Source organism: Bacillus sp. EKM208B (assembly GCF_011800725.1).
In the GTDB taxonomy this organism is placed as follows: Bacteria; Bacillota; Bacilli; order Bacillales; family Bacillaceae; genus Bacillus; species Bacillus velezensis.
The window spans coordinates 115,344-290,422 of sequence record NZ_JAANHO010000006.1; the positions used below are offsets into that span (position 1 = coordinate 115,344).

Annotated in this window: 176 protein-coding genes, 1 other RNA gene, 3 pseudogenes and 2 riboswitches (1 of these 182 only partly in view); of the genes and pseudogenes, 132 read left to right on the forward strand and 48 right to left on the reverse strand. The window is 46.6% G+C overall.

The features are described from left to right. The 3 genes from G9F75_RS12495 to G9F75_RS12505 all read left to right on the forward strand — a co-directional run. Positions 1-480, forward strand: the 3' portion of a protein-coding gene (locus tag G9F75_RS12495) for a LysR family transcriptional regulator (protein ID WP_014418914.1). 414 nt of this gene lie to the left of the window's left edge; only the last 480 of its 894 coding nucleotides appear in the window; the start codon falls outside the window, past its left edge; it ends in the stop codon at positions 478-480. A gap of 112 nt (positions 481-592) precedes the next feature. After that, entirely contained in the window at positions 593-1,597 is a 1,005-nt protein-coding gene (locus tag G9F75_RS12500) for an LLM class flavin-dependent oxidoreductase (protein ID WP_021495222.1), read from the forward strand. A gap of 122 nt (positions 1,598-1,719) precedes the next feature. Beyond that, on the forward strand, positions 1,720-3,003 hold the full coding sequence (locus G9F75_RS12505; RefSeq protein WP_021495221.1) for an ATP-binding protein: 1,284 nt from the start codon (positions 1,720-1,722) through the stop codon (positions 3,001-3,003). A 29-nt stretch (positions 3,004-3,032) separates the two neighbouring features. Here the strand turns inward: G9F75_RS12505 and araR are convergent, their stop codons facing one another. Next, entirely contained in the window at positions 3,033-4,121 is a 1,089-nt protein-coding gene (gene araR / locus G9F75_RS12510) for an arabinose utilization transcriptional regulator AraR (protein WP_007409953.1), read from the reverse strand. A 256-nt stretch (positions 4,122-4,377) separates the two neighbouring features. On the opposite strand from araR, the gene araE reads away from it, so the two are divergent. From araE to G9F75_RS20105, 14 genes and pseudogenes are all read left to right on the forward strand, one after another. After that, the gene (gene araE / locus G9F75_RS12515; protein WP_014418911.1) at positions 4,378-5,772 is read left to right on the forward strand and encodes an arabinose-proton symporter AraE; all 1,395 of its coding nucleotides are present in this window, start codon (positions 4,378-4,380) and stop codon (positions 5,770-5,772) included. 264 nt (positions 5,773-6,036) lie between these two features. Beyond that, positions 6,037-7,071, forward strand: coding sequence for a gapA transcriptional regulator CggR (gene cggR, locus G9F75_RS12520; protein WP_003151607.1), 1,035 nt, complete (start codon positions 6,037-6,039; stop codon positions 7,069-7,071). Between the two features lie 33 nt (positions 7,072-7,104). Beyond that, complete coding sequence (gene gap / locus G9F75_RS12525; RefSeq protein WP_003151611.1) at positions 7,105-8,112, forward strand: type I glyceraldehyde-3-phosphate dehydrogenase; 1,008 nt, start codon at positions 7,105-7,107, stop codon at positions 8,110-8,112. Between the two features lie 321 nt (positions 8,113-8,433). Next, complete coding sequence (locus G9F75_RS12530; protein WP_014418909.1) at positions 8,434-9,618, forward strand: phosphoglycerate kinase; 1,185 nt, start codon at positions 8,434-8,436, stop codon at positions 9,616-9,618. A gap of 25 nt (positions 9,619-9,643) precedes the next feature. Next, positions 9,644-10,405, forward strand: coding sequence for a triose-phosphate isomerase (tpiA, locus tag G9F75_RS12535; protein WP_003151618.1), 762 nt, complete (start codon positions 9,644-9,646; stop codon positions 10,403-10,405). After that, a complete protein-coding gene (gpmI, locus tag G9F75_RS12540; protein WP_003151620.1) occupies positions 10,398-11,933 on the forward strand; it encodes a 2,3-bisphosphoglycerate-independent phosphoglycerate mutase in 1,536 nt (511 codons plus the stop codon). Before tpiA ends, gpmI begins: the two co-directional genes overlap by 8 nt. 27 nt (positions 11,934-11,960) lie before the next feature. Further along, positions 11,961-13,253 (forward strand): phosphopyruvate hydratase, encoded by a 1,293-nt coding sequence (eno, locus tag G9F75_RS12545; protein ID WP_007409956.1) that lies wholly within the window; start codon positions 11,961-11,963, stop codon positions 13,251-13,253. 1,383 nt (positions 13,254-14,636) lie between these two features. After that, positions 14,637-14,867: a plantaricin C family lantibiotic gene (locus G9F75_RS12550; protein WP_021495220.1), complete on the forward strand. Its 231-nt coding sequence runs from the start codon at positions 14,637-14,639 to the stop codon at positions 14,865-14,867. Between the two features lie 72 nt (positions 14,868-14,939). Then, positions 14,940-18,026, forward strand: coding sequence for a type 2 lanthipeptide synthetase LanM family protein (locus tag G9F75_RS12555; protein WP_021495219.1), 3,087 nt, complete (start codon positions 14,940-14,942; stop codon positions 18,024-18,026). A gap of 49 nt (positions 18,027-18,075) precedes the next feature. After that, positions 18,076-18,285 carry a class II lanthipeptide, LchA2/BrtA2 family gene (locus tag G9F75_RS12560; protein WP_021495218.1) on the forward strand — a complete coding sequence of 70 codons (210 nt, stop codon included), beginning with the start codon at positions 18,076-18,078 and terminating at the stop codon, positions 18,283-18,285. Between the two features lie 68 nt (positions 18,286-18,353). After that, positions 18,354-21,317, forward strand: coding sequence for a type 2 lanthipeptide synthetase LanM family protein (locus tag G9F75_RS12565; protein ID WP_021495217.1), 2,964 nt, complete (start codon positions 18,354-18,356; stop codon positions 21,315-21,317). Then, positions 21,314-23,479: a peptidase domain-containing ABC transporter gene (locus G9F75_RS12570; RefSeq protein ID WP_021495216.1), complete on the forward strand. Its 2,166-nt coding sequence runs from the start codon at positions 21,314-21,316 to the stop codon at positions 23,477-23,479. The genes G9F75_RS12565 and G9F75_RS12570 overlap by 4 nt, the downstream gene beginning before the upstream one ends. 23 nt (positions 23,480-23,502) lie before the next feature. Beyond that, positions 23,503-23,673: a glycine zipper domain-containing protein gene (locus G9F75_RS12575; RefSeq protein WP_155238646.1), complete on the forward strand. Its 171-nt coding sequence runs from the start codon at positions 23,503-23,505 to the stop codon at positions 23,671-23,673. 314 nt (positions 23,674-23,987) lie between these two features. After that, a pseudogene (locus G9F75_RS20105) lies at positions 23,988-24,928 on the forward strand (transposase family protein). A gap of 59 nt (positions 24,929-24,987) precedes the next feature. Here G9F75_RS20105 and G9F75_RS12580 read toward each other — a convergent pair. After that, a complete protein-coding gene (locus tag G9F75_RS12580; RefSeq protein ID WP_021495213.1) occupies positions 24,988-25,449 on the reverse strand; it encodes a GNAT family N-acetyltransferase in 462 nt (153 codons plus the stop codon). A gap of 131 nt (positions 25,450-25,580) precedes the next feature. Between G9F75_RS12580 and G9F75_RS12585 the strand changes: the two genes are divergently transcribed. Further along, positions 25,581-27,359 (forward strand): zinc ribbon domain-containing protein, encoded by a 1,779-nt coding sequence (locus tag G9F75_RS12585; protein ID WP_021495212.1) that lies wholly within the window; start codon positions 25,581-25,583, stop codon positions 27,357-27,359. A 39-nt stretch (positions 27,360-27,398) separates the two neighbouring features. Here the strand turns inward: G9F75_RS12585 and G9F75_RS12590 are convergent, their stop codons facing one another. Then, complete coding sequence (locus G9F75_RS12590; RefSeq protein WP_167409128.1) at positions 27,399-28,109, reverse strand: zinc ribbon domain-containing protein; 711 nt, start codon at positions 28,107-28,109, stop codon at positions 27,399-27,401. Between the two features lie 437 nt (positions 28,110-28,546). Between G9F75_RS12590 and G9F75_RS12595 the strand changes: the two genes are divergently transcribed. After that, positions 28,547-29,179: an NAAT family transporter gene (locus G9F75_RS12595; protein ID WP_007409973.1), complete on the forward strand. Its 633-nt coding sequence runs from the start codon at positions 28,547-28,549 to the stop codon at positions 29,177-29,179. Between the two features lie 22 nt (positions 29,180-29,201). Here G9F75_RS12595 and G9F75_RS12600 read toward each other — a convergent pair whose 3' ends face one another. Then, complete coding sequence (locus G9F75_RS12600) at positions 29,202-29,759, reverse strand: GbsR/MarR family transcriptional regulator (protein WP_014418904.1); 558 nt, start codon at positions 29,757-29,759, stop codon at positions 29,202-29,204. A gap of 260 nt (positions 29,760-30,019) precedes the next feature. Between G9F75_RS12600 and opuCA the strand changes: the two genes are divergently transcribed. From opuCA to opuCD, 4 genes are read left to right on the forward strand one after another with little or no spacing between them, the layout of a single operon-like run. Continuing rightward, complete coding sequence (gene opuCA, locus G9F75_RS12605) at positions 30,020-31,159, forward strand: osmoprotectant ABC transporter ATP-binding protein OpuCA (RefSeq protein WP_003151651.1); 1,140 nt, start codon at positions 30,020-30,022, stop codon at positions 31,157-31,159. A gap of 20 nt (positions 31,160-31,179) precedes the next feature. Continuing rightward, positions 31,180-31,833, forward strand: coding sequence for an ABC transporter permease (locus G9F75_RS12610; protein WP_003151654.1), 654 nt, complete (start codon positions 31,180-31,182; stop codon positions 31,831-31,833). Positions 31,834-31,870: 37 nt separating this feature from the next. Beyond that, positions 31,871-32,764, forward strand: coding sequence for an osmoprotectant ABC transporter substrate-binding lipoprotein OpuCC (gene opuCC, locus G9F75_RS12615; protein ID WP_089072489.1), 894 nt, complete (start codon positions 31,871-31,873; stop codon positions 32,762-32,764). A gap of 17 nt (positions 32,765-32,781) precedes the next feature. Further along, positions 32,782-33,456: a glycine betaine/carnitine/choline/choline sulfate ABC transporter permease OpuCD gene (gene opuCD, locus G9F75_RS12620; protein WP_012118473.1), complete on the forward strand. Its 675-nt coding sequence runs from the start codon at positions 32,782-32,784 to the stop codon at positions 33,454-33,456. A 33-nt stretch (positions 33,457-33,489) separates the two neighbouring features. Here opuCD and G9F75_RS12625 read toward each other — a convergent pair whose 3' ends face one another. Next, positions 33,490-34,023: a GbsR/MarR family transcriptional regulator gene (locus tag G9F75_RS12625; protein WP_110124364.1), complete on the reverse strand. Its 534-nt coding sequence runs from the start codon at positions 34,021-34,023 to the stop codon at positions 33,490-33,492. 285 nt (positions 34,024-34,308) lie between these two features. On the opposite strand from G9F75_RS12625, the gene G9F75_RS12630 reads away from it, so the two are divergent. The 9 genes from G9F75_RS12630 to G9F75_RS12670 all read left to right on the forward strand — a co-directional run bounded on the left by G9F75_RS12630 (position 34,309) and on the right by G9F75_RS12670 (position 42,156). Further along, the gene (locus G9F75_RS12630) at positions 34,309-35,454 is read left to right on the forward strand and encodes a betaine/proline/choline family ABC transporter ATP-binding protein (RefSeq protein ID WP_014418902.1); all 1,146 of its coding nucleotides are present in this window, start codon (positions 34,309-34,311) and stop codon (positions 35,452-35,454) included. Positions 35,455-35,470: 16 nt separating this feature from the next. After that, positions 35,471-36,124 (forward strand): ABC transporter permease, encoded by a 654-nt coding sequence (locus G9F75_RS12635; RefSeq protein ID WP_017418898.1) that lies wholly within the window; start codon positions 35,471-35,473, stop codon positions 36,122-36,124. Between the two features lie 14 nt (positions 36,125-36,138). Beyond that, the gene (locus tag G9F75_RS12640) at positions 36,139-37,056 is read left to right on the forward strand and encodes an osmoprotectant ABC transporter substrate-binding protein (RefSeq protein ID WP_022553803.1); all 918 of its coding nucleotides are present in this window, start codon (positions 36,139-36,141) and stop codon (positions 37,054-37,056) included. Between the two features lie 18 nt (positions 37,057-37,074). Then, positions 37,075-37,752 carry an ABC transporter permease gene (locus tag G9F75_RS12645; RefSeq protein ID WP_167409129.1) on the forward strand — a complete coding sequence of 226 codons (678 nt, stop codon included), beginning with the start codon at positions 37,075-37,077 and terminating at the stop codon, positions 37,750-37,752. Between the two features lie 111 nt (positions 37,753-37,863). After that, positions 37,864-38,577, forward strand: coding sequence for a lantibiotic protection ABC transporter ATP-binding protein (locus G9F75_RS12650; protein WP_022553802.1), 714 nt, complete (start codon positions 37,864-37,866; stop codon positions 38,575-38,577). Further along, the gene (locus G9F75_RS12655) at positions 38,574-39,308 is read left to right on the forward strand and encodes a lantibiotic immunity ABC transporter MutE/EpiE family permease subunit (RefSeq protein WP_022553801.1); all 735 of its coding nucleotides are present in this window, start codon (positions 38,574-38,576) and stop codon (positions 39,306-39,308) included. Before G9F75_RS12650 ends, G9F75_RS12655 begins: the two co-directional genes overlap by 4 nt. After that, positions 39,305-40,078 carry a lantibiotic immunity ABC transporter MutG family permease subunit gene (locus G9F75_RS12660; protein WP_022553800.1) on the forward strand — a complete coding sequence of 258 codons (774 nt, stop codon included), beginning with the start codon at positions 39,305-39,307 and terminating at the stop codon, positions 40,076-40,078. Before G9F75_RS12655 ends, G9F75_RS12660 begins: the two co-directional genes overlap by 4 nt. Positions 40,079-40,099: 21 nt before the next feature. Next, positions 40,100-40,762: a response regulator transcription factor gene (locus tag G9F75_RS12665; RefSeq protein ID WP_003151668.1), complete on the forward strand. Its 663-nt coding sequence runs from the start codon at positions 40,100-40,102 to the stop codon at positions 40,760-40,762. Further along, positions 40,753-42,156 (forward strand): sensor histidine kinase, encoded by a 1,404-nt coding sequence (locus G9F75_RS12670; RefSeq protein ID WP_167409130.1) that lies wholly within the window; start codon positions 40,753-40,755, stop codon positions 42,154-42,156. The genes G9F75_RS12665 and G9F75_RS12670 overlap by 10 nt, the downstream gene beginning before the upstream one ends. 98 nt (positions 42,157-42,254) lie before the next feature. On the opposite strand, the gene catR is transcribed toward G9F75_RS12670, so the two are convergent. The 3 genes from catR to rghR all read right to left on the reverse strand — a co-directional run bounded on the left by catR (position 42,255) and on the right by rghR (position 43,519). Then, complete coding sequence (gene catR, locus G9F75_RS12675) at positions 42,255-42,572, reverse strand: catDE operon transcriptional regulator CatR (RefSeq protein ID WP_007613812.1); 318 nt, start codon at positions 42,570-42,572, stop codon at positions 42,255-42,257. An 80-nt stretch (positions 42,573-42,652) separates the two neighbouring features. Continuing rightward, the gene (locus tag G9F75_RS12680) at positions 42,653-43,084 is read right to left on the reverse strand and encodes a helix-turn-helix domain-containing protein (protein WP_003151674.1); all 432 of its coding nucleotides are present in this window, start codon (positions 43,082-43,084) and stop codon (positions 42,653-42,655) included. 24 nt (positions 43,085-43,108) lie between these two features. Then, positions 43,109-43,519, reverse strand: coding sequence for a transcriptional repressor RghR (gene rghR, locus G9F75_RS12685; protein ID WP_003151677.1), 411 nt, complete (start codon positions 43,517-43,519; stop codon positions 43,109-43,111). A 195-nt stretch (positions 43,520-43,714) separates the two neighbouring features. Here rghR and G9F75_RS12690 point away from each other — a divergent pair, with 195 nt between their 5' ends. From G9F75_RS12690 to G9F75_RS12725, 8 genes are all read left to right on the forward strand, one after another. Next, on the forward strand, positions 43,715-43,900 hold the full coding sequence (locus G9F75_RS12690; RefSeq protein WP_087920807.1) for a helix-turn-helix domain-containing protein: 186 nt from the start codon (positions 43,715-43,717) through the stop codon (positions 43,898-43,900). A gap of 123 nt (positions 43,901-44,023) precedes the next feature. Then, on the forward strand, positions 44,024-44,254 hold the full coding sequence (secG, locus tag G9F75_RS12695; protein ID WP_003151681.1) for a preprotein translocase subunit SecG: 231 nt from the start codon (positions 44,024-44,026) through the stop codon (positions 44,252-44,254). Positions 44,255-44,372: 118 nt separating this feature from the next. Beyond that, positions 44,373-45,113: an alpha/beta hydrolase gene (locus G9F75_RS12700; RefSeq protein ID WP_121984745.1), complete on the forward strand. Its 741-nt coding sequence runs from the start codon at positions 44,373-44,375 to the stop codon at positions 45,111-45,113. Positions 45,114-45,131: 18 nt separating this feature from the next. Continuing rightward, the gene (gene rnr / locus G9F75_RS12705) at positions 45,132-47,465 is read left to right on the forward strand and encodes a ribonuclease R (RefSeq protein ID WP_022553798.1); all 2,334 of its coding nucleotides are present in this window, start codon (positions 45,132-45,134) and stop codon (positions 47,463-47,465) included. Positions 47,466-47,604: 139 nt separating this feature from the next. Continuing rightward, on the forward strand, positions 47,605-48,075 hold the full coding sequence (gene smpB, locus G9F75_RS12710; RefSeq protein ID WP_003151688.1) for an SsrA-binding protein: 471 nt from the start codon (positions 47,605-47,607) through the stop codon (positions 48,073-48,075). Positions 48,076-48,243: 168 nt separating this feature from the next. Then, positions 48,244-48,606: a transfer-messenger RNA gene (gene ssrA / locus G9F75_RS12715) on the forward strand. Between the two features lie 74 nt (positions 48,607-48,680). Further along, complete coding sequence (locus G9F75_RS12720) at positions 48,681-48,986, forward strand: barstar family protein (protein ID WP_014418893.1); 306 nt, start codon at positions 48,681-48,683, stop codon at positions 48,984-48,986. A 114-nt stretch (positions 48,987-49,100) separates the two neighbouring features. Continuing rightward, complete coding sequence (locus G9F75_RS12725; RefSeq protein ID WP_014721805.1) at positions 49,101-49,895, forward strand: SDR family NAD(P)-dependent oxidoreductase; 795 nt, start codon at positions 49,101-49,103, stop codon at positions 49,893-49,895. A gap of 38 nt (positions 49,896-49,933) precedes the next feature. Here G9F75_RS12725 and G9F75_RS12730 read toward each other — a convergent pair whose 3' ends face one another. Then, positions 49,934-50,824 (reverse strand): LysR family transcriptional regulator, encoded by an 891-nt coding sequence (locus G9F75_RS12730; protein ID WP_017418907.1) that lies wholly within the window; start codon positions 50,822-50,824, stop codon positions 49,934-49,936. A 151-nt stretch (positions 50,825-50,975) separates the two neighbouring features. Between G9F75_RS12730 and G9F75_RS12735 the strand changes: the two genes are divergently transcribed. From G9F75_RS12735 to G9F75_RS12780, 10 genes are all read left to right on the forward strand, one after another. Further along, the gene (locus G9F75_RS12735; protein WP_003151702.1) at positions 50,976-51,515 is read left to right on the forward strand and encodes a GNAT family N-acetyltransferase; all 540 of its coding nucleotides are present in this window, start codon (positions 50,976-50,978) and stop codon (positions 51,513-51,515) included. Further along, positions 51,512-52,324: an amino acid ABC transporter substrate-binding protein gene (locus G9F75_RS12740; protein ID WP_014418889.1), complete on the forward strand. Its 813-nt coding sequence runs from the start codon at positions 51,512-51,514 to the stop codon at positions 52,322-52,324. Before G9F75_RS12735 ends, G9F75_RS12740 begins: the two co-directional genes overlap by 4 nt. 25 nt (positions 52,325-52,349) lie before the next feature. After that, complete coding sequence (locus G9F75_RS12745; protein ID WP_021494133.1) at positions 52,350-53,162, forward strand: amino acid ABC transporter substrate-binding protein; 813 nt, start codon at positions 52,350-52,352, stop codon at positions 53,160-53,162. Between the two features lie 22 nt (positions 53,163-53,184). After that, positions 53,185-53,907, forward strand: a complete 723-nt coding sequence (locus G9F75_RS12750; protein ID WP_017418910.1) for an amino acid ABC transporter permease — start codon at positions 53,185-53,187, stop codon at positions 53,905-53,907. A gap of 15 nt (positions 53,908-53,922) precedes the next feature. Next, positions 53,923-54,630, forward strand: coding sequence for an amino acid ABC transporter permease (locus tag G9F75_RS12755; RefSeq protein ID WP_007613790.1), 708 nt, complete (start codon positions 53,923-53,925; stop codon positions 54,628-54,630). After that, a complete protein-coding gene (locus G9F75_RS12760; RefSeq protein ID WP_007613788.1) occupies positions 54,627-55,406 on the forward strand; it encodes an amino acid ABC transporter ATP-binding protein in 780 nt (259 codons plus the stop codon). Before G9F75_RS12755 ends, G9F75_RS12760 begins: the two co-directional genes overlap by 4 nt. Next, a complete protein-coding gene (locus G9F75_RS12765) occupies positions 55,403-56,410 on the forward strand; it encodes an LLM class flavin-dependent oxidoreductase (protein WP_021494132.1) in 1,008 nt (335 codons plus the stop codon). Before G9F75_RS12760 ends, G9F75_RS12765 begins: the two co-directional genes overlap by 4 nt. A gap of 11 nt (positions 56,411-56,421) precedes the next feature. Then, positions 56,422-56,709 carry a glutaredoxin family protein gene (locus G9F75_RS12770; protein ID WP_021494131.1) on the forward strand — a complete coding sequence of 96 codons (288 nt, stop codon included), beginning with the start codon at positions 56,422-56,424 and terminating at the stop codon, positions 56,707-56,709. After that, on the forward strand, positions 56,706-58,034 hold the full coding sequence (locus G9F75_RS12775; protein ID WP_021494130.1) for an LLM class flavin-dependent oxidoreductase: 1,329 nt from the start codon (positions 56,706-56,708) through the stop codon (positions 58,032-58,034). The genes G9F75_RS12770 and G9F75_RS12775 overlap by 4 nt, the downstream gene beginning before the upstream one ends. A gap of 193 nt (positions 58,035-58,227) precedes the next feature. Continuing rightward, positions 58,228-58,863: an FMN-dependent NADH-azoreductase gene (locus G9F75_RS12780; RefSeq protein WP_012118449.1), complete on the forward strand. Its 636-nt coding sequence runs from the start codon at positions 58,228-58,230 to the stop codon at positions 58,861-58,863. A 45-nt stretch (positions 58,864-58,908) separates the two neighbouring features. Here the strand turns inward: G9F75_RS12780 and G9F75_RS12785 are convergent, their stop codons facing one another. Beyond that, positions 58,909-59,949: an oxidoreductase gene (locus tag G9F75_RS12785; RefSeq protein ID WP_021494129.1), complete on the reverse strand. Its 1,041-nt coding sequence runs from the start codon at positions 59,947-59,949 to the stop codon at positions 58,909-58,911. A gap of 138 nt (positions 59,950-60,087) precedes the next feature. Between G9F75_RS12785 and csoR the strand changes: the two genes are divergently transcribed. The 6 genes from csoR to G9F75_RS12815 all read left to right on the forward strand — a co-directional run bounded on the left by csoR (position 60,088) and on the right by G9F75_RS12815 (position 66,647). Further along, entirely contained in the window at positions 60,088-60,393 is a 306-nt protein-coding gene (gene csoR / locus G9F75_RS12790) for a copper-sensing transcriptional repressor CsoR (RefSeq protein ID WP_013353610.1), read from the forward strand. Positions 60,394-60,468: 75 nt separating this feature from the next. Further along, positions 60,469-60,675 (forward strand): copper chaperone CopZ, encoded by a 207-nt coding sequence (gene copZ / locus G9F75_RS12795; RefSeq protein ID WP_015240581.1) that lies wholly within the window; start codon positions 60,469-60,471, stop codon positions 60,673-60,675. 83 nt (positions 60,676-60,758) lie between these two features. Further along, positions 60,759-63,188: a heavy metal translocating P-type ATPase gene (locus G9F75_RS12800; protein ID WP_017418917.1), complete on the forward strand. Its 2,430-nt coding sequence runs from the start codon at positions 60,759-60,761 to the stop codon at positions 63,186-63,188. 149 nt (positions 63,189-63,337) lie between these two features. After that, the gene (locus tag G9F75_RS12805; protein WP_021494128.1) at positions 63,338-65,449 is read left to right on the forward strand and encodes a heavy metal translocating P-type ATPase; all 2,112 of its coding nucleotides are present in this window, start codon (positions 63,338-63,340) and stop codon (positions 65,447-65,449) included. Positions 65,450-65,566: 117 nt separating this feature from the next. Next, complete coding sequence (gene bdbD, locus G9F75_RS12810; RefSeq protein WP_012118444.1) at positions 65,567-66,238, forward strand: disulfide bond formation protein BdbD; 672 nt, start codon at positions 65,567-65,569, stop codon at positions 66,236-66,238. Next, positions 66,228-66,647 (forward strand): disulfide oxidoreductase, encoded by a 420-nt coding sequence (locus tag G9F75_RS12815; protein WP_021494127.1) that lies wholly within the window; start codon positions 66,228-66,230, stop codon positions 66,645-66,647. Before bdbD ends, G9F75_RS12815 begins: the two co-directional genes overlap by 11 nt. Before the next feature lie 33 nt (positions 66,648-66,680). Here the strand turns inward: G9F75_RS12815 and G9F75_RS12820 are convergent, their stop codons facing one another. Beyond that, complete coding sequence (locus G9F75_RS12820; RefSeq protein WP_021494126.1) at positions 66,681-67,481, reverse strand: zinc-dependent metalloprotease; 801 nt, start codon at positions 67,479-67,481, stop codon at positions 66,681-66,683. Positions 67,482-67,703: 222 nt separating this feature from the next. On the opposite strand from G9F75_RS12820, the gene G9F75_RS12825 reads away from it, so the two are divergent. The 5 genes from G9F75_RS12825 (at position 67,704) to G9F75_RS12845 (ending at position 76,889) form a co-directional block, all read left to right on the forward strand. Next, positions 67,704-68,312, forward strand: coding sequence for a trimeric intracellular cation channel family protein (locus G9F75_RS12825; protein WP_007410017.1), 609 nt, complete (start codon positions 67,704-67,706; stop codon positions 68,310-68,312). A gap of 171 nt (positions 68,313-68,483) precedes the next feature. Then, positions 68,484-70,799 (forward strand): RNA polymerase recycling motor HelD, encoded by a 2,316-nt coding sequence (gene helD, locus G9F75_RS12830; protein ID WP_021494125.1) that lies wholly within the window; start codon positions 68,484-68,486, stop codon positions 70,797-70,799. Between the two features lie 174 nt (positions 70,800-70,973). After that, the gene (locus G9F75_RS12835; protein ID WP_017418921.1) at positions 70,974-72,782 is read left to right on the forward strand and encodes an assimilatory sulfite reductase (NADPH) flavoprotein subunit; all 1,809 of its coding nucleotides are present in this window, start codon (positions 70,974-70,976) and stop codon (positions 72,780-72,782) included. Positions 72,783-72,809: 27 nt separating this feature from the next. Further along, a complete protein-coding gene (cysI, locus tag G9F75_RS12840; RefSeq protein WP_014418875.1) occupies positions 72,810-74,525 on the forward strand; it encodes an assimilatory sulfite reductase (NADPH) hemoprotein subunit in 1,716 nt (571 codons plus the stop codon). A gap of 348 nt (positions 74,526-74,873) precedes the next feature. Then, positions 74,874-76,889 carry a Na+/H+ antiporter gene (locus G9F75_RS12845; RefSeq protein ID WP_007613743.1) on the forward strand — a complete coding sequence of 672 codons (2,016 nt, stop codon included), beginning with the start codon at positions 74,874-74,876 and terminating at the stop codon, positions 76,887-76,889. Positions 76,890-76,924: 35 nt separating this feature from the next. On the opposite strand, the gene G9F75_RS12850 is transcribed toward G9F75_RS12845, so the two are convergent. Then, positions 76,925-77,410, reverse strand: coding sequence for a hypothetical protein (locus tag G9F75_RS12850; RefSeq protein WP_007613741.1), 486 nt, complete (start codon positions 77,408-77,410; stop codon positions 76,925-76,927). 221 nt (positions 77,411-77,631) lie between these two features. Between G9F75_RS12850 and G9F75_RS12855 the strand changes: the two genes are divergently transcribed. Beyond that, a complete protein-coding gene (locus tag G9F75_RS12855) occupies positions 77,632-78,462 on the forward strand; it encodes an aldo/keto reductase (protein ID WP_007410023.1) in 831 nt (276 codons plus the stop codon). A gap of 32 nt (positions 78,463-78,494) precedes the next feature. Here the strand turns inward: G9F75_RS12855 and G9F75_RS12860 are convergent, their stop codons facing one another. From G9F75_RS12860 to modA, 7 genes are all read right to left on the reverse strand, one after another. After that, positions 78,495-79,640 carry an ABC transporter permease gene (locus G9F75_RS12860; protein ID WP_167409131.1) on the reverse strand — a complete coding sequence of 382 codons (1,146 nt, stop codon included), beginning with the start codon at positions 79,638-79,640 and terminating at the stop codon, positions 78,495-78,497. 1 nt (position 79,641) lies between these two features. After that, positions 79,642-80,736, reverse strand: a complete 1,095-nt coding sequence (locus G9F75_RS12865) for an ABC transporter permease (RefSeq protein ID WP_022553785.1) — start codon at positions 80,734-80,736, stop codon at positions 79,642-79,644. Positions 80,737-80,759: 23 nt separating this feature from the next. Beyond that, positions 80,760-81,695 (reverse strand): ABC transporter ATP-binding protein, encoded by a 936-nt coding sequence (locus G9F75_RS12870; protein WP_022553784.1) that lies wholly within the window; start codon positions 81,693-81,695, stop codon positions 80,760-80,762. A gap of 119 nt (positions 81,696-81,814) precedes the next feature. Continuing rightward, entirely contained in the window at positions 81,815-82,918 is a 1,104-nt protein-coding gene (locus G9F75_RS12875; protein ID WP_181445816.1) for a sensor histidine kinase, read from the reverse strand. A 5-nt stretch (positions 82,919-82,923) separates the two neighbouring features. Beyond that, a complete protein-coding gene (locus G9F75_RS12880) occupies positions 82,924-83,571 on the reverse strand; it encodes a response regulator transcription factor (protein ID WP_115941043.1) in 648 nt (215 codons plus the stop codon). A gap of 94 nt (positions 83,572-83,665) precedes the next feature. After that, complete coding sequence (gene modB / locus G9F75_RS12885) at positions 83,666-84,349, reverse strand: molybdate ABC transporter permease subunit (RefSeq protein WP_121984701.1); 684 nt, start codon at positions 84,347-84,349, stop codon at positions 83,666-83,668. Further along, positions 84,330-85,127 carry a molybdate ABC transporter substrate-binding protein gene (gene modA, locus G9F75_RS12890; protein WP_167409132.1) on the reverse strand — a complete coding sequence of 266 codons (798 nt, stop codon included), beginning with the start codon at positions 85,125-85,127 and terminating at the stop codon, positions 84,330-84,332. The genes modB and modA overlap by 20 nt, the downstream gene beginning before the upstream one ends. Positions 85,128-85,244: 117 nt before the next feature. Between modA and G9F75_RS12895 the strand changes: the two genes are divergently transcribed. Beyond that, positions 85,245-86,171: a substrate-binding domain-containing protein gene (locus G9F75_RS12895; protein ID WP_167409133.1), complete on the forward strand. Its 927-nt coding sequence runs from the start codon at positions 85,245-85,247 to the stop codon at positions 86,169-86,171. A 30-nt stretch (positions 86,172-86,201) separates the two neighbouring features. On the opposite strand, the gene G9F75_RS12900 is transcribed toward G9F75_RS12895, so the two are convergent. Both G9F75_RS12900 and G9F75_RS12905 read right to left on the reverse strand, forming a co-directional pair. Beyond that, positions 86,202-88,058, reverse strand: coding sequence for an LTA synthase family protein (locus G9F75_RS12900; RefSeq protein WP_095270566.1), 1,857 nt, complete (start codon positions 88,056-88,058; stop codon positions 86,202-86,204). Between the two features lie 41 nt (positions 88,059-88,099). Continuing rightward, on the reverse strand, positions 88,100-88,582 hold the full coding sequence (locus G9F75_RS12905; RefSeq protein ID WP_014305800.1) for a metal-dependent hydrolase: 483 nt from the start codon (positions 88,580-88,582) through the stop codon (positions 88,100-88,102). A gap of 183 nt (positions 88,583-88,765) precedes the next feature. On the opposite strand from G9F75_RS12905, the gene sspJ reads away from it, so the two are divergent. Together sspJ and G9F75_RS12915 are read left to right on the forward strand one after the other, a co-directional pair. Continuing rightward, positions 88,766-88,906, forward strand: coding sequence for a small acid-soluble spore protein SspJ (gene sspJ, locus G9F75_RS12910; protein ID WP_021494114.1), 141 nt, complete (start codon positions 88,766-88,768; stop codon positions 88,904-88,906). 122 nt (positions 88,907-89,028) lie between these two features. Beyond that, a riboswitch (Lysine riboswitch) is annotated at positions 89,029-89,209 on the forward strand. A gap of 111 nt (positions 89,210-89,320) precedes the next feature. Continuing rightward, the gene (locus G9F75_RS12915; protein ID WP_007410036.1) at positions 89,321-90,733 is read left to right on the forward strand and encodes an amino acid permease; all 1,413 of its coding nucleotides are present in this window, start codon (positions 89,321-89,323) and stop codon (positions 90,731-90,733) included. Positions 90,734-90,784: 51 nt separating this feature from the next. Here G9F75_RS12915 and G9F75_RS12920 read toward each other — a convergent pair whose 3' ends face one another. Then, entirely contained in the window at positions 90,785-91,699 is a 915-nt protein-coding gene (locus tag G9F75_RS12920) for a class I SAM-dependent methyltransferase (RefSeq protein WP_021494113.1), read from the reverse strand. Between the two features lie 146 nt (positions 91,700-91,845). Further along, positions 91,846-92,784, reverse strand: coding sequence for an iron-hydroxamate ABC transporter substrate-binding protein (locus G9F75_RS12925; RefSeq protein ID WP_021494112.1), 939 nt, complete (start codon positions 92,782-92,784; stop codon positions 91,846-91,848). 247 nt (positions 92,785-93,031) lie between these two features. Between G9F75_RS12925 and G9F75_RS12930 the strand changes: the two genes are divergently transcribed. From G9F75_RS12930 to G9F75_RS12940, 3 genes are read left to right on the forward strand one after another with little or no spacing between them, the layout of a single operon-like run. Continuing rightward, a complete protein-coding gene (locus G9F75_RS12930) occupies positions 93,032-94,069 on the forward strand; it encodes a FecCD family ABC transporter permease (protein ID WP_029973587.1) in 1,038 nt (345 codons plus the stop codon). Further along, the gene (locus G9F75_RS12935; RefSeq protein ID WP_014418863.1) at positions 94,069-95,079 is read left to right on the forward strand and encodes a FecCD family ABC transporter permease; all 1,011 of its coding nucleotides are present in this window, start codon (positions 94,069-94,071) and stop codon (positions 95,077-95,079) included. Before G9F75_RS12930 ends, G9F75_RS12935 begins: the two co-directional genes overlap by 1 nt. 18 nt (positions 95,080-95,097) lie before the next feature. Next, on the forward strand, positions 95,098-95,901 hold the full coding sequence (locus G9F75_RS12940) for an ABC transporter ATP-binding protein (RefSeq protein ID WP_014418862.1): 804 nt from the start codon (positions 95,098-95,100) through the stop codon (positions 95,899-95,901). A gap of 38 nt (positions 95,902-95,939) precedes the next feature. Here G9F75_RS12940 and G9F75_RS12945 read toward each other — a convergent pair whose 3' ends face one another. The 3 genes from G9F75_RS12945 to G9F75_RS12955 all read right to left on the reverse strand — a co-directional run bounded on the left by G9F75_RS12945 (position 95,940) and on the right by G9F75_RS12955 (position 97,865). Beyond that, the gene (locus G9F75_RS12945; RefSeq protein ID WP_014418861.1) at positions 95,940-96,362 is read right to left on the reverse strand and encodes a regulatory YrvL family protein; all 423 of its coding nucleotides are present in this window, start codon (positions 96,360-96,362) and stop codon (positions 95,940-95,942) included. A gap of 69 nt (positions 96,363-96,431) precedes the next feature. Beyond that, positions 96,432-97,592, reverse strand: coding sequence for an oxalate decarboxylase family bicupin (locus tag G9F75_RS12950; RefSeq protein WP_007410043.1), 1,161 nt, complete (start codon positions 97,590-97,592; stop codon positions 96,432-96,434). A 117-nt stretch (positions 97,593-97,709) separates the two neighbouring features. Continuing rightward, a complete protein-coding gene (locus G9F75_RS12955) occupies positions 97,710-97,865 on the reverse strand; it encodes a YvrJ family protein (RefSeq protein WP_014418860.1) in 156 nt (51 codons plus the stop codon). 242 nt (positions 97,866-98,107) lie between these two features. On the opposite strand from G9F75_RS12955, the gene G9F75_RS12960 reads away from it, so the two are divergent. The 5 genes from G9F75_RS12960 to G9F75_RS12980 all read left to right on the forward strand — a co-directional run bounded on the left by G9F75_RS12960 (position 98,108) and on the right by G9F75_RS12980 (position 102,451). Continuing rightward, positions 98,108-98,638, forward strand: coding sequence for a sigma-70 family RNA polymerase sigma factor (locus G9F75_RS12960; protein WP_099722002.1), 531 nt, complete (start codon positions 98,108-98,110; stop codon positions 98,636-98,638). A gap of 3 nt (positions 98,639-98,641) precedes the next feature. Beyond that, complete coding sequence (gene rsoA / locus G9F75_RS12965) at positions 98,642-98,878, forward strand: sigma-O factor regulator RsoA (RefSeq protein WP_021494021.1); 237 nt, start codon at positions 98,642-98,644, stop codon at positions 98,876-98,878. Positions 98,879-99,050: 172 nt separating this feature from the next. Further along, positions 99,051-99,770 (forward strand): response regulator transcription factor, encoded by a 720-nt coding sequence (locus G9F75_RS12970; RefSeq protein WP_003151779.1) that lies wholly within the window; start codon positions 99,051-99,053, stop codon positions 99,768-99,770. Then, entirely contained in the window at positions 99,767-101,509 is a 1,743-nt protein-coding gene (locus tag G9F75_RS12975) for a HAMP domain-containing sensor histidine kinase (protein ID WP_021494020.1), read from the forward strand. The genes G9F75_RS12970 and G9F75_RS12975 overlap by 4 nt, the downstream gene beginning before the upstream one ends. A 63-nt stretch (positions 101,510-101,572) precedes the next feature. Next, positions 101,573-102,451, forward strand: coding sequence for an SMP-30/gluconolactonase/LRE family protein (locus tag G9F75_RS12980; protein WP_063637066.1), 879 nt, complete (start codon positions 101,573-101,575; stop codon positions 102,449-102,451). 51 nt (positions 102,452-102,502) lie between these two features. Here the strand turns inward: G9F75_RS12980 and G9F75_RS12985 are convergent, their stop codons facing one another. Continuing rightward, positions 102,503-103,294: an SDR family NAD(P)-dependent oxidoreductase gene (locus tag G9F75_RS12985; RefSeq protein ID WP_022553756.1), complete on the reverse strand. Its 792-nt coding sequence runs from the start codon at positions 103,292-103,294 to the stop codon at positions 102,503-102,505. A gap of 187 nt (positions 103,295-103,481) precedes the next feature. On the opposite strand from G9F75_RS12985, the gene G9F75_RS12990 reads away from it, so the two are divergent. From G9F75_RS12990 to liaR, 11 genes are all read left to right on the forward strand, one after another. Then, on the forward strand, positions 103,482-104,426 hold the full coding sequence (locus tag G9F75_RS12990; protein WP_012118415.1) for an ABC transporter substrate-binding protein: 945 nt from the start codon (positions 103,482-103,484) through the stop codon (positions 104,424-104,426). Then, positions 104,389-105,435: a FecCD family ABC transporter permease gene (locus tag G9F75_RS12995; RefSeq protein WP_014721787.1), complete on the forward strand. Its 1,047-nt coding sequence runs from the start codon at positions 104,389-104,391 to the stop codon at positions 105,433-105,435. Before G9F75_RS12990 ends, G9F75_RS12995 begins: the two co-directional genes overlap by 38 nt. Next, complete coding sequence (locus G9F75_RS13000) at positions 105,432-106,658, forward strand: ABC transporter ATP-binding protein (RefSeq protein WP_167409134.1); 1,227 nt, start codon at positions 105,432-105,434, stop codon at positions 106,656-106,658. Before G9F75_RS12995 ends, G9F75_RS13000 begins: the two co-directional genes overlap by 4 nt. Then, positions 106,655-107,224, forward strand: coding sequence for a cob(I)yrinic acid a,c-diamide adenosyltransferase (locus G9F75_RS13005; protein WP_053285173.1), 570 nt, complete (start codon positions 106,655-106,657; stop codon positions 107,222-107,224). Before G9F75_RS13000 ends, G9F75_RS13005 begins: the two co-directional genes overlap by 4 nt. Before the next feature lie 164 nt (positions 107,225-107,388). Beyond that, positions 107,389-108,657 (forward strand): MFS transporter, encoded by a 1,269-nt coding sequence (locus G9F75_RS13010; protein WP_014418851.1) that lies wholly within the window; start codon positions 107,389-107,391, stop codon positions 108,655-108,657. Between the two features lie 166 nt (positions 108,658-108,823). Further along, positions 108,824-109,204 (forward strand): protein liaI, encoded by a 381-nt coding sequence (locus G9F75_RS13015; RefSeq protein ID WP_167409135.1) that lies wholly within the window; start codon positions 108,824-108,826, stop codon positions 109,202-109,204. 13 nt (positions 109,205-109,217) lie between these two features. Continuing rightward, positions 109,218-109,895: a stress responsive protein LiaH gene (liaH, locus tag G9F75_RS13020; RefSeq protein WP_007410057.1), complete on the forward strand. Its 678-nt coding sequence runs from the start codon at positions 109,218-109,220 to the stop codon at positions 109,893-109,895. Positions 109,896-110,000: 105 nt separating this feature from the next. After that, on the forward strand, positions 110,001-110,870 hold the full coding sequence (gene liaG, locus G9F75_RS13025; RefSeq protein WP_167409136.1) for a LiaG family protein: 870 nt from the start codon (positions 110,001-110,003) through the stop codon (positions 110,868-110,870). 26 nt (positions 110,871-110,896) lie between these two features. Then, positions 110,897-111,628, forward strand: a complete 732-nt coding sequence (liaF, locus tag G9F75_RS13030) for a cell wall-active antibiotics response protein LiaF (protein WP_029973590.1) — start codon at positions 110,897-110,899, stop codon at positions 111,626-111,628. Further along, entirely contained in the window at positions 111,625-112,707 is a 1,083-nt protein-coding gene (gene liaS / locus G9F75_RS13035; RefSeq protein ID WP_022553751.1) for a two-component system sensor histidine kinase LiaS, read from the forward strand. Before liaF ends, liaS begins: the two co-directional genes overlap by 4 nt. After that, positions 112,685-113,317, forward strand: a complete 633-nt coding sequence (liaR, locus tag G9F75_RS13040; RefSeq protein WP_003151798.1) for a two-component system response regulator LiaR — start codon at positions 112,685-112,687, stop codon at positions 113,315-113,317. The genes liaS and liaR overlap by 23 nt, the downstream gene beginning before the upstream one ends. 41 nt (positions 113,318-113,358) lie before the next feature. Here the strand turns inward: liaR and G9F75_RS13045 are convergent, their stop codons facing one another. From G9F75_RS13045 to gerAA, 3 genes are read right to left on the reverse strand one after another with little or no spacing between them, the layout of a single operon-like run. Then, positions 113,359-114,471: a Ger(x)C family spore germination protein gene (locus tag G9F75_RS13045; protein ID WP_021494015.1), complete on the reverse strand. Its 1,113-nt coding sequence runs from the start codon at positions 114,469-114,471 to the stop codon at positions 113,359-113,361. Continuing rightward, complete coding sequence (locus tag G9F75_RS13050; protein ID WP_014418846.1) at positions 114,468-115,568, reverse strand: spore germination protein; 1,101 nt, start codon at positions 115,566-115,568, stop codon at positions 114,468-114,470. The genes G9F75_RS13045 and G9F75_RS13050 overlap by 4 nt, the downstream gene beginning before the upstream one ends. Continuing rightward, positions 115,543-116,985: a spore germination receptor protein GerAA gene (gene gerAA, locus G9F75_RS13055; RefSeq protein WP_021494014.1), complete on the reverse strand. Its 1,443-nt coding sequence runs from the start codon at positions 116,983-116,985 to the stop codon at positions 115,543-115,545. Before gerAA ends, G9F75_RS13050 begins: the two co-directional genes overlap by 26 nt. Before the next feature lie 116 nt (positions 116,986-117,101). Here gerAA and G9F75_RS13060 point away from each other — a divergent pair, with 116 nt between their 5' ends. Continuing rightward, on the forward strand, positions 117,102-117,287 hold the full coding sequence (locus G9F75_RS13060) for a YvzF family protein (RefSeq protein WP_003151806.1): 186 nt from the start codon (positions 117,102-117,104) through the stop codon (positions 117,285-117,287). A 67-nt stretch (positions 117,288-117,354) separates the two neighbouring features. Further along, positions 117,355-118,743 (forward strand): class II fumarate hydratase, encoded by a 1,389-nt coding sequence (fumC, locus tag G9F75_RS13065; protein WP_014418844.1) that lies wholly within the window; start codon positions 117,355-117,357, stop codon positions 118,741-118,743. Between the two features lie 36 nt (positions 118,744-118,779). On the opposite strand, the gene G9F75_RS13070 is transcribed toward fumC, so the two are convergent. Then, positions 118,780-119,655 carry a TetR/AcrR family transcriptional regulator gene (locus tag G9F75_RS13070; protein ID WP_014305782.1) on the reverse strand — a complete coding sequence of 292 codons (876 nt, stop codon included), beginning with the start codon at positions 119,653-119,655 and terminating at the stop codon, positions 118,780-118,782. A gap of 178 nt (positions 119,656-119,833) precedes the next feature. On the opposite strand from G9F75_RS13070, the gene spxO reads away from it, so the two are divergent. Then, positions 119,834-119,998 (forward strand): anti-adapter protein SpxO, encoded by a 165-nt coding sequence (gene spxO, locus G9F75_RS13075; RefSeq protein ID WP_007410067.1) that lies wholly within the window; start codon positions 119,834-119,836, stop codon positions 119,996-119,998. Between the two features lie 27 nt (positions 119,999-120,025). Here spxO and cssS read toward each other — a convergent pair whose 3' ends face one another. Continuing rightward, entirely contained in the window at positions 120,026-121,381 is a 1,356-nt protein-coding gene (gene cssS / locus G9F75_RS13080) for a two-component system sensor histidine kinase CssS (protein WP_167409137.1), read from the reverse strand. Further along, a complete protein-coding gene (cssR, locus tag G9F75_RS13085; protein WP_167409138.1) occupies positions 121,378-122,055 on the reverse strand; it encodes a two-component system response regulator CssR in 678 nt (225 codons plus the stop codon). The genes cssS and cssR overlap by 4 nt, the downstream gene beginning before the upstream one ends. A gap of 276 nt (positions 122,056-122,331) precedes the next feature. Here cssR and G9F75_RS13090 point away from each other — a divergent pair, with 276 nt between their 5' ends. Beyond that, the gene (locus G9F75_RS13090; protein WP_032863908.1) at positions 122,332-123,693 is read left to right on the forward strand and encodes a S1C family serine protease; all 1,362 of its coding nucleotides are present in this window, start codon (positions 122,332-122,334) and stop codon (positions 123,691-123,693) included. A 46-nt stretch (positions 123,694-123,739) separates the two neighbouring features. On the opposite strand, the gene G9F75_RS13095 is transcribed toward G9F75_RS13090, so the two are convergent. Next, a complete protein-coding gene (locus tag G9F75_RS13095; RefSeq protein WP_007410071.1) occupies positions 123,740-124,204 on the reverse strand; it encodes a Dps family protein in 465 nt (154 codons plus the stop codon). A gap of 89 nt (positions 124,205-124,293) precedes the next feature. Then, a complete protein-coding gene (locus G9F75_RS13100; RefSeq protein WP_167409139.1) occupies positions 124,294-125,136 on the reverse strand; it encodes an oxidoreductase in 843 nt (280 codons plus the stop codon). 132 nt (positions 125,137-125,268) lie between these two features. Between G9F75_RS13100 and G9F75_RS13105 the strand changes: the two genes are divergently transcribed. From G9F75_RS13105 to G9F75_RS13120, 4 genes and pseudogenes are all read left to right on the forward strand, one after another. Then, the gene (locus G9F75_RS13105) at positions 125,269-127,050 is read left to right on the forward strand and encodes a M3 family oligoendopeptidase (RefSeq protein WP_167409140.1); all 1,782 of its coding nucleotides are present in this window, start codon (positions 125,269-125,271) and stop codon (positions 127,048-127,050) included. Positions 127,051-127,168: 118 nt separating this feature from the next. Further along, positions 127,169-127,606 carry a YusW family protein gene (locus G9F75_RS13110; protein ID WP_017418952.1) on the forward strand — a complete coding sequence of 146 codons (438 nt, stop codon included), beginning with the start codon at positions 127,169-127,171 and terminating at the stop codon, positions 127,604-127,606. Between the two features lie 155 nt (positions 127,607-127,761). Continuing rightward, positions 127,762-128,586, forward strand: coding sequence for an ABC transporter ATP-binding protein (locus G9F75_RS13115; RefSeq protein WP_014418835.1), 825 nt, complete (start codon positions 127,762-127,764; stop codon positions 128,584-128,586). Between the two features lie 2 nt (positions 128,587-128,588). Next, positions 128,589-128,856: pseudogene (locus G9F75_RS13120) on the forward strand (YusU family protein). A gap of 184 nt (positions 128,857-129,040) precedes the next feature. Here the strand turns inward: G9F75_RS13120 and G9F75_RS13125 are convergent. Beyond that, positions 129,041-130,081, reverse strand: a complete 1,041-nt coding sequence (locus G9F75_RS13125; RefSeq protein WP_021494008.1) for a ketopantoate reductase family protein — start codon at positions 130,079-130,081, stop codon at positions 129,041-129,043. 13 nt (positions 130,082-130,094) lie between these two features. Next, on the reverse strand, positions 130,095-130,841 hold the full coding sequence (locus G9F75_RS13130; RefSeq protein ID WP_167409141.1) for an acetoacetate decarboxylase: 747 nt from the start codon (positions 130,839-130,841) through the stop codon (positions 130,095-130,097). A gap of 121 nt (positions 130,842-130,962) precedes the next feature. On the opposite strand from G9F75_RS13130, the gene G9F75_RS13135 reads away from it, so the two are divergent. Continuing rightward, positions 130,963-131,850, forward strand: coding sequence for a LysR family transcriptional regulator (locus tag G9F75_RS13135; protein WP_014418832.1), 888 nt, complete (start codon positions 130,963-130,965; stop codon positions 131,848-131,850). Positions 131,851-131,962: 112 nt separating this feature from the next. On the opposite strand, the gene G9F75_RS13140 is transcribed toward G9F75_RS13135, so the two are convergent. The 4 genes from G9F75_RS13140 to G9F75_RS13155 all read right to left on the reverse strand — a co-directional run bounded on the left by G9F75_RS13140 (position 131,963) and on the right by G9F75_RS13155 (position 134,780). Continuing rightward, positions 131,963-133,558 (reverse strand): MDR family MFS transporter, encoded by a 1,596-nt coding sequence (locus tag G9F75_RS13140; protein WP_007410079.1) that lies wholly within the window; start codon positions 133,556-133,558, stop codon positions 131,963-131,965. A gap of 20 nt (positions 133,559-133,578) precedes the next feature. Further along, positions 133,579-134,040, reverse strand: a complete 462-nt coding sequence (locus tag G9F75_RS13145) for a MarR family winged helix-turn-helix transcriptional regulator (RefSeq protein WP_003151828.1) — start codon at positions 134,038-134,040, stop codon at positions 133,579-133,581. Between the two features lie 138 nt (positions 134,041-134,178). Further along, complete coding sequence (locus tag G9F75_RS13150) at positions 134,179-134,511, reverse strand: spore coat protein (RefSeq protein WP_014418831.1); 333 nt, start codon at positions 134,509-134,511, stop codon at positions 134,179-134,181. 11 nt (positions 134,512-134,522) lie between these two features. Beyond that, entirely contained in the window at positions 134,523-134,780 is a 258-nt protein-coding gene (locus G9F75_RS13155; protein WP_015418171.1) for a hypothetical protein, read from the reverse strand. An 89-nt stretch (positions 134,781-134,869) separates the two neighbouring features. On the opposite strand from G9F75_RS13155, the gene G9F75_RS13160 reads away from it, so the two are divergent. Then, a complete protein-coding gene (locus G9F75_RS13160; RefSeq protein ID WP_021494006.1) occupies positions 134,870-135,778 on the forward strand; it encodes a proline dehydrogenase family protein in 909 nt (302 codons plus the stop codon). A 29-nt stretch (positions 135,779-135,807) separates the two neighbouring features. Here the strand turns inward: G9F75_RS13160 and G9F75_RS13165 are convergent, their stop codons facing one another. Then, positions 135,808-135,948, reverse strand: a complete 141-nt coding sequence (locus tag G9F75_RS13165) for a YuzL family protein (protein ID WP_003151836.1) — start codon at positions 135,946-135,948, stop codon at positions 135,808-135,810. Positions 135,949-136,138: 190 nt separating this feature from the next. On the opposite strand from G9F75_RS13165, the gene G9F75_RS13170 reads away from it, so the two are divergent. From G9F75_RS13170 to sufB, 19 genes are all read left to right on the forward strand, one after another. Next, positions 136,139-138,508, forward strand: coding sequence for a 3-hydroxyacyl-CoA dehydrogenase/enoyl-CoA hydratase family protein (locus G9F75_RS13170; protein WP_014418828.1), 2,370 nt, complete (start codon positions 136,139-136,141; stop codon positions 138,506-138,508). Between the two features lie 10 nt (positions 138,509-138,518). Beyond that, positions 138,519-139,694, forward strand: a complete 1,176-nt coding sequence (locus G9F75_RS13175) for an acetyl-CoA C-acetyltransferase (RefSeq protein ID WP_003151841.1) — start codon at positions 138,519-138,521, stop codon at positions 139,692-139,694. 19 nt (positions 139,695-139,713) lie between these two features. Continuing rightward, positions 139,714-141,498 (forward strand): acyl-CoA dehydrogenase family protein, encoded by a 1,785-nt coding sequence (locus tag G9F75_RS13180; RefSeq protein ID WP_007613612.1) that lies wholly within the window; start codon positions 139,714-139,716, stop codon positions 141,496-141,498. 113 nt (positions 141,499-141,611) lie between these two features. Further along, positions 141,612-141,968 carry an arsenate reductase family protein gene (locus tag G9F75_RS13185; protein WP_003151843.1) on the forward strand — a complete coding sequence of 119 codons (357 nt, stop codon included), beginning with the start codon at positions 141,612-141,614 and terminating at the stop codon, positions 141,966-141,968. Between the two features lie 59 nt (positions 141,969-142,027). Continuing rightward, positions 142,028-142,411, forward strand: coding sequence for a glycine cleavage system protein GcvH (gene gcvH / locus G9F75_RS13190; protein ID WP_014418827.1), 384 nt, complete (start codon positions 142,028-142,030; stop codon positions 142,409-142,411). 54 nt (positions 142,412-142,465) lie between these two features. Next, positions 142,466-142,702 (forward strand): YusG family protein, encoded by a 237-nt coding sequence (locus G9F75_RS13195; RefSeq protein WP_003151845.1) that lies wholly within the window; start codon positions 142,466-142,468, stop codon positions 142,700-142,702. Between the two features lie 69 nt (positions 142,703-142,771). Next, entirely contained in the window at positions 142,772-143,137 is a 366-nt protein-coding gene (locus tag G9F75_RS13200; RefSeq protein ID WP_007410083.1) for a toprim domain-containing protein, read from the forward strand. 2 nt (positions 143,138-143,139) lie between these two features. Then, entirely contained in the window at positions 143,140-143,460 is a 321-nt protein-coding gene (locus G9F75_RS13205; RefSeq protein ID WP_003151847.1) for a thioredoxin family protein, read from the forward strand. Between the two features lie 96 nt (positions 143,461-143,556). Next, entirely contained in the window at positions 143,557-143,907 is a 351-nt protein-coding gene (locus G9F75_RS13210) for an SCP2 sterol-binding domain-containing protein (protein ID WP_007410085.1), read from the forward strand. A 111-nt stretch (positions 143,908-144,018) separates the two neighbouring features. Continuing rightward, positions 144,019-144,125, forward strand: a riboswitch (SAM riboswitch). Positions 144,126-144,230: 105 nt separating this feature from the next. Beyond that, entirely contained in the window at positions 144,231-145,256 is a 1,026-nt protein-coding gene (metN, locus tag G9F75_RS13215; protein ID WP_003151850.1) for a methionine ABC transporter ATP-binding protein MetN, read from the forward strand. Continuing rightward, a complete protein-coding gene (locus G9F75_RS13220) occupies positions 145,249-145,917 on the forward strand; it encodes a methionine ABC transporter permease (RefSeq protein WP_014418826.1) in 669 nt (222 codons plus the stop codon). The genes metN and G9F75_RS13220 overlap by 8 nt, the downstream gene beginning before the upstream one ends. 13 nt (positions 145,918-145,930) lie before the next feature. Further along, positions 145,931-146,746 carry a methionine ABC transporter substrate-binding lipoprotein MetQ gene (gene metQ, locus G9F75_RS13225; RefSeq protein ID WP_014418825.1) on the forward strand — a complete coding sequence of 272 codons (816 nt, stop codon included), beginning with the start codon at positions 145,931-145,933 and terminating at the stop codon, positions 146,744-146,746. A 94-nt stretch (positions 146,747-146,840) separates the two neighbouring features. Further along, complete coding sequence (locus tag G9F75_RS13230; protein WP_029973602.1) at positions 146,841-147,218, forward strand: carboxymuconolactone decarboxylase family protein; 378 nt, start codon at positions 146,841-146,843, stop codon at positions 147,216-147,218. 192 nt (positions 147,219-147,410) lie between these two features. Beyond that, positions 147,411-147,563, forward strand: a complete 153-nt coding sequence (locus G9F75_RS13235; protein WP_167409142.1) for a YuzK family famiily protein — start codon at positions 147,411-147,413, stop codon at positions 147,561-147,563. A gap of 176 nt (positions 147,564-147,739) precedes the next feature. After that, on the forward strand, positions 147,740-148,525 hold the full coding sequence (gene sufC / locus G9F75_RS13240) for a Fe-S cluster assembly ATPase SufC (protein ID WP_003327022.1): 786 nt from the start codon (positions 147,740-147,742) through the stop codon (positions 148,523-148,525). Positions 148,526-148,542: 17 nt separating this feature from the next. Further along, on the forward strand, positions 148,543-149,856 hold the full coding sequence (sufD, locus tag G9F75_RS13245; RefSeq protein ID WP_003151874.1) for a Fe-S cluster assembly protein SufD: 1,314 nt from the start codon (positions 148,543-148,545) through the stop codon (positions 149,854-149,856). Beyond that, positions 149,856-151,076 carry a cysteine desulfurase SufS gene (gene sufS / locus G9F75_RS13250; protein WP_014418823.1) on the forward strand — a complete coding sequence of 407 codons (1,221 nt, stop codon included), beginning with the start codon at positions 149,856-149,858 and terminating at the stop codon, positions 151,074-151,076. The genes sufD and sufS overlap by 1 nt, the downstream gene beginning before the upstream one ends. Beyond that, positions 151,066-151,509, forward strand: a complete 444-nt coding sequence (gene sufU, locus G9F75_RS13255; RefSeq protein WP_003151877.1) for a Fe-S cluster assembly sulfur transfer protein SufU — start codon at positions 151,066-151,068, stop codon at positions 151,507-151,509. The genes sufS and sufU overlap by 11 nt, the downstream gene beginning before the upstream one ends. A 19-nt stretch (positions 151,510-151,528) precedes the next feature. Beyond that, positions 151,529-152,926, forward strand: a complete 1,398-nt coding sequence (sufB, locus tag G9F75_RS13260) for a Fe-S cluster assembly protein SufB (protein ID WP_007410090.1) — start codon at positions 151,529-151,531, stop codon at positions 152,924-152,926. A 34-nt stretch (positions 152,927-152,960) separates the two neighbouring features. On the opposite strand, the gene csn is transcribed toward sufB, so the two are convergent. Next, complete coding sequence (gene csn / locus G9F75_RS13265) at positions 152,961-153,797, reverse strand: chitosanase (RefSeq protein ID WP_003151879.1); 837 nt, start codon at positions 153,795-153,797, stop codon at positions 152,961-152,963. Positions 153,798-153,933: 136 nt separating this feature from the next. Continuing rightward, positions 153,934-154,395, reverse strand: coding sequence for a DUF2691 family protein (locus G9F75_RS13270; RefSeq protein WP_154817931.1), 462 nt, complete (start codon positions 154,393-154,395; stop codon positions 153,934-153,936). Positions 154,396-154,523: 128 nt separating this feature from the next. Between G9F75_RS13270 and G9F75_RS13275 the strand changes: the two genes are divergently transcribed. The 4 genes from G9F75_RS13275 to G9F75_RS13290 all read left to right on the forward strand — a co-directional run bounded on the left by G9F75_RS13275 (position 154,524) and on the right by G9F75_RS13290 (position 157,768). Continuing rightward, on the forward strand, positions 154,524-155,024 hold the full coding sequence (locus G9F75_RS13275) for a hypothetical protein (RefSeq protein ID WP_154817930.1): 501 nt from the start codon (positions 154,524-154,526) through the stop codon (positions 155,022-155,024). A 70-nt stretch (positions 155,025-155,094) separates the two neighbouring features. Continuing rightward, entirely contained in the window at positions 155,095-155,829 is a 735-nt protein-coding gene (locus G9F75_RS13280; protein ID WP_014418820.1) for a DUF6060 domain-containing protein, read from the forward strand. A 382-nt stretch (positions 155,830-156,211) separates the two neighbouring features. Next, positions 156,212-157,327: an NAD(P)/FAD-dependent oxidoreductase gene (locus G9F75_RS13285; protein WP_110124340.1), complete on the forward strand. Its 1,116-nt coding sequence runs from the start codon at positions 156,212-156,214 to the stop codon at positions 157,325-157,327. Between the two features lie 66 nt (positions 157,328-157,393). Continuing rightward, a complete protein-coding gene (locus G9F75_RS13290; protein ID WP_007410094.1) occupies positions 157,394-157,768 on the forward strand; it encodes a nucleotide excision repair endonuclease in 375 nt (124 codons plus the stop codon). A gap of 38 nt (positions 157,769-157,806) precedes the next feature. On the opposite strand, the gene G9F75_RS13295 is transcribed toward G9F75_RS13290, so the two are convergent. Then, a complete protein-coding gene (locus tag G9F75_RS13295; RefSeq protein ID WP_007410095.1) occupies positions 157,807-158,079 on the reverse strand; it encodes a DUF1648 domain-containing protein in 273 nt (90 codons plus the stop codon). Between the two features lie 122 nt (positions 158,080-158,201). On the opposite strand from G9F75_RS13295, the gene G9F75_RS13300 reads away from it, so the two are divergent. The 3 genes and pseudogenes from G9F75_RS13300 (at position 158,202) to G9F75_RS13310 (ending at position 160,256) form a co-directional block, all read left to right on the forward strand. Continuing rightward, positions 158,202-158,732 carry an SdpA family antimicrobial peptide system protein gene (locus G9F75_RS13300; protein WP_017418969.1) on the forward strand — a complete coding sequence of 177 codons (531 nt, stop codon included), beginning with the start codon at positions 158,202-158,204 and terminating at the stop codon, positions 158,730-158,732. A 32-nt stretch (positions 158,733-158,764) separates the two neighbouring features. Beyond that, positions 158,765-159,581, forward strand: a pseudogene (locus G9F75_RS13305) (sporulation-delaying protein SdpB family protein); the annotation flags it as partial. An 84-nt stretch (positions 159,582-159,665) separates the two neighbouring features. After that, the gene (locus tag G9F75_RS13310) at positions 159,666-160,256 is read left to right on the forward strand and encodes a sporulation delaying protein family toxin (protein WP_007410098.1); all 591 of its coding nucleotides are present in this window, start codon (positions 159,666-159,668) and stop codon (positions 160,254-160,256) included. A gap of 33 nt (positions 160,257-160,289) precedes the next feature. On the opposite strand, the gene G9F75_RS13315 is transcribed toward G9F75_RS13310, so the two are convergent. Further along, the gene (locus G9F75_RS13315) at positions 160,290-161,216 is read right to left on the reverse strand and encodes a MerR family transcriptional regulator (protein ID WP_021493997.1); all 927 of its coding nucleotides are present in this window, start codon (positions 161,214-161,216) and stop codon (positions 160,290-160,292) included. A 196-nt stretch (positions 161,217-161,412) separates the two neighbouring features. Between G9F75_RS13315 and G9F75_RS13320 the strand changes: the two genes are divergently transcribed. The 5 genes from G9F75_RS13320 (at position 161,413) to G9F75_RS13340 (ending at position 166,409) form a co-directional block, all read left to right on the forward strand. Further along, positions 161,413-162,399 (forward strand): SIS domain-containing protein, encoded by a 987-nt coding sequence (locus tag G9F75_RS13320; RefSeq protein ID WP_104678952.1) that lies wholly within the window; start codon positions 161,413-161,415, stop codon positions 162,397-162,399. A 73-nt stretch (positions 162,400-162,472) separates the two neighbouring features. Further along, positions 162,473-163,738: an ABC transporter substrate-binding protein gene (locus tag G9F75_RS13325; protein WP_167409145.1), complete on the forward strand. Its 1,266-nt coding sequence runs from the start codon at positions 162,473-162,475 to the stop codon at positions 163,736-163,738. 24 nt (positions 163,739-163,762) lie between these two features. Next, positions 163,763-164,653 (forward strand): carbohydrate ABC transporter permease, encoded by an 891-nt coding sequence (locus tag G9F75_RS13330; RefSeq protein WP_012118373.1) that lies wholly within the window; start codon positions 163,763-163,765, stop codon positions 164,651-164,653. Between the two features lie 3 nt (positions 164,654-164,656). Further along, positions 164,657-165,541 (forward strand): carbohydrate ABC transporter permease, encoded by an 885-nt coding sequence (locus G9F75_RS13335; protein ID WP_003151895.1) that lies wholly within the window; start codon positions 164,657-164,659, stop codon positions 165,539-165,541. Between the two features lie 13 nt (positions 165,542-165,554). Beyond that, positions 165,555-166,409: a PfkB family carbohydrate kinase gene (locus G9F75_RS13340; RefSeq protein ID WP_029973611.1), complete on the forward strand. Its 855-nt coding sequence runs from the start codon at positions 165,555-165,557 to the stop codon at positions 166,407-166,409. Between the two features lie 24 nt (positions 166,410-166,433). Here the strand turns inward: G9F75_RS13340 and frlR are convergent, their stop codons facing one another. Beyond that, a complete protein-coding gene (frlR, locus tag G9F75_RS13345; RefSeq protein ID WP_014418812.1) occupies positions 166,434-167,162 on the reverse strand; it encodes a transcriptional regulator FrlR in 729 nt (242 codons plus the stop codon). A 155-nt stretch (positions 167,163-167,317) separates the two neighbouring features. On the opposite strand from frlR, the gene G9F75_RS13350 reads away from it, so the two are divergent. Beyond that, complete coding sequence (locus tag G9F75_RS13350; protein ID WP_094296269.1) at positions 167,318-168,424, forward strand: ABC transporter ATP-binding protein; 1,107 nt, start codon at positions 167,318-167,320, stop codon at positions 168,422-168,424. 49 nt (positions 168,425-168,473) lie between these two features. On the opposite strand, the gene G9F75_RS13355 is transcribed toward G9F75_RS13350, so the two are convergent. Beyond that, entirely contained in the window at positions 168,474-169,343 is an 870-nt protein-coding gene (locus G9F75_RS13355) for an endonuclease I family protein (RefSeq protein ID WP_015240523.1), read from the reverse strand. 199 nt (positions 169,344-169,542) lie between these two features. On the opposite strand from G9F75_RS13355, the gene allC reads away from it, so the two are divergent. From allC to G9F75_RS13380, 6 genes are all read left to right on the forward strand, one after another. Further along, positions 169,543-170,784, forward strand: a complete 1,242-nt coding sequence (allC, locus tag G9F75_RS13360) for an allantoate deiminase (RefSeq protein WP_167409143.1) — start codon at positions 169,543-169,545, stop codon at positions 170,782-170,784. 60 nt (positions 170,785-170,844) lie between these two features. Next, positions 170,845-172,056, forward strand: coding sequence for a pyridoxal-phosphate-dependent aminotransferase family protein (locus G9F75_RS13365; RefSeq protein WP_306470952.1), 1,212 nt, complete (start codon positions 170,845-170,847; stop codon positions 172,054-172,056). Between the two features lie 121 nt (positions 172,057-172,177). Beyond that, the gene (locus G9F75_RS13370; protein ID WP_094296266.1) at positions 172,178-173,374 is read left to right on the forward strand and encodes an MFS transporter; all 1,197 of its coding nucleotides are present in this window, start codon (positions 172,178-172,180) and stop codon (positions 173,372-173,374) included. A gap of 56 nt (positions 173,375-173,430) precedes the next feature. Further along, positions 173,431-174,564: a hypothetical protein gene (locus G9F75_RS13375; RefSeq protein WP_094296265.1), complete on the forward strand. Its 1,134-nt coding sequence runs from the start codon at positions 173,431-173,433 to the stop codon at positions 174,562-174,564. Between the two features lie 124 nt (positions 174,565-174,688). Further along, positions 174,689-174,868 (forward strand): hypothetical protein, encoded by a 180-nt coding sequence (locus G9F75_RS20110; protein ID WP_021493988.1) that lies wholly within the window; start codon positions 174,689-174,691, stop codon positions 174,866-174,868. A gap of 134 nt (positions 174,869-175,002) precedes the next feature. Beyond that, positions 175,003-175,079: response regulator aspartate phosphatase (locus G9F75_RS13380; RefSeq protein WP_167409146.1), on the forward strand; the 77-nt coding region annotated here is incomplete at its 3' end.

The window sequence follows — 175,079 nt, forward strand, 5'->3', positions numbered from 1 at the left end:
TCCCGGATGATTGACGCGGGCATTCTGCTGTTCCCGACAGAGGATATGGATTCCTTTCTGCTGAAAAAAGACAAAATGGCAGCGGTTATGCATAAAGATCATCCTCTCGCCGCACGCTCAACCGTAACGATAAAAGATCTGGACGGTGAACCGATGGTGGTTTGCGAAGGCGGTTACACGTCACCTTTTGCAGGCCTGTTTAAACAAGCCGGTGCCGAACTTTGCGCGGCCTTTACCGTGTTTAATGTCAGCACGTCCATCAATATGGTGCGGGAGGGGTTGGGCATGGCAATCTTATCCGATATGTCCATGGCCGGCAATCCCCTCCCGGAAGAAGTGGTGATTAAAGAGTTTACGCCGGATGTATTCAGGGAGGTGCAGCTGGCGGTTCCTTCCATGAAAGACGCATCACTTGCCGCCAAGCTTTTTATTGATGTCGCCGAGGAGCTGTTCATCCGTAAGAAAACCGCCGCTGACTGATTGTTCGAAGATCATCGAATCAAATTGTTTAACTCACGGGAAAAGCTGTGGTAAGGTGTGTGGAGAGACCTTGTTTAAGATCTGCTTACACTAAACCGCAAAGGAGAAAACGATGGCTGAACATACATTGAAAGATACTGCGTTTTCCGTATTGAATTTATCGCCGGTCGTACAGGGAGGAACGGTTGCTGAATCGTTCCGCAACAGCATGGATTTAGCGCGCCGCGCCGAGGAGTGGGGCTATAACCGCTATTGGCTTGCGGAGCATCATAATATAGAAGGCGTTGCCAGCTCGGCAACGGCGGTGCTGATCGGCCACATCGCCGGCGGCACGAAAAAAATCCGCGTCGGTTCTGGGGGTATTATGCTGCCGAATCATTCGTCACTTATAATCGCGGAGCAATTCGGAACCCTTGAAACGTTATATCCAGGGCGGATTGACCTCGGACTCGGGCGTGCGCCGGGTACCGACCAATTAACGGCGAGGGCCTTAAGAAGAAACATAAACAGCGGGGAGGATTTCCCGGAGCAGCTTGAAGAATTGAGAAATTACTTCAAACCGTCAGGCAATGTGCGCAATCTAGTCCGCGCCATTCCGGGCGAAGGGCTGGACGTGCCGATCTGGCTTCTGGGCTCAAGCGGCTTCAGCGCGCGTCTTGCGGGAGAGCTCGGGCTTCCGTTCGCCTTTGCGGCTCACTTTTCACCGAAAAACACCGTGCCCGCCCTTGAGCTGTACCGCAGCTCCTTCCGTCCGTCAGATGTACTGGATAAACCGTACGCGATGGTCGGCGTCACCGTCATTGCCGCCGATACGGATGAAAAGGCGGAGCATCTGGCAACATCGCATTATCAAAGATTTTTAGACCTCGTCCGCGGCACGCCGAACCAGCTGAAGCCTCCTGTTGAAGACATGGATCAAATCTGGTCGCCGTATGAAAAAGCGATGGTCAATGAACAGCTCAGTTCAACGATCGTCGGCGGACCGGAGCGTGTGAAGGAGAAGCTGGAAAGCTTCATCCGGACAACACAGGCGGATGAAATCATGGTGAATTCAGAAAGCTTTGAGCATGCCGACAGAATGAGATCATTTGAAATCATCGCCGAATTAAAAAGATGAAAAACAGGCAGCACATAATATATAGTGTGCTGCCTGTTTTTGTGTAATAATATGAAATTTCATACTATTATGATATTATTTATTAGAAAAATTTTCTTAAAATATAGGGAGTGAATAAAAATTTGGATGTTTCTTTGAAAGATGTTTTTGGTATATCGCGGAATGTTTTAAAAAGTTATGTTGATAGACAACAAATTGATGAGGATTACCAAGATAAAATTGAACTTACGGATCATCACATCGTAATATATGGTGAAACAAAAGTCGGAAAAACATTATTAAGAAAAAAATATGTAACCAAAGCTGAAAACACTATAGTGATAGACTGTACGAAGGGAGTTGATTTAGCTGATATTTACACACAAATTTTATACAAATCTGGTGTGGAGATATCTGATAACTTCTCCAAAAGTATTGAAAAGTGCTCAAAAATTGATAGTCAAGTAGAGGCGAACCTATTTCAATTTTTAAAAGCGAAAGTGACCGGAGATTCATCTGAAAAAGAGTTATTAAGTGAATCAGGGAAAATGGATCTTCCCAAGACCGTAAGTGTCAGAGTGGCTGAATCACTGAAGGAAAAAGGTATTCAGTTTATCGTACTGGATGACTTTCATTATTTAAATTTAGTCGATCAATATCTGTTGGCTTTTGACCTGAAAATGTTTTATCAAAGCGGCTTAAGATTCATTATAATCGGGACGAAAATTATAAATGGCTATTTTGAAAAATTCAATGGAGAATTATCTCAAAGGATTGATTATATTGATGCTACTAAATGGTCTACTAGAGATTTAATGAATATAAAGAGTAGAGGCTGTAAAGAGCTGAACATAGACATTAGTGAAGATGTAACAAATTATTTTATAGAGGCATCCAGCCAAATAGTTGCGGTATATCAACAACTTCTTTTTGACTATTGTCGTGAAAGTGGGATAAGAAAGAGAAGTCAGAATTACATTGTTCTTGACAGTCTTGAATTAGCTAAGGAATGTAATGCTTTGTATTATAAAAGAGTAAGTGAGGAATATCTGAGAAATATTCAAGACATTGCAGATGGAGAAAGAAAAGCGAAGCTGAAGTTATACTATTATATAATGAAAATTGTGTTAACATCTGATCTAGATATAGCGAGGAGAGGTTTTTCTTTCCAGTACTTGTATGAGAATATTCACCGAATCCATGAGAAAAAGTCAATAAATCATGGTGCGCTGACCTCTGTACTTAATCACTTCGATGAATTGCAATCCAAAAAGGATATCTTTCCAAAGGTTTTTACATACTATGATAAAAGACTATATATTTCAGATTCGTCATTTTATTATATTTTAAAGCATTTTAATAAAGAAAATATAGATGATGTTCTTCCGCCTCATGATTTTCAGCTTAGTTTTCAATTTAATGACTGATGGGCAGATACTGTTGTATCTGCCCTTTTTTATTCGCCGATCCGCTTGACTGAATTCCGGATGACGAGTTCCGGTTCATACACGACGTCATCCTTCTTCGGTTTTTTATGTTCTAAGCAGTCGATGACGTATTTTGCCGCCGCTTTCCCCATAATGGATTTCGGATGCTTGACAGAGGTGAGCTTCACCTCGGAAATCTGGGCGAAATGTGAATCGTCATAGCCCATGACCGACACGTCATCAGGCACCTTTAACCCGAATTCCCTGAGAAGATTAATCGTCTTCAGCGCAATTTCGTCATTGTAGCAAAGAATGGCCGTCGGATGTGACCCGCTGTTTTGCTCAAGGGTATGCTTAATTTTTTGGAGAAGCACGGTTTCTTTTTCCTCAGTCGTGTAAGTCACGATCATGTCCGGAGACGGGAAAATCCCGCGCTCCCGATGCGCCTGAAGATAGCCGTTCATCCGTTTGACGCCCTGCGTGTCATCCGCTTTAAAGATTCCCATAATGTGCGTGTGGCCGAGGGACATGACGTATTCGCAAGCCATCATGCCGCCTTTGACATCATTGACGGAAAAGCTTGGTGCGGCCAGCTCCGCATAAGAGGCGTTAATCATGGCAAACGGAATGCCGTTTTTCTCCAGATTGAGATAGTAGCCGATGTTGGGCGTCTGCAGCGCGCTTTTCGTAGGCTCGACAATCAGCCCGTCTATATTTTTGGACAGCAGGTTTTCAAGGCCGCGCCGTTCACTTTCTGTATTGTTGTTGGTGCTCGTCAGCAGCATGGAATAGCCCTGTTCGCTTAAATAAGATTCAATTCCCCTGATGATGCTCGGAAAAATATAGTCTGATATGTACGTTGTAATGACGCCGATCGTTTTGTTTGAATGCATGGCTGATTTCGCCGTGCGTGAAGCGACAAAGGTGCCTCCGCCCTGAACGCTGTACAGCAGCCCCTGCGAGACCAAATCTCCGATCGCCTTTCTGATGGTATGGCGGCTGACGCCGAACTGCTGCATCAGCTCATTTTCCGTAGGCAGCTTTTCGTCCGGCTGTATTTTTCCTTGATTCAGCCATGAACAAATTTCTTCTTTTACTTGAGCATATTTCGGTAGCATATCAATTCCTCCAAAATGTATACGGACAAATTCCAGTATAACATAGTAAGCCCTTTCATCAAGCTGTAAAAATAATTGACAGATTATGAAAAACTGCTTATTCTTTATTTGTACGTACTAATTTTCCTTATTTTTAGATAAAATTCTTTATAAGTACGTACAAATGCGGCGGTTCTGAAGAAAACAAAGCAACATCAAGCGTCGCACTCAGATTTGTAAGCGTTTTTATTCTATTATTCGCGGGAGGGTAAAATTCATGAAGAATCACCCGGCACCAATTGGCTCAAATGTACCTGTCACTCGGCAGCATTCCAAGTGGTTTGTCATTCTCATCTCATGCGCGGCCGGACTGGGAGGGCTTTTGTACGGTTATGACACGGCGGTGATTTCCGGCGCCATCGGTTTCCTGAAAGATTTGTACCGCTTAAGTCCTTTTATGGAAGGGCTCGTGATTTCAAGCATAATGATCGGCGGTGTTTTCGGCGTCGGGATTTCCGGATTTTTGAGTGACCGTTTCGGACGGAGAAAGATTTTGATGGCAGCGGCGCTGTTGTTTGCGGTGTCAGCGGTTGTCTCTGCACTTTCTCAAAGTGTGTCTTCCTTAGTGATCGCCAGAGTCATCGGCGGTCTGGGAATCGGCATGGGCTCCTCGCTTTCTGTCACGTATATTACCGAAGCCGCTCCGCCGGCCATACGCGGCAGTCTGTCTTCACTGTATCAGCTGTTTACGATATTAGGGATCTCCGGCACTTATTTTATTAACCTCGCCGTTCAGCAGTCCGGCTCGTATGAATGGGGAGTGCACACCGGCTGGCGCTGGATGCTCGCTTACGGCATGATTCCGTCCGTCATCTTTTTTATCGTGCTGCTTATCGTGCCTGAAAGCCCGCGCTGGCTTGCGAAAGCGGGGCGCCGGAATGAAGCCCTCGCCGTGCTGACGCGCATTAACGGCGAGCAGACCGCGAAAGAAGAAATCAAACAAATCGAAACGTCTTTACAATTAGAAAAAATGGGGTCATTGTCTCAGCTGTTTAAACCGGGGCTGAGAAAAGCGCTTGTGATCGGGATTCTGCTGGCTTTATTCAATCAGGTCATCGGCATGAACGCAATTACGTATTACGGGCCGGAAATTTTCAAAATGATGGGCTTCGGACAGAATGCGGGGTTTATCACGACATGCATCGTCGGTGTCGTTGAAGTGATTTTCACCATTATCGCGGTTCTTTTAGTCGATAAGGTGGGCCGGAAAAAGCTGATGGGGGTCGGATCAGCCTTTATGGCGCTGTTCATGATCTTAATCGGGGCATCCTTTTATTTTAAGCTGGCGAGCGGTCCGGCTTTAGTCGTCATCATATTGGGATTCGTCGCCGCTTTCTGCGTATCAGTCGGGCCGATTACGTGGATCATGATTTCGGAAATCTTTCCGAACCACCTCCGCGCACGCGCCGCCGGTATCGCGACGATATTCTTATGGGGGGCCAACTGGGCGATCGGCCAGTTCGTGCCGATGATGATCAGCGGGTTAGGGCTCGCGTACACCTTCTGGATATTCGCCGTCATTAATATTCTCTGTTTCTTGTTTGTCGTGACGATCTGCCCTGAGACGAAAAATAAATCATTAGAAGAAATAGAAAAACTCTGGATAAAATGAAAGCGTTTTACGACAAAAGTCCGCTCCGGCGGGCTTTTGTCTGTCACCTTCATTCCGTTTCTGTATATAATGACTGTATCAAGGAGATACTGGGAAATCCTGCGAAGAATGTCGACGAATTGACCTTTAACAGTTGAATTAACAATGTCATCCTGTTAAAATAATTAAAGAAAGCAGACATAATTTTTTTTGGCTATGATGGGACGTTTTTTGTCATAGCGGGACATTTTCTGTCCAGTATGAATAGGAAGGAACGTTTGAGTCATGAACCAGTTAATACAAGCTCAAAAAAAATTATTGCCTGATCTTTTGCTTGTGATGCAGAAAAGATTTGAAATCTTGCAGTATATCAGGCTTACCGAACCGATCGGCCGCAGAAGTCTTGCAGCCAGTCTCGGATTGACCGAGCGCGTTCTCAGAAGCGAGGTTCAGTTTTTGAAAGAACAGAATCTCATCGATATTAAAACAAACGGCATGACAATGACGGAAGAGGGCTACTCACTGCTTTCGATTCTGGAAGATACGATGAAGGATGTTTTAGGATTGACGCTTTTGGAAAAGACATTAAAAGAGCGGCTTAATCTGAAAGACGCCATTATCGTTTCCGGAGACAGCGACCAATCTCCTTGGGTCAAAAAAGAATTAGGGAGAGCGGCCGTTGCATGTATGAAAAAGAGATTTTCAGGCAAAAATATCGTCGCTGTAACCGGCGGTACGACAATTGAAGCCGTCGCCGATATGATGACGCCGGATTCAAAAAACCGCGAGCTCCTGTTTGTGCCCGCAAGAGGCGGTTTAGGCGAAGATGTGAAAAACCAGGCGAACACCATATGCGCGCATATGGCGGAAAAGGCTTCAGGCACTTACCGGCTTTTGTTCGTTCCCGGGCAGCTGTCACAAGGCGCCTACTCATCTATTATTGAAGAGCCTTCCGTAAAAGAGGTGCTTCACACGATTAAATCAGCGAGTATGCTCGTTCACGGAATCGGCGAAGCTAGAACAATGGCGGAGCGAAGAAACACGCCTTTGGAAGATTTGAAGAAAATAGATGACAATCATGCGGTGACAGAGGCATTCGGCTACTACTTTAATGCGGACGGAGAAGTCGTTCACAAGGTGCATTCAGTCGGAATGCAGCTTGATGACCTCGATGCCATTCCCGACATTATCGCGGTAGCGGGCGGATCATCAAAAGCAGAAGCAATCGAAGCTTATTTTAAAAAGCAGCGAAACACGGTTCTCGTCACGGACGAAGGAGCCGCAAAGAAGTTATTAAGGGATAACAGTCCCTCAATATAAATATCTCTCACTTATTTAAAGGAGGAAATAATCATGGCAGTAAAAGTCGGTATTAACGGTTTTGGTCGTATTGGACGTAACGTATTCCGCGCAGCATTAAACAATCCTGAAGTTGAGGTAGTAGCGGTTAACGATTTAACAGACGCTAACATGCTTGCTCATCTTTTACAATATGATTCCGTACACGGAAAATTAGATGCAGAAGTTAAAGTTGACGGCAGCAACCTTGTTGTTAACGGCAAAACAATCGAAGTTTCTGCTGAGCGCGATCCTGCGAAACTCAGCTGGGGCAAACAAGGCGTTGAAATCGTAGTTGAATCTACTGGTTTCTTCACAAAACGCGCAGACGCTGCGAAACACTTAGAAGCAGGCGCGAAAAAAGTTATCATCTCTGCACCTGCTAACGAAGAAGATATCACAATCGTTATGGGTGTTAACGAAGACAAATACGATGCGGCTAACCACCATGTTATCTCTAACGCATCTTGCACAACAAACTGCCTTGCGCCGTTTGCAAAAGTACTTAACGACAAATTCGGCATCAAACGCGGTATGATGACAACTGTTCACTCTTACACAAACGATCAGCAAATTCTTGATCTTCCGCACAAAGACTACCGTCGTGCGCGTGCAGCAGCTGAAAACATCATTCCTACATCAACTGGCGCTGCTAAAGCAGTTTCCCTCGTTCTTCCTGAACTGAAAGGCAAACTGAACGGCGGAGCTATGCGTGTGCCGACTCCAAACGTTTCTCTTGTTGACCTAGTTGCTGAACTGAACAAAGACGTAACGGCTGAAGACGTAAACGCAGCTCTTAAAGAAGCGGCTGAAGGCGATCTTAAAGGAATCCTTGGCTACAGCGAAGAGCCATTAGTATCCGGAGACTACAACGGCAATGCTAACTCTTCTACAATCGATGCTCTTTCTACAATGGTTATGGAAGGCAGCATGGTAAAAGTAATCTCTTGGTACGATAACGAAAGCGGCTACTCTAACCGCGTTGTTGACCTTGCAGCTTACATCGCAAAACAAGGTCTTTAATTCATAGCTCCCGGAAAGGGCCGGACTTGGTTCTTTCGGACAGAAACGCTATAATGAAAGCGGACAAGGGAAGGGGACGGACTCCCTTTCCCTTTTTCCATGAGAACCGGCTTTCAGAAAGCGCCGGATTGCTGCAGAACGTCCGCGTTTTGAAGTTTCCGCGGCACTTTCGTTTTCTTAGCCGCCTGCCCTGGCTCAGAAGACGATCTGCCCCGTGCCCGGAAGCTGCAATCTGCCCCGCGGCGGAAGCATCATGAGGCGGTTTCACGTTTCACGTTTTTCGTGCTATGCAAACCATTTTGAAGGAGGATCTCCTAAGGCATGAATAAAAAAACAGTAAAAGACATCGACGTAAAAGGCAAAGTCGTATTCTGCCGCGTTGACTTTAACGTTCCAATGAAAGACGGGGAAGTAACAGACGATACTCGTATCCGAGCTGCGCTTCCAACAATCAAACACCTTGCAGACCAAGGCGCGAAAGTCCTTCTTGCGAGCCACTTAGGCCGCCCGAAAGGCGAAGTGGTTGAGGAGCTTCGTTTAACTCCTGTCGCTGCACGCTTAGGCGAACTGCTCGGAAAAGAAGTGAAAAAAGCGGATGAAGCTTACGGCGATGCTGTAAAAGCACAAATTTCTGATATGAAGGACGGAGACGTTCTTGTATTGGAAAACGTACGTTTCTACCCTGGTGAAGAGAAAAACGATCCTGAGCTTGCTAAAGCATTTGCTGAGCTTGCGGATGTATATGTCAATGACGCATTCGGTGCTGCCCACCGTGCTCACGCATCTACAGCCGGAATTGCCGAGCATCTGCCGGCGGTTGCAGGATTCTTGATGGAAAAAGAGCTTGACGTTCTCGGCAAAGCCGTGACAAATCCTGAGCGCCCGTTTACGGCAATCATCGGCGGCGCGAAAGTAAAAGACAAAATCGGCGTAATCGAAAGTCTGCTTGATAAAGTGGACAACCTGATCATCGGCGGAGGTCTTGCTTACACATTCGTAAAAGCGCTTGGCTATGAAGTCGGTAAATCTTTGCTTGAAGAAGATAAAATCGAACTTGCAAAATCATTCATGGACCGCGCGAAAGAAAAAGGCGTTACATTCTATATGCCGGAAGACGTGCTCGTTGCTGATGATTTCTCTAACGATGCAAACGTTCAAATCGTGCCGATCTCTGAGATTCCAAGTGATTTAGAAGCGATCGACATCGGAACGAAAACCCGCGAAACGTATGCTGAAGTTATCAAAAACAGCAAACTTGTCGTATGGAACGGACCGATGGGCGTATTCGAAATCGACTTGTTCGCTCAAGGCACAAAAGCAGTGGCTGAAGCATTGGCAGAGGCAAACGATACATACTCTGTCATCGGCGGAGGAGACTCTGCGGCAGCCGTTGAAAAATTCGGCCTTGCTGACAAAATGAGCCATATCTCAACAGGCGGCGGCGCATCCCTTGAATTCATGGAAGGCAAAGAGCTTCCGGGTGTAGCTGCGCTGAACGATAAATAAAAACTGCTATAAGGAAGTGGAACAGATGAGAAAACCAATTATAGCCGGTAACTGGAAAATGAACAAAACACTCGGCGAAGCTGTCAGCTTCGTTGAAGAAGTGAAATCTTCCATTCCAGCAGCAGACAAAGCGGAAGCCGTTGTTTGCGCACCAGCTCTTTTCTTAGAAAAGCTGACTTCTGCTGTTAAAGGAACTGACCTGAAAGTCGGCGCCCAAAACATGCATTTTGAAGAAAACGGTGCGTTCACAGGTGAAATCAGCCCGGTCGCTCTGAAAGACCTTGGCGTGGATTACTGCGTCATCGGCCACTCTGAGCGCCGTGAAATGTTCGCTGAAACTGATGAAACAGTTAACAAAAAAGCGCATGCCGCTTTCAAACACGGCATTGTGCCGATCATTTGCGTAGGTGAAACGCTTGAAGAGCGCGAAGCCGGAAAAACAAATGATCTTGTTGCCGATCAAGTGAAAAAAGGTCTTGCGGGTCTTTCTGAAGAGCAAGTTGCCGCTTCCGTTATTGCGTATGAGCCAATCTGGGCAATCGGAACAGGCAAATCTTCTACAGCGAAAGATGCTAACGACGTCTGCGCGCATATCCGTAAAGTCGTTGCTGAAAGCTTCAGCCAGGAAACTGCTGACAAGCTCCGCATTCAATACGGCGGCAGCGTAAAACCTGCAAATATTAAAGAATATATGGCAGAGTCCGATATTGACGGTGCTTTGGTCGGCGGCGCAAGCCTTGAACCGCAGTCATTCGTTCAATTATTGGAGGAAGGTCAATATGAGTAAAAAACCAGCTGCACTCATCATTCTTGATGGGTTCGGATTACGCAATGAAACAGTCGGAAACGCAGTCGCACAAGCGAAAAAACCGAATTTCGACCGTTATTGGAACCAATACCCTCATCAGACGCTGACGGCATCAGGCGAAGCAGTCGGACTGCCTGAAGGACAGATGGGGAACTCTGAAGTCGGTCATTTGAATATCGGCGCAGGACGTATTGTGTACCAAAGCTTAACACGCGTGAACGTTGCCATCCGCGAAGGCGAATTCGAACGCAATCAAACGTTCCTTGACGCCATCAAAAACGCGAAAGACAACGACAAAGCGCTGCACCTGTTCGGCCTTCTTTCTGACGGAGGCGTACACAGTCATATCAATCATTTATTCGCGCTGCTGAAGCTTGCGAAAAGTGAAGGACTGACGAAGGTGTATATTCACGGTTTCCTCGACGGCCGCGATGTAGGTCCGCAAACAGCGAAAACTTACATTCAGCAGCTGAATGAGCAGATCGAAGAAATCGGTGTCGGCGAAATCGCCAGCATTTCCGGACGCTACTACTCCATGGACCGCGACAAACGCTGGGACCGTGTGGAAAAAGCGTACCGCGCAATGGCTTACGGCGAAGGCCCGTCTTACCGCAGCGCGATGGATGTAGTCGATGATTCTTATGCGAACGGCATTCATGATGAATTCGTCATTCCGTCCGTCATCACAAAAGAAAACGGTGAACCCGTTGCGAAAATTCATGACGGCGATTCTGTGATTTTCTATAATTTCAGACCGGACCGCGCTATCCAGATTTCAAACACGTTTACCAACAAAGATTTCCGCGATTTCGACCGCGGTGAAAATCATCCGAAAAACCTGTATTTCGTCTGCCTGACTCACTTCAGTGAATCTGTTGACGGATATGTGGCTTTTAAACCGGTAAACCTTGACAATACGGTGGGTGAAGTATTAGCACAGCACGGGTTAAAACAGCTTCGCATTGCAGAAACTGAAAAGTATCCGCACGTTACGTTCTTTATGAGCGGCGGCCGCGAAGAAGAATTCCCGGGCGAAGAGCGCATCCTCATTAACTCGCCGAAGGTCGCGACATATGACCTGAAGCCTGAAATGAGCGCGTATGAAGTGAAGGATGCTCTTGTAAAAGAAATCGCGGCTGACAAGCACGACGCGATCATCCTGAACTTTGCAAACCCTGACATGGTCGGCCACTCCGGAATGGTCGAACCGACGATTAAAGCAATTGAAGCAGTGGACGAATGCTTAGGCGAAGTGGTTGACGCCATCATCGCTAAAGGCGGACATGCCATCATTACCGCTGATCACGGTAATGCGGACATTCTGATTACAGAAACAGGCGAACCGCACACTGCCCATACGACAAACCCAGTCCCAGTCATTGTGACGAAAGAAGGCGTGACGCTGCGCGAAGGCGGAATCCTAGGCGACCTCGCACCAACGTTATTAGACCTTCTCGGTGTTGAAAAACCGAAAGAAATGACAGGAACATCTTTAATTCAAAAATAAGCGTAAATCAAAAGGAGAGACAAACTCATGCCATACATTGTTGATGTTTATGCACGCGAAGTCCTCGACTCCCGCGGCAACCCAACAGTTGAAGTTGAAGTATATACAGAAACAGGAGCTTTCGGCCGCGCATTAGTGCCAAGCGGAGCTTCTACAGGTGAATACGAAGCGGTTGAGCTTCGTGACGGCGACAAAGACCGTTACCTTGGAAAAGGCGTGTTAACTGCTGTTAACAACGTAAACGAAATCATTTCTCCAGAGCTTCTCGGCTTTGACGTAACTGAACAAAACGCAATCGATCAGCTTTTAATCGAGCTTGACGGAACTGAAAACAAAGGCAAACTCGGTGCGAACGCAATCCTTGGCGTATCTATGGCTTGTGCGCGCGCAGCTGCTGATTTCTTACAGATTCCTCTTTACCAATACCTTGGAGGATTCAACTCAAAAACGCTTCCTGTACCGATGATGAACATCGTAAACGGCGGAGAGCATGCTGACAACAACGTAGACATTCAAGAATTCATGATTATGCCTGTAGGCGCGCCTAACTTCCGTGAAGCGCTTCGCATGGGCGCTCAAATCTTCCACAGCCTGAAATCAGTTCTTTCTGCTAAAGGAATGAACACAGCTGTAGGTGACGAAGGCGGATTCGCTCCGAACCTTGGTTCTAACGAAGAAGCGCTTCAAACAATCGTTGAAGCAATCGAAAAAGCCGGCTTCAAACCTGGCGAAGAAGTGAAGCTTGCTATGGATGCTGCATCTTCTGAGTTCTACAACAAAGAAGACGGCAAATACCATCTGTCTGGCGAAGGCGTTGTGAAAACATCTGCTGAAATGGTTGACTGGTACGAAGAAATGGTTTCTAAATACCCAATCATCTCTATCGAAGACGGACTTGACGAGAACGACTGGGAAGGCCACAAACTTCTTACAGAGCGTCTTGGCAAAAAAGTTCAGCTTGTCGGTGACGACCTTTTCGTTACAAACACGAAAAAGCTTGCTGAAGGTATCAAAAACGGCGTAGGCAACTCTATCCTGATCAAAGTAAACCAAATCGGTACATTGACTGAAACATTCGATGCGATCGAAATGGCGAAACGCGCGGGCTACACTGCCGTTATCTCTCACCGTTCAGGTGAAACTGAAGACAGCACAATCGCTGATATCGCTGTGGCAACTAATGCAGGACAAATCAAAACAGGTGCTCCGTCCCGTACGGACCGTGTTGCGAAATACAACCAGCTTCTTCGCATCGAAGATCAGTTGGCTGAAACTGCTCAATACCACGGTATCAACTCTTTCTATAACTTGAATAAGTAAGCATAAAAAGGGCTTGGCTGCATCTGCAGCCAAGCCCTTTTAAGTGTGGGAGAGCTGAATTTCTAGAATTTCTATTACCCTGACAAAAGCAGTCAGGGTTTTTTTGAGTTGGAGTGTTTGAATGATCAAAATCAGTTTATCTTTACGCATTTCCTACAATGTTAGGTTGGGAATATGGATAATTAAGACCAAACTGAACTTGCAAAGTTTCAAATAAGATGCCGCACTTTTAAAAGTCATGACAATAGGGTGAATAAAGAAATGATAACTACGCTCGAGCTTAGCGCATAAAACCAGATATCTCCCTTGATGAATGGATGTTCGAGAGTACAGACCTACTAATATTACTCGGATCGAATATCTGAGGCTAAAAATTTCACTAGCCGATCTTGAAAAAGGACAGTGAAGCTTTAAAGCTTACAGGAGGATGGTTATTACTTTTTACGGAGTAACTGTCGGTTTAGCGAATAGCAGACGCTTGGAATCAAGAAAACATACAAGAAATGATAACATTTGCATTTTATGATATGGAACTCCCGGTATCTAGTAGGAATCTGGTTACTGCATCAGGAGAAAACTCTCTTAGACCCCGAGAGAAGTATTGAAAAATAAACCATGTTTGAACAACTGTATACATTGGATCATGGTATCCGCTCAATAAAACTCACCAACTCGGACACTTCTTCAAATTTAATGAAAACATTCAATTAATGTAAGGTTGTGAGTATAACTAGTATTTAGTTAATGACAAAGCATGGTCTGACCCTTTCAATATTCCTAAAACGAGAAGTAAACAATCTTGTGATCACAGATACTTATATCCTTAATTCAGCCATCTCAGATACAGAACGGATAGTCATTAGCTGTGCCCTAGATAAAAAACAATGGTCTACAGCTGCCCGGAATTTAGCTGCATATAATACTTATAAAAGTTAAGGTAGTAGCTGATTGTGTTGACGCCCTCTCAGAACAAAATAATAGTTACTTAATTCCTTATTAATCTAAATAATTTTGATGACAACTCCAAAAGAAAGTATTCTCTCCTTTAAATAAGAGTTCCTGTGTAACATAACTGTTGTTCTTTTACTTGCAAAAGGCAGGATTACGATATTTTTTATTTTAAAATTTGTGATGCAGTAATGTGAAAACCGTTTTATTTCTTTCCTAAAGCATTTTAAAAATTACATTCCTAAAAACAAAGGACTTCTTTTTGGTATTATAAAAAACTGCCCTGTTAAAATAAAGTATAAAATACCCCCCCGAGAATCTCATAAAATAAAAAAATTACATAAAACCCATTGTTTACTATAGGAAAATATGGTAGATTATTATTGAACAGGTTAATAGAGATTTTATCCAGTAAAAAATGAGGAGGTAGATAGTATGAAGAAGACAAAGATATTAAAAACACCAGAATTGAAAGTGACAAAAGATTTAAATTTGATAGACCCATGTGGAGATGTTCTTGAAGAAATTAAAGAACATGAAGTTTCAGGAGCTTTCAATACCTGGAATACAACAACTACTAGCCTGGGGGGCATTTTAGTAAGTGAGGTTCTTGGAAATAAAGGCAAAGTTTGTACAGGTACTAAAGAATGTCAAGGTACTTGCTGAAATAAGTATAAAATAGGCAGTGTAATTAACTGCCTATTTTGCAAAAAATATATTAAGGTAGGATCATTAACTTTGAAAACTAACAAATATAATCTCCAATACTGGATGAAAATGTTTCCTGAGGTTAACAATAAAGATGAATTGCAAAAGATTTTTTTAAATGTATCTGGTAAGACGATTCAATCATTAATTAGAGACGATACTAATATTGAGCAAAATAAAAGTATTATAGATATTGATAGAGTCTTAGATCATAAAAAAAGTGATTTTTTAGTGAGAAATTCTGAAGAATTTTTAGAGCATAATCCATTTTTTCATTTTTTTTCTCCTTTTCTTAACTGCAAAATTGAAGAATTCTTAGTAAAAGTAAGAATTGAAGATGCAGTAGATAATGAGGATGAATTTGTGAAAAAGGTAATTAAACATATAATGGATTTAATGTTTGAAAAAGCTTTTAGGGTTCTTGTTTTGGAAGTGAATATTGCAAGATTAGAGGGGAATTTAGAGGGGACTACCCCGGAAGAAAGACTAAATCATTTTTTAGTTGTATCTTTAAATGATGAATCATTTTTAAAAAGTGTTTATAAAGAATATGAAGTATTAACAAGTTTATTATGTGTAACGATTGATGATTATTTCACATATGTAATGGAAATAATAAAAAACACAAAACGAGAAATTAGTTCATTAAACTCTAAATTCAACTCTGATAACGATTTAGGTGCAATAACAAATATAACCACCGGTCTAGGAGATACTCATCAAAAAGGAAAATCTGTTTCAACAATATATTTTAAAAGTGGCAAGAAAATAATTTATAAACCCAGAGATTTAACGCTTGAACAAGGTTTCCAGGAAGTATTATATTGGTTGGGCGAGAAAAACATACCGGGAATTTTAAATTTCAAAAGAGTTCAAATACATACAGTAAATGATTCAGGTTGGATGGAGCACATAGATTATAAAAGTTGTTTTAATAAAAACGAAGCAAATGATTTCTATACTCGTTCAGGTAATCTTCTTTGTTTACTGTATCTTCTAAATGCAGTAGATTTTCATCATGAAAATTTAATAGCCCATGGTTCTTTCCCAGTATTAGTTGACTTAGAATCATTATTTCATGCAAGACTAAAGGTTGACCAAATTGATAAAAAGTCAGCTGTTGTTAAAGCAACTGAATTAGTTGATAACTCTGTACAGTCAATAAGTTTATTGCCTACAAAAATTTCTAAGAGAGTAGGAGACAAAGACATAAGTCTAGATATAGGGGGATTAGCTGCCTATAAGGAACAACTCTCTCCTCATAAATCATTAGTAATTGAAAATGCAGGAACAGATACGATTAAAATTTTAAGAAAAAATACTTTCATTAAACCTCAATTAAACAACCCTTCCATTAAAACAGGGTCTTACTTATATTCAGAAAATTATACGGGACAAATTAAAGATGGTTTTGCAAGTTTATATAGTTGGGTGATGTTAAATAAAGATGAATTCTGGGATAAAATTTCTCAAACTTTTAAAGAAACAAATAGCAGGTTTATCTTCAGACCCACTTACTTATACACTCAGCTTTTAAGAATCTCAAGTCATCCAGATTTTATGAGAGATACCTATAGACGTAAGATTATTTTACATAGAATCGGCATTGATTATATACAAGAGTATAAAGATATATTGAACTCAGAATATAAAGATTTATTAACTGGGGACGTTCCATTTTTTAGATCCTCTATTGAACATGAACATTTAATAGATTCTAGAGGGAAAAGAATTCACAGCATTCTGGAAGAACCTCCAATAAAAACAGTAAAGCAAAAGATTTTCAATCTTTCGAAAGAAGATTTGAAAAGACAGATTGATTTTATTGAAATGTCTTACATTAGTAATGAAAAAAGATTGAAAGAAGTTACTGATATAAAATTCTCTAAAGCTGCAAGCTTAAATAAAATTAAGTCAGAAAATTGGATAGATGAAGCAACCCAGATAGGCGAATTTATAGTTGAAAACAGTGTATGTGGTATAAATAAAAAACAAAAAGATAGAATGTGGATAGGTCCTAGTCTTGAGGGTATTGAGGAAGACATTTGGAATGCAAATGTATTGGGATTCGATATATATAATGGTAATTCAGGGATTGCTCTATTTTTAGGGTACTTGGGCGAAATCCTCAACAGAAAGGATTTTAAGCAAGCAGCTATCGAAACTATGAGACCAATACAGAAGTTTATCTCTGAAATAAAAGAAGATCACCCATATTTAATAGGTGCATTTCAAGGTATATCAGGATATTTTTATACATTAAATAAGTTATCTAATTTATTTGGAGATTCAGAATTAAGGAAGACCTCGCTTGAAAACATCGGTGTTTTATCGAAGTTAGGTAAATTCGATAAAGTATACGATTTAATAGGAGGGTCTTTAGGTAGTTTAGCAGTTATGCTTTCCATAATACCAGATATTACTGAAGAGAATAACAAAAAGGAAATTTTAAAGATTTCACATACTCATTGTGAACATATATTAAGTGTAGCAAAAAATTTTGAGGAGCAAATATCGTGGCCAGGGAAATTTTCAGCAGCATATTCAGGGTTTTCCCATGGTAATTCTGGTTTTATCGCATACTTATATAAATATTTTAAGTTAACAAATGATGAAAAATTATTGGAAGTCATTCAAAGGGCCTTAAGATTTGAAAGGAGATTGTACTCTGAAGACCACAATAATTGGTATACCACAGAAAATAAAGATAAGTTAGCTAATGGATGGTGTCACGGAGCTCCAGGTATACTTTTAAGTAAATTGATTTTAAAAGATAATGGTTTTGAAGACGAGTACATTGAAAAAGAAATATCGACTGCAATAGATTCTTCTATTCGTAATGGCATTGGCAATAACCCTACATATTGTCATGGAGATTTAGGTGTGCTTTCTATATTGAATTATGCTTCTGATTTAACTAACAATATTAATTTGAAGAATAGATGTTTAAGAACTTATCAAGACCTATTTGAAAATGTTTTGACCAAGAAATGGAGAAAGAGAGACTTAGTCTGTACTAGATCATATAGTTTAATGATCGGATTATCAGGAATAGGTTACTCAATGATCAAAAATTATGCTCCGGAAATTGTTCCCAATTTTTTATGGTTAGAATAAGCTTTAATACTCTTATTCAAAGTCATACTTGAAAGGAGGTGAGAGAATTATGAAGAAAGATATGGTCAAAAAGGTTTCAGGTTTTATTGAAGAAGACGAACTTATATCGTTAGCTAATGGTGATAATGCTACTGGAGGAGCTACTCCAGCAACAGTCGTTTTAACTGCAACTATTGGACTCACTGGAACGACTTTTACAGTTACTTTAAGTGCAGCATCATGTCCAACATCAGCGTGTACAAAACAGTGTAACAAATAAACATAATGTGTTAATAGAGAATTGTTTTAACAAACAATTCTCTATTAAATCTTTTGGAGAGGTTATAAATGGATATTAGCTATGAAAACAATAATTTCATCAGAGATGCTGTAATTAATTTCAGTTCGCCGACAAACGAAGTAGAAAAATTAAGAATAAAAAACAAAGATTACTTTGGCAACTTTTATACATTCTTTTTAGATTTTTATCAACAAAAATTAGTTAATACTTTAGAAAACGCAAGTAAGGAAAATAATTTAAAACTTAACAAACATAAAATTATAAGTAGTGCGTTAGAGGCTTTTAGCCAGGAATTAATTCAGTTATGTATAAGAACTTTAATCGTTGATATTAATGAAAGAAAAGAAAATGGTTTATTAGAAGGAAAAGATTCAAGGTTACGCTATAAGAATTATAATAATTTAATTTTTAAGAGTGAATATGTGGCTGGAATTTTGAATAAGTATCCTGTTTTAACCTATTTAATTTCTAGTAGAATATCAAATAAAATCTTGTACTTGAAAGAAGTTCTAGAGAATTTAAGAAAAAATCGTCAAGACATTTATAGAGAACTAAAAATTGAATTTGATGAAGTCTCCAATATTTATTTTAGCAGCGGAGACACTCATAATGGAGGGAAAAATGTCTTAATAATTGAAACAAACCAAGGGAAAATTGTATATAAGCCGCATAGTTTATCTCCTGATATCTTATTTAATAGTATAGTTGACTATGTTAATAATTCAGATAAAATTCTAAAAAAAATTTATAAAATTAGAACGCTTAATTATAAAGACTATGGCTATCAAGAGTTTATTGATTATAAAGAATGTGAGACTTCCGAAAAACTGAACTTCTATTTTTATAGAGTAGGTGTAAGTTTATCTATTTTTCACATTATAGGATGCGATGATTTGCATCATGAAAACTTAATTGCACATGGCGAATATCCTGTTGTTATTGACTTGGAGACTCTGATAAAAAATAATTCTATGTATAAACCAAGAAATAATAATTTAATTGATAATTTTCATGAGGATATTAATTACTCAGTTCTTGGCACTATGCTTCTCCCATTAAATTTACAAACTTCTATATTTGATTTTGACCTTGGCGGAATATCAAATGATGAAAATCAAACATCAGAAATATGGAAATCGTATATTATAGATTTCGAAGGAACTGATGAAATTCAGTTAACTAAAAAATCAGTAATAATGAACAGTACTCAAAACAGAGCTGCATATAATGGGAAAGCCGCAGACCCTAAAGATTATATTGAAGAAATATTAAAAGGTTTTACAGATTGTTATAATTTTGTTTTAGAAAATAAAAGTGGTTTTTATGATTTGGTAAAAACAGTAGGAAGCAGCAACCTGGAAGTAAGGCAAGTTTTAAGAGCTACCAGTATATATGCAAGGTTTTTAGAAGCTTCCACTCATCCAAATTATTTATCTAGTTTTGAGGAAAGAAAGGAATTATTTAAAAAAATAAATATTGCGGAAGGAGTAACAGATAAATTTAGCAAGAAGAATTTAAATGAGTTGGAATCTTTAATGTGTAATGATGTTCCGTATTTTTCAACAATGTATAATTCTTTGGATTTGATTTGTAATAAAAGTACAAGTATAGTAAATTTTTTTAGAGAGTGTTTACTTGATGTTGTATTAAACAAAATTAAAAGTATAAGTAAAACAAGTTTAAAAAAACAGCAATATTATATTCGAATGTCACTTACTACAACTATAAAAGACAGTTGGAAAAGAACAAACAAACACAATAAGAAATATCGTCCTAAATTATTTGGAAATAATAATAAAAATTATTTAGAGTGCGCAACAGAAATAGGAGACTTATTTTTAGAAACAGCAATATGGAATAATGATAGAAGCAAATGTACTTGGGTAACACCTATAATATCTGAGAATAATAAAGTAAAATTGGGTCCATTGAACTTTAACTTATATGAAGGTGGAGGAGTAATATTATTCTTAGCTTTACTTGGAAAAGAAACTGGTAATAAAGAGTACTTTGATTTAGCCTTTGCAGGAATGAGAGGTATTGAAGAACTTTTTTTGAGTGATGATAAGATGGATGGCCGGTTATCATTATTTACAGGGATAGGTTCCTTAGCCTATATATATTACCACCTATACACTTATACAAATGATTATAAATACTATGAAAAATTTAAAAAATATATTAATAAAATAAATGAAATGAATATTTCAGGAGATATACCATTGGATATTGTAGGGGGAGTATCTAGTCTTATTGTTTTTTTATTAAACCTATATAAGGAAACTAAATTAGATATTTTAAACTCCGTGTGTTGTAAACTAGGTAATACTTTATATCAATGCTTAGAAAAGAATGGTAAATATAATTATCTAACAGGACTTTCACATGGATATTCTGGTTTTACGTGGGCTCTTTGTTATCTGGGTCACATTACTAAAGACGAAAAATACACAACTTTAGGAAAAGAGTTATTGAAAAGAGAAAATAAGTTTTTTGATTTGAATACCTCTAATTGGAAGGATTTAAGAGAAGGAGAGGGGAACTCTGATCCAGTATATTGGTGTCATGGTGCGGGAGGTATAGCTCTATCAAGAGCTTTTTTAAAAAATCTGTTAAAGAACAAAGAGAACGTAGTTGATAAAGAAGTTGATAAAGAAGTTGATAAAGAAGTTGATAAAGATTTAAATTGCGCTATAAGCAAGCTCCTTTCCGATGGATTTAAAAAAACAACTGATCATAGCTTATGTCATGGTATTTTTGGTAATATAGATATATTATTGAAATTAAGTGAACTTCTCAATGATATTGATCTTCAGGAAGTAGCATTTAAAGAAGCTCAAAATGCAATTAATTATATTAGAAATAAAGGTTTTATTCCAGGTTTACAGGATCATTTTGATTTAAATACATTTATGCTGGGACTTGGAGGCGTAGGCTACAGCTTATTAAGGTTACACAATCCTGTCAATCCTTCATTGTTAGCAATGGAAGTAAGGAGTTACAATGAATGATAGTGAAGAAAAAAAAGAGAGTACCTATTGTAAAACAATTGCAACAAACTGAATGTGGACTTTGCTGTTGTGCTATGTTGATCCGTTTTTATAACAGTAACGAAACTCTTTTTGAGTTAAGGTCATTTTTGGAGGCTGGAAGAGACGGACTTACTATTAAGCAGTTAAAAAACTTATTAGTTCATAAAGGATTTAAGGCGGATATATATAAATCCACTATTCTAGGGTTAAAAAAAATTAATGTTCCTTTTATTGCATATTGGAATAATGAACATTTTATAGTCGTTGAAAAAATAAAGGAAAATTATTATTATATTATAGATCCGGCTAATGGACGAAGAAAATTAACAGAAGAAGAGTTTAAGAAAGGTTTCTCGTCCTATATTTTATATGCAGTTCCTTCAGAAAGTTTCACTCCCAATAAACGAAAAGATAAGAATGTATGGTTTGGTGTATTAAAAAATATTACAAACTATAAATTGTTATTTTCTATTATAGTATTTTTATCTCTAATAAGTTATTTATTGACGTTGTATGTACCTATTTTGGTACAGAAGCTTATAGATACAAGTATTGAGTATAATAATTTAAATTCAATAAGTAATATTGTTTGGATAACATTTTTAATATCAATATTGTATGGAATGTTTGTTTTGTTTAGAGGGCTCAAAATGATAAGCCTCAATATATTCCTTAGTAAAAATCTTGTTGTTGATACATTTGCTCATCTTCTAAAACTTCCTTTTAAATTCTTTGATCTTAGATCACCTGGTGACTTGTTATTTAGGTTAAATAGCATGAATGGATTCAGAGAGCTTTTATCAACTCAACTAATTTCTGGCCTAATTGATTTAGGAGCGGTAGTTTTTATTTTAGCGTATATGTTCTTTAAATCTATACCATTAACCTTGATAACAATATTAATATTTGCAATTAACACTATATTCATGTTTTTGACTAGACCTGCTGTCGCGCAGGCCATCGATGATGAAGTAGCTGAGCAAAGTAAATCTCAAGCCATTCAAATCGAGTCTATTTTTTCTATCGCAGCCATTAAAATTTCGGGAATGGAAAATGAAATTTTCTCAACTTGGAATAACAGTTTTAATGAAGTAATAAAGCGATTCAAAAAAAGATCCATTTTACAAAATGTAGTTAATACAGTAACTCAGGTTTTTCAAACAATTGCTCCCTTGGTTATTTTAATATTAGAACTGCTATTATTTTTTGATAATAAATTTACAATGGGAGAGGTTATCGCATATCATTCTTTATCTGTTACTTTTTTTGGATTAACAACTGCTTTATTTGGTACTTATACTCAGTTTATCTTAGCTACTTCTTACTTAGAAAGAGTTAAAGATATTACAGAGACTGAATGTGAAAAAAATATTGAAAATGCAGTAAACCTTAAATTAAGAGGAAATGTAAAGCTTGAAAACGTCTCTTTTTCTTATACTAAACATTCTCCAAAGGTGCTTAAGAATATTTCTTTGGAAATAAGAGAAGGGCAGAAAATTGCTATAGTAGGTTCATCTGGTTCTGGTAAAAGTACACTTAGTAAGTTAATAATGGGGCTTTATGATCCGACTGAAGGACAAATTTGTTTTGATAGTATCCCTCTTGAAAAATTAGATAGAAAACAGTTATACAAACAAATGGGAATTGTACCCCAGGATATTACCTTGTTTAATAGTTCTATACTGAAAAATATCACATTGAATAATAAAAATATTAGTATAGAAAAAGTGAGAAAAGTAGCGAAAGCAGCACAAATAGATAAAGAAATTGAAAGTATGCCAATGAAATATAATACACCTATTTCAGAAATGGGTATGAATTTATCAGGTGGCCAGCGACAAAGGATTGTACTAGCCAGAGCACTTTTAAATGACCCTAAAATTTTAATTTTAGATGAGGCTACAAGTTCATTAGATTTGGTGAATGAAACATTGATTTCTAAATATTTAAGTGAAATGGGATGCACAAGAGTGGTTATCGCGCATAGATTGTCAACAATTATGGATTCGGATTTTATAATTGTCCTAGATAAAGGTGAAGTGGTGGAGGTTGGTAAACATGAAGAACTGATTGCTTTAGAAGGGGTATATAGTAATCTATATCGTTCACAAACGAAAAAACAAAAAACATATTCATCATAATCACTATTAAGGAGTTGTTTGATTTGAAAAACTATAAAGGAGATGGAGCGGTATTTCTAGTAATAGGTTTTTGTTTAGGTCTTTTTTTAGGAGTTGTTTTTGATATTTTACCGTATGGTCTTTCCATAGGAATATTGATTGGATCGTTAATTGACCTTTATTTTTATGCTAGATACAAAAATAATAATAAATAAGTATAATTATATCTTAAACATCAAGATCAATGAGGAGATTTTATTCCTTTGGGCAGCAACTGAGAAATTTGTGTTAAACTTTAAAATTATTTTAATGAATTTAAAATTAGAATGGTATAAAGAACATAAGAGTTTTATGGATTATTAAGTTTTAATCTATTACTTGATGTTCCTACCAACAAAAGATTGCAACTTTATGTCTTTAGAAAAAACAAAGGGACTGACCTATAAGATGAGCCAAAAAAAAACACTTTCAAGTTTGAAAACGGATGACTGTTATCCGGTATTAGACTTGGAGGTGTTTTTTCTATGGAATAAGAGTAAGTGATCCGGTTGAAGTCAAACAGAAGGTGTAGACATGAGATTGGCAGGCGTGCCGATGAAAGAGATGATGCAGAAATTAAATATTAAGAATACACGGACGTGCAGACTTGGATTAGATAGCATAAAGCTGGGGATATACATTCGAACAGCCTGTTGAAAAGCAATATACTTACGGAAATGGTCTGGGGTTTACTTCCGAACCAGAGACTGCAGGCAGAGAATCGTTATTTGCGACAGCCGAATGAAGTGTTAAAAGAGTACAACGAATTAGAAAGGAAGTTAAAAGCCAAACTTCAGTCGGACTTGTAGAAGGTTTTGCAGATATCTGTGATCTTTTAGGTATCTCACGAGCGTCTTATTGTCTCTGAAAGAAAAATGTGAAGAAGAATCAGTGCAAAGGGCATTTGGAAAAACACATTGGCGCATTATGCCGAAAGCATGGGTATCGATAGGGCTATTGGATCATCACTTCCCTAATAAAAAAGGAAATGCGTGTTAACCATAAAACGTTTCAGCGTATCATTCAGAAAAATCAGTAGCAGTACCGGATTAAGGATGCAAGAAAAATGAGCATATTTATGCCGCAACTGATAATATGGAACTTTCAGCCTGATCTCCCTCTTGAAAAAATAGTAACAGACTTCCCGAATTTTCCTTATAGTCAGAATAATTGTATCTGTTCGCGATATTGGAAGTATACAATGGAGAAGTGAATGCTTTTACGATTGGAGATAAACAGGACACACACTTGATCAGCTGCCAATTTTGCCTGAGAGCTGCGTGTTGCATAGTGTCAGAAAAGCTGTTAAAACAAAACCACGCCCGTCATCGTAGAATGCACTGTCAACGATTACATTTATAATAACAATATTCGTATTCAAACGAACTAAACAGCCAATCATTGATAGACGAGCGGCAATTGGCTGTTTAAAAGTGTTTTTATCCCTGTCTCGAAAACGGGGTTTAATCGCATCATTGGCAGTTCTTTTATTAAAGGTCCAAATAAAGCCGTATCATATCCCGGCACTGTATCCCGTTTTCGAAAATCTCCTCTTCATAATGCCTGATGAAAAAATCATGGTCGATGGCTTGAAGTCTGAAGCCGCATTTTTGGTAAAGGGCAAGCTGGCCTATACTGGAGTTGCCCGTTCCAATTTCAATAGTCGCCGCTCCCATTTGTTTTGCCTTATTCACGGCCTCTTCTATGAGCTTTCTGCCGATGCCATTGTTGTGCATTGATTCTTTCACCGCAATATTGACGATTTCTACTGTTTTTGGTCTTGTTTTCAAAAGGACGAAGACCCCTGCAAGCTCGTCTGACGTCCAAGCCGTATAGCATTCTCCTCTTACAAGATAATCATCGACAATCTCTTTCGACGGATCGGCCAGCAGCAATAGTTCATACAGCGCTTCATCCGGCTCCGCGGCTTTTCGGATGCTCAGTTTTTGCATGTCCGTTTCTCCTCCTCCGTTATGATCGACAGCTATTTTTCAAAATAACTCCAAAATCATTCTACTTTATTATAAAATATGAAACATAGGAAAAGTTATACAAGTTTTGCAGATTGAATAGGAGGAAAGTCATGTTTTTTTGTAAGTATTGCGGCCAGCAGAACAACGAAGAGGCGCATTTCTGTAAAGAATGCGGAAAACCGATCGGGAAAGGAAGCCGGCTGGAGCGGCAGGCGGCTGAATCCGCATCACAGCCGAGAAAGCCGATCCCTAAAAAAACGCTCTTCCTATGGGGAGGCATTGCCGCAGCGCTGATCTTATTGATTGCCGCATATAAAACCGGAGCCTGGCTGACATCTGAAAAAAGGCTCACAGATCAATTCGAACAGGCGGTTCATGACGGGGACACGAAAAAGCTCGCAGCCCTGCTCACTCCTTCAGACAAAAAACTGAAGCTGAATGAGACCAATGTCAAACCGCTCCTTGCATACGCAAAGAAACACGATGAACTGCTGGCATCGCTTCGCGGCAATTCATCAGAAAAAGATGCGGTATACGTCAAAAAAGAGGGAAAAACCCTTCTTTTGTTTGACCATTACGAACTGAAAGTCGATCCGGTTTATTTCCGCGTCACAAGCAATTATAAAGGCGCCGATCTTTATATCAACAGCGAGAAAACAGGTACGGTCAAAAAAGCCGATGAAACCCAAATCTTCGGCCCGTATGCACCCGGTGTCTACACGGCGGAAGCCAAGCTTAAAAATGAGACGGTTGACGTTGTCAAAAAGCAAGAGGCAGAGGCGGCCGGCAGCCGGAATGTTGAGTTTGACCTGCCGTTAGACGCCGAGGATGTGACGTTCACTCCGGCAGACAGCTTCAAAAGCGTGAAAGGCGATCTGCTGATAAACGGCAAGTCCGTCCATAAAGATCCGTTTACATCCGTTACATACGGTCCGCTCTTAACTGACGGTTCCATGACAGCCGCCGTGGAGGCTGATTTTCCTTGGGGGAAAATGAAAACTGCCGATGTTCCGATCAACAGTACTGATGTGGACTTAACGCTTATCCCGGATCAAGATACACAACAAACAATCATGGACACGATTGTCAAAACAACGAAGCAGTATACAAAAGCGATGGCAGACGGAAATACTGATCAGATGACCGAGGCTGGTTCCGCCTGGAAAGAGCAGACGAAAGAAGCGGTATCCGGCATGAAGAGTTCCGGCACCTTTTTGAAGGATCAGTATAAAGAGACAAGCTTTGATCTGGATTCATTTGCGATTTCTCAAGAGAACGGCCGCTGGCAAGTAACTGTTACGGGTAAAGAGCTTCATGAGTCTGCTTATTTCGACGGGAATACGAAGCCTGATATGGAAGAGGCTGAGCCGAGTTTTCACTATGTACTCTCATATGATACAAAACATAAAAAATGGGTTTTCGAAAAAGCTGATCCTGCCTCAGATTCTTCCGGGACAAATGTAAAAAAAATAAAAAATGACCAGCCGAATACCTATACATCCGCATGGGCATCATCCAAAGGAAATACAGCTTCAGGCAGCGTGACAAACGAGCAAGTCACATCGTTTATGACTGATTACCTGACAAATCAATCAAGCGCCGTCAGCCTTAACAATTTTGCCATCATGGCGGGCAATTTAGAAGAGGGGAGCCCTTTGTATGCTGATCAGCAGAAACTGGTCAAAAAACTGCACAGCGAGGGGACGACCGAAGTATTTAATGAAGTGAATGTCAAAAGCTTTTCACAGAAAGGCTCTCATCTGACGATTCATACGTACGAGGAGTTTTATATTACGAAAGCCGGCGGCAGTCCGAAGCTCAGAACATACAATTGGACGTATGGCGGCGTTGTTAAAGACGGAAGAATTTATTTAACATCCATTCAATAAAAAACCCCCGCGCCAATCAGGCGGCGGGGGTTTCCGTTTTTAAAAGAAGAAATAATTCATGAGTTCTTTTATATAATGCTTGATCGTGAATTGAAACGTTACACAAATGATCAAATAGATGACGATAACAGAATAAATGATATCGGCCTTAGCCGTGAGCTGATGCTGATAGCTCGCCAGCATGAGCGGAGGCACGGCAAACGCCGCTCCTAAAAGACCGACAGCCAGAATGGTAAAGCAGACGGTTGTATGAAGCAGCATAAAAATGAGGGCAAGAAGCAAAATAGCTGTAAACGGAATCAAAAATGCTCCGAATCTGGACAGCGAATCTTTAAATGACACCTGCGCGCCGCCGGCCTTCAAAGCGATAAAAATCAAGAGATACAGGCAGAAAACGCATAATGCAAAGGTAAGCGCCGGTTTGATCACAACCGCGGTAAAACTGACGTCACGAAAGCCGTCTGATAGAAGAATATAAAACATAATCGGCGTCACCAGGCAGAAAAGCACTATGTTGATGATGCTGCTGACAAGCTGTTCGCCGCCTGTCGTTTTACATGTTTGATACGGTCGCTTTAACACATCAAGCACGAATAAGGCAAATTGCTTTGAAGCCTGCTTAGCGGCGGCGCCGGCCTGAGCGGCCTGGCCCTGCGTTTGGCCTGCGCCTCCCTGCCCGGGCTGGGGCGCACCGCACTTTTCACAAAACTTTCCGCCATCAGTATGATGGCCGCATTGAGAACAATACATTCTAAAACTCCTTTTACAAGTAATATAGGGATTTTGTTCAATATTTACATTATAAAAGAAAATAGGGCGGATGTAACGGAGTTTTCTAAAGATATACAAATCACTTTCTCTATGAATTGATAATAGAGAAAAAGTACCCATTATGGTAGAATTTTAATGGAGCTGATAGATATCATGTCTCTCGGCGCATTGATTCAGAGTGAAGAGGAAATTAACGCATGCTAAAAAAATTGAAAATGCTTTATCGGCTGTTGAAATTCGGAAAAGGCTTATGGAGATAGCAAACAGAAAAAACCGTCCTTGTAAGGACGGTTTTTTTCTGTTTCCGGATCGTCCGGCTGAGGTTATAAAAAGCAGACCCCGGGGTAAAAACCATGCATAAGAAACAGCGGTGAACAAAACATAACTCAATAACGGCAAGCCATAAGGAGGTACGCATGTTTTCATTCATCATTCATGTCTTCATTTCACTGTTTGCAGTCTCCAATCCCATCGGAAACGTGCCGATTTTTCTTTCACTGACGGAAGGGTACTCGGAGAAAGAACGGACAGCGATCGCGCGCAAGGCTTCCGTTCTGTCGTTTATCATCTTGGCGGCTTTTTTAATCTTCGGCCATCTGATCTTTAAACTGTTTGACATTAACATTCATGCCTTACGTATCGCGGGCGGCATTTTTATTTTCGGCATCGCTTATAATCTTCTGAACGCGAAGAAATCTCATGTACAGTCTCTCCATCATGAAGAGAAAGGGGAGAGCAAGGAGAAAGCTGATATATCCGTGACGCCTTTGTCGATTCCGATTATCGCCGGACCCGGTACGATCGCGACGGTGATGAGTCTGTCGGCCGGCCATGGCGGCATCTTCCATTACATCAGCGTGCTGATCGGCATTGCGGCCGTCATCGCGATGACGTTCATCTTCTTTCACTATTCTTCTTTCATCAGCAATAAGCTCGGGAAAACCGAAATGAACGTCATTACCCGACTGATGGGGCTGATTTTGGCGGTGGTGGCGATCGGCATGATCGGCGCCGGTCTGAAAGGCATGTTCCCGATATTGGTTTCCTGACTTAAAAAAAAGCAGCGCCCGGTTATCTTCGGGTGCTGCTTTTTTCTATTTTCGGCACATGCTGAAACACTTCTTCACTCTCAAAAAATTCTATCAAACGGCTCAGCCAGTCATAATAATGGAGCCAATCCGTCAGTTCATCCAAAAGCTGGCGGGCTTTTTCTTCAATATCGGGACTGAGATTTTCCGATTCCAGAAGCTCAGTCAGCTCGCGGTTCAGCTTTTTATAGAGCATTTTGTTTTTGCTGACCGCCTTTGTCCAATTTGCCGTAAACAGGGAGATAAACGTCTGGTAATAATCACGCTCGACGTCGTAAAGGTCTTTCCGAACGCCTTTTTCAAACACTTTTTCAGCCAGATTGGCATCGGTCATTTCGCGGACCACCTGGCTCATCCTCGTTTTGCTCATCCCGGTCGCCTCTGACAGCTCATTTAACGTCATCGGCTTGCGGTTCATATAAATAATACCGAGCACACGTCCAAGTGTGGCCGGCATTCCGAATGTATGCATATTCTCGGCGATTCTCTCAATGAGATGCTCTTCAGCATGCCCGATGATATCAAGAGCGTTTTTTTCCACGGCTGATCATCCCTTCACTGGCTTTTCATGCTGACAATATATCATATTTTTTACAGTTGATGAAAAAGATGATGCGGCAGGATATGCGAGCTATCGGGAGCGATTGTAAGAACATCCGCATTGTCAGCGGGATAACATGAAAAAATACGTATATTGTATATAATTTCAACACATTGTAAACTTTTTATTTTACAAATTTCATCTTATAATAAAGATTATACTTTTCAGAAAAATAACGGAACCCTTCGGAGGTGCACGGATTGCTGAGATTAGAAAATGTATCGAAAGTCTATAAAGGCGGAAAAAAAGCTGTCAACAGCATTGATTTAAATATCGAAAAAGGCGAGTTTATTTGTTTTATCGGGCCGAGCGGCTGCGGAAAAACGACGACGATGAAAATGATTAACAGACTGATTGAGCCGTCATCCGGAAAGATTTTTATCGATGGCGAAAACATTATGGAGCAGGACCCGGTGGAGCTGAGACGGAAAATCGGCTACGTCATTCAGCAGATCGGACTTTTCCCTCATATGACCATTCAGCAGAACATTTCCCTCGTGCCGAAACTGCTGAAATGGCCGGAACAAAAGCGGAAGGAACGGGCACGGGAGCTTTTGAAGCTCGTCGATATGGGCCCGGAATATTTAGACCGCTATCCTCACGAGCTGAGCGGCGGACAGCAGCAGAGAATCGGCGTGCTGCGCGCCCTTGCAGCGGAACCGCCTCTTATTCTTATGGATGAACCGTTCGGAGCGCTTGATCCGATTACGCGGGATTCCCTTCAAGAAGAATTCAAAAAACTGCAAAGAACATTGAATAAAACGATTGTGTTTGTAACACACGATATGGATGAAGCTATTAAGCTGGCTGACCGGATCGTCATTTTAAAAGCGGGAGAGATCGTTCAGGCCGGCACTCCTGATGACATCCTCCGGAATCCGGCTAATGAGTTTGTCGAAGAATTTATCGGCAAAGAACGGTTATTGCAATCAAGACCGGACATTGAACGCGTCGAGCAGATGATGAACAAAAAGCCTGTCACCGTTACGGCGGACAAAACGCTTTCGCAGGCGATACAGGTGATGCGGGAACACCGTGTCGATTCCCTGCTTGTCGTTGATGACCTGAATGTGCTGCAAGGATATGTGGATGTCGAAATCATTGATCAGAACCGGAAAAAAGCGAGCCTCGTCGGCGACGTGCTCCGCTCTGATCTGTATACGGTCGAGCAGGGGACACTGCTGCGTGATACCGTACGCAAAATTTTAAAGCGCGGAATGAAATATGTACCCGTCGTTGATGAACAAAGGCATTTAGTCGGAATTGTCACGAGAGCGAGCCTTGTCGACATCGTTTACGATTCAATCTGGGGCGAGGAAGACCAGCTGGTGACAGGCTGACAAGGGGAGGAACGCTTACAATGAATGAAATGATCAAGTTTTTGCAGACGAACGGCGGAGAACTGTTATATAAAACGTGGGAGCATTTATACATTTCGATCATCGCCGTCATATTAGGCATTGTCGTCGCCGTTCCGCTCGGAGTGGCGCTGACGAGAATGAAAAAGGGCGCAGGCGCCGTCATCGGCGCCGTCAACATTGTGCAGACCTTGCCGAGTCTCGCGATACTGGCGTTTTTTATCCCGCTGTTAGGCGTGGGGAAGGTGCCCGCGATCGTCGCGCTGTTTTTCTATTCGGTGCTGCCGATTCTCCGGAACACGTATACAGGCATTCAAGGCGTAAATAAAAATCTGCTGGAATCGGGAAAAGGCATCGGGATGACGGTCTGGGAGCAGATCAGGCTTGTGGAACTGCCGCTTGCGGTTCCGGTGATCATGGCGGGCATCCGCACATCCACCATTTATCTGATCGGCTGGGCGACGCTTGCTTCCTTTATCGGGGGCGGCGGGCTCGGAGACTATATTTTTATCGGCCTGAATCTCTATCAGCCTGAATATATTATCGGCGGCGCCGTGCCCGTCACCATTTTAGCCATTATCATTGATTATCTGCTGGCGGCGACGGAACGGAAGGTGACGCCGAAAGGGCTGAAAGGACTGAAGGAAGTATCATAAGGAGTTGGCTGTTTTGAAAAGAAATCAAAAGAGATGGATGTGCGCACTGGCGCTGTCGGCTGCTCTGCTTCTAGGCGGCTGTTCCCTTCCCGGCCTGAGCGGGGCTTCCGATGATACGATCAAAATCGGGGCGCAAAGCATGACGGAATCAGAAATTATCGCCAATATGATCGCACAGATGATTGAACACAATACAGACTTGAATACGGCATTAATTAAAAACCTCGGATCGAACTATGTCCAGCAGCAGGCGATGCTCGGCGGTGAAATCGATATCGCCGCGACGCGCTACTCGGGAACGGATTTAACGAGCACCCTCGGCATGGAAGCGGAAAAAGACCCGAAAAAAGCATTAGCCATCGTCCAGAAGGAATTTGAGAAACGCTTCCATTACAAATGGTTTGATTCTTACGGATTTGAGAACACATACGCTTTTACCGTCACGAAAGAGCTTGCAGAAAAAGACCATTTAGACAAAGTGTCCGATATTAAGAAGCATGCGGATCAATTTAAGCTCGGTGTAGACAATGCGTGGCTGAAAAGAAAAGGTGACGGCTATAAAGGCTTTACCGACACGTACGGCTTTGAATTCGGCACAACCTATCCGATGCAGATCGGACTTGTATACGATGCCGTGAAAAACGGGAAAATGGATGCCGTCCTCGCCTATTCAACGGACGGACGGATTAAAGCGTACGATCTGAAAATTTTAAAAGACGACAAGCAGTTTTTCCCGCCGTATGACTGTTCGCCGGTCATTCCCGACAGCGTGCTGAAGCAGCATCCTGAACTGAAGGGCATTGTGAATAAACTGATCGGCAAAATTGATACGGAAACGATGCAGGGATTGAATTACGAGGTGGACGGCAAGCTGAAAGAACCGTCCGTCGTCGCTAAAGAATTTTTGGAGAAACATCATTATTTTGAATAAGAAATGAGGTGGGGCAAATGGAAGTGCTGCAGCAGCTCGGCACTTATTATTCTCAAAACGGCGCCTATGTGCTTCAGGAGTTTTACCGCCATTTTCTCATGTCGGTATACGGCGTTTTATTTGCGGCGATCGTCGGGGTTCCGCTCGGCATCTTCATTGCCAGGCACAGAACATTAAGCGGCTGGGTATTCGCGGTGACAAACGTGATTCAGACCGTGCCGGCGCTTGCGATGCTTGCGGTGCTGATGCTCGTCATGGGGCTCGGCGCCAATACGGTGATATTGTCGCTGTTTTTATATTCGCTTCTTCCGATCATCCGGAATACGTACACGGGAATCGCCAGCATTGAACACGCTTATCTTGAATCGGGAAAAGCGATGGGCATGACCAAATTTCAGGTGCTCCGCATGGTGGAGCTGCCGCTTGCGCTTTCCGTCATCATGGCGGGGCTGCGGACGGCGCTCGTCATCGCGATCGGCATTACGGCAATCGGTACGTTTGTCGGCGCGGGCGGACTCGGTGACATCATTGTCAGGGGCTCAAACGCCACGAACGGAACCGCGATTATTTTGGCCGGCGCCATTCCGACAGCGCTGATGGCCGTTATCGCAGATCTTGTGATGGCATGGCTGGAGAGGGCGCTGAGTCCGGTGAGAAAGAAAAAACGAACCAAAGCGCCGAATGCGGCATGAAAAAAACGCCTTGCGGGTCAGGGCGTTTTTTTCTTATGGCTTCGGAACATGCTTGAAAATTTCTTCGCTTTCAAAAAACTCGATCAGGCGGCTGATCCAGTTGTAGTAATCAAGCCAATCCTTTAATTCTTTCAGCAGTTCGTTGATTTTTTCCTCAGCTTCTTCCGGCACGCCGTTTTCAAGGACGGCTGTCAGTTCGCGGTTCAGCTTTTTATGCATCATTTTATTTTTGCTGACGACCTTGCTCCATGTGGCCGTAAACAGCGTAATAAAGGTTTGGTAATAATCCTGCTCGACCTCGTATAAATCTTTGCGGACGCCTTTTTCAAACACTTTTTCCGCCAGATTGACGTCAAGCATTTCACGGACCGCCTGGCTCATTCTCGTTTTGCTCATGCCGGTCGCTTCTGATAATTCAGTTAAGGTCATCGGCTTGCGGTTCATATAAATAATGCCTAAAATGCGCCCCACCGTCGCGGGCATTCCGAATGTATGCATATTTTCAGCGATTCGTTCTATCAAATGATCTTCAGCTTGTTCGATTACGTGTAACGGATCTTTCTCCAACAGTTTCAATCCTTTCAGTCAGCAATTCCGATGTCAATATACCACATTTTTAAACCGGCGGAAATGCTCTTCCGAGAGAATTTGGCAGTAATCCGGAGCAATAAGAAGAACTTTGCCGGTCAATACGGGTTAATCAGTGCTTACACAACCTTTATATATAATATGGACAAATTGTAAACTTTTTAATTTACAAAGTTTAATTTATAATGGGAAACGTTCAATTGTCTGAAAAGTTAAATTTGAATTTAACGAATTGAATAAACTTAATCATGGAGGTGTGAGTGTTTGCTGACATTAGAAAATGTCTCGAAAATGTATAAAGGCGGGAAAAAAGCCGTCAACAGCATCAACCTGAATATCGCCAAAGGCGAATTTATTTGTTTTATCGGACCGAGCGGCTGCGGCAAAACGACGACGATGAAAATGATCAACCGCTTAATTGAACCGACAGAAGGCAGAATCCTGATAGAAGGCCGAAACATTATGGAACAAGACCCGGTGGAACTCAGAAGAAGCATCGGCTATGTCATCCAGCAGATCGGGCTGTTTCCGCATATGACCATTCAGCAGAACATTACGCTCGTTCCGAAGCTTTTAAAGCATCCTGCCGAAAAACGGAAGGAACGGGCGCGGGAGCTTTTAAAGCTCGTTGATATGGGGCCTGAATATTTAGACCGTTACCCTCATGAACTGAGCGGAGGACAGCAGCAGCGAATAGGTGTATTACGGGCACTTGCCGCAGAGCCGCCGCTCATCTTAATGGATGAACCGTTCGGGGCGCTTGACCCGATTACGAGAGATTCCCTTCAGGAAGAATTTAAAAAACTGCAAAAAACCTTACATAAAACCATCGTATTTGTTACCCATGATATGGATGAAGCCATCAAGCTTGCGGACAGAATCGTCATTCTGAAAGCGGGAGAAATCGTCCAGGCCGGAACGCCTGATGAGATTCTCAGATTTCCGGCGAATGAATTTGTTGAGGAGTTTATCGGCAAGGAACGGCTGATCCAATCATCCAGCCCTGATATTGAACGGGTGGAGCAGATCATGAATCCCGATCCCGTGACGGTAACACCTGAGAAAACACTGTCAGCCGCCATTCAGCTGATGCGTGCCGAGCGGGTGGATTCGCTGCTTGTCATTGATGAAAAGAACGTTCTCCAAGGTTATGTCGATGTGGAGATGATTGACCGCAAACGAAGACAGGCGGTAACCGTCGCGGAAGTGCTTGAGCGGGATCTGTACACGGTCAGAAGCGGCACTCTGCTCCGCGACGCCGTCCATAAAATTTTAAAAAGAGGCATGAAATTTGTGCCGGTCCTTGATGAAGCCGGCCGATTAACGGGAATCGTGACAAGGGCAAGCCTCGTTGACATCGTCTATGACTCCATCTGGGGAGAAGAGAATCAGCTCGCGGTGATGTCATGAGGAGGCTTCAATTGATATGAATCAGACCGTGCAATTTTTACAGGCAAATGGAGGAGAGATGCTTTATAAAACATGGGAGCATCTGTACATCTCATTAATCGCCGTCATGGCGGGCATTCTCGCCGCCGTTCCGCTCGGCGTCCTGCTGACGAGGATGAAAAGAGGAGCCGGCGCCGTCATCGGCATCGTCAACATCATTCAAACCTTGCCGAGCCTTGCCATTCTTGCGTTTTTTATTCCGCTTTTAGGCGTAGGAAAGGTCCCGGCCGTTGCGGCGCTGTTTTTCTATTCCATGCTGCCGATTCTCAGAAACACGTATACGGGGATTCTCGGCGTCAATCGGCATCTTCTGGAATCGGGAAAAGGAATCGGCATGACGGCATGGGAGCAGATCAGGCTTGTAGAGCTCCCGCTTGCCGCTCCGGTCATCATGGCGGGCATCAGAACGTCTTCGATTTATTTAATCGGCTGGGCGACGCTCGCCTCCTTTATCGGCGGAGGCGGGCTGGGAGATTACATTTTTATCGGCTTGAACCTTTATCAGCCGGAGTATATTATCGCAGGCGCCGTTCCGGTCACAGTGCTGGCGGCCGCCGTCGATTACATGCTGGGGATGACAGAACGGAAAGTCACGCCTGACGGGCTGAAGAGCATAAAGGATGCTTCATAAGGAGGAGGTCTCTCATGGGGAATAGATGCAAAAAACGGCTGCTCGCAATCGCCTGTATCGGCATGCTGCTCCTTGGCGGATGCTCGCTCCCGGGATTGAGCGCCGCATCGGAGGATACCATTAAAATCGGCGCGCAAAGCATGACCGAATCAGAAATTATCGCGAGCATGCTCGGACAGATGATCGAACATCACAGCGGGTTGAAAACATCCGTTATTAAAAATCTCGGTTCCAACGCCGTACAGCAGCAATCCTTGATCAACGGTGATATTGATATCGCCGCTACGCGCTATACAGGTGACGCGCTGACCGGGACGCTTCGCATGGAGCCGGAAAAAGACCCGGACAAAGCGCTGCGGCTCGTTCAGCGTGAATTTCAAAACAGATATGACATGAAATGGTTTGATTCTTACGGCTTTGATAATACATACGTCTTTACCGTTTCCGGACAGCTTGCCCGCAAGTACCATTTAGAATCGGTATCCGATGTCAAAAAAGAAGCGTCTCATCTGAAATTCGGCGTAGATAACTACTGGATGAAGCTGAGAGGCAACGGATATCAGGATTTTATGAACACATACGGAATGTCATTTGAAGGCACGTATCCGATGCAGATCGGCCTCGTTTACGACGCGCTGAAAAGCAGAAAGATGGATATCGCGCTCGCTTATTCCACCGACGGAAGAATCATCGCTTACGGACTGAAAACGCTGAAGGATGATAAGCGGTTCTTTCCTCCGTATGACTGTTCACCCGTCGTTCCGGATCAAGTATTAAAAGAGCATCCCGAACTGGAGGGCGTGATCAATAAAATGATCGGCGCGATTGATACAAAGATGATGCAGAAAATGAATTACGAAGTTGACGGCCGATTAAAAGAGCCGTCCGTCGTGGCCAAGGAATATTTAGAAAAACATCATTACTTTGAATAACGGAAAGGAGATGTGCGGATGGACACGATGAAGGAGCTGTTTACGTATTACGCTCAAAACGGCAGCTATGTTCTGTATGAGTGCTGGCGGCACTTTCTCATGTCGGCGTACGGCGTCGTTTTCGCCGCCGTTTTCGCCATTCCGGCCGGAATTGTGACAGCAAGGCAAGGGCGTCTCTCCGGCTGGGTGTTTGCTGTGGCGAATGTGATTCAAACCGTTCCGGCGCTGGCGATGCTCGCCGTCCTGATGCTTGTCATGGGACTCGGCGCCAATACGGTCATCACGGCTTTGTTTTTGTATTCCCTGCTGCCGATTCTCAGAAATACGCACACGGGCATTATCAATATCGAGCACGCTTATCTCGAGTCGGGAAAAGCGATGGGCATGACGAAATACCAAATCCTTCGTATGGTGGAGCTGCCGCTTGCGCTTTCCGTCATTATGGCGGGTCTCCGAACGGCGCTCGTCATTGCCATAGGCATCACGGCGATCGGCACCTTCGTCGGGGCTGGCGGCCTCGGCGATATGATCGTCAGAGGGTCGAACGCGACAAACGGAACCGCCATTATTCTGGCGGGCGCCATCCCGACCGCGCTGATGGCGGTGGCCGCAGACCTGCTGATGGCGTGGCTGGAACGAGCCCTCAGCCCGGTGAAAAAACAAAAAAGAAAGCTGATCGTACGCTCAGCCTCATGAAAAAAAGCATTCTTCCGCGGGAAGGATGCTTTTTTTGATTTCTTGATTAAATTTTGATAACTGCGCTGTAAAGTCTTACTTATCAAATAACAAAGCAAAGGGGTAAATCAAATGAGCAACATCATAGAAACGAGACAGCTGCAAAAATCATTCGGCAGACAACAGGCAGTGGCTGATGTGTCTCTATCAGTAAAGCGCAACAGCATATACGGCCTGCTCGGTCCGAACGGCGCGGGAAAATCAACGACACTTAAAATATTGACCGGCATGCTGCAGCAAACATCCGGCGAGGTTCTGTTCGACGGACATACATGGAAGCGCGAAGACTTGAAAAGCATCGGTTCCCTGATTGAAGCGCCGCCGCTTTACAGCAACCTGACAGCCGCTGAAAATCTGAAAGTCCGCTGCGTGATGCTCGGACTGCCTGATTCAAGAATTGCGGAAGTGCTGGAAATCACGGGATTAACGGGAACCGGAAAAAAGCGCGCCGGACAATTTTCCATGGGAATGAAACAGCGTCTCGGCATTGCGTTAGCATTATTAAGCCGTCCGTCGCTCTTAATTCTTGATGAGCCGACAAACGGATTGGACCCGATGGGAATTCAGGATTTGCGGGAATTTATCCGCTCCCTCCCCGGACAGGGCATGACGGTTATTTTATCAAGCCATCTGTTATCAGAAGTCGAGCAGATCGCAGACCATATCGGGATCATCAGTGACGGCGTTTTAGGATATCAGGGAGAAATCAGCCGGGAAGATGATCTGGAGCAGTTGTTTCTGGAGGTAGTCAAATCAACACGGGAGAAAGCGGGGACAGGAAAATGATTCAGTACATGCAGGCGGAACATCTTACATCTAAAAGAACATTTATCAGAAAGCTCATCATTCTGATTCCGCTTCTGAACACGGCTTTTTCTTTTCTGCTGAATACGGCTTATTTTATGACGGGCACGTTCAATTGGTGGGCGGTTATTTTCATGCCGCTCATGATTGCTCTAATGTGCGGTTTATCTGTTAAAAAAGAGAAAAAATCTGCGAATGACCGCGCGGTGTACTCATTGCCGGCAGATTTAAAAAGCATATGGCTCTCAAAAATAAGCTTGATCGCGCTGTATTCACTCCTGTCGCAAATCGTTTTTTTCATCATCATGTTTTTACTTGGCCTTGTATTTCCGGGAATTGCTGCGCTGCAGCTGAAAGGCGTTGAAGCAGGCTCCCTTTTATGGCTGACGACGCTTTGGGAAATTCCGTTCTGCTTATGGATTGCCAGACAGTTCGGATTTACGGCAGTCATTCTCGTGAATATGATCGCCGCTTTTGTTTTGGGTATTGTGCCGGCGTCCGGTTCATTGTGGTGGCTGAGCCCATGGAGCTGGTCAGTCCGGGTGATGTCACCGATTCTTGGGATCCATCCGAACGGAATTCCGCTTCCCGCAGACAGCGGCTTATTAAACGGAAACGTGATCATTCCGGCTATTATTCTTTCTATTCTTTCTTTTATCGCGATAAGTTTTGTTTCCGCAGTGTCTTTTTCAAAAGGGGGAAACCGGTCATGACCGTGCTTTTACGATATATGTGGGCCGATGTATTAAAAATGAAGCGCACGCCGCTCATATGGATGCATGTTGCGGCGCCGGCCGTATGCGCGGGATTTTTCCTGTTATATATGATGTATGGAAGGATTCAGGAGCCTTATGTGCTGTACAGCGTCTTCTTCAGCGCGATTGCCGTTTTATACCCTTTCATCATCAGTATTGTCTGCGGCATGTCTGCCTCCGTCGAGGAACAGGCGGGCCATTTTCAGATGATGCTGGCGGTTCCGTATTCGAAAATCGTCAGTTTTGCGGGCAAGCTGCTTCTATTGCTGCTGTTGAATGTGTTATCGATAGGTCTTGTCATCTGTCTTTATTTGGCGGGGATGAAATTTGTTCTTCACATCAATGATCTCCCCTATCTTACGTTTTTAAAAGGAGGGGCGTGGCTGATTGCCGGCAGTATTCCGCTTTATATGATGTCTTTTTTTGTCGGCGTAAAGTACGGCATGGGACCGTCCGGACTTTTAGGGGGTGCGGGATTATTAATGGCGGCGCTCATGAATACGGGACTTGGCGATATCATCTGGCGTTTTTTCCCGTGGGGATGGAGCGTGCGGCTTTCAGGCCTTGCAGGACTGCTGCATTTTGACAAAGTCAAAAAAGAGTTCCTCCCTTATGTAAGATACGATATGAGATTCGGAGAAATAATGTTATATTTTTCTATAGTGATATTATGTCTGGCCGGCCTCTTTTGGTGCAGAAGATGGGAAGGGCGGCGTTCATATGAATAAAGGCAAGGAGCGATTCAGCCGGTGGCAAACATTTTAGCAATTGATGATGAAAAAGATATTCTCGTTCTGATCAGAAATATTTTACAGCGTGATCAGCATACAGTAACGATTCTGGAAAAAGCGGAGGATCAGTCATTGGATTTTTTTCAAGGCTATGATTTGATTCTTCTCGATGTCATGATGCCCGGAACGGACGGGATTGAACTCTGCCGGCGGATTCGGCCGCTGGTGGACAGCCCGATCCTGTTTTTAACGGCAAAGTCTGACGAAGAATCCATTGTGAAAGGCCTCATGACAGGCGCTGATGATTACATCACAAAGCCGTTCGGCGTACAGGAATTGATGGCAAGGGTAAACGCGCATGTCAGAAGGGAACGGCGTGAGAAGCATCAGACGAAACGGCTGATATCAGGCTTCATGTTTGATTTTGACAATAAAGAAGTGTGGATGGATGACCGGAAACTGCCTCTTACGAAAAACGAATATAAAATCGTTGAATTTCTGGCACAGCATAAAAACAGAACATTCTCACGGGAGCAGATTTACGAGGAAGTGTACGGCTTGGACGGCGATGCGCTCTATTCAACCATTACGGAGTTTATCAGAACCATCCGGAAAAAATGTAAAGAACACGGGGCTGATCCGATCAAAACGGTGTGGGGTGTCGGATACAAATGGGAATAGCAAAAGGAAAATCCAGCATCCGCAAAGAGCTTGTCAAATTTACCATCACGCTGTGTCTGAGCACGATGGGGGTGGCGGCATTATGTGTCGCCTTAAATGCCATTGCCATGAATGCCGGAGCGATCCTGCCCGCAAACTACAGCGAGCATGAGGCGGAACAGATCAAACCCCGCCTGAAATCAGCGGAAAAGATAACAGAAGACATGATCCCCGCAGGTATGACATACGCCGTTTTTGATAAAAAAACAAAGCGGATGACAAAAGGAACGATGACGGAACAAGATGCGGCCAACGCCAGAAAAAAGATTCAGCATCAGCCGTATTTTAATTATGCTCAAAAAGGATTCATGGTGATAAATCGGAAAGATGAATACGGCGTTCTCCAATATTCACTCAGGTCGGAATTTCAGTCGCCGCTGTTAAGGCGCTATCTGCCGAATTATGAATGGACGGGTCTTACGATTCTGATCACTTTGCTTCTTTTGACCGTTTTTATCGTGACGACGCGTTTCGCCAATCAGCTGAGACGGCATTTCAGCACACTCAGCTCCATTACGGCAAGCATTCAAAAACAGAATTTAAATATCAATCCAAAAAGGTCGCGTATAAAAGAATTTGACGATGTCATTGACTCTCTGCTGAAAATGAAAGACGCGCTTCAGGCATCTCTGGCGGCGCAGTGGGAGGCGGAGCGGATAAAGAAAGAACAGATCGGCGCGCTTGCGCATGATATTAAAATTCCGGCAACGATCATTAAAGGAAATGCCGAGCTGCTTCAGTTAACAGAGCCTGATGAGGAGCAGGCGGAATATGCGCAGTATATTCTGGATGCCGGAAACAAAATCGAGCATTATGTCGGACAGCTGATCCAGCTTTCTAAAGCGGAGGAGGCAGTTGCCGTTCATGTGGAATATACCGACCTCAAAGAGTGGATTCAAAACATATATCGTGACGCGGCAGCGCTTGCGGGGCCGAAGCAGATTGATCTCGTCCTCAGCGAACGGGGAAGTGACCGAAAAGAAGCGCCGATCGATCATGAGCTGCTCCACAGGGCGGTCATGAATATCGCGGCAAATGCCGTCGACTATACGCCGGAAGGAGGAGAAATCCGTGTGGACGTCCTGTGCACCGATTCCGCCCTCCATCTTGCCGTATCCGACAGCGGAAGCGGGTTCTCGACGGAAGCGCTGAAAAGAGCGACACAGCTTTTTTACACGGAGGATAAAAGCAGACATTCGGCGGGGCATCACGGCATGGGGCTTACATTCGCCCATCATGTCGTACATCTTCACCACGGCGAATTAATACTTGAAAATCAGGAGTCTGGAGGAGCCCGGGCGGAGATTCGAATTCCGCTGGAAGGCGTCAGACAAAAACAAGCCCTGCACGTATGAGGGCTTGTTTTTTTCTGTTTCCATGTTTCTTTGAGAAAGGCAAAAATAAAAACGGCTGCCCGTTTGAGAGATCAGCCGCTTATGCGGAAAAGAGTTTATCAGGAAGGATCAATCCATTGTGAAGACCACTTGGAAATTTCCTCTAAAATAGGGGCTAATGCGCAGCCTTTTTCCGTTAATGAATACTCAATGCGGACAGGCGTTTCGGGGATAACATCCCGTTTGATGACACCTTCTGTTTCAAGTTCTTTCAGACGTTCTGACAAGACTCTTCCGCTTAAATTCGGAAGCGCCGCTTCAATTTCGCTAAATCGCTGCTGTCCGTTCAATAACTGAAAGACGATTAGAGCCACCCAGCGTTTACTTAGGATGTCGACCGCTTTTTCGAATCTGGGGCACATTTCTGATTGGTTCATGCTTTTTCACCTCGTCTTCTGCTATTATACCGCAAAATCGGAGGGAACGTATGTCTGGCGCTCGTTAAGTTGGGAGGGAATCAAAAAGAGGATGAGGAATCCGGGGAGCGCTTTTTCGCTTCAGCCGCGATAAAATCAAAGTATTTGCTGACGCTTTCAATATCTTCTTTTGTGAAGTGCTGCCACTTTTTGCTGTCAAACAGCGGCAGATGCTCCGCGCCTCTGTCAACGGCGGTCTGATAGATGGCGCAGATGGATTGATAGCTTTCGGATGTTTCGCGGATTTCCTCCTGAAATGCCTTGATGTGTCCGGCCCGCGCCATTAACTCCTCGTACGGAATTTTTAATGTGTCCGCCAATTTTCTGATGGTCGCGGGTTTAGGAATGCCGCGGTGCCCGTTTTCAATTCTGGAAATGGTCGCCGAGCTGACACCGGAATAGACGGCAAGCTGATTGACGGTAAGCTTCCGGGCGCGGCGCAGCTCTCTTAATTGCTTTCCGAATGTGTTCAATAAGATCGCCTCACATGTGCAAAGTCATGAGTCTTCGTTTGTTCTTTTTTTGGCTTCCGCCGATAAGAACGCAAAGTATTTATCAAGCAGAACCAAGTCTTCTTTCGACAGGTGCCGCCAGTTCTCCCGCTCCAATAGGGATAAATCATGCAGCTCATACGTTTCGGCTTTTTCCAGCAAGGTGCAGCCCGTGTCGTACGGGGCTCTCGTTTCCTGGACGGTCTCTATGTATCCCGCCGTCTGCATCAGTTCCTCATACGGGATTTTTAACGCATCTGCAAGCTTTTTAATGGTTGCAGGTTTCGGCACCCCGCGTTTGCCGTTTTCAATCCGCGAGATTCCCGCGGCGCTGACGCCTGAATACGTTGCCAGCTGGTTCACTGTCAGATGCCTTTTTTCCCGCAATGTCCGCAATTGTTTCCCGAAGCTTTCCACAGTCTCTCCCCCTCCCGCGGTCTATTTATATTCTAGTATGTTTATTGACTAAAGGGAATAGCCAGGCTGGAAAAGTATTGACAAAAGTTAACAAAAGCCGTATCTTATGTATAAGAAAGAAAGTATTTGACAGAACGGAAGGTGAAGAAAGTGGTCGAAAAGATACAGATCAGAAGAGATTATGTGCTGCAGTATATGGTCAATAATGACTACTCGTTAAACCAGCTCGCCCTGGAGATCGGAATATCTCCCGCCACACTGAGCCGTGTACTGAATGGAGAGCGGAGGCCGGGACAGCTGGTCATCGGAAAAATGCTCTATTACTTTGACATGAAATTTGAAGATCTTTTTTACTACGACTTTGTTGACAAAAGTCAATGATGATGGAAGATTCAAACGCATTTCCGTTTTTCTGACATGATGTGCACCGATACGGCGTGACATGCCTTTGTTTTTCATGTAAAATAGAAGCAATGTAGGCCAGTCAGTCTGGAGGTGTATGGGATGCACACATTATTGATTACCTTATTGGTTATCGTCAGTATTGCACTTATTATTGTCGTATTGCTTCAAACCAGCAAAAGCGCCGGTTTATCGGGTGCAATTTCAGGCGGGGCGGAGCAGCTTTTCGGAAAACAGAAAGCAAGGGGCCTTGATCTGATTCTTCACCGCACAACCGTTGTGCTGGCAGTCTTGTTTTTCGTGTTGACGATTTCGCTGGCGTATATCGTATAAGGCAATGTTTGTATAAGGTCTGATTTAATATCAGGCCTTTTTCTTGTTGAGAGACGGCGTTTGTTTCTCGCAAAACTGTGGAAAACTAAATTGAATGTGCAAAAAAGGGGTTATGAGCATGAAAATTGTGACACCAAAACCATTTACATTTAAAGGCGGAGACAAAGCGGTGCTTCTGCTGCACGGATTTACGGGAAATACGGCAGACGTCAGAATGCTCGGCCGCTACTTGAATGAGCGCGGCTACACTTGTCACGCGCCTCAATATAAAGGGCACGGCGTTCCGCCGGAAGAGCTGGTACATACGGGGCCTGAAGATTGGTGGAAAGACGTCATGGACGGTTATGGATATTTACGGTCTGAAGGCTATGAAAACATTGCGGCCTGCGGACTGTCGCTTGGCGGGGTTTTTTCATTGAAATTGGGTTACACTGTACCCATAAAGGGAATTGTTCCTATGTGTGCGCCGATGCACATTAAAAGTGAAGAGGTTATGTACGAAGGAGTTCTTTCCTACGCGCGCAATTATAAAAAATTCGAAGGAAAACAGCCGGAGCAGATTGAAAAGGAAATGAAGGAGTTTGAAAAAACACCGATGAATACGCTCAAATCGCTTCAAGAGCTGATTGCCGATGTGCGCAAAAACGTCGACATGATCTATTCCCCGACATTTGTGGTTCAGGCACGGCATGACCATATGATCAATACAGAAAGTGCGAACATCATTTACAACGAGGTGGAAACGGACGACAAACAGCTGAAATGGTATGAAGAATCAGGCCATGTCATCACGCTCGATAAAGAACGGGACCTCGTTCATCAGGATGTGTACGAATTTTTAGAGAAACTCGATTGGTAACAAACAGGAGGTCGAATAATGGAAAAAGAAGCGTTTATGGACCGTCTTCTCGCGTTTATGAAGGAAGAGGCGTACAAGCCCCTTACCGTTCAGGAACTCGAGGAGATGCTGAACATCACGGAAGCAGATGAATTTAAAGAGCTGGTAAAAGCGCTGGTGGCGCTCGAGGAGACGGGACAGATCGTCCGCACCAGAAGCAACCGCTACGGGCTTCCGGAAAAAATGAATTTAGTAAAAGGAAAAATTTCCGCGCATGCAAAGGGATTCGCGTTTCTATTGCCGGAGGATACCTCTTTAAGCGACGTGTTTATTCCGCCGAATGAGCTGAATACGGCCATGAACGGCGATATCGTTATGGTGCGGCTCAATTCCCAGTCAAGCGGATCGAGACAGGAAGGCACGGTCATCCGCATCCTGGAAAGAAGCATCGACCGCGTCGTGGGCACATACACAGAAACGAAAAGCTTCGGCTTTGTCATCCCGGATGATAAGAAAATCACGAGTGATATTTTTATTCCGAAACATGCCAATAACGGCGCTGCGGAAGGCCATAAAGTCGTCGTCAAACTGACAAGCTACCCTGAAGGCAGAATGAACGCCGAAGGAGAAATCGTTGAAATACTCGGCCATAAAAATGATCCGGGGATCGATATTTTATCAATTATCCATAAGCACGGCCTGCCGGGGGACTTTCCGGCTGAAGTGATGGAGCAGGCAACAAGCACGCCCGATACCATCGATGAAAAAGACATCAAAGACCGCCGTGATCTCCGCGATCAGGTCATTGTCACCATTGACGGCGCGGATGCGAAGGATCTGGATGACGCCGTCACCGTGACAAAGCTTGATAACGGCAGCTACAAGCTCGGCGTTCATATTGCCGACGTCAGCCATTACGTCACGGAGAATTCCCCGATTGACAAAGAAGCGCTGGAAAGAGGGACAAGCGTGTACTTGGTTGACCGGGTCATTCCGATGATTCCGCACAGACTGTCTAACGGAATCTGTTCTTTAAATCCGAAGGTCGACCGGCTGACGCTTTCCTGCGAAATGACAATCAACCAGCAGGGGCAGGTAACAGAGCACGAGATCTTCCAAAGCGTCATTAAAACGACGGAAAGAATGACCTATTCAGATGTCAACCGGATCCTCACAGAAGACGACGCCGAGCTGAAAGAAAGATATGAGCCGCTCGTCCCGATGTTTAAAGACATGGAACGTCTGGCGGAAATTCTCCGGGCGAAACGGATGGACCGCGGCGCCGTGGATTTTGATTTCAAAGAGGCGAAGGTGCTCGTCGATAAGGAAGGCGCCGTAAAAGACGTCGTCATCAGAGAGCGCTCAGTAGCGGAAAAGCTGATCGAAGAATTCATGCTTGTCGCAAACGAAACGGTGGCCGAGCACTTCCATTGGATGAACGTGCCGTTTATTTACCGGATTCACGAAGAGCCGAACGCCGAAAAACTGCAAAAGTTTCTGGAGTTCGTCACGACATTCGGTTATATCGTCAAAGGGAAAGCCGGAGACATTCACCCGCGCGCGCTGCAAAGCATTCTTGATGAAGTACGGGACCGTCCGGAAGAAACGGTGATTTCAACCGTCATGCTCCGTTCCATGAAGCAGGCGAAATACGACCCGCAAAGCCTGGGCCATTTCGGGCTGGCGACTGAATTTTATACGCACTTCACATCGCCGATCCGCCGTTATCCTGACTTAATCGTTCACAGGCTGATCAGAACGTATTTGATCAACGGACAATCGGACGAAGCGACTCAAGAAAAGTGGGCCGAACGCCTTCCGGAAATTGCTGACCATACGTCAACGATGGAACGGCGCGCCGTTGACGCCGAGCGGGAAACGGACGATCTGAAAAAAGCGGAATATATGCTTGATAAAATCGGCGAGGAGTTTGACGGCATGATCAGTTCCGTCACGAATTTCGGAATGTTTGTCGAGCTGCCGAATACGATTGAAGGGCTTGTGCACGTCAGCTTTATGACGGATGATTATTACCGTTTTGACGAGCAGCATTTCGCCATGATCGGTGAACGCACGGGCAACGTTTACCGCATCGGAGACGAAATCACGGTCAAAGTCGTCGACGTCAATAAAGATGAGAGAAACATCGACTTTGAAATTGTCGGCATGAAAGGCACCCGCCGTCCGAGAGAAACAACAGGCGACCGCAGAAAACGAGGCAGACCGGCGCGGAAACGCGTGTTAAACAGCAATACCCCGGCTTCACCGCCGAAATCGGAGGAAAAAGGGGAATGGTTTACAAAACCGAAGAAGAAAAAGAAAAAACGCGGTTTCCAAAACGCGCCGAAACAAAAACGCAAAAAGAAGAAGTAAATGCGAAAAGCAAATGGGGCAAAATGCTCTGTTTGCTTTCTTTCGCAAGCCGCATTTTCATTGTCGCGGAACGCTCCATTTGCTAAAATAAAGCGTATCGCACACATGAACGGTTTTTGCGGAGAGAGGAGGATAAGGCATGCCAAAAGGATCAGGCAAAGTATTATCGCAAAACAAAAAAGCAAACCATGATTACTTTATAGAAGAAACCTATGAAACAGGCATCGTGCTGCAGGGAACGGAGATTAAGTCCATCCGCGCCGGCCGCGTAAACATGAAGGATTCCTTTGCGAAAATTGAACGCGGCGAAGTGTTCCTCCACAACATGCACATCAGCCCGTACGAGCAGGGAAACCGCTATAACCATGACCCGCTCCGGACGAGAAAGCTTTTGATGCACCGGAAAGAAATCAATAAGCTGATCGGCCTGACGAAAGAGAAAGGCTATTCCCTCGTGCCGCTGAAGCTGTATTTGAAAAACGGCTTTGCCAAAGTGTTAATCGGCCTCGGAAAAGGGAAGAAAACATACGATAAACGCGAAGATTTAAAACGAAAAGACGCCAAAAGAGAAATCGAAAGAGCGTTCAGAGACAGACAAAAAGGCTTCTGATGCATGAGCCTTGATGTGATGATATGCCCTGTGCTATACTGTTCACACATCAGATTCACAGGCTGTTTATTGAAGACATTCCCAATTGAATTTGCCTGTGATCATGGTATAATAACAGTACAGCCAGTTGAGCAAGAGCTTGATAGATCTCCCGTATACCCTTAACAAGGGGACGTTACGGATTCGACAGGGATGGATCGAGCTTGAGCTGCGAGCCGAGAGGCGATCTCGTTAACACGCACCTAAATATAACTGGCAAAACTAAAAGTTTTAACCAAAACTTAGCACTAGCTGCCTAATAAACGCAGCGAGCTCTTCCTGACATTGCCTATGTGTCCGTGAAGAGCACATCCAAGTAGGCTACGCTTGCGTTCCCGTCTGAGAACGTAAGAAGAGACTGACAGACTAGCTCTCGGAAGGCCCGCCCGCAGGCACGAAGACGAGTGAAACACGAAATATGCAGGCTACGCTCGTAGACGCTTAAGTAATCGATGTTTCTGGACGTGGGTTCGACTCCCACCGTCTCCATACATAACAGAGGAACCGCAGTGCCGTCACATGACGCACTGCGGTTTTTTCATGCCGAAATCAAGGAGTGAAAGTGAATGGAAATCGTCATCATAGACGAAAAAGATGTTACAAGCACAGAAGCATTACACCGAATCTTAAAAGATCAATTAGATTTCCCGGACTATTATGGTGAAAATTTGAATGCCTTATGGGATTGTCTGACAGGCTGGATAGAATATCCGCTGACTTTGGTGTGGAAGAATTTTGAGGCCAGTCAAAAGGCATTGGGTTCGGATGCTGATGATGTATTAAGGATATTAAAAAAGGCTCAGGCAGAATTAGATGGTGAATTTTTCATTCAAATCGATCAGCCGTCAGCCGGGACAACGGACAGGCACTAAAAAGTGCGTACTTCCCCTCATCTATTTTTCTATCCGATAATAGGGACGGAAGGTTTCAGGCTTTCGATTTCTGTCCATATATAAGAAGAGACTTGCGATAGGGAGGAATGGATGATGGATTTGCAGTTGAAAGGGAAGACGGCGCTTGTGACAGGATCTACGTCAGGCATCGGGAAGGCGATTGCGGCTTCGCTGATTGCAGAAGGTGCGGCCGTGATCATTAACGGCCGCCGTGAAGAAAAGGTGAACGAAACGATCCGGGAACTAGAGAAACAGACGCCGGATGCCCGTCTCTATCCGGCCGCATTTGATTTAGGCACGGCGGAAGGGTGCGGCGCGATTTTTCAGCAGTATCCGGATGTGGATATTCTCGTCAACAATTTAGGAATCTTTGAACCTGCGGAATACTTTGATATTCCTGACGAAGAGTGGCTCCGGTTTTTCGAGGTGAATATCATGAGCGGCGTGAGGCTGACACGCCGGTATGCAAAGCGGATGATTGAACGGAAGGAAGGGCGGGTGATTTTTATCGCGAGTGAAGCGGCCGTCATGCCTTCTCAGGAAATGGCCCATTACAGCGCTACGAAAACGACGCAGCTGTCGCTGTCACGCAGTCTGGCCGAGCTCACGGAAGGGACGAATGTGACGGTGAATACGGTCATGCCCGGCTCCACGAAAACAGAGGGCGTCGAAACAATGCTCGAGTCGCTTTATCCCGGTGAAAACCTAACCGCGGTGGAGGCGGAGAGACGATTTATGAAGGAAAATCGTCCGACGTCGATCATTCAGCGATTGATCCGTCCGGAAGAAATCGCCCACTTTGTCGCCTTTTTAAGCAGCCCGCTGTCGTCTGCCATTAACGGATCTGCATTGCGGATCGACGGCGGCTTGGTGCGGAGCATTATATAAGATGAACGTAAAAAAACCCCCGTAAAGCGGGGGTTTTTTTAATGCGGATCACGCTGAAACCGGCCGATGATCCTGCTGATTAAATCTTTTGTGGCGCAGTCAAAATGCTCTTCTTTTTGGTTTGTCAACAGCCCGACCGGTGGTGAAATTGTTAAGTTATTGATCGGAATGACCTTCGTGCCCTCGATCGGTTCTGAGTGCGCCGTCGCCGTAAAGATTGAGACGCCGATATTTTCCCTGACATAGTATTGATGAGCCATGCTGCTGGTCAGCTCCATTTTTCGATAGCGGCTCCCGATGGCACGCTGCAGGTGCTGTTCAATTTGAATCCGGATCGGGCAATTGGCGGGCGTGAAAATCAGGCATTCATTTTCTAAATCCTCGAGATTGACGCTTGCTTTGTCGGCAAGGGGATGTCTGTCTGACACGATGACATTGAGCGAGTCATGGAAAAACGGATCGAAATAATTTTCCAGAATCAGCTCCGGCTCGCCGCATACGGCAAAATCAATGGCGCCCTCCAGCAGTTTGCGGCTGCATGTATTGGCATCATCCACGCTGACATTGACCGACATGTCAGGATAATCATGTAAGAAACCCCGCAGTACGGCAGGGAAGATCAGGCTTGCCGTCGGTTCGGATATGCCGATCTGAATAAGGCCGGCCTGGCCCTGTCTGATGTCGGCCAAAGTATGGTCAAGCACCTCGTATTGCGCGAGAAGCTGCCCGGCCCGCTCATGAAACAGCCGCCCCGCCCTTGTCAGTTTCAGCTTCTTTCCCCGTTCAAACAGCTGCGCGCCTACATCTTGTTCCAGCTGTTTAATCCGCATTGAAATCGTCGGCTGTGAGTAGTTCAGAATTTCGGCGGCCTTATAAAAGCTGCCTGACTGTACGATGGTATGAAACGTTTTAATGGTGCGTAATTCCAACGAAATCCCCTCCCGGCTGTTCATTAATTTTCTTGAACCTTTCCTTTACTTTTTTTGATTAGTCAAATAAATCAGTTTGTTTTATAGTATAAACAATCAAAGCTTAGTAAACAAATTGGAATTATATATTTTTGCGGGGAGAGTGACCGGAATGAGTGAAGACATATTTCGATTGGCTGAGAAAAAGGATGCGCCGGAGTTTTTAGAGCTGCTGTACAGCGCGTTTCAGCCGATCCGCAATTTGGAGATTGACTGGCCGTCGGCGCGGGCCGACATCGATATGGTAACAGAAAATATTGAAAATCATTCAGCCGTCGTGCTCGAACGGGACGGACGGCTTCTTTCAACAATTACGATCCGTTTTCCGTGGGAGAGTGACACGCCTCCGTCAAAATATCCGTTTGTCTGGTGGTTTGCGACGCTTCCTGAGCTGAAGGGGCAGGGCATCGGCAGCAAACTTTTGACTTATGTGGAAGAACACGTGCTGCGGGATACGCTGAAGGCCCCGGCCATCACGCTCGGCACTTCGGCGCGCAAGCATCCCTGGCTTGTAGATATGTACAGACGGAGGGGGTATGAAGTGTATTTTGAGCAGGAGAAAGACGGAGACATCGGAGTCATGATGAGAAAGGTGCTCATACCGGAGCGGTTTGACGCGTCGCTGTTAGGCACACCGAGCTGGGCGCAATGATAAAAAAACGGATCAGAGCCGGCTGTCTGCTTCTGCTGCTCGGCGTGCTGGCCGGGTGCGGGCAAGGAGAAAGCACAAAAGCGGGGAGCGGCGTGCAGACCGTCATTGTCGGCACGGGAACTGATTTTCCGAACATTGCTTTTATGGATGAAAAAGGCGAGCTGACCGGCTATGACATTGAAGTGATGAAAGCCATTGATAAACAGCTGCCGCAATACAAATTTGTCTTTAAGACGATGGATTTTTCGAATCTGCTCACAAGTCTCGGAAACCGGAAAATTGACGTGATCGCGCACAATATGGCGAAAAATAAGGAACGGGAGAAACGCTTTTTGTATCACAAGATCCCGTATAACTACTCGCCGATGTACATCACGGTGAAGGCGGATAATGACGCGATACACACGCTCCGGGATTTAAAAGGGAAAACCGTCATCGTCGGCGCGACGTCAAACGCGGCGGACTATATGACGGCATACAACAAAACCCACGGCAGCCCGATACATTTGAAATACGCCGGGCAGGGCAGCAATGATACAGCAAACCAAATTGAGACGGGACGCGCTGACGCCACCGTATCCACGCCGTTTGCCGTCGATTTTCAAAATAAGACGCACGCGTTCAAACAAAAAACGGTCGGTGATGTGCTGCTGGATACCGAGGTGTATTTTATGTTCAATAAAAACAGCCAAACCCTGGCGGACGATACGGATCGGGCGATTCAAAAGCTTGAGAAGGACGGCACATTGAAAAGGCTGAGTGAAAAATGGCTCGGCGCGGATTATTCAAAATCAAGTTTCACGAAATAACTGAAGCAGAAAACGGGGCGATCACATGAAAATAAGATTGGCGGTCATGTCATTAACAATTGCCGCAACGGCGGCGTTATCAGCCTGCGGCGCGGGCGGGGAGGCGGCATCAGGCAATCAGAAAAACGTGAAGAACATCACGGTCGGCACGGGAACCCAATTTCCGAATATTTGCTTTATTGATGATAAAGGCAAATTGACGGGCTACGACGTTGAGCTGGTGAAAGAGCTTGACAGGCGCCTGCCGGACTATCGTTTCACTTTTAAAACGATGGATTTCTCCAACCTGCTTGTCAGCCTCGGCCAGCATAAAGTCGATATCGTAGCCCATCAAATGGAGAAAAGCGCCGAACGGGAGAAAAAATTTCTGTTCAATCAAGTCGCGTATAACAACTTCCCGCTGAAAATCACGGTGCTTCAAGAAAACGGGAACATTCACGGCATTGATGACTTGAAAGGGAAGCGGGTCATTACGAGTCCGACGTCAAACGGCGCGCTTGTGCTGAAAAAATGGAATGAAAAACACGGCAGTCCGTTTGAAATCGCTTATGCCGGCCAAGGTTCAAACGATGCGGCCAATCAGCTGAAATCCGGCCGCGCCGATGCGACGATTTCTACGCCGTTTGCCGTCGATTTCCAAAACAAAACGAGCGCGATCAAAGAAAAAACGGTCGGCGGGGTGCTGTCAAATGCCAAAGTGTTCTTTATGTTTAACAAAAATGAACAAACGCTGAGCGATGACATTGATAAAGCCCTGCAGGAAATCATTGATGACGGCACGCTTAAAAAGCTGAGTGAAAAGTGGCTCGGCGCGGATTATTCAAAGGAGCAATATTAAGTGAAAAAGAGAGGGATCGGCAATGGAAAAAGCGTTTGATATCAGTATGATCGCGTCCTTTGTGCCGACATTGCTCGGGTATTTGCCCGTCACGCTGTATATATTGGCGGTGTCTTTGCTGTTCGGCTTTCTATTGGGGCTGCTTTTGGCGCTGCCCCGCATCTATCGCATTCCCGTCTTGAATCAGTTTGCGAAGCTGTATATCTCTTTTTTCAGAGGAACGCCCATCATGGTGCAGCTGTTCATTGTATTTTACGGCATTCCGGCGCTCACGGCGCTCGCCGGAATTGATACCTCCAAAATGGACCCTTTGTATGCGGCCATCGCCACGTATGCGCTGAGCAGCGCGGCAAGAGCGGCCGAAATCATCAGGGGAGGTGTGAACAGCGTCGACCGCGGGCAGGCGGAGGCGGCGTTCAGCATCGGGCTGAACGGGGGGCAGACATTCCGGCGCATCATTCTGCCGCAGGCGCTCGTGCAGGCCTTTCCCAACATCGGAAATATGGTGATCGGTTTCTTAAAAGATACATCACTCGCTTTTTCGATCGGGGTGATGGATATGTCGGGCAGAGGACAGACCTTGATTACATCGAGCAATCATTCTTTAGAAGTGTATATATCGCTTTCTGTTCTGTATTATGCGGCCGCCCTTTTATTTGAACGTGTCTTCAGATGGGCCGAAAAACGAATCAAGAAAGATGAGACGCGCCTTGTGACGGTTTTTGACATGAGCGCGCACGGCTGAAAAGGAGGGAGAACAGTGGAGCTGGACATTCCATTTATCGGCACTGCGATAAAACAAATGATGAAAACCGTTCCGCTTACATTGGCGATGACGGTCATTCCGATTATTGCCGGATTTTTCATAGCTCTCGGCAATATCACGGTGCGTATATTCCGCATCAAATGGCTGCTGGCCTGCTCATCGTTTTACGTGTCTTTTTTCCGCAGCACCCCGGCGATTCTCCATATTATGCTGATTTATTTAGGGGTTCCGCTGATTGCCGATCAATTCAGCCGCGCGTTTCATCTCGGCTGGTCGGCCAATCAGATTCCGGTCGCCGTGTTTGTCATCATGGCACTGTCATTAACGGCAGGCGCTTATATGACGGAAATTCTCCGATCCGGGATCATGGCCGTCGATACAGGGCAGGCGGAGGCGGCATATTCAATCGGCCTGACGCGGGGACAGATGATTCGGCGCGTGGTTCTGCCGCAGGCGTTCATGATATCGCTGCCGAACTTCACCAATATAGGCATCGGCTTTTTGCATACCACTTCCATCGCGGCAATTGTTGCAGTGCCTGAAATTACAGGAACGGCGACGATTGCGGCATCCGATAACTATGCGTTTCTGGAAGCATTTATCGGGGCGGCCGTGATTTATTGGGGATTAACGCTGATTCTCGAAGCTGTAAACAGTCTGGCGGAAAAAAGGGCGGCCAGATATCAAGGAGGCGCATTATGATCGAAATCCGAAACATTCAAAAACATTTTGGCAGTCATCACGTGTTAAAGGGGATCAATTTAAGTGTCCGGAAAGGAGAAGTCGTGACCATCATCGGCCCGAGCGGTTCCGGGAAAACCACTTTTCTGCGCTGCCTTAATTTACTTGAGCGGCCGGATGAGGGCGCCATTTCGCTGCACGGTGAAGTCATTAACTGCAAAAAGCCTGCCAAAAAAGACATTCTCAGACTGAGGAAGCAGACGGCGATGGTTTTTCAGCAATATCATTTGTTTTCGCATAAAACGGCAATTCAAAATGTCATGGAAGGCCTGACGGTCGCAAGGAAAATGAAAAAACCAGATGCATACGCCATTGCCGAGCGGGAACTGGCCAAGGTGGGGCTTCAGGATAAATTGCACGCTTATCCGAATCAACTGTCGGGAGGACAAAAGCAGCGGGTCGGGATTGCCCGGGCGCTTGCCATTCATCCTGATGTCATGCTGTTTGATGAACCGACCGCAGCCCTCGATCCGGAGCTTGTCGGCGAGGTGCTCGAGGTGATGCTTAACATTGTGCGGACCGGCGCCACCATGATTATTGTCACACATGAAATGGAGTTTGCCAGAAGAGTGTCCGACCAAATTGTGTTTATGGATGAAGGAGCAATCGTGGAACAAGGAACGCCTGAGGAAGTCTTTTACAAGACGAAAAAAGAAAGAACGAAGAAGTTCCTCCGCCGCGTGCTGCCTGATTACGGTTATGACATAAAAGAGCGCATAAAGGAGCCTGTCGTATGATTCGTTTAAGCATTTTAGACCAAAGTGTCACCGCGGAAAACCAAACCGCAGAAGAAGCCTTGCGGCAAACGGTGAAATTGGCTCAGGAGGCCGAACAATACGGATATGACCGTTTCTGGGCGGCGGAGCATCATAACAATGAAGAGATAGCGGGATCAGCTCCGGAAATTGTTCTGGGGTATCTTGCCGCAAGCACGAAAAAAATCCGTCTCGCATCCGGCGGGGTGATGCTGCAGCATTACAGTCCCTATAAAGTGGCGGAGCAGTTCCGGGTTCTGTCCGCCCTTGCTCCCGGCCGTGTGGCGCTTGGTGTCGGCAAAGCGCCCGGCGGATTTCAGCTGTCAACCGATGCGCTGCAGCGGGAGCTTATCCAGCCCGCCCGTTTATTTGAAGAAAAGCTTGAGGAGCTGACTCATTTCATCCGAAATGATTTTCCGGACTCGCACCGCTACGCGTCATTGCGGCCGGCGCCGCATACTGAGTATGCGCCTGACCTCTTTTTGCTCGGCGGCAGCGCGGAAAGCGCGATATCCGCGGCCAAACTCGGCATTTCCTTCGTTTTCGCCTATTTCATAAACGGTGAAGAGGCTGCGTTAGAAAAAGCGCGCCATGCCTTTGACGAGCATCTGCCGAAAGGGTCGAAGGCGGAATTTCACCTTGCGCCGATGGTATTTACCGCGCATACAAAAGCAGAGGCTGAAAAACACGTGGTATCGCGTGAGTCGGTCAAAATCATTCTCGAAGACGGCAAAAAGGTGAATGTCGGTTCCCGGGAACAAGCGGAAGCGTTTCTTGAACAAGTCACGCAGCCGTATAAGCTGATTACACAAAAGACGGGTGTGATTGCCGGGACAAAAGAAGAGACAGCCGCCGAGCTGAGACGATTATCGGTTCAATACAGCATTACTGATTTTGTGATTTTGTCGCCTATCAAAAATGCTGAGGAAAAACGATTGTCTTACCGGCTGTTAAGCGAAGCGGTGCAGCCGGCCCCACAATTATAGGAGGGATGAACATGAGTCATGAAGTAAACGTAGTGGTCTGGAGCAAACAGGGCTGCTCCTATTGCGATGAAGTGAAAGGATATTTGCGGGAAAAAGCCGTTGCATACGAAACAATTGATGTGACAGAGCGGGATGAAATGCGTGACGTGCTGCAGACGAAGTACGGCATCCGTCATGTCCCCGTCGTTGAAATCGGCAGCGGTGACAGCCGTGTGTATCAGGCCGTTACTCAAGTCGGCATTGAACATGTAGAACGGGCGCTTGCCGATTACGAGGGGAAAAAGGGGGAGAGAAAATGAGCCGGACGGATCTTATTCAATTCGGAGCCATGATTCACGGTGTCGGCGGCACAACGGACGGCTGGCGTCATCCCGACGCCGATCCGACAGCAAGCACGAATGCGGCGTTTTACAGACAAAAAGCGCAAACTGCTGAAAGAGGGCTGTTCAGCTTTGCTTTTATTGCGGACGGCTTGTTCATTTCTGAAAAGTCCATCCCGCATTTCTTAAATCGGTTTGAGCCGATCACTATTTTATCGGCGCTTGCCGCCTCTACAACCCATCTTGGTTTAATCGGCACATTTTCCACATCGTTCACTGAGCCGTTCACCATCGCAAGACAGCTGATGTCTCTTGACCATATCAGCGGCGGCCGGGCGGGCTGGAATCTCGTCACCTCTCCGCAGGCGGGAGCCGCGCGCAATCACAGCAAAGAAAGCCTTCCCGACCACAGCCGGCGCTATGCCATCGCCCAGGAACATGTGGACGTGGTGCGCGGCCTGTGGAATTCCTGGGAAGAAGATGCCTTCGTCCGCAACAAAGAAACCGGGCAGTTTTTTGACCCTGACAAACTGCATCGCCTGTATCACAAAGGCGAGTATTTTCAAGTGGAGGGCCCGCTGAATATCGGCCGGTCCAAACAGGGAGAGCCGGTCGTTTTCCAAGCGGGGTCTTCAGAAACCGGCCGGTCGTTTGCCGCGAGGAATGCAGATGCAGTCTTTACGCACTCCAATTCACTTGAGGAAACGAAAGCTTTTTATGATGATGTGAAGAAGCGGGCGGCGGATTACGGCCGGGACGCTTCCAAGCTGCGGATCTTTCCGGGAATCAGTCCGATTATAGCCGGCTCACAAGAAGAAGCGGAAGCGAAATACCAAGAATTCGCCGAGCTGATTCCGATAGAGAACGCTGTTAAATATGTGGCCAGATTCTTTGACGATTATGATCTGAGCCGTTTTCCGCTGGATGAGCCGTTTCCTGATTTGGGCGACGTCGGGAAAAACGCGTTTCAAAGCACGACAGACCGTATCAAAAGAGAGGCGAAAGCCCGGAATCTTACGCTGCGTCAAGTGGCGCGCGAAGCCGCGTTTCCGCGAACCCATTTTATCGGCACACCGGAACGTGTGGCGTCATTAATTGAAACATGGTTTCAGCGCGAAGCGGCGGACGGGTTTATCATTCACTCTGACATCCCCGGCATGCTTGAAGCCTTTGTGGATCAAGTCATACCGATCCTTCAGGAAAAGGGGCTGTACCGAAAAAGCTATCCGGCCGATACACTGCGGGGGAATCTCGGATTGGATATTCCGGCCTGCAGACCCAATCCGATTTTGAGCAGAAACTGAGGTTTCTGCTTTTTCTGCTGCTTGCCATTCCCGTCATTACAGCCTTTTCAAAAAAATATACTGATTTCGAGATATTATTGTTGCTAAATGATTTTTTTGTAACTATAATTATTACAGAACTGATCAGTATAAAAAAACATTCATATTTCATAATAAATGTGTGTGTAATCTGAAAACGAAAGGGCTGTTTATAATGGCAAAAGTACTTTATATCACTGCTCATCCTCATGATGAAAAGACATCTTACAGCATGGCGACAGGAAAAGCGTTTATCGATTCTTATAAAGAATCAAACCCGAATGATGAGGTTGTACATATCGACCTTTACAAAGAGAACATTCCTCATATCGACGCGGATGTATTCAGCGGCTGGGGAAAACTTCAATCCGGCACAGGTTTTGAAGAGCTTTCTGAAAACGAAAAGGCGAAAGTCGGCCGTCTGAACGAGCTGAGCGATCAATTCGCGGCAGCTGACAAATACGTATTCGTCACACCGCTTTGGAACTTCTCATTCCCGCCGGTTATGAAAGCGTACCTTGATTCCGTTGCTGTAGCCGGAAAATCATTCAAATATACAGAGCAAGGCCCGATCGGTCTGTTGACAGACAAAAAAGCGCTCCACATTCAGGCGCGCGGAGGCTATTACTCTGAAGGACCGGCGGCTGACATGGAAATGGGCCACCGTTACATCGGCATCATGATGAACTTCTTCGGCGTTCCTTCTTTCGACGGATTAATCGTTGAAGGCCATAATGCTGAACCGAATAAAGCACAGCAAATTAAAGAAGATGCGATTGCCCGCGCGAAAGAAGCCGGAAAATCATTCTGATCTTAAAAAAACCTCCCAGCTGACACGGCTGGGAGGTTTTTCATATTAAAGGGCAATCGTCCGTTTTTGTTCGCTGCTTTTCATCGCCGCTTCAATAACACGGATGACATCGATGCCTTCTTTTGCCGTAACGGGAAGCGGTTTTCCGTTTAAGATGCTGTCTGCCAGCAGTTTGTAGTACGTAAGGTAAGAGCCGTTCTCAGAGGGGATTGTTTCTGTATGCCGTTTTTCATCCGCTGCGGTTGTCAGCTCTCCGAAGTTGTCAGGATCATCGGCGCCCCAGCTCTCGTCAACCGGCTTTTTGCCCGCTGAAAGCGCATCTTCCTGTCCATCCATTCCGTATTTGATAAAGCTTGCATTCCGTCCGTGAATCTGATAGCGCGGGCCGCTTGCCGCATTCATGGAGCCGGATTGAAGGATGACCTGAAGCTTGCCGTAATGGAGCGCGGCCAGAAAATTATCAACGGTTTCGCTGTTGTCCCGCTGCTTCATCACATGTGCGGTGACGGATTCCGGCATTCCGAAAAGCAGAAGTGTCTGGTCAATAATATGTGAACCGAGATCATACAGCGTTCCCGTGGCGGGTCCGTTCTTTTCGCGCCATTTTTCCTGTACAACCGGGTTGTATAGATCGTAGTTGACTTGATATGTATGAATGTCTTGAAGCGCCCCGTCCCGAATCAGCTTTTGTATCGTTAAAAAGTCATTGTCCCACCGCCGGTTGTGGTACACGCTCAGTAAGACGCCTTTATCTTCAGCCGTTCTTCTCAGTTCCTCCGCTTCTGCTGAAGTCGCCGTCATCGGTTTTTCCACGACGGTGTGTTTTCCCGCCAGTAGACATTTCATCGCTGATTCATAATGCATTCCGCTCGGTGTCGTGACGATGACGAGGTCAATGTCAGGATCACCGGTAATGTCTTCAATCGCGCGCACGGCTTCAGCCCCCGGCAGATCACGTTTGACCTCCTCCGTTCTGGACGTCATGACTTTTTTGATCTGATAATCATCAAGGACGTCCAAAAGCGGCGCATGAAAGACTTTACCCGACAAACCATATCCCAATATGCCAACCTGTATCGTTTTCAATGAATTTCCCCCTCTTGATATGTGATAACAATATATACCCCGCGGGTGTACTGGTAAAACTTGTGTGTTGAAAATTTTTTACACCGGATTTTCAAGTCTGTATAATGAAGATAACGAAGAAAAAAACCGAGGTGGAAAATGGACAAACATACCGAGCATCAATCGTTAAATCATAAAAGCGCCAAAGAAAAAGACCAGATCCTGAACCGGCTGAAACGGATTGAAGGCCAGGTCAGGGGCATTCAGAATATGGTGGAGAACGAACGATACTGCGTGGATATTCTTGTGCAGATCTCAGCCGTACAGGCAGCCATGCAGAAAGTCGCGTTTCATCTGCTGGAAGATCACGCCCATCACTGCGTAGCCGGCGCCATTGAGAGCGGAAACGGGGAGCAGGCGATTGCCGAGCTGCTTGACGTTGTGAAAAAAATCGCAAAATCGTAAAATAAAATGTTTTGAAATACCCTACAGGGGTATGGTAACATGAAGAAGAAAAAACAAGACGTGGAGGGAATCATCATGGAACAAAAAACACTGCAAGTCGAAGGCATGTCCTGTCAGCACTGCGTCAAAGCAGTAGAGACCGGAGTAGGAGAACTGAACGGAGTGACGGCGGTTCAGGTGAAATTGGAAGCCGGACAGGTGGATGTGACGTTTGATGAGAACAAAGTCTCCGTATCAGATATAAAAGACGCGATTGAAGATCAAGGTTATGACGTCGTATAGGATTTATCGCGCTGCGGAAACGGGCGCGGTTTTCTTTTATCATAATTATACCCCCCTGGGGTTTATGAAGAGAGATGAGGACATTGAGTGAACCGAAAGAAATGACCATTCAAGTGGGGGGCATGACATGCGCCGCCTGCGCTTCAAGAATTGAAAAAGGGCTGAAACGGATGGACGGCGTCAATGACGCTTCCGTCAATCTTGCGCTTGAGACTTCAAACATTTCCTATCACCCTGACAAAATCGAAGCAAGCGCCATAAAAGAAAAAATTGAAAAACTCGGCTATCACGTCGTGACGGAAAAAGCTGAGTTTCAGATTGAAGGCATGACGTGCGCCGCTTGCGCCAACCGGATTGAAAAGCGCCTGAACAAAATAGGGGGAGTTGACAGCGCACCGGTGAATTTCGCACTGGAAACAGTCACCGTTGAATACAATCCGAAAGAGGTGACACCGAAAGAGCTGAAAGAGACCGTGGCAAAACTCGGCTACAGATTAGACGAGAAGAAAGCGGTTGATGGAGACGGCGGATTATCCCAAAAGGAGAAAGAGCAGCGAAAACAGCTGATCAGGCTGATATTTTCTGCCGTTCTCTCCTTTCCGCTTCTATGGTCGATGGTCAGCCATTTTTCTTTTACTTCTTTTATCTGGATGCCGGATATCCTGATGAATCCGTGGCTGCAATTCGCGCTTGCCACCCCGGTGCAGCTCGTCATCGGCTGGCCTTTTTATATGGGGGCGTACAAGGCGCTGAGAAACAAAAGCGCCAATATGGATGTTCTCGTTGCGCTCGGAACGACGGCCGCTTACGCATACAGCCTGTACATGACGATTGCGTCTCTCGGACGAGACGGACATGTTGAGGGGCTTTATTATGAAACGAGCGCCATTTTGCTGACTTTGATTTTGCTTGGAAAGCTTTTAGAGATGAAAGCGAAAGGCCGCTCATCAGAAGCGATTAAAAAGTTAATGAAGCTTCAGGCGAAGACGGCGGCGGTTGAGCGGGACGGCAAAGTACAGGTGATTCCGATTGATGAGGTCCGGACGGGGGACATCGTATACGTGAAACCGGGAGAACGCGTCCCTGTCGATGGCGAAGTGATTGAAGGCCATTCCGCAATTGATGAATCGATGATTACGGGAGAGAGCATGCCTGTCGATAAGTCTCCCGAAAGCAGTGTCACCGGTGCGACGATCAATGCAAACGGCTTTCTCAAAATCAGAGCGGTGAATGTCGGGAAAGATACCGCGCTTGCACACATTATTAAAATCGTGGAAGAAGCCCAAGGATCAAAAGCCCCCATTCAGCGGCTCGCGGATCACATTTCAGGCATTTTCGTCCCGATTGTGCTGGGGCTGGCCGTGCTGACTTTTCTCATTTGGTATGTATGGGCCGCGCCGGGACAGTTTTCTGAAGCGATCGGCAAATTCATCGCCGTGCTTGTCATTGCCTGTCCGTGCGCACTCGGGCTCGCCACACCGACGAGCATTATGGCGGGCTCGGGCCGCGCAGCTGAATTCGGCATTCTTTTTAAAGGCGGAGAGCATTTAGAAAAAACACAGCGTCTGACGACAATCGTACTGGATAAAACAGGAACGGTGACAAACGGCAGACCTGTTCTGACAGACGCCGTGCCGGCAGCGGGAATGAACGAAGAGGAACTCCTGCGGCTGGCGGCGGCCGCCGAAACGGGATCAGAGCACCCGCTTGGAGAAGCCATCGTGTCAGGAGCCGAAAAACGGGGGATTGCCATCCCGAAAATCACCCGGTTCCAAGCCCGGATCGGTTCCGGAATCTATGCAGAGGCTGACGGCAGAACGATTCTAGCCGGATCAAGACGGCTGATGGAATCAGAACACATTGAACATGAGGCGCTGCTTCCGCAAATGGCCCGCTTGGAGGCGGAAGGAAAAACGGTGATGCTTATTGCGGCAGACGGCAAAGCGGCGGGGCTTATCGCAGTCGCCGATACAATCAAAGAAACATCTCCGGCCGCGGTGAAACGCCTGAATGATATGGGGCTTGACGTCATCATGATGACCGGTGACAACAAAAAGACCGCAGAAGCCATTGCAAAAGCCGCGGGCATCGGCAGCGTGATCGCCGAAGTGCTTCCCGAACAAAAGGCGGCGGAAATTTCCCGGCTGCAAAAAGAAGGCCGGCGCGTGGCGATGGTCGGTGACGGCATCAATGATGCTCCGGCGCTGGCTGTGGCCGATATCGGAATGGCCATCGGCACCGGCACAGATATCGCAATGGAAGCGGCGGATATTACGCTGATCCGCGGTGACCTGAACGGCATTGCCGACGCCATCGGCATGAGCAGGCTGACCATGAGAAACATCAAGCAGAATTTAGGCTGGGCATTGGGATACAACAGCATCGGCATTCCGATTGCGGCATCCGGCTTTCTGGCCCCGTGGGTGGCAGGCGCTGCCATGGCGTTCAGCTCAGTATCGGTCGTGCTTAATGCTTTGCGTTTACAGAAGGTGAAAAAAGACAAAATGGGCTGATGCCTGTTTTGTCTTTTTTATTGACACTTTATTCAAAGCCTGCATATAATAGAGAAAACACATATATGAGTATATGTTCATATATATAAATTCGTTTAGCTGTATTGATGTTATGGGAATCCTATTACGGAAAGTAGGGTGAGTCGAAAATGAAAGCAGCCAAAGGTGAATTTGTTTTAGACGGACTTGATTGCAGCAACTGTGCAAAAAAAATAGAAAACGGCGTAAAAGCCATTGACGGCATAGACGGCTGTGCTGTCAATTTTGCGGCAAGCACCATCACGGTCTCAGCCGGCGGCAAAAACGAGCAATGGATGAAAGACGAAGTCGCGAAAAAAGTAAAGTCCATTGATCCTCATGTGACCGTCCGTGCGAAACATGAAGATAAACCCGGCGAGGATGAATACCGCAAAAAGCTGCACCTGATGTTAGTGAGGCTGGCAGCGGGAGCCGTTTTGGCCGTCATCGCTTACTTCGCGCACACGGGCGCCGTCCTTGAGTTTCTGCTCTTTTTTGCTTCATATTTGATCATCGGCGGCGATATCGTAGCCAGAGCGGGAAAAAACATTGTCCGCGGCCAGGTATTTGATGAGCATTTTCTGATGGCGCTTGCCACGATCGGCGCATTTGTGATTCATCAGTATCCGGAAGGCGTCGCGGTCATGCTGTTTTACCAAATCGGTGAATTGTTTCAGGGAGCGGCCGTCAGCCGATCCAGAAAATCGATCAGCGCGTTATTGGACATCCGTCCTGAGTACGCCAATGTGAAAACGGAAAACGGCATGACTGCCGTTCCGCCGCAGGACGTCAAAGTCGGACAGGTCATCGTCGTGAATCCCGGAGAACGGATTCCGCTGGACGGAAAGGTGCTGAGCGGTTCTTCGATGGTTGATACATCCGCTTTAACGGGCGAATCCGTGCCGAGAAAAGCGGAGCCGGGGCAAGATGTGATGGCCGGATTTATGAATCAGAACGGCGTGCTTCATATTGAAACCTCTAAAGGATATGAAGACTCTGCCGTGTCAAAAATATTGGATCTGGTCGAAAATGCGGCCGGACGTAAAGCGAAAACGGAAAACTTTATTACGAAGTTTGCCAAGTATTATACACCGGCCGTTGTCATTGTTGCGGTGCTTCTCGCCTTTTTACCGCCGCTTCTCGTGCCTTCAGCCGCGCTATCCGACTGGGTGTACCGCGCGCTGATTTTCCTTGTGATTTCTTGTCCGTGCGCACTCGTCGTCTCCATTCCGCTCGGGTTTTTCGGCGGTATCGGGGCTGCGTCTAAAGCAGGGGTGCTCGTGAAAGGCAGCAACTATTTAGAAGCGCTCAATCAGGTGGCATACGCCGTGTTTGATAAAACGGGAACCTTAACGAAAGGCAATTTCGCCGTTACTGATATCAAGCCGGCGGCGGGATTTACGAAAGACAGCCTGCTTCATGCGGCCGCGCTTGCGGAAGTCCATTCCAATCATCCGATTGCTTCTTCCATCCGTGAAGCTTACAATCAACCGCTCGCGGCTGAGGAGATTGAAGAATATGAAGAAATACCCGGACACGGCATTCGGGTGAAAACCGGCGGATCAACGATTTTGGCCGGAAATCAAAAACTGATGGCAAAAGAACAAATCGCTTCCGGCACAGCTGAAAATAACGGAACCGTCGTCTATGTCGCCGTTGATCAGCGGTATGCGGGGGCGATCGTGATCGCCGACGAAATCAAAGAGGACGCCAAACAGGCCATTGCCAATTTAAAAGCGCTCGGCGTGAAGCGGACAGTGATGCTGACGGGTGATTCAAAGCAGACCGGAGAAGCTGTCGGCCGAGAGCTCGGTATTGATGACGTGTACACAGAGCTTTTGCCGGGTGACAAGGTAGACCGCGTCGAAGAACTTGAAGCGGCGCTTGCACCGAATGAAAAACTGATGTTTGTCGGCGACGGGATTAATGATACGCCTGTGCTTGCCAGAGCTGACATCGGAGCTGCCATGGGGGCTCTCGGCTCTGATGCCGCCGTCGAAGCGGCCGATGTCGTCCTGATGACAGACCAGCCGTCAAAAGCATCCGAAGCGATCCGGATTGCACGCCGCACACGCCGGATCGTCTGGCAGAACATCGGATTTGCTTTAGGCGTAAAAATCATTTTTCTCCTGCTTGGCGCATTCGGATTTGCCACCATGTGGGAAGCGGTCTTTTCAGATGTAGGCGTCACGCTGATCGCCGTTGCCAACTCGATGCGCGTCATGAGAGTGAAAGCGGAATAATTGTCAAAGATAATTCGTTTTTCAGGGTTTTCTTAAACAAGGTTGTCTTGGTAAAATAGAGAAGCGGGCCATCCGGCATCCGCTTCTTTTTTATTTTAAAAACAATGAGGTGTCTGAGTGAAAAAGAAACAATCGTCTGCGAAATTTGCGGTGATACTGACGTTAATCGTTGTCGTTTTATTTGCGGCCATCGTAATTATTAACAACCAAACGGAAAAAGCGGGCGAAACAGTCGCCGAACAGCCTTCCATTAAAGGACAGCCCGTGCTCGGCAAAGACAGCGCGCCTGTTACGGTAGTTGAATTCGGAGATTACAAATGTCCGTCATGCAAAGTATTTAACAGCGATATCTTTCCGAAAATCAAAAAAGATTTTATCGATAAAGGCGACGTGAAATTTTCATTTGTGAACGTCATGTACCACGGAAGCGGCTCGCGTCTGGCGGCTCTTGCTTCAGAAGAGGTGTGGAAAGAAGACCCGGCATCATTCTGGGCTTTCCATGAAAAGCTGTTTGAACAGCAGCCGTCAAGCGAACAGGAATGGGTCACGCCTGCATTGCTTGAAAAAACGGTCAAAAGCACCGCGAAAAAGGTTGATCCTGACAAGCTGAAGGAAAACCTTGATAAAGAAACCTTTGCAAAAGAGCTGAAAGCTGACACTGACCTGAATGATAAATTAAACATTACGGCGACACCGACGATTTATGTAAATGACAAGGTGATTAATGACTTCTCTAAATATGATGAGATTTCAAAAACGATTAAGAAAGAGCTGAAAAATGAAAAATAGAATCGTATTTTTATATGCTTCTTGGGTGATAGCTCTTGCTGCCATGCTCGTCAGCCTTTATTTCAGCGAGATCAGAAAATTCATACCGTGCGAGCTGTGCTGGTATCAAAGAATTCTCATGTACCCGCTTGTCCTGATTTTAGGAATCGCCACCTTCCAGGGTGACACGCGCGTGAAAAAATATGTGCTGCCGATGGCCGTCATCGGCGCGTTTATATCGATCATGCATTACCTTGAGCAGAAGGTGCCCGGTTTCAGCGGCATCAAGCCGTGTGTCTACGGCGTGCCTTGCTCATCTGAATATATTAACTGGTTCGGTTTCATTACCATTCCTTTCCTGGCATTGACGGCATTTATTCTCATTATTATCTGCATGTGTTTTGTCAAAACGGAACGCACGGCAAAATAAAGAGCCTGCTCCATAGGAGCGGCTCTTTTTCTATTATTTGTACCAAGCTTTGTTTGTCTCAATCTGTCTGTTATGGGAGCTGTCCCAAATATCCACGGCATAGGCATAATCATAATTCATGACGCAGCGGATGCCGCTGCCTTGGGCGTCATGCTGAAGTCCGAAGTTATGGGAAAACTCGTGCTGTGCCGCTTTCGCCGTGTTGGCCGTTCCTTGATCAAGGTTCACGCTGAAAGCAGGGCCGCTCGGTTTGCCGTTATATACATACGCGATACCGCCGGCGTCAAAACTTGATTTTGCGGTAAAACCGACGACAAAATGATAATTTTGATTTCTGAAGCTGCCTTGGAGATTCGATAAAATCTGAGAACTGTTTGAGCCGGAAGAATTCCAAGCCTGCACGGCCTGTACGACGAAATCAATGTTGTGATCACGGTTAAAAGCGACATCCGCCTGCTCCACGATCTGGACGATTCGCGTTTGCCAGTCGCTGTATTTGGCGCGGTATTCAGCGTCCGCCACCGCCAGCACTCTGACCTTCTGGCTGCCCGTACCGGCTTTAGTTGAGGCTTTATCCTGACTGACATTGGCATTAAATCGTTTCGTGCCGACCTGCTTGCCGTTTTCATCCAGAATTTTTGTGTCAACCGTCTGTTCAACTTGGACCGGGCCCTTCAGATCTTTAAAATGATCGGCTTTCGGAAGCGGGTCCGTATACACCGTTTTCGCCGGCTCCGCATGAGTGTGCGAATGTGTATGGCTTTCGGCTGACGGCAGGCCGGGAATTAATCCGGCGGCCAATAAAACAGGAAAAACAAGTGAACTGATTTTCATCTCATAACCCCCTTTTTGTTAGAGAAAGTATTCAATGAAACTTCTAATAAACCTTCCATTAAAGTATAAAATAGGAAAATACTCTCGCTCTCAGCCGTTGCGGGTGAGGTTGTCCCGGATTAGGAATCAGAATCTTTCAAAAATAAGGTTGATTTTAAGAGAAAGCGATTATAAAATCTAATGGTCGTCAGAAAATTTAACAAATAAAAAGGAGCATATGGAATGGCCTGGGAGCTGCTTAGTGTAATCGGCATCATTGCGTTTGCGGTCAGCGGAGCGATTGTTGCGATGGAAGAGGAGTATGATATTTTAGGCGTGTATATTTTGGGGATTGTAACGGCGTTCGGCGGAGGAGCCATCCGAAATCTGCTGATCGGTGTTCCGGTCTCCGCCTTGTGGGAGCAAGGCGCGTTTTTTCAAATCGCTCTCGCATCAGTTACGATTGTCTTTTTGTTTCCGAAGCTGCTGTTAAGGCATTGGAGTAAATGGGGCAACCTATCCGATGCCATCGGGCTTTCGGCGTTTGCCATCCAAGGCGCTTTATATGCCGTGAAAATGGGCCATCCGCTCAGTGCGGTGATTGCGGCAGCGGTCCTGACCGGCAGCGGGGGCGGCATCATACGGGATCTGCTCGCGGGCAGGAAGCCGCTTGTGCTCAAGGCGGAAATTTATGCGGTCTGGGCCGCGCTCGGAGGGTTAATCGTGGGCCTCGGCTGGGCCGGGGATGCCGCCGGTTTGTATGTGCTGTTTCTTGTGCTTGTGGCATGCCGCATCTGCAGTTATGTGTTCAGGTGGCGCCTGCCGAATCGTTCCTATCATATAGATCAGTAAAAAACCGATTTCACAAACGAAATCGGTTTTTTTTCATAACGGCTTCTGATAAAAAAAGACGCCCGATATGATAAGAAAAAGGGTATTTGACCATAATGCTGAATAATATGTTGCATATATGTTTGTATGATGAAAGCCGGATTTGTCAGCTTGATGTCGGAGGTGCCGCTGATGGCAAAACGTGATAAAGAGTGGAAAGAAGAGCAGGAAAGAATCAATTTTGTTATGAAGGAACTGGAACAGAAACAAACTCATCTTGAAGCCTCATCGGGCGGATTGAAGCAGGATATTGTGGGCTTGAGAAAAACGTTTTGGGATGATGTCACCGTGAATATGGATGATGCCCACGAAGCGGCTGAGACATTTTCAAGCATTAAACAGCAGGCGGAAATGCTTTCAGAACGTGAACGGACGCATCGGCTTCAATACCGGCAGCTTCAAAAAATCCAAAAGCTGAAAACCTCTCCTTACTTCGGCCGTGTCGATTTTACGGAAAAAGGGGAATCCTCTTCCGAGCGGATTTATATCGGGCTGACTTCTTTGATGGATGAAAACAACGAGCAATTTCTCATTTATGATTGGCGCGCGCCCATCTCATCTCTTTACTATCAATATTCCCCGGGAAAAGCCCGTTATGAAGTTCCGGAAGAAACGATAGAGGGAGACATCACACTGAAGCGGCAGTTTATCATTAAAAACGGGACGCTTAAAGCGATGTTTAACACGGATATGACGATTGGTGACGAAATGCTGCAAGAGGTGCTGAGCGGCCATTCCGGACAGCATATGAAAAACATCGTGTCAACCATCCAAAAAGAACAGAACGAAATCATCCGGGATGAAAAAAGCAAATATCTCATTGTTCAGGGAGCCGCCGGAAGCGGGAAAACATCCGCGGCGCTTCAGCGGGCCGCTTACTTGCTGTACCGCGGGCGCGGGGTGCTTGATGCCCGTCAGATTGTATTGTTTTCCCCGAACATTTTGTTCAACAGTTATGTGTCCGCCGTATTGCCGGAATTGGGAGAAGAGAATATGGAGCAGGCCACCTTTCAGGAATATATCATCCGCCGGCTCGGACGAAAGTTTGATTGTGAAAGCCCGTACGAGCAGCTTGAATATTGCCTGACTGAACAAAACCAGGACGCACTTTCCGTAAGGATCGCAGCCATTGCTTACAAAGCGTCATCAGCTTTCCAGGCCATGATTGACCGCTATGCCGGCTCGCTTTCCGGCTCGGGCCTGATGTGTAAACAGATCAGCTTCCGGGGAGACATCCTGATTTCAAAAGAGCGGATTGAAGACTATTTTTATTCGCTTGATCAGCAGCTGCCGATTCCGAACAGAGCGGAGCTGACGGCGGAATGGCTTCTCGCGGAAATCAGCGCTCTCGAAAAAAAGGAGCGTAAGAAGGAATGGGTCTTGCAGGAGAGCGAGCTGCTTGATAAGGAAGACTATGCTGAGGTTTATCAAACACTCAAGAAGCAGGCGGCAGATGATGAACCTGCATTTGACGACCATCAGCGCGAACAGCGGCTGCTTGGCGCCATTATTGTCGGCAAAGCTTTTAAACCGATTAAGCAGGCCGTCAGACGGCTCGGCTTTCTCGATATAAAACGGATGTATCTCCGGCTGTTTTCAGACTGGGGAGCTGCTGAAAAGCCCGATCATTGGGAGAGCATCGGCGCTTTGACCAGAAACGCATTTGCAGAACGGTCACTTCCGTATGAAGATGCCGCTCCGTATCTGTATTTGCAGGATCTGTTAGAAGGAAAAAGAAAAAACACACAAATGAAGCACGTCTTCATTGATGAAGCGCAGGATTATTCCCCATTTCAGCTCACGTATATTCAAAGCATCTTCCCAGCGGCAAAGATGACGGTGCTCGGTGATGTCAGCCAGTCGATTTATGCCCACACCATTACGGGCCCTTCTTCCCTCGCCGGCTGCTTTCGCAATGGTGCAGAAAAGTATGTCAGCCTGAAGCGGACTTACAGATCGACGCGGCAGATTGTTGAATTTACGAAAGCGCTGCTGGCTGACGGCGATGATATTGAGCCTTTTAACCGGAACGGGGAAAAACCTCGTGTTTTGCGGACGGATACAGAAAATGCGCGGCGGGAACAATTGGCGGATACAATCCGGGAGCTCAGACAAAAAGGCTGGGAGACGGTCGCCGTCATCTGCAAAACGGCCGCGGAAGCCAAAAAAGTGTTTCAGGCGGTCAGCGACGGTAGCGATGTCCGCTTGATCAATAAAGAAAACCAGCCTTTTCAAAAAGGGGTATGCGTCATTCCCGTGTATTTGGCAAAAGGCATTGAGTTTGACGCCGTCATTGCCGCTGACGCCTCTGCTGCCCAGTACAAAAGCGAACATGACCGTAAGCTGTTATATACGGCCTGTACGCGGGCGATGCATCATCTGACCGTATTGTCTCCGGGAGAACCCTCTCCTTTTATAAAAGAAGTGCCCGCCGGCTTATTCGTGTAAGCCCTTTGCCAAGTGCAAAGGGCTTTTTATCATTAGTAATCTTAATCATTGTCATCATGATTATATATTTTACTTACATACAAACTTTCGGTAAAGTTTCAATTAGAATATTATTTTGACAATTCCTATAGAAATAACGTACGTTACGTTTAATTCCTTGTGAGGTGGATATCGTTGCAACTTCAGGTCATGAACAGTCCGTTTAATCAGGAGCAGGCAGAGCTCCTTAACCGCCTTCTGCCGACCTTGACAGAATCACAGAAAATCTGGCTGAGCGGTTATTTGGCTGCGGCCCGGTCCGAATCCGGTGAAACAGCCGCACCCGCTGCTCCGGCTCCAGCAGAAAGCCCGGCAGTCTCAAGAGAAGTGACCGTATTATACGGATCGCAAACGGGAAATGCGGAAGGTCTTGCGAAACAGACGGTAAAGACGCTTGAGGAACGGGGATTCCAGGTCACCGTCGCGTCGATGAACGATTTTAAGCCGAATAATCTGAAAAAAGTAAACAATTTACTGATCGTGGTGAGCACGCACGGAGAAGGCGATCCGCCGGATAACGCGCTGGCCTTTCATGAATTTCTTCACGGCAGACGCGCGCCGAAGCTTGAAGCGCTCCGTTATTCCGTTTTGGCGCTCGGGGACAGCTCGTATGAATTTTTCTGCCAGACCGGCAAAGAGTTTGACGAGCGTCTTCAAGAGCTCGGCGGCACCCAGCTTGCGCCGCGGGTTGATTGCGATCTTGATTATGATGAGCCGTTTTCGGAATGGCTTGACGCGGTCATCGGCGGTTTGAATGAAGGAGCGGGAAATCAAACAGCCGAAGCGCCTGCCGAGACGCCGGCTCTCGGTGAATCCGTTTATTCTAGAACGAATCCGTTTCGGGCGGAGGTTCTTGAGAACATCAATCTGAACGGACGCGGTTCGAATAAAGAAACACGCCATCTCGAGCTTTCGCTTGAAGGATCGGGCCTCGCGTATCAGCCCGGAGACAGCCTCGGCATCTATCCGGAAAATGATCCGGCGCTCGTGGATGAGCTGATCAATGAGCTGAAATGGGACCCGAAACAGGAAGTGGCGGTGAATAAACAAGGAGAGCGCCTCCCGCTGAAAGATGCGCTTACTTCTCATTTTGAAATAACCGTCTTAACAAAACCGTTCCTGCAAAAGGCCGCACAGTTTACGGCTGACCAAAAGCTGAGTGAACTTCTGGCCGAAGGAAACGAAGAGCAGTTGAAAGCATACATCAACGGCCGTGATCTGCTTGATCTCGTCCGGGATTTCGGTCCGTGGGAAGCTTCCGCGGAAGACTTTCTTTCCATCCTGCGTAAAATGCCGGCCCGGCTCTATTCGATCGCAAGCAGTTTAGAAGCGAATCCGGAAGAGGTGCATCTGACAATCGGAGCGGTCAGATATGACGCGCACGGCAGAGAACGAAAAGGCGTCTGCAGCATTCTTTGTGCGGAAAGACTTCAGCCGGGAGATACGCTTCCGATTTACATTCAGCACAACCAAAACTTCAAGCTGCCGGAAAATCCGGGTACACCGGTCATTATGGTCGGGCCGGGGACAGGCATCGCGCCGTTCCGTTCCTTTATGCAGGAGCGTGAAGAAACCGGAGCTGAAGGGAAAACATGGCTGTTCTTCGGGGATCAGCACTTTGTCACTGATTTTCTGTACCAGACGGAATGGCAAAAATGGCTGCAAAACGGTGTTCTCACAAAAATGGACGTCGCTTTTTCTCGGGATTCGGAGGAAAAGGTATATGTGCAGCACCGCATGAAAGAACAAAGCAAAGAGCTGTATGAATGGCTGCAGCAGGGAGCCGCCGTATACATCTGCGGTGATGAACAGCATATGGCGCATGACGTGCACCAGGCGCTTCTCGATATCATTCAGGAAGAAGGCGGCATGAGCCGTGAAAAAGCGGAAAGCTTCCTGGCAGACATGCAGCAGAAAAAACGCTATCAGCGTGACGTATATTGATTTTGGTTTGAAAGGAGCTTATTCAGCATGGTGAACAACATTTTAAAAGCGCCGGAAGGCCCTCCAAGTGATGTTGAGGAAATTAAAGAAAAAAGCGATTATTTGCGCGGCACATTGAAAGAAGTCATGCTCGACCGGATTTCAGCCGGCATCCCGGACGAAGACAACCGGCTGATGAAGCATCACGGAAGCTACTTGCAGGATGACCGCGATCTCCGTAATGAACGTCAAAAACAAAAGCTTGAACCGGCTTATCAGTTCATGCTGCGCGTTCGGATGCCAGGCGGCGTTTCAACTCCGGAACAATGGCTTGTCATGGATGAACTGGCGCAAAAATACGGAAACAATACATTGAAGCTGACAACGCGTGAAACGTTCCAAATGCACGGAATTTTAAAATGGAACATGAAAAAAACGATTCAGAAAATCAATGCGGCGCTGCTTGATACCATTGCGGCCTGCGGAGATGTCAACCGAAACGTCATGTGCGCTTCAAATCCGCACCAGTCTGAAATTCATGCGGAAGTATACGAATGGTCGAAGAAATTGAGCGATGACCTTCTTCCGCGCACGAGAGCCTATCATGAAATCTGGCTTGATGAGGAACGTGTGGCGGGCACTCCTGACACGGAAACGGAACCGATGTACGGGCCGCTGTACCTGCCGCGGAAATTCAAAATCGGAATCGCCGTGCCTCCGTCCAATGATATCGATGTCTTTTCTCAAGATCTCGGCTTCATTGCCATCGTGGAGGAAGGCCGTCTTATCGGATTCAACGTGGCAATCGGCGGCGGTATGGGAATGACGCACGGCGATACGGCCACTTATCCGCAGCTTTCAAAAGTCATCGGCTTCTGCAAACCGGAGCAGCTGTATGATGTAGCGGAAAAAACCATTACGATTCAGCGCGATTACGGAAACCGTTCCGTCAGAAAGAATGCCAGATTCAAGTACACCGTTGACCGTCTCGGGCTGGAAAACGTAAAAGCCGAGCTGGAAAACCGCCTCGGCTGGCAGCTGGATGAAGCGAAACCTTATCATTTTGACCATAACGGCGACCGTTACGGATGGGTGAAGGGCGTAAAAGGTAAATGGCACTTTACGATGTTTATCGAAGGCGGCCGCGTCACGGACTATGAGAATTATAAGCTGATGACGGGATTGCGTGAAATCGCCAAAGTCCATACGGGAGATTTCCGTCTCACCTCTAATCAAAACCTGATTATCGGCAATGTCTCGAGCCAGAAAAAGAAACAAATCAGCGCATTAATCGAACAATACGGTCTGACAGACGGCCGGCAGCATTCCGCCCTCCGCCGCAGTTCAATGGCTTGCGTCGCGCTTCCGACATGCGGGCTCGCCATGGCCGAAGCCGAGCGGTATCTGCCGAAGCTGATTGATAAAATTGAAGCCATTGTTGACGAAAACGGGCTGCGGGATGAAGAAATCACCATCCGTATGACCGGGTGCCCGAATGGCTGCGCCCGCCATGCGCTTGGCGAAATCGGATTTATCGGAAAGGCGCCCGGAAAATATAATATGTATTTAGGAGCGGCGTTTGACGGCAGCCGTTTGAGCAAAATGTACCGGGAAAATATCGGTGAAGAGGAAATCCTGAGTGAGCTTCGCACTATTCTCCCGCGCTACGCGAAAGAGCGTGAGGAAGGCGAACACTTCGGCGATTTCGTCATCCGCGCGGGCATCATTAAAGCGACGACAGACGGCACGAATTTTCACGAATAAGATGAGCACTTAAAACCAAGGATAGAGACACACTGACGGTGCGTTCTCTATCCTTTACTAAGCAGCATAAGCGCTGGACCGCGTCATGAAACAGATGACGCAGCTTGCGAAAAATCCTGTTTTCAGAGAAAACAGGATTTTTCTTTTTCCGGAAAAAATGTAGCTGAAGGCAAAAAAAGTTCGCCGTGAGCACGTTATGAGAAATTTTAAATAAAAACGGGTAAAATAAAAGAAGAATGGTTGCGTGCGGAAAATATATTGAATCTGTCCGATCATCGGCTCCGGCCTTTGGCAAAGGCAGAGAACAGGCAATAATGATATGATGCAGCAGATGAAGGAGGTCATGCTTTGGACATATTTTTAGTCGTACTCGTACTTTTAACCATCATCGCGATCTCAAATATCGTAAATCGGTTTGTCCCCTTTATCCCGGTGCCTCTGATTCAGGTGGCGCTCGGTATCATTGCGGCGTCATTTCCGCAGGGGCTTCATTTTGAACTGAATACTGAATTGTTTTTTGTTTTGTTTATCGCTCCGCTGCTTTTTAACGATGGAAAACGGACGCCGCGTGCGGAACTTTGGAATTTAAGAGCGCCGATTTTGCTGCTTGCGCTCGGGCTTGTGTTTGCCACGGTGATTGTCGGCGGTTACACGATTCATTGGATGATTCCGAGCATTCCGCTGGCTGCCGCGTTCGGGCTGGCGGCGATACTGTCACCGACTGACGTTGTCGCGGTCAGCGCGCTGTCAGGGCGAGTGAAGATGCCAAAAGGCATTCTGCGTCTCCTTGAAGGAGAAGGACTGATGAATGACGCATCCGGCCTGGTCGCTTTTAAATTTGCGATTGCGGCAGCCGTGACGGGCGCATTTTCGCTGGCGCAGGCCGCCTTCAGTTTCGTTCTGATTTCAGCCGGAGGTTTACTCAGCGGTGTCGTCATTTCTTTTTTGATTATCCGTTTCCGGCTGTTTTTGCGCCGCCTCGGCATGCAGGATGTCACGATGCATATGCTGATTCAAATTCTGACGCCGTTCGTCATCTATCTCGCGGCTGAAGAAATCGGCGTTTCCGGCATTTTAGCGGTTGTGGCCGGCGGCATCACGCATGCGGTGGAGCAGGACCGTCTTGAATCAACGATGGTCAAACTGCAAATCGTCTCTTCAAGTACGTGGAATATTATTTTGTTCATTCTGAACGGTCTTGTTTTCGTTATTTTAGGTGCGCAAATACCGGATGTGGTTTCCGTCATCTTTAATGATACCGCGTTTAACAATATGATGGTCATCGGGTATATTATCGTCATTACGCTGACGTTAATGATTCTCAGGTTTTTGTGGGTGCTGTTTTTTTGGAATGGCAAGTGGTTTTTTAACAAGGATCAGAGCATTTATAAACCCGGCCTGCGCTCGACCCTGCTGATTTCGGTTTCAGGCGTCAGGGGAGCGGTTACGCTTGCGGGTTCCTTTTCCATTCCTTACGTGCTCTCTGACGGCTCGCCGTTTCCTGAACGGAATTTGATTCTCTTTTTAGCCGCGGGCGTTATTATGTGCACATTGGTGCTGGCAACAATCGTACTGCCGATTTTGACAGATAAGCCGGAAGACAATGTGAAAGAGAAGAAAGTCAAATTGCTGACAGCGAGACGGAAGCTGATAAAAGCTGCCTTAACCGCCATTAAAGAAAATATGAATGAGACAAACAAAACGGCTTCTTTTGCGGTCATTGCCGAATACAATGAGAAAATGAAAAATCTCAGGTTTCAGCAGTTCACCGTCAAAAACCGCACGAAAAAAGATGAGCGGAAAGTCCGCGCCCAAGGGATACAGGCTGAACAGGAAGAATTGCTGCGGCTGATTGAGCGGGGCGACATACCGGAAGAAACGGCTGACAGCCTTCAGGAACGGTTTGATGAACTGGAAGTGCTGTATACGAATCCGTTTAAAGTCGGCTTATCTAAGAAAAAGCTGAAACGCCTGATGTACTGGATCTTTTTCGGTGAACAAAAAAAGCCGGAAATGTCGATTTTAAATGAAGAAGGCCTCATCCGCACCACGAGGGTTAAAACGGCAAAAGCGGCCATTGAAAGCCTGAAAAAACACATGACTGAAGAAAATAAAGATGTGACGCTTGCCGTCATTTCCTTTTACAATCACTTGATTTTCAGGCTGGGGCACTCGTATCACGAACAGAGTCCGAGCCGCCGTTTTGAAAATCAAAAACTCGAAATCAAACTGCGGGCCGTGCAGGCCATCCGCAACGAAATCCAAACATTATTCGAAGAGCGGGAAATTTCCCGCGATATGTCACATGAGCTTCGCCAATACATCAATGATGTGGAAGCGGCCATGCTTGACGGAGGTGAATAAAAAAAGTCCGGCATCTGTTCGCCGGACTTTTTTGATTACGGACGATGGAATTCGACGTGATCGCCGTCGCGGTCAAACCAGCCTCTGAAGGCCCAGTTGATCCAGCCGCCATCACCTTTATTGGTGAAGCTTCCGTCTTCAAACACCCAAATGCCGTACGTGATGCCGTCATAAACGGCGGAACCGTAAAACTGAACGCCGTTAAAATGATCTTCATATTCCTGGCTTAAATTAAACACCATGACGTTATATTTTTGTCCGGAAGCGTAGAATGAAGATTCCATTAAGTTTTTGACGAAGCCGTCACGGTTTTGCGCCGACTTAATCGCGTCAGCAATCGAATTGCCGATGCCGAGCAGGTCAACGTCAATGTTTAATCCGACATCTTTTGCTGAGACATCTGATGATTGCTGTGCCATGTTTTGAGGGACCGGGGTTTCTTTTGCGGATACAAAGGACAGAGGAGTCAGAGACAAAGCGGCGCCAAGGGCAACGGACATCGGGATACGCATACGTTTCATATGATTTCCTCCTTCAATTGTGTGGTGGCTACAGTAGCGATTTACCCGGACAGTTACCCGGTTAACCGGAATTTTTGAAAAATAGGAAAATAATAACGGCAGTGGTGCTTGGGCACTAAAGATGGTTTTTGTGATAACGATGAGCGTATAATTGGTTTCTTACGGCGGAAATGTGAGATAATAATAACCGTTTACATAATGACTAGAAAGGATGGTTCAACGTGGCAAAAAGCTTAAAAGATACTGTAAAGCTTCATAATGGCGTTGAAATGCCGTGGTTCGGCCTTGGCGTCTTCAAGGTGGAAAACGGAAGCGTAGCGGCGGACTCCGTCGAAGCGGCAATCAGAAACGGCTACCGCAGCATTGATACGGCGGCTATTTATAAAAATGAAGAGGGTGTCGGCGAAGGCATCAGAGCTGCGGGCGTTGCCAGAGAAGAGCTGTTCATCACGTCAAAAGTGTGGAATGAAGATCAAGGATACGAAACGACACTTGACGCGTTTGAGAAAAGCCTTGAGCGCCTCGGCCTCGATTACCTCGACCTTTACCTGATTCACTGGCCGGGCAAGGATAAATATAAAGACACATGGCGCGCTCTTGAAAAGCTGTACAAAGACGGCAAAATCCGCGCCATCGGCGTCAGCAACTTCCAAGTGCATCATTTAGAAGAGCTGCTGAAAGATGCTGAAATCAAGCCGATGGTCAACCAGATTGAATTCCACCCGCGCCTGACTCAAAAAGAAGTAAGAGATTTCTGCAAAGCGCAGGGCATTCAAGTGGAAGCATGGTCTCCATTGATGCAGGGACAGCTCCTCGATAACGAAGTGCTGTCACAAATTGCGGAAAAACATAACAAATCGGTTGCTCAAGTGATTTTGCGCTGGGATCTTCAGAACGAAGTCGTTACCATTCCGAAATCCATTAAAGAGCACCGCATCATAGAAAATGCCGATATTTTTGATTTCGAACTGTCACAGGAAGAAATGGAAAAGATCAGCGCATTGAACAAAGACGAGCGTGTCGGCCCGAATCCGGACGAGCTTCTGTTCTAAGAAAAAACAGCCCTTTACGGGGCTGTTTTTCTTTACATGAATGTCTGTGTCTGACGTTTTACGCTGAACCTGTATGCGGCTATTAATAACAGGGCGGCGGCGAAGGCTCCCAAAATGATGATGTTCAGCACCAGGCTTTGGAGCGTGCGGCCGTGCTGCAATTGATCGACCGTATCGAGCACCCAGCGCTGAGGCAGAAATTCGGCGATTGTCTGCACCGTTTTCGGCATAATATTGCTCGGAAAGAAGCAGCCGGTGAGCAAGCATGTCGGCACGACGATCAAATTCAAAAGCGCCGATGTTGAAGCGCTGCTGTTGGAAAAACCGACGGCAATAAAGGCGATTCCGATCGCGCTTAATGCAAACAGCATCATCAGGACGAACAGCTGCCACAGCGGGAATGACGGATGAATATGAAAAGCGGCGCCCATAAAGAGAACGGCGAATAGAATTTGGACGGCCATGATAATGATATTCACCGCCGCGTTTGCCAGTACATACTGCTTTGATGTGATCGGCGTTGACAGAAGCCTGTAGTACGTCCTGTTTTCCCGCTCTTTAATCATCAGTTCCGTCAGGTTGCCGGCGGAATAGAGCATAATGATAATGAGATACCCGATGACTGAGTAAGTCATTTCTTTATGGTTCGATGTATCTTGTAAAACAGCGGACTCCGTTTGAATCGGAGAATGCTTGAAATCGGCGTACATCGCCTGAAAGGCCTTTGCGTCCCCGCCGGAAGATTTGCCGATTGAGGCGGCGCTGTTCATATAATTGTACAAATAAGAGCTGACATATCCGGTGACCTGGGCGCCTTTCAGCGAGGTCATGCCGATGTGAGCCGGTTTCCCGTCTTTTACGCTTTGGGAGAAGCCTTTTTCAAACGTAATGAGCGCCTCCATTTTTCCTGAAGCGATCTTGGATGTGGCGGACGCAGCCGTTTCCTCCGAAATCTTCACATGATCCAGTCCTTTTAAAAACGTGACCGTATCCTGTGCCACTTCTCCGCCGTCCTGATTGAGAATGCCGATATTGAGCGTTTCGGCTCCGCCGTTGGCATTGGTCATGAAAGAGAGGAAGACGCCGATCAGCGGAGCCCCGATATAAAGAATAAGCTGTTTTTTGCTTTTTGTAATCCCTTTGAGAGTGTGTGCAAACAGCCACCAGAAGTTTTTCATATTACAATCCCTCCCGTCTTTGAAACGTAAATGCGGCGATCAGCAAAAAGAGTGCCGCCAATGCTGTATTTAAACCGAGTGCAGGCCATGCCGCTGATACATCATTTGCGTAAATGATGTTGTTAATCGCCTTATTGATCCATGATAAGGGCGACAGGACGGAAATTCCTCCGCCTTCATATTTGTAATAGGCGCCGCCGATAATGGACATCACCTGAACGATGATGACGGTGATTAATCTGGCGCTTTCGGGTTTTCTGGTCAAATAGCTCAGGCTGAGCCCGAAGCTGACGGCCAAAAGAATTTCAGAAACGAGAATCAGAAGCACAAGGCCCATGTGGCTGCCCCAATTCGCTTTTAAGATAAATTTGCTGAAGGCGACAACGGCAAGAATCGTCAGAACATTCACAGCCAAAATGCCGAGCATCTTTCCGAGAAAGATATCGCTTTTCCGGAGCGGAGCGGCGATCAGGCGATCCGCGGTGTGCCGTATTCTTTCCCCGCGGAATAAGGTGCTTGCAAAAATCGAGGCGTACAGCCCGATCATCGTCGTCATGGATATCGCGTAAAAATCTTTCGCTTTCGGTTCTTTCGCTTTGTGTAAAGACGTCTGCTTCATATAATCGCTTTTGATTTGTCCGGCGGAAGGCGCCTTATGCGCCTTGTAAGCGGCGGCGCCTGCTTTGTATTGATTGGTAAAAGCGGTCAGCATGCCTTGGACGATCGTGCCGTTTATGCCGCTCCGGTCATTTGTATAGACTTGAAAACCGGTGTTTTTTACAGTGACGAAAGCATCCGCCTGATTTTCTCGAACCTCGTTTTTGCCTTTTGCCTCCGTGTCCGCTTTTTGAAAATAGACATGCTCTTTTTTGGCGGCTTTCATAAACTCAGTAAAATAATGAGAAAGAGGGCCGTTTGACTGGTCCGTATATACGACCTTGATGTTTCCGACCGTCACCTCTGAATCAAAGGCGTTTGATAATGCCGCAGTAAAAATCAGCATGAAGACGATCGGAAAAGCAAGCATGAAAATAAAAGTCCGTCTGTCGCGGAAACTGATTTTGATTTCTTTCACGGCGATGTGCAGAATATTCATTTGCAATCCTCCTTTCAATGGGGTCAGTCGCGCAGGCTTCTGCCTGTCAGCGTGAGAAATACCGTTTCTAAGTCAGGGGCCTGTTCCTGCAAGGAGCGGATTTCAATTCCTTTGTCCATGAAGTACCGGATCAGGCGGTTTAAATTGTTCACCCCTGTGTCAGAGCTGATTTTCACGCTGTTTTCTTCCAGTGCGGCGACTCTGACGCCGGGCAGCTCCTGAATATCGCCGAGGCTGATGCCGTTTCCGGATGACAGCTCAATCACGACGTCCTTCGTGTCGGTAATGATGGAAGTCAGCTGTTCTTTTGTGCCTTCTGCGATGACTTTTCCGTGGTCGATGATGGCGATGCGCGTGCATATTTCTTCCACTTCCTCCATGTAGTGGCTCGTGTAAATGATCGTGCAGCCCATTTCATTGAGCTTTTTCACTGATTGCAGAATATAATTTCTTGATTGCGGATCAATGCCGACCGTCGGTTCATCCATGATGATCAGTTTCGGCCGGTGGGCAAGGGCGCAGGCGATATTGAGCCTGCGCTTCATTCCGCCGGAAAAATGCTTCGGCAAATATTTGTGTTTATCGCTCAAGCCCACGAATGTCAGGGCTTCCTCGACCCGTTCTCTCAGAGCCGCCCCTCTCAGGCCGTACAGCCCGGCGAAGAACTTCACATTTTCATAGGCGTTTAATTCTTCGTAAATCGCGAGGTCCTGAGGGACGATGCCGATATTCATTTTCGTTGCTTTGCTATATTTGAAAATATCTTTTCCGAGAAACAGAATGTCTCCGCCTGAAGGTTTTAAAAGACCTGAGATCATATTGATCGTCGTGCTTTTTCCGGCTCCGTTTGCGCCGAGAAACCCGAAAATCTCACCTTCTTTTACGGCAAGCGACATCTGGTCAACGGCGGCATAATCACCGAATTTCTTACTCAGCTGTTTGAGCTCCAAAATGTTCATGTTTCCACCTCTATGTCTTATGATGCTCTTATTATAAAAAAAAGAATGAACGGCCGTTAGTGCAGCTGTTCATTCCTTTGACATGAGAATCTTCATATTTTTCACATGAAAATATTCACTTATTCAACCGGAAGCAATGTCGTGACGGAAAAACCGGCCGTGCCGTCAAAAATAACGGTTCCGTGCAGGACGGCCGCCCGTTCTTCCATACCGAGCATGCCGAGGCCTTTTTTAAAGCGGACGGCGCCGTTTCCGTTATCTTTCACTTCCGCTTTCACGGCTTTGTTCAGCACATGGATATCAATGAAAATCTGCGTGGCATCGGCGTATTTCATTGCATTGGTCAAGGCTTCGGTTACGTTTTCCTGAATGACTCTCCAATGCATTTGCGTCAGCCTGTCCAAATCGCCTTGATGCGTAAACGGAACCGGCATGCCGTTTTTGGCCGAAAATTCATCAATAAACGTTCTTAATCTGTGAATGCCCATTTGTTCAGCGGGCGGTTTCATATTTTTCAGCGTTATGCGGATATCCTCTATGCCTTCTTTGGAAATGGTAATGGCGTTTTGGAGCAGTTCAGCCGCTTTGTCCGGATGGGAGCCGAGCATCCGCTTCGCCGCTTCCATCTGAATGAGCGCGCCTGTCATGGAATGGCCGATTTTGTCATGGATGGCTTGGGACAATCTGTTTCTTTCTTCGAGTTTGCCGGTATACTCCGATTGTTTGATATATTCTGTGCTGCTGTGCAGCTGTTTCGTCAGTTTTTCAATGCTTGAGCGCATGCTGTCTGACTGCTCTTCATATTTTTTCAGCCGGTCGCTGGACCGGGCGGCCAAAACGAATATCGCCAAGCAGAACAAGGTCATGACGATATAAGTCGGAAGGTCGCCGTACGGGATAAATAAAAACGGCAAAAACACGAGCAGGCAGAACACATAGCGGTGAACCGGATATTCGGCAAGAACGGCAAAAATGGCGGGCGGCAAAAGAAACAGAAACGCCGGATGGCCTAAGGCGGAAAGCCAAGCAGTCAATGCAAGCGCCATGAGGGTGATCCCGCGCCTCCAAGCGGGCGGCCTGATCATGCAGACCGCAATGCCCAAAGACAGATAAAGCAGCAGAAACAAGACGGCGTACGGCGTGTAAGGGCGGTCTGCCGATACGAACAAAAAAGCCGTATAAAAAATGGCGATCAGTCTGCTCATCAGCATCCAAAAATCCATACCGTTCAACGCCCGTCATCCACCTTCCCGGTGATATAAAAAATGGCGATCTGCGTTCTGTGCTCAAGCCCTGTTTTCCCTAAAATAGATGAAATATAATTGGCCGTCGTCCCTTCAGAAATGAAAAGTTGTTTTGAAATTTCCCTGTTCGACAGTCCTTTCGCAATAAGCGACATGATGCTGAGCTCTCTTTCAGTAAACTGGCTTTCATCAATCTGATGCGCGGCTTCGGCCGGCCGGAAAAGGCTGTCTTTTATTTTATCCAGCACGGTGTCCTGAAGAATGCTGTGCCCGTTGAAAACGCTTTTGATCGCATCGCGTATCCGTTCCGGTTCGGTATTTTTTAATAAATATCCTTTCGCGCCGTTTTTAATCGCTTCTAAAATATACTCATCGTCGTCAAATGTCGTCAGGATCATCGGCTTCGTATCCGTTTCCTCCGCGATCCGTTTTGCGGCTTCGACGCCGTTCATCACCGGCATGCGGACGTCCAACAAGGCGATATCGACGGGATTGTGTTTACAATACTCTGCCGCCTCCAGGCCATTTTCCAACGTTGCCGATACAGTAAATTCCTCATATGTATGCAAAATGATTTTCATTCCTTCTCTGATGAAAGAATTATCATCCGCGATAATGACATTAATCTTCATGGCCGCACCCTTTGTGTGTTTTTTGTTTCATTATATACCATCCGATTTTAAATCAAAAAGCCTTCCGGCGAAAGGTGCGCGGAAGGCGGATCGGTCAAGCGGGTTTTTTCAATTGGATGAAAAACAGCATCAGAAAAGAAATGATCACAATACAGATCACCCACACCCAGGCGAGTGTTTCATTGCCGGAGTCCATCGCGACGTAAATCGCTGTCGGCAGTGTTTGGGTGACGCCGGGAATATTTCCCGCAAACATTAAAGTCGCCCCGAATTCACCTAGCGCCCTTGCAATACTGAGAATGCTTCCGGTCAAGAGGGAGGGAAAGGCAAGCGGGACGGAAATACGGGTGAACACCTGCCACCTGCCGGCTCCGTCTACTTTCGCCGCACCCTCGATGTCGGCATCAACCGCGGCGAAGCCCGTTTTAGCGGACTGATACATAAGCGGGAAGGCAACAATGGCCGAAGCGATCACCGCGGCCGACCACGTGAAAATGACGGGCTGGTGAAAAATCCGCTCAATCGCCCGGCCGAAAAAGCTGTGTTTTCCGAAAATGATAATGAGAATGAAGCCGACAACGGTAGGCGGAAGAACGAGCGGGAGCATAAACAGGGTCTCCACAGCCGTTTTTCCGGGAAATCGCGCTTTCGCCATCCAGGCGCCGGCAAGCGTCCCGAGAATGATGACGGCGATGCCCGATGCCAAAGCCACCTCAAACGACAGTACGACGGGAGTGAAAAACTCCGAAGCCGTAATGTTACTTGGCAGTAAATCCATATTTCTTAAACACTTTCATCGCTTCATCAGACTGCAGATACTGATAAAACGCCTCTGCTTCTTTAGGGTGCTTTGTATCCTTGACGATGCCGAGCGGATACACGATCGGATCGTGCGTTTTCGCCGGCGCTTCATCGGTGATTTTCACCTTTTTCGAAATCAGCGCGTCTGTTTTATAGACAAGCCCGGCATCGACATTTCCGGTTTCAACATAAGAAAGCACCTGGCGAACGTCTTTTGCATAGACGACTTTATCTTTTACCTTGTCCCACATGGATAATGCCGTCAATGACTGTTTGGCGTATTGTCCGGCCGGAACGGATTCAGGCGTGCCGAGCGCGATTTTTTCCGCGCTGTCTTTTTTCAGGTCATTCAGATGTGTCAGGTGTGCGCTGTTTTTCTCAGGCACGATCATGACGAGATCATTTTTCAAAAGATCCGTGCTGTCCTTTTTATCGATATCTCCGTCATGAACGAGCTTTTCGAATTTATCTTCGGCTGCCGAGAAGAATAAATCAGCTCCCGCGCCTTGTGAAATTTGTTTCTGCAATGTGCCTGATGATCCGAAGTTATCTTGAATGGTTACGTTTGAATGTGATTTTTCGTAGTTGGTCTGGATTTCTTCAAGTGCATCCTGAGCGCTGGCTGCCGCAGAAACGGTCAGCGTGACTTTTTCGTTTTGTCCGCCTTTGGACGATTGTCCGGATGAGCAGCCCGCAGTTGCGAGGAAAACGGCCATAGCCGCAGTTGTGAGTAGTGTCGCTTTCTTTTTCAACATTGTGCACCCCTTATAGCTAAATATCATTAGATCAAACTAATTATAACGCAATTGTACGTAATGGTGCGGTTTTTTTTCAATATCTGAACAGTTATAATAAAAATGGAGCGTGATAATATGACAGAAGCCACTTCCTATACAATAGAAGAAGTTGCGGGCCTTTTGAAGGTCTCAAAACTGACAGTATATGATTTGATAAAAAAAGGACTCATTCCGGCGTACAGGGTCGGAAGACAGATGAGGGTCGATGAAGAGGACTTAAAACAATATAAAACAAACATGAGAATGTCAAAAAAGCCATCCGTATCAGAAGCTGCTGACCCGTCCCGCGGGCGGGAGCCGGAAAAAAGGCAGTCCGTTATCATCAGCGGGCAGGATGTGTCGATGGACCTCCTCAGCAAACAGCTGGAACAAACAATACAGGCGGCCCTGCTCCGCAAGTACAGCGGCAGTTTGAACAGCCTGATCGAGATGTACCGCGGGGCTTGTGACATCGTCAGTCTGCATTTATACGATGGGGAGACGGGGCAGTATAACATCCCGTACGTGAAGCGCATTCTTTCAGGGGAGCCGTTTGCGCTTTTTCATGTCGTGCTGCGGCAGGCCGGATTATATGTGAAAAAGGGCAATCCGCTGAACATTCAGGGCTTTCAGGACTTGAGCCGAAAGGATGTCCGTATCGTCAATCGCGAAAAAGGATCAGGCGCGAGGGTGCTGCTGGATGAACAGCTCAGATCTTTCGGTATTACGCCGTCTGATGTCGCCGGCTACCATGACATTGTCACGGATCATCTGTCAGCGGCTTCACAAGTATCAAGCGGAAAGGCGGATATCGGAGTCGGGTCGCAGCATGCGGCGCATATGGCAGGCACGGACTTTATCCCGGTGATCAGTGAACAGTACGATGTGGTCGTCTTAAAACAAAACCGGGAGCTTGTTCAAAGCGTGCAGGACATCCTCAATTCTGAGGAATTCAAGTCTCAGCTTTCTCAATTATCCGGATATGATACGAAAATGACCGGACGGCTCATATATGAAACATGAAAAATCCCTCCATATAACGGAGGGATTTTTTTATTGCTTGTAAAACCGCAGCAGGTCGCCGTTTAATATTTTATCGGAAAGCATCAGCTCTTGTTCCGCTTTTTCTTTCTCATCGCTGCACGCGCTCATGTCAGAAAGCGGTTCACCCGTTTTACGGCTGTAACACGTATTTTTCGTATAAATATGATCATCCGTGATAAAGCTGCCGTTTCTCAGCACCGCAAACGGGGTCCGCTCTCCGGAAAACAGATCATTGCCGAACTGAATGCTGCCTTTCGTTTCAATGCCGAGCAGGTGAAGCAGCGTCGGTCTTACATCAACCTGTCCCGCGGCGGAAGCAATCGTTTCCGGCGCACGGTCGGTCACCCCGGGAATATGAATGATAAACGGCACGCGCTGAAGCTGAACCGTATCAAACGGAGTGATTTCCTCTTTCCCTAAGAATTCGGCAAGTCCTTGATTATGGGCTTCGGATATACCGTAATGATCTCCCATCAGGACGATCATCGCGTTGTCATACAGTCCTTCTTTTTTCAGCTTCTTGAAAAAGTGTTTCAGGGCCTCATCTTCATAGCGGACCGTCGTCACATAGCGGTTTAATAAATCGCTGCTTGTGTCCGGTTCTTCAATGAGCTGATCCTGTTTATCAATTTCAAAAGGAAAATGGTTGGTCAAAGTCAGCAGGCTCGCGTAAAACGGCTGCGGAAGCTTCTTTAATTTTTCCGCTGACTGTTCGAGAAATTCCTTATCCTTCAGGCCCCAGCCTGTTGAATTTTCCTGTGTCACCTTAAATTCATCCGCGTCGAAAAAACGGTCGATTCCGAATGTCCCGTACATCTCATCCCGGTTCCAAAAGGCCTTATGATTGGCATGCAGAACGGCTGAATAGTATTGACGGTCTTTTAACATATGGTACATCGTATTGAACCGGTGGCCGCTTTTTGTAAAAAAAACGGCGCCGCTTGAAGACGGATACAGCGAATTTGCAGTAATGAATTCTGAATCTGAGGTTTTTCCCTGTTCAGTCTGCTGATAAAAATGAGTGAAGTCATAACTTTTTTTCCGCAGTTTATTTAAAAACGGGGTAATCTCCCGCCCGTTGACCCGCTCATCCATTACAAAACGCTGTGTTGATTCGAGCGTAACAAAAATCACATTGCGCCCTTTTGCGAGCCCGAACTTTGATTCGGACGGCCTGCTGTAGTCGGCTTGAGTGTAATTCGCGACCGCGGCAAGGCTGTCTTCGTCGGCAAACGCTTTTGCCCCTGCATTCAGCGTCTGCGAAATGGTGTCATACAAATGAAAGTGGAACAGGCCGATTCCTTTTACGAGCGCTTCACGATCAAAAGGGTGCTTGAACAGCTTCGGCTGCTCGGCCTCAGACAGCGCAAGGTTGCACAGCATGAGGCCGGCTGATGCCCACGCATACGCTTTAACGGTACGGGTGCTGGCTTTTCCTTTACCGGCTTTATGTCTTTTACCAAGGTAAAACAAAACCGCAATATCCAAAAATAAAGCGATATAAAGCGGGTGAAACAGCTCTTGGACGCTGCTCCCCATATCGCCCATATTGCTCGCCTGAAACAAAACCGGTATGGTGATAAAATCAATATAAAACCCGTAAAACACCGTATTTGCGATTAAAATCCCCGTCAGCATCACATTCGCCGAAAGCAGAAAGATCCGCTGTTTTTTTTCCGTCAGCAGCAGGGCGATGCCGAACAGCGGCACAATGAAGCTCAGCGGATTAATGAGAAGCAGACATTCCTCAAGAACCGAATTGTTCTGCAGATCAAAACCGAGCTTATAAACGGCATAGGTTTTCATCCACATGAACAGGATGGACAGGCATAAAAACCGATGATTGCTGAAAAAGGTTTTCTTCATATGTATGACTCCTCACCCTAAAAGCGAAAGATGCTTTTTGTTTATGAGATGCGGCCGTGAACCAGTTCGTATAAATAATAGCAGGATACAATTGTTAAGCCGGCCAGCACAAGCTGCTCCGAAAAGCTCCCCGTTCTCATATAAAGGGGAAGACGGAAGCGGATGGCGGACGGAAACAGCAGTTTAATGCCGTTGACAGTCCATGCGTCAAGTACAAGATGGCTTGCCATTCCGATCATCAGTCCGGCGGAAATGCTCGGATTCGGAATATACGAGGCCGTAATGAAAAACATAATAAGCATAAACAGCAGGCTGTGTGTAAACGTTCTGTGCCCGAACACCGTGCTTACGACTTTGGACAGAACGGGCAGCGTCCTGCCGATTTTGCTTTTCGTATGGCATATGTCGGGAATCAGCGCCCCGAGGGCACCCGCTGAGGTCATAAGGACCGGATCATACCCGTAATAATACGCAATTGCGGAACAAGAAGCGATGCCTCCCATGATGTGTGTTTTTCCTGTCATTTTTCGCTTCTCCTTTTTATTTTTGCCAAAATCCCCTGAATTACAAATATATCAAGAGAATGCATGTTTGATCAACAAACTTTACCTGTTCCGCCAAAAGGAAGGAGACGCGGATTCCGCATATTCTGCCGCGGAAAAAGACACATTATAGGTGTACCTATACTTGATAAAGAGGTGATACAGATGGCTTTCTTTAACAAAGAAAAAGGAAAAAACAGCGATAAAAACAAAAACGTCATTCAAGGCGCGCTTGACGACGCCGGTGCAGCTCTGAAAGACGATCCGCTTCAAGAAGCTGTTCAAAAGAAAAAAAACAACCGCTGACCATATAAGACGGGTAGGGCGAACGCTCTATCCGTTTTCCATCTAATTTTTCCCTTTGACAGATCTTTTTATCTCTGATAACCTCTGAGTAGAATTGAATGATAAAAATCCTCACTCTTTCTCGGTGAGGTAGAGGTTGCGCTTGATGATGAGTCGCACATGCCAGGCTGATAGGGGCCGCAAAACATGTGTTAAAGGCATCAGCGCCGAAGTGTAAAGAAAGCCGATCCTTCTTTATGCTGGGACTGTATCTGAATAAGTGCAGGACTGCCGCGTGCTTTTTCGCGGAGGGCTATCCGGAGATCAAGGGTGTGTGTGTTTCTTTAAGCATGGACTTTTGTTCAGGCTTTTTTTTGCGTGTAAATATGGTCTCGGGGTCTGGTCCGTACGAATGAACAACCAGGAGGTACAGGAATGGAACAGACGAAAAAATGGGGTTTTTGGTTATTAACGGCGTTTGTCGTAGGAAATATGGTAGGCTCGGGCATCTTTTCGCTTCCGAGTACGCTCGCAAAAATCGCGAGCCCGTTCGGCGCTACATCGGCATGGCTTTTAACGGGAGCCGGTGTGTTAATGATCGCGCTGGTCTTCGGCCACTTATCCATCCGCAAGCCTGAGCTGACGGCGGGGCCGCAAAGCTATGCGCGTGCGCTGTTCAGTGATCGGAAAAAAGGGAATGCAGCGGGCTTCACGATGGTATGGGGCTACTGGGTGGCGAGCTGGATCAGCAACGTGGCGATCATCACGAGCCTTGCCGGATATTTAACATCATTTTTCCCGATTTTAACGGATAAGCGTGAAATGTTTTCGATCGGCGGTCAGGCGGTTACGCTCGGCCAGCTGCTGACGTTTGCCGTATGTACGGTTTTATTATGGGGCACTCACACGATTCTCGTCACCAGCATTAACGGTGCGAGTAAATTAAATTTTGTCACGACGTTTTCAAAAGTATTAGGATTTATCTTCTTTATCATTGCAGGTTTGTTTGTGTTTCAAACGTCGTTTTTCGATCATTTTTATTTTCCGGTTCAAACAGGTCCTCACACAGTTGAGGGAATCGGCGGGCAGATCCACAATGCGGCGATTTCAACATTATGGGCGTTCGTCGGAATTGAATCTGCAGTCATCTTATCCGGACGCGCCCGTTCGCAGCGCGACGTGAAACGCGCCACCATTACCGGATTATTGATCGCGCTTGGCATCTATATCATCGTGACATTGATTACGATGGGCGTGCTTCCGCATGGTAAGCTTGTCGGCTCGGAAAAACCGTTTGTTGACGTATTGTACGCGATCGTCGGCAATGCGGGAAGCGTCATCATGGCGATTCTGGCGATTTTGTGTCTGTTCGGAACGATGCTCGGCTGGATTCTTCTCGGCTCTGAAGTTCCGTATCAAGCGGCGAAATCCGGAGACTTTCCGGCTGCTTTTGCAAAAACGAATAAACAGGGAAGCCCGGTTGTGTCGTTAATCGTAACGAACGTGATGTCACAGATCTTTATCTTTTCAGTTATTTCCCGGACGATCAGTGACGCGTTTACGTTTTTAACGACGGCGGCGACGCTCGCTTATCTGATTCCGTATCTCGTATCAGCGTTTTACAGCCTGAAGCTCATTTTTACGGGTGAAACGTATGACGAGATAAAGGGTTCAAGAGTAAGAGACGGTATCATCGCCATCCTTGCCTGCATTTATTCTTTTTACGTCATTATTACCGGAACGGCCGATTTAACGACCTTTATTCTCGGTATCGGGCTGTTTTTCGTCGGTTTGCTGTTATATCCTTTCGTCTCAAAGAAATTTGCAAACAACAGACAATCGGTATGACAAAAAGACATCTCACGTCTGTGAGATGTCTTTTTTATTTGCGGCAGCGGGTTACTTTTTGACGGCGTGTATATAATGAATGGTCTCGAATGCGGTTAAATGGTCAGTGCGTCCGCTGAAAAAACGGTCATTGACGTCCGCCGGAGATAAATGTTCATAAATAAGCAGACCTGATGATTCTAATATTTTTTCGATTTCTTTATAACTGAAACACGATAACATCGGTTCTCCGCTTGCTGCAGCCATTTTCACCATGTTTTCCACTCTGTTTGACAGTCCTCTTTCTTCAAAGAGCGACTCATCTGCATAATCAAACACGATAGAGCTTCCCGGCGGGACTTCGGCAAATAATTGTGTGAGCAGGCGGGCGAGATGCTTTTTCGTAAGATAGTATGACACACCGAGCAGGCTGAAAAAGGTTTTTTGGCGTGAAAAACCTTCCTGATACAGACGGCTGAAAGAAAGCGAAGCGGCGAAGTCCATCGGTACAAAATGAAGATGATGGGAAATGCCGAGGTTCAGATGTTTCAATCTGTTTATTTTGTCTTCCTGTGAAGCGGGATGATCGATTTCAAATATGTCTAAGGCGTTTGTCACCTCAGGATGCCTGAAACAAAAAGTATCCAGCCCCGCGCCAAGGATGACATACTGTTTGGCCCCGAGCTTCACTTCATTGAAAAGCACTTCTTCACAATATGCGGCACGGGCTAACGGTGTAGGAGACAGCTGGACTTGAGTCACCCATTTTAAGATGTCATCCGGTTGGCCTTGAAGCCTCTGGGCCATGTCTTTGCTGAAAAATGATATACCTTGAATCAGATGATCGCGGATGTCCGAATGCTCTTTTTCAGAAATCAGATCTTGTGCCAAAAAATCATCAAATATCACCGGGGTGTCGTATTTACTGTGGTACGCCCTTCCGAAAGCGGACAGCAGGGAAGTCATACTCGCCTTGTTTTCTTTCATATAAAGATCCTCCGTTATTTACATCAATCTCCGGCCGGGAGAATCTTATTATACATGTTAATCCAAAAATGTAAATTATAGCATAAATAAATTTTTTTGTCAAGTTTCAAGCGTAATAAAAAGCCGCTGTGACAGCGGCTTCGGGGTTACTTCGTTAAGCTTTTTGTGATGTAGTCGAGCTGGCCTTCAAGTGAGATCGGGTCTGAGAAATAGAAGCCGATCGGATCAATGCGGTAGACATGGTTTTGTTTGACGGCATCGAGGTTCTTCCAGATTGAGCTGTCAAGCACGCCTTTGTCGTCACCGCCGGCCTGCCATGGCCCCATAAAGATGTAGTCTCCCGCGAAGTCAGGCAGTTTCTCGAGTGAAATGCTGGCGTAGCCCGGCCCTTGATTAATGGCTTTTTCCTGCGTCAGTTTTGTGGCCTTCAGCCCGAGTTTGTCATAAATGATGCTTCCGCCGCGGCCGAAGTCTTTACCGAATACATAGATGTCTTTTCCGTTTGTCTGCATGATGGAGATGGTTTTTGAGCCGACCGCTTTTTGAACCTTTGTTTTAGCGGCAGCGGTTTTCTTATCCCATTCAGCCAGCCATTTGTCTGCTTTATCTTCAGTGCCTGTCATTTTCGCAAACTCTTTGAATTGATCAATGTTGCTGAGCTTGTCATATTTAATGGCGATTGTCGGCGCGATTTTTTCCAGTTTTTCAATGTCGGCGCCTTGTGTCGTCCAGACAACGATTAAATCCGGCTTTAAGTCAATGATTTTTTCAACGGACGTGCCGTCGCCGATGTTTGTCACACCCTTTGTTTTCCCTTTGTAATAAGGGTTTTTAAATACGTTTTGCGGCGCGCCGACAACATTGATGCCGAGCTGTTTAAAGTCGCCGTAGTAGCCGTCAGCCATGACGACGACCCGTTTCGGGTGCTTCGGAATTTTAATATTGCCGTTTTCGGCTTTATACGTGATGGTTTCTTCTTTTTCAGAAGAACCTTTCGTGTCTGAAGAATTGCCGCATGCGGCCAAAGCGGCGATGAGCAGCACGGCAATCAGCGCTGCGCCGATTTTCTTGTATGTATGGAACATCTGACATTCCTTCTTTCATAAAAATTAGTGATAAAGAGAATCATTATCAGTGTGATTATATCACTGCTTTCATAGAGAAGCACGCTCTTTTTTAAGAAAAACTTTCTTTTTTTATATGAAATTAGGTCTATTAAAAGAGAAGATAAAAGTGCTATACTGAAACAAGTCATTGATAATCATTATCATTACCATTCTTGTTTTGAGAAAGGAAGAACGAGTGTTGGGTCTATTGAAAAAGAAACAGACAATGACGGCTCAAGGGGCATCAGGGAGTGAAATCCAGTGGACGGCGCGTTCATTCCGGGCTGCTGTGCTGCTGTGTGCCGGTATTGCGGTTTTATTGATCGGCGCGGCTCTGTCTGTTTCCATCGGAGCTGCCGATATTCATCTGCGGACGGTGTGGGATGCTCTCTTTCACTTTCAGCCGCAAAATACATCTCATCAAATCATACGCGATCTGAGGCTGCCGAGAACTGCCGCCGCCGCGCTCGTCGGGGCTTTTTTAGCTGTGTCCGGGGCGATTATGCAGGGGCTGACGCGGAACCCGCTTGCTGAGCCTTCCATTATGGGCGTGACGTCGGGGTCAGGATTTGCGATCGCATTGGCATTTGCTTTTTTTCCGGGTCTGTCTGCGGCGGGACTTGTTTTGTGGTCCTTTGCGGGAGCGGGAATCGGAGCGCTTATTGTGTTTGGCATCGGCCTGTTTTCAAAAGGCGGTCTGACACCGGTGAAGCTCGCGCTGGCCGGTACGGCAGTCGGCTATTTCTTAACGGGGCTTTCAAGCGCGATTGCGATCCGTTTTGATGTCGCCCAGGATGTGAAGTTCTGGTATGCCGGAGGAGTTGCTTCCGTGAAATGGGAAGGCGTGCAGCTGCTTTTGGCGGTCGGGGTTATCGGGCTTTTGCTGGCATTTCTGATTGCGCGCTCAGTGACGGTGCTGAGCTTGGGTGAGGAACTGGCCAAAGGGCTCGGGCAGTACACATCGCTTGTGAAAGTAATCGGAATGTTTGTCGTTGTCCTCTTGACGGGGGCTTCAGTCTCAGTCGCCGGAGCCATTTCTTTTATCGGCTTGGTGATTCCGCATATCACCCGGTTTTTAGTCGGGGTAGATTACAGGTGGATCATTCCCTGTTCGGCGGTATTCGGCGCCGTTCTGTTAGTCTTCAGTGATATTGCCGCAAGACTCGTCAATGCGCCGTTTGAAACACCGGTCGGCGCTTTAACCGCCCTTATCGGCGTTCCCTTTTTCTTTTATTTGGCGCGCAGGGAAAGGAGAGGGCTGTAATGAATGTAAAATCGAAAAAACCGCTGGCGGTCATGGCCGTTACGTTTTTGCTCATATGCATCGTCTTTTTTATCAGTTTAAACATGGGGGTGATCCGGATTGCGCCTCTTGATACGCTGCGTGTCTTTTTCGGACAGGGGGATGCCCGGGATCAGCTCGTTTTATTTGAATTCAGACTGCCGCGCATGGTGCTGTCATTGCTGGTCGGCGCCGGAATCGCGGTTTCAGGCGCGATTTTTCAAAGCGTGTCTCAAAATGACTTGGCGGAGCCGGGCATTCTCGGTATTAACGCCGGAGCGTCTTTGGCGGTCGTTCTGTTTATCTTCTTTTTCCAAGGATCAGCTGTTGATTTAAGCATGGCCGGTACATGGCTGCTTCCGGTGAGCGCTTTGGCGGGGGCTTTTCTGGCTGCGCTGCTCATCTATGTTCTGGCTTGGAAAAAAGGCGTTTCACCTGTCCGGCTCGTTTTGGTCGGGATCGGCGTCAATGCGGGGTTTAATGCGCTTCTCTTGATTTTTCAGCTGAAAATGGACCCGCGGGATTTCATGCAGGCGCTTGTATGGATTTCCGGTTCGATTTGGAACGCCAATTGGAAAATGGTGCTGTCCATTTTGCCGTGGCTGCTGGTTCTTTTACCGTTCAGCCTCTATAAAGCCAGGTATTTAAATGTGCTTCAGCTCGGTGATCAGCTGGCGGCGGGGCTTGGCACCCGGGTTGAAAAGGAGCGGCGCGTTCTGCTGATGTCCGCCGTTGCCCTGACCGCGTCATGTGTTGCGGCAGCCGGCGGAATCGCTTTTCTCGGACTCATTGCACCGCATTTGGCCAGAAGGCTTACCGGGCCGCGCCACCAGACGCTTATCCCGGTTTCGGCTTTAATCGGAGCATTTTTATTTCTGCTTGCCGATACGCTGGCGAGAAATGTGCTTGCACCGTCCGAAATTCCCGTCGGCCTGGTGATTTCCGTGCTCGGAGCGCCGTATTTTGTATATTTACTGATGAAAACGAAATAGAGGAAGGAGGCTGCCGCGATGAACTCATTATCGGCGGAACAGCTTACTGTCGGTTATGGTGACCGTTTGATAGCGAAAGAATTGGATATCGCCATCCCGAAAGGAAAAATTACAACGCTGATCGGTCCGAACGGCTGCGGAAAATCGACGGTTCTCAAAACGATGTCAAGAATCATGAAACCGAAATCCGGCGCCGTCTATTTAAACGGACAGGCGATCATGCAAAAATCCACGAAGGACATCGCCAAGGAAATGGCAATTCTTCCGCAGACGCCTGAAGCGCCGAGCGGGCTGACGGTGTACGAACTTGTTTCTTACGGCAGGTTTCCGCATCAGTCCGGAATGGGCCGTTTGAGTGATAAAGACCGTGACATGATCAAATGGGCGCTTGAAGAGACGGGGATGGCCGAATTTTACGACCGGCCGATCGAAGCGCTTTCCGGGGGACAGCGGCAGCGTGTGTGGATCGCCATGGCGCTCGCTCAAGAAACGGAGCTGCTGCTTCTTGATGAACCGACCACTTATTTAGATCTCTCCCATCAGCTTGAAATTTTGCAGCTGCTGGACAAATTAAACAAGGAGCAGGGCCGCACCATTTTAATGGTCATTCATGATCTGAACCATGCCGCCCGTTTTTCCCATTACATGATCGCCCTGAAAAAAGGGCGCGTCATCAAGGAAGGAACGGCGGAGGAAGTCATGACTCCCGGCATATTGGAAGACGTTTTTCAGATTGACGCACAGATTGTAAAAGATCCGCGCACGAACAAACCGGTCTGCTTAACCTACGATTTAATCCGGCATGAAAACGCAACGGTATGATGAAAAAAAACGCAGAGCCATTCCGGCCTGCGTTTTTTTTATTGCGCCCGGGGCTGCTTTTGTCCGGAGACGCATTTATCCAAAACGAAAAAAACTCCCGCCACAATCAGCTCCTCCGTCGTTGACAGCCAAATCTTTTCAATCAGTTTATCCGTCGTATACGCGGTCATCCAGAGGAACAGCAGCTGAACGGTGCTGGCTAAAAGGAGAAAAGGCAGCCTGCCCGTCCCAAAAAAGGTAAAGCTATGTATCATCAGCCGCTCAAGCGGTTCAAAACATAAACCGAGAAGAATAAAAAGCACGGAAAAAAGCAGGACGTACGCCATCGATCCGTAGCTCGTCCCGGCTAATGAAAATACAGCCATCATCACGATAAAATACCCGAATAATACGGCAGCGGCTGCCAGGGCATACCGGAGCACCTGAAGAAATAACATTTTCGTCCCGTTTTGATTGATCATCTGTTCAGCTCCTTTTCACACAGAGGAGACTTGCAGAGACGGAACTCTGCAAGTCGGTGTGTATCTTCTTCAGCATTTCTTTTTGACGACAGGGTGTTTCTCTTTTGAAAGAATATCCGTAAAGTCTTTGCCCAGATCCAGATGCTGCTGGACGAATTTCTCGGGAAGCATGGCAAGCCATTGGTTCAGGGACACATCGGCATAGTGGTCATCCTTGAAGATTTCCAGGAAGACGAGCGGCTCATCTCCCAAATTCTCCACATAGTGGCCCATTGCGAACGGAACGTAACCGACATCCCCGGCCTGATAGTTAAATGTTCTTGCATGGCCGTCCGATGCAAAAACCGTCATCCGCCCTTTACCGGAAATATAATACTGCCATTCATGCGTGTTCGGATGCCAGTGCAGCTCTCTCATTGCGCCCGGTTCGACCACGACAAGCGCTGAAGCGATCGTTTTGGACACTTTGAAGTTTGTGGAATCCGCGATATATACTTTGCCGCCATCCGTCTCAGCAGTCGGGCCTTCATCCAGCAGGCGGTAAGTGAACGGATATGGCACTTCACCGTTCGGGCCTTCCACGATGTCATCTTTCAGCTTCCCGGGAACCGGCTCTTCAAAGATATATTTTTCTTTCCCGGGCAGGCCGGCGAGGTCTTTTTCTGAAACCCCGAAGTTGTTGGCGATGACATCAAGCGGTGTGTGGGCAAGCCAGTCAGTCACTTGGAATGTGCTGTTTTCTGAGAAGGAACCGTCATCAAAAACCAAGAGGAATTCACAGCCTTCTTTCAGCGCCTGAATGGAGTGCGGCAGGCCTGACGGGAAGTACCACAGATCTCCTTCCTTCACGTCATCGATAAAACTGCGTCCCTGTTCATCAACAATCGTGACCCGCGCTTTGCCCGTCAGCATATATGCCCATTCCGCTTCTTTATGCCAGTGCAGCTCACGGATGGCGCCCGGTTTTAAACGCATGTTGACAGATGCCAGATTTTCAGAAATCGGCAGCTCGCGAACGGTCACCTCACGCGCGTATCCGCCCTTTTCCAGCCGGTTGTGCACATCTGAGAAAGAGAATTTCATATTATCCACTGTGCCGTGATCCGTTTCCGGCGGCGTCAGCATATCCGGATTTTGGCGGTCTCTTTCAAGGTTGCGCGGAATCGTGACGGTCGCCCCTTTGTCTCCTCTGATCGGCTGCGGGATATTGCAGTTGTTTTCTTTTGACATGTAAATCGTCTCCTCTCAAGCTTTGTTTTTTCAGAAAGAGAATGTGAAAGGCCTTTCGTTTTCCCTTCTGCTTTGTTAAGTGATGCGTTCCGATGAAAAGTCAACTTCGAGTGAAAATTAATTTTTCATTTTCTGATCTTTCAGTTCCGTCATCAGTTCGATCAGGGCGTCAAACTTCTTCTCAAACCGTGTGAGAAGATACATGGCAATCAGAGCCGGAAAGCCGAGATTGCCGATCTGTCTGACCGTTTCTTCTATAAAAACCTGATCCATTATCAGCCACCTCCTGACTTGACCTGCAGTCATGTATATAAGTGAAAGAAAGAGCGGCTCCTGTAAACCTGATATCCCGGTTGAGGGTCTTTTTTTTGTTCCGGCAAAACCGGGACATAAGGAATACGGAATCTTAGTCGGAAAGGAGTAGTTTACTTTTTTTTGCTTTCTTTCATTTAATTTAAATAGGGGGCGGTTTTATGGACTATCAAGTTCTTTTACGGTCAAAATGCAAGGAAATTATGAAACATCCGATCGTTAAACATTTTTTAAGTGACCCAAAGCATTACGAGAAATTTAAAAATGTGCTGGAACATTCAGACGAGAAGGATGCAAAATCACTGGACGACCATTTTAAACAGTTTTATAAGGAAATCCGGATCATCAAATATATGAACTCTATGATCCGGATTTTCTCAATCGATTTTGACAAGCGCATCCGTAAAAATCAGAAGCGCTATCCGCTGACGGTGGATCAGCCGGAGGGAGGTGAAGCGCTTCCCTATGAAATGGGAAAAGACGCGTATGAAGAGTTTCTGCGGAAGCAGGGGGATTTGAGCCAGCATGTCCAAAACCGTGATTTATACGAAGCGCTTCAGACGTTAACCGATAAGCAAAAAAGCGTGCTGACGAATATTTATCTTCACGGAGCGACGATGAAGGAGATTGCCGAGTCGCTGGGTGAATCACGGCAGAACATTTCTAATATTCATAAAAAGGGGCTCGACAATCTCAGAAAGCAGCTGGACAAGCAAAAAAAAGGGGGAAAATAAGCAGTGAACGGGCCATTTGACTTCAACAAAGAGAACACAGATACCGACGAAATGGAACTTTTGATTTCGCGTTTTTCGCCAATGATAAAAAAAAAACTGAGCAATACATCATACCAGGAAAGAGAAGATCTTGAACAAGAATTGAAGATTAAAATAGTTGAAAAAGCGGACATGCTGTTATGCCAGGACGTGCCGGGTTTTTGGGAATTTATTCTTCATCTTATAAATGAAAGCTCCTGACAAAAGCGGCGGAATGATGGATATTCCGCTCTGACAACGTGAGAAAAACGAGAAGAGATGTCCGGTCTCGTTTTTCTTTTCTGTTTCCCCGCAAGACCTCCGCACTAAAAAAGTACCAAATCTTATCCATATAATGATATGATGAAAAAAACAAAGAGAAAGGAACGTCCAAGTGGAAAATGCGTCAATTTTAATTGTAGACGATGAGAAGGCGATCGTTGATATGGTCAAACGCGTTCTCGTCAAAGAAGGCTATCACAACATTAAGACAGCCGGAAGCGCTGAGGAAGCGATCGAGTTTGTTAAACATGAAACCGCGGATCTGCTCGTGCTGGATGTGATGATGGAAGGCATGTCCGGTTTTGAAGCATGCACCGAAATCCGGAACTATACCGACGCTCCGATCTTTTTTCTGACTGCCCGTTCTTCTGATGCGGATAAGCTGTCAGGATTTGCATTGGGAGCTGACGATTATATAACAAAGCCGTTTAATCCGCTCGAATTGGCGGCGCGGATCAGGGCGACGTTAAAGAGAACCTATAAGCGCGAAGAGAAAACGGCGGTAAAGACGTATTCATACAGCCATTTTTCCTATTCACCGCAAAACGCCGAGCTGATCGTCGGGGGCGAGCCCGTCAGCTGCTCCGCACAGCTTCTGCAGCTGCTTCAATATTTCTGTGAACACCCTGATGTGGTGCTCTCAAAAGATCAGATCTATGAAAAAGTATGGGGATATCCGTCTTACGGCGACAACAACACCGTCATGGTGCATATCCGCAAGCTCAGAGAAAAGATTGAAAAAGACCCCAGCAATCCGTCCTATATTGTAACGGTGCGCGGCCTCGGTTATCGGTTTATTCCCGATCAAGGAGAAAAAGGAACCCGCTCATGAGAATGCGCGGAAAATTTCTGCTCCACTTTTTCGGACAGCTGCTGCTTGTCATCCTGCTGATGTCCGTTTTGGCCGTCGCTTCTTTCTTCTATTTGGATTGGCGTTTCAGCGAAGCGGAAGCCAATGCGGGACTGACCAAAGCGACGGCGGACTCGTTTGAAGCATGGCTTGATAAAAATGAAGACGGCACATGGGATGTCGATGAGTTTTTAAAGATGTCGGTCAGAAAGCAGAAGGGCTGGCTGCAGATCATTAATGACAATGAAAAAACGGACTATGCGTACAGAGTGCCGAAAGACGTCCCGAGCCATTACAGCAGAAAAGACCTCTTATCCATTTATCAGTACCGGAATTTTGACAACTACAAGCTGAATTACTGGACGGTCACGATAAATGATGAGACCTATTTGATTCTGTTCGGCTGGAAATCCGCCAGTGAGCAGCTTCTCACTTACATCGAATCACAGGAGCCATCCCTCGCTTCCCTTTCTCAATATAAAAAAAGCACGATTGATTATATTAAACGGGAAAAAGGGGCGGTCTACCTTCTCGAAGACAGCGGCAGACTGCTCGGGGATATCAACAGCACGAAAAAAGAACGGAACACCGTCAATGAGCTTGAATTGCTGAAATACAGTTCCAAGCCGTGGAATTACAAACGGGAAATTTCTTTTAAAAGACTCGATAAAACGAAATGGATGGTCGCGTCGGTGCCGAACCCCGTGTACATCCCCGATCACGAGTTTAACAAATCATTTTTGAGAAATGTGTTGAAAACCCTCTTCCTCTTGATCGGAATCCTGGTATTTATGATCTGCATCCTGACCATCTGGTACTCTTTCCGTTTCGGCTGGCCGCTGTTTCATACCATCAAATGGCTCGTCAATTTATCAAAGGGCCGGCTTGAAGAGCCAAAGAACCGCAAAGGACAGCCGGTCAGCAAAAACAAAAAAGGCAAAACAAAGCAGCCGTTCCGCTTTTTCGCCGAGATTTTCGAATCGATGGATCAGCTGACCGACACGCTGAAGCGGGATAAGAAAAACAGAGAAAAAATCCAGGCGACAAGGGAAGAATGGATCGCCGGGCTGAGCCATGACTTAAAAACCCCGCTGAGCACGATTTACGGCTACAGCATGATGCTTGAATCGAAGCAATACGACTGGACCCCGGAAGAAGTCAAAGAAATGGGGCAGATCGTCCGGGAAAAATCAGAATATATGTCCAAGCTGATTGAGGACTTAAACTTAACATACCGCCTCAAAAACGCGGCCCTCCCGATCGAACGGCGGCTGATCAACGTCGTGCCGTTTATCAGAAACGTCACGAACGATTTCACGAAAAATACGTTCTCGGAAGGCTATGACATCGCCTTTGAAACCAAAAAGGAAGACATTCTTTTCGCCATTGATGAAGCGTGGTTCCGCCGTGTTCTGGAGAATCTGCTGGCAAACGCGGTTAAGCATAATAAGAAAGGGACCGCCATTCGGGTCGTGCTTGAGGAATCAGCCGAACAGCTCATTCTGAAGGTGAAAGATAACGGAAGAGGAATGGACGACGAAACGATTCACCAGCTGTTTAACCGTTATTACCGGGGAACGAATACGAAAGGTCCGTCAGAAGGAACGGGACTCGGGCTCGCCATTGCCAAGGAGCTGGTACACCTTCATAACGGAACCATCCATGTCAACAGCAGAATCAGCGCCGGAACGGTGATTACGATTCTTTTTAAAAAAGATTGAGTTTGGACGCCGCTTTGTCGGGAATAACAATAGAAGACTGACAAGCAAAAGAGGTGTTCACACATGGAAGCAGCATTACGAGCAGATACGAGAGCAGTAATCGGAGAAGGCCCTTTATGGGACAAGGACAAGCAATGCCTGTACTGGGTGGATATACTGGGCAGCCAGCTCCATATCTTCACTCCGGCTGACGGAATCAACCGTTCCGTTAAATTCAAATCATTTGTCACGGCCCTGGCCTTGTATTCAAAGGAAGAGCTGGTGATGACGATGAAAGACGGTTTTTACCTGTACAATCTTCGGGAAGATACATTGACGAAGATGAAGCAGCCTAGAGACATGCGGGAAGATATCCGTTTCAATGACGCAAAATGCGACCCGTCCGGCAGATTATGGGCAGGAACGACGAGCATGGAAGGCAAAGAAGAGGAGGCTTCGCTGTACCGTCTGAATACGGACGGCAGCCTTGCCAAAATAAAAGACCAGGTCTCCACCTCGAACGGTTTGGATTGGGATCGGGACCGAAACCTGATGTACTATATCGATACTCCGACGCAGGAAATCGTCTGTTATTCATATGATCCTGAAACCGGAGCCGTATCAGATCCGAAAACGGTCTACCGCTTTCCGGAGTCGCAAGGATCTCCCGACGGAATGACCATTGACCGTGACGGAATGCTGTGGGTGGCTCTGTTCGGAGGCGGCCGTGCCGTCCGGATTGACCCGTTTTTGCATAAGGAAATTGCATCTATCGAAGTTCCGGCGAAATACGTCACCTGCTGCGCGTTCGGAGGCAGAGACTTGAACACGTTATACATTACGACCGCGACGGAAAAATTGACGGAAGCCGAAAGACTTGAGCAGCCGCATGCGGGCGGCCTGTTTTCAGCAGAGCTTGAGACGGGCGGCTGGGAGCCGGTTCCGTTTGCAGGCATGATGTAAAAAAAAGCCCTGGCATATGGGGAAGTTCCCATTGTGCCGGGCTTTTTTGTGTTAAATGGAGCGGATGATGCCGCCTTCAACCCGCTGTGCGGTGCCGTTAATGGCAGAAGCCGCTGATGAAGCGAGAAATACAATCGTATTGGCGACTTCTTCCGGGGTTGCATAGCGCTGAATCAATGATGTCGGTTCATTCACTTTAAAATAATTCCGGACGAAGCTGTCCGTGTCTTCTCCGGCAGCCTTTGCGGCTCCTTCCATGTAAGAAGCGACGCCTTCGGTCCATGTCGGTCCCGGCAGCACGGAGTTGACCGTGACATTTGTGCCTTTCGTCATTTCAGCCATTCCCCGGGACAAGCTGATTAACGCCGTTTTCGTCATTGAATACGGAATCATTTGCGCAAGCGGTTTGACTCCGGCTTCACTGGAGATGTTCAGAATCCGTCCGCTGTTTCTTTCGAGCATTTGCGGCAGAAAACGCCGGCACAGGCGCACGGCGCTCATAACATTCACTTCAAAATACCGAGTCCATTCGTCATCAGACACCTCAGCGAAGTCCTTTACTTCAAAAAAGCCGAGATTATTGACGAGAATATCGACTTCCCCGATTCCGCCGGCGCGCTTGATCAAGTCATCCGCCTCATCCTGACGCGATAAATCCGCAGCGATGCCGTGGACCGTTCCGTAAGCGGAAAGCTCCTCAACCGTCCGTTCCACAGTTTCTTTTTTTCTTCCGTTTATAATCACCTCGGTGCCTTCGGCTAAAAAGCTTTTTGCCGCGGCTTTTCCGATGCCTGAAGTTGATCCTGTAATCAACACGAGCTTTCGTTCAAGCTGTAATTCCATGATAATCCTCCTTTTTACACCATTGTGTAACAGTATACATGATGAATTTTAGTGTGTACGAACAATTTGCTTTCATGCAAAAAGGCCGGATATACAAGCCTTAAAGACTTATAGTATAATTACTGCGAAAAAAGGATACGAATGTCAAAGAGACAACCGTTTACCATAATCAGGGGGAGTTAAAAGAATGAAGAAGATCACTGCCGTCTGGGCGGCGCTCTTGGTCACCGCCTTTGTGATCGCCGGCTGTTCCGGCGCACAGGAAGAAGGAAGCGCGGCCAAACAAAAAGCCGTCTCAACCGAAGCATTCCCGGTAACCATTAAGGATGCCGCGAACGAAAAAGTAACCATAAAGCAGGCACCGGAAAAAATCGTTTCCCTCATGCCGAGCAATACGGAAATTACATACGCGCTCGGACTGGGAGATAAGGTCGCAGGCGTCACGACAAATGATACATATCCGAAAGAAGCGGTAAAAAAACCGAAAGTCGGAGATATGAATGTGAACGCTGAAAAAGTCATCGCGCTGAAGCCGGATCTCGTGCTTGCCCACGCGTCCTCTATGTCCGCTTCCGCCGATGCGATGAAGCAACTGAAAGATGCGGGCATCACCGTCTTAACGGTCAATGATGCGCAATCGTTCCAAGACGTGTACAAATCAATCAGCATGATCGGAAAAGCGGCCGGCAAAGAAAAGCAGGCGGATAAGCTGATCAAATCGATGAAATCCGACCTTTCCGGCATAGAAAAGAAAGCGGCGGCCATTTCTGAAAAAGACGAAAAGAAAGTATTCGTCGAAGTGTCTCCTGACGGCTACACGACGGGGAAAGGCACGTTTATGAACGAAATGCTTGAAGATATACATGCGAAAAACGCCGCCGGCAGCCAGACCGGCTGGGTGCAATTGACGGATGAAGCGATTGTCAAAATGAATCCGGACGTCATCATTACGACAGACGGCGTAAAGGCCGCTGAAGTGGAAAAACGCGCCGGCTGGGGTGCCGTCAATGCGGTCAAACACCACAATGTCTATTCTGTTGATCCTGACCTTGTCACACGCTCAGGCCCGCGCCTTGTCAAAGGGGTCGAGAAGCTTGCAGAAAGCGTTTATCCTGAAACGTTTAAAAAGTAACCGCCCGCTGGCCTACACGGTCAGCCTGCTGTTTTTAGCCGTTTGTACGGCACTCGGCATTTCAATCGGCAGTCTGCATATTCCTTTATCCGACGTTTTTTGGATCGGGATCGGCCGGACATCCTCGGCTGACCCTATGAATGTAAATATTATGATGAATATCCGCCTGCCGAGAGTCGTTCTGGCTGCCCTTGTCGGAGCCGCGTTATCCATTGCGGGAGCGGCGTTTCAGGGACTTCTGAAAAATCCGCTCGCCGACCCTTATACACTCGGGGTATCTTCGGGAGCCTCGGCGGGAGCCGTTATCACCTTGTTTTTCGGCATTCAGATACCCGTCATCGGCCGGTTCACACTACCGGTTGTCAGCATCGCCGCAGCCATTGCGGTCATGGCGGCGGTTCTGTTTTTCAGCCGCCTCGTTCATGCGTCGATGTCGGTTTCGACACTCATTTTGACAGGCATCATCATGAATTCTTTTCTCGGAGCTCTCATTTCGCTTGTGATCGCTTTAACGGGCAATGATCTGCTCCCGATTGTCCGCTGGCTGTTAGGAAGCGTGTCAATGAGGGGCTGGGGCTATGTCGCGCTGTTTCTGCCTTTTTTTCTGGCCGGGACGGCGCTTCTGCTTATCAATGGCAAAGAATTAAACATTATGACTTATGGAGAAGAAAAGGCAAGGCTGTTAGGCGTCAGTACGGGAAAAAGAAAACTGCTGATGATCGCCGCCGGATCTCTGCTGACGGGAGGAGCGGTTGCCGTCTCGGGGACGATCGGATTTGTCGGCCTTGTCATTCCCCACGTGACACGGCTCTTATGGGGAACGGATCATCGCCATTTACTGCCGCTGTCAGCATTGACGGGGGCCGGGTTTCTCATTTTGGCGGATTTGTTTTCCCGCACCGTCATTGAGCCTGTCGAATTGCCGATCGGCATTATGACGGCTTTGGCGGGAGCGCCTGTATTTGCCTTGATTCTGCTTCGCCAGCATCATGGAGGGAAACGCTTATGATCAGGGTGAGCAGCCTGTCCGGCGGGTACGGAGGCCGGATGATTGTAGAAGATGTCAGCTTTACCGCCGAAAAAGGTGAATTTGTCGGCATACTCGGTCCGAACGGCGCGGGAAAAACAACGCTGATGAAATTGCTGACGGGAATGCTCTCTCCGTCAAAAGGCGAGGCGCTCGTCGCAGGCAGGCCCGTCGGCGGATACAAGCCGCGGGAGCTTGCGAAAATCATGGCCGTTTTGCCGCAGCATACGGAGCAAGCTTTTACATTTACCGTTAAGGAAACAGTGTCCTTCGGCAGATACCCGTATCAAAAAGGACTCTTCAGACAGATGGATCAACATGATGAAGACATTGTCCGGGAAGCGATGGAAATGACGGGCATCGACCGATATGCGCAGCAATCCGTCCGCAATCTGAGCGGCGGGGAGCGGCAGCGCGTCTATCTGGCGCAGGCGCTGGCTCAGCAGCCGGAGGTACTGTGTCTGGATGAGCCGACGACCTTTCTTGATCTCAATTATCAGAAAGACCTGCTTGATACGGTGAAGCGGCTGACGAGAGAAAGAGGCCTGACGGTCATCAGTATTTTTCACGACCTAAACGCCGCAGGCCAATATTGTGATCAGCTCCTGATGATGAAAGACGGACGCGCTTTTCCGAAGCAGACGCCGGATCAGGCTTTGAAAAAAGAGACGATTGAAGACATTTACGGTATCACTGTCAGCGCTGTTGCCCAGCAATCGTCGCCGAAACCGCTGATCGCTTTCATGCCGGAAGCGCGGGAGGAAAGAGAGCCTGTCAACGTTCCGTTCGCCTCTCTGATAAACAAAAGCGGAAATACCGTAACGCTTCATACAGAACGGCCGTTCAGAATGTTGACAACCGCATCTGACGGCCCGGGATTTTCGTGGAGCCGCCGGCTTTCCGGCTCAGCGGCCGCTGGTTTGATCTGCCGTACGTTTGATTCGGTCACAATTGCCGTGACTGCGCAGCATACCGTTTGGGTGCTGATCAGCGGACGTTTATCAGAACAGGGATTTGTACGGCTGTTAACGGCAGCGGCAGAAGCGAGAATGCAGGCTCTTTCCGGCAGACAGGCAAAAGGCGACATTGTCATTTGTGCCTTGCAGACAGGAGAGGCGATGGACGTCCCTCAAGCGGAAAGAGCCGTCAGAAGAGGAACCGCGGCATGTGTAAAAGCGGCGGAAGAAGGAGGAATACAACGATGAAGCTGTATACGAAAACCGGCGATAAAGGACAGACAAGCCTGATCGGCGGCAGAACGGATAAAGACAATCTGCGGGTTGAAAGCTACGGGACGATTGATGAGCTGAACAGCTTTATCGGGCTTGCGCTTGCGGAGCTTGATGATTGTGAGAATTGCGGTGATGTGAAAGCCGAACTCCGAAACATTCAGCATGAGCTGTTTGACTGCGGCGGCGACTTGGCGACGGTCACTGAACATAGAAGCTATACATTAAGAGAGACATCTATTTCCGCATTGGAAGACTGCATAGACCGTTACACGGCTGAAGCGCCCCCGCTTGAGAAATTTATTCTTCCGGGCGGGCATAAGGCGGCTGCTCAGCTTCACATCGCGCGGACCGTCACGAGACGGGCTGAGCGTCTCGTCGTGAAACTGGGCAAAACAGAAGAGATAAACGATACGGTGATGCGTTACTTGAACCGCCTGTCTGATTATTTTTTCGCGGCGGCAAGAGCGATTAACGCAAGACAGGGCGTTCAGGATATAGAGTATGAAAGAAGCGCCGCGGTATTCCGTGATGATGAATAACGTTTTGTTCAGCCGGCAGCAGCAAGCCGGCTGTTTTTTTATAGAGATATCCATCAATTGAACCTTTATTGACAGGAGGAAAATGTATCTTATGAATTATTGACTGAAAAATTAAAAAATGAGATATTATAAGAAACATTGTAAAATAATGGGGGATTTGATAGATGGATACATATAATAAGAGCGAGAGCATCTGGAATAAAAATTTCACCCTTCTGTTTATCTCAAGGCTGGTTAAATTGTCAGGCGACGGTTTTGCCTTTAATTCCATTCTATGGTTTTTGATTTTTGACGGGGAAGGCGCGATCGGCACGTCCCTGCTCATTGCGGTCACGTTCCTTCCGGAGGCGATGCTGGCGCCGATTACCGGGCCTTTTATGAAGCAGCATACGCTGAAATTCTGGATGTATTTCTCCGACCTCACGCGCGCGGCGGTTGTGCTGATTATTCCGATCTGTTATTTTAACGGTTTTTCTCCTTTATGGTTTGTCATGCTTCTCATGATTGTGCATTCAGCCACGGGAGCCGCTTATAATCCTGCATCCATCTCGCTAATCCCCAATATTGTCAGAGAAAACAGCCTGCAGAAAGCGAATGCGGTCATCCAGTCATCAGGCCAGATCGTCAGGCTTGCCGCCATTACGCTGAGCGGGGTGTTCTTAACATTTATCAGTCCCGCTTATTCTTTGTTTATCGCTCTTATATTCTATCTTCTATCAGGTTTTCTCGTACTCTTTATGTCATACCAAGTCCGGCATGCCAAACAGGATACCGTCGCCGTCAGACAGCGCGGGACGTATTTCGGAAGGCTCAAACGGGGTTTCGTTCTTGTCAGGAAACACCAGATTTTATACCCGCTCGCCATCTATTGTATCTTCATGAATTTTGCGGCCGCTCCGTGGGAGGCGCTCTCTGCCGTTTATGTCGCCGAAGATTTAAACATGCCGCCGATCATCTACTCGCTTTTGAAAGCGACAGGAACGGGCGGAGCCTTTTTAATGGGTTTTATTTTGGCTAAGGTGAAGGTGAACAAATACGGTCTCCTGTTTGTGTCAGCGGGAATCATAGAAGGAGCGGCATTTTTCATTACCGGCCTCAACACTTTTCTGCCGCTCGTCTTCCTCGCCGCGTTTGCGTTCGGATCTGCCGTCAGCGCGATTAATGTGCCGGAATATACGATTATTCAGACGTCTGTGGACCACGATGACCAGCCGCAAGTCTATGCTGTCATCCATATGATTTCAAACATATCCATTCCGCTCGGCGCGGTTCTTTGCGGATATGCGGCTAACGCCTTCGGTCCCGGAAAAGTCATTGCCGCCGGCGGTCTCGTTGAAGTCCTGTCCGGTCTCGGAATATTGTTCTTTACGAAGCTGGCCAAAGCCGAACGCTCAGATCTCATCAGGGAAAAAGAAGCGAGCATCAGAATATAGATTTTTCGTAAAACGCCCTGCGCCGTCCGGTGCAGCGGCGTTTTTTTATGCGAAGGTCCGGGGGCTTATACGACCCCGGTCTGATATGAAAATCAATCTCTGACTCGTTTTGCCGGCCGCGGGATTTGTTTATAGTAAAGACAAGGAAAACGAAAGGAGGATCTGCATGAATATAAATGGTAAAACGGCAGGCGGCTTTCTGCTGATTGTGTTCGGACTTTCTGTCTTTTTCGGAGGAGGCCATTTCGCATTTATCATCCCGCTGGCGATCGGAGGGCTGATGCTTTACTGGGGAATCAAACGTTTTTCAAAAGGCCGGGCGGTATCGGGTATCATCGCGGGCGTCATCGGAGCTATGATTCTCGTCGGTTCTCTTCCATTTATCGTTGCGATCGGACTGGCCGGCGCCATGGTGTATTTCGGGTGGAAGATGATGAAGCAGGGCGGCTCAGACACCACTTCCCGCCAGTATGAACCGGAAGCGGCATCACCGGGCTATCAATCCGGATTTGACTCTGAATGGGAAGAATTTCTGAAGAAAAAATAAGGAGGAAGACAAAATGGTCTTAAAAAGAATAAGAAATATGTTCGTCGCATCTGTTAACGAAGGGCTTGATAAATTAGAAAATCCGAAAGTCATGCTGAATCAATATGTGCGTGATATGGAAAGTGACATCGCCAAGGCGAAACAAACGATTGTCAAACAGCACACGATCGTTCATCAGTTTAAGAAAAAACAGGAAGACGCCTCCGAAACGGCGGCAAAACGGAAAAACCAGGCTCAGCTTGCTTTTGACGCCGGGGAAGAGGAGCTAGCGAAAAAGGCGCTGACTGAAATGAAATACCTTGAGGGAAAAGCGGCCGAACATGAAAAAGCGTATGAGCAGGCGAAAACACAGCTGGCAGAGCTGAAAGAGCAGCTGGAAACTTTAGAAACGCGCCTCCGCGACGTAAAGGATAAAAAACAGGCGCTCATCGCCCGCGCGAACGCGGCAAATGCGAAGGAACATATGAACGCTTCTTTCGACAAAATTGACAGCGAAAGCGCCTACAGAGAGTTCCTTCGAATGGAAAGCCGCATTGAAGAAATGGAAGTCCGCGTCAAATACGGCACTTCAGCTGAGGCGAACACAGAATACAGCCGCTCCCAATATTCAGATGAGGTGGAAGCTGAGATTGAAAAAATGCGCTCGCTTTCTCTGGAAAAAACAGAGCGTCAAAAAGCGGCTCATGAATAATGTGCACAAGGGAAGATCGGCGCGTTTACGCCTCTTCCCTATACGCACGTATCAATTCTCCGGCTTTTCCTTTATAATAAAATGAATGAAAAAGGATGGAACGTAATGAAGCGTAAGATTGCCAAAGGACTGATGGCGGCGTCCGTTCTGATCTGCTGTCTGTTTTTGGTGAAAGAAGTGTTTGCCGGGCGTTTTTTTCCGCTTTACGAAACAGAAGCGGAATCGGCAAGCATACCGCCGCGTGCCGTCAACAGCCTGTCGGTTTCATCGGAACAGACGGATGTGAAAATCATCGCGGAAGCGCGGAATGATATCGCGGCAAACATGACGGGACCGGCGGGGAAAATGTTTGTCCAAAACAGGGGAAAGATCCTCAATCTTAAAGCGAAGGAGAAAGGGTTCCAATTTCTGAATCTCTTTCAGCGCCCTCTGCTGATTGTCCGCATTCCGTATGATTATCATCGGGACATCACCGTCCATACATCAAGCGGCAGCATTGCCGTCGACGGAAACAAGGGGCTGTCTCTTGCCCACCTCGGCGTCCGTTCTGTAAGCGGGAACATGTCGCTGAAGCACGTGAAGACGGAGGTGTTTGAAGCGAAGGGGCTGTCGGGCAATCTCACAGCAGCAGGCCTTGCGGCAAAAACGGGGGATGTCCGCTTATCCTCGGGACATGTCGGGCTTCAACATGTGGCGGGGGCCCTTGACGTGCGGGTCGCTTCCGGCAGTGTCGACGCCTCGCTTGAGACGGCGGATGCTCCCGTATCCGTCAGGCTTGCGAGCGGCAGCGCAGCGATCAGCATGCCGAAAGACGGAAGTTTTACGGTGAACGCCGAGACGGCAAGCGGAAGGATTCAGCCGTCTTATTCCTTTGAGAAAACGAGGAAGGAAGGCGGGGCATTTACCGGCATGAAAGGCAGCGGCGCCAGGCCGATTGATATAAAGGTGACGAGCGGCAATATTGCACTGCAATAGTCAAGGAAAGGAGGGGCAAGCAGCTGATGGCAAAAAAACAGATTCTCGGACTTATCATCGCCTTATTAGGCGTCAGCATGTTTTTGCGTATTATCGGCATCGGCGACTTCTTGTTTTGGCCGCTCTTTTTTCTGATCACAGGTTATATTTTTAATAAATATTCCCGCGGCTGGCTCGGCTCCGTCCTGTATATCTTCGCCGCTTTTTTATTTTTTAGAAACCTGTTCAGCGCCACCTTTAACCTGTTCGGCTATGCCTTCGCCGCCTTTCTCATCTACGCGGGCTACAGGCTCCTGAAAGGAAAGCGCGTGTATGAACATAAAGAGAAGAAAATCAATCTTGAAAAAGAAGAGCAGCCAAAGCCTTCCGCCCAGACGGAAAGCAGACAGCCGGACCTCCGCAGCTTTTTTATCGGCGAGCTGCGGATGATGAAGGACCCGTTTGAGCTGAATGATTTAAATGTTTCCGGATTCATCGGCGATGTGAAAATTGATTTGTCAAAAGCGATGATTCCCGAAGGAGAAAGCACGATGACCATCAGCGGTGTCATCGGCAATGTCGATGTGTACGTCCCGCCGGATATCGAAGTGTCCGTCAGTTCATCGGCTTTTATCGGCGATATGAACCTGCTCGGCTCTAAGAAAAGCGGCATGAGCCCGAATCTGTATAAAGTATCGTCTGAGTACGGCGACTCGCCGCGGCGGATTAAAATTTCAATTTCGTTATTCATCGGCGATGTGGATGTGAAGTATTTATGAGGAAAAAATTACTCGCCAATATTCAGTGGCGCGCCATGCGGATGACCGCGGGACTCAGTCTGCTCCTTTGCACGGTGTTTATTACGCTGATGCTGCTGTATTACGGGCTTGACCCAATGCTGCTGTTATCTTCCGGCTGGTTCGGTATTCCGTTTGTGGTCATCCTGCTTTTGGCGTCTCTTTCGGCGGGATTGATTTCCGGTTATGTATACGGCGGCCGCCTGAAAACAAGAATGGATACACTGATTGAAGCGGTTTTGAAATTTGAAAACGGCAATTTTGCTTATCGGGTGCCGCCGCTCGGTGATGATGAAATCGGTCTGGCGGCAGACCAGCTCAACGAAATGGCCAAGCGGGTCGAGCTCCAGGTCACATCGCTGCAAAAGCTCTCCAACGAACGGGCGGAATGGCAGGATCAAATGAAAAAATCGGTCATCACTGAAGAACGCCAGCGGCTGGCGCGCGATCTGCACGATGCCGTCAGCCAGCAGCTCTTTGCCATTTCTATGATGACATCCGCCGTTTTAGAGCAGGTGAAAGATGCGGATGACAAAATCGTCAAACGGATTCGCATGGTTGAACATATGGCGGGGGAAGCGCAAAACGAGATGAGAGCGCTGCTATTGCATTTGCGGCCCGTCACTTTAGAAGGAAAAGGCTTAAAAGAAGGGCTGATTGAGCTGTTAAAAGAGTTCAAAGCGAAGCAGCCGCTGGATATTGAGTGGGACATCAGCGATACGGGTGTGTCAAAAGGCGTTGAAGACCATCTGTTCCGCATCGTGCAGGAGGCGCTTTCCAACGTTTTCAGACATTCAAAGGCGACCAAGGTCACCGTCAGGCTCGGCGCGAAACATCAAAAGCTGCAGCTTAAAGTCATTGATAATGGGGCGGGTTTTACGATGGATCAAGTGAAAGCATCCTCATACGGCCTGCATTCCATCAAGGAAAGAGCGAGTGAAATCGGCGGCATAGCGGAAATTATCTCCGTAAAGGGAAAAGGCACGCAGATCGACGTGAAAGTCCCGATTTATCAGAAAACAAAAGGAGAGAACGACAGTGATTCGAGTGTTACTGATTGATGATCATGAAATGGTCAGGATGGGTCTGGCCGCATTTTTAGAAGCACAGCCGGACATTGAAGTCGCCGGTGAAGCATCAGACGGGCAGCAGGGCGTCGATCTGGCCGCAGAGCTTTTGCCGGATGTGATTTTAATGGACCTTGTCATGGACGGCATGGACGGCATCGAAGCGACAAAACAGATCTGCGCGAAACTCAATGACCCGAAAATCATCGTGCTGACGAGCTTTATTGATGACGACAAAGTGTATCCGGTGATCGAAGCGGGAGCGCTCAGCTATTTGCTGAAAACGTCCAAGGCGGCAGAAATAGCCGAAGCCATCAGAGCGGCTGCCAAGGGCGAACCGAAGCTTGAATCGAAGGTGGCGGGAAAAGTGCTGTCAAGGCTGCGCCATTCAGAGAATCAGCTTCCGCATGAAACGCTGACAAAAAGAGAACTGGAAATCCTCTGTCTCGTCGCGGAAGGCAAGACGAATAAAGAGATTGGTGAAGAGCTGTTCATTACGATTAAAACGGTAAAAACCCACATTACGAATATATTGTCAAAGCTTGATGTCAGTGACCGCACGCAGGCAGCCGTATATGCCCACCGCAATCATCTCGTGACATAAGAAAAGGAGAGCGGCGCCAGCACACTCTCCCGAAGACAGGGTCATTGGGACATTCCCTTTGTTCCGAAATCCCTGATGGCGACTTTGACTTTGTATTCAATATCCGATTCACTGAAGTGATGGTCCCAGTCAGAGGATATCTTTTTCCATTTATCGGGATAATGAATCCGGACTTGATCGCCTAACCCGGTAATATCCACTTTCAACTCATGCTGCATGTAATCAATGAATGCCATGACATCTGAATGAATGCTGTGTTTTACCGCGTTTTTGATTTCATTTATATAGGACTCCTTGAAGGAATCTTCTTTCGGATTCCAATCCTCAGACAGACGGCCTTCAACAAACCGGGTGACGATAAACTTGAATTTTCCGTGTTTATATTGTGTTTTCACATTATATTTGCTGGAAAATACTTCGAAGGATAAATAATGATTGTCATGCTTTGCAAACGTGACGCCCCCCTTTACTGTGCCTGTGAACAGGTTCATATTCTGGACTTGTAAAGGCGTTAAATTCGCATACCAGAATTTATTTTTAATAATGGTAGCGCCCCAGATTTCCAGTCTGCTGCCCACTTGGCGCACTTGAGGAAGGGCAAAGGTCTCGCCTTTGGCGATTTTCTCGGATATTTCCCCCAATGTCACGGGCTCCATCATCCGGATGGTGACCGAATTATTCTCCGTTAAGTCATAGATCGTATTTGACGCAGGTTCTCCCTGGTCACTGATTTTGAAAATATCTTTCGTTTTATCCGGCACCGTCATCACATTGCAGCTTCTTCTCGTACCGTTGTCTCTGATAAATTGGTTCATCAATGCGTCAAGCGGAATGTTATCCTTTAACAGCACTTCGGAAAACAGCATGATACGCAAGTGCTGGGAGAATGCGGGGTGATTTTTTAACGATGCCGTTCTTAATGCTTGATGGACGGTTTCCCCGGGAGTGGACGTTACTTTTGTCGTATCGCCTGACGACGACTGCTGGGAACTTGCTTTTTGCGGGATCAGAATCTGCTGTGTCACTTCCACATTTTCTTCCTCGGGTTTATCGAGCCCGACCCCGATAACGAGGCTCAAGTCTTCTATATTGCGGCTGTCCCAGCACCCGGCCAAAAGCAATGTGCAAAGCATGATTACGATGTATTTCTTCATTGCGCTTTTTTCACCTTCCTTTTCACAGCGACGACTCCAAACATCAGTAAAGGCAGCAAAAAGAAAACCAAGAAGATATAGCCGAGAATATCACTGAACATCAACAGCTTGTTGCCGTCTTTTGGCATCAATGATCCGAAGAATGTCGCGATCCCTACGAAGATGATCCCTTTTTTCTGCTTCAGCCCGAAAATTTTATTAAGAGCTGATGTCGCGAAATACCCGTACGAGACATAGGTGGCGAAAAATTGGATGATCCAGACAACAAGCAAAAAGGACTCGAACCTTTCAATAAAAAGCCCTTTGATTTCAAATGATTGAAAGAGCGCGATCGTAGGCCAGATCATTGTTTTGACATCTTGGGTGGTTAAGGCGCCGACGACGAGTACGTAGGTAATGATGTATAAAATAATCGGGATGCCAAAGCCCATGGCCGATACGCGGAATGTGTGCTTTTTATTTTTGAGGTACTCGGGGAGAAACAGCATAATCTCAATTCCCAAGAAGGAAACAGAAACGACGGTCAAGGAAGCCATAACGGGAGAAAACCCCTGCCCGAGCACCGGCCGCAGGTTGTCCAGATCAAATATTTTAAAGCTGAAAGAAAACACCACCAGCAAAATAATGATCGTAATCGTTAAATAGAAAGGAAAGAGCCTGCCGATATCGCTCATGCCGCCGATAATTAAATAAACGGAACAGGCGATAAAGATAAACAGCGTGACCGGCACGGGCGTTCTTTCCAATAAAAAAAACTTGACCATTTCCGCCATCGCCCGGGCTTCGAAGCTGGCGACTCCTATAAAATAGAGACAGATCATAAGATTGACGATATTTCCCGCCCATTTGCCGAGTCCTTCATTCATATAATCAAATAATGATCCGTACTGATGCTTTTTCATAATGAGCGTATTGAGATAAATCAAAAAGATAAAGATGACGCCTTCCAGACATAACGCGATCCAGCCGTCCGGAGAATTTGCCCTTGATGACAGCGCCCGCGGCATGGTGAGGAGTCCCGCGCCGAGCATCGTGTTTGAAATCAACGCTGTCCCTTGATAGCTTGTAAGCTTATTGTGAGTTGTTTTCTGGCTCATTTACGTTTTTCGCCTCTTTTGGTTGATTTTTAATAGGGAGACGGAGAATAGAGTCGTTTGCGTTTTTTAAGCTGAAAAATCCATTCGGCGAGAAATACGGAGAACCGAAGCTTCGCTGTCTCGATAAATGAGTGTAGATCGCCAGCATAAATAAAATCATGCCGTACAGCCCGAAAGCTGCCGCGGTAAACATCGAAATGAAACGGAGCACACGGAACGACAGACCCATCCCGTACTGCGGCACCGTAAATGAAGCGAGCGCGACAATGCTGACCACGATGACCATGATGGAGCTGACAATATTCGCTTCAACGGCCGCTTGGCCGATGACAACTCCGCCCACCAATCCGATCGTCTGGCCGAGCGGGCTGGGAAGCCTCAAGCCCGCTTCTCTCAGCAGCTCTATCGTAATTTCCATTACCATCGCTTCAATGATAGGCGGGAAGGGAACGTTTTCTCTGTTCGCCGCGATGGTGACTGCAAGCGACGTCGGCAGCAGCCCTTGGTGAAACGAAACGAGGGCGATATAAATGGACGAAAAAAACAGCGTAATAAAAATAGACGTAAACCGCAGCGCCCGGATGAGCGAGGCGGAAATCCACCGTTCATAATAATCATCGGGAGACTGCATTAAAATTCCTAAAGAAGCCGGAACCACCAGCGCAAACGGCGAGTTGTCGACAAGGATGGCGACGCGGCCGTTGAACAAGGCGGAAGAGACTTTATCAGGCCGTTCCGTATTTTGTATTTGCGGAAAGGGCGAATACTTATTATCCTCAATAAGCTCCTCAAGCGTTCCGGAATCCTGGATGTCGTCCATCTTCACTTCGCTGAGGCGCTTTACAACATCGCTGACGACAGACGGGTCCGCCTCATCATCTATGTACATGACAGTAGCGTATTTTAACTTGTTTTCTCCGATCGGAACCTTTTTCGTTTTCAGCTTCGGATGGTTCGTGCGCTGCCTGATCATGGCGACGTTTGTATCAGAATCTTCTATGAAGGCGACTTTCGGACCTCTTACGACCTTTTCGGATGTGGGTTCATTCACGCTTCTTTTTTCTCTTTTTCCCGTGGACAAAATGTATACGCTGTCAAGTCCGTTAATAAACACGGCGCATTTTCCCCGCAGAATGGAGATGACGGCTTCCTTCGACGTAAAGACGGGACGGGCGTCGATCTTATCAAGACGTTTCGCCACCGTATCCAGCGTCAGAGTGTCTTCCTCCCGAAGCAGTGTTTCCATCGCCTCTTTTATTTTGTCTTCGTCGTTCATTTCACTCAGATACATATAATAAAAAACAAGCCCGTTCGGAAGCATCTTTTTATTTTGAACCAGGTCATCATTCTGCTCTACGTGGGGAAGCACCAGTGCCAGATTAACGTGTATGTATTCCTTGAATTCCGATTGCGTCATCGACAGTCACCCGCCTTCCAATCCTTAATTGAGGTTATCTTTTCCTGTTAAAAAAATGATATACTATGATAAAGTATTTAATGGTACAAGTTTTTTTATGAAAGCGGAGGAGAGATGTGGCACAAGTCAGACTGGCAGGAAATGCCGAAGAAATTGAACAGCTCATCAAATCATTTGAAGCGCATTACGAAGTGGCTTACACGTCGAAAGAATACCGTAAAACAAATCCGAAGTATAAATACTCAAAGGATTCGCGCGTCTATCTTGAGCTGAAATTAAAAACGGCCAAGGCCGAAAAATAAAAAGGGTTTCATCTGTTACTGGCGAATAATACTCAGGGTGAAGCAACTGTTATGGAGGGATACATAAATGGACTACAGAATTGAAAAAGACACCATGGGAGAAGTTAAAGTTCCGGCAGATAAATTTTGGGGCGCTCAGACACAGCGCAGCAAAGAGAACTTCAAAATCGGTTCAGAGAAAATGCCTCAGCGTGTTGTGAAGGCGTTTGCAATATTGAAAAGAAGCACAGCGATCGCCAACGAACGCCTCGGCAACTTAGAGTCTGAAAAAGCACAGGCGATTGCCGCTGTATGTGACGATGTTTTAAACGGCAAATACGACGATAACTTTCCGCTCGTTGTCTGGCAGACGGGAAGCGGCACGCAAAGCAACATGAACATGAATGAAGTGGTGGCCAACCGCGCGACTGCTTTATTGAAAGAAAAAAATTCCGAGCTGAAGATTCATCCGAATGATGACGTTAACCGCAGCCAAAGCTCAAACGATACATTCCCGACGGCGATGCACGTTGCGGCGGTTCTTGCTGTATATGAGCAGCTCGTTCCGGCGCTTGATCAGCTGCGCGCGACGCTTGATGAAAAAGCGAAAGCTTATCAGGATATTGTGAAAATCGGACGCACGCATTTGCAGGACGCCACTCCGCTGACGCTCGGACAGGAAATCAGCGGCTGGGTATACATGCTTGACCGATCGAAAGAAATGATTCTTGAGTCAACGGAAAAAATCCGCGCGCTTGCCATCGGAGGCACGGCAGTCGGCACGGGAATCAACGCCCATCCGCAGTTCGGTGAATTCGTCGCGGAAGAAATCACAAAAGTAACGGGGCAGACATTCAAGAGTTCGCCTAACAAATTCCATGCGCTCACAAGCCATGATGAAATCACTTACGTTCACGGCGCGTTAAAAGCATTGGCTGCCGACCTGATGAAGATTGCCAACGATGTCAGATGGCTGGCCAGCGGCCCGCGCTGCGGAATCGGCGAAATCGTCATTCCTGAAAATGAGCCGGGAAGCTCTATCATGCCGGGCAAAGTCAACCCGACGCAAAGTGAGGCGCTGACAATGATCGCCGCGCAAGTGATGGGAAATGACGCGACAATCGGATTTGCGGCCAGCCAAGGAAACTTCGAGCTGAATGTCTTCAAACCGGTTATTATTTATAACTTCCTGCAGACCGTGCAGCTGCTCAGTGACGGAATGAATTCCTTCCATGACAAATGCGCTGTCGGTATTGAGCCGAACCAAGAGACGATTCAGGAAAATCTCTCTAACTCATTAATGCTTGTTACGGCGCTTAACCCGCACATCGGTTATGAAAACGCCGCGAAAATCGCCAAGCTTGCCCACAAAGAAGGCCTGACGCTGAAAGAAGCGGCATTACAGCTGAACCTTCTGACAGAAGAACAATTTAATGAAATGGTGCGTCCGGAAGATATGGTGCACCCGAAAGCATAAAAAGAAAGAACGGCTGCAGTCATTGCGGCCGTTCTTCTAAATAAACTGCTGTTTCAGTAAAAATCTGAGCTGTTCTGCATCTTCAGCCAGCAGGTCGGATTCCTTCAAATTCAAAATCATTCCTTTGATGATTGCCGGTTTCGGCGACTTTTTCTTCATTTCCGCTTCCAGAATATCCAAGCTCTCGGTGAATTCGGATGCTTGCGCCTTGTCCATCGTGCCGATGCGCGTGCGGAGGGTCTGCAAGATCGATTGGCTTAAAGGATCGGGCTGCCCGTTATGAAGGGGCCCAAACAGTGAGCTTGCCTCATCAAGAGAAATAAACGCTTCATCATGTCTGTCCGCCATTCCGTTTACGATGTCATCAATTCTGTGAATCACGGTATTTGCCAAAAGCGAAGGCTGTACGGACCGGCCGGTCAGAATGAGATATTCAAGATACATCTGACTGATTCCTTCTATTAAAAAACAAAGCTCGGCTGTGTATGGTTCAGCTTTTTCTCCGTAAATAGCAAGAAGACTGTCGATATGAAACTGCAGGATCGACCGGCGGATTCTCTTTCCGCACTGCGCCGCTTCTTCGGTATAAGGAAGTGAACCGTCTTTCATCTGCATGGTAATAAAATCCTGATGGGCGAGAATCGATTCGTAAAACACCGCAAGCTGTTTTTGATAAGCGGCTCTCGGACTGTCACCCTCCGTTTGGATCGTCGTGATTCGGGTAAACGTTTTATCATAGTAGTAATTCAGCATGGATAGAAGCAGTGCTTCTTTGGAAGGAAAGTATAGATAAAAAGCGCCTTTTGAGATTTTGCATTCATCGGCGATTTCCTGAACCGATGTAGATTTGTACCCTTTTCGGGCAAACAGTTTAATTGCTGCTTCAATGATCAGCTTTTCTTTTTCCTTCAATGGTTCCACCCTTTCGGAGCCAGGAGGCTGGCTTGTGCTTCTTATGTATGACTATATGGTCATATTGATATTCCGTAAATTTAACCTGATTGTAACTTGTTTTTTTGTTTTGTTTTATTTATATTATAAAGTGAGCTGACCGAATGGTCAAAGTTCTGGCGAAAGGGTGAATCTGAAAATGAAAGAATTAGATGAAATGATCAGCCGCTTGCGAAACAGAGGAATTAAAGTCGAAAAGGTGAAATATCCGAAAAAGACAATTTGTGAAAAGAAATGGGTTCATCAATGCCAAAAACCGCTGAAAACAAACTACAGAGATTTTAACGGCTACTCCTTCACATAAAAAAAGACTGCAATGAAACATTACAGTCTACTTTGGTATGATAATTCGGTAGATTACACCCGATTGGCCATTTTCAATTGAAATTGATGCTTTATGCAGGGTTAAAATCCGTTTTACGATGCTGAGTCCTATGCCGAACTCGCCTTTCTTCCCTTTATTAAAAGGCTCGTACAAGCTGGATAGCATCTCATCCTCAATCGGAGGCCCGTCATTTTTAACCGTCATGACAATCTGCTGCTGATTTTGGCTGATCCGAATGTGAATCGCCGTTTCTGCATAGCGGATTTGATTTTCGAGAATGTTTTCAAGAAGTTTGCTCCATTGTTCCGGATCACCGGGCATCATTAATGCATCTTCTGTTTCAACGGTCCACGATAATTCCTTCCGGGCCCATTTGAGCCGTTCAATGACTTCTTCCGTGACCTTCACAATGTCAAATGTCTCATGGTGCACCCGCTGCTTCATTAAATAATCAAGCTTCGTTAAATATAATAAATCCTTAATTTTCTTCTCAAGTTTTTCTGCTTCGCCTTCAATGACATCAATTGTGGTTTCCAGATCCCCCTTAGGAAAAATCCCGTCCTTTATTGATTGAGTATAGCCCCTTATCACCATGACAGGCGTTTTTAAATCATGAGAGATATTTTGCAGGAGCGTTCTTTCCGTTTCATCCTTTTGCACCAGCTTGCTCCGCATGTCTTCAATGGTATGGCCTAATTTTCCGATTTCGTCTTTCCTGTCGACGATGACCGGATCATCCCAATCCTGTTTTGAAATCCGTTTGACATGCTTCTCTAAGGAAACGAGCGGGCGCGAGAGATATTTGGCAAGCCAAATCGCCGGAATCCAGCTTAACAAAATCACGCCGGCAATGATAAAGAGCAGCTGCTTGAACAGGGTGAATGCCAGATCATCACGATAGGAATCAAGGGCGTAAGACAGCATCATCGCATCCTGGCCGTTAATGGTGAGGCCTTTTTTAATGACGAAAAATACTTTTTCACCGCTGATGTCCGCGCTGTATCGTTTCGTGACGCTGTGCTGGCGGCCCGCGAGCTTGTACACTTTATGGATAAAGGAAGAAGAAAAGTAGTTCAAGTCTTTGTCACTGGCCGATTCCTCCCGTTCCGGCAGAAGAACGTGCTGAACGGATCGGAAAGTCGTCGGAGCGGTCGCATCCTCGCTGTAATATCCCCGCTCGATCGATCCGGGCAGCCGGTACTCCGTCAGTACATGCTGTTCATTTTCAATGGTCGTATACGTTTCATCCGTGAAAAAATTACGCAGCGTATTTGAGAACAGCACGAGCAGCAGAATCGAAATGGCTAAGAGGATGCCTGAGATGACCACCCATATTTGAAAAGCAAGCGGCTTATTTTTCATGACGTCATCATCCTGTAGCCGAATCCGTAAATGGTTTCAACCTTTAACTCCGGCATTTTTTTCCGCAGCCTCCGCACAAGATCATCGACCACCCGGTCAGTGCCGAAATAATCATGGCCCCATATTTTCAGCAGAATATCTTCCCTGGAAAAGGGGTGTCCTTTATGGTGAAGAAATAAAAGCAGCAGATCAAATTCCTTAGACGTCAAATTGACCAGGCTGCCGGTTTCATCATAAACCTCTCGGGCATCTTCGATCACATTGTAGGAAGAAACGGTGATGCCGGTTTTCTTTGCGGCGGGCTGTTCTTTATACACGAGCTCCAGCAACTTCTGAACCCGTATAATGAGCTCTCTCGGCAAAAAAGGCTTGGCGATATAATCATTGCTTCCAAGCTCTAACCCGAGGACTCTGTCAATATCGGCATCCCGCGCGGAAATGAAAATGACGGGCACATCGGGATCTTTTTCTTTTATTTCTTTTATCAATGTATAGCCGTCCGTATCCGGAAGCATGATGTCGAGAATCCACAAGTGGGGAGACGGCTGTATCTGCTTTCTGGCATCTTCGCCTTTTGTGAAAGATGTAATGTTCCAGCCTTCATTCTCTAAATATTTTGTGAGCAGTTCATTCAGGTTATCCTCATCTTCAACTAGATAAATGGTGTATGACAAGGCATTTCACATCCTTTCAACGTCATTATACTAGTTTTAACACACTCAAGCCGCATTTTCATAATTTCACATATTCTTTTCATTTTTATCCCACAATGTTTGTTTATGATGTGTATAAGGGAAGAAAGGAAGAAAAAAAGCGGGGAAGATAACATGTTTAAACACATTTTGTTTTGGAGCTTTGCTTTTCTCCTTATTATTGGGACAATAGAACTTGTACATGCGATGAATATGTAATCGATAGAATGAAAACATGCTGAAGGAGTGTGCGTGAATATGAATGATCATCGAGATGACGGCAGAAGCCGCGATCAGTCAGATCTTTCACATACGGAACAAAACAGAAATGAACAGCAGCGGATCAGCCATCAGGAGCCGGAGCTGCTCGAAGGGCCCGTCTCGAAAGAAGCGGAAAACGAGACGGCCGCCGGCGCGGAATTTGAAAAAACGGCTGCCGTGAAAAAAGAAAAAAAACGGAGAGCCGCTTGGCTGAGCCCGATTTTAGGCGGTATTATCGGCGGAGGCCTCGTGCTTGGCATTGTGCCGAACCTGCCGAGTGAGCAGCATAAGACAGAAGCCGTTTCTGATACGAAACAAGTTCAGTCTTCGAATTTTACGTCAACGCCTTTGAAAAATACCTCAAGCGTAGCGGATATGGTAGAAGATTTGGAGCCTGCGATTGTGGGAGTGTCCAACTACCAAGCTTCGCAAAGCAGCCAGTTCGGACTTGACGGCGGTTCAAGCTCTGAAACGGAAAGCGGCACGGGGTCCGGCGTCATCTTCAAAAAAGACGGCGAAAAAGCGTACATCATTACAAACAATCATGTCGTAGAAGGTGCGAACAAACTGTCGGTCACTCTTTACAATGGGAAAACCGAAACGGCAAAGCTTGTCGGAAAGGATGCCATCAGTGACTTGGCTGTATTGGAAATCAGCTCGTCCAATGTCAAAAAAGCGGCCAGCTTCGGAGATTCCTCCAAGCTCCGCATTGCCGATAAAGTAATTGCCATCGGCAACCCGCTCGGCCAGCAGTTTTCCGGCACCGTCACACAAGGTGTCATCAGCGGGCTGAACAGAACGGTAGACGCCGATACATCCCAAGGCACGGTGGAAATGAACGTGATTCAGACGGATGCGGCGATTAACCCCGGAAACAGCGGCGGCCCGTTAATCAACTCAAGCGGCCAGGTTATCGGGATCAACAGCATGAAAGTCAGTGAAAGCGGCGTGGAGTCACTCGGCTTTGCCATTCCGAGCAATGATGTAGAACCGATAGTCGACCAGCTGCTTGCAAAAGGAAAAGTCGAGCGCCCGTTTTTAGGTGTGCAGATGATTGATATGTCGCAAGTGCCGGAAACCTATCAGGAAAACACGCTCGGACTGTTCGGCGACCAGCTGTCTAAGGGTGTTTACGTAAAAGAGGTGCAATCCGGCTCACCGGCTGCGAAAGCGGGCATCAAATCAAATGACGTCATTGTACAATTGAACGGCAAAGATGTCGGCAGCAGCGCCGATATCAGACAGATCTTATATAACCAGCTGAAAATCGGCGATAAGACGACTGTTCAAGTTCTCAGAAGCGGAAGCAAAAAGACGCTGAACGTCACATTAACGAAACAAACCGAAAGCGCAAGCTGAACGCATAAAAAAAGCTGAACCTTCAACTGAGGTTCAGCTTTTTTCGTCATTCTCCCAAGTAGGCTGACAGCATCCACACATGCTTGTCCGCTTCTTCAACTAATCCGACAAACAGGTCGGCAGTTGACGGGTCATTTTGTTCCTCGGCGATGCCGATGACAAATTTTGATTCGCGGCTGATTTGTTTATAGTCTTGAACCAGTGATTCCACCATTTCAGAAGCCGTTTTTTCCTGGCCTTCATCCGTAATGGAAGCTTGTTCAAGGTAAGTGTGTAAAGTCGCCGCAGGCTGTCCGCCGATGGCCAGAAGACGCTCTGCGATAGCATCCGCCGTTTCCGCCGCTTCGTTATACAGTTCTTCAAATTTTTCATGAAGCGTAAAGAAGTGAGGGCCTTTTACATACCAATGGAAGCGGTGCAGTTTAGAGTAAAGGATAAACCAGTTTGATAATTGTGTGTTCATTGATTTCTCAACAAGAGTTTCAGTTTTTTTCGCGTTTTGTGTATTCATATTCATCGTCCTCCCTGTGATCTGTTAATTTAATTATACCACGTATCAAATAAAAATCAATACTAAATTATAATAATTATAATTTAGGTTTAAGTGAACAGCTTTTTCTTCACAACAGATTCCCAGGCGGACCACGAGAAGAGTGAGCGGAAAGCCAATGCCAGCTTAACGCCCCTGCCGATCGGATACCGCAGTTTCTTCAGCCGTTTCCTTTGTGCCAATTGATAAATCAGCTCCGCTACGTCATCAGGATCGCCGCTTTTGGATGCGTTGGCTTTGAAGTAAGCTTCGATTTGCTGATAATAGCGGTAATAGGGCGAATCTTTGGCGGGTGCCGTAAGATGATTGGAGAGAGACGTCTCCCAAATAGACGTTTTATAGGAGCCCGGTTCTATTAAAGCGGCATCAATTCCTAAAGGCAGCAGTTCGAGGCGCAGACACTCTGTAAATCCTTCAACCGCGAATTTGGAAGAGACATACGGAGATAGAGCCGGGAAACCGGTCAGTCCGCTGATACTGCTGATATTGAAGATTTTCGCCCCGCCATGTTTCCGCATATAAGGCAGCACGGTTTTTGTGACGTGAATCAGACCGAATACATTCGTTTCATACTGCTGTCTGTAATGTTCCATCAGCACATCGTCAATAAACCCCCCGTACGCAGTGCCGGCGTTATTGACGAGCAGGTCAATCGGTCCGAAACCGCTGATGGTGTTCCCGAAGTCAGACACCGACTGCTCATTTGTCACATCTAAAGAGACGACCGTAACATGTTCGGATGCACCCGCTTGAGCGGCGGCCTCTTTCAGTATTTCAGCTTTCTCCGGCTGTCTGGCTGTTGCGATGACGTGATAAGACCGGGCGAGCTTCAGCGCTGTCAGCAGCCCGAATCCGCTCGTCGCGCCGGTTACAATGGCAATTTTTCTGTTCATCTTATAATCCTCCCCGTTTGTTCTTATCTCATAGTGTATAACATCTCGCGGAAAGAAGGAGAAATCGTTCGGAAATATGTCAGAATTGTTTTATAATGGAGTCAGCTTCGGATAGAAAGGGGTAAAGAAAAGATGGCATTAGAGGGATTGAAGGAAACATGGGATTTAAACTCGATTTTTGAGGGCGGGAGCCGGTCGGAAGAGTTTCAGCAATACATACAAGAGCTCAAAAAGCATCTAAGCGCTTTTCAACATGCGGTTGAAGCGTTTACAGTTCCGGCGCATGCGGATGAAAGCCGGGACCTGATCAATCTGATTGATAGGTTTGAACGGTCAGCGATCATGATCAGGCAGGCGGGAGCGTTCGTCGGCTGTCTTCAGGCTCAGAACACTCAAGATCAGAAAGCGAATGAATGGAGGGCGCGGATTAATCAGCTGAGCAGTGATTTTAAATCCGCTCTGGTCACCCTTGACGATACACTTGCCCGGATTGACGAGCGGGTCTGGGAGGAGCTGCTGCAAAAACCGGAACTTCAGGATCTCACATATGTTTTAAATGAGAGAAGAGACCGGGTCAAAGAGAAGCTCAGCGCTTCAGAAGAAAGGCTGATTGAAGGCCTGGCCGTTGACGGCTATCACGCATGGGGCGACCTGTATAATGCGGCTGTCGGCAGAATGAAGATTCCGTTTGAGGATAAAGAGCTGTCGGTCGGCCAAGCGGAAAATATGATGGCGCACCCGGACCGCCGCATCAGACGGCAAGTGTTCAAAGAGCTTAATGAAGCCTGGAAAGGAGAAGAGGAGCTTTTCGGCAGCACGCTGAACCATCTGGCCGGCTTCCGCACGGAAATCTATAAAGCGCGGGGCTGGAAAAGCGCTTTGGAAGAGCCGCTTGCGATCAACCGGATGAAAAAAGAAACGCTGGATGTCATGTGGCAGGTCATTACAGATCATAAAAAACCTCTTGCCGAATACCTGAATCGAAAGGCATCTCTTTTAGGGCTTGAGCGGCTGAACTGGTATGATGTGGACGCGCCGATCGGCGAGGCTCCGAAAGAATACACATTTGATGAAGCGGCCAATCTGATCGTCAGCCAATTTTCGACGTTTGGCAAAAAGCTGTCCGCATTTGCGGAAAAAGCGTTCCGCGATCGGTGGATAGAAGCGGAAGACCGCAGCGGCAAACGGGTCGGCGGTTTCTGCACCAGCTTTCCCGACAGCGGGGAATCCCGGATTTTTATGACGTTTTCCGGAAGCGCTTCGAATGTATCGACGCTGGCGCATGAGCTCGGTCACGCGTTCCATCAGGAGGCCATGCTTCAAGTGCGGCAGCTGAACAGAGCCTACGCTATGAATGTCGCTGAAACAGCCTCGACCTTTGCGGAAATGATCGTCGCCGACGCCGCTTTGAAACAAGCGGAAACAAAGGATGAAAAGCTGTTCTTGCTTGAGGATAAAATTCAAAGAAGCGTAGCTATGTTTATGAATATTCATGCGAGATTTTTATTTGAAACGCGTTTTTATGAAGAGCGCAAGCAGGGCGTCGTTCCGGCTGAGAAACTGAATGAACTGATGGAAGCGGCGCAGAAAGAAGCGTTTTGCGATTCATTAGGGGAATACCACCCTCATTTCTGGGCGTCAAAACTGCATTTTCATATTACGGGAGTGCCGTTTTACAACTTTCCGTATACGTTCGGTTACTTATTTTCGCTTGGAATATATGCAAGAGCTCTTCGGGAAAAAGCGGATTTTGAAGAAAAATATATCGCGCTTTTGTGTGACACGGCTTCGATGACTGTTGAGGATTTGGCGATGAAGCACCTTGGAGCGGATCTGACGGAACGGTCGTTTTGGGAAGACGCGGTCCGCCTTGCTGTACAGGATGTGCAGGAATTTTTAGAGCTGACTGAATGATAATCTGGAGATGAACCGGCCGGAGTGTTACCGCTCCGGTTCTTTTTTGTTTAATGAATGACAGCCGCCTCCCTTGGAAATACCTAAAAACGATCGGAATGGAATGGGAGTGAATCGCATGAAATGGTTCAGGACGGCGGGCGTTTTATGTCTTACGCTGATGCTGATTGCCGGCTGCCGATTGAATGAAGAAAAACGGGAAGCGGAACAAGACAGCACACCCGTGTCATCCGCGAAGCCGGTTCCTTACAGCAGCTTTTCCCTTCGCGTCAGCTACGGAGCCGGAGAGCATAACCGCTATGAAGGTTTGTATGAAAGAAAAAGCGGTCATGAAAAGGCGGACATCCGGGACAAGCTCTCAGGGGTTCACAGAGAGGGCGAGGAAGCGCTTGATGAAATGAAGATGATCCTCGGAGAACTTGCCGTAAACAGCCGGATGCAGGAAAGCGAGGTCGTCCGGCAGGTGCTCTCGGCTTTTAATTTAGACAGCCGCTATGACCATTTTTATCTGAAACTGAAAAAGAACGACGGAGAAATGACAGAAATAAAAAAATAACCGCCGTCCGCTGCTTTTTTGCCCAAAACTAATTGATAATGATATTCAGAGTCATTAATTTCTGTTACAATATAATCATGATCTCACGTTGAATGTTTAGGCAATTTGTTTATATACATAGTGTTGGGAAACTCAAAAAAGGAGCGGTTAGCGGTATGAGTGCAATTTCTACAGAGACGCTGAGCTTAGGGTACGGAGAAACTGTTATCATTGACGAATTGGATGTCGCGATTCCAAAAGGCGAAATAACTGTATTGATCGGAAGCAACGGCTGCGGAAAATCGACGCTTTTACGTTCATTGGCCCGGCTGATGAAACCGAGGGGCGGTTCTGTGCTTTTAGAAGGAAAAGCCATCGCTAAGCTTCCGACGAAGGAAGTGGCAAGAGAGCTCGCTATTTTGCCGCAGAGTCCGTCAGCTCCCGAAGGCCTGACGGTGCATCAGCTTGTGAAGCAGGGAAGATACCCTTATCAAAGCTGGCTGAAGCAATGGTCCAAAGAGGACGAAGACGCAGTGGCAAACGCGCTTAAAGCGACGAAGCTTGAGGAAATGGCCGACCGTCCGGTGGATTCCTTGTCAGGCGGACAGCGCCAGCGCGCATGGATTGCGATGACACTCGCTCAGGATACGGATATCATTCTGCTTGACGAGCCGACAACCTATCTCGACATGACGCATCAAATTGAAATTCTTGATTTGCTGTTTGAATTAAATGAAAAAGAAAAACGCACAATCGTCATGGTGCTGCACGACCTCAATCTGGCATGCCGTTATGCCCATTATCTGGTCGCCATTAAGGATAAACAGATTTACGCAGAGGGCCGTCCCGAAGAAGTCATCACTTGCGAGCTTGTACAGCAGGTCTTTGCGATGAACTGCCAGGTAACGCAAGACCCGCTGTTCGGCACGCCGCTTTGCATTCCGCACGGACGCGGCAGATGTATCGTGCAGGAAGCGGCCCTCACCGCCCGATTGTCATAATCATGAAAAAGGGAAGGGAACGGTATGGAAGAGAAACTTCAGCAGCAGCTGGACGGCCTGCTTGAAAAATACACGGAACTATTGCTTGGTGAAACAAACCCGGATGTAAAGGAAGAAGTCAGGCAGTGGATTTTGTATACACATATCGCAAAAAGCATGCCTCCGCTCGTCAAACATTGGAATCAATCCTACCCGGACGCCAAAGAGGGCATCAAAGCTGCGATACAGCACATTAAACAGCTCAATGAAGCACACAGAAAAAAACAATAAAAAAGCTTTCGGCATCAAAGAGAGGTGCCGGAAGCTTTTTTTCTGAAAAGGAAAGGCGCCGTTCAATTCATAGCGAAGAACTTTAATGTAACTAACGCACCCGTTTGTTAACGTATATTTCTTCCGCTTGCTGAACCAAGAAAAAAGGACCGCCGCAGCAATCCCTTTCTCTCTTTCCTATATATCACATTTCCTTTCGGATACGTAATAACTCTTCAAATGCTTTTATATTTGTATCAAAATTGGGCACTGTTTGAGATTCCTCGGCACATTTGACTTGTGCTACAACCAAATCATGAAAAGGTGTTGAAATGCCAGTACCTTCTGCCATTTTGGGAATAACTCCATTAATATAATCAATTTCAGTTTTGCGTTTTTTCTCAAGATCCTGAAGCATACTTGCTCTTAGCAGCCTAGATGGTTCCATGGCTGCCCTAAATGTTTGGATACGTTCAGGAATATCATTTTCGCTTCTTAATTCCAAAGATTCTATATCAAGGCCGCCCATTTTCGCAAATTTGACACCATTGGCGTGTCCAACCTTAATCGTCTCATCTGCGATATGAACTGCACTAACAATGCCGATTTCATGGTCAAGAATGTCTCCGTATTCTCCGTTTAATGCTGCTGATAAACCACTGAATGCATTATTGATAAGTAATTTTGACCACTTCGTTCCAACTAAATTATCGGAAATATGTGTTCCGCCGATAAGGTCTAAAACCGATTTAATACGCTGGATTCTTTCTGTTGTTTCACCATGTAATTCTCCAATTTGAAAAGCGTACTCTTTAAATTGAGTATACTCAGTTGTAAGTCTGGATACGCCCGGTTCAATAAACGTAGCACCAAATTCAACAGAACCTGCAATAACACGTTCATCACCAACGATCGAAGCGACTTTCTGTTCAGGTATACCGTTTTGCAAGGAACATACTACACTGTCATCCTTTAAAAAAGGCAGTAACTCCTTAAGAATGGAGTCATTATATAATTGTTTCGTCAGAAGTAATATGAAATCATACTTGCCTGACTTGTTTTCAGGGGTAATGGCTTTCACCTTTGCTTGAAATTCCGTTGTACCAACTACTTTAGCACCTATTTGATTTAAAGTATCTACATGTTCTTTGTATGAATCAATCAATTCGACATCCATTCCGCCAGCAGACAGATATGCTCCAACAATGGTTCCTAAAGAACCTGCTCCTAAAACTGCAATTCTCATTGTAAACGTCTCCTTATTTTTCCTCTAAGTAGTTATAAACCGGCTGTGCTGCATTTAAGGTTAAATCCGTAATAATATGAGATGCTGAAACAACTTCTAGTACAGGCAAATCTGCAAGCGGTGCCAGAGCATGTTCAAATAATTGAAGCCGCGCCGGTCCAGTCCAGGCACCTTTAACTTCTATATTCGTTATTTGCGTTCTCACCAAATCACAAACCCTTAAATCACCATTGTAATCAGTAGCAATCTTCACCATAAAATTAGGTCGGCAAATTTCCCTTTTCGCTTTTTCATTGTCCATTTCGAAATGTTTATATCCCATAGTCGCAGCTGCCACACGAAGACTGCCATAATCTAATGTGCCAACAAGAGTATCAGAGTCTATATACAGCTTAGGGGCACCCAATTTCTTTGGATATGCAGTAAGTTCCCGTCCGCTTGCAATAGCCGGGAAATTGTCTACATACATAGAATGTACATAATCCCCTTCTTCACCATTAAAGCTGACAGGGATGACTTGTCCCGCCTCTGTATAGGCACCAAGTCCGGAAACATCGGGCATCCACATCACTTCGAATTTCACTAAAGGTTCAGTAATTTCAAGAGGTTCCGGCACTGCCGCACGTAAAGCTTTTTCATCCGTTCGGTAAATAATATTAAGATATTCCCGGTTAACAAATTTATAGGTTGGGATAGGATAAGCAGGAGCCGTTAGTGGCGTATTTAAATTTTTTGCTATATCTTTCACATCAATTTTCATTGAATGACACCCTTTCCTTTTCTTTAACTATGCTATTATCTTACATCCGCATTTACATTTAATCTAATACATAATAAGGTATATATATATTTATTGAAATAAATGAGAGGGGTGCAGACAGATGGAATTGCTGCAGCTAAAATACTTTCAGACAGTTGCCTATACTGAACATATTTCTAAAGCAGCAGAACAATTAAAGATTGCCCAGCCTTCTTTAAGTCTCACTATAAAAAGACTTGAGAATGAACTGGGAACAACCTTGTTTGAGAGAAAAGGCAGAAATATTAAGCTGAGTTCAGCAGGGAAAATTCTTTTAAAACATGTAAACAGGATTTTTACTGAGATTGAAAATGCACAAACGGAAATTCAATTGGAGGAACATCAAATGTCTGACACCATCAGAATATCTATTTCCAATCCAAGATTCCTTGCAGGACTGATGAGTGAATATATCAACCGCTCCCCTCAATCAAAAATTCTCCAAGCAATCGGAGTTAAAAGCGAGATCATAACAAGTTTAAAAAAAGGGGACATTGATTTAGGAATAACAGGTCATCCGATTCAAGATGAAGAGATAGAGAGTTGTGTGCTGGTAAATGAAGATATTGTTCTGGCTTTGCCCTCAAACCACCGATTTACGGGTAAAACAGAAATTTCTTTACGTCTTGCCGCCGATGAACCATTTATTACCCTTGCTAATAATGAAGAGTACAGCGGTTTTACAGCCTCGCTTTGTGAGAAAGCCGGTTTCACCCCAAATATTGCATTTGAGGCAGATTCTCATTTACTGGTCGAGATTATAAAGCTGGATCAAGGTGTTGCGTTGCTTCCTATTTCAGTTTGCAGAACATTGGGGCTGAATTTTATAAAAGTGACTGATCACTCTGCTTCATATCCAGTCGGCTTATCTTGGTTAAGACATAAGCTGTTATCTTCTTCGATAAGAAATTTTCGTGACTTTATTATGTCGTACTATAAAGATAACTATGAAATGTTTAAGGTTTATTAAAGGGTTTCATCATTATTTTTTTGAATTTTTCCCCCAATTCCAATGAGGCGGAAGACTGGTCATTCCCAGATGATATAAAAAAATCCCGCGGCATCCGCGGGATTTTTCTTTGTTAAACGGCTTTCGCCTTTTCTTCTTGTTTGCCTGTCTTTTTGTTTGTCAGTTTAATTGATTTAACAAACAGCGTGAGGATCAATCCGGCAGCGATAAAGGCCAGGCCTGTGAAAAACACGCTGTGAAGCGAATCCATCAGTGACGTTTTCAAAACCGGCACGATATGGGAAGAAAATGCGGCCGGGATCTGCTTAATCGATTCCTGACTGAACAAGGATTGAAGCAGCCCTTCAGGATTCTTGTCAATCATACCTTTAAACTGGGCGGCAAAAGCACTTGCCTGTTTCGGCAGTGAGTCTAAGTAAGGCACCAGTCTGTCGGTTAAAAGGCTTCCTGATCTGGCATTCATGACAGCGCCGAGCACCGTAATGCCGAACGTTCCCCCGATCATCCGGAAAAATTGGCTTGAAGAGGTCACAACACCCAGCTCTTCTTTTGAAAACGTTTCTTGCAGAGCGAGTGTGAGAAGCGGCATGACGAGCCCCATTCCCAGACCGATCACGGCCATATAGCACGTCGCCGCGAGCTTGCTTGTATCCAGCTGCAATGTCGTTAATAAGAAGAAGCCGACGGCCATGATCAGCATGCCGATCATGATTTGCGGTTTAATACCGATCTTATAAACCAGCTGGCCTCCGATAATACTTGTGATAATCATAGATACCATCATCGGCGTCATAATCGTGCCGGACGCGGTGGCGCTGACTCCGATAATTCCCTGCATAAAGAAAGGAACGAACGTAACGGCGCCGAACATGCCGATACTCATGAAAAAGCCGATCAGATTCAGTACGGTAAACGTTCTGTTTTTAAACAGGTACATCGGCAGAATCGGCTCCTTTGCTTTGATTTCAGCGAAAATGAATCCGACAATCCCGGCAAGCGCAAGCGCAAAGAGACCGAGAATCTGCCAAGAGCCCCATGCGTAATCCTTTCCTCCGAAGCTGAGCGCGAGGAGGAGGCTGACGATTCCGACGATCATTGTGAAAATGCCGGCGATGTCAAAGTTAATCGGCCCAGTCTGTTTTCTGCCTTGAAGTCCTCTTGCGATAAAGATCACGGCTAAAATTCCGACAGGCAGGTTGATATAGAAAACCCATTTCCAATTTAATGAGTCAACAATCCAGCCCCCGATTTGCGGGCCGATCACGGAAGCAAGCCCGTAAATCGCCCCGAAAAGCCCTTGGAACTTGGCACGCTGTTTTCCTGTGAACAAATCCCCGATGACGATCATAGCCATCGGCATCATGACACCGCCGCCGATTCCCTGAAGTCCGCGGAAAATAATCAGTTCCGTCATGTTGCTGGCCATTCCGCACAGTGCGGAAGCTCCCATAAAAATCAATAAACCTGACACATAGACGACGCGGCGTCCCAATAAATCTGCAAGTTTCCCCGCAATCGGAACGATCGTCGTCGAAGTTAAAAGATATGCCGTGGTCAGCCACGTCATCATGCTTAATCCCCCGAGGTCACCCACGATTTTAGGAATCGCCGTTCCTACGATGGTGCCGTCAAGGGCTGAGAAAAACATGGCGATGATTAAGCCGGTTATTAATAATGTGCGTTTTGGATCTTTCTTTTCAATGCTCATGTTTCGGCAGCTCCTCTATTCTATTCGTTTTCTTTTTGATCAGCCGCGTATTTCTCGGCGGCTTCCGCTACTTTGCGGATGATGTTCACGGACTGAATCAGTTCATCGTCAGTCAGAACGGACAGGTTTCGCGCCAGTATCGCTTTCCGTCCTTCCACAACATCTTCGAATTTTGTTTCGCCTTTTTTGGTGAGGCTGATGTCGATGACGCGTCTGTCCTGCTGGTTATGTTTGCGGACGATAAGTCCTTTTTGCTCGAGGCGGTCGGCCATTAGCGTCACTGCGCTCGGTTTTACCTCCATGCGTTCCGCAATTTCGGAAACTTTGCAGCTCCCGTGTTTTTTCAGGCTGGCTAAAACAAATAATTGGGCAGGCGTCACCTCGTGTTTTGCCATGCTTTCCACCATTTCAGGCTGTATGTTTTGCAGCAGCGTCTGAAGAGATTTCTGGATGTCAGACACATATTGATCCGCGTTTTTCATAACTCCTCCTCATCTTGTTCCTTGAGAAAATAATTAACATTAGTTAAATATAAATAAGGATTAATGATAAGTCAATCTTTTTGTGCAAAAATAAAAAAAGGATTGATGCTTGTCGAAAACATCAAATCCTTCTTCGTTTTACTGCTGATAGGGAGACTGCTGCTGAATGGTCTGCCGGAACTTCTCATACGATTGCTGAAGCTTTTGGGTATCGGCTGCTTCAATGGAATACCAGCCATTTTGAAACATCACATCGTATAATCTTCTTTGCGCTTTTTGTGACTCATCGAAAATCGCCTGAATATCTTGATAAAGAGACTCGTGGCTGAACTCGTGCAGGGCTGTGCAATATGAAGACGTGATGTATTTTTCCGTCGTCAGCAGCTCATTCACCAAGTCTCTGTCATTCATTTGCGCCGTATTGGGCACGGGCGTTTGCGGATTCGTGATTTTTTGATTTTGCTGTTCCATGTATTGTCCTCCTATTGCATATAGCCTGTTGTTGTCTGTCCGCCTTGATCGGGGTTCAAGCGGCCCAATATGTGCTGATAATGCTTCTGATGCATCCGGCCGATCTGATCAAGCTCTTGTTTTAACGTCTGATTCTGGCAATGTTCCGCCATAAAATGCGCTTTTTTCATGGCAAGCAGATTCCAGTTCAGCATGTCCTCAAGATACAAATGGTCTTTCGTTGAGATGACGGCAGGCGGCAAGTTTCCGTGCTGCTCTTGGTTGTTCATATAAACGCCTCCTTCAATTCTGTTCTTTTTAGCTTTCTCTGCGATCAGGATTTCATACACGAATAAAAGAAAAAGGAGGGAGTTCATCCTTGCTGCGGAACATATGTTTATTTTTGTCGAAAAATAAAATGCTTACAAAATTCGCCCAGGCTTACGGAATCCGCTTCGGCGCGGGAAGGTTCGTTGCAGGGGAAACACTCACAGAAGCTGTGAAAACGGTAAAGCGGCTGAACCAAAAAGGGCTGTCGGCTTCGATTGATTATCTAGGTGAATATGCGGGTTCAGAGAAGGATGCGAAAAGGACGGCGGAAGAATGTAAAAAAGCAATCAGGGCGATTGCCGAGAATCAACTGGATTGTGAGCTGTCTCTGAAATTAACATCCATCGGTCTGGATATTTCCGAGAAGCTCGCGGAACAGCATGTCAGAGACATATTGACGGAGGCAAAAGAACGCTGCGTGCCTGTAACGATTGATATGGAGGACTATTCAAGATGCGGCCGTACACTCGAGCTGTATAAGCGGTGCAAGCCGGATTTCCCGATGCTCGGCACCGTCATTCAGGCTTATTTGTACCGGGCAGCTGAAGACATCAGCGGTCTGATGCCATACAAGCCGCGGCTCAGGCTTGTAAAAGGCGCTTATAAAGAATCGGCGGCCGTTGCATTCCCTGATAAAAAAGCAACCGATCTTCATTTTCAGCAGCTGATTAAGCTGCAGCTTTTGAGCGGCCATGAAACGGCGGTGGCGACTCATGACGATGACATCATTTCTTATACGAAAACACTCATAAGCGAACATCAAATTCCCCGGGAGCAGTTTGAATTCCAAATGCTGTACGGCATCAGAACGGAGCGCCAGAAGGAGCTTGCCGAAGAAGGATACAGGATGAGGGTGTATGTCCCGTACGGAACCGATTGGTACGGGTACCTGATGAGAAGAATCGCCGAGCGCCCGGCAAACGCGGCGTTTGTGCTGAAAGGGATCTTCAAAAAATAACGGCTGCTCCAAAAAGCAGCCGCAGCATGTTATTCCATGTTGTCTTTTTTATATTGCTGATTTTGGCTCGTCCGTTTGCCGCCGCCGTATTTTTGCTTCGGTCCCGCATTTCCTTTCATGCTGGCCGCGCTCACTGCGGCAGAAGACGGATCTTTTCTCCCTCGCACCATTCCCTTCACCTCCGGGTTTAAGTTTCCCGCCCGCGCCATGGAACATGCGGAAGCCGAAAAATTTAAAAAAATTCCATATTTGCTATTGAAGTCATCCTGAAAATCTTTTAAGATGAAAGAAGAAAAGGGTTTCATTTTTTTTGCCGAAAAAATGAATGACTATTCATTCAAAGTTCAAGGGGGATGACTCATGCACAAGTTTATAAAGAAAGCAGCCGTTCTCGGATCAGGCGTCATGGGGTCCGGAATTGCCGCGCACTTGGCTAACATCGGAATTCCCGTCCTGCTGCTTGATATTGTGCCAAACGAGCTGACAAAGGATGAGATGAAAAAAGGGCTGACATTAGAAAGCCCGGAGGTCCGCAGCAGGCTGAGCCGATCGGCCATGCAAAAGCTGCTGAAGCAAAAACCGGCGCCGCTGACTTCGGCTGCCAATCTCGACTATATAACTGCGGGGAATTTGGAAGATGACGCAGCTCAATTAAAGGATGCTGATTGGATTATTGAAGTCGTCGTCGAAAATCTTGACGTAAAAAAACAGATTTTCTCACTCGTTGATGAATACCGGAAACCGGGAAGCATCGTGTCGAGCAATACGTCCGGTATCTCCGTCACAAAAATGGCGGAAGGCCGATCTGCCGATTTTAAAGCCCATTTCTTAGGAACCCATTTCTTTAATCCGGCCCGCTACTTAAAGCTTCTGGAAATCATTCCGATTCAGGAAACAGATCCTGACGTGCTGGAGTTTATGACTTCATTTGCAGAAAACACGCTCGGGAAAGGTGTCGTCATCGCGAAAGACACGCCTAACTTTATCGCCAACCGCATCGGTACGTACGGCCTGCTGGTCACGGTAAGAGAAATGCTTTCTTCCGGCTGCCGCATCGGCGAGGTGGACACGGTGACCGGGCCTTTGATCGGCAGACCGAAAAGCGCGACCTTCAGAACCCTTGACGTTGTGGGGCTTGATACTTTCGCCCATGTGGCAAAAAATGTGTATGATAAAGCCGACGGTGCTGAAAAAGACATGTTTAAGCTTCCTGAATTTATGAATGACATGCTGAAAAACAATTGGCTGGGCAGCAAATCAGGCCAAGGTTTTTACAAAAAAGAAGGTAAAACAATATATGAACTCGATCCGCTGACCATGACATACGGTGAGCGCTCGAAAATGAAGACGCCCGCGTTAGAAGCCGCCAAACAGGCAAAGGGTGCCAAAGGCAAAATGAAAGCGCTTATATACTCCGATGACCGCGCCGGACGCCTGCTTTGGAATATTACATCGCAAACACTCTTATACTCAGCCCGGCTTTTAGGTGAGATCGCTGATGATATCAAAGCGATTGACGACGCCATGAAATGGGGCTTCGGATGGGAGCTCGGCCCGTTTGAGATGTGGGATGCCATCGGCGTCAGAAAATCAGCGGAGCGGCTCGAAGAAGAAGGCGCAGAAATCCCCGGCTGGGTGAAAGATATGCTTGATCAGGGCCATGAAACATTTTATATGAAGGAAAACGGAACACCATTTTACTATTCAGACGGCCAATACAGGGCTGTGAAAGAAAATCCGAAACGGATCAGCCTGCAAACGTTAAAAGAAACAAAAGGCGTTATCACTAAAAACAGCGGCGCAAGTCTGATTGATCTCGGCGATGATGTCGCGCTGCTGGAATTTCATACGAAAAGCAACGCGATCGGCTTAGACATTATTCAGATGATTGACAATGCGCTTGAGGAAACCGAGCGGAATTATAAAGGACTTGTCATCGGAAACCAAGGCAGACATTTCTGCGCGGGGGCAAACCTTGCGATGATTTTGATGGAAGCTCAGGATGATAACTTCATGGAAGTCGATTTTGTCATCCGCCGTTTTCAGCAGACGATGCTGAACATCAAATACAGCGCTAAACCCGTTGTCGCGGCGCCATTCGGGATGACACTCGGCGGCGGCACGGAAGTCTGTCTCCCGGCGGCACGCGTTCAGGCGGCGAGCGAATCGTATATGGGTCTTGTTGAAACCGGCGTCGGCCTTATTCCGGGCGGCGGAGGAAACAAAGAGCTGTACATGAATTATTTGAACGGCGGAAGTGAACTGATGGACGCGGCCATTAAAACCTTCGAAACAATCGCGCTTGCCAAAGTGTCCGGTTCGGCACACGAAGCCCGTGATATGCAGATTTTGTCCGCGGCAGACCGTGTCAGCATGAATCAGGATCACCTGCTGCACGATGCGAAACAGCTGGCTGCTTCCTTATATGACAGCGGATACCGCCCGCCTGCCCGCAAAAAAGTGAAAGTCACCGGAGAAACCGGCTGTGCGGCATTACTGCTCGGAGCAGACCAAATGAGACGGTCGGGTTATTTATCCGATCACGATATGAAGATTGCGAAGAAGCTGGCCCATGTCATTGCCGGCGGAAGAGTCCCGTTCGGCACGGAGGTTTCAGAAGAATATTTACTCGAGATTGAAAGAGAAGCCTTTTTAAGCCTCGCTGGCGAGGCGAAATCTCAAGCGAGAATGCAGCATATGCTCGTCAAAGGCAAACCTTTACGGAACTAGGAGGGTGTTTATGAGAGAAGCAGTCATTGTGGCCGGTGCGAGAACCCCGGTCGGTAAAGCGAAAAAAGGATCGCTTGCAGCCGTTCGTCCTGATGATTTAGGCGCGCTTTGTGTAAAAGAAACGCTGAAACGGGCAGGCGGCTATGAAGGAAACATCGATGACTTAATTATCGGTTGTGCAACACCTGAAGCCGAACAAGGATTAAATATGGCGCGGAATATCGGTGCGCTGGCGGGGCTTCCTCATACGGTGCCGGCCATTACGGTGAACCGCTACTGCTCTTCCGGGCTCCAATCCATCGCTTACGGTGCTGAAAAAATCATGATCGGCGCGGGTGACACCGTCATTGCGGGCGGTGCGGAATCCATGTCGCAAGTTCCGATGATGGGGCATGTGACACGGCCGAATATCGCTTTGGCGGAGCATGCGCCTGAGTATTACATGAGCATGGGGCACACAGCGGAGCAGGTCGCCGAAACGTACGGCGTATCCAGAGAAGACCAGGATGCATTTGCCGTCCGCAGCCATCAGAATGCCGCAAAAGCCCTTAAAGAAGGCAAATTCAATGACGAAATCGTGCCGGTTGAAGTATCGCTGACAGAAGTCGGTGATGACCATAAGCCGCGGAAAAAACAATTTACCTTTTCACAAGATGAAGGCGTTCGTCCCGGCACATCGGCTGACGTCTTGGCGAAGCTCCGTCCGGCTTTTTCTAAAACGGGAACCGTGACGGCCGGGAACTCTTCACAAACAAGTGACGGCGCGGCGGCTGTCATGCTGATGGATCGCGAAAAAGCATCGTCGCTCGGATTGGCGCCGCTTGTCAAATTCCGTTCCTTTGCCGTAGGGGGCGTTCCGCCTGAGGTAATGGGGATCGGTCCGATTGAAGCCATCCCGCGGGCGCTCAAGCTTGCCGGACTCGAATTGCAGGATATCGGGCTTTTTGAATTGAATGAGGCCTTTGCTTCACAGGCCATTCAAGTCATCAGATCGCTTGGGATAGATGAAGAAAAGGTGAACGTCAACGGAGGCGCCATCGCGCTCGGACATCCGCTCGGATGCACGGGAACGAAGCTGACCCTGTCACTCATTCATGAAATGAAACGGAGAAACGAGCAATTCGGCGTGGTGACGATGTGCATCGGAGGCGGCATGGGCGCTGCCGGCGTATTTGAGCTCATTTAAAACAAGGGGGAAACGAAGCATGAAACAGGAAACGGTCAACGTCAAAAAAGGCGGCAGCTTTCTGATTGAAGAGACGGGATATGATCAAATATTCACTCCGGAGGACTTTACAGACGAACATAAAATGATCGGCAAAACGACAGAAGACTACGTCGTAAACGATGTGCTTCCATATATCGATGAAATTGAAAACCATCAGTTCGAGCATTCGGTCAGACTGCTGAAAAAAGCCGGAGATCTCGGCCTCCTCGGAGCAGACGTGCCTGAAGAGTACGGCGGCATCGGCCTGGATAAAATCAGTTCAGCCTTCATTACGGAAAAGTTTTCACGTGCCGGCAGCTTTTCGCTGTCTTACGGCGCTCACGTCGGGATCGGCTCATTGCCGATCGTGTTCTTCGGAACGGAAGAACAGAAAAAAACCTATTTGCCGGACTTGGCTTCAGGGCAAAGAATCGCGGCATACGCCTTAACTGAGCCCGGTTCAGGTTCAGATGCCCTCGGCGCGAAAACCACGGCTGTTTTGAATGAAGCGGGCACACACTATATTCTTAACGGAGAAAAGCAATGGATTACAAACTCCGCCTTTGCAGATGTCTTTGTCGTCTACGCTAAAGTGGACGGAGATAAGTTTTCCGCATTTATCGTAGAAAAGAACTATCCGGGCGTGTCAACGGGACCGGAAGAGAAAAAAATGGGGATTAAGGGTTCATCGACAAGAACACTGATTTTAGATCAGGCGGAAGTCCCGAAAGAAAACCTTCTCGGCGAAATCGGAAAAGGCCATGTCATCGCCTTTAATATCCTGAATATCGGGCGCTACAAGCTTGCCGTCGGCACAATCGGCGCTTCAAAACGGGTGATTGAGCTGTCCGCCGCTTATGCAAACCAGCGCCGGCAATTTAAAACGCCGATCTCAAGCTTCACGCTCACTCAGGAAAAGCTTGCGACGATGTCAGCGCGGCTTTACGCCATGGAGAGCTCTGTATACAGAACAGTGGGCTTATTCGAAGATAATATGAGCAGACTGACGGAAGAGGAGCAAAAAGACGGACGCGAAGTCGCGAAGTCAATCGCCGAGTACGCGATTGAATGCTCGCTCAACAAAATGTGCGGTTCTGAAACGCTTGATTACATTGCCGATGAAGGCGTTCAAATTCACGGCGGTTACGGATTTATGCAGGAATATGAAGTGGAGCGCGCTTATCGCGACTCAAGAATCAACAGAATTTTTGAAGGCACAAATGAAATCAACCGCCTGATCGTAACGAGCACGTTCCTGAAAAAAGCCGTAAAAGGTCAGCTGCCGCTCTTTGAAAAAGCAAAAGCGCTCCAAGAAGAACTCATGATGCTGATGCCTGAAGAGCCGGGCTCAGAACCTCTTGAACAGGAAAAATACATTGTCAGACAGGCGAAAAAGATCGCCCTCTTGACAGCGGGTCTCGCGGCGCAGAAATACGGCAAAGAGATCGAAGGCGAGCAGGAAATCATGGTGAACATTGCCGATATTGTCAGCGCGCTTTACGCTTTGGAATCTGCCGTCCTCAGAACGGAAAAAGCAATTGCGGCGGACGGTGCCGAAAAAGCCGCGCAGAAGCTGTTATATACGGAAATCTTTGCTCAGGAAGCCCTTCAGAACATTGAAGCGCACGCCAAAGAATCACTGATCGCCATGGAGGAAGGAGATTCCCTCCGCATGATGCTTTCCGTGCTGCGCAAACTGACGCGCCTGACGCCGAAAAACCTCATTCAGAAAAAACGTGAAGCGGCAGCCGCCGTCTTCCGTGAAGAAAAATATACGGTCTGATCACATGCTGAAAGCGCTCCTTCATCAGGGGCGCTTTTTCATGAAGCAACGTTATAGGTTTTTACAAGTGATTGTGTTAAAATAACGACGATCATTTACAAGGGGTGAAGAAGATGTCGTTAAATTTTTACTGGTACCCTAAATGCGGAACGTGCCGTAATGCGAAAAAATGGCTGGAAGACCGCGGTAAGGAAATAAACGAAATACATATCGCGGAGGAAACTCCGTCGAAAGAAGAAATTAAAGACCTCTATGAGAAGAGCGGTCTTGAGCTCAAAAAGTTTTTCAACACGAGCGGAATGAAATACCGCGAGCTGAACTTAAAGGAAAAACTGTACCATATGTCAGAGGACGAACAGCTTGAACTCCTGGCATCAGACGGTATGCTCCTGAAACGCCCGATTACGACAGACGGCGAAAAAGTCACTGTCGGCTTTAAAGAAGACCAATTCGAAAAATATTGGATGTAATGCCAGGTTCAAAGAATTATGGTATCTTCTTATTATAAGAAAAAAATGGAGGGATTTAGATGAGCACACCGAAAGAAATGCGTTATTCCAAAGAGCACGAATGGGTCAAAGTTGAGGACGGAAAAGCCCGTATCGGGATTACACATTTCGCGCAAGCCGAACTTGGCGACATCGTCTTTGTCGAGCTTCCGGAAGTCGGCGCCGAAATTAAAGCGGACGAGCCATTCGGCAGCGTGGAATCCGTCAAAACCGTATCCGAACTGTACGCACCGATTAACGGAACGGTGACGGAAGTGAACGAAGACCTTGATGACAGTCCTGAATTCGTAAACGAGTCTCCGTATGAAAAAGCGTGGATGATCGTCGTGGAACCGGCTGATGCTGAAGAAATCGAAAACCTCATGACTTCCGAGCAATATGACGAAATGACACAGGAAGACTGATCGGATAGCAAAGGGGCCATTTGGACATTCTATCTGTAACGGGAGGTGTCTAAAATGGCTTTTGATAAACAAAAGGTCGATGTGACGGAGAACGTTACGGGCCGCTTTCAAAACGGCCGGTTTTCCTTGTTTCATGAAAATGAAGCCATCGGCGAGATGACAGGCATGGACCAGTACGAGCTCAAACAGGGCTTTTCATTTGAAAATCAAAAATTTTATAAAACAGCCGATGTCATAAACGGCAGCGATCCGAAATATGTCGATTGCGATTATGAGAATGGCTGGTGTTAACAGTTGGCGGTGAATTTCACTGCCTTCTTTTTCAATCTGACGCTAAAACAATCGGCAGGTGACGCGCTTATGTACAACGGAGATGAAAAGGTCATTATCGTAGAAGGAAAATCTGATAAAATCAAAGTCAGGGAAGTGCTCATCGAACCCGCGGAAATCGTCTGTACTAACGGAACAATCGGCCAAACCGAACTGGAAGATTTGGCGGACCGCCTGTTTGACAGAGACGTCTATATTTTAACGGACGCAGATGACTCCGGAGAAAAATTAAGAAAACAGCTGAAACGGGAGCTTCCCGAAGCGCGCCATATTTATATAGACAGAACATACAGGCAAGTCGAGTCATGCCCGGGCCATCATCTCGCATCTGTGCTGATCAGAGCCGGCTTTGATGCTGACACTGTATTTTTGAAAAAGAACGACCTGAGGTGGTAACCATGAAAGAACTCCAAGAAAATGAACTCGAATCGATTCAGGATGACGTTTATCTCCTGTATTTGTACACCCCGTTTTGCGGCACATGCCAGCTGGCGTCCAAAATGCTTACTGTCGTTGAAGAAATGCTGCCCGGCGCTGCCTTCTATAAAAACAACGTGAATTATTCCCCCGCATTCGCCAAAGCCTATCAGATTGAAAGCGTTCCGTGCTTTTTGCTGTTTAAAGGCGGAGAGCTTGTTGAGAAAGGATACGCCTTCCGCTCCGTTTCCTATTTATATGAGCTGATTAAACAAAAAACATCGCAAACGTTCCCGATGTGACAATATTTACAGGAAAATGTCGTGCGGTTTATAAAGGGTTCTGTCCGTTAAAAAGAGAAAGTGTATGTATGGCCATTAAAACGGGAGGTTATACGAGTGGAGAAAATAGAAGTTTCAGAGAATGACGGACAGCATCTGTTTTTGAAACCGCTATTAAACGCCTCAACTCTGCTGATTACATTCCAAGGAGAAACAGAAGCCTTAACGGTCTCAATTAACGGACAGGGAGAAATGAGAAAAACGTCGGTTTCAAAGGAAAAATCTAATTTGACCTTCTACGGAAACCAGACGGAAATCATCCATCTCCTTCATGGTGATGTCTCTTTGCAAAAGCTTATCCAAAGCGGAAAACTCAAAGTGAAAGGATCATTCAGAGCTCTGCTGAAGCTGGAGGCCATCCTCTGGCTGACAAACGGATTTTTTCAGGCGATCAGTAAACGGCCTTAAACTGCCAATCTACTATGTGACAATAGCTTCCAATATTTATTTTATTGACTTTTTATCATTCGCCGTGCTATTCTACAGTAAGAATTTCCGGACGAAAATACGATATGTTTTCTCTTATCAAGAGAGGTGGAGGGAAGTGCCCTATGAAGCCCGGCAACCATCAACGATGTTGAAATGGTGCCAATTCACTCGAAGCGGTCTGCTTTGAAAGATGAGAGAAAGGCCTTTTTCAATAAGCCTTTCTGCTCATTTTTGCAGAAAGGCTTTTCTTTTGCGGAGAAACCCGGAAGATTTCTTAGAATAGTGTAAGGCGGGTGATTGCTTTGATCCATCTTCAAAATGTTTCAAAAATTTACAAAGCGAAGCATGGGGATGTCAATGCTGTCCAAGATGTCACTCTTGATATCAAAAAGGGCGAAATATTTGGAATTATAGGATATAGCGGAGCTGGTAAAAGTTCCTTAATCCGTCTCCTGAACGGCCTTGAAAAGCCGACGTCGGGAACCGTGGAAGTCGCGGGGACGGAATTAAATAAAGTAAGCAGCCGCGGGCTGAGAAAAGCGCGCCAGGAAATCAGCATGATCTTCCAGCATTTTAACCTTCTGTGGTCGCGCACCGTCCGGGAGAACATTATGTTTCCGCTGGAAATCGCCGGCGTGAAAAAAAGCGAACGGGTCCGCCGCGCCGATGAATTGATTAAACTGGTCGGATTAGAGGGGAAAGAAAAATCTTATCCGTCGCAGCTGAGCGGCGGTCAAAAGCAGCGTGTCGGCATCGCCCGGGCGCTCGCCAATAATCCGAAAGTCCTTCTGTGCGATGAAGCGACATCAGCGCTCGATCCGCAGACGACCGATTCAATTTTGGATCTTTTATCCGATATAAATGACAGACTCGGTCTGACGATCGTGCTCATTACCCATGAAATGCACGTCATCCGAAAAATCTGCAACAGAGTCGCCGTCATGGAAAACGGGAAAGTCGTTGAAGAAGGCGAAGTACTCCAAGTTTTCAGAAACCCGCGCGAACCGATGACTAAGCGTTTCGTTCAGCAGGTGACAGAACCGGAGGAGACGAAAGAAACCATCCAGCATTTTCTGCAGGAAACAGCGACAGGAAAAACGATTCAGCTTTCATTTGTCGGGCAGGCCGCCGAGCAGCCCCTCATTACGGAAATGATCCGAAACTTTGATGTGGACGTCAATATTCTGCAGGGGAAAATTTCACAGACGAAGGACGGAGCCTACGGTTCTTTATTCATTCATATTGACGGTCAGGAAAAAGAAGTAGAAAACGTGATCCGGTTCATCAAAGACAAACAGGTAGAAGCAGAGGTGATCACAAATGTTTGAAAAATGGTTCCCGAACGTTGATATAACCGAGCTGTGGACGGCCACATACGAGACCCTTTATATGACGGTCATCGCATTAGTTTTTTCATTTATCATCGGAGCGATTCTCGGTCTTCTGCTCTTTTTAACGGGCAAGGGAAGTTTATGGGAAAATAAACTCATTAACACCGTGATTGCGGCGGTCGTTAATATTTTCAGGTCTATTCCGTTTCTTATTTTAATTATTCTGCTTCTAGGCTTTACTAAGATTTTGGTCGGATCGATTTTAGGACCGAACGCCGCATTGCCGGCGCTGATTATCGGCTCCGCGCCGTTTTACGCCCGTCTTGCGGAAATTGCGCTGCGGGAAGTCGATAAAGGAGTCATTGAAGCTGCCAGATCAATGGGAGCAAAGACATCGACGATTATCTTCAAAGTGCTGATTCCTGAATCAATGCCTGCGTTAATTTCAGGCATCACCGTTACGGCCATCGCCCTGATCGGATCTACCGCCATTGCCGGCGCCATCGGTTCAGGCGGACTCGGAAACCTTGCATATGTAGAAGGCTACCAGTCCAATAATACGGATGTAACGTTTGTAGCGACAGTATTTATACTCATCATCGTCTTTATCATTCAGATTATCGGTGATGTAATTACAAATATAATAGACAAAAGATAAGGGAGGATTTACATTGAAAAAGATTGTATTAAGTGCGCTGCTGCTTGTGTTCGCGGGAGTTTTGGCCGCCTGCGGGTCAAACGGCTCAAATAAAAAGGAAATCGTCGTCGCCGCGACAAAAACACCGCATGCTGAAATCTTAAAAGAAGCGGAACCGCTCTTGAAGGAAAAAGGCTACACATTAAAAGTAAAAGTGCTGAACGATTACAAAATGTACAACAAAGCGTTAGCTGATAATGAAGTGGATGCGAACTTCTTCCAGCACGTTCCTTACCTTGAACAGGAAATGAAAGAAAATAAAGATTACAAACTCGTGAATGCCGGAGCCGTTCACCTTGAGCCATTCGGAATTTACACGAAAAAATACAAATCACTGAAAGACCTGCCTAAAGGCGCGACCATCATCATGACGAACAATGTCGCTGAACAAGGCCGTATGCTGGCGATGCTTGAAAAAGCCGGACTGATCACACTTGATCCGAAGGTAAAAACGATTGAAGCCACTACGAAAAACATTACGAAAAACCCGAAAAACCTGACATTCAAAAAAATCGCCCCTGAATTAACGGCGAAAGCATATAATGAAGAAGAAGGCGATGCAGTCTTCATTAACGTCAACTATGCGATTCAAAACAAACTGAATCCGTTAAAAGATGCGATTGAAGTGGAATCAACGAAAAACAACCCGTACGCAAACATCATCGCCGTACGCAAAGGTGACGAAAAATCAGAGAAAATCAAAGCGCTTATGGAAGTGCTTCACTCTAAGAAAATCAAAGACTTTATTGAGAAAAAATACGACGGAGCCGTGCTTCCCGTATCTGAATAAAACGAAAACCCCGGATGAATCATCCGGGGTTTTTTTCGGGTATTAATCGGAGAACTGTCCATAATAAAAAGGAAGGTTAACTTATTGGAGGGAAATGGCAGTGGCTCAATACCAGGATAACGGCAAAAGCGTGCATGACGCATTGAAACAATATAAAGAAGGTTTAGGCATATTTGAGCAAAAAATGCCGATGATGGGGCGGAAGTTTAATGAATTTACTGAACAGTGTTTCTCTGCGGATTCATTAACTGAAAAAGAGAAACAATTAATCGCTCTGGGCATCAGCATCAGCGCTCAAGATGAATTTTGCATGATTTATCATACGAAGGGCTGCCTTGACCAAGGGGCGACAGAAGAAAACATCCTTGAGGTCATCGGCGTCGCGGCGGCATTCGGGGGCGGCGCGGCTCTCAGTCAGGGAGTGACCCTCGTGCAGCAGTGCATTCAGGAATTCGGACATACGACGCATTAGAAAGAGCAATCGTGTGAATACCGTTTTTCAGATAAAGCGAGCGCCGGTTTTCGGCACATTCGAAAGGATTCAGGGGCACACTCTCTTTGGCCGGAGCAGAGGATCATTGTTACAATAGAAACAAATATATGAAGGGATTGATTCATTATCTGCACCAGCCACGAGAGACTGGACCTTGACTATACGCCTGAAATGGAAAAAGCGATGCAGAAGTCAAACGGCATCGGCTACGAGGAATACGGACGGCGTCTTTCAAAAAGGATGGAAGTCGAACGGCAGAGGGAGCTTGATTATCAAAAAAGCAAGTTCCTCGCAGCGCAGCTTAATGAGAAAATCGGTCAGTAAAAAAGGGTGGATTTCCGCCCTTTTTCTGTTTCAAACAGCTTTAATTACGCCTTGATCTTTGATAAACTTTAGGAATGTTCCGGGTAATATAAAAAGTTGTATTTACTTTTCATTTGTTATAAAATTAGAATGAGAATAAATTGAGAATAATGATTATATATTTTGGAGGTATAGATATGGCTGCTTCAACATTAACGATCAAGGATCTTCACGTTGAAATCGAAGGAAAAGAGATCTTAAAAGGTGTAAACCTTGAAATAAAAGGCGGCGAATTCCACGCTGTCATGGGGCCGAACGGTACCGGTAAATCCACGCTCTCAGCAGCGATTATGGGACACCCGAAATACGAAGTTACAAAAGGCAGCATCACGCTTGACGGCAAGGATGTACTGGAAATGGAAGTGGACGAGCGAGCTCAGGCGGGTCTTTTCCTTGCGATGCAGTACCCAAGCGAAATCAGCGGTGTGACAAATGCCGATTTCCTTCGCTCTGCGATTAACGCACGCCGTGAAGAAGGCGATGAAATTTCTCTTATGAAATTCATCCGCAAAATGGACGAAAACATGGAGTTCCTTGAAATGGACCCTGAAATGGCGCAACGTTACCTGAACGAAGGTTTCTCAGGCGGGGAGAAAAAACGCAACGAAATCCTTCAGCTTATGATGATCGAGCCGAAAATCGCCATTCTTGACGAGATCGATTCAGGTCTTGATATCGATGCGCTTAAAGTCGTTTCTAAAGGAATTAACAGAATGCGCAGCGAAAACTTCGGCTGCTTAATGATAACTCACTACCAGCGCCTTCTGAACTACATCACGCCTGATGTCGTTCACGTTATGATGCAGGGACGCGTAGTGAAATCCGGCGGCGCGGAGCTTGCACAGCGCCTTGAAGCGGAAGGTTATGACTGGATTAAACAAGAACTAGGCATTGAAGACGAAACTGTAGGCCAAGAAGCGTAAGCGTTAGGGGGATAATCATGACATTGGAAACGAAACTATCCGTAGATCAGGAATATGTCAAAGGCTTTTCCGAAAAGCATCAAGAACCTGCCTGGCTGAAAAACCTGCGCTTACAGGCTCTTGAAAAAGCTGAAGATCTGCCGCTGCCTAAGCCTGATAAAACAAAAATCACAAATTGGAACTTTACAAAGTTCAACAAGCATACAGTAGAAAATGCGCCGCTTGCTTCTTTAGAAGATTTAGCTGATGAAGCAAAAGCGCTGATCGATATCGAAAACGAAGACAAAACGTTATACGTGCAGCGTGACCAAACGCCCGCTTTTCTTTCTCTTTCTAAAGAACTGAAAGACAAAGGCGTCATCTTTACGGACATCTTAACGGCTGCCCGTGAGCACAGCGACCTTGTTGAGAAGTATTTCATGAAAGACGGCGTTAAGGTCGACGAACATAAACTGACTGCGCTTCATGCAGCATTAATGAACGGCGGGGCATTCCTTTATGTTCCTAAAAACGTTCAGGTGGAGACGCCTGTTCAGGCCGTTTACGTTCATGAAAGCAATGACACGGCATTGTTCAACCACGTGCTGATTGTCGCTGAAGATCACAGCTCCGTCACTTACGTTGAGAACTACATCAGCACGGTGAATCCGAAAGAAGCTGTATTCAACATTATCAGTGAAGTGGTCACAGGCGATAATGCCAGCGTGACGTACGGCGCCGTTGACAACCTGTCAGCAGGCGTCACAACATACGTCAACCGCCGCGGAGCCGCGCGCGGACGCGACAGCAAAATCGAGTGGGCGCTCGGACTGATGAACGACGGCGACACGATTTCTGAAAACACGACAAACCTCTACGGTGACGGCACATACGGCGATACGAAAACCGTAGTTGTCGGAAGAGGAGAACAGACGGAAAACTTTACGACGCAGATCATCCACTTCGGTAAGGCTTCTGAAGGCTATATCCTGAAGCACGGAGTCATGAAAGATGCCGCATCTTCCATCTTTAACGGAATCGGCAAAATCGAGCACGGCGCGTCTAAAGCAAACGCTGAACAGGAATCCCGCGTTCTGATGCTGAGTGAAAAAGCACGCGGAGATGCAAACCCGATTCTTTTAATTGATGAAGACGATGTAACTGCAGGACATGCGGCATCTGTCGGCCGTGTGGACCCGATCCAGCTTTACTACTTAATGAGCCGCGGAATTCCGAAAGAAGAAGCGGAGCGCTTAGTCATTTACGGATTCCTTGCTCCGGTGGTAAAAGAGCTTCCGATTGAAGGAGTTAAGAAACAGCTCGTCTCCGTCATCGAAAGGAAAGTAAAATAATGAATATCACCGATATTCGTGAACAGTTCCCGATCCTTCATCAGCAAGTGAACGGACATGACCTCGTGTACCTTGACAGCGCGGCGACTTCCCAGAAGCCGCGTGCTGTCATTGAAGCAGTGGATCAGTATTACAACAAATACAACTCCAATGTCCACAGAGGCGTTCATACTCTTGGCACGAGAGCGACAGACGGCTATGAAGGTGCGCGTGAAAAAGTCCGTAAGTTTATCAATGCGAAGTCAATGGCTGAGGTCATTTTCACAAAAGGCACGACAACTTCACTGAATATGGTGGCGCTGAGCTATGCCCGCGCCAGCTTAAAACCCGGTGATGAAGTGGTCATCACCCAAATGGAGCATCATGCGAATATCATTCCATGGCAGCAGGCTGTCAAAGCAACCGGCGCGACTTTAAAATATATCCCGATGCAGGAAGACGGCACGCTTTCGTTGGACGACGTCCGGCAGACTGTCACAAGCCATACGAAGATCGTGGCAGTCGCTCATGTGTCAAACGTGCTCGGCACGATCAACCCGATTAAAGAGATCGCCAAAATCGCTCATGACAATGGCGCGGTCATCGTGGTGGACGGGGCGCAAAGCACACCGCACATGAAAATCGACGTTCAGGACTTGGATTGCGACTTCTTCGCGCTTTCTTCCCATAAAATGTGCGGCCCGACGGGAATCGGCGTGCTGTACGGCAAGAAAGAACTGCTTGAGAATATGGAGCCGGCCGAATTTGGCGGCGAGATGATCGACTTTGTAGGGCTTTATGAATCAACTTGGAAAGAGCTTCCGTGGAAATTTGAAGCAGGCACGCCGATCATTGCAGGCGCGATCGGATTGGGAGCCGCGATTGATTTTCTTGAAGAGATCGGACTCGACGAGATTTCCCGGCATGAGCATAAGCTTGCAGCCTATGCGCTTGACCGTTTCGAGCAGCTAGACGGCGTGACGGTATACGGTCCGAAAGAGCGGGCGGGACTTGTGACATTTAATCTTGATGAGGTTCACCCTCATGATGTCGCGACTGTCCTCGATGCTGAGGGCATTGCGGTCAGAGCCGGCCATCATTGCGCCCAGCCGCTCATGAAATGGCTGGATGTATCTGCTACTGCGAGAGCGAGTTTTTATCTGTATAATACAGAGGAAGAGATCGATAAGCTCGCGGAAGCCCTCCAAAAGACAAAGGAGTACTTTACAAATGTCTTTTAATGCAAATTTAGATACATTATACAGACAAGTGATCATGGATCATTACAAAAATCCGCGCAACAAAGGGGTTTTGGATGACAGCATCGTCGTCGATATGAACAACCCGACTTGCGGCGACCGGATCAGACTGACAATGAAGCTTGACGGCGATACCGTTCAGGAAGCGAAGTTTGAAGGAGAAGGCTGCTCCATCTCCATGGCTTCAGCTTCCATGATGACGCAGGCGATTAAAGGAAAAGATATTGATACCGCCCTTTCCATGTCTAAGATTTTCTCAGACATGATGCAAGGGAAAGAGTATGACGACTCAATAGATCTCGGGGATATTGAAGCCCTTCAAGGCGTTTCGAAATTCCCGGCCCGGATTAAATGTGCCACCCTTTCATGGAAAGCACTTGAAAAAGGAGTCGCTGGCGAAAAAGGCGGCAATTAAAAGATTGGAGTGAAAATGGATGGCTAAAAAAATGCCTGAAATTGGTGAATACAAGTACGGTTTTCACGATAAGGACGTTTCCATTTTCCGTTCAGAGCGCGGATTGACAAAAGAAATCGTAGAAGAAATTTCACGCATGAAAGAAGAGCCTCAATGGATGCTTGATTTCCGCCTGAAATCTCTTGAGCATTTCTACAACATGCCGATGCCGCAGTGGGGCGGGGATTTAAACTCTTTAAACTTTGACGAAATTACGTATTACGTAAAGCCGTCTGAGCGTTCAGAGCGTTCTTGGGATGAAGTGCCTGAGGAAATTAAACAGACATTCGACAAACTCGGTATTCCTGAAGCTGAGCAAAAATACCTTGCCGGTGTTTCTGCACAGTACGAATCCGAAGTTGTGTACCACAATATGAAAGAAGATCTTGAAGAGCAAGGCATCGTCTTCAAAGACACAGACAGCGCGCTGAAAGAAAATGAAGACATTTTCCGCGAGCACTGGGCGAAAGTTATCCCGCCGACTGATAACAAGTTTGCGGCGCTGAACTCAGCTGTTTGGTCCGGCGGATCTTTCATCTACGTGCCTAAAGGCGTGAAGGTTGAAACACCGCTTCAAGCTTACTTCCGCATCAACTCCGAAAACATGGGTCAGTTCGAACGTACGCTGATCATCGTTGACGAAGAAGCAAGCGTTCATTACGTAGAGGGCTGTACGGCTCCTGTGTACACAACAAACTCGCTTCACAGCGCGGTTGTTGAAATCATCGTCAAAAAAGGCGGCTACTGCCGTTATACAACAATTCAAAACTGGGCGAACAACGTTTACAACCTAGTAACGAAACGTACGGTTTGTGAAGAAAACGCGACGATGGAATGGGTTGACGGAAACATCGGTTCTAAATTGACGATGAAATATCCGGCTGTCATTCTGAAAGGTGAAGGCGCGCGCGGCATGACGCTTTCTATCGCTCTTGCGGGCAAAGGACAGCATCAGGACGCGGGTGCGAAAATGATTCACCTTGCACCGAATACGTCATCCACAATCGTATCAAAATCGATTTCCAAACAGGGCGGAAAAGTAACATACCGCGGTATCGTCCACTTCGGACGAAAAGCGGACGGCGCCCGTTCAAACATCGAGTGTGATACGCTCATTATGGATAACAAATCAACTTCTGATACAATCCCTTACAATGAAATCCTGAACGACAACATTTCATTGGAGCACGAAGCGAAAGTATCAAAAGTTTCTGAAGAACAGCTTTTCTACTTGATGAGCCGTGGTATTTCTGAAGAAGAAGCAACAGAAATGATCGTTATGGGCTTCATCGAGCCATTCACAAAAGAACTTCCGATGGAATACGCAGTTGAAATGAACCGTTTGATTAAATTCGAAATGGAAGGCTCCATCGGTTAATAGTAAAACCCCGCCATATGGCGGGGTTTTTTGTTTATTGAATAGTGAAATTACCGTATTCGCTTGACCGGACATGAATCGGCCCGTTTAAATTGTAGTTCTTCTCTTTGACAATATCTCGGAAAACGTCGACACGGGCAACCGATTCTCTCCATTCATCCTGAGTGTCCTCATCTGACGGATTCATCAGATCGTCATAGCGCACATCCAAGAATTTATTGAGCCATTTCTTTTCATCAGTTCCGTCTTTCGGTGACCCGCCCATTTTTTTGTTCGTGCGTTTAATCAGGGCATAAAAGGAGTCCGGATCATCGCCGTCGCCATGCTGAATCACCGTATCGTACATCACTGCTTTTGCCAAGGCCGTTTTCAGTCCGGCATTTTCTGAACGTTTCATCGCCGGCTGATAATACAAGCTGTCATTTACCTTATCTTGGGCAGCGCGGAAGGCTTTATCATTGCCAAGTGAGCGCCAGGCAGAAGCGAATCCTTTCAGATTGCTGATGTCATCGCTTTCGTCCTTCGCAAGACGCCGCAATTCAGGCAAATACTTTTTCAATTTGTTATTCGGCACCGCTTTCGTGTATACTTCGACTACTTCCAGCGCATCTCCGGTAGCCGTCGTAAAGCCGGCCCGCCCGCAAGTGTAACCTCTTCCGTCATCCAACGCTTCAACATATCCGTATTGGATTTCCGTCTTTCCGTTTTCAAAGATGCTGGTCAGCTGTTCCGCCCGGCGCTTCTGATCCTTATTCAGCCCGGCCGCAAAAACCGTACCGCTCATCATCAGGGTAAAAAACATGGTGAAAATAAGAGATGAAACCGCCGTCTTCTTCCAAAAACCTGCTTTTTTCTTCAAACTGATTTTCATTGCCATACCCCTTTCATATGTAAGTTACGCACTCAGTATACATGAGGGGGTTGTTTTTTTGTTGAAAACACACGAATTTGTCAATATTTTGAATCCTAAGCCCTATCCGGCGCTTCATAAAAAGAACGCACCTTCATCAGACAGACAATCCCGTTCTCGCGTCATTCTCATCTGTAACATAGTCAACGCGGTGAAACCCGCATTGTACAGCCTGCTGATAAAGGGCTTCGAGCATAACCGGATCTTTGCAATATAACGTTACATACGAGCAATCTGCAATGAGAAGCACAAGCTCACAGGAACTCTCCAAATATTCCTCATACGTATTGATTTCCGTTACCATCCCGCCCGGGAAAGCTTTCAATTCAGCAAAAATCATATAATAAGGGTTTCCTTCCAGACGCTGACGGAGTTCTTGACCCTGAATGATGCGCTGATTTTGCGGAAACAGGTCTGTATCGGTGCCTTCTTTGAACTCAATATACGCCTCTCCATCACCGATAAACCACGTATAAGAAGAGATGGGGAACGGTTGTAATATATCTGCCGCAAACCGTCCGAACTCATTTGGGATGTTAAATGTAATGCCGCGTTTCATAATAAAATGAGGAAATCGAATAACTAATGACTGACTATTTTGAAATTAAATCCATAGGAGCTTTATTTTATTACTGTAAAATTGCTATAATAATAGCTAATATGTTTCTAAATTGGAGGACTATTGTTATGAAGGGGAAAAAGATCATTATTTGTTTATTGGTCATCTGTATTATTTTCATAATCAGTTTGTTTTTTATTAAGAATAATGAAACTCCTGATTCAGCGAAAAAATTTAATACTGAACAGGAAGCTTTACAGTATGCTAAACAAGAATCACCTTATATCACTGATTTTATATATGAAACAAAGGAAATTGACAATGAAAAAGTTGTGATATACAAATTTGAAGAAAATAAACAAATGGGTGTAGGAACAGGAACATTGGCATGGAAAGATAAAAAAGTTATATGGGTAAAGAATGGGAATGGTGTAGCGCTTAAAAATCAGAATAATAAGACAGATATTTCATTTGATGTAAAGTCGTATTCAGGTAAAAAATATAAGTTATATGCTGGATTTAACAAAACGAAAAATCTGAAAATTGAAACTCAGACAGATAACAATGTAACCCCTCATGTGGATAAGAAATCTGGAATATATTATTTGTTAATTCCTAGTATAAATTAATCACACCTAGTTTACAAAAATATACTTCTCTGGTAATATTTTAATGTGTCATAAAATAAGGAGGGTGTATATGAAAAAGAAAGTTACGCTTTTGATTGCAGTTTTCGTGGTATTTTTGATGGTTTTTGGAAATCCCTCGAAAGGATTCGCTGTCGAGCAATATACTATTAATCTATCTGATTCAAATGTAGAAAAATTTTATGATGAGGAACAAGGTGCAGTAATCGCACCATTCAAAGCGTCAGAACATGGGCTTGTACCTGTTTCAAAAGATGAATATGAAAAAACGACTGAAATAAAAGAAAACGAAGATTTAGAGAATGAGTTTGTTGTTTCTGAGGAAAGTAATGACGAATTAGAATTTAAGCCCTATGCTGACGTTGATCTTAGATATTGGAGATATAAAGAAAAATCAGCCACTAAATATTATGGTGACCCTATTAAAGTTTCAGCAACAATTAAGTGTACTACATCATCGTGCAGAGTAGATAAACAGACGCAAGCTACTGTATCTAAGTCTTACAGTGTTAATGCTTCATCAGAAATTCAAGCTATAAACTATGGAGCTAGTTTTAATTTTACGTCAGCAAAATCTTATTCTACTACATATTCCTTTACGCTCAAAAAAGGCCAATCTGGATATATAGCCTTTAAACCATACAAAAGAAAGTCTACAGGTACCCTAACGCAGTATTCTACAATGCATGGTAAAATCAGCAGTAAATCAGCCTATGGAAGATCAGCGATTAAGATGAAAACTGGAGAAGCTGATGGATACTATACTTTTGTTTTTACTAAAAAATAGTATGATAGATCAGTTTATATAGTGGAAGGATAATAGTGATAATGCCTTTATCCTCTCAATAAGGACGGGGCTTGATACTTAGCCGCGTTCTTTGATGTTCTCTTTTGTTCTTGATCTGTATATACGTTGATTATGACTTTTGAATTGATACTGGCTGCTGTTTGAAAGCTTGCGATTGTCGATTTAGGGTCTGTGTTTTCTTCACATCCATGATGATTTACGTTTAAGACATCACCTTTTCTCTATTGATAGATGGAATCTTTGATAGGAGAGCGAAGAGATTGGTCGACCTTCTGCTTTTTCATATGGGGGCAAAAGGTCGAAGCAAAGCGCTCCATTTGTTAAAATAAATAAGACAAAACAGATAGAAAAGGTGTTACACATGAAGTCTTATATGATTATCGGGGCCGGCATTCTCGGTGCGTCCGCGGCTTATCATCTCGCAAAGGCCGGGGCGGATGTAACGGTCATTGACCGGAAACACCCGGGGCAGGCGACTGACGCCGCGGCGGGGATCGTCTGCCCGTGGCTGTCACAGCGCCGCAATCAGGCATGGTATGCGATCGCAAAAGGCGGCGCCCGTTATTATGAACGATTGATACAGCAGCTTGAAGCTGACGGAGAAACAGAAACCGGTTATCAAAAGGTCGGAGCCGTCAGCCTCCATACGGATGAAAAAAAGCTCAGCCAAATGGAGGAAAGAGCTTATAAAAGAAGAGAGGACGCTCCTGAAATCGGTGACATTACAAGACTGGCTCCGGCAGAAACGAAGGCGCTGTTCCCCGCGCTGTCGGAGGAATACGGGGCGGTTCATGTCAGCGGCGCGGCCCGGGTGAACGGGAGGGCGCTTCGTAAGGCGCTGTTAAATGCGGCCGTTAAGCACGGAGCGGCTGTTTACAATGAAGAAGCGTCAATATTGACAGAGGACGGTGCCGTCATCGGTGTGAAAACCGCAGAACGCACGCTTACTGCCGACCAGGTTCTCGTAACGGCCGGCGCTTGGGCGAGAGAGCTGCTTGAGCCGCTCGGCATCCGTTTTTCAGTATCATACCAAAAGGCGCAGATCGTTCATTTAGAGCTTCAGGGAGAGGAGACGGGCGGCTGGCCCGTCGTCATGCCCCCAAACGATCAATACATTCTCGCCTTTGACAGCGGCAGAATCATAGCGGGTGCGACTCATGAAAACGATACCGGCATGGATTTGCGGGTGACGGCCGGCGGCCTCCGCGAGATTTTTGACAAAGCATTAACCGTGGCGCCGGGCCTTTCAGACAGTACTGTAATAGAGACAAGAGTCGGTTTCAGGCCGTTTACTCCCGGTTTTCTTCCCGTCATCGGCAAAGTGCCGAATATCAGCGGACTCCTCGTTGCCAACGGGCTGGGCGCCTCAGGACTGACGAGCGGGCCGTATCTGGGGGCTGAACTGGCGAAACTCGCGCTCGGTCAGCAGACGGAAATTGATTTAAGCCTTTATGATCCGGCCGGGGCGCTTGAATAAAAAATAGCTTTTGGCGCATTCTTATGATAGGATGGAGCTTTAATGAATAAGAGGACGTGACCCATTTTGATAAAAATAAACCTTCCTGCTCCTGATGTAACCATTACGGAACGGCAGCAGTCACCGTCGGAGAATGAACCGGCGATTAAAGCGATTTACGGTTTCATTGATTTTCACCAAATTCCGAGAGACAAAGGCGGCATATTTATGTTTTATAACATTCATGATGAACTGCTGTTTGTCGGGAAAGCCCGTAAATTAAGACAAAGAATCAAAAAGCATTTTGAAGACAATGTGTCGCCTGTTAAACATCACAGGGACGAAGTGTATAAAATTGAAGTATGTGTCGTAAATGATCCGATGGAAAGGGAGATTTACGAAACGTACGCGATCAATACCCTTCAGTCGAAATACAACATTGAGAAAGTATTTTATAAATAAGAAAAACCGGAGCCCTTAAGCTCCGGTTTTCTTTATGTTTACAGTGCCAGCCACATCACGGCAATATGCACAATCAGCAGACAGTAAACGACGAGGAATAGCTGGACGACCTTTTTTCTGAATAACATGCAGATCATCATGAGCACAGGAAAAATCAGGACGCCGGCCGTTTTATTGATTGATGTATTCGGACGGTTTGACACGTCATAGTGAATGGCCATATCAGCAGGAAGAAACGGATAAAACACAATCGACAGAATAAAGGCGAGAACCACAGCTCCCCACAGCACTTTATCATTCATCAAAAACATATGAACACTCCTTTTTACATATAATAGTATATTAGTTCGAAAAATCTAATTTATCAATATTTTACCTGTTGATTGGTGTATAATCATGTCAATGAAATTTCCATACGCTAGGAGGGTTTCAATTGACTGACAAGAAGCAAACCAGCATGTTTTCATTCTTTCTTTTTATCATGGCCGCCTGGATCATCGTTTTGTTTTTTACCGTCATCGCGGCACTGCCAAGCTCCGCCATCCAATTAACCAAGCATCAATCCAAAACCGTTTCCATGATTTATCCGCAAAGCTGGGGATTTTTCAGTAAAGATCCGAGAGAAGACAGCTTGAACATCTATCTTCTTGATGCCGATGAGGAGCTCAGATGGCCGAATAATTCTCTGAAAAATGTGATCGGTTTAAACCGCTACGGGCGGACGCAAGGGATAGAGCTCGGCCTTATGCTGGAAAAGCTGCCTTCCAAAGAGAAGTGGAATGACTTTTCGGCTGGCCAAGACTTTAAGGATACCACATTTCTGAAAATGAAAAATGAGTCCCCCTCCCCAAGGCTGAAAGGGAAAATGATCATTACATATGAACGCATTACCCCATGGGCATGGAGCCAGCATACCGAAACGAAAAGAACCATCAAAAAATACATCGGAGTGGATGTCAATTGATTCAGGATGCAAAAAAGCAGCTCACCTTATGGATGATGAAGAATCCGCCTTGGACAAATGTGTACGGGCTTGCCAGAAGCTTAATCGCCCTCGGCACGCTGCTGACATTGCTGTTCAATCCGGCATCTGTCTTCTTTAAAACGCAAAATCAAATGCTCAGTTTTTCCGACACGTTCAGCTTGTTTCTGCTGTTTCCCGATTTCCGTTACATTGAGATCGTCAAAGCCGTTTGTATCTGTATGTTAATCCTTGTCGTCATTGGCTGGCGGCCGCGAATCACCGGTTTTTTTCACTGGTGGATTTCGTACAGCTTCCAAAACTCCGCCGTTACCCTTGACGGAGGAGATCAGGTGGCTGCCGTTTTTACACTGCTGCTGCTCCCGCTGACGTTAACCGATCCGCGGAAATGGCACTGGTCTCCGTACGAGGCGTCTTTTGAGAAAAGGCCGCTTGAGCCTTATTACCGCTCCTTGTGCTGGGCGACGCTGACAATCATCAGAATACAGGTCGCAATGCTGTATTTTAACTCCGTCATTGCCAAACTGATGGAAGAAGAGTGGCAGAACGGAACTGCCGTTTATTACTATTTGAACGATCCGATGCTGGGTCTGCCGGATGCGCTTCACGGTCTGTTTGACTTTATCCTGCAATCCAAGCTTGTCATCATCCCGACTTGGGGCACGCTTATTGTGCAAACCATTATGTTCTGCGCTTTGTTCGCTCCGAAAACATATTGGCGTCTGATATTGTTTATATCCATTTTTATGCACGAAATCTTTGCCGTTATGCTGGGGCTTACCTCGTTTTCCATTACGGTGGCTGGTATTTTGGTCCTGTTTTTGGTGCCGGCAGAGAAAACAGTAGCTTTGAACCATTACAATCCCCTTTTTATCAGATACAATTTTTTCAATAAAAGGAAAAGGAGGAAATTATATGGTTAAAAGCAAGAAGTCCGCAGCTGCCATGATGCTGGTGTTTGTTTTAATGGTTGCATTAGTCGGCCCGCATGCCGCGGCGAAAACTGAGCCATCCGTCTCTTATTCGGGTGAAGACATTTTTTCCGGCATCTTTTTCGGACAAGGTGAGGTCGCAAAGCTCCTTCCTGAAGTATGGGATACCAAGGCTGTCAAAAAGATTGATCAGGATGAATTAAAGCAAGTTTCCGATCAGGTGATCGCTGATATTAAAAAGTCATCGCCGGATTATTTTAAAGAGTTGAAAGCGGCGGTCTACAGCGGCGATTATGAGAAAGTGAACAGCGTCATTGATCAAGGTTCGCAGATTATGGCGAAAGTGCTGAAAGAAGAGTTTGACAAAAAGAGCATGGACAAAGGAAAATCAACGGCCATCGGCCAATGCGCAACGGCTGTATGGGTATTTTTAAACGCGGCGGCCGCCATTGAGACGATCGCTCTTGCGGTAGCGGCCATCATTTTGACAGTAGCAAGCGTTGACGAAGATTCCGACTTAGGAAAAGAGCAGCTCATCGCTAATGTCGTTGACCGCATTAACGCGCAGCACTGAGGCTGAAGAAAGAAAACGCTAAGGAGACGTACCTTAGCGTTTTTTTGATTGAAGCATCTGTTTTAAATATGCTTCTGAATCAAAGCCGAGTTCCTCGTCGGCTTCTTTTTTCAGTTCAAGCTGAAGTCGCACGTACGTGTCATATTTCGGGCTGAGCTTTTGAAGAAGATTGCTAAAAGGCGATCCCGCCTTCAGCGCGGGCAGATCAGAAGCGGATTCTCCGACCTTGATCAGGCTTTCTCTGTATTCTTCATCTGTCTGCACTCTTTTCACAAGCTGAATGATGATGTTTTTATGAGTGTCCCAAGTGGCAGGGTCTCTCTCCAAAATCCGCTCGATAAATTGGTCATGCTGGACTTTGTGCTGCTGGAGCTGAGCCGGATCCTCCTTGCCGACCAGCTGCATCATCGGGTGTTCAGCCGGAACTTCTTCCATATCATCCAATACTTTAATAAGCTCCGCCCATATCGCTTTTTTCTCATCTGTATCAATAGAAAAGTCGAGGAACGGTTCAAACAGCGCGGCGATAAATTCTCCGAAATCTCCCGGGAACAGTTTTTTCAGCTGAAGTCCCATATACTTCGGTTCATCTATTTTGACCTCGCCGATATCATGCAAAATTGAATCGACATTTTCCGCATCTTCCACGCGCTTGATCAGCATTTCAGTCAGTTTCCGTTCCTGCTCAAGCTCTTCAATCTGCCGGCTGAGCTTTTGATGCTGCTGGCGCAGTATATCATGCAGACTGCTGCCCTCTAAGAGGAACGCTTTAATATCGCTTACAGACAGTGCCAGCATTCGGAGGGCGGCAATCATTTTCAGCGTATTCACGTTCTGAGCGGAATACTCACGGTATCCGTTATCAGGGTTTTTGCTGACGGTGATTAAACCTTCCTGCTCATAATATTTGATGGCTTTTTTCGTGAGACCCGTCTGTCTGGCGGCTTCTTTTATATTCATTCTGAATCACTCCCTGCTTTTCATTCTAAACGTGTCTCTAAGGGTCAGGTCAAGAGAGGGCGGGTAATAAGACGGGTTTATTTTATATTTTAGAAATTTCAGAAAATATGATTGACAACGCACCTTTGTTGCGATTAATATAACGTTATATAATGTTATATAACGTTATATAATAAAACACTGAGGAGTGAAGGATTTGAGTCAAACTGCCGCACAAGTGAATCACAAGGTTCAGGCTTTCTTGGATGATCTGAAAGGAAAAACGATTGACCACGTCTTTTTCGTCGCTTGCGGGGGTTCTTCAGCCATTATGTATCCGAGCAAGTACGTGTTTGACAGAGAGGCGAAAGCCATCAGCTCTGATCTCTACAGTTCAAATGAATTTATTCAGCGCAATCCCGTTCAGCTCGGAGAGAACTCTCTCGTGATTTTATGTTCTCATTCAGGCAATACGCCGGAAACGGTGAAAGCCGCCGGTTTCGCCAGAAAAAAAGGCGCGCTTACGATTGCGATGACCTATGAGCCTGATTCGCCGTTAGCGAAAGAAGCCGAATATGTCGCGGTTTATGACTGGGGTGAGAACGCACAGGCGATAAATACGAATTACGGGGTTCTGTATCAAATCGTGTTCGGCGCTTTACACGTGCTGGAAAACCATCCCGCGTTTGAGCAGGCGATCGACGGACTCAATAAACTCCAGACCGTATATAACAAAGCGCTTAAACAAGAAGCGGATCACGCAAAGGCATTCGCGAAAGACCACGAAAAAGAAGATATCATTTACACGATGGCAAGCGGTGCGAACTACGGCGTCGCTTACTCCTACAGCATCTGCATTCTCATGGAAATGCAATGGATTCATTCCCACGCCATTCATGCCGGAGAATATTTTCACGGACCGTTCGAAATCATTGATGAATCCGTTCCATTTATTATCCTGCTCGGCTTAGACGAAACAAGACCCCTTGAAGAGCGGGCGCTTTCCTTCTCAAAAAGATACGGCAAAAAACTGACTGTGCTTGATGCGGCAGCATATGATTTTTCCGGAATTGACGATTCTGTAAAAGGCTATCTGGCTCCTCTCGTATTAAACCGGGTGCTCAGAAGCTATGCGGATGCGCTGGCGGAAGCAAGGAACCATCCGTTAAGCCAGCGGCGTTACATGTGGAAAGTCGAATATTAAGAACGCGCATTATATTTCACCGGACTATAATGACATATAACGTTATAGTCCGGTGACAAAGGAGGAAAAGCATCTGAAAAAGCTCATCTGCCTGTTCGTTCTGTTAGCCGTATGTCTGTCAGCCGCCGCCTGTTCAAGCCAAAGCAGTTCCTCTGACGGAAAAGTGACCTTGAAGTTTTTTCACAGGTGGCCGAAGGAGCCGGAAAAAAGCTATTTTGAAGAAGCGGTCAAAGAATTTGAAGCCGCTCATCCGGATATTCATATCCAAACGGAAGCGGTCTTAAACGATTCTTATAAAGACAAGGTGAAAGTCATGCTCGGAACAACGAGCCCCCCTGATATTTTCTTTTCATGGAGCGACCGGTTTGCTTATAAATTCATCAAAGGAGATAAAGCCCTCGATCTGTCGTCTTACTATCAGCAGGATAAAGATTGGTACTCACAGCTTGTGCAGTCACAAATCAAACCCTTTACTCATGACGGAAAACAGTACGGTGTTCCGTGGCAAATGGACGCTAAATCATTCTTTTATAATAAGGACATTTTTCATACATTACATTTGAAGCCCCCGGCGACATGGGATGAACTGATCACAGTCTCTGAGAAATTGAAAGAGAACGGATATATTCCGATCAGTTTCGGCACAAAAGCGCCTTGGACGATTTCTCATTATATCGGGACGCTGAACCAGCGTATGGTGGATGAAAAAACGCGGGCGAAGGATTACAGCCCGGAAACCGGGGAGTTTACGGACGAAGGCTATGTCAAAGCGCTTGAAAAGCTTCAGGAACTGCTGCCGTACTTTACAAAGCACGTGAACTCCGTTGATCACGAATACGTGCGCCAGCAGTTTACAAGCGGCAAAGCGGCGATGATTTATGCGGAAACGGCAGAAATTAAGCTCGTCGAACCGGTCAATCTGGGCTTGTTTCCTTTCCCGAAAATCAGCGGCGAAAAGGGATCTCCCCGTGCACTGACCGGATCTCCGGAAGGATTTATGATTTCCTCAAAAACGAAGCACCCGAAAGAAGCCATGGAATTTCTTCAGTTTTTAACCTCGAAAAAAATGGGAGAGAAGCTGATAAAAGACGTCGGTAAATACAGCGCGGTTCAAGGAACGGCGACAGAAAACAATTCCACCCCGATCCAGCGCGAAGCCGTGCAGGATATCGTCCGCGCCGAATCAATGGTGCCCTGGTTTGATATGGATGTTGACGTTGAAATCGCCGATGTGTATGCGGCAGGCGTTCAGCAGATGCTCGGCGGCACAATGACACCGCGCGAGGTGATGAATTCCGTGCAGAAAGCGGCGCGTCAGGTCAGAGCGTCATCTGAATAGAACAGATTTCTTTGGAGAAAGGAGATGAGGATTTCCTTGGTCAGCCGAAAACGTTTCATTCCGTATCTGTTTCTCGCGCCCGCGCTGATTTTTCTGCTGTTCGTTTACATTCCGATTATTGAGAATGTGTTTTTCAGTCTGTTTGAATGGAGCTCATTTCAACCCGAAAAGACGTTTATCGGTTTGAAAAATTATATTGACCTGTTTCACGATCCCGTGTTTTTTACAGCACTCCGCAACAATGTGCTGTATGCGGTCATATCGCTGATTTGCCAGGTTGGCGGCGGCTTAATTCTGGCGGCCGTGCTGGAAGACAGATTGGTAAGAAAATGGTCGCCGTTTTTCCGCACGGTCTTTTTTCTTCCGGTCGTTATTTCCATGACCGTTATTGCGCTGTTGTTTGATTTTATTTATAACCCGGAAATCGGTCTCTTGAATCAGCTGCTGGAAGCCGTCGGACTTGATGAACTGACCCGGGCGTGGCTGGGCGATGAAAACACCGCTATGCTGTCTGTCATTTTTGTGTCTCAATGGCAGTCTGTCGGTTACATCGCCATGCTGTACATTGTCTCGATTCAGAGCATTCCCGCTGAATTATATGAATCGGCGCAGCTGGACGGAGCCGGAAAAATCCAGCAGTTTTTTCACATTACGGTGCCGCAGACGAAAGAAATGTCGTTTGTTGCCGTGGTGATGACGCTGACCGGCGCATTTACCGTATTTAATGAACCGTATATTCTGACCGGCGGAGGGCCGGGCAATGCTTCAGAAGTGCTGAGCACATTTTTGTATAAGAGCGCTTTTACAAAGGATATGATGGGCTACGCTTCTGCGATCGCGACGGTGGTGCTTTTGCTGACGCTTGCTCTGTCGCTTATTCAGATGAAATTCTTTAAGACCGGAAAGGAGGAGTAGCCGATGCTTCCTGAAAAGACGGACTTGCGTCATGCCCGTCAGGCCGTCAGAACAGGCGGAAAACCGAGAAAATGGTATGTCGGGGAAACGTCTGTGTGGCTGTTTCTCTTTATCTACCTCATTGCCGTTGCTTATCCGCTGTTATGGATGGCGGTCAGCGCCTTTAAAAGCTCGGATGAGATTTTTGAGCACAGCTGGTCGCTGCCCTCTGTCTGGCATCCCGAAAACTTCGTATCCGCATGGAACCAAGGGATTTCCGCTTATTTTATGAACAGCGTCATTGTGACCGTGCTGACTTGTCTCATCACCGTATTTGTGAGCGCCTGGGCGGCATACGGGCTGGCCCGTTTTCAATTTAAAGGAAAAGGGTTTGTGCTGATCATTTGTCTTGGCGGCTTGATGCTGACGCCGCAGGTCAGTCTTGTGCCGCTGTACTCCATTATCCAGTCATTGGGACTGTACAATACGTATTGGGCATTGATTCTTCCGTACGCCGCCTATCGTATTCCGTTTACCGTGATTCTGATCCGTTCCTATTTTTTGTCGATTTCCAAAGAGCTTGAGGAGGCTGCCTATCTGGATGGATGTACAAGTTTCGGAATATTTTTCAGAATATTCTTACCTATGAGCGTGCCGATTCTGGTGACATCAGGCATTTTGACGGCTTACCATACATGGAATGAGTTTATGTTTGCGATTATTTTTATCGATGATGAAAATTTACGGACGATTCCGGCCGGGCTGATGCAGTTCAGAGATGCGCTGCAGACGGATTGGGGCGTGCTGCTGGCCGGGCTGACGATTTCTGCTGCTCCGATCATCGCGTTGTTTTTATTGATGCAGAGATATTTTATCCGCGGCATTGCAGCGGGAAGCGTGAAAGGATAAGGAGGATGAAAAGATGAAACTGATAGCGGCCGGAGATAATGTAGTAGATTATTATCAGGATCAGGAGACGTTTTACCCGGGCGGAAATGCGTTAAATGTAGCCGTGCTTGCCCGGCGCTTAGGCCACGAAACTTCTTATATCGGGATTCTCGGCAGTGATGAAGCGGCGGATCACGTATTGAATGTGCTGAAACTGGAGAAGGTGAATGCCGATCTGATCCGCCGGGCATACGGAGAAAACGGGATGGCGGTCGTCACGCTTGATGAAAGAGGGGACAGGATATTTGCCGGATCAAATAAAGGCGGCGTGCAATCGCGTCTGACGCTCGCTTTTCAGGAGAATGACATCTCATTTATCGCCGGACATGATCTGCTGCATACGAGCGTATACAGCAGGATAGAACGTGACCTCCCGATGCTGAGCGGCCATGCGCCGATTTCCTTTGACTTCTCTGTAAAACGTGACGAAGCCTATTTAGAAGCAGTCTGTCCGTACGTGACGTATGCGTTTTTTTCCGGGAGTGATTTGAGTGAAAGTGAATGTGTGCGGCTTGCCGAAAAAGCCCGCGGTTTCGGAGCGAAAATCGTCTGTCTGACAAGGGGAGAATATGGCGCGGTGTTATCGGATGGGGAACGCGTCTATCATCAGCCGGTGGTAAGAGCTGATATAATAGATACATTGGGCGCGGGTGATTCATTTATCGCCGGGTTTCTTACCGATTTCTTCGAGCATCAGGATATTCGGCGAGCGCTTACTGCGGCCGCCGGGACGGCTGCCAAAACATGCGGAGGGTTCGGAGCGTTCGGTTACGGGCATCCCTACAGGCCGGGCGGCGGGAAAAGCAGTGAAAAAACGAGAATACGATAAGCATTGTCTCGTTTTTTATACTTGTTACGCATAGGGACTGTTAATGGTAAACGTGACGCGGTCGGTATGCATTACAAACAGCGAGCTGTATATCGGCTGGTCTTTTGACATAAAAGCGGTTTTGTCAATTTCAAAAAGCGCATCCCCGATATCACAAGCCAGATAGCGGCTTTCTTCCTGCTTGGCGTATACGACATTTAACAGCTTCGTATTATGGGTTGGCACCACCTGATAGTGCTGTTTCAAAATGTCATGCATCGACACGCCGCCTTTAATATGCTTGCCGATGTCGGGAAATAAACTGAGCGGATAGTGGGCGATTTCGAATGAGAGCGGCTGGTCGTCGTGAAATAAAATGCGTTTTAATTCAAGAACGGGACTTTCGGAATCGACGCGAAGTTTTTGGGCGATGGATTTAGGCGCTTCAATGATTTCATGAGAAAGGATCTGGTGTTTCGGTTTTTTCCCCGTTGATTCCATAAATTCAGAGTAGCCGTTGACCGCGATGAGCTCCCGCTTCAGTTTAGGGCTTTTAACGAACGTTCCCTTTCCCTGCTGCCGGACGAGCCAGCCTTCTTCCACAAGATCAAGGATGGCCTTCCTGACCGTTATGCGGCTCACGTTGTACGTTTCGCACAGCTCATTTTCAGTCGGCAGTTTTACGGACGGCGAATAAACGCCCTTCTTGATATCGTCCGCGATAATTTGTTTCAGCTGAATATATAAAGGTTTCGAGCTCCCGTTATTTAACAATGGGACGGACCTCCTTTGTCAAGTAGTAGTACTATTATATGTATTATGACGTTATAATACAAATTTGCTTTTCATTTATGAATCTGTCAGAAACCCCGAACATTTTTAACATAACAGAAAGATGTGGCGGTTTCCAGTATTGGAGGAGGTTTCGAATGGCATCATTAACATTTGACCATATCAAAAAAACATACGGCGCCCAATCGGCGGCAGTGAAGGATTTTCACTTAGATGTAAAAGATGAGGAGCTGCTGGTGCTTGTCGGTCCCTCCGGCTGCGGCAAATCTACGACACTCAGAATGATTGCCGGACTGGAGAGCATTTCTGAGGGGAAGCTTTATATCGACGGAGACGCGGTAAACGATCTGCCCCCGAAGGATCGTGATATCGCGATGGTTTTTCAGAATTACGCGCTGTATCCCCACATGACGGTTTTTGACAATATGGCGTTCGGTTTGAAGCTCAGAAAGCTGCCGAAAAAAGAAATCGCAGAGCGAGTCCGGACGGCCGCTGATATTTTGGAAATCGGGCATCTGCTCAAGCGGAAACCGAAGGCTCTTTCAGGCGGGCAGCGGCAGCGGGTTGCGCTCGGCCGGTCGATCGTGCGGGAGCCGAAAGTGTTTCTGATGGACGAGCCGCTTTCCAACTTAGATGCGAAATTGCGAGTGACGATGCGCGCCGAAATCAGCAAGCTCCATCAGCGTTTGAAAGCGACCATCGTTTATGTGACGCATGATCAGACGGAAGCGATGACAATGGGCGACCGGATTGTCGTGATGAATGAAGGAGATATTCAGCAGGCCGCAAGCCCCCATGAGATTTATCATTATCCGGCGAATATGTTTGTGGCGGGTTTTATCGGTTCTCCGAGTATGAATTTTATAAAAGGCCTCATTGAAGAAAGTCACGGGCAATGGTATTTTGCCGGTTCGTCCGTTCGTCTGCCCATTCCGAAAGAAAAAGCGGCCGTTCTTGTGCAGAAAGGATACAGCGGTAAGGAGATGATTGCGGGGCTGCGTCCGGAGCATTTGACGCTTGCCGGACAATCAGAGCACCCGCCTGAAGCGGTGTGCCGCGCTGTGGCGGAAGTATGTGAAAACTTAGGCGCGGAGATGTACGTTCATGCGGTGAGCGGAGGTGACCGCATGACGATCCGTCTTGACGGCGCTTCACAGGTGAAACCCGGCGATGCCATTCTGCTTGCGGTCAATATGAACCGGGCCGTCTTTTTTGATGCCGACACTAAAAACGCCGTATATTGAAAAAGGGAGCCTGATGATCGGGGCTCCCTTATCACTTCTTATGATACGATTACCAGATTTCGTCCGCCCATTCCGGATGGTCGATAAACGGATTGCGGTTATGCTGATAGTCTTCGTAAATGATTTCGTTCCGCCGTTTTTCCTTACTGTCGACGGGGTCTTGTTGATTCCATTTGAGCAAAACGGACAGTTTTCCCATGTAAGGAGCTGAGCCGTTTCCGGTTTTATCATTCAGCTCAAGGTCGGGATACCCGTCTTCTCCTTCATAACGCACCGCCATGTAAAACAGCATGCGGGCGACATCTCCTTTGACCTCATCGTGCGGCTCCCAGGAATCACCGTCGTAATAATTGCCCGGCGCTTTCGGGTATTCTGAGCCGCCGTTATCAAAATCCATGTTTCCTCTGGCACTGTTCACCTGGACGTCTGCAGGGCGCAGATGATGAATGTCCGTCCCGGGGCCGGCAGCTGTTCCGAAGTTTCCGTGTGACTTTGCCCACACGTGTTCGCGGTTCCAGTCCCCGACGCTGCCGCCGTTTTTACTTTTGGCCCGTGATTCCTGGGTGTAGAGCAAGATGACATTGTTCGGATTTGCCGGATCTTCGTCAGTTTCCTTCAATGCATTCCAGACTTGGCTGTAAGACAGCTTTGTATGTCCGCTGATGATGCGGTGCAGGGCGCTCTTTAAGGCCGTTCCGCTTTTTCCGGAAGCTTCTTTGTAATATGTGTCCGTATCCGCAGACGGAGTGATGACAGCTGAGGCAGTTTGCGGAAAAAGAGTTGTGCCGCCGGCAGTTGAAACCGCCATCCGGCTGTACAGATTCGTGTCAGCCGGCGCGCCTGCAGAGGCTGACGGCGCGGCCCATCCAAAAATGAAAAACAGGCAGACAATCGGCAGAAACCAAAGTTTTTTTGTCATGACTTGCCCTCCTTTACCTCTATTATCCAAAAAATAAATCCAATATTCTATCTTTTTTGAAAAATGGTTCCTTCGGCTTATTGGCCAAAGTATCCGGAAAATCATTGATTTTTTGGAAGATATGATAATGAACTCGTTATGCGCTCCTTCTATAATGAAGATCATCTTGTCAGTTTTTCAGTTTAAAAGGAGGGCGTGTATGGAACATCAGCAGCTTTCGGCGGCGAATATCGGGATTTCCGATGACATACAATGGCTGTCTCAATTCGGCGCTTCCGCTTCCGGCGGAGTGACGAGGCTTTTATATACGAAAGAATGGATGGACGCCCAGCTTGCCGTCAAAAAGAAAATGGAGGCGTTCGGGCTGGAAACGGCATTTGACGATGTCGGTAACGTGTTCGGCCGTCTGAGCGGCACAGAATCGCCTGATGAGGTGATTCTGACCGGGTCGCATATTGACACCGTTATTGACGGCGGCAAATATGACGGAGCGTTCGGCGTGCTGGCGGGCATGCTGGCGATCCGGCATTTGCATGAGACGTGCGGGCGTCCGAAAAAAACGCTGGAAGCTGTGTCGCTCTGTGAAGAGGAAGGGAGCCGTTTTCCCATCACCTATTGGGGCTCAGGCAATATCACCGGTGCTTTCTCACTTTCAGATGCGGAAACGCCGAAAGACGCGTCCGGCATTTCTCTGAAAGAAGCCATGCGGCATAACGGCTTCGGTGCAGGCCGTTATCCGGCGCCGCTGCGCACTGATATTAGTGCCTTTCTGGAAATTCATATAGAACAGGGGCAAACGCTTGAACGATCGGGAAAGGATATCGGGATTGTCACCGGGATTGCCGGACAGAGACGCTATACCGTTACGCTTGACGGTGAATGCAACCATGCGGGGACCACTTCAATGAAATGGCGGAAAGATCCGCTCGCGGCGGGAAGCAGCATCATCCATGAACTCATGCTCTCAGCGGAAAGACAGCCGGAAGAGCTCCGCCTGACGTGCGGGAAAATGACGGTTGAGCCGAATATGGCGAATGTCATTCCGGGCCGTATCCAGTTTTCCGTTGATATTCGCCACCGGCAGGAAGACGTGCTGGCAGCCTTCCATCAGAAACTGGTATCGATTGTTGAAAACATCAGCCGCAGCAAAGGAGTCAGACCCTTTATTGATGAATATATGAGGATAGAGCCGGTTCAAATGGATCAGAAACTGAGGCGAACCGCAGCAGAGGCTGCAAAAGAGCAGGGGGCGGACCCGGAGAAGATCGTAAGCGGAGCGGGACATGACGCCCAGATGCTCGGCAAAACCTTTCCGGCCTGCATGCTGTTTGTGCCGAGCCGTGGCGGGATCAGCCACTCGCCGCTTGAATTCACACCCGCACATCAGCTTGAAACCGGCGTCCTTACGCTGGCGAATGTATTACATAAACTTGCCTATTAACGTAAAGGGGGAATCGGCGTGCCGACCAGAAAAGAATTGTGCATTCCGCAAAGAACGATTATGACACCGGGACCGACAGAAGCTGAACCGAGAGTGCTGAGGGCGATGGGCGCTCCGATCATCGGCCAGTTTGACCCGGCATTTACCGGCATCATGAACGAAACGATGCAAATGCTCCGTGAATTGTTTCAAACGGAAAACCGCTGGGCCTATCCGATTGACGGTACATCAAGAGCGGGGATTGAGGCTGTTCTCGCAAGTGTGATAGAACCGGGTGACAGTGTGCTCGTTCCGATATACGGACGCTTCGGATACCTGCTGACTGAAATCGCCGAGCGGTACGGAGCGGACGTTCATACGATCGAGTGTGAATGGGGAACGGTCTTCCGGCCTGACGAGATTATCAGCGAGATGAAAAAGATTTCCCCGAAAATCGTCACTATGGTGCACGGAGAAACATCAACGGGGCGGATTCACCCGCTGAAAGAAATCGGGGAAGCGTGCCGCGCCCAAGACGCACTCTTTATCGTGGATGCCGTGGCCACGATCGGAGGCTGCGCCGTAAAAACGGATGAATGGAAGATTGACGCAGTCATCGGGGGAACGCAAAAATGCCTATCGGTCCCTTCCGGAATGGCGCCGATTACTTATAATGACCGGACGGCAGCTGTCATTGCCGCGCGTAAAAAAATAGAACGGGGCATTGCGACGGCGGCTGACGGCAACATGCTGTCCGGTCACCGTCCGATTACGAGCAACTATTTTGATCTGAGCCAGCTCGAAGATTATTGGAGTGAAAGAAGGCTGAATCACCATACAGAAGCGACAGCAATGCTTTATGCGCTGCGGGAGGGTGTGCGTCTTGTCCTGGAAGAAGGACTTGAAGAACGGTTCCGCAGACATCGGCGTCACGAAAAAGCGCTTACGGCGGGACTTGCAGCGATGGGCCTTGATTTATTCGGCGATCCGGAGGCGAAGCTGCCTGTCGTCACATGTGTGCAGATTCCGCCGGAAGCAGACGGCGAATCGATCAGAAGTATGCTTTTGTCTCAATTCGGAATTGAAATCGCCAGCTCATTCGGTCCGCTGCAGGGGAAAATTTGGCGAATCGGAACGATGGGCTACAGCTGCAGAAAGGAAAATGTGCTGTTTGTGCTGGCCGGACTTGAAGCGGTTCTGATCAGACACGGAGTTGCCGTTAAAGCTGGGGAAGCGCTGCAGGCGGCCCTTAACATATATGATCTGCCGGCTGAAACCGGTGTGCTGTCATGAGACTTGAAAACGAGATTGAAATCATCTGGACTTTTTTCCCTTTTGCCCGTTATACTGAATGGTTTAAAAAATGACAAATATGGAATGATCATCTGTTTGTCTGGGGAGAAGGTAAGAAATCATGGCGTACATAGGCCGATTGTCAATTTTAATGCTGAATATGTTTATTGCGATGCTTGGAATCGGATTGATTATTCCGATTATGCCCACCTATATTACCGAATTCGGAGCGACGGGCAGCACGATGGGTCTGCTTGTTGCGGCGGCGGGGCTTACACAGCTTTTATTTGCGCCTATTGCCGGGGAAATAACCGACAAATACGGACGGCGGAAACTGATTATTTTCGGCATCGCCGCCTTTGCCGTGTCACAATTGATCTTCGCTTTTGCCGGAAGCCTGTGGCAACTGTTCGCATCCCGGCTTTTGGGCGGAATGGGCGCGGCGTTTTTAATGCCGTCAATGTTCGCTTACATAGCGGATATTACGACCGAAGAAGAACGCGGGAAAGGAATGGGGCTGTTCAGCGCGGCGATGACGCTCGGTGTCGTCATCGGGCCCGGTGTCGGAGGCTATTTGGTTCATTACGGCATGTCTGTGCCGTTCATCGTGTCCGCAAGTCTCGCCTGCTTTTCAACGGTGCTTTCATTTTTCTTTCTGCCCGAAACGCTGGGGCGTGAAAAGCAGCTGGAAGCCCGGGCTAAAACGGAAAAACGTGAGCATCTGTTTAAGCAAATGTCACGCGCGCTCAAATCGCCGTTCGCGTTTATGCTGATTCTGGTTTTTGTGCTGAACTTCGGAATTATGAACTTTGAATCGGTTTTCGGCCTTTACGTTGACCATAAACACGGATTTAAAGCCTCTGATATTGCCTTTATTATTACGGCTGCGGGTCTCATCGGCGTGTTTGTGCAGGCGGTCGGCGTCAGTTATCTCGTCCGCAAGTTCGGGGAAAAACGCGTCATTAACGTGACGTTGATCGGGGCGGCTGCAGGACTTGTGTGGTGCCGGTTTGCGGGTTCATATTGGACTGTTTTTGCCGCGGCAATCTTTTTTCTGACGCTGACATCGCTGCTCCGGCCGGCGGTTAATACGATGCTGTCGAAGCTTGCCGGTGACCAGCAGGGGTTTGCCGGAGGGATGAATACCTCATTCATCAGCTTAGCGAATATCGCCGGACCGTCTGCTGCCGGTTTTCTCTTTGATGTAAATATGGAATTTCCGTATATGCTGGGAGCGGCCATTCTCGCCATCAGTTTTCTGGCCGCGCTTGGCTGGGGCAAAAAGACACAGACCCGGCCGTTCACGCAGCAAGGATAAGAATCAAAGCCTCCGTGTATCCGGAGGCTTTTTGCTATCTCATAGGGAGGAAAAAAATGAATAGACTTAAAACCTTGTTTATTTTCATTTGCATACTGATCGTCACAACCTCTTGCGGTCTCATCCCAACTGGGAATGAAAAAGAGGAAAAAAGCAGCAATCAAAAGACTGTATTAAAGGATATTGACAATGCGAGTTTTATTGTTGGTTTTTCCAACACTTTAGATAGGGGAAGTGAGATTGGGGTTTACAGTGAAGATGGTACTAAAATGGATAGCTTGGAATTGAAAGGTGGTATAAATTTTACGATGTCTTCACATAACAAAAACGATACGTACTTCTCATCAAATAGAAGCAATAATCACTTGATGATAGACAATAAAACCGGAACAATAAACAAAATAAATGAAAAGAGTTTGTCAAAAACAACTGAGGATGAAGGTGCTTTCTTTATAAGAAGTTCTGACGGTTATATCATCCATGACATTAACGTTGGATATACAGACAAAGGGCTGAAGAGTCAATTGGTATATTGGAAGGAAAACAGCCGAAAAAACAAGAAACAAATAAAGCTTGACGGAGAACTTGGATCAGCAATCGTCGCTAAAAATAAAATTTATGTCATTTCAAGTGATGAAGAAAGTATGTCCATCCTTTCAATTAACCCAGAGACAAATAAGCAAGAGAACAAGGCATCCATACCGAATAAAGGGATATACTTCATGGATGAAAAGGATGCATTCCAAGCTTTAGATGAAAATACATTTGTACTGGCAGTTAATGATAACGTGAATGAGAAAGAGAATTCTAAGCTCATATTAATAGACAAAGAGACGCTAAAGGTGAAAAAAGAAGTCGAGATGGAGAAAGGGTTTCACCCTGCAAAATTGAAAATAGTAAAAGATCAGGTTCTAGCCGTTTCTTTTGATGGGAAGCTGCAGATATTTGATAAAAAAATGGTTAAGAAAAAATCTTTTGATTTTTATGCTGGGGATGATAACAAATTAATGAATGATGTTCAATTCACTGACAGAGAGATGTATGTTTTACTCAAAAACTTTGATATCCAGCGCGATAAGAAGCTTGGAGACATCACGTCTTATGATTTGAAATCAGGCAAAAAGCTAAAAACAATCCCGCTAAAAGCAAACAAAGAGTGGGAAATTGCACGTTTTGAAATTTTAAAATAAGTTTAGGTGATTAGATCAGCTCCAGTTCATTCTGCATATATTTACTCATCATTACCGGGAGATTCCAGCATGGTTCAGTGTACGCTGTATAGGACAATAAGGATCATTGAAGGGATGGATTGACATGAATAGTATTAGGTACATATTGTATTTTGTGATTTCTTTCGTTTTACAGCTTCTCTGGTTCTTCTTAGTAAAAGAAAATTCTAATGCAACTATACTGGACATGTTGATGATGTCTCTATTATTCACATTATTTATGTTCATCTTAGATAAATTTCTCAAAAAAAAGCAGGCTGCATAAGGCCTGCTTTTTTTGTTGTAGACTTAAAACTCAAACTAAGATTTATGATCAAGACGAATGAAATTTTGCGGTTTTATTGCGGATATACATAATTTTGGAAATGTTAGAATATGATATAAAAGAGGAGTGGCCTTGTGAGTTCTGTTTTACCATCATCGGAGGTTGGCGTTAAGATTAATGAATGGTACAAAATGATACGTCAGTTCAGTGT

Bases quoted from the DNA above. Each gene is read 5' to 3' on its own strand.
- G9F75_RS12500 (WP_021495222.1), top strand. From the start codon at position 593: ATGGCTGAACATACATTGAAAGATACTGCGTTTTCCGTATTGAATTTA.
- araR (WP_007409953.1), bottom strand. From the start codon at position 4,121: ATGCTACCGAAATATGCTCAAGTAAAAGAAGAAATTTGTTCATGGCTG.
- araE (WP_014418911.1), top strand. From the start codon at position 4,378: ATGAAGAATCACCCGGCACCAATTGGCTCAAATGTACCTGTCACTCGG.
- cggR (WP_003151607.1), top strand. From the start codon at position 6,037: ATGAACCAGTTAATACAAGCTCAAAAAAAATTATTGCCTGATCTTTTG.
- gap (WP_003151611.1), top strand. From the start codon at position 7,105: ATGGCAGTAAAAGTCGGTATTAACGGTTTTGGTCGTATTGGACGTAAC.
- G9F75_RS12530 (WP_014418909.1), top strand. From the start codon at position 8,434: ATGAATAAAAAAACAGTAAAAGACATCGACGTAAAAGGCAAAGTCGTA.
- tpiA (WP_003151618.1), top strand. From the start codon at position 9,644: ATGAGAAAACCAATTATAGCCGGTAACTGGAAAATGAACAAAACACTC.
- gpmI (WP_003151620.1), top strand. From the start codon at position 10,398: ATGAGTAAAAAACCAGCTGCACTCATCATTCTTGATGGGTTCGGATTA.
- eno (WP_007409956.1), top strand. From the start codon at position 11,961: ATGCCATACATTGTTGATGTTTATGCACGCGAAGTCCTCGACTCCCGC.
- G9F75_RS12550 (WP_021495220.1), top strand. From the start codon at position 14,637: ATGAAGAAGACAAAGATATTAAAAACACCAGAATTGAAAGTGACAAAA.
- G9F75_RS12560 (WP_021495218.1), top strand. From the start codon at position 18,076: ATGAAGAAAGATATGGTCAAAAAGGTTTCAGGTTTTATTGAAGAAGAC.
- G9F75_RS12565 (WP_021495217.1), top strand. From the start codon at position 18,354: ATGGATATTAGCTATGAAAACAATAATTTCATCAGAGATGCTGTAATT.
- G9F75_RS12570 (WP_021495216.1), top strand. From the start codon at position 21,314: ATGATAGTGAAGAAAAAAAAGAGAGTACCTATTGTAAAACAATTGCAA.
- G9F75_RS12580 (WP_021495213.1), bottom strand. From the start codon at position 25,449: ATGCAAAAACTGAGCATCCGAAAAGCCGCGGAGCCGGATGAAGCGCTG.
- G9F75_RS12585 (WP_021495212.1), top strand. From the start codon at position 25,581: ATGTTTTTTTGTAAGTATTGCGGCCAGCAGAACAACGAAGAGGCGCAT.
- G9F75_RS12590 (WP_167409128.1), bottom strand. From the start codon at position 28,109: ATGTATTGTTCTCAATGCGGCCATCATACTGATGGCGGAAAGTTTTGT.
- G9F75_RS12595 (WP_007409973.1), top strand. From the start codon at position 28,547: ATGTTTTCATTCATCATTCATGTCTTCATTTCACTGTTTGCAGTCTCC.
- G9F75_RS12610 (WP_003151654.1), top strand. From the start codon at position 31,180: ATGAATGAAATGATCAAGTTTTTGCAGACGAACGGCGGAGAACTGTTA.
- opuCC (WP_089072489.1), top strand. From the start codon at position 31,871: ATGTGCGCACTGGCGCTGTCGGCTGCTCTGCTTCTAGGCGGCTGTTCC.
- opuCD (WP_012118473.1), top strand. From the start codon at position 32,782: ATGGAAGTGCTGCAGCAGCTCGGCACTTATTATTCTCAAAACGGCGCC.
- G9F75_RS12635 (WP_017418898.1), top strand. From the start codon at position 35,471: ATGAATCAGACCGTGCAATTTTTACAGGCAAATGGAGGAGAGATGCTT.
- G9F75_RS12640 (WP_022553803.1), top strand. From the start codon at position 36,139: ATGGGGAATAGATGCAAAAAACGGCTGCTCGCAATCGCCTGTATCGGC.
- G9F75_RS12645 (WP_167409129.1), top strand. From the start codon at position 37,075: ATGGACACGATGAAGGAGCTGTTTACGTATTACGCTCAAAACGGCAGC.
- G9F75_RS12650 (WP_022553802.1), top strand. From the start codon at position 37,864: ATGAGCAACATCATAGAAACGAGACAGCTGCAAAAATCATTCGGCAGA.
- G9F75_RS12655 (WP_022553801.1), top strand. From the start codon at position 38,574: ATGATTCAGTACATGCAGGCGGAACATCTTACATCTAAAAGAACATTT.
- G9F75_RS12660 (WP_022553800.1), top strand. From the start codon at position 39,305: ATGACCGTGCTTTTACGATATATGTGGGCCGATGTATTAAAAATGAAG.
- G9F75_RS12670 (WP_167409130.1), top strand. From the start codon at position 40,753: ATGGGAATAGCAAAAGGAAAATCCAGCATCCGCAAAGAGCTTGTCAAA.
- catR (WP_007613812.1), bottom strand. From the start codon at position 42,572: ATGAACCAATCAGAAATGTGCCCCAGATTCGAAAAAGCGGTCGACATC.
- G9F75_RS12690 (WP_087920807.1), top strand. From the start codon at position 43,715: ATGGTCAATAATGACTACTCGTTAAACCAGCTCGCCCTGGAGATCGGA.
- secG (WP_003151681.1), top strand. From the start codon at position 44,024: ATGCACACATTATTGATTACCTTATTGGTTATCGTCAGTATTGCACTT.
- G9F75_RS12700 (WP_121984745.1), top strand. From the start codon at position 44,373: ATGAAAATTGTGACACCAAAACCATTTACATTTAAAGGCGGAGACAAA.
- rnr (WP_022553798.1), top strand. From the start codon at position 45,132: ATGGAAAAAGAAGCGTTTATGGACCGTCTTCTCGCGTTTATGAAGGAA.
- smpB (WP_003151688.1), top strand. From the start codon at position 47,605: ATGCCAAAAGGATCAGGCAAAGTATTATCGCAAAACAAAAAAGCAAAC.
- G9F75_RS12720 (WP_014418893.1), top strand. From the start codon at position 48,681: ATGGAAATCGTCATCATAGACGAAAAAGATGTTACAAGCACAGAAGCA.
- G9F75_RS12725 (WP_014721805.1), top strand. From the start codon at position 49,101: ATGGATTTGCAGTTGAAAGGGAAGACGGCGCTTGTGACAGGATCTACG.
- G9F75_RS12735 (WP_003151702.1), top strand. From the start codon at position 50,976: ATGAGTGAAGACATATTTCGATTGGCTGAGAAAAAGGATGCGCCGGAG.
- G9F75_RS12740 (WP_014418889.1), top strand. From the start codon at position 51,512: ATGATAAAAAAACGGATCAGAGCCGGCTGTCTGCTTCTGCTGCTCGGC.
- G9F75_RS12745 (WP_021494133.1), top strand. From the start codon at position 52,350: ATGAAAATAAGATTGGCGGTCATGTCATTAACAATTGCCGCAACGGCG.
- G9F75_RS12750 (WP_017418910.1), top strand. From the start codon at position 53,185: ATGGAAAAAGCGTTTGATATCAGTATGATCGCGTCCTTTGTGCCGACA.
- G9F75_RS12760 (WP_007613788.1), top strand. From the start codon at position 54,627: ATGATCGAAATCCGAAACATTCAAAAACATTTTGGCAGTCATCACGTG.
- G9F75_RS12765 (WP_021494132.1), top strand. From the start codon at position 55,403: ATGATTCGTTTAAGCATTTTAGACCAAAGTGTCACCGCGGAAAACCAA.
- G9F75_RS12770 (WP_021494131.1), top strand. From the start codon at position 56,422: ATGAGTCATGAAGTAAACGTAGTGGTCTGGAGCAAACAGGGCTGCTCC.
- G9F75_RS12775 (WP_021494130.1), top strand. From the start codon at position 56,706: ATGAGCCGGACGGATCTTATTCAATTCGGAGCCATGATTCACGGTGTC.
- G9F75_RS12780 (WP_012118449.1), top strand. From the start codon at position 58,228: ATGGCAAAAGTACTTTATATCACTGCTCATCCTCATGATGAAAAGACA.
- csoR (WP_013353610.1), top strand. From the start codon at position 60,088: ATGGACAAACATACCGAGCATCAATCGTTAAATCATAAAAGCGCCAAA.
- copZ (WP_015240581.1), top strand. From the start codon at position 60,469: ATGGAACAAAAAACACTGCAAGTCGAAGGCATGTCCTGTCAGCACTGC.
- G9F75_RS12805 (WP_021494128.1), top strand. From the start codon at position 63,338: ATGAAAGCAGCCAAAGGTGAATTTGTTTTAGACGGACTTGATTGCAGC.
- G9F75_RS12815 (WP_021494127.1), top strand. From the start codon at position 66,228: ATGAAAAATAGAATCGTATTTTTATATGCTTCTTGGGTGATAGCTCTT.
- G9F75_RS12820 (WP_021494126.1), bottom strand. From the start codon at position 67,481: ATGAAAATCAGTTCACTTGTTTTTCCTGTTTTATTGGCCGCCGGATTA.
- G9F75_RS12825 (WP_007410017.1), top strand. From the start codon at position 67,704: ATGGCCTGGGAGCTGCTTAGTGTAATCGGCATCATTGCGTTTGCGGTC.
- helD (WP_021494125.1), top strand. From the start codon at position 68,484: ATGGCAAAACGTGATAAAGAGTGGAAAGAAGAGCAGGAAAGAATCAAT.
- cysI (WP_014418875.1), top strand. From the start codon at position 72,810: ATGGTGAACAACATTTTAAAAGCGCCGGAAGGCCCTCCAAGTGATGTT.
- G9F75_RS12850 (WP_007613741.1), bottom strand. From the start codon at position 77,410: ATGAAACGTATGCGTATCCCGATGTCCGTTGCCCTTGGCGCCGCTTTG.
- G9F75_RS12860 (WP_167409131.1), bottom strand. From the start codon at position 79,640: ATGAAAAACTTCTGGTGGCTGTTTGCACACACTCTCAAAGGGATTACA.
- G9F75_RS12865 (WP_022553785.1), bottom strand. From the start codon at position 80,736: ATGAATATTCTGCACATCGCCGTGAAAGAAATCAAAATCAGTTTCCGC.
- G9F75_RS12870 (WP_022553784.1), bottom strand. From the start codon at position 81,695: ATGAACATTTTGGAGCTCAAACAGCTGAGTAAGAAATTCGGTGATTAT.
- G9F75_RS12875 (WP_181445816.1), bottom strand. From the start codon at position 82,918: ATGGATTTTTGGATGCTGATGAGCAGACTGATCGCCATTTTTTATACG.
- G9F75_RS12880 (WP_115941043.1), bottom strand. From the start codon at position 83,571: ATGAAGATTAATGTCATTATCGCGGATGATAATTCTTTCATCAGAGAA.
- modB (WP_121984701.1), bottom strand. From the start codon at position 84,349: ATGGATTTACTGCCAAGTAACATTACGGCTTCGGAGTTTTTCACTCCC.
- modA (WP_167409132.1), bottom strand. From the start codon at position 85,127: ATGTTGAAAAAGAAAGCGACACTACTCACAACTGCGGCTATGGCCGTT.
- G9F75_RS12895 (WP_167409133.1), top strand. From the start codon at position 85,245: ATGACAGAAGCCACTTCCTATACAATAGAAGAAGTTGCGGGCCTTTTG.
- G9F75_RS12900 (WP_095270566.1), bottom strand. From the start codon at position 88,058: ATGAAGAAAACCTTTTTCAGCAATCATCGGTTTTTATGCCTGTCCATC.
- G9F75_RS12905 (WP_014305800.1), bottom strand. From the start codon at position 88,582: ATGACAGGAAAAACACACATCATGGGAGGCATCGCTTCTTGTTCCGCA.
- sspJ (WP_021494114.1), top strand. From the start codon at position 88,766: ATGGCTTTCTTTAACAAAGAAAAAGGAAAAAACAGCGATAAAAACAAA.
- G9F75_RS12915 (WP_007410036.1), top strand. From the start codon at position 89,321: ATGGAACAGACGAAAAAATGGGGTTTTTGGTTATTAACGGCGTTTGTC.
- G9F75_RS12920 (WP_021494113.1), bottom strand. From the start codon at position 91,699: ATGAAAGAAAACAAGGCGAGTATGACTTCCCTGCTGTCCGCTTTCGGA.
- G9F75_RS12925 (WP_021494112.1), bottom strand. From the start codon at position 92,784: ATGTTCCATACATACAAGAAAATCGGCGCAGCGCTGATTGCCGTGCTG.
- G9F75_RS12930 (WP_029973587.1), top strand. From the start codon at position 93,032: ATGACGGCTCAAGGGGCATCAGGGAGTGAAATCCAGTGGACGGCGCGT.
- G9F75_RS12935 (WP_014418863.1), top strand. From the start codon at position 94,069: ATGAATGTAAAATCGAAAAAACCGCTGGCGGTCATGGCCGTTACGTTT.
- G9F75_RS12940 (WP_014418862.1), top strand. From the start codon at position 95,098: ATGAACTCATTATCGGCGGAACAGCTTACTGTCGGTTATGGTGACCGT.
- G9F75_RS12945 (WP_014418861.1), bottom strand. From the start codon at position 96,362: ATGATCAATCAAAACGGGACGAAAATGTTATTTCTTCAGGTGCTCCGG.
- G9F75_RS12950 (WP_007410043.1), bottom strand. From the start codon at position 97,592: ATGTCAAAAGAAAACAACTGCAATATCCCGCAGCCGATCAGAGGAGAC.
- G9F75_RS12955 (WP_014418860.1), bottom strand. From the start codon at position 97,865: ATGGATCAGGTTTTTATAGAAGAAACGGTCAGACAGATCGGCAATCTC.
- G9F75_RS12960 (WP_099722002.1), top strand. From the start codon at position 98,108: ATGAAACATCCGATCGTTAAACATTTTTTAAGTGACCCAAAGCATTAC.
- G9F75_RS12975 (WP_021494020.1), top strand. From the start codon at position 99,767: ATGAGAATGCGCGGAAAATTTCTGCTCCACTTTTTCGGACAGCTGCTG.
- G9F75_RS12980 (WP_063637066.1), top strand. From the start codon at position 101,573: ATGGAAGCAGCATTACGAGCAGATACGAGAGCAGTAATCGGAGAAGGC.
- G9F75_RS12985 (WP_022553756.1), bottom strand. From the start codon at position 103,294: ATGGAATTACAGCTTGAACGAAAGCTCGTGTTGATTACAGGATCAACT.
- G9F75_RS12990 (WP_012118415.1), top strand. From the start codon at position 103,482: ATGAAGAAGATCACTGCCGTCTGGGCGGCGCTCTTGGTCACCGCCTTT.
- G9F75_RS13000 (WP_167409134.1), top strand. From the start codon at position 105,432: ATGATCAGGGTGAGCAGCCTGTCCGGCGGGTACGGAGGCCGGATGATT.
- G9F75_RS13005 (WP_053285173.1), top strand. From the start codon at position 106,655: ATGAAGCTGTATACGAAAACCGGCGATAAAGGACAGACAAGCCTGATC.
- G9F75_RS13010 (WP_014418851.1), top strand. From the start codon at position 107,389: ATGGATACATATAATAAGAGCGAGAGCATCTGGAATAAAAATTTCACC.
- G9F75_RS13015 (WP_167409135.1), top strand. From the start codon at position 108,824: ATGAATATAAATGGTAAAACGGCAGGCGGCTTTCTGCTGATTGTGTTC.
- liaH (WP_007410057.1), top strand. From the start codon at position 109,218: ATGGTCTTAAAAAGAATAAGAAATATGTTCGTCGCATCTGTTAACGAA.
- liaG (WP_167409136.1), top strand. From the start codon at position 110,001: ATGAAGCGTAAGATTGCCAAAGGACTGATGGCGGCGTCCGTTCTGATC.
- liaF (WP_029973590.1), top strand. From the start codon at position 110,897: ATGGCAAAAAAACAGATTCTCGGACTTATCATCGCCTTATTAGGCGTC.
- liaS (WP_022553751.1), top strand. From the start codon at position 111,625: ATGAGGAAAAAATTACTCGCCAATATTCAGTGGCGCGCCATGCGGATG.
- G9F75_RS13045 (WP_021494015.1), bottom strand. From the start codon at position 114,471: ATGAAGAAATACATCGTAATCATGCTTTGCACATTGCTTTTGGCCGGG.
- G9F75_RS13050 (WP_014418846.1), bottom strand. From the start codon at position 115,568: ATGAGCCAGAAAACAACTCACAATAAGCTTACAAGCTATCAAGGGACA.
- gerAA (WP_021494014.1), bottom strand. From the start codon at position 116,985: ATGACGCAATCGGAATTCAAGGAATACATACACGTTAATCTGGCACTG.
- fumC (WP_014418844.1), top strand. From the start codon at position 117,355: ATGGACTACAGAATTGAAAAAGACACCATGGGAGAAGTTAAAGTTCCG.
- spxO (WP_007410067.1), top strand. From the start codon at position 119,834: ATGAAAGAATTAGATGAAATGATCAGCCGCTTGCGAAACAGAGGAATT.
- cssS (WP_167409137.1), bottom strand. From the start codon at position 121,381: ATGAAAAATAAGCCGCTTGCTTTTCAAATATGGGTGGTCATCTCAGGC.
- G9F75_RS13090 (WP_032863908.1), top strand. From the start codon at position 122,332: ATGAATGATCATCGAGATGACGGCAGAAGCCGCGATCAGTCAGATCTT.
- G9F75_RS13095 (WP_007410071.1), bottom strand. From the start codon at position 124,204: ATGAATACACAAAACGCGAAAAAAACTGAAACTCTTGTTGAGAAATCA.
- G9F75_RS13100 (WP_167409139.1), bottom strand. From the start codon at position 125,136: ATGAACAGAAAAATTGCCATTGTAACCGGCGCGACGAGCGGATTCGGG.
- G9F75_RS13105 (WP_167409140.1), top strand. From the start codon at position 125,269: ATGGCATTAGAGGGATTGAAGGAAACATGGGATTTAAACTCGATTTTT.
- G9F75_RS13110 (WP_017418952.1), top strand. From the start codon at position 127,169: ATGAAATGGTTCAGGACGGCGGGCGTTTTATGTCTTACGCTGATGCTG.
- G9F75_RS13115 (WP_014418835.1), top strand. From the start codon at position 127,762: ATGAGTGCAATTTCTACAGAGACGCTGAGCTTAGGGTACGGAGAAACT.
- G9F75_RS13125 (WP_021494008.1), bottom strand. From the start codon at position 130,081: ATGAGAATTGCAGTTTTAGGAGCAGGTTCTTTAGGAACCATTGTTGGA.
- G9F75_RS13130 (WP_167409141.1), bottom strand. From the start codon at position 130,841: ATGAAAATTGATGTGAAAGATATAGCAAAAAATTTAAATACGCCACTA.
- G9F75_RS13135 (WP_014418832.1), top strand. From the start codon at position 130,963: ATGGAATTGCTGCAGCTAAAATACTTTCAGACAGTTGCCTATACTGAA.
- G9F75_RS13140 (WP_007410079.1), bottom strand. From the start codon at position 133,558: ATGAGCATTGAAAAGAAAGATCCAAAACGCACATTATTAATAACCGGC.
- G9F75_RS13145 (WP_003151828.1), bottom strand. From the start codon at position 134,040: ATGAAAAACGCGGATCAATATGTGTCTGACATCCAGAAATCTCTTCAG.
- G9F75_RS13150 (WP_014418831.1), bottom strand. From the start codon at position 134,511: ATGGAACAGCAAAATCAAAAAATCACGAATCCGCAAACGCCCGTGCCC.
- G9F75_RS13155 (WP_015418171.1), bottom strand. From the start codon at position 134,780: ATGAACAACCAAGAGCAGCACGGAAACTTGCCGCCTGCCGTCATCTCA.
- G9F75_RS13165 (WP_003151836.1), bottom strand. From the start codon at position 135,948: ATGGTGCGAGGGAGAAAAGATCCGTCTTCTGCCGCAGTGAGCGCGGCC.
- G9F75_RS13170 (WP_014418828.1), top strand. From the start codon at position 136,139: ATGCACAAGTTTATAAAGAAAGCAGCCGTTCTCGGATCAGGCGTCATG.
- G9F75_RS13175 (WP_003151841.1), top strand. From the start codon at position 138,519: ATGAGAGAAGCAGTCATTGTGGCCGGTGCGAGAACCCCGGTCGGTAAA.
- G9F75_RS13180 (WP_007613612.1), top strand. From the start codon at position 139,714: ATGAAACAGGAAACGGTCAACGTCAAAAAAGGCGGCAGCTTTCTGATT.
- G9F75_RS13185 (WP_003151843.1), top strand. From the start codon at position 141,612: ATGTCGTTAAATTTTTACTGGTACCCTAAATGCGGAACGTGCCGTAAT.
- gcvH (WP_014418827.1), top strand. From the start codon at position 142,028: ATGAGCACACCGAAAGAAATGCGTTATTCCAAAGAGCACGAATGGGTC.
- G9F75_RS13195 (WP_003151845.1), top strand. From the start codon at position 142,466: ATGGCTTTTGATAAACAAAAGGTCGATGTGACGGAGAACGTTACGGGC.
- G9F75_RS13200 (WP_007410083.1), top strand. From the start codon at position 142,772: ATGTACAACGGAGATGAAAAGGTCATTATCGTAGAAGGAAAATCTGAT.
- G9F75_RS13205 (WP_003151847.1), top strand. From the start codon at position 143,140: ATGAAAGAACTCCAAGAAAATGAACTCGAATCGATTCAGGATGACGTT.
- G9F75_RS13220 (WP_014418826.1), top strand. From the start codon at position 145,249: ATGTTTGAAAAATGGTTCCCGAACGTTGATATAACCGAGCTGTGGACG.
- G9F75_RS13230 (WP_029973602.1), top strand. From the start codon at position 146,841: ATGGCAGTGGCTCAATACCAGGATAACGGCAAAAGCGTGCATGACGCA.
- G9F75_RS13235 (WP_167409142.1), top strand. From the start codon at position 147,411: ATGGAAAAAGCGATGCAGAAGTCAAACGGCATCGGCTACGAGGAATAC.
- sufC (WP_003327022.1), top strand. From the start codon at position 147,740: ATGGCTGCTTCAACATTAACGATCAAGGATCTTCACGTTGAAATCGAA.
- sufD (WP_003151874.1), top strand. From the start codon at position 148,543: ATGACATTGGAAACGAAACTATCCGTAGATCAGGAATATGTCAAAGGC.
- sufS (WP_014418823.1), top strand. From the start codon at position 149,856: ATGAATATCACCGATATTCGTGAACAGTTCCCGATCCTTCATCAGCAA.
- sufU (WP_003151877.1), top strand. From the start codon at position 151,066: ATGTCTTTTAATGCAAATTTAGATACATTATACAGACAAGTGATCATG.
- sufB (WP_007410090.1), top strand. From the start codon at position 151,529: ATGGCTAAAAAAATGCCTGAAATTGGTGAATACAAGTACGGTTTTCAC.
- csn (WP_003151879.1), bottom strand. From the start codon at position 153,797: ATGAAAATCAGTTTGAAGAAAAAAGCAGGTTTTTGGAAGAAGACGGCG.
- G9F75_RS13270 (WP_154817931.1), bottom strand. From the start codon at position 154,395: ATGAAACGCGGCATTACATTTAACATCCCAAATGAGTTCGGACGGTTT.
- G9F75_RS13275 (WP_154817930.1), top strand. From the start codon at position 154,524: ATGAAGGGGAAAAAGATCATTATTTGTTTATTGGTCATCTGTATTATT.
- G9F75_RS13280 (WP_014418820.1), top strand. From the start codon at position 155,095: ATGAAAAAGAAAGTTACGCTTTTGATTGCAGTTTTCGTGGTATTTTTG.
- G9F75_RS13285 (WP_110124340.1), top strand. From the start codon at position 156,212: ATGAAGTCTTATATGATTATCGGGGCCGGCATTCTCGGTGCGTCCGCG.
- G9F75_RS13295 (WP_007410095.1), bottom strand. From the start codon at position 158,079: ATGTTTTTGATGAATGATAAAGTGCTGTGGGGAGCTGTGGTTCTCGCC.
- G9F75_RS13310 (WP_007410098.1), top strand. From the start codon at position 159,666: ATGGTTAAAAGCAAGAAGTCCGCAGCTGCCATGATGCTGGTGTTTGTT.
- G9F75_RS13315 (WP_021493997.1), bottom strand. From the start codon at position 161,216: ATGAATATAAAAGAAGCCGCCAGACAGACGGGTCTCACGAAAAAAGCC.
- G9F75_RS13330 (WP_012118373.1), top strand. From the start codon at position 163,763: ATGAGGATTTCCTTGGTCAGCCGAAAACGTTTCATTCCGTATCTGTTT.
- G9F75_RS13335 (WP_003151895.1), top strand. From the start codon at position 164,657: ATGCTTCCTGAAAAGACGGACTTGCGTCATGCCCGTCAGGCCGTCAGA.
- G9F75_RS13340 (WP_029973611.1), top strand. From the start codon at position 165,555: ATGAAACTGATAGCGGCCGGAGATAATGTAGTAGATTATTATCAGGAT.
- G9F75_RS13350 (WP_094296269.1), top strand. From the start codon at position 167,318: ATGGCATCATTAACATTTGACCATATCAAAAAAACATACGGCGCCCAA.
- G9F75_RS13355 (WP_015240523.1), bottom strand. From the start codon at position 169,343: ATGACAAAAAAACTTTGGTTTCTGCCGATTGTCTGCCTGTTTTTCATT.
- allC (WP_167409143.1), top strand. From the start codon at position 169,543: ATGGAACATCAGCAGCTTTCGGCGGCGAATATCGGGATTTCCGATGAC.
- G9F75_RS13365 (WP_306470952.1), top strand. From the start codon at position 170,845: ATGACACCGGGACCGACAGAAGCTGAACCGAGAGTGCTGAGGGCGATG.
- G9F75_RS13370 (WP_094296266.1), top strand. From the start codon at position 172,178: ATGGCGTACATAGGCCGATTGTCAATTTTAATGCTGAATATGTTTATT.
- G9F75_RS13375 (WP_094296265.1), top strand. From the start codon at position 173,431: ATGAATAGACTTAAAACCTTGTTTATTTTCATTTGCATACTGATCGTC.
- G9F75_RS20110 (WP_021493988.1), top strand. From the start codon at position 174,689: ATGAATAGTATTAGGTACATATTGTATTTTGTGATTTCTTTCGTTTTA.